212 protein-coding genes, 1 tRNA gene and 1 pseudogene (2 of these 214 cut by a window edge) are annotated in these 228,054 nt (G+C 69.7%); 133 read left to right on the top strand and 81 right to left on the bottom strand.

All coding sequences use genetic code 11. The features are described from left to right. The 5 genes from clpX to G361_RS0119575 form a co-directional block, all read left to right on the top strand. Positions 1-865: the 3' portion of an ATP-dependent Clp protease ATP-binding subunit ClpX gene (clpX, locus tag G361_RS0119595; protein ID WP_019928808.1), read on the top strand. Its footprint begins 416 nt before the window's first position; 865 of the gene's 1,281 nt are visible here — the last part of the coding sequence; the start codon falls outside the window, past its left edge; the stop codon is at positions 863-865. Positions 866-1,034: 169 nt separating this feature from the next. Next, on the top strand, positions 1,035-3,347 hold the full coding sequence (locus G361_RS0119590) for an FdhF/YdeP family oxidoreductase (RefSeq protein ID WP_019928807.1): 2,313 nt from the start codon (positions 1,035-1,037) through the stop codon (positions 3,345-3,347). Next, positions 3,344-4,177: a formate dehydrogenase accessory sulfurtransferase FdhD gene (fdhD, locus tag G361_RS0119585; protein WP_019928806.1), complete on the top strand. Its 834-nt coding sequence runs from the start codon at positions 3,344-3,346 to the stop codon at positions 4,175-4,177. Before G361_RS0119590 ends, fdhD begins: the two co-directional genes overlap by 4 nt. Before the next feature lie 28 nt (positions 4,178-4,205). Beyond that, complete coding sequence (locus G361_RS0119580) at positions 4,206-4,580, top strand: nuclear transport factor 2 family protein (RefSeq protein WP_019928805.1); 375 nt, start codon at positions 4,206-4,208, stop codon at positions 4,578-4,580. A gap of 67 nt (positions 4,581-4,647) precedes the next feature. Next, positions 4,648-5,175, top strand: coding sequence for a hypothetical protein (locus G361_RS0119575; RefSeq protein ID WP_019928804.1), 528 nt, complete (start codon positions 4,648-4,650; stop codon positions 5,173-5,175). Positions 5,176-5,357: 182 nt separating this feature from the next. Here the strand turns inward: G361_RS0119575 and G361_RS0119570 are convergent, their stop codons facing one another. Then, positions 5,358-5,816, bottom strand: a complete 459-nt coding sequence (locus G361_RS0119570; protein ID WP_019928803.1) for a MarR family winged helix-turn-helix transcriptional regulator — start codon at positions 5,814-5,816, stop codon at positions 5,358-5,360. 46 nt (positions 5,817-5,862) lie between these two features. Continuing rightward, positions 5,863-6,453, bottom strand: coding sequence for a TIGR03086 family metal-binding protein (locus G361_RS0119565; protein WP_019928802.1), 591 nt, complete (start codon positions 6,451-6,453; stop codon positions 5,863-5,865). A gap of 208 nt (positions 6,454-6,661) precedes the next feature. On the opposite strand from G361_RS0119565, the gene G361_RS0119560 reads away from it, so the two are divergent. Next, positions 6,662-6,937, top strand: coding sequence for a YggT family protein (locus tag G361_RS0119560; RefSeq protein ID WP_019928801.1), 276 nt, complete (start codon positions 6,662-6,664; stop codon positions 6,935-6,937). A 59-nt stretch (positions 6,938-6,996) separates the two neighbouring features. On the opposite strand, the gene G361_RS44160 is transcribed toward G361_RS0119560, so the two are convergent. Further along, positions 6,997-8,436, bottom strand: coding sequence for an MFS transporter (locus G361_RS44160; RefSeq protein WP_036494170.1), 1,440 nt, complete (start codon positions 8,434-8,436; stop codon positions 6,997-6,999). A gap of 100 nt (positions 8,437-8,536) precedes the next feature. Between G361_RS44160 and G361_RS0119550 the strand changes: the two genes are divergently transcribed. After that, complete coding sequence (locus G361_RS0119550; protein ID WP_019928799.1) at positions 8,537-8,977, top strand: MarR family winged helix-turn-helix transcriptional regulator; 441 nt, start codon at positions 8,537-8,539, stop codon at positions 8,975-8,977. Here G361_RS0119550 and G361_RS0119545 read toward each other — a convergent pair. Together G361_RS0119545 and G361_RS0119540 are read right to left on the bottom strand one after the other, a co-directional pair. Then, the gene (locus G361_RS0119545; RefSeq protein ID WP_019928798.1) at positions 8,974-10,011 is read right to left on the bottom strand and encodes an S-adenosylmethionine:tRNA ribosyltransferase-isomerase; all 1,038 of its coding nucleotides are present in this window, start codon (positions 10,009-10,011) and stop codon (positions 8,974-8,976) included. The genes G361_RS0119550 and G361_RS0119545 overlap by 4 nt on opposite strands. Before the next feature lie 83 nt (positions 10,012-10,094). After that, complete coding sequence (locus G361_RS0119540) at positions 10,095-10,784, bottom strand: SDR family oxidoreductase (protein ID WP_019928797.1); 690 nt, start codon at positions 10,782-10,784, stop codon at positions 10,095-10,097. A 116-nt stretch (positions 10,785-10,900) separates the two neighbouring features. Here G361_RS0119540 and G361_RS0119535 point away from each other — a divergent pair, with 116 nt between their 5' ends. Beyond that, positions 10,901-11,695 carry a VOC family protein gene (locus G361_RS0119535; protein ID WP_019928796.1) on the top strand — a complete coding sequence of 265 codons (795 nt, stop codon included), beginning with the start codon at positions 10,901-10,903 and terminating at the stop codon, positions 11,693-11,695. A 30-nt stretch (positions 11,696-11,725) separates the two neighbouring features. Here G361_RS0119535 and G361_RS0119530 read toward each other — a convergent pair whose 3' ends face one another. Both G361_RS0119530 and G361_RS0119525 read right to left on the bottom strand, forming a co-directional pair. After that, positions 11,726-13,255: a glycerol-3-phosphate dehydrogenase/oxidase gene (locus tag G361_RS0119530; RefSeq protein WP_019928795.1), complete on the bottom strand. Its 1,530-nt coding sequence runs from the start codon at positions 13,253-13,255 to the stop codon at positions 11,726-11,728. Between the two features lie 24 nt (positions 13,256-13,279). Then, positions 13,280-13,999, bottom strand: a complete 720-nt coding sequence (locus tag G361_RS0119525; protein WP_019928794.1) for a TetR/AcrR family transcriptional regulator — start codon at positions 13,997-13,999, stop codon at positions 13,280-13,282. Between the two features lie 191 nt (positions 14,000-14,190). On the opposite strand from G361_RS0119525, the gene G361_RS0119520 reads away from it, so the two are divergent. From G361_RS0119520 to proB, 11 genes are all read left to right on the top strand, one after another. Further along, positions 14,191-15,768, top strand: a complete 1,578-nt coding sequence (locus G361_RS0119520; protein ID WP_026343249.1) for an FAD-binding oxidoreductase — start codon at positions 14,191-14,193, stop codon at positions 15,766-15,768. Between the two features lie 33 nt (positions 15,769-15,801). Further along, a complete protein-coding gene (locus G361_RS0119515) occupies positions 15,802-16,824 on the top strand; it encodes a diacylglycerol kinase family protein (RefSeq protein WP_231386925.1) in 1,023 nt (340 codons plus the stop codon). A gap of 521 nt (positions 16,825-17,345) precedes the next feature. Next, positions 17,346-20,060, top strand: coding sequence for a valine--tRNA ligase (locus G361_RS0119505; RefSeq protein ID WP_019928790.1), 2,715 nt, complete (start codon positions 17,346-17,348; stop codon positions 20,058-20,060). Between the two features lie 101 nt (positions 20,061-20,161). Then, on the top strand, positions 20,162-21,535 hold the full coding sequence (locus G361_RS0119500; RefSeq protein WP_052172835.1) for a folylpolyglutamate synthase/dihydrofolate synthase family protein: 1,374 nt from the start codon (positions 20,162-20,164) through the stop codon (positions 21,533-21,535). Further along, entirely contained in the window at positions 21,532-21,951 is a 420-nt protein-coding gene (locus G361_RS0119495; protein WP_019928788.1) for a DUF4233 domain-containing protein, read from the top strand. The genes G361_RS0119500 and G361_RS0119495 overlap by 4 nt, the downstream gene beginning before the upstream one ends. 61 nt (positions 21,952-22,012) lie before the next feature. Continuing rightward, complete coding sequence (ndk, locus tag G361_RS0119490; protein ID WP_019928787.1) at positions 22,013-22,429, top strand: nucleoside-diphosphate kinase; 417 nt, start codon at positions 22,013-22,015, stop codon at positions 22,427-22,429. 450 nt (positions 22,430-22,879) lie between these two features. Continuing rightward, the gene (locus G361_RS0119485) at positions 22,880-26,155 is read left to right on the top strand and encodes a translation initiation factor IF-2 N-terminal domain-containing protein (protein ID WP_026343247.1); all 3,276 of its coding nucleotides are present in this window, start codon (positions 22,880-22,882) and stop codon (positions 26,153-26,155) included. 253 nt (positions 26,156-26,408) lie between these two features. After that, a complete protein-coding gene (gene rplU, locus G361_RS0119480) occupies positions 26,409-26,720 on the top strand; it encodes a 50S ribosomal protein L21 (RefSeq protein ID WP_026343246.1) in 312 nt (103 codons plus the stop codon). 74 nt (positions 26,721-26,794) lie between these two features. Beyond that, complete coding sequence (rpmA, locus tag G361_RS0119475) at positions 26,795-27,061, top strand: 50S ribosomal protein L27 (RefSeq protein WP_019928784.1); 267 nt, start codon at positions 26,795-26,797, stop codon at positions 27,059-27,061. Positions 27,062-27,192: 131 nt separating this feature from the next. Further along, entirely contained in the window at positions 27,193-28,650 is a 1,458-nt protein-coding gene (gene obgE, locus G361_RS0119470) for a GTPase ObgE (protein ID WP_019928783.1), read from the top strand. Positions 28,651-28,793: 143 nt separating this feature from the next. Further along, on the top strand, positions 28,794-29,855 hold the full coding sequence (gene proB / locus G361_RS0119465) for a glutamate 5-kinase (RefSeq protein WP_019928782.1): 1,062 nt from the start codon (positions 28,794-28,796) through the stop codon (positions 29,853-29,855). A 135-nt stretch (positions 29,856-29,990) separates the two neighbouring features. Here the strand turns inward: proB and G361_RS0119460 are convergent, their stop codons facing one another. The 3 genes from G361_RS0119460 to G361_RS0119450 form a co-directional block, all read right to left on the bottom strand. Then, complete coding sequence (locus G361_RS0119460; RefSeq protein WP_052172681.1) at positions 29,991-31,568, bottom strand: WXG100 family type VII secretion target; 1,578 nt, start codon at positions 31,566-31,568, stop codon at positions 29,991-29,993. Further along, the gene (locus G361_RS0119455) at positions 31,565-31,939 is read right to left on the bottom strand and encodes a hypothetical protein (protein ID WP_019928781.1); all 375 of its coding nucleotides are present in this window, start codon (positions 31,937-31,939) and stop codon (positions 31,565-31,567) included. The genes G361_RS0119460 and G361_RS0119455 overlap by 4 nt, the downstream gene beginning before the upstream one ends. Before the next feature lie 74 nt (positions 31,940-32,013). Continuing rightward, positions 32,014-32,718 (bottom strand): ESX secretion-associated protein EspG, encoded by a 705-nt coding sequence (locus G361_RS0119450; protein WP_026343243.1) that lies wholly within the window; start codon positions 32,716-32,718, stop codon positions 32,014-32,016. A gap of 346 nt (positions 32,719-33,064) precedes the next feature. Here G361_RS0119450 and G361_RS44155 point away from each other — a divergent pair, with 346 nt between their 5' ends. Further along, positions 33,065-33,310, top strand: coding sequence for an acyl carrier protein (locus tag G361_RS44155; RefSeq protein WP_019928778.1), 246 nt, complete (start codon positions 33,065-33,067; stop codon positions 33,308-33,310). Between the two features lie 324 nt (positions 33,311-33,634). Next, a complete protein-coding gene (locus G361_RS44150) occupies positions 33,635-34,120 on the top strand; it encodes a hypothetical protein (protein ID WP_019928777.1) in 486 nt (161 codons plus the stop codon). Here the strand turns inward: G361_RS44150 and G361_RS0119430 are convergent, their stop codons facing one another. The 3 genes from G361_RS0119430 to G361_RS0119420 all read right to left on the bottom strand — a co-directional run bounded on the left by G361_RS0119430 (position 34,121) and on the right by G361_RS0119420 (position 38,287). Then, positions 34,121-35,056: a D-isomer specific 2-hydroxyacid dehydrogenase family protein gene (locus G361_RS0119430; protein ID WP_019928776.1), complete on the bottom strand. Its 936-nt coding sequence runs from the start codon at positions 35,054-35,056 to the stop codon at positions 34,121-34,123. It lies immediately after the preceding gene. Positions 35,057-35,158: 102 nt separating this feature from the next. Further along, positions 35,159-36,118 carry a non-homologous end-joining DNA ligase gene (ligD, locus tag G361_RS0119425; protein ID WP_026343242.1) on the bottom strand — a complete coding sequence of 320 codons (960 nt, stop codon included), beginning with the start codon at positions 36,116-36,118 and terminating at the stop codon, positions 35,159-35,161. A gap of 96 nt (positions 36,119-36,214) precedes the next feature. Continuing rightward, positions 36,215-38,287: an ATP-dependent DNA helicase RecQ gene (locus G361_RS0119420; protein ID WP_026343241.1), complete on the bottom strand. Its 2,073-nt coding sequence runs from the start codon at positions 38,285-38,287 to the stop codon at positions 36,215-36,217. Positions 38,288-38,538: 251 nt separating this feature from the next. Between G361_RS0119420 and G361_RS0119415 the strand changes: the two genes are divergently transcribed. Then, a complete protein-coding gene (locus G361_RS0119415; protein WP_019928773.1) occupies positions 38,539-39,021 on the top strand; it encodes a hypothetical protein in 483 nt (160 codons plus the stop codon). Positions 39,022-39,166: 145 nt separating this feature from the next. Continuing rightward, positions 39,167-40,003: a hypothetical protein gene (locus G361_RS0119410; RefSeq protein WP_019928772.1), complete on the top strand. Its 837-nt coding sequence runs from the start codon at positions 39,167-39,169 to the stop codon at positions 40,001-40,003. Here the strand turns inward: G361_RS0119410 and G361_RS0119405 are convergent, their stop codons facing one another. Next, positions 40,004-40,762 carry a maleylpyruvate isomerase family mycothiol-dependent enzyme gene (locus G361_RS0119405; RefSeq protein ID WP_019928771.1) on the bottom strand — a complete coding sequence of 253 codons (759 nt, stop codon included), beginning with the start codon at positions 40,760-40,762 and terminating at the stop codon, positions 40,004-40,006. Positions 40,763-40,864: 102 nt separating this feature from the next. On the opposite strand from G361_RS0119405, the gene G361_RS0119400 reads away from it, so the two are divergent. From G361_RS0119400 to G361_RS0119380, 5 genes are all read left to right on the top strand, one after another. Continuing rightward, positions 40,865-41,902: a glycoside hydrolase family 172 protein gene (locus G361_RS0119400; protein ID WP_019928770.1), complete on the top strand. Its 1,038-nt coding sequence runs from the start codon at positions 40,865-40,867 to the stop codon at positions 41,900-41,902. A gap of 74 nt (positions 41,903-41,976) precedes the next feature. After that, the gene (locus G361_RS0119395; protein ID WP_026343239.1) at positions 41,977-42,987 is read left to right on the top strand and encodes a zinc-dependent alcohol dehydrogenase family protein; all 1,011 of its coding nucleotides are present in this window, start codon (positions 41,977-41,979) and stop codon (positions 42,985-42,987) included. A gap of 83 nt (positions 42,988-43,070) precedes the next feature. After that, entirely contained in the window at positions 43,071-43,979 is a 909-nt protein-coding gene (locus tag G361_RS0119390) for an LLM class F420-dependent oxidoreductase (RefSeq protein WP_019928768.1), read from the top strand. A 1-nt stretch (position 43,980) separates the two neighbouring features. Further along, positions 43,981-44,394: an MmcQ/YjbR family DNA-binding protein gene (locus tag G361_RS0119385; protein WP_019928767.1), complete on the top strand. Its 414-nt coding sequence runs from the start codon at positions 43,981-43,983 to the stop codon at positions 44,392-44,394. Between the two features lie 54 nt (positions 44,395-44,448). Further along, the gene (locus tag G361_RS0119380) at positions 44,449-45,108 is read left to right on the top strand and encodes a bifunctional 2-polyprenyl-6-hydroxyphenol methylase/3-demethylubiquinol 3-O-methyltransferase UbiG (protein WP_019928766.1); all 660 of its coding nucleotides are present in this window, start codon (positions 44,449-44,451) and stop codon (positions 45,106-45,108) included. 3 nt (positions 45,109-45,111) lie between these two features. Here G361_RS0119380 and G361_RS0119375 read toward each other — a convergent pair whose 3' ends face one another. Further along, complete coding sequence (locus tag G361_RS0119375) at positions 45,112-45,783, bottom strand: class I SAM-dependent methyltransferase (protein ID WP_026343238.1); 672 nt, start codon at positions 45,781-45,783, stop codon at positions 45,112-45,114. A 73-nt stretch (positions 45,784-45,856) separates the two neighbouring features. On the opposite strand from G361_RS0119375, the gene G361_RS0119370 reads away from it, so the two are divergent. Both G361_RS0119370 and G361_RS49555 read left to right on the top strand, forming a co-directional pair. Continuing rightward, a complete protein-coding gene (locus G361_RS0119370; protein WP_019928764.1) occupies positions 45,857-46,738 on the top strand; it encodes an AraC family transcriptional regulator in 882 nt (293 codons plus the stop codon). A gap of 10 nt (positions 46,739-46,748) precedes the next feature. After that, the gene (locus G361_RS49555) at positions 46,749-47,021 is read left to right on the top strand and encodes a hypothetical protein (protein WP_155981510.1); all 273 of its coding nucleotides are present in this window, start codon (positions 46,749-46,751) and stop codon (positions 47,019-47,021) included. On the opposite strand, the gene G361_RS0119360 is transcribed toward G361_RS49555, so the two are convergent. Next, positions 47,013-47,864 (bottom strand): ribokinase, encoded by an 852-nt coding sequence (locus G361_RS0119360; RefSeq protein ID WP_026343237.1) that lies wholly within the window; start codon positions 47,862-47,864, stop codon positions 47,013-47,015. The genes G361_RS49555 and G361_RS0119360 overlap by 9 nt on opposite strands. Before the next feature lie 175 nt (positions 47,865-48,039). On the opposite strand from G361_RS0119360, the gene G361_RS0119355 reads away from it, so the two are divergent. The 10 genes from G361_RS0119355 (at position 48,040) to G361_RS0119310 (ending at position 58,901) form a co-directional block, all read left to right on the top strand. Beyond that, positions 48,040-49,323, top strand: a complete 1,284-nt coding sequence (locus G361_RS0119355) for a glutamate-5-semialdehyde dehydrogenase (RefSeq protein ID WP_019928761.1) — start codon at positions 48,040-48,042, stop codon at positions 49,321-49,323. Positions 49,324-49,496: 173 nt separating this feature from the next. Then, the gene (locus G361_RS0119350) at positions 49,497-50,378 is read left to right on the top strand and encodes a MoxR family ATPase (RefSeq protein WP_019928760.1); all 882 of its coding nucleotides are present in this window, start codon (positions 49,497-49,499) and stop codon (positions 50,376-50,378) included. Then, positions 50,378-51,832, top strand: coding sequence for a VWA domain-containing protein (locus tag G361_RS0119345; protein WP_019928759.1), 1,455 nt, complete (start codon positions 50,378-50,380; stop codon positions 51,830-51,832). Before G361_RS0119350 ends, G361_RS0119345 begins: the two co-directional genes overlap by 1 nt. Before the next feature lie 54 nt (positions 51,833-51,886). After that, positions 51,887-52,558, top strand: a complete 672-nt coding sequence (nadD, locus tag G361_RS0119340; RefSeq protein WP_081635426.1) for a nicotinate-nucleotide adenylyltransferase — start codon at positions 51,887-51,889, stop codon at positions 52,556-52,558. A 28-nt stretch (positions 52,559-52,586) separates the two neighbouring features. Further along, positions 52,587-52,985 carry a ribosome silencing factor gene (gene rsfS / locus G361_RS0119335; protein ID WP_019928757.1) on the top strand — a complete coding sequence of 133 codons (399 nt, stop codon included), beginning with the start codon at positions 52,587-52,589 and terminating at the stop codon, positions 52,983-52,985. A 56-nt stretch (positions 52,986-53,041) separates the two neighbouring features. Then, complete coding sequence (locus G361_RS0119330) at positions 53,042-53,719, top strand: histidine phosphatase family protein (RefSeq protein WP_052172832.1); 678 nt, start codon at positions 53,042-53,044, stop codon at positions 53,717-53,719. 859 nt (positions 53,720-54,578) lie between these two features. Continuing rightward, on the top strand, positions 54,579-55,346 hold the full coding sequence (gene octT / locus G361_RS49550; RefSeq protein WP_026343233.1) for a diglucosylglycerate octanoyltransferase: 768 nt from the start codon (positions 54,579-54,581) through the stop codon (positions 55,344-55,346). A gap of 58 nt (positions 55,347-55,404) precedes the next feature. After that, positions 55,405-56,238 carry a DegV family protein gene (locus G361_RS0119320; protein WP_026343232.1) on the top strand — a complete coding sequence of 278 codons (834 nt, stop codon included), beginning with the start codon at positions 55,405-55,407 and terminating at the stop codon, positions 56,236-56,238. Between the two features lie 127 nt (positions 56,239-56,365). Beyond that, positions 56,366-57,313, top strand: coding sequence for a ComEA family DNA-binding protein (locus tag G361_RS51620; protein WP_026343231.1), 948 nt, complete (start codon positions 56,366-56,368; stop codon positions 57,311-57,313). Between the two features lie 31 nt (positions 57,314-57,344). Further along, a complete protein-coding gene (locus G361_RS0119310; RefSeq protein ID WP_019928752.1) occupies positions 57,345-58,901 on the top strand; it encodes a ComEC/Rec2 family competence protein in 1,557 nt (518 codons plus the stop codon). Between the two features lie 12 nt (positions 58,902-58,913). Here the strand turns inward: G361_RS0119310 and G361_RS0119305 are convergent, their stop codons facing one another. Further along, complete coding sequence (locus G361_RS0119305; protein WP_231386923.1) at positions 58,914-59,600, bottom strand: TetR/AcrR family transcriptional regulator; 687 nt, start codon at positions 59,598-59,600, stop codon at positions 58,914-58,916. A gap of 122 nt (positions 59,601-59,722) precedes the next feature. Here G361_RS0119305 and G361_RS0119300 point away from each other — a divergent pair, with 122 nt between their 5' ends. From G361_RS0119300 to G361_RS0119290, 4 genes and pseudogenes are all read left to right on the top strand, one after another. Next, positions 59,723-60,553: a mycofactocin-coupled SDR family oxidoreductase gene (locus G361_RS0119300; protein WP_019928750.1), complete on the top strand. Its 831-nt coding sequence runs from the start codon at positions 59,723-59,725 to the stop codon at positions 60,551-60,553. Next, a complete protein-coding gene (locus tag G361_RS0119295) occupies positions 60,550-62,028 on the top strand; it encodes an aldehyde dehydrogenase family protein (protein WP_019928749.1) in 1,479 nt (492 codons plus the stop codon). The genes G361_RS0119300 and G361_RS0119295 overlap by 4 nt, the downstream gene beginning before the upstream one ends. Positions 62,029-62,087: 59 nt before the next feature. Further along, a pseudogene (locus tag G361_RS51850) lies at positions 62,088-62,432 on the top strand (phosphotransferase); the annotation flags it as partial. A gap of 50 nt (positions 62,433-62,482) precedes the next feature. After that, positions 62,483-62,734: a hypothetical protein gene (locus tag G361_RS0119290; RefSeq protein WP_019928748.1), complete on the top strand. Its 252-nt coding sequence runs from the start codon at positions 62,483-62,485 to the stop codon at positions 62,732-62,734. Between the two features lie 64 nt (positions 62,735-62,798). On the opposite strand, the gene G361_RS0119285 is transcribed toward G361_RS0119290, so the two are convergent. After that, on the bottom strand, positions 62,799-63,749 hold the full coding sequence (locus G361_RS0119285) for an alpha/beta fold hydrolase (RefSeq protein WP_019928747.1): 951 nt from the start codon (positions 63,747-63,749) through the stop codon (positions 62,799-62,801). Between the two features lie 118 nt (positions 63,750-63,867). Then, positions 63,868-64,353 carry a MarR family winged helix-turn-helix transcriptional regulator gene (locus G361_RS0119280; RefSeq protein ID WP_019928746.1) on the bottom strand — a complete coding sequence of 162 codons (486 nt, stop codon included), beginning with the start codon at positions 64,351-64,353 and terminating at the stop codon, positions 63,868-63,870. A gap of 292 nt (positions 64,354-64,645) precedes the next feature. On the opposite strand from G361_RS0119280, the gene G361_RS0119275 reads away from it, so the two are divergent. Further along, entirely contained in the window at positions 64,646-67,930 is a 3,285-nt protein-coding gene (locus G361_RS0119275; RefSeq protein WP_019928745.1) for a carboxyl transferase domain-containing protein, read from the top strand. Between the two features lie 6 nt (positions 67,931-67,936). On the opposite strand, the gene G361_RS0119270 is transcribed toward G361_RS0119275, so the two are convergent. The 3 genes from G361_RS0119270 to G361_RS0119260 form a co-directional block, all read right to left on the bottom strand. Further along, entirely contained in the window at positions 67,937-68,776 is an 840-nt protein-coding gene (locus G361_RS0119270; protein WP_196814510.1) for a transglutaminase family protein, read from the bottom strand. 2 nt (positions 68,777-68,778) lie between these two features. Further along, positions 68,779-69,744, bottom strand: a complete 966-nt coding sequence (locus G361_RS44145; protein ID WP_019928743.1) for an alpha-E domain-containing protein — start codon at positions 69,742-69,744, stop codon at positions 68,779-68,781. 62 nt (positions 69,745-69,806) lie between these two features. Then, entirely contained in the window at positions 69,807-71,468 is a 1,662-nt protein-coding gene (locus tag G361_RS0119260; RefSeq protein ID WP_019928742.1) for a circularly permuted type 2 ATP-grasp protein, read from the bottom strand. A 255-nt stretch (positions 71,469-71,723) separates the two neighbouring features. Here G361_RS0119260 and rpsT point away from each other — a divergent pair, with 255 nt between their 5' ends. After that, entirely contained in the window at positions 71,724-71,987 is a 264-nt protein-coding gene (gene rpsT, locus G361_RS0119255) for a 30S ribosomal protein S20 (RefSeq protein WP_019928741.1), read from the top strand. Between the two features lie 233 nt (positions 71,988-72,220). Beyond that, the gene (locus G361_RS0119250; protein ID WP_196814509.1) at positions 72,221-73,171 is read left to right on the top strand and encodes a phosphatidylinositol-specific phospholipase C; all 951 of its coding nucleotides are present in this window, start codon (positions 72,221-72,223) and stop codon (positions 73,169-73,171) included. 24 nt (positions 73,172-73,195) lie between these two features. Here the strand turns inward: G361_RS0119250 and holA are convergent, their stop codons facing one another. Continuing rightward, positions 73,196-74,167 (bottom strand): DNA polymerase III subunit delta, encoded by a 972-nt coding sequence (holA, locus tag G361_RS0119245; RefSeq protein ID WP_019928739.1) that lies wholly within the window; start codon positions 74,165-74,167, stop codon positions 73,196-73,198. Between the two features lie 153 nt (positions 74,168-74,320). On the opposite strand from holA, the gene G361_RS0119240 reads away from it, so the two are divergent. Then, positions 74,321-75,115: an aquaporin gene (locus G361_RS0119240; RefSeq protein WP_019928738.1), complete on the top strand. Its 795-nt coding sequence runs from the start codon at positions 74,321-74,323 to the stop codon at positions 75,113-75,115. A gap of 58 nt (positions 75,116-75,173) precedes the next feature. Here G361_RS0119240 and G361_RS0119235 read toward each other — a convergent pair whose 3' ends face one another. After that, on the bottom strand, positions 75,174-75,848 hold the full coding sequence (locus tag G361_RS0119235; RefSeq protein WP_026343230.1) for a hypothetical protein: 675 nt from the start codon (positions 75,846-75,848) through the stop codon (positions 75,174-75,176). Between the two features lie 97 nt (positions 75,849-75,945). Then, positions 75,946-76,656 (bottom strand): FadR/GntR family transcriptional regulator, encoded by a 711-nt coding sequence (locus tag G361_RS0119230; RefSeq protein WP_019928736.1) that lies wholly within the window; start codon positions 76,654-76,656, stop codon positions 75,946-75,948. A gap of 171 nt (positions 76,657-76,827) precedes the next feature. Here G361_RS0119230 and G361_RS0119225 point away from each other — a divergent pair, with 171 nt between their 5' ends. The 5 genes from G361_RS0119225 (at position 76,828) to G361_RS0119205 (ending at position 82,134) form a co-directional block, all read left to right on the top strand. Continuing rightward, a complete protein-coding gene (locus G361_RS0119225; RefSeq protein ID WP_019928735.1) occupies positions 76,828-77,406 on the top strand; it encodes a gluconokinase in 579 nt (192 codons plus the stop codon). 39 nt (positions 77,407-77,445) lie between these two features. Then, positions 77,446-78,834, top strand: coding sequence for a GntP family permease (locus G361_RS0119220; protein WP_019928734.1), 1,389 nt, complete (start codon positions 77,446-77,448; stop codon positions 78,832-78,834). A 137-nt stretch (positions 78,835-78,971) separates the two neighbouring features. After that, complete coding sequence (locus G361_RS0119215; RefSeq protein ID WP_019928733.1) at positions 78,972-79,763, top strand: SAM-dependent methyltransferase; 792 nt, start codon at positions 78,972-78,974, stop codon at positions 79,761-79,763. 209 nt (positions 79,764-79,972) lie between these two features. Further along, entirely contained in the window at positions 79,973-80,998 is a 1,026-nt protein-coding gene (locus G361_RS0119210) for an alpha/beta hydrolase (protein WP_019928732.1), read from the top strand. A gap of 245 nt (positions 80,999-81,243) precedes the next feature. Beyond that, positions 81,244-82,134, top strand: coding sequence for a helix-turn-helix transcriptional regulator (locus tag G361_RS0119205; protein WP_019928731.1), 891 nt, complete (start codon positions 81,244-81,246; stop codon positions 82,132-82,134). A 79-nt stretch (positions 82,135-82,213) separates the two neighbouring features. Here the strand turns inward: G361_RS0119205 and G361_RS0119200 are convergent, their stop codons facing one another. Continuing rightward, positions 82,214-83,050, bottom strand: coding sequence for an SAM-dependent methyltransferase (locus tag G361_RS0119200; RefSeq protein WP_019928730.1), 837 nt, complete (start codon positions 83,048-83,050; stop codon positions 82,214-82,216). A gap of 383 nt (positions 83,051-83,433) precedes the next feature. Here G361_RS0119200 and lepA point away from each other — a divergent pair, with 383 nt between their 5' ends. The 3 genes from lepA (at position 83,434) to G361_RS0119185 (ending at position 90,978) form a co-directional block, all read left to right on the top strand. Beyond that, positions 83,434-85,317 (top strand): translation elongation factor 4, encoded by a 1,884-nt coding sequence (lepA, locus tag G361_RS0119195; RefSeq protein WP_369797902.1) that lies wholly within the window; start codon positions 83,434-83,436, stop codon positions 85,315-85,317. A gap of 154 nt (positions 85,318-85,471) precedes the next feature. Beyond that, positions 85,472-89,188, top strand: coding sequence for a hypothetical protein (locus tag G361_RS0119190; protein WP_026343228.1), 3,717 nt, complete (start codon positions 85,472-85,474; stop codon positions 89,186-89,188). After that, positions 89,185-90,978 carry a hypothetical protein gene (locus tag G361_RS0119185; protein WP_019928728.1) on the top strand — a complete coding sequence of 598 codons (1,794 nt, stop codon included), beginning with the start codon at positions 89,185-89,187 and terminating at the stop codon, positions 90,976-90,978. Before G361_RS0119190 ends, G361_RS0119185 begins: the two co-directional genes overlap by 4 nt. A 9-nt stretch (positions 90,979-90,987) precedes the next feature. Here the strand turns inward: G361_RS0119185 and G361_RS0119180 are convergent, their stop codons facing one another. Both G361_RS0119180 and G361_RS44140 read right to left on the bottom strand, forming a co-directional pair. Beyond that, entirely contained in the window at positions 90,988-93,021 is a 2,034-nt protein-coding gene (locus G361_RS0119180) for a glycoside hydrolase family 15 protein (RefSeq protein WP_019928727.1), read from the bottom strand. A gap of 179 nt (positions 93,022-93,200) precedes the next feature. Beyond that, positions 93,201-93,557, bottom strand: coding sequence for a hypothetical protein (locus G361_RS44140; RefSeq protein WP_019928726.1), 357 nt, complete (start codon positions 93,555-93,557; stop codon positions 93,201-93,203). A gap of 97 nt (positions 93,558-93,654) precedes the next feature. On the opposite strand from G361_RS44140, the gene G361_RS0119170 reads away from it, so the two are divergent. The 10 genes from G361_RS0119170 to G361_RS47055 all read left to right on the top strand — a co-directional run bounded on the left by G361_RS0119170 (position 93,655) and on the right by G361_RS47055 (position 105,016). After that, positions 93,655-93,918, top strand: a complete 264-nt coding sequence (locus G361_RS0119170; protein ID WP_019928725.1) for a hypothetical protein — start codon at positions 93,655-93,657, stop codon at positions 93,916-93,918. Between the two features lie 230 nt (positions 93,919-94,148). Next, complete coding sequence (locus tag G361_RS51845; protein ID WP_369797901.1) at positions 94,149-94,241, top strand: Ms4533A family Cys-rich leader peptide; 93 nt, start codon at positions 94,149-94,151, stop codon at positions 94,239-94,241. 190 nt (positions 94,242-94,431) lie between these two features. Beyond that, positions 94,432-95,490, top strand: coding sequence for a sulfate ABC transporter substrate-binding protein (locus G361_RS0119165; RefSeq protein WP_019928724.1), 1,059 nt, complete (start codon positions 94,432-94,434; stop codon positions 95,488-95,490). A gap of 12 nt (positions 95,491-95,502) precedes the next feature. After that, positions 95,503-96,402 (top strand): sulfate ABC transporter permease subunit CysT, encoded by a 900-nt coding sequence (gene cysT, locus G361_RS0119160; RefSeq protein ID WP_019928723.1) that lies wholly within the window; start codon positions 95,503-95,505, stop codon positions 96,400-96,402. Further along, positions 96,399-97,208 (top strand): sulfate ABC transporter permease subunit CysW, encoded by an 810-nt coding sequence (gene cysW, locus G361_RS0119155; RefSeq protein ID WP_019928722.1) that lies wholly within the window; start codon positions 96,399-96,401, stop codon positions 97,206-97,208. The genes cysT and cysW overlap by 4 nt, the downstream gene beginning before the upstream one ends. A 28-nt stretch (positions 97,209-97,236) precedes the next feature. Next, positions 97,237-98,232, top strand: coding sequence for a sulfate/molybdate ABC transporter ATP-binding protein (locus tag G361_RS0119150; protein WP_019928721.1), 996 nt, complete (start codon positions 97,237-97,239; stop codon positions 98,230-98,232). A gap of 144 nt (positions 98,233-98,376) precedes the next feature. Then, complete coding sequence (locus G361_RS44135) at positions 98,377-99,516, top strand: Hsp70 family protein (protein WP_155981507.1); 1,140 nt, start codon at positions 98,377-98,379, stop codon at positions 99,514-99,516. Positions 99,517-99,660: 144 nt separating this feature from the next. Then, complete coding sequence (locus G361_RS0119140) at positions 99,661-100,680, top strand: diiron oxygenase (protein ID WP_019928719.1); 1,020 nt, start codon at positions 99,661-99,663, stop codon at positions 100,678-100,680. Between the two features lie 13 nt (positions 100,681-100,693). Continuing rightward, on the top strand, positions 100,694-102,277 hold the full coding sequence (locus G361_RS0119135) for an FAD-dependent oxidoreductase (RefSeq protein WP_026343225.1): 1,584 nt from the start codon (positions 100,694-100,696) through the stop codon (positions 102,275-102,277). A gap of 567 nt (positions 102,278-102,844) precedes the next feature. Next, positions 102,845-105,016, top strand: coding sequence for a hypothetical protein (locus G361_RS47055; protein WP_155981506.1), 2,172 nt, complete (start codon positions 102,845-102,847; stop codon positions 105,014-105,016). A gap of 770 nt (positions 105,017-105,786) precedes the next feature. On the opposite strand, the gene G361_RS0119110 is transcribed toward G361_RS47055, so the two are convergent. Continuing rightward, positions 105,787-106,494: a trans-aconitate 2-methyltransferase gene (locus G361_RS0119110; protein ID WP_231386921.1), complete on the bottom strand. Its 708-nt coding sequence runs from the start codon at positions 106,492-106,494 to the stop codon at positions 105,787-105,789. 431 nt (positions 106,495-106,925) lie between these two features. On the opposite strand from G361_RS0119110, the gene G361_RS0119105 reads away from it, so the two are divergent. From G361_RS0119105 to G361_RS44115, 7 genes are all read left to right on the top strand, one after another. Further along, positions 106,926-107,549, top strand: a complete 624-nt coding sequence (locus G361_RS0119105) for a TetR/AcrR family transcriptional regulator (RefSeq protein WP_196814508.1) — start codon at positions 106,926-106,928, stop codon at positions 107,547-107,549. Continuing rightward, complete coding sequence (locus G361_RS0119100; RefSeq protein ID WP_019928711.1) at positions 107,546-108,301, top strand: SDR family NAD(P)-dependent oxidoreductase; 756 nt, start codon at positions 107,546-107,548, stop codon at positions 108,299-108,301. Before G361_RS0119105 ends, G361_RS0119100 begins: the two co-directional genes overlap by 4 nt. A gap of 15 nt (positions 108,302-108,316) precedes the next feature. Then, positions 108,317-109,186, top strand: coding sequence for an ABC transporter substrate-binding protein (locus tag G361_RS0119095; RefSeq protein WP_019928710.1), 870 nt, complete (start codon positions 108,317-108,319; stop codon positions 109,184-109,186). A gap of 567 nt (positions 109,187-109,753) precedes the next feature. Beyond that, complete coding sequence (locus G361_RS44120; RefSeq protein ID WP_155981505.1) at positions 109,754-110,116, top strand: hypothetical protein; 363 nt, start codon at positions 109,754-109,756, stop codon at positions 110,114-110,116. A 78-nt stretch (positions 110,117-110,194) separates the two neighbouring features. Further along, positions 110,195-110,884, top strand: coding sequence for a TIGR00266 family protein (locus tag G361_RS0119080; RefSeq protein WP_026343223.1), 690 nt, complete (start codon positions 110,195-110,197; stop codon positions 110,882-110,884). Positions 110,885-110,925: 41 nt separating this feature from the next. Then, complete coding sequence (locus tag G361_RS0119075) at positions 110,926-111,711, top strand: HAD family hydrolase (protein ID WP_231386919.1); 786 nt, start codon at positions 110,926-110,928, stop codon at positions 111,709-111,711. A gap of 47 nt (positions 111,712-111,758) precedes the next feature. After that, positions 111,759-112,406 carry a TMEM175 family protein gene (locus G361_RS44115; protein ID WP_196814507.1) on the top strand — a complete coding sequence of 216 codons (648 nt, stop codon included), beginning with the start codon at positions 111,759-111,761 and terminating at the stop codon, positions 112,404-112,406. Positions 112,407-112,461: 55 nt separating this feature from the next. Here G361_RS44115 and G361_RS0119065 read toward each other — a convergent pair whose 3' ends face one another. From G361_RS0119065 to G361_RS51840, 6 genes are all read right to left on the bottom strand, one after another. Next, positions 112,462-113,229: a sirohydrochlorin chelatase gene (locus tag G361_RS0119065; RefSeq protein WP_019928704.1), complete on the bottom strand. Its 768-nt coding sequence runs from the start codon at positions 113,227-113,229 to the stop codon at positions 112,462-112,464. After that, positions 113,226-114,527 (bottom strand): sulfate adenylyltransferase subunit 1, encoded by a 1,302-nt coding sequence (locus G361_RS0119060; protein ID WP_019928703.1) that lies wholly within the window; start codon positions 114,525-114,527, stop codon positions 113,226-113,228. The genes G361_RS0119065 and G361_RS0119060 overlap by 4 nt, the downstream gene beginning before the upstream one ends. After that, positions 114,527-115,468, bottom strand: a complete 942-nt coding sequence (gene cysD, locus G361_RS0119055; protein WP_019928702.1) for a sulfate adenylyltransferase subunit CysD — start codon at positions 115,466-115,468, stop codon at positions 114,527-114,529. The genes G361_RS0119060 and cysD overlap by 1 nt, the downstream gene beginning before the upstream one ends. After that, positions 115,465-116,181 (bottom strand): phosphoadenylyl-sulfate reductase, encoded by a 717-nt coding sequence (locus tag G361_RS0119050; RefSeq protein ID WP_019928701.1) that lies wholly within the window; start codon positions 116,179-116,181, stop codon positions 115,465-115,467. The genes cysD and G361_RS0119050 overlap by 4 nt, the downstream gene beginning before the upstream one ends. 14 nt (positions 116,182-116,195) lie before the next feature. After that, complete coding sequence (locus G361_RS0119045; RefSeq protein ID WP_019928700.1) at positions 116,196-117,998, bottom strand: nitrite/sulfite reductase; 1,803 nt, start codon at positions 117,996-117,998, stop codon at positions 116,196-116,198. A 120-nt stretch (positions 117,999-118,118) separates the two neighbouring features. Next, entirely contained in the window at positions 118,119-118,211 is a 93-nt protein-coding gene (locus G361_RS51840; RefSeq protein WP_369797900.1) for an Ms4527A family Cys-rich leader peptide, read from the bottom strand. A gap of 223 nt (positions 118,212-118,434) precedes the next feature. On the opposite strand from G361_RS51840, the gene hemW reads away from it, so the two are divergent. The 4 genes from hemW (at position 118,435) to G361_RS0119025 (ending at position 122,977) form a co-directional block, all read left to right on the top strand. Next, entirely contained in the window at positions 118,435-119,697 is a 1,263-nt protein-coding gene (gene hemW, locus G361_RS0119040; RefSeq protein ID WP_036495234.1) for a radical SAM family heme chaperone HemW, read from the top strand. 272 nt (positions 119,698-119,969) lie between these two features. After that, entirely contained in the window at positions 119,970-121,001 is a 1,032-nt protein-coding gene (gene hrcA / locus G361_RS0119035) for a heat-inducible transcriptional repressor HrcA (RefSeq protein WP_026343222.1), read from the top strand. 76 nt (positions 121,002-121,077) lie between these two features. Next, a complete protein-coding gene (gene dnaJ / locus G361_RS0119030; protein WP_019928697.1) occupies positions 121,078-122,229 on the top strand; it encodes a molecular chaperone DnaJ in 1,152 nt (383 codons plus the stop codon). A 7-nt stretch (positions 122,230-122,236) separates the two neighbouring features. Beyond that, positions 122,237-122,977: a 16S rRNA (uracil(1498)-N(3))-methyltransferase gene (locus G361_RS0119025; RefSeq protein WP_019928696.1), complete on the top strand. Its 741-nt coding sequence runs from the start codon at positions 122,237-122,239 to the stop codon at positions 122,975-122,977. Between the two features lie 22 nt (positions 122,978-122,999). Here the strand turns inward: G361_RS0119025 and G361_RS0119020 are convergent, their stop codons facing one another. After that, a complete protein-coding gene (locus G361_RS0119020; protein ID WP_019928695.1) occupies positions 123,000-123,440 on the bottom strand; it encodes a zinc-ribbon domain-containing protein in 441 nt (146 codons plus the stop codon). A 157-nt stretch (positions 123,441-123,597) separates the two neighbouring features. Here G361_RS0119020 and G361_RS44110 point away from each other — a divergent pair, with 157 nt between their 5' ends. Further along, on the top strand, positions 123,598-124,980 hold the full coding sequence (locus G361_RS44110; protein WP_019928694.1) for an LCP family protein: 1,383 nt from the start codon (positions 123,598-123,600) through the stop codon (positions 124,978-124,980). A gap of 77 nt (positions 124,981-125,057) precedes the next feature. Beyond that, positions 125,058-126,740, top strand: a complete 1,683-nt coding sequence (locus G361_RS0119010) for an LCP family protein (RefSeq protein WP_019928693.1) — start codon at positions 125,058-125,060, stop codon at positions 126,738-126,740. A 25-nt stretch (positions 126,741-126,765) separates the two neighbouring features. Here G361_RS0119010 and G361_RS0119005 read toward each other — a convergent pair whose 3' ends face one another. Continuing rightward, positions 126,766-127,971 (bottom strand): MFS transporter, encoded by a 1,206-nt coding sequence (locus G361_RS0119005; protein ID WP_019928692.1) that lies wholly within the window; start codon positions 127,969-127,971, stop codon positions 126,766-126,768. 101 nt (positions 127,972-128,072) lie between these two features. Between G361_RS0119005 and G361_RS0119000 the strand changes: the two genes are divergently transcribed. From G361_RS0119000 to era, 6 genes are all read left to right on the top strand, one after another. Beyond that, positions 128,073-128,999: a LysR family transcriptional regulator gene (locus G361_RS0119000; RefSeq protein ID WP_019928691.1), complete on the top strand. Its 927-nt coding sequence runs from the start codon at positions 128,073-128,075 to the stop codon at positions 128,997-128,999. A 218-nt stretch (positions 129,000-129,217) separates the two neighbouring features. Next, on the top strand, positions 129,218-130,240 hold the full coding sequence (locus G361_RS44105) for a PhoH family protein (protein WP_019928690.1): 1,023 nt from the start codon (positions 129,218-129,220) through the stop codon (positions 130,238-130,240). Positions 130,241-130,318: 78 nt separating this feature from the next. Beyond that, positions 130,319-130,873, top strand: a complete 555-nt coding sequence (ybeY, locus tag G361_RS0118990; RefSeq protein WP_019928689.1) for an rRNA maturation RNase YbeY — start codon at positions 130,319-130,321, stop codon at positions 130,871-130,873. After that, a complete protein-coding gene (locus tag G361_RS0118985; RefSeq protein ID WP_019928688.1) occupies positions 130,870-132,246 on the top strand; it encodes a hemolysin family protein in 1,377 nt (458 codons plus the stop codon). The genes ybeY and G361_RS0118985 overlap by 4 nt, the downstream gene beginning before the upstream one ends. Next, positions 132,239-132,655 carry a hypothetical protein gene (locus G361_RS44100; RefSeq protein WP_019928687.1) on the top strand — a complete coding sequence of 139 codons (417 nt, stop codon included), beginning with the start codon at positions 132,239-132,241 and terminating at the stop codon, positions 132,653-132,655. The genes G361_RS0118985 and G361_RS44100 overlap by 8 nt, the downstream gene beginning before the upstream one ends. Beyond that, positions 132,655-133,611 (top strand): GTPase Era, encoded by a 957-nt coding sequence (era, locus tag G361_RS0118975; protein ID WP_019928686.1) that lies wholly within the window; start codon positions 132,655-132,657, stop codon positions 133,609-133,611. Before G361_RS44100 ends, era begins: the two co-directional genes overlap by 1 nt. Before the next feature lie 3 nt (positions 133,612-133,614). Here the strand turns inward: era and G361_RS0118970 are convergent, their stop codons facing one another. Continuing rightward, on the bottom strand, positions 133,615-135,033 hold the full coding sequence (locus G361_RS0118970) for an amidase (protein WP_026343220.1): 1,419 nt from the start codon (positions 135,031-135,033) through the stop codon (positions 133,615-133,617). 155 nt (positions 135,034-135,188) lie between these two features. On the opposite strand from G361_RS0118970, the gene G361_RS0118965 reads away from it, so the two are divergent. Further along, complete coding sequence (locus G361_RS0118965; RefSeq protein WP_019928684.1) at positions 135,189-135,611, top strand: hypothetical protein; 423 nt, start codon at positions 135,189-135,191, stop codon at positions 135,609-135,611. 76 nt (positions 135,612-135,687) lie between these two features. Then, positions 135,688-136,461 (top strand): DNA repair protein RecO, encoded by a 774-nt coding sequence (recO, locus tag G361_RS0118960; RefSeq protein ID WP_019928683.1) that lies wholly within the window; start codon positions 135,688-135,690, stop codon positions 136,459-136,461. 91 nt (positions 136,462-136,552) lie between these two features. Here recO and G361_RS50420 read toward each other — a convergent pair whose 3' ends face one another. Beyond that, positions 136,553-137,623 (bottom strand): polyprenyl synthetase family protein, encoded by a 1,071-nt coding sequence (locus G361_RS50420; RefSeq protein WP_019928682.1) that lies wholly within the window; start codon positions 137,621-137,623, stop codon positions 136,553-136,555. After that, a complete protein-coding gene (locus tag G361_RS50415; protein ID WP_019928681.1) occupies positions 137,620-139,779 on the bottom strand; it encodes a terpene synthase family protein in 2,160 nt (719 codons plus the stop codon). The genes G361_RS50420 and G361_RS50415 overlap by 4 nt, the downstream gene beginning before the upstream one ends. A gap of 438 nt (positions 139,780-140,217) precedes the next feature. Between G361_RS50415 and G361_RS0118945 the strand changes: the two genes are divergently transcribed. Beyond that, on the top strand, positions 140,218-141,033 hold the full coding sequence (locus tag G361_RS0118945) for an isoprenyl transferase (RefSeq protein WP_019928680.1): 816 nt from the start codon (positions 140,218-140,220) through the stop codon (positions 141,031-141,033). Then, complete coding sequence (locus G361_RS0118940) at positions 141,030-141,446, top strand: hypothetical protein (protein WP_019928679.1); 417 nt, start codon at positions 141,030-141,032, stop codon at positions 141,444-141,446. The genes G361_RS0118945 and G361_RS0118940 overlap by 4 nt, the downstream gene beginning before the upstream one ends. Before the next feature lie 30 nt (positions 141,447-141,476). Here the strand turns inward: G361_RS0118940 and G361_RS0118935 are convergent, their stop codons facing one another. Next, positions 141,477-141,908, bottom strand: a complete 432-nt coding sequence (locus G361_RS0118935) for a Fur family transcriptional regulator (protein WP_026343219.1) — start codon at positions 141,906-141,908, stop codon at positions 141,477-141,479. A 2-nt stretch (positions 141,909-141,910) separates the two neighbouring features. Next, entirely contained in the window at positions 141,911-142,306 is a 396-nt protein-coding gene (locus G361_RS0118930) for a helix-turn-helix transcriptional regulator (RefSeq protein ID WP_019928677.1), read from the bottom strand. 169 nt (positions 142,307-142,475) lie between these two features. On the opposite strand from G361_RS0118930, the gene G361_RS0118925 reads away from it, so the two are divergent. Beyond that, complete coding sequence (locus G361_RS0118925; RefSeq protein WP_019928676.1) at positions 142,476-143,867, top strand: glycine--tRNA ligase; 1,392 nt, start codon at positions 142,476-142,478, stop codon at positions 143,865-143,867. A gap of 17 nt (positions 143,868-143,884) precedes the next feature. Then, positions 143,885-144,766 (top strand): serine hydrolase, encoded by an 882-nt coding sequence (locus G361_RS0118920; protein ID WP_026343217.1) that lies wholly within the window; start codon positions 143,885-143,887, stop codon positions 144,764-144,766. 103 nt (positions 144,767-144,869) lie between these two features. Here G361_RS0118920 and G361_RS0118915 read toward each other — a convergent pair whose 3' ends face one another. Beyond that, positions 144,870-145,823, bottom strand: a complete 954-nt coding sequence (locus tag G361_RS0118915) for a LysR family transcriptional regulator (RefSeq protein WP_019928674.1) — start codon at positions 145,821-145,823, stop codon at positions 144,870-144,872. 84 nt (positions 145,824-145,907) lie between these two features. Here G361_RS0118915 and G361_RS0118910 point away from each other — a divergent pair, with 84 nt between their 5' ends. Then, positions 145,908-146,891, top strand: coding sequence for an MBL fold metallo-hydrolase (locus G361_RS0118910; protein WP_019928673.1), 984 nt, complete (start codon positions 145,908-145,910; stop codon positions 146,889-146,891). Positions 146,892-146,900: 9 nt separating this feature from the next. Here G361_RS0118910 and G361_RS0118905 read toward each other — a convergent pair whose 3' ends face one another. Further along, a complete protein-coding gene (locus tag G361_RS0118905; protein ID WP_019928672.1) occupies positions 146,901-147,527 on the bottom strand; it encodes a YbhB/YbcL family Raf kinase inhibitor-like protein in 627 nt (208 codons plus the stop codon). Between the two features lie 138 nt (positions 147,528-147,665). Here G361_RS0118905 and G361_RS0118900 point away from each other — a divergent pair, with 138 nt between their 5' ends. The 8 genes from G361_RS0118900 to G361_RS0118865 all read left to right on the top strand — a co-directional run bounded on the left by G361_RS0118900 (position 147,666) and on the right by G361_RS0118865 (position 154,425). Beyond that, entirely contained in the window at positions 147,666-148,520 is an 855-nt protein-coding gene (locus G361_RS0118900) for a helix-turn-helix transcriptional regulator (protein WP_019928671.1), read from the top strand. Between the two features lie 266 nt (positions 148,521-148,786). Further along, positions 148,787-149,137 carry a hypothetical protein gene (locus G361_RS0118895; protein ID WP_019928670.1) on the top strand — a complete coding sequence of 117 codons (351 nt, stop codon included), beginning with the start codon at positions 148,787-148,789 and terminating at the stop codon, positions 149,135-149,137. Positions 149,138-149,255: 118 nt separating this feature from the next. Continuing rightward, complete coding sequence (locus tag G361_RS0118890) at positions 149,256-150,161, top strand: NADP-dependent oxidoreductase (RefSeq protein ID WP_019928669.1); 906 nt, start codon at positions 149,256-149,258, stop codon at positions 150,159-150,161. 86 nt (positions 150,162-150,247) lie between these two features. After that, a complete protein-coding gene (locus G361_RS0118885; RefSeq protein WP_019928668.1) occupies positions 150,248-151,183 on the top strand; it encodes an ABC transporter ATP-binding protein in 936 nt (311 codons plus the stop codon). Position 151,184: 1 nt separating this feature from the next. Then, the gene (locus G361_RS0118880) at positions 151,185-151,961 is read left to right on the top strand and encodes an ABC transporter permease (protein WP_019928667.1); all 777 of its coding nucleotides are present in this window, start codon (positions 151,185-151,187) and stop codon (positions 151,959-151,961) included. A gap of 147 nt (positions 151,962-152,108) precedes the next feature. After that, positions 152,109-153,389, top strand: coding sequence for a sensor histidine kinase (locus G361_RS0118875; RefSeq protein WP_231386917.1), 1,281 nt, complete (start codon positions 152,109-152,111; stop codon positions 153,387-153,389). Next, the gene (locus G361_RS0118870) at positions 153,386-153,991 is read left to right on the top strand and encodes a response regulator transcription factor (RefSeq protein ID WP_019928665.1); all 606 of its coding nucleotides are present in this window, start codon (positions 153,386-153,388) and stop codon (positions 153,989-153,991) included. The genes G361_RS0118875 and G361_RS0118870 overlap by 4 nt, the downstream gene beginning before the upstream one ends. A 17-nt stretch (positions 153,992-154,008) precedes the next feature. Next, positions 154,009-154,425, top strand: coding sequence for a VOC family protein (locus G361_RS0118865; RefSeq protein ID WP_019928664.1), 417 nt, complete (start codon positions 154,009-154,011; stop codon positions 154,423-154,425). A gap of 201 nt (positions 154,426-154,626) precedes the next feature. On the opposite strand, the gene G361_RS0118860 is transcribed toward G361_RS0118865, so the two are convergent. After that, positions 154,627-156,618 (bottom strand): TPM domain-containing protein, encoded by a 1,992-nt coding sequence (locus G361_RS0118860; protein WP_019928663.1) that lies wholly within the window; start codon positions 156,616-156,618, stop codon positions 154,627-154,629. A gap of 125 nt (positions 156,619-156,743) precedes the next feature. On the opposite strand from G361_RS0118860, the gene G361_RS0118855 reads away from it, so the two are divergent. The 4 genes from G361_RS0118855 (at position 156,744) to dnaG (ending at position 161,445) form a co-directional block, all read left to right on the top strand. Then, entirely contained in the window at positions 156,744-157,409 is a 666-nt protein-coding gene (locus G361_RS0118855; protein ID WP_019928662.1) for an MBL fold metallo-hydrolase, read from the top strand. A 65-nt stretch (positions 157,410-157,474) separates the two neighbouring features. Continuing rightward, positions 157,475-158,173: an ElyC/SanA/YdcF family protein gene (locus G361_RS0118850; RefSeq protein ID WP_019928661.1), complete on the top strand. Its 699-nt coding sequence runs from the start codon at positions 157,475-157,477 to the stop codon at positions 158,171-158,173. A gap of 50 nt (positions 158,174-158,223) precedes the next feature. Next, complete coding sequence (locus tag G361_RS0118845; protein WP_019928660.1) at positions 158,224-159,480, top strand: deoxyguanosinetriphosphate triphosphohydrolase; 1,257 nt, start codon at positions 158,224-158,226, stop codon at positions 159,478-159,480. Positions 159,481-159,534: 54 nt separating this feature from the next. Beyond that, on the top strand, positions 159,535-161,445 hold the full coding sequence (gene dnaG / locus G361_RS0118840) for a DNA primase (RefSeq protein WP_026343215.1): 1,911 nt from the start codon (positions 159,535-159,537) through the stop codon (positions 161,443-161,445). A gap of 25 nt (positions 161,446-161,470) precedes the next feature. Here the strand turns inward: dnaG and G361_RS0118835 are convergent, their stop codons facing one another. The 3 genes from G361_RS0118835 to G361_RS0118825 form a co-directional block, all read right to left on the bottom strand. After that, the gene (locus tag G361_RS0118835; protein ID WP_026343214.1) at positions 161,471-161,716 is read right to left on the bottom strand and encodes a hypothetical protein; all 246 of its coding nucleotides are present in this window, start codon (positions 161,714-161,716) and stop codon (positions 161,471-161,473) included. A gap of 120 nt (positions 161,717-161,836) precedes the next feature. Next, positions 161,837-162,754 (bottom strand): dihydrodipicolinate synthase family protein, encoded by a 918-nt coding sequence (locus tag G361_RS0118830; RefSeq protein ID WP_019928657.1) that lies wholly within the window; start codon positions 162,752-162,754, stop codon positions 161,837-161,839. After that, on the bottom strand, positions 162,751-164,172 hold the full coding sequence (locus G361_RS0118825; RefSeq protein WP_019928656.1) for an MFS transporter: 1,422 nt from the start codon (positions 164,170-164,172) through the stop codon (positions 162,751-162,753). Before G361_RS0118825 ends, G361_RS0118830 begins: the two co-directional genes overlap by 4 nt. Positions 164,173-164,274: 102 nt before the next feature. On the opposite strand from G361_RS0118825, the gene G361_RS0118820 reads away from it, so the two are divergent. Then, a complete protein-coding gene (locus G361_RS0118820; RefSeq protein WP_019928655.1) occupies positions 164,275-164,997 on the top strand; it encodes a FadR/GntR family transcriptional regulator in 723 nt (240 codons plus the stop codon). Between the two features lie 8 nt (positions 164,998-165,005). Here the strand turns inward: G361_RS0118820 and G361_RS0118815 are convergent, their stop codons facing one another. Then, positions 165,006-165,893, bottom strand: a complete 888-nt coding sequence (locus tag G361_RS0118815; RefSeq protein ID WP_019928654.1) for a sigma-70 family RNA polymerase sigma factor — start codon at positions 165,891-165,893, stop codon at positions 165,006-165,008. Between the two features lie 29 nt (positions 165,894-165,922). Here G361_RS0118815 and G361_RS0118810 point away from each other — a divergent pair, with 29 nt between their 5' ends. Next, positions 165,923-166,348: a DoxX family protein gene (locus G361_RS0118810; protein ID WP_019928653.1), complete on the top strand. Its 426-nt coding sequence runs from the start codon at positions 165,923-165,925 to the stop codon at positions 166,346-166,348. On the opposite strand, the gene G361_RS0118805 is transcribed toward G361_RS0118810, so the two are convergent. Further along, the gene (locus G361_RS0118805) at positions 166,326-167,330 is read right to left on the bottom strand and encodes a zinc-binding dehydrogenase (RefSeq protein ID WP_019928652.1); all 1,005 of its coding nucleotides are present in this window, start codon (positions 167,328-167,330) and stop codon (positions 166,326-166,328) included. The genes G361_RS0118810 and G361_RS0118805 overlap by 23 nt on opposite strands. Before the next feature lie 357 nt (positions 167,331-167,687). Here G361_RS0118805 and G361_RS0118800 point away from each other — a divergent pair, with 357 nt between their 5' ends. Beyond that, complete coding sequence (locus G361_RS0118800; RefSeq protein ID WP_019928651.1) at positions 167,688-169,787, top strand: acyltransferase family protein; 2,100 nt, start codon at positions 167,688-167,690, stop codon at positions 169,785-169,787. 45 nt (positions 169,788-169,832) lie between these two features. Further along, a complete protein-coding gene (locus tag G361_RS49535) occupies positions 169,833-170,591 on the top strand; it encodes a nucleotidyltransferase domain-containing protein (RefSeq protein ID WP_019928650.1) in 759 nt (252 codons plus the stop codon). Here the strand turns inward: G361_RS49535 and G361_RS47785 are convergent. Next, positions 170,488-171,264, bottom strand: a complete 777-nt coding sequence (locus G361_RS47785; protein WP_026343209.1) for a GNAT family N-acetyltransferase — start codon at positions 171,262-171,264, stop codon at positions 170,488-170,490. The genes G361_RS49535 and G361_RS47785 overlap by 104 nt on opposite strands. Before the next feature lie 128 nt (positions 171,265-171,392). Between G361_RS47785 and G361_RS47045 the strand changes: the two genes are divergently transcribed. Next, positions 171,393-172,439 (top strand): TfoX/Sxy family DNA transformation protein, encoded by a 1,047-nt coding sequence (locus G361_RS47045; RefSeq protein ID WP_081635422.1) that lies wholly within the window; start codon positions 171,393-171,395, stop codon positions 172,437-172,439. On the opposite strand, the gene G361_RS0118780 is transcribed toward G361_RS47045, so the two are convergent. Then, positions 172,426-173,016, bottom strand: coding sequence for a class I SAM-dependent methyltransferase (locus G361_RS0118780; protein WP_019928647.1), 591 nt, complete (start codon positions 173,014-173,016; stop codon positions 172,426-172,428). The two genes, G361_RS47045 and G361_RS0118780, sit on opposite strands and share 14 nt — an antisense overlap. A gap of 167 nt (positions 173,017-173,183) precedes the next feature. Between G361_RS0118780 and G361_RS0118775 the strand changes: the two genes are divergently transcribed. Together G361_RS0118775 and G361_RS44085 are read left to right on the top strand one after the other, a co-directional pair. Further along, positions 173,184-174,443 (top strand): amidohydrolase, encoded by a 1,260-nt coding sequence (locus G361_RS0118775; RefSeq protein WP_019928646.1) that lies wholly within the window; start codon positions 173,184-173,186, stop codon positions 174,441-174,443. After that, positions 174,436-174,987, top strand: coding sequence for a TetR/AcrR family transcriptional regulator (locus G361_RS44085; RefSeq protein ID WP_019928645.1), 552 nt, complete (start codon positions 174,436-174,438; stop codon positions 174,985-174,987). The genes G361_RS0118775 and G361_RS44085 overlap by 8 nt, the downstream gene beginning before the upstream one ends. Here the strand turns inward: G361_RS44085 and G361_RS0118765 are convergent, their stop codons facing one another. Further along, the gene (locus G361_RS0118765) at positions 174,988-175,626 is read right to left on the bottom strand and encodes an HD domain-containing protein (RefSeq protein ID WP_019928644.1); all 639 of its coding nucleotides are present in this window, start codon (positions 175,624-175,626) and stop codon (positions 174,988-174,990) included. It lies immediately after the preceding gene. 61 nt (positions 175,627-175,687) lie between these two features. Then, positions 175,688-177,274, bottom strand: a complete 1,587-nt coding sequence (locus G361_RS51615; protein WP_231386915.1) for a DUF4185 domain-containing protein — start codon at positions 177,272-177,274, stop codon at positions 175,688-175,690. 252 nt (positions 177,275-177,526) lie between these two features. On the opposite strand from G361_RS51615, the gene G361_RS0118755 reads away from it, so the two are divergent. Next, complete coding sequence (locus G361_RS0118755) at positions 177,527-177,937, top strand: hypothetical protein (protein ID WP_019928642.1); 411 nt, start codon at positions 177,527-177,529, stop codon at positions 177,935-177,937. Between the two features lie 25 nt (positions 177,938-177,962). Here the strand turns inward: G361_RS0118755 and G361_RS49530 are convergent, their stop codons facing one another. Both G361_RS49530 and G361_RS49525 read right to left on the bottom strand, forming a co-directional pair. Further along, positions 177,963-178,139, bottom strand: a complete 177-nt coding sequence (locus G361_RS49530) for a hypothetical protein (protein ID WP_019928641.1) — start codon at positions 178,137-178,139, stop codon at positions 177,963-177,965. A gap of 129 nt (positions 178,140-178,268) precedes the next feature. After that, entirely contained in the window at positions 178,269-178,424 is a 156-nt protein-coding gene (locus tag G361_RS49525) for a hypothetical protein (protein WP_019928640.1), read from the bottom strand. Positions 178,425-178,655: 231 nt separating this feature from the next. On the opposite strand from G361_RS49525, the gene G361_RS0118740 reads away from it, so the two are divergent. From G361_RS0118740 to G361_RS0118720, 5 genes are all read left to right on the top strand, one after another. After that, positions 178,656-179,483: a hypothetical protein gene (locus G361_RS0118740; RefSeq protein ID WP_019928639.1), complete on the top strand. Its 828-nt coding sequence runs from the start codon at positions 178,656-178,658 to the stop codon at positions 179,481-179,483. A gap of 67 nt (positions 179,484-179,550) precedes the next feature. Then, positions 179,551-180,129 carry a TetR/AcrR family transcriptional regulator gene (locus G361_RS0118735; RefSeq protein ID WP_019928638.1) on the top strand — a complete coding sequence of 193 codons (579 nt, stop codon included), beginning with the start codon at positions 179,551-179,553 and terminating at the stop codon, positions 180,127-180,129. A 21-nt stretch (positions 180,130-180,150) separates the two neighbouring features. After that, positions 180,151-180,681, top strand: coding sequence for a dihydrofolate reductase family protein (locus G361_RS0118730; RefSeq protein ID WP_019928637.1), 531 nt, complete (start codon positions 180,151-180,153; stop codon positions 180,679-180,681). A gap of 86 nt (positions 180,682-180,767) precedes the next feature. Next, the gene (locus G361_RS0118725) at positions 180,768-181,175 is read left to right on the top strand and encodes a hypothetical protein (protein WP_019928636.1); all 408 of its coding nucleotides are present in this window, start codon (positions 180,768-180,770) and stop codon (positions 181,173-181,175) included. A gap of 136 nt (positions 181,176-181,311) precedes the next feature. Further along, positions 181,312-181,755 carry a pyridoxamine 5'-phosphate oxidase family protein gene (locus tag G361_RS0118720; RefSeq protein WP_196814506.1) on the top strand — a complete coding sequence of 148 codons (444 nt, stop codon included), beginning with the start codon at positions 181,312-181,314 and terminating at the stop codon, positions 181,753-181,755. 375 nt (positions 181,756-182,130) lie between these two features. On the opposite strand, the gene G361_RS0118715 is transcribed toward G361_RS0118720, so the two are convergent. Beyond that, positions 182,131-182,203: transfer RNA gene (locus G361_RS0118715), tRNA-Asn, on the bottom strand. A gap of 152 nt (positions 182,204-182,355) precedes the next feature. Here G361_RS0118715 and G361_RS0118710 point away from each other — a divergent pair. Next, positions 182,356-183,081 (top strand): aminoglycoside 3'-phosphotransferase, encoded by a 726-nt coding sequence (locus tag G361_RS0118710; RefSeq protein ID WP_019928634.1) that lies wholly within the window; start codon positions 182,356-182,358, stop codon positions 183,079-183,081. A 12-nt stretch (positions 183,082-183,093) separates the two neighbouring features. On the opposite strand, the gene G361_RS0118705 is transcribed toward G361_RS0118710, so the two are convergent. Continuing rightward, entirely contained in the window at positions 183,094-183,936 is an 843-nt protein-coding gene (locus G361_RS0118705; protein ID WP_019928633.1) for an NAD(P)H-binding protein, read from the bottom strand. Between the two features lie 87 nt (positions 183,937-184,023). On the opposite strand from G361_RS0118705, the gene G361_RS0118700 reads away from it, so the two are divergent. Next, positions 184,024-184,719, top strand: coding sequence for a TetR/AcrR family transcriptional regulator (locus G361_RS0118700; protein WP_019928632.1), 696 nt, complete (start codon positions 184,024-184,026; stop codon positions 184,717-184,719). 121 nt (positions 184,720-184,840) lie between these two features. Further along, positions 184,841-185,761, top strand: a complete 921-nt coding sequence (locus G361_RS0118695; RefSeq protein ID WP_019928631.1) for an NADP-dependent oxidoreductase — start codon at positions 184,841-184,843, stop codon at positions 185,759-185,761. A gap of 55 nt (positions 185,762-185,816) precedes the next feature. Here the strand turns inward: G361_RS0118695 and G361_RS0118690 are convergent, their stop codons facing one another. From G361_RS0118690 to G361_RS0118670, 5 genes are all read right to left on the bottom strand, one after another. After that, complete coding sequence (locus tag G361_RS0118690) at positions 185,817-187,166, bottom strand: MFS transporter (protein ID WP_019928630.1); 1,350 nt, start codon at positions 187,164-187,166, stop codon at positions 185,817-185,819. Between the two features lie 33 nt (positions 187,167-187,199). Further along, positions 187,200-188,114, bottom strand: coding sequence for an amidohydrolase family protein (locus tag G361_RS0118685; RefSeq protein WP_019928629.1), 915 nt, complete (start codon positions 188,112-188,114; stop codon positions 187,200-187,202). Beyond that, complete coding sequence (locus G361_RS0118680; RefSeq protein WP_026343205.1) at positions 188,111-189,136, bottom strand: amidohydrolase family protein; 1,026 nt, start codon at positions 189,134-189,136, stop codon at positions 188,111-188,113. The genes G361_RS0118685 and G361_RS0118680 overlap by 4 nt, the downstream gene beginning before the upstream one ends. A gap of 153 nt (positions 189,137-189,289) precedes the next feature. After that, the gene (locus tag G361_RS0118675; RefSeq protein WP_036495222.1) at positions 189,290-189,916 is read right to left on the bottom strand and encodes an MBL fold metallo-hydrolase; all 627 of its coding nucleotides are present in this window, start codon (positions 189,914-189,916) and stop codon (positions 189,290-189,292) included. Further along, positions 189,913-190,998 (bottom strand): S-(hydroxymethyl)mycothiol dehydrogenase, encoded by a 1,086-nt coding sequence (locus G361_RS0118670; RefSeq protein ID WP_019928626.1) that lies wholly within the window; start codon positions 190,996-190,998, stop codon positions 189,913-189,915. The genes G361_RS0118675 and G361_RS0118670 overlap by 4 nt, the downstream gene beginning before the upstream one ends. A 187-nt stretch (positions 190,999-191,185) precedes the next feature. Here G361_RS0118670 and G361_RS0118665 point away from each other — a divergent pair, with 187 nt between their 5' ends. After that, positions 191,186-192,451, top strand: a complete 1,266-nt coding sequence (locus G361_RS0118665; protein WP_019928625.1) for a LuxR family transcriptional regulator — start codon at positions 191,186-191,188, stop codon at positions 192,449-192,451. Positions 192,452-192,468: 17 nt separating this feature from the next. Here G361_RS0118665 and G361_RS50410 read toward each other — a convergent pair whose 3' ends face one another. The 5 genes from G361_RS50410 to G361_RS0118635 all read right to left on the bottom strand — a co-directional run bounded on the left by G361_RS50410 (position 192,469) and on the right by G361_RS0118635 (position 199,071). Next, on the bottom strand, positions 192,469-192,642 hold the full coding sequence (locus G361_RS50410) for a hypothetical protein (protein ID WP_019928624.1): 174 nt from the start codon (positions 192,640-192,642) through the stop codon (positions 192,469-192,471). Between the two features lie 340 nt (positions 192,643-192,982). Next, complete coding sequence (locus G361_RS0118655) at positions 192,983-194,035, bottom strand: nitric oxide synthase oxygenase (RefSeq protein ID WP_052172827.1); 1,053 nt, start codon at positions 194,033-194,035, stop codon at positions 192,983-192,985. A gap of 217 nt (positions 194,036-194,252) precedes the next feature. Further along, positions 194,253-195,521: an MFS transporter gene (locus G361_RS0118650; protein ID WP_019928622.1), complete on the bottom strand. Its 1,269-nt coding sequence runs from the start codon at positions 195,519-195,521 to the stop codon at positions 194,253-194,255. Between the two features lie 249 nt (positions 195,522-195,770). Then, the gene (locus tag G361_RS0118640) at positions 195,771-197,174 is read right to left on the bottom strand and encodes a metallophosphoesterase (protein ID WP_019928620.1); all 1,404 of its coding nucleotides are present in this window, start codon (positions 197,172-197,174) and stop codon (positions 195,771-195,773) included. Positions 197,175-197,328: 154 nt separating this feature from the next. Continuing rightward, complete coding sequence (locus tag G361_RS0118635; protein WP_019928619.1) at positions 197,329-199,071, bottom strand: GMC oxidoreductase; 1,743 nt, start codon at positions 199,069-199,071, stop codon at positions 197,329-197,331. A 271-nt stretch (positions 199,072-199,342) separates the two neighbouring features. Between G361_RS0118635 and car the strand changes: the two genes are divergently transcribed. Beyond that, a complete protein-coding gene (gene car / locus G361_RS0118630) occupies positions 199,343-202,846 on the top strand; it encodes a carboxylic acid reductase (protein WP_019928618.1) in 3,504 nt (1,167 codons plus the stop codon). A 79-nt stretch (positions 202,847-202,925) separates the two neighbouring features. Next, positions 202,926-203,381 carry an SRPBCC family protein gene (locus G361_RS0118625; protein ID WP_019928617.1) on the top strand — a complete coding sequence of 152 codons (456 nt, stop codon included), beginning with the start codon at positions 202,926-202,928 and terminating at the stop codon, positions 203,379-203,381. A gap of 141 nt (positions 203,382-203,522) precedes the next feature. Here G361_RS0118625 and G361_RS0118620 read toward each other — a convergent pair whose 3' ends face one another. The 3 genes from G361_RS0118620 to G361_RS0118610 form a co-directional block, all read right to left on the bottom strand. Continuing rightward, entirely contained in the window at positions 203,523-204,440 is a 918-nt protein-coding gene (locus G361_RS0118620) for a family 43 glycosylhydrolase (protein WP_019928616.1), read from the bottom strand. A gap of 260 nt (positions 204,441-204,700) precedes the next feature. After that, on the bottom strand, positions 204,701-205,483 hold the full coding sequence (locus G361_RS0118615) for a nucleotidyl transferase AbiEii/AbiGii toxin family protein (RefSeq protein WP_019928615.1): 783 nt from the start codon (positions 205,481-205,483) through the stop codon (positions 204,701-204,703). Then, positions 205,462-206,109 (bottom strand): type IV toxin-antitoxin system AbiEi family antitoxin, encoded by a 648-nt coding sequence (locus G361_RS0118610; RefSeq protein WP_019928614.1) that lies wholly within the window; start codon positions 206,107-206,109, stop codon positions 205,462-205,464. The genes G361_RS0118615 and G361_RS0118610 overlap by 22 nt, the downstream gene beginning before the upstream one ends. 162 nt (positions 206,110-206,271) lie before the next feature. Here G361_RS0118610 and G361_RS0118605 point away from each other — a divergent pair, with 162 nt between their 5' ends. Then, on the top strand, positions 206,272-207,318 hold the full coding sequence (locus G361_RS0118605) for a hypothetical protein (RefSeq protein ID WP_019928613.1): 1,047 nt from the start codon (positions 206,272-206,274) through the stop codon (positions 207,316-207,318). Between the two features lie 282 nt (positions 207,319-207,600). On the opposite strand, the gene G361_RS0118600 is transcribed toward G361_RS0118605, so the two are convergent. Genes G361_RS0118600 through lpdA form a run of 4 tightly spaced genes read right to left on the bottom strand, consistent with a single transcriptional unit; the run spans position 207,601 to position 212,430 of the window. Next, on the bottom strand, positions 207,601-208,884 hold the full coding sequence (locus tag G361_RS0118600) for a dihydrolipoamide acetyltransferase family protein (protein WP_019928612.1): 1,284 nt from the start codon (positions 208,882-208,884) through the stop codon (positions 207,601-207,603). A gap of 21 nt (positions 208,885-208,905) precedes the next feature. Further along, positions 208,906-209,889 carry an alpha-ketoacid dehydrogenase subunit beta gene (locus G361_RS0118595; RefSeq protein WP_019928611.1) on the bottom strand — a complete coding sequence of 328 codons (984 nt, stop codon included), beginning with the start codon at positions 209,887-209,889 and terminating at the stop codon, positions 208,906-208,908. A 20-nt stretch (positions 209,890-209,909) separates the two neighbouring features. Beyond that, positions 209,910-210,968: a pyruvate dehydrogenase (acetyl-transferring) E1 component subunit alpha gene (gene pdhA / locus G361_RS0118590; protein WP_019928610.1), complete on the bottom strand. Its 1,059-nt coding sequence runs from the start codon at positions 210,966-210,968 to the stop codon at positions 209,910-209,912. 10 nt (positions 210,969-210,978) lie between these two features. Beyond that, positions 210,979-212,430, bottom strand: a complete 1,452-nt coding sequence (gene lpdA, locus G361_RS0118585) for a dihydrolipoyl dehydrogenase (RefSeq protein WP_019928609.1) — start codon at positions 212,428-212,430, stop codon at positions 210,979-210,981. A 374-nt stretch (positions 212,431-212,804) separates the two neighbouring features. On the opposite strand from lpdA, the gene G361_RS0118580 reads away from it, so the two are divergent. After that, entirely contained in the window at positions 212,805-213,437 is a 633-nt protein-coding gene (locus tag G361_RS0118580) for a flavodoxin family protein (protein WP_019928608.1), read from the top strand. Between the two features lie 9 nt (positions 213,438-213,446). Here G361_RS0118580 and G361_RS44075 read toward each other — a convergent pair whose 3' ends face one another. The 4 genes from G361_RS44075 to G361_RS0118560 form a co-directional block, all read right to left on the bottom strand. Beyond that, positions 213,447-214,535, bottom strand: a complete 1,089-nt coding sequence (locus tag G361_RS44075) for an integrase (RefSeq protein ID WP_155981501.1) — start codon at positions 214,533-214,535, stop codon at positions 213,447-213,449. A gap of 282 nt (positions 214,536-214,817) precedes the next feature. Next, a complete protein-coding gene (locus tag G361_RS44070) occupies positions 214,818-215,051 on the bottom strand; it encodes a hypothetical protein (protein ID WP_019928606.1) in 234 nt (77 codons plus the stop codon). 4 nt (positions 215,052-215,055) lie between these two features. Further along, positions 215,056-216,681: a ubiquinol-cytochrome c reductase cytochrome b subunit gene (locus G361_RS0118565; RefSeq protein ID WP_019928605.1), complete on the bottom strand. Its 1,626-nt coding sequence runs from the start codon at positions 216,679-216,681 to the stop codon at positions 215,056-215,058. Next, a complete protein-coding gene (locus tag G361_RS0118560; RefSeq protein WP_019928604.1) occupies positions 216,681-216,986 on the bottom strand; it encodes an antibiotic biosynthesis monooxygenase in 306 nt (101 codons plus the stop codon). The genes G361_RS0118565 and G361_RS0118560 overlap by 1 nt, the downstream gene beginning before the upstream one ends. Before the next feature lie 155 nt (positions 216,987-217,141). On the opposite strand from G361_RS0118560, the gene sigJ reads away from it, so the two are divergent. Then, a complete protein-coding gene (sigJ, locus tag G361_RS0118555) occupies positions 217,142-218,101 on the top strand; it encodes an RNA polymerase sigma factor SigJ (protein ID WP_081635420.1) in 960 nt (319 codons plus the stop codon). Between the two features lie 84 nt (positions 218,102-218,185). Here the strand turns inward: sigJ and G361_RS44065 are convergent, their stop codons facing one another. Beyond that, a complete protein-coding gene (locus tag G361_RS44065) occupies positions 218,186-219,406 on the bottom strand; it encodes an FAD-dependent monooxygenase (protein ID WP_036494161.1) in 1,221 nt (406 codons plus the stop codon). A gap of 220 nt (positions 219,407-219,626) precedes the next feature. Here G361_RS44065 and G361_RS0118545 point away from each other — a divergent pair, with 220 nt between their 5' ends. The 7 genes from G361_RS0118545 to G361_RS0118515 all read left to right on the top strand — a co-directional run bounded on the left by G361_RS0118545 (position 219,627) and on the right by G361_RS0118515 (position 227,390). Next, a complete protein-coding gene (locus G361_RS0118545) occupies positions 219,627-220,106 on the top strand; it encodes a PhzA/PhzB family protein (RefSeq protein WP_019928601.1) in 480 nt (159 codons plus the stop codon). Positions 220,107-220,139: 33 nt separating this feature from the next. Next, the gene (locus G361_RS0118540; RefSeq protein ID WP_019928600.1) at positions 220,140-221,345 is read left to right on the top strand and encodes a 3-deoxy-7-phosphoheptulonate synthase; all 1,206 of its coding nucleotides are present in this window, start codon (positions 220,140-220,142) and stop codon (positions 221,343-221,345) included. Between the two features lie 2 nt (positions 221,346-221,347). Further along, complete coding sequence (locus G361_RS0118535; protein ID WP_019928599.1) at positions 221,348-221,983, top strand: isochorismatase family protein; 636 nt, start codon at positions 221,348-221,350, stop codon at positions 221,981-221,983. A gap of 71 nt (positions 221,984-222,054) precedes the next feature. After that, positions 222,055-223,902, top strand: a complete 1,848-nt coding sequence (locus G361_RS0118530) for an anthranilate synthase family protein (RefSeq protein WP_026343200.1) — start codon at positions 222,055-222,057, stop codon at positions 223,900-223,902. Continuing rightward, positions 223,899-225,095 (top strand): PhzF family phenazine biosynthesis isomerase, encoded by a 1,197-nt coding sequence (locus G361_RS0118525; protein ID WP_081635419.1) that lies wholly within the window; start codon positions 223,899-223,901, stop codon positions 225,093-225,095. Before G361_RS0118530 ends, G361_RS0118525 begins: the two co-directional genes overlap by 4 nt. Positions 225,096-225,106: 11 nt before the next feature. Further along, positions 225,107-225,739: a phenazine biosynthesis FMN-dependent oxidase PhzG gene (gene phzG, locus G361_RS0118520; protein ID WP_019928596.1), complete on the top strand. Its 633-nt coding sequence runs from the start codon at positions 225,107-225,109 to the stop codon at positions 225,737-225,739. A gap of 25 nt (positions 225,740-225,764) precedes the next feature. After that, on the top strand, positions 225,765-227,390 hold the full coding sequence (locus G361_RS0118515) for an NAD(P)/FAD-dependent oxidoreductase (protein ID WP_019928595.1): 1,626 nt from the start codon (positions 225,765-225,767) through the stop codon (positions 227,388-227,390). 94 nt (positions 227,391-227,484) lie between these two features. On the opposite strand, the gene G361_RS0118510 is transcribed toward G361_RS0118515, so the two are convergent. Continuing rightward, a protein-coding gene (locus G361_RS0118510) for a CdaR family transcriptional regulator (RefSeq protein WP_019928594.1) crosses the window boundary here: on the bottom strand, positions 227,485-228,054 show its final stretch. 651 nt of this gene lie beyond the right edge of the window; the window shows 570 of its 1,221 coding nt (coding positions 652-1,221); the start codon falls outside the window, past its right edge; it ends in the stop codon at positions 227,485-227,487.

The following is a 228,054-nucleotide window of genomic DNA, read 5'->3' as shown; positions in this document are numbered from 1 at the left end:
CGTCCCGTTCGCCATCGCCGACGCCACCGCGCTGACCGAGGCCGGCTATGTCGGCGAGGATGTCGAGAACATCCTGCTGAAGCTGATCCAGGCCGCCGATTACGACGTCAAGCGCGCCGAGACCGGCATCATCTACATCGACGAGGTCGACAAGATCGCCCGCAAGTCGGAGAATCCGTCGATCACCCGCGACGTGTCCGGCGAGGGCGTGCAGCAGGCGCTGCTCAAGATCCTGGAGGGCACCCAGGCGAGCGTGCCGCCGCAGGGCGGCCGCAAGCATCCGCATCAGGAGTTCATCCAGATCGACACCACCAACGTGCTGTTCATCGTGGCGGGTGCGTTCGCCGGGCTCGAGCGGATCGTGCAGGATCGAGTCGGCAAGCGCGGCATCGGTTTCGGCTCCGAGGTGCGCTCGAAGGCCGATATCGACACCAGCGACCGGTTCGCCGACGTCATGCCCGAGGATCTGATCAAGTTCGGCCTGATCCCCGAGTTCATCGGCCGCCTGCCGGTCGTCGCGTCGGTCACCAATCTGGACAAGGACTCGCTGGTGCGCATCCTGTCCGAGCCGAAGAACGCGCTCGTGAAGCAGTACGTGCGGCTGTTCGAAATGGACGGCGTGGACCTGGAATTCACCACCGACGCCCTGGAAGCCGTTGCGGATCAAGCGATCCTGCGCGGCACCGGCGCCCGCGGCCTGCGCGCCATCATGGAGGAAGTGCTGCTGCCGGTGATGTACGACATCCCCAGCCGCGACGATGTCGCGAAGGTGGTCGTCGACGCCGACACGGTCAACGACAACGTGCTGCCGACCATCGTGCCGCGCAAGCGGCAGCCGCCGGAGCGGCGCGAGAAGTCCGCATAGTCGATACCGCCCCCGGCACACCCGGGGGCGGAGTCGTGTATGGGGGGCAATCTCAGTGTGCCGAGTCCGCGCCCCTGGTCATGGGACGAATCGGACCCCTGGGCGTAGGCTTCGGATATCGGCGGACGCCGACTGTTCGGGCCTGCTCCGGTAGGAGGACGATAGAGCCATGCACCGTAACGCCCCCACTCGCGATATCGACGAGGCCAGGCTCACGGTCACCCCGCCCAAACAGCAGGCCGCCGGTGTCACGGCGGTGACGGTCGCGCTCGAGCGCGCCGTCGAGGAGATGGGTGTGGTGCGGACCGCGCGCACGCTGGCGCGGGTCAATCAGCAGCACGGCTTCGACTGCCCGGGTTGCGCCTGGCCGGAACCCACCGGACATCGGCGACCGGCGGAATTCTGCGAGAACGGCGCGAAGGCGGTCGCCGAGGAGGCGACGCTGCGCACCGTCACCCCCGAATTCTTCGCGGCGCACTCGATCGCGGACCTGTCCGGGAAGTCCGGATACTGGCTGGGCCAGCAAGGCCGCTTGACGCATCCGATGGTGCTGCGGCCCGGCGATACCCACTACGCGCCGATCTCCTGGGACGACGCCTATCGACTCATCGCCGAAACCCTGCGTGGGCTGGACTCACCGGACGAGGCCCTGTTCTACACCTCCGGACGCACCGCCAACGAGACCGCCTTCCTGTATCAGCTGCTGGTCCGCAGCTTCGGCACCAACAACCTGCCGGACTGTTCCAACATGTGTCACGAGTCGTCCGGCACGGCGCTGACCGGCTCGATCGGAATCGGCAAGGGTTCGGTCTCCATCGACGATTTCGAGCGGGCCGATCTGATCGTGGTGGCGGGACAGAATCCGGGCACCAACCATCCCCGGATGCTGTCGGCGCTGCAGAAGGCCAAGGCGGCCGGCGCGCGGGTGATCGCGGTGAATCCGCTGCCCGAGACCGGGCTGCTCGGATTCCGCGATCCGCAGACCGTCAAGGGTTTCACCACCGGCGTCGCCATCGCCGACGATTTCCTGCAGATCCGGCTCGGCGGCGATATGGCCCTGTTCCAGGGGCTGGCGAAACTGCTGTTCGAGGCGGAGGACCGCGCGCCGGGTACGGTGGTCGACCACGCCTTCGTCGACGCTCACACCGCCGGATTCGCCGAATACGAGAAGCAGTGCCGCGCCGTCGATCTCGCGATCGTCGAGGAGGCGACGGGACTGTCGCGGGAGCAGTTGGCGCGGACCGCCGGAATGCTGGCGGAGTCGAGGTCGACCATCGTCTGCTGGGCGATGGGGCTGACCCAGCAGCGGCACGGCGTCGCGACCATCGAGGAGATCACCAACCTGCTGTTGCTGCGCGGCATGATCGGCAAGCCGGGTGCGGGCGTATGCCCGGTGCGCGGACATTCCAACGTCCAGGGCGACCGGACGATGGGTATCTGGGAGCAGATGCCCGAGCCGTTCCTGGCCGCGCTCGACTCCGAATTCGGCATCACCAGCCCGCGCAGGCACGGATACGACACCGTGGACGCGATCCGCGCGATGCGCGACGGCCGGGCGAAGGTGTTCGTCGGGATGGGCGGCAACTTCGTCTCCGCCACGCCCGATACCGAGGTCACCGAGGCCGGGCTGCGCAGTTGCGCACTGACGGTGCAGGTTTCGACCAAACTCAACCGCAGCCACGTGGTGCACGGGCACACCGCGCTGATCCTGCCCACCCTCGGCCGTACCGACGCCGACCTGGGCCCCGACGGCCGCAAACAGCAGGTGTCGGTGGAGGATTCGATGTCCATGGTGCATCTGTCCACCGGCCGGCTGACCCCGGTGAGCGACGATCTGCGCAGCGAGGTGGCGATCGTCTGCGAGCTCGCGGCGGAACTGTTCGGTCCGGAACATCCGGTGCCGTGGGCGCGACTGCGGGCCGACTACGACCTGATCCGCGACGCGATCGGCCGGGTGGTGCCCGGATGCGCCGACTACAACACGAAGGTGCGGCGGCACAACGGTTTCCAGCTACCCCATCCGCCCCGCGACGCCCGCGAGTTCCGGACCGCCACCGGGAAGGCGAATTTCGCGGTGAACGAGCTGCACTGGCTACCGGTGCCCGAGGGCCGGCTGATCCTGCAGTCGCTGCGCAGCCACGACCAGTACAACACCACGATCTACGGCCTGGACGATCGCTACCGTGGAATTCACAACGGGCGCAAGGTGATTCTGGTCAATGCGGCGGACATCACCGCACTCGGATTCGCCGACGGCGATCTCGTCGACGTGATCTCCGAATGGGCCGACGGCGATCGCCGGGTCACCGGGTTCCGGATCGTCGGCTACTCCACGCCGCGCGGCAACGCTGCGGCCTACTATCCGGAGACCAATCCGCTGGTCCCGCTGGATCATGTGGCCGAGCGGTCCAATACGCCGGTCTCGAAGGCGGTCACCGTCCGGCTCGAACCGCACGTCCACATGCCGGCCGCGGCGTCATGAGCCGGGTCACCGCCCGCCGTCGGATGGTGCGGATCACCCCGGCGGGGGAGATCCGGCGGCCGGATTCGCTGGCCGTGGAGGAACCCCTGGAACTGCGGATCGACGGGCAGTCGCTGACGGTGACGATGCGCACGCCGGGCAACGACGTCGATCTGGCACACGGATTCCTGTTGAGCGAGAACATCATCGGCGTCGCCGACGATATCGTCTCGGCCCGCTACTGCGCCGGTACCGACCAGGACGGCCGCAACACCTACAACGTCCTCGACATCGGATTGCGCACGGCCACACCGATTCTCGCTCGCGGCTTCCCGACCACGAGCGCCTGCGGCCTGTGCGGCAAGACCGCGCTGGACGAGGTGCACGCCCGCAGCCGGTATCCGCTGCCCGCCGAAGGGCCGGTGGTGGACGCCGCGGTGCTGTCCGCCCTGCCCGGTGAATTGCGTTCCCGTCAAGCCGTTTTCGACGCGACCGGGGGCCTGCACGCGGCGGGCCTGTTCACCGCCGACGGCGTCGCGCTGGCGGTCCGCGAGGATGTCGGGCGGCACAACGCCGTCGACAAGGTGATCGGCTGGGCGATGCGCGAGAACCGGATTCCCGCCGGCGATCTGGTGCTGGTGGTCTCCGGCCGCGCCTCCTTCGAGCTGGTGCAGAAGGCCGTCATGGCCGGGATTCCGATGCTGGCGGCGGTCTCGGCGCCCAGTTCGCTGGCCGTCGACCTGGCTGCGGACAGCGGGCTCACCCTCGCCGGATTCGTCCGCGGCGAGACCATGAACATCTACACCGGAGCCCATCGCGTCGCCCGCCGGAGTGCTACCCTCGCTATCTAGAACACGTTCCAATTCTGTGGGAGTCGAGATGGCGCAGGCGATTCGCGAGACGATCGAGCGGTACGTGCAGTTGATGACGACCGGCCCGGCGCCGGAACTCGCCGCGCTGTACGCGCCGGACGCGGTGGTCGTGGATCCGATCGGCAGCGAACCGCGCCGCGGCGCCGCGATCGAGCAGTTGTACGCCGCCCTGGACGTGATGGAACAGCGCAAGGCGGAACTGCACACCGCGCGCATCAACGGTTCGCATGCGGCGTTCTGGTTCACGCTGATCACCGAGGCGAACGGCCACCGCATGACCCTGTCGGCGATCGACGTCATGGAATTCGACGACGAGGGCCGGATCACGAGCATGCGGGCCTACTGGGATCCCGCCGAATTGCAGTTCGAACCGATCGGCTGAGCGACCGGTTCGTGTCGGACCCCCGCGCTACGGTAGCTGTACAACCGGCGATCGGCGGGAGGGCCCGATGCGTATTTCGGTGGAGCGGTGGGGTGACGGGCTGCGGGTACGCATGCGTTTGGATGTGGACCGGCGGCGGTGGCTGATCACGCGGATCGCCACGGCACTGTTGGCGGTGATCGGTGTGGTGACCGGGGTGTGGGCGCTGCTCGCGCCCGCGGCCTGGTTTAGGAGTTTCCCGTTCGGGCTGAACTGGGTGCCGATGGGCGGCCCGTACAACCAGCATCTCGCGGTGGACGCGGGCGCGTTCTTCCTCGCGCTGGGGGTGCTCGCCGCGGCCGCGTTCGCGCTGGCCGACAGTCTGCTGTCCCGGGTGACGGGGGTGGTGTGGCTGGTGTTCGGGGTGCCGCATCTGATCTATCACGCCGCGCATCGCGCGGATATGTCCGCGGCCGGATTCACGCTGATGCTGATCGCGGCGGCGCTCATGGTCGCGATCGCGGCGGTGGCGGTGATCGCCGCACCGCGCGGCCGGGTGCCGCTGCGTGATCCGGCGCCGATGAACATTCGGCTGCCGGGGCGTCGTAACGGGTGATCCCGGCGACTCGATCTGATTGGTATCGGACAAGGTTCAACGACGAACCACGGGAGATCGACGAGGATCTCCGCCACGGGCGCGGCCGGGCCGACCGGTCGTCACCGGTCCGACGTACGGGCATACCGCGAATGCCGGGAGGCGATCCGGGGGGTGCGGATGGAAAGGGCTCGCTGACAGCGTCACTCGCCGGTGGCGCTGTCACCGATGATCTCCGCGCGAGGGAGAGTGGTCAATGCGGCCAGTGTGTTGAGGAAACCCCGGCGGTCCGCGGGATCGAGGCGGCCGAGCAGCAGTTCCTCCTTGGCCTGGATCGCGGCCTGCGTGGCGTCGCGCAGCCGCCGGCCGGCCGGGGTCAGGGCGAGCAGCCGCGCGCGGCGGTCGGCCGGATCGGGGCGGCGTTCGATCAGTCCGCGTTCCTGCAGGTCGTCGAGGACGGCGATGATCCTGGTCTTGTCGGCGCCGATCTCCTCGGCGAGCAACCCCTGACCGCGAGTCGGGGAACGGCCGAGGGCGAGCAGGACCGAATAGGCCCACATGGTGAGCCCGTGCGAATCCAGGACCGGCTGTTCCGCCGCCACCAGGGCGCGGGCCAGCGGCACGATCATCGCCGCCAGATCCGGGCGTTCCTTCTTCGCCATGCGGACATACTTTACGTTCCCGATCGGCGGCGAAGCCGTGGTGGCGTCAGTGCGGCCAGGCGGGTGAGCGCCCGAGCAGGGTGAGGATGCGGTCGAGTGGTGTGGCGTCGTTATCGGGCAGCGCGGGAGCGAATGCCGCACCGGGACGCAGCCGTTCGTCGCCGTTGGGGACCGCCTCGGCGATCCGCAGCGCGGGTTCGGCGAGGGCATCGTCGAGCCGGTATTCCAGGCCCAGCGTGCGGGCGACGTCCCAGCCGTGCACCACATAGTCGATGAGGTGGAAGCCGACGGCGATACTTCCCGGAATCCGGACGCCGGGACCGATCTCCGGCAGATCGAAATCCCGTTCCAGCACACCGGGTTCGGTATAGGCGGCGGTCACGCCGGCCGCGGCCGCGGCGTAGTCGGTCACCGGGTCGGCGGCGAGCGGCCGGGGCACCCACAGCTCCGGATCGGCGCCGGCTCCCCGGGCCGCCGCGGCGAAGCCGCGATGCTGAACGGTCATGTGGGACAACAGATCCGCCAGATTCCAGGCGGCGCACGGGGTGCTCCGCCCGAGATCGCCGGCGGTGATCCGGGAGACGAGGACGACGCTGTAGTCGACGGCGCGGCGATTCAGTGCTCGGATATCAGCCATAGCCAAATAGTAAGCTCATGCACATCATATGTCCAGGCTTATCGTCCGTACGTGCAGATCGAATAGGCGGAGGTGGCGACCGGACCGCCGCACCCGTCTGACAACTTGCTGAGAACCGGCGCTCGGCGACACTCCGGGGCGTCGTCGCACGTTGACCAGGTATCGAGCCGAGTCTCGGGATCCGGCTCATCACGAAGGAGAGTGCGTCATGAGCCTCATCGGCACGCTGCTCGGAATTGTCCTGACGGTGTTCATCGTGCTGCTGATCGCCCGGATGGTGCTGGACTGGGTCGAGGTGCTCGGCGGCCGTTCGGAGTGGGCGCGCCGCGGCCGGCGGATCACCCATGCCTCCACCGAACCGGTGATCGCGCCGGTGCGGCGGGTACTGCCCCCGCTGCGCGCCGGTGGAATGTCGATCGACCTGGCCTTCACCGTGGTTTTCCTGCTGGCGCTGGTCCTCCGCTCGGTCGCCTTCGCGCTCTGAGTACGACCGCGGCCCGGATCGTCGCGGATCCGGGCCGGGGCCGATCGGTGGACGACGGCTCAGCCGACGACGGCCGGTTCCGTCTCGGCCGACGACGCGACCTCGGCGGTCGCACCGGGCCGCGCCGGGCGCAGGCCCAGTACCGCGGCCGCGATCGTCGCCGCGCAGGCGCCCGCGCCGACCCAGAAGGCCAGCGTGAACTGACCCTCCTGCGGGAGCGCGAGATGCGGGAGCAGTTTGCCGGTCAGCAGGGTGGTGATGATCGCGCTGCCCAGGGAACTGCCGACCGTGCGGGAGATGGAGTTGATGCCGTTGGCGACACCGCTCTGATGATGCGGGACACCGGCGGCGATCAGTGCGGGCATGGCGGCGTAGGCGAGGCTGATCGCCACACCGACCACCACGCCGGAGAGGATCACCGGGGCGGTGGAGTCGTGTGCCAGTGCCAGCCAGCCGAATCCGATCATTCCGACCAGGCCCGACAGTGCCAGAACCCAGCGGCCGCCGAGCCTGCCGACCAGCAGTCCGCCGATCGGGGCGGCCACCATCATCGCCAGCGTGCCGGGCAGCAGGTACTCCACCGAGGCGCGCAGGATCGAGGCGCCGAAACCGTAACCGGCGGCGCGGGCCGGGATCTGCGACAGATACGACACCCCGGTGAACTGCAGGAACATTGCGAACCCGATCAGCAGGCCGGACAGGTTGGTGAACAGCACCGGACGGTGGACGAACATGTCCAGATCGACCAGCGGCACCGGCACCGTGCGCTCGATGACCACCCACAGCACCGCGAACACGAGCGCGGCGGCGAAACAGCCCAGCGTGCCGGGTGCGGTCCAGCCCCAGGTGTGGCCCTGCGAGATCGGTAGCAACAGCAGCACCAGGAAACCGCCGAGGGTCAGCGCGCCGGGTACGTCGACGCTGCCCGGATGCCGCCGGGAGGCGGCCGGTACCGCGATCGCCGTCGCGATCAGCGCCAGGATCGCGAGGACGGCGGTGAACCAGAACACGACGTGGTAGTCGGCGTCGTGCCCCTTGGTCAACAGGCCCGTGGACACCAGGCCGATACCGCCGCCGAAGCCCAGGGTGCCGCTGACGATCGCCATCGCGGCGTGCAGCCGTCGCGCCGGAACATGTTCGCGCAGCACCGCCAGCGCCAGCGGGAAGATCGCGGTCGCGACGCCCTGCAACGCGCGGCCCACGAGCAGGACGGGCAGCGAGCCGGCCAGCGCGGAGACCACCGAACCGGCCACGGCCACGGCCAGCACCGCCAGCAGGGTCGGTTTCTTGCCGTACAGATCGCCCATGCGGCCCAGTAGCGGCGTGAACACGGCCGCGGCCAGCAGCGTCGAGGTGGTCACCCAGCTCACCGATGTGGTCGATTCGTGCAGATCGGTCGCGATCAGGCCCAGGATCGGCACGGCCTGGGTCTGCATCAGCGTCACGATCATCGCCGCGAACGCCAGCGCGGCGGTCAGTGACAACCCTTTTCGTTCCACCCGGTCACCTCCGGAAAGCTCGCATCGAATTACTTGAAGACCTCAATCATCTAAGGGTTCCATGATCAGGGTTGTCAAACGTGGCGGTACCATCGGGCCTATGAGCCCCGACACATCGCCGAGCCCGCTGGCGTTGCTGGTCGCGCGCTTCGTGTCGGCCTATCTGGAGGAATTCCTGGCGTCCGCCGAGGGGCACGGCCTGACCCTGACCCAGGCGAAGATGCTGCTCGCGCTGAACGAACCCCCGTCCGAACTGCCGATGCGGGTGCTGGCCAGCCGGCTGACCTGCGACCCCTCGAATCTCACCGGGGTGGCGGACCGGATGGAGGCGCGCGGGCTGGTGCGACGCACGGTGAATCCGGCGGACCGGCGGGTGAAGTACCTGGTCGCCACCACCGCCGGTCGCGCGCTGGCCGACCGTATCCGCGCCGGTCAGGCGCGTTCGCTGCGGGCGCTGGCCGAGCTGACGTCCGCCGAGGAGCGGCACCTCGAGAGCATCCTGGAGCGTCTGGTCGGCAAGCTGGAGGCCCGCGAGGACTAGGCCGCGCTCCCCGGCGCGAACAGCAGCGCCGAATCGCCGAACTCGTGCCAGAGATATCCGGCGGTGAGGGCGGCCCGGTAGGCGTCGCGAACCTGCTCCGGGCCCGCCACGGCGTCCAGCAGGTGCAGATGGGAGGCGCCGGCCTCGTGCCAGCCGGTGATCAGGCCGTCCACCGCGCACGCGGGACGATCCTCGCCGAGGACCAGTTCGGTCCAGCCGGACGCCGGATGCACCTGCCCGGCCGGATCGGCCGCGGATTCGAGCGCGCGGGTGACCGTCGTGCCGACGGCGACCACCCGGCCGCCGGCCGCATGCGTCGCGTTCACCCAGCGCGCGGTGGCGGCCGGCACCTCGAAACGCTCGGGGCTCGGCGGTTCGCCGGTTTCGGGGGAGGAAACCCCGGTGTGCAGGGTGATCGGCGCCATCGAGATTCCGGCGGCCACCAGATCGGTCACCAGCCTGTCGGTGAACGGCCTTGCGGCGCTGGGCATTTCGGCGCTGCCGGGAATGCGGCCGAATACCGTGTGATAGAAGTGCGGCGACCAGCGCTCGGTGACGTAGGCGTAGCTGATGGGCCGGCCGTGCCGGGCCAACAGGGCGGGCACGTCGGCGCCGGTCTCGGCCACCCACAGTCGCCGCGCCGGGGGCAGCCAGGGTCGGCGCAGGGTCACCACCGCACCCGGGAGTTCCACGCGCGCACCGGGTTCCGGGGTGGCCGCGGTCAGCGGCACGCCCGCCGGATCGCGCAGTTCCAGGACCCAGGCGCCGTCGTCCAGCGCGGTGGCGAAGTGCGCGACCACCGGTAGTCCGCGATACCGGGCGTCCACCGCCGCGTTCGTGGTCGCGGAGTTGTTCACCACCAGCAGATCGCCGGGCCGCAGGAACCGGGGCAACTCGCGGAATCGGGCATGGGTCAGTGAGCCCTTGTCCGACACCAGCATTCGCACCTCGTCGCGGGCCAGGCCGCGGGCCTCCGGCGGTGCGGTCGCCGCGCGATCGGCGGGTACGGTGAATTCGTGCAGTGCCACGGTCATCGGGGCACATCCTTTCCTCCGGCCGGCTGCCGGCCGTTGCTCGATGGCCCGGTGGGAGCGAATTCCGCACTCGGGCAGCGGATTCAGCGCGCCGGGGTGAGATCGGCGGCGAGATAGCGCCCGCTCGGCGGACGGCTGTCGATCAGATGCCGGAATGCCGGGACGACCGTCTCGGGTTCCGGCCGATCCGAGATGTCCTCGCCGGGGAAGGCCGCCTGATGCATCGCGGTCCGCATATCGCCGGGATCGAAGCTGTAGACGCGCAGGTCCGGATTCTCGACGCCGAAGATCGCGGTCAGCTGGTCCAGCGCCGCCTTGGAACAGCCGTAGCCGCCCCAGCCCGGATACGCGCCGAGCGCCGCGTCGGAACTGATGTTCACCGCGATACCGTGCGCGGCCAGCAGCGCCGATCGGGTCAGTTGCAGGATCGCCAGTGCCGCCACCACATTGGTGGTCAGCAGGTCGCCGAGTTCGGCCGGTGCCAGGTCGGCGAGGGCCGGCATCGGGCTCGGGCCCAGGGCACTGGCGTTGTTGACCACCAGATCCAGCCGGTCGAGTTCCCCGACCACCCGGGCCAGACGGTCGCGGTGTTGCGGATCGGCCACGTCGCCGGCCACCGCGATGGCGCCGGTCGCGTCCCGCACGCGGATCAGGGGTTCGAGGTGGCGCGCGGTGAGGATCAGATCCCAGCCGCGCTCGGCCAGGGCGAGGGCCAGCGCCCGGCCGAATCCGGCCGACGCGCCGGTGATGAGTGCTGTTGTCGTTTCGGGCATGTCCCCATGGTGGAACCTGAACTATCCTTCAGGTCAAGGCTCGCGGCCCGCGGGCCGATGAATTCTCCCCGCCGCCGCCGTCAAACCTGCGAACGACCCACTGCCGAGGAGACACCATGACCTACACCTTCCGACCCGGCGACCCCTGCTGGGTGGACCTGTTCACCTCCGACTCCGATCGCGCCATCGCCTTCTACGGTGAACTGCTCGGCTGGACCGCCGAGCGGGCCGAGGAGTTCGGCGGATACATCAACTTCAGCAAGGACGGCGAGCTGGTCGCCGGCGGTATGCACAACGACGGCACCTCCGGTGGCCCCGATCAGTGGACCGTGTACCTGACCGCCACCGACGCGCAGGCCACCACCGATGCCGCGGTCGCGCACGGCGCGCAGGTCGTGGTGCCGCCGATGCCGGTCGGCGACCTCGGGCAGATGGCGGTGCTCGGCGATCCGGTGGGCTCCGGCGTCGGTATCTGGCAGCCGGGCACGCATCGCGGTTTCGGTGCGTTCGGTGTCGTCGGCGACGGTGTCTGGCGCGACCATGTCGGCCGCCCGTCCTGGTTCGAACTGCACACTCGCGACTACGCCACCGCCCTGGACTTCTACCGCACGGCCTTCGGCTGGCAGGATCCGTTCACGGTCGCCGACACCCCCGAATTCCGGTACACCACCATCCATTCCACCACCCCGATGCTGGGCGGCGTGATGGATTCGGCGGCCTTCCTGCCCGCGGGCGTGCCCGGCGGCTGGCGGGTCTACTTCGGCGTCGAGGATGTCGACGCGGCCGCGAAAACCGTGGTGGCGCTGGGTGGTTCGGTGGAGCGTGAGCCCGAGAACACGCCGTACGGCCGGCTCGCCTCCGTGGTCGATCCCGGCGGCGTCCCGTTCAGCCTGGGCGGCAACAACATCTGATCGCAGCGGCGGCGCCGCCGATCCGCGTGGTCAGGCCACGGCGGATTCGGCGGCGGCGCGGGCGGCCTCGCGGTCGGCCGCGACCAGGCCGAGGCGGGTGCGGCGGTCGAGCAGGTCGGCGGCGTCGAGGGCCCCCTCGTGGCCGACCGCGTACGCGAATTCGGCTCGCAGTACATCGGTTCCGGGGGCGACCGGCTCGGCCAGGTCCGGGTGCCGGCGGGCGAGTTCGACCACCGCGCGCGCCTCGCTGCCGTACCGCTCCACCAGGGCCGGCGGTGCGGCGATGCGGTCGCGGGCGGTGCCGGTGATGGCTCCCACCAACGGAATTCGCATGGTGCGGCAGGGTCCGGCGGTCAGCTGTGCGCCGGCGACCGCGGCATCGACGGCGTCCTCGGCCATCCGCCGATAGGTGGTGAGTTTGCCGCCCACGACGGTGATCGGGCCACCCGGCGACCGGAGCACCGCGTGTTCGCGGGAGATGTCGGCGGTGCTGTCGGCCGCCGTGCGCAGCAGCGGCCGCAGGCCGGCGAAGCTGCCGCGGATATCGCTGCGGCACAACGGTTCCCGGAGCACCGTATTGACCGTGTCGAGCAGGAAGTCGATCTCCGCGTCGGACGGCCGCGGCTCGTCGGGGACCGGGCCCGGGGCGTCCTCGTCGGTGAGGCCCAGATAGACGCGACCGTGCGCGGCCGGCAGCGCGAAGACGAATCGGCTGGTACTGCCCGGGATCGGCACCGTCAGCGCGGCGGACAGGCCGCCGAAGGCCGCGGCGTCGAACACCAGATGGGTGCCGCGGCTGGGCCGCAGTTCGATGGCCGGATCCAGCCGGTCGGCCCAGACCCCGGTGGCATTGATCACGGAACGTGCTCGGACGGTGAGGGTTTCGCCGGACAGTGTGTCGCGCAGCACCGCCGAATCGCCGGTGATCTCCCGCGCCTCGACCCGGGTGAGAATATCGGCGCCGTGCGCCGCCGCGGTGCGCGCGATGGTCACGACCAGGCGGGCGTCGTCGACCAGTTGACCGTCCCAGGCCAGCAGGCCGCCGCGCAGGCCGCCGCGGCGCAGCGTCGGCGCCAGGCGCAGCGCCTCGGCGGCCGGTACCCGGCGGGAGCGCGGCAGGACCGCGGTGGAGGTTCCGGCGCTGCGCCGCAACACATCTCCGGCCAGGAATCCGGTGCGCACGACCGTCCGGCGGGTCGCGCCGAACCGGGGGAGCAGCGGGACCAGCTGGGGCAGGGCGCGGGTCAGATGCGGTGCGGTGGTGGTCATCAGCACATGCCGTTCCAGTGCGCTCTCGTGCGCGATCGCCACCCCGCCGCTCGCCAGGTAGCGCAGCCCGCCGTGCACCAGTTTCGAACTCCACCTGCTGGTTCCGAACGCCAGATCGTGCCGTTCCACCAGGACGGTCCGCAGGCCCCGGCTGGCCGCGTCCAGCGCGACCCCGGTGCCGGTCACGCCGCCGCCGACGACCAGGACGTCGACGATGCCCGCATCGCCGAGCGCGTGCAGTTCCCGGTGCCGCCGGTCGGCGTTCAGGGCCGAACTCGTGGGTATCCGCATATCCAGCTCCTGTCGTTCGAGGGATCAGGCCAGGCGTTCGGCGCCGTCGGGGATGAGGTATCCGTCGATCGCGCGGGCCAGTTCGGCGTCGAGATGCTGTTCGTCGAGGATGTCGCGGACCATATCGGCGGACTGGACCGCCGACTGCGCGATGAGCAGCAGCATGGTGGCCAGCTGTTCCGGATCGCCGTCCCGGATCGAACCGTCCCGCTGACCCTCCCGGATCACGGCGCCGAACAGCAGGATCAACTCGCGCTGATTGCGGCCGAGCCGGCCGAACACGTAGGTCAGCATGAGATCGGAGTCGGTGCGGAAGATCTTCATGAACAGCGGGTTGGTGCGGATCCGGTCGGCGCCGATGACGATTCCGTCCAGCAGCCGGCCCCGCGCGCAGCCGACCGTGGGTATGGCGTGCCCGACGATATCGCGCAACTCCCGGACCAGGAGATCGGCGATCAGGGCGCCGGTATCGGGCCAGCGGCGGTACACCGTGGGCCGGCTGACCCCGGCCCGGCGGGCCACCTCGGTCAGGGTCGTGCGGCGCACCCCGAATTCGGCGACGCAGGCGCGGGCCGCGTCGAGGATGGCGACGTCGACCGCGGACGGATCGGTGGCGGCGGCCTCCGCGTTCGACCAGGTGTCCGCGGGTATCTCGAGGTCGGCGAGGAGGGCCGCGGCGGCGTCCTCGTGGGCGGCCGCGGGGTGGGTGCTGCCGTTGTGCTGGGTGGGTTCGGTCGGGGACATCTGGACTCCGCGATGTGGTGGTTCGCGATCTGGCTGCGACGTGTCGGGTGGAACGCGGCCCGCCGAGCGGACTCCCGCCGCTCCGATGGCCTCGTTACCAGTTTACGTTCTATGTCATACTGTAACGCATGGGTGAGACCATGCATACCGGGACGGCGAGTTCCGAGGACGACATCGAGGCACGCCCGGAGATGATCTGGGACGCGTGGGGCGTGCCGGCGGGGCACACTCCGCTGCCGGAACGACTCCGGCGCCTGCTGGCCCAGGTGTTCGGCGTCTCGGGGGAGCCGGTGGCGCGCCGCGCCGAAGACGAGGTGCCGGTACGGGTTTCGGCACTGGGTGCGGAGGATCGGGCCGGGCTGGCGGCGGTGGTCGGCGCGGCCGGGGTCGACTCCGGCGACCGGGCCCGGTTGCGGCACGCCGGGGGTAAGAGCACCCCGGATCTGTTGCGGCGCCGCGCCGACGGGCCGCAGGACGCGCCCGATGCCGTGGTCACCCCGGCCGATCACGACGAGGTGCTGCAAGTATTGGCGTACTGCGCGGACCGGGGGATCGCGGTGGTGCCGTTCGGCGGCGGGACCAGTGTGGTCGGCGGCCTCGATCCGATCCGGGGCCGCTTCGGATCCGTTGTGGCCGTGGATCTCCGGCGGCTGGACGCGCTCACCGAGGTGGATCCGGTCAGCGGCACCGCCACCTTCGGCGCCGGCCTCACCGGCCCGCGCGCGGAACGGTTGCTGGCCCGGCACGGGTTGTCGCTCGGGCACTTTCCGCAGAGTTTCGAATTCGCCAGTATCGGCGGTTTCGCCGCGACCCGGTCCTCGGGACAGGCGTCGGCGGGATACGGCCGGTTCGACGACATGATCCAGCGGCTGATCGTCGCGACGCCCACGGGCACACTGGATCTCGGGCGCGCGCCGGCCTCGGCCGCCGGGCCCGATCTGCGCGAGTTGTTCGCGGGTTCCGAGGGCACGCTCGGCATCGTCACGGCGGTGACGCTGCGGGTCCATCCCGCGCCGGAAACCGTTACCTATCAAGGCTGGTCGTTCCCGGACTTCGCGGCCGGCGCCGCCGCGCTGCGACGGGTGGTGCAGACCGGTGCGGCGCCGACGGTGCTGCGGCTGTCCGACGAGGCGGAGACGGGCCTCAATCTGGCCCGCGCCGGTGACATCGGCGGCAATCCGGTCGGCGGCTGCCTGGCCGTGACCACCTTCGAGGGCACCGCGGACCATGTCGCCGCACGCAGCGCCGAGGCGTACGCCCTGCTCGCGGCCGCCGGTGGTACCGCGCTCGGCGAGCAGCCCGCGCGCGACTGGGAGCACGGCCGGTTCGCCGCCCCCTATCTGCGCGACGCCCTGCTGGATGTCGGAATCCTCTGCGAGACACTGGAAACCGCGACCGGCTGGTCCGATCTGGCGCGGCTGAAGGCGGCGGTGACCTCGGCGCTGACCGAGGAGCTGACCGCGCAGGGCACACCCCCGTTGATCATGTGCCACATCTCGCACACCTATCCCACCGGTGCGTCGCTGTACTTCACCGTCGTCGCGAAACAGGCCGACGACCCCATCGCCGGCTGGCAGCGCGCCAAACGGGCCGCCGGGGACGCGATCGTCGCGGACGGGGGCACCATCACCCATCACCACGCCGTCGGCGCCGACCACCGGCCGTGGCTCACCGCCGAGATCGGCGAACTGGGGGTGCGGGTGCTGCGCGCGGTCAAGGACGCGGTCGACCCGGCGGGAATCCTCAATCCCGGGAAGCTGATTCCGTGAGTGCGCTACGGTTCGGCCCGGTGAGGTGATGTGGTGCGTGAGATCCTGCTGGTGACCAACCCGCTGTCCGGCCACGGCAAGGGGCTGGCGGCGGCCGCGGCCGCGCGGGCCCGGTTCGACGCCCGCGGCGTGCGGGTGCGGGAGGTGTGCGGAGCGACGGCGGACGAGACCCGGCGGCTGGTCGCCGCGGCCGTCGCCGCGCCGGCGGTGCCCGCCGCCGTCGTCTGCGCGGGTGGCGACGGCCTGATCTGCGTGGTGCTGCAGGCCCTGACCGGCAGCGACGTGCCGCTGGGACTGCTGCCCGGTGGTACCGGCAACGATCTGGCGCGGGAGCTGGGTATTCCGGAGGGTGATCCGGAGCGGGCGGCCGACATCGTCTGTGACGGGACGGTCCGGGCCATCGATCTGGGTGTGGTCGAGACCGGCGAACACGACCTGCCCGCGCCCGAAACCGGTTCGGTGGAGCGGGATTTCGGCGATCCGGTACCCGGCGCCCTGCGCTTCGCGACCGTGGCGGCGACCGGCTTCGATGCGCGAGTCACGCTGCGCGCCAACCGGATGCGCCGTCCGAAGGGTTCGCTGCGCTACAGCCTGGCGGCGCTGTTCGAACTCACCGGGCGGCTCGCGGTGCCGTATCGCATCGAATTTCCCTCGAGCGCAACGACAGTCGATACCGACAGCGGTGCGACCGGGCCGATCGCGACCGGGCCGGTCACGGAGGCGGTCATGGTCGCCGTCGGCAACACCCGCAGTTACGGCGGGGGCATGCTGATCTGCCCGGACGCCGCGGTCGACGACGGACTGCTCGACGTGACCGTGGTCGGCCGGATGACCCGGCCCGAGATGGCACGCCTGCTGCCGGCGCTCGCGGCCGGCCGGCGCATCGAGCATCCGGCGGTGACGCAGTACCGGACGCCGTCGGTGCGGGTGTCGGCGGCGGCGCCGGTGACCGCCGACGGGGAACCGATCGGGATGTTGCCCGCGGTCTTCCGCGCACTGCCCGCGGCGCGTCCGATGCTCGTGCCCGGCGTGAATTCGCCGCGCGTGTTTCCGTGACACGCCGTGCCGAAGGGGCGAAATGTCCCCATTGACGGGTGTGATCGAATTCACCGCGGTAGCCGTATGCCGAAATCCGCGTTCGCCGGAAACGTGCTGCGGCCCGATTCGAGTACCGAAATCCGCCGGTGTCCCGCTCCGTTCGGAGCGATCGGATTGCGCGCGCGCCGTCGCGCTCGCGTGCGGCGGAGGCCGCGAGCGCCGATCCGGCGCGATGCGGAAATTCGCCGACCTGCGGATCCGGCCCCCGGCGTGGTGACCGCCGACCGCGCGGGCGCGCCGTCCGCAGGGGCCGATCCCGGGCCGGTCGCGGGCATGATGATCGGGAAACTCGCGGCAACGCAAACGATTCGGGCAGAACCTGAGAAAAGGCTTTGGATTCGGTTTCCGGGCCGGAAACGGCGGTAATCTAGTTGGCGTGGGCGGGGTTTTCGGTGTCCCTCATCCGCCGAAAGCCCCGCCCTTCGGGTTTCTGCCGACCCTTTTAGGTTGTGAGCCCCTCCACTCCTTAGAATCGCACGGTGACCAGCGCAGCCCCTGAGAACTCACGCAATCGTGCCGACGACCTCCCCAAGAGCTGGAACCCCGGCGACGTAGAGGCCGACCTGTACGAGGGCTGGGTAGCGGCCGGTTACTTCCACGCCGACGCCGATAGCGACCGGCCCGCCTACTCGATCGTGCTGCCGCCGCCGAACGTCACCGGCAATCTGCACATGGGCCACGCCTTCGACCACACCCTCATGGACCTGCTGACCCGTCGCAAGCGGATGCAGGGGTACGAGGTGCTGTGGCTGCCGGGTATGGACCACGCCGGTATCGCCACCCAGTCCGTGGTGGAGAAGCAGCTCGCCGTCGACGGCAAGACCAAAGAGGACTTCGGCCGCGAGCTGTTCATCGACAAGGTCTGGGACTGGAAGCGCGAATCCGGTGGCGCCATCCAGGGCCAGATGCGCCGCCTCGGCGACGGCGTCGACTGGGCCCGCGACCGCTTCACCATGGACGACGGCCTGTCGCGCGCCGTGCAGACCATCTTCGAGCGCCTCTACAACGCGGGCCTGATCTACCGCGCCGAGCGCCTGGTGAACTGGTCGCCGGTGTTGCAGACCGCCATCTCCGACGTCGAGGTGAAGTACGAGGACGTGGAGGGCGAGCTCGTCTCGCTGCGCTACGGCTCGCTGAACGACGACGAGCCGCACGTGATCGTCGCCACCACCCGGGTGGAGACCATGCTCGGCGACACCGCGGTGGCGGTGCACCCCGACGACGAGCGGTACCGCGACTTGATCGGCTCGACGGTGTACCACCCGATCACCGGGCGGCAGATCCCGATCGTCGCCGACGACTACGTCGATCCCGAATTCGGTTCCGGCGCAGTGAAGATCACGCCCGCGCACGATCCGAACGACTTCGAGCTCGGCCTGCGGCACAACCTGCCGATGCCCACCATCATGGACAAATCCGGCAAGATCGCCGACAGCGGAACCGAATTCGACGGTATGGACCGGTTCGAGGCGCGTGCCGAGATCCGCAAGCGGCTCGCCGCGGAGGGCCGCGTGGTCGCCGAGAAGCGGCCGTACGTCCACAGTGTCGGGCATTCCGAGCGGTCCGGTGAGCCCATCGAACCCCGGCTGTCGATGCAGTGGTGGGTGAAGGTGGAGTCGATCGCGAAGGCCGCGGGCGACGCGGTCCGCAACGGCCAGGTGACCATCTATCCGGCGAGCCAGGAGCCGCGCTGGTTCGAGTGGGTCGACAACATGCACGACTGGTGCATCTCCCGGCAGCTGTGGTGGGGCCACCGGATCCCGATCTGGTACGGCCCGGAGGGCGACGTCGTGTGCGTCGGCCCCGGTGAGCAGGCCCCCGAGGGCTATGTGCAGGACCCGGACGTGCTCGACACCTGGTTCTCCTCCGGTCTGTGGCCGTTCTCGACCATGGGCTGGCCGGAGTCCTCACCGGAACTGGCGAAGTTCTATCCGACCAGCGTGCTCGTCACCGGCTACGACATCCTGTTCTTCTGGGTGGCGCGGATGATGATGTTCGGCATGTTCGTGTCCGAGGACGCGGCGATCACCACCGGCAAGGATCCGCAGCGCATCCAGGTGCCGTTCGACGACGTGTTCCTGCACGGCCTGATCCGCGACGAATTCGGCCGCAAGTACTCGAAGTCCAAGGGCATCGGCGTCGACCCGCTGGTGTGGATCGACGAATACGGCGCCGACGCAACGCGTTTCACCCTCGCGCGGGGTGCGCAGCCGGGCAGCGACCTGTCCGTCGGCGAACCGCACGTGCAGGCGTCGCGCAACTTCGTCACCAAGCTGTACAACGCCGCCAAGTTCGCGCTGATGAACGGCGCCGTGCCGGGCGAACTGCCCGCGCGCGCCGCGCTCACCGACGCCGACCGCTGGATCCTCGATCGGCTGAACGAGGTTCGCGCCGAAGTGGATTCGTCGTTCGAGCGGTACGAGTTCGGTAAGGCCTGCGAGGCGCTCTACCACTTCACCTGGGACGAATTCTGTTCCTGGTACCTGGAACTGGCCAAGGTGCAGTTCGCCGAATCGGCCGAGCGGGCCGCCGGCACCCGCGTGGTGCTCGGCACGGTGCTCGACGCCGTGCTGCGGCTGCTGCATCCGGCCATGCCGTTCGTCACCGAATCGCTGTGGCTGGCCCTGACCACCGACGAGCGTGGAGTGCGTACCGCCGGCGCCTCGATCGTGATCGCCTCCTGGCCACAGGATTCCGGCATTGCCGCCGACGAGGTTGCGGCGCAGCGCATTTCGGACACCCAGCGGTTGATCACGGAGATCCGCCGGTTCCGCAGCGATCAGGGGCTCACCGACAGTCAGAAGGTGGCCGCGCGGATCGTCGGCATCGATACCGCGGATCTGGACGGGCAACTGGCCGAGATCACCACCCTGGCCCGGCTCACCGCGGCCGGTGACGGATTCGCCGCCACCGCCGCGCTCGAGGTGCGGCTGTCCGCGGCGACGGTGACCGTCGAGATCGACACCTCCGGGACGATCGACCTCGACGCCGAACGCCGCCGCCTGGAGAAGGATCTGGCCGCCGCGCAGAAGGAATTGACCGGCACCACAGCGAAATTGGGTAACGAGGCGTTCCTCGCCAAGGCGCCCGACGAGGTGGTCGCCAAGATCCGCACCCGGCAGGAGATCGCCGAGGCGGAGGTGGCCCGGATCGGGGCGCGGCTGGACGAGATCGCGAAGCTGGCCGGTAAGTGACGACAGGCGGGAGTTGGGCAGGCGTGAACGCGGAACCGGAGTATCAGCACGGGGGCGCCGGGCGCCTGCACTCGGGCCCGTCCCCGGTCGACCTGGCCGAGATGGCCCTGGTCGAGGCGGAACTCGATCGGCGGTGGGGTGAGCAGCGCATCGAGCCGTCGCTCACCCGCATCGCCACCCTGATGGATCTGCTGGGCTCGCCGCAACAGGCGTATCCGGCCATCCACGTCGCCGGTACCAACGGCAAGACGTCGGTGACCCGGATCATCGACTCGCTGCTGACCGCGCTGCACCGACGCACCGGCCGGTTCACCAGTCCGCATCTGCAATTGGCGACCGAGCGCATCGCGATCGACAACGCGCCGATCACCCCGGCGCGCTACGTCGAGACCTATCGCGAACTGTTGCCGTACGTCGAGATGATCGACGAGCGGTCGGAGAAGGCCGGCGGCCCGCGGATGAGCAAGTTCGAGGTGCTCACCGCCATGGCCTACGCCGCCTTCGCGGAGGCGCCGGTCGACGTCGCCGTGATCGAGACCGGGATGGGCGGCACCTGGGACGCGACCAACGTCGTCGACGGCCAGGTCGCGGTGATCACCCCGATCGGGCTCGACCACACCGACTACCTCGGTCCGGACCTGACCTCGATCGCCGGAGAGAAGGCCGGGATCATCAAGGCCGCCCCGAAGGATCTGCTGGTACCGCGCGACACCGTTGCGATCATCGCCGAGCAGCAGCCCGAGGCGATGGAGGTGCTGCTGCGCCGCGCGGTGGCCGCCGACGCCGCCGTCGCGCGGGCCGGATCGGAATTCCGGGTGCTGTCGCGGCGGATCGCCGTCGGCGGGCAGGTGCTGGAACTCCAGGGCCTGGGTGGGGTGTACGACGACATCTTCCTGCCGCTGCACGGTGAGCATCAGGCCGCCAACGCGGTGCTGGCGCTGGCGGCGGTGGAGGCGTTCTTCGGCGCGGGGGCCGAGCGGCAACTCGACATCGAGGCGGTGCGGGCCGGTTTCGCGAACGCGATCAGTCCGGGCCGGATGGAACGGATGCGCAGCGCGCCCACCATCTTCCTCGACGCCGCGCACAATCCGGACGGTGCGCGCGCGCTGGCCGCCACGCTGAGCGGCGAATTCGATTTCCGTAGGCTGATCGGCGTGGTCGCGGTGCCGGCCGACAAGGACGTCGACGGCATCCTGACGGCGTTGGAGCCGGTGTTCGACGAGATCGTGGTCACCACCAACGGCTCACCGCGCGCGCTGCCGGTCGACGATCTGGCCGACCGGGCGGTACAACGATTCGGTGACGAACGGGTGGTCCCGGCCGCCACGCTGACCGACGCCGTCGAGACCGCCATCGCTCTCGCCGAGGAGGCCGGTGACACCGGCGAGCCGATCTCGGGAGCGGGCATCGTCATCACCGGATCGGTGGTCACCGCCGGTACGGCTCGGTCGCTGTTCGGAAAGGATCCGCAATGAGTGGTGAGGAAGGACAGCCGGCCGTGCCGCCGCCGGCCACCGATCCGTGGAAGGGCCTGCGCGGTGTGATGGCCGGCACCTTGGTGCTGGAGGCCATCACCGTACTGCTGGCGCTGCCGGTGGTCGGCGCGGTCGGCGGCGGGCTGAGCTGGTGGTCGGTGCTCTGCCTGGTCGGCCTGGCCGTGCTGATGTTCGCCGGCGCCGGACTGCAGCGCCGGTCCTGGGCGCTGGGGTTCAACCTGGGACTGCAGGCGCTGGTGCTGGCCGCCACCGCGATCCATGTGTCCATCGGTGTCATCGGCGTGATCTTCGCCGCGGTGTGGGCTTTCATTCTGGTGCTGCGCCACGACGTCAAGCGCCGGATGGAACAGGGGTTGCTGCCGAGTCAGCGGACCGCGGCGCAGTCCGGATCGTGATCCGGCGGGCCGCCGAGTCCCGACGTCGCTGCGGGGGTCCGGCGCCTTATAGGCTGTGCCCGTGACTGAGCAGACGTTGGTACTCATCAAGCCCGACGGCGTGGCCCGGGGACTGATCGGCGAGATCATCACCCGGATCGAGCGCAAGGGCCTGAGGATCGCCGCCCTGGAGCTGAAGCAGGTCGGTGGCGACCTGGCCGGCTCCCACTACGCCGAGCATGCCGACAAGCCGTTCTACGACTCCCTGATCGAATTCATCACCTCCGGCCCGGTCCTCGCGGCCGTCCTCGAGGGCCCCCGCGCCGTCGCCGCGTTCCGGCAGATCGCCGGCGGCACCGACCCGGTCGAGAAGGCCGTGCCGGGCAGCATCCGCGGCGACTACGCGTTGGAGACCCAGTACAACCTCGTCCACGGTTCCGATTCCCCCGAATCCGCCAAGCGCGAGATCGCGCTCTGGTTCCCCGAGTTCGCCCAGTAACCGACGGCCCGCGGCCCCCGGGAGCGACCTGCCCGGGGGCCCGCTCAGCGGCCCGGACCAGCGAACACAGCGTCGATGGCGAGGGTGTCCCATCGGATATGGGATACTGGGAACGGAAGTGTTGGATACCCGCCGCCATAGCGGGTGGCAAACACTACCGAATGGCACCGCGGTTCGACGCCGATCATCGCTGCCCCGGACGGTTACCAAGACTCGGCTGTCCGGCGCGCGCTGGATGATTGCTCGGACCCTGGTGTCGGAAGCCAACAGCCAGGCGCCGCGTGACCAGTTAGCCCGCCGAAAGACGTATGAATGGTGATAACCGGGCACGCGGGGCGAAGACCACAGGACCTTGCGCCCGCACGGGCGTGAGGCAGACGGACAGCGCCCCCGCGTCGGCCGCGTCACTCTCCTGACGGAGGGACGCGCCCGGGGGCCCGAGGAGATTTCGTGGCCGATCAAGAGCCGCAGGGAACATCGCAGAGCAACGGTGAACGCGCTTCGCAGGAGGCGAACGGCGCGGGGGAGGCAGTGCAGTTGCCCGATCGAATCCGGGTGCACGCGCTGGCCAAATTGCTGGGAACCACCAGCAAGCGCATTCTGGCCCATCTGACCGAATTGGGCGCCGAAGCCCGCAGCCCGCAGTCCAGCCTCGACCGGACGGTCGCCGAGTCGGTGCGTGAAGCACTGAACCCGGCGGAGTCCGCCGAGACGGCGACTGCGGCCGAGGGTGCGACCGCCACGGCGGCCCAGCCCGAATCGGCCGGTACGGACGCTACGAATGCTGAGGCCGGCCCGGCCCAGACGTCAGCGGCGGCGGAGGCCGCCATCGTATCCGAGGTCGCCACGGCGGCCCTCGTCCCGGAGGAACCGCTACCCGCCGGGACCGACCCCTTCGGCGAGCCGCCCGCGGCCGCCGACCCGACCCCACCGCGGCAGTCGCTGTTCACCAGCCCGTTCCGGGCGCCGGAACCCGTCGCAGCCGCCGAACCGGTGGTCTTCGAGCCGGCCGCGGTGTTCACCGCGCCGCTGTTCCTGTCGCCGGACGCCGCCGCGGCCGAGCAGGAACGCCGCAAGCGCCGGTCCGAGCGCGAGGTCCGCGAGTCCGAGCGGGAGGTGCGCGACCGTGAGGTGCGGGACGTGCGCGAGCGCGAGGTGCGGGACGAGCGCGAGGCGCGGGATGTGCGCGAGCGTGAGGTCCCCGAGGAGGAGCCGGTCGCCGAGGAGACCGACGCCGAATCCGCCGACTGGGACGACGAGTCGCAGGACGACGGCGAGGACGGCGGCCGCTCCCGCCGGCGCCGCCGGGGCCGTCGCGGCCGCGGCCGGGGCCGGGGCGAACAGCACGCCGACCAGGACCAGGACGAGAACGAGACCTCCGCCGAGGCCGGGGAGTCCGCCGAGGACGGCGATACCGAACCCGGTGCCGAGGAGGCCGACGAGTCGGCCGAGGACAACGCCGACGAGGGCGATTCCGGCGAGGGCTCGAGCCGCCGGCGCCGGCGTCGCCGCCGCCGCAAGGGTGGCGAGGATGGCGAGACCGAATCCTCCGAGGACGATCCGCCGAATACGGTCGTGCACGAGCGGGAACCGCGCAACAAGCGGCGCGCCGTCGACGAGGTGCAGGGCATCACGGGTTCGACCCGCCTGGAGGCCAAGCGGCAGCGCCGGCGCGACGGCCGGGAGGCCGGTCGCCGTCGTCCGCCGATCCTGACCGAGTCGGAGTTCCTGGCCCGCCGCGAGTCGGTCGACCGGGTCATGGTGGTCCGCGAGAAGCGCATCGCCGCCGACACCGGCGAACACGCCCACGGTCCCGCCGATATCACCCAGGTCGCGGTGCTCGAGGACAACATCCTCGTCGAGCACTTCGTGACCAGCACCGGCAGCGCGTCCATGGTCGGCAACGTCTATCTGGGCAAGGTGCAGAACGTGCTGCCCAGCATGGAGGCGGCGTTCGTCGACATCGGCCGCGGCCGCAACGGCGTGCTGTACGCGGGCGAGGTGAACTGGGAGGCCGCCGGGCTCGGCGGTAAGGAACGCAAGATCGAGCAGGCGTTGCGTCCCGGCGACACCGTGCTCGTGCAGGTCTCCAAGGATCCGGTCGGGCACAAGGGCGCCCGGCTGACCACGCAGATCAGCCTGGCCGGTCGCTTCCTGGTGTACGTGCCCGGCGGCACCTCCACCGGCATCAGCCGCAAACTGCCCGACACCGAGCGCAAGCGGCTCAAGGAGATCCTGCGCGATATCGTCCCGCAGGACGCCGGCGTGATCATCCGCACCGCGTCCGAGGGTGTCAGCGAGGCCGAACTGGCCCGCGACGTCGAGCGGCTGCAGGCCACCTGGCGGACCATCGAGGACCACTCCCGGCACAGCGGGGCCGCGCCGAAGACCCTCTACGAGGAGCCGGACCTGCTGGTCAAGGTCATCCGTGACCTGTTCAACGAGGACTTCTCCAAGCTGGTCATCGAGGGCGACCGGGCCTGGACGACCGTGGAGAACTACATCCGCACGGTCGCGCCGGATCTGCTGGTCCGCGTCGAGCGATACGACCACGACCATGTGGACGTGTTCGGCAGCTACCGCATCGACGAGCAGCTGGCCAAGGCGCTCGACCGCAAGGTGTGGTTGCCCTCGGGCGGCACCCTGGTCATCGATCGCACCGAGGCCATGACGGTCATCGACGTCAACACCGGCAAGTTCACCGGCGCCGGCGGCAGCAACCTGGAAGAGACCGTCACCCGCAACAACCTCGAGGCCGCCGAGGAGATCGTGCGGCAGATGCGGTTGCGTGACATCGGCGGCATGATCGTCGTCGACTTCATCGATATGGTGCTGGAGTCGAACCGCGATCTGGTGCTGCGGCGGCTGACCGAGGCGCTGGGCCGCGACCGCACCCGGCACCAGGTGTCCGAGGTCACCTCGCTGGGCCTGGTCCAGATGACCCGCAAGAAGCTGGGCACCGGGCTGGTGGAGGCGTTCTCCACCACCTGTGAGCACTGCCACGGCCGCGGCATCATCGTGCACAACTACCCGGTCGAGTCCGCACCCGCGGAAGAGGGTGTGGGCGGCCGCCGGGAGGGCCGTCGCCGCCGCAAGGACAAGGAGAAGGCCCCGGCCCCGCCGATCGTCGCGGCCCCGGCCACCAACGGCGTCGCGCCGGTCGCCGAACCGCATCACGTCGAGGAGGAGGCGGCCGTCAGGCGGGCGCATCCGGTGGCGCTGGCGATGGCCGCGCACACGACCGACGACGACGAGGCCGTCGAACCGCTCGAGGACGACATCGTCGAGGTCGACCTCGACGACGAGACGGAGGAGAGCGCGCCGGAGCCCATCGCGGAACCGGTCGCCGAGCGTTCGCCGCGCCGGTCGCGGGAGCGGCTGCGGCGACGGGCCGAGCGGTCCGTGGACACCGACGGTGTGCCGGCGCGGCCGGCCGAGCCGGTGGCGGCGCCCGAGCCGGTGGCGGCGACGCCGATCCCGGAACCGGTCGCCGAGCCGGCGGCCGCCACGGAGCCCGGTGTGCGGCGGGAGCGGCGACGTGTCGCCCGGACCGCCGCGGCGCCCAAGACCGACAGCGCGGGCGCGGTGTTCGTGCTGTCCAGTGCGGACGAGGAAGCGGCTCCCGCGGTGGACTTCACCACGATCGAGCCCGTCAGCGTCCCGCGCAGCCGGCCGCGACGCCGCGGCGCAGGCCGGGCCGCGGGAGCTCCCGAGTCCAACGACTGAAGCGGGTACGCCCGCCCCGGACCCGGTTTGGTCGCGCGGGCGGGCGTCCTGTAACCTCGGTTAGTCGCTGCCCGGTGACAGCAATGTGCTGTGCGACCTGAGTGCCGCAAGGCGGGCCTTGTTTCCGTGCCTACCAGGGCACTGAGGCGGCGGTGATTACCAGACCAGAGATGCGGCGGTCCTCCGGTGCGAACCGGACCGGGCCGCACGGCACAGTGCCGAGCACATGTACAGAAAGAAGGGCAGCCGACCGATGGCAACGTACGCGATCGTCAAGACCGGCGGAAAGCAGTACAAGGTCGCGGTCGGTGACCTGGTGAAGGTCGAGAAGATCGAGGGTGAGCCGGGCACTGCGGTGTCGCTGGTGCCGGTGCTGGTCGTCGACGGCGCCACGCTGACCTCCGACAAGGACGCGCTGGCGAAGGTTTCGGTGTCCGCCGAGGTGGTCGATCAGACCAAGGGCCCGAAGATCCGCATCCACAAGTTCAAGAACAAGACCGGCTACCACAAGCGTCAGGGACACCGTCAGAAGCTGACGGTCCTGAAGGTCACCGGCATCCAGTAACCCGGACTCTCCACGGAGACGTCCCCCCACAGACTTCCGGGGTCTGACCGCCCCAGGCACGAGGAGTACTAGTCATGGCACACAAGAAGGGTGCATCCAGCTCCCGCAACGGTCGCGATTCGAACGCCCAGCGGCTCGGCGTCAAGCGCTTCGGCGGTCAGTCCGTCCAGGCCGGCGAGATCCTGGTCCGGCAGCGCGGCACCCACTTCCACCCGGGCGTGAACGTCGGCCGTGGCGGCGACGACACGCTGTTCGCCCTCGCGGCGGGTGCGGTCGAGTTCGGCAGCAAGCGTGGCCGCAAGACCGTGAACATCGTGGTTCCGGAGCCGGCGCAGGCCTGAGCCGCGCCGGAGCCTCCACACACTTCGAAGCGGGTCAGGGTGACACAACACCCTGACCCGCTTTTCGTTTGCCGACCGTCCCCGCACCGACCGGGCGTCGCCGACATGTCCTGAAGGAGGATCATCACATCATGTCCAAATTCATCGACCGCGTCGTGCTGCACGTCCGGGCCGGTAAAGGTGGTCACGGCTGCGCCTCGGTGCATCGCGAGAAGTACAAGCCGCTCGGCGGGCCCGACGGCGGCAACGGCGGCAACGGCGGGGATGTGATCCTCGAGGTCGACCCGAACGTGCACACCCTGCTCGACTTCCACTTCCATCCGCATGCCCGCGCCGGCAGCGGCAAGTCCGGCGAGGGCAGCAACCGCAACGGCAAACAGGGCGAGGACCTGCTGCTGAAGGTGCCGGACGGTACCGTGGTGACCGACGGCGACGGCGGGGTGCTGGCCGATCTGGTCGGCGCCGGAACCCGATACGTGGCCGCGCTCGGCGGTCGCGGCGGCCTCGGCAATGCCGCGCTGGTGTCGAAGGCCCGCAAGGCGCCCGGTTTCGCCCTGCTCGGCGAGGACGGCGAGGAGCGCGATCTCGTCCTGGAGCTGAAATCGGTCGCCGATGTCGGCCTGGTCGGATTCCCGTCCGCCGGTAAGTCGTCGCTGGTGTCGGTGCTGTCGGCGGCCAAGCCGAAGATCGCGGACTATCCGTTCACGACGCTGGTGCCGAATCTCGGTGTCGTGCAGTCCGGTGACACCACCTTCACCATCGCCGACGTGCCGGGGCTGATCCCGGGCGCGAGCGAGGGCCGCGGGCTGGGCCTGGACTTCCTGCGGCATCTCGAGCGCTGCGCGGTCCTCGCCCATGTGGTGGACTGCGCCACCGGCGAACCCGGCCGCGACCCGATCTCCGATGTGGACGCGCTGGAGGCGGAACTGGCCGCCTATCAGCCCGCGCTGCAGGGCGACGCGAGCCTCGGCGATCTGGCGGATCGGCCGCGGGTAGTGGTGCTCAACAAGATCGATATCCCGGACGCCGCCGAACTGGCCGATATGGTGGCCGCCGAATTCGCGTCGCGCGGCTGGCCGGTGTTCGAGATCTCCACGGTGAGCCGGGAAGGCTTGCGCCCGTTGACCTTCGCGCTCGGCCGGCTGGTCGACGAATATCGCGAGGCGCATCCCAAGGCAGAGCCCCGGCGGCCGGTCATCCGCCCGATCGTCAAGGGCGAGAGCGGATTCAGCGTCATCCCCGATCCGGAGGTGCCCGGCGGGTTCATCGTCGCCGGCGAGCGCCCGGAGCGCTGGGTGCACCAGACCCAGTTCGACAACGACGAGGCCGTGGGTTACCTGGCCGACCGGCTGGCCCGGCTCGGAGTCGAGGACGAACTCGTCCGCCAGGGTGCGGAACCGGGCGCCCCGGTCACCATCGGGGATGTCTGTTTCGACTGGGAGCCGACGATTTCCGCCGGTGTCGAGGTCATGATGACGCGCCGCGGCGTGGATCCGCGCCTGGAGCGCAACGAGCGGATCGGTGCCGCCGAGCGCAAGCACGCCTCGCGGGTACGGCGAGGTCTGGTGCCGGAGGACGAGGAGCTGTGAGTACGGCCCCACGGTGTGGGGCCCGCGGCGAGTGAGGGATGGTTCGAGTGAGTTCCGATACGGTGCAAGAGGATTCGGGTCCGCTTCGAAGCTCGGCGGATGAACCGAGCCCGGCCCGGCGGGCCATTGCGACCGCGCGCAGCGTGGTGGTGAAGATCGGTTCGTCGGCATTGACCAGCCTGGCGGGCGGGCTGGACACCGATCGGCTGGACCGGCTTGCCGATGCGGTGGAGGCGCGGATGCGCGCCGGGTCCGATGTGGTGGTGGTGTCCTCCGGCGCCATCGCGGCCGGCGTCGCTCCGCTCGGATTGTCTTCGCGCCCCAAGGATCTGGCGACCAAACAGGCCGCGGCCAGTGTCGGGCAACTGGCGCTGGCGCACGCGTGGGGTACCTCGTTCGGCCGCTACGGCCGCGTGGTCGGGCAGGTGCTGCTGAGCGCCGGTGATTTCGCGCGCCGGGAGCATCACCGCAATGCGCAGCGCACCCTGGACCGGCTGCGGTCGCTGCACGCGGTCGCTGTGGTGAACGAGAACGACACGATCGCCACCGAGGAGATCCGCTTCGGCGACAACGACCGGCTCGCGGCTCTGGTCGCGCATCTGGTCGGGGCCGACGCGCTGATACTGCTGTCGGATGTCGACGGGCTGTACGACGGGGATCCGCGCAAGGGTTCCGCGAATTTCATTCCGGAGGTGCGCGACAGCGGGGATCTCGACGGTGTCATCGCCGGAAGCGGTGGTGCGCTGGGGACCGGCGGTATGGCGTCGAAGTTGTCGGCGGCGTTGCTGGCCGCCGATGCGGGGGTGCCGGTTCTGCTGGCCGCCGCCTCCGATTCCGCTGCCGCCCTGTCCGGCGCGACGGTCGGTACCGCCTTCGCCGCGCGATCCGCCCGGGTGTCCGCCCGGAAGTTCTGGGTGCGGCACGCCGCCGACAGCCGTGGCGCGGTGCTGCTGGACGATGGTGCGGTACAGGCGGTTACGCACAGTCGTCGCTCGCTGCTGGCGGCCGGGATCGTCGGTGTGCGGGGACGCTTCTCCGGTGGAGACGTGATCGATCTGATCGCGCCGGACGGGCGGGTGGTCGCGCGGGGTGTCGTCGAATACGACAGTTCCGAGTTGGAGACCATGGTGGGGCGGTCCACGTCCCAGCTCCCGGATGGCTTGCGGCGACCGGTGATTCACGCGGACGATCTGGTGAAGGTCTGATTTCCGGCCGTTGGTCGGTCGTAGTGGTCGAACAGGGCTTCGCCGAGGGTTTGCGGTCTGCCGAGGGTTTGCGGTGTCCGGTACCGGTTCGCGTGTGGCGGTGACTCTCGTCCATGGTGTGGACGAGAGTCACTATCAGCTGCCGGACGGGATGACGCCCGGCTGATCCGGGGTCGGCGCGGTGGTGCCGTCCGGGACGGGGCCGGTAATGCCCGGTTGACCGCCCTGATCGCTGAGTGGTGGACCCGCCGGAATCGATTGGCCCGGTGAGGGATCCGGTGGTGGCGGCACCGGCACGGGCGCTGGGGGAAGTGGTTGCGTCGACGGGTCCGGCGCGTGCGTCGGTGGTGGAAGTTGTTGTGAGGGGGCCGGTTCGGGGGTCGGCGACGGCTGGGTATCGGGTGTTTGCGGAGGCTGCGCCGGGGGAGGGTTGTCCGGCGTGGTCTGCTGGGGCGGAGGCGGGTTGTCCGGTGTCGACGGCTGATCCGGGGGTGGGGTATCCGCGGTCGGCGGTTGAGCTGGTGGCGGTGAGTCCGGCGTCGGCGAGTGGGGCGGTGACGGCGCGTCCGAGGTCGGCGGCTGCGCTGGGGGTGGTGTGTCCGCCATGGGCGAGTGATCCGGCGGCGGTGTGTCCGAGGTCGGAGGCTGTGCCGGTGGCGGTGTGTCCGCGGTCGGCGGGTGTGCCGGTGGCGGAGCGTCCGGCGTCGGCGGTTGGGCCGGTGGCGGTGTATCCGACGTGGGCGGGTGCGCCGGTGGCGGAGCGTCGGAGGTCGATGGCTGTGCCGGTGGCGGTGCGCCCGAGGTGGACGGATGGTCCGGTGGTGGCGGCGTGTCCGAGGTCGGCGGTTGGGGCGGTGGTGGCGCGTCCGAGGTCGGTGGCGGCGTATCCGACGTGGGTGGATGATCCGGTGGTGGTGCGTCCGAGGTCGGTGGGTGCGTCGGTGGTGGCGCGTCCGAGGTCGGGGGCTGCGCCGGGGGCGGTGTGTCCGGGGTCGGGGATTGCCGGGGGTCGGCCGGGGGTACCGGGGTCTGCGTGGAATCCGGTGGGGTGACCGGGGTTTCGGGTGCGCTGGGGCCCGAAGGGGCGGCGGGGGCCGGGGTGTGTGGCCGGTTGTTCTGACCGGAACCCGGTGCCGCGGAACCGGATTGGGGAGGATCGGGGAGGGCGGGGACGCGTGAGCCGGCGGCGGAGTAGGCCGGTTTGTAGATCATGTTCATGGCCAGGACGGCCTCTTGGCGGAGGGTCTCCTGCGCCATCTGGGCATTGATGACGCCGCCGGCCGCCAGTGCGCGGGCGATCGCGCCGATCGGGCCGGTGTTGCCGGGCGGGGCGACGGCGAGTTTCACCGCCTCCGCGGCGGCGGCCACCGCACCGAGTCGAGCGCCCACTTCGCCCAGGACCGAGGCCAATTCGTCGACCGAGGCGGCGAAACTGCGGGTACCGGCATAGGCCGCCTCGGCGGTGGCGCCCTCCCAACCGGCCGCGTTGATCATCTCGTCGGCGGTGCTGCGGGTCAGCGGCATCGAGGTGGTGACGGTGCCCGCCGCCTCCACCCAGACCTGTGCCGCCTGCACGATCCGGGCCGCGTCGATCTGCTGGGTGCCGGCGTAGATCTGCTCGTGCGGGATGCCCTCGAAATGCTCCATCGCACTGATGTATTCGGGATCGCTGGCACGAGAACCCGGCGGGCCGTGGCGGGATGGCGTGGTCATTGTGGCGTCCCCGGTGAAAGTGCGCGCAGGGCAGCGGCATTCGCGGCATCGGCCTCGTCGTAGAGCCCGGCGGAGAGCAGGAAGGCCTGCTTCATCAGGTAGGCGGCCGCGATGTACCGGTCGAGCAGTGCGGCGGCGTCGCCGGCCTTGGCGCCGAAGCCGGCCTGGAGCTGCTGGGCGGAATCGAATCCGCCGAAACCGTCGAGCGTCGAGACCGAGTCGAGGCGTTGTTGCAGGTGATGCAGGCGACCGGCCTGCTGGTCGTACAGATCCGCACACCGGCGGGCGGCGGCCGGGTCGAAGCGGACCGTGCCGGTTCGTGCTGCCTGGAGGAACCGGGTGATGTCGGCCTGGCTGGCCTCGAGTGTCATGGGACCCCCCTTCCTCGATCAGGTCGAACAGTCGCCGAACCAGCGTAACGAATCCGGGCCGGTCGCGGGAATTCTCAGCGCAGAATGCGTTTCTGCAGGTGGGCCGCGATCTGCTGAGGAGAGGCCGGCGTGATGTGCACCTGGCCGTCGGCGCGGATCAGATAGCGGCCGTCGTCGGCGACGTCGATCCAGGTGTAGTGGACGGGGGCGGCCGGCGGGTCCTGGTCCAGCTCGGTTTCGATGCGGAGGTGACCCTCGGCGGTGTGCGGCTGTAGGAGCAGTTTTCGGATGCGGCGCACGGGCGGCTCGGCGGTGTGCACGGCCTCGTCGTCCCCGACGGTGTCCGCGCCCGCCGAGCGCGCGGGTTCGTGGCCGGGCGGGGTGTCGGGCAGCAGACCCGCGATGCGAGCGCCCAGCTTCGAGGTGTGCCCGATCGAAAGGTGCACGCGCCCACCGTAGTCCGGGGAGAAACCGGGCTGCTGGACGGCGAGTACGGCATGGTCGTAGACCACGGCCCCGAGCACGCGGATCTCGGTGCCCGGCTCGTGCCGGCCGCCGATGGCGACCACCCGGGTCTGCGGCTGCGCGAGAATTCGCAGGCAGGCGGACAGATCCGGATCCGCGCGCAGCGGCAGCCGGGTTTCGATCTCGCGACGCAGTGCGGCCGCCTGGAACTCGGTGCGCGCACTCTCCAGGATTCGCAGCGGGAACGGATGCCGGTCGAGGTCGGTCTCCCGCCACACGTGCGCGAACTCGTCCGGTGTGAAAGACCAACTCACGCCAGGTAACACCCTTCAGTGATCGCCCGGGTCCGGCCGGGGCGGACGGTCCTCGCAGCCTAACGACCGCTCCGAGTGGCGGACAAGCGACGGTCACGCGATATCGCTCACCCCGGGTTCGGGGTATTCCGGGCAGCCGGTCATATCGGGTATACCGTTACGGACCCCGTGGCGCGACCGCATCGCCGGTGACCCGCGCGCGGGAACGGGAGGACACGGTGTATCCACCGGAACATTGCGCCGGGGTCGCGGGGACGGTCGGGCGGCCTCGGCCCGCCGGGCGATTCGATCACGAACTCGCGCGCACGGCAACGGAATTCGACATCGCTCCGGAGGGCCGATCCTGATGGCGGCCGACGACGCGGCGGCCCGGATCCGGTCGCTGATCACGGCGCTCGCGCCCGACGCCCGCCGACCGGTCACCGACGAGAGCCGCTTGGTGGCGGATCTCGGATTCGATTGCCTGCGCCTGACGGAGCTGGCCTCGGTACTGGAGGACGCGTTCGGGCTGCGGCCGTTCGGTCCGGCGGAGGCGCCCGGATCGCTTCGCGTCGCCGATGTGATCGCCGCGATCACCGGGGAGCGGCCGTGACGGGGCCGGTTCGCCGTGATCTCGAACACCCTGTGCTGCCTGCTCATTCGTGCGCTTTACTGTGTACATGACTCGTCGTGCAGGGCGGTCGGGCACTGCCCCGGCAGCCCCCGATGGTCACCGTAAGGCCATGGAAAGGGCAGTGGTAGGGCCGCGTAGACCGTGCATGCTTGAGACTGCACCCGGCGCCGCTGGAGATATGCCCCTTCGCAGATAGCGGCGCGCTGGATCCGGCGCGGTCCGCCCTTACCGCGCCGGGCTCGCGGTCCGGCGACCGTACGCGACGCCGGGTGCGTCCCGATCGCCCGCCTTGGAGGTACACCGATGTACGTACCGCATACGGACGCCGGTGACCTGTGGCCCGGCGACAGTACCCTCACGTTGCCGGACTGGCACGAGTTACTGGCCGCCTTCTGCGGGCACATCGGCGATCAACCGAACGATCATCCGGTGACCCGCTGGGCGCACGCGCTGGCCCTGGTCCATCTCACCGCCCGCGAGCAGCCGCTGCGCGACGACGAATTCGACTGGGACCGTGAGGAACTGGTCACCCGCATCGACGACTGGGTGGCCGGCCGCACCGACCGGGCCGCGCCCACGTCCCTGGGCACGGCCATCGACGGTATGGCGGCCGCGCAGGTGCGCGCCACCTGGCTGTTGCGCAATGCCGACGATGTCGCCGACGACGAGGTGCACACCGCCTGGTTCCTGCTGGCCTCCCTGGCCGACGGGTGGACCGATCTGGTGGCCGTGACCCTCGGGCACGCCGGGGCGTGGCGCGGGCGCAGCCTGCTCGACGACGCGCTGTGATCAGTATCCGGCGGTGACGTCGATGCGCGCCTCGAGTGCCTGCCCGGCCACGAAACGGGCGATATTGTTCGTGACGTGGGCGGCATAGGCGGCGGCGCGCAGCTGCGGGGGATTGGAATCGTGCGGGGTGACAACGGCATTCGGCAGTTCCCACAGTGGATGCCCCTCGGGCAGCGGCTCCGGATCGGTGACGTCCAGGCCCGCGCCGCCGATGGTGCCGTCGCGCAGGGCGGCGACCAGGGCATCGGTGTCGATCAGGCTGCCGCGGGCGATGTTGATCACCCAGGAGGTCGGCTTCAGTTGCGCCAGTTCCTCTTTGCCGATCAGATGGCGGGTCTGCGCGGTGGCCGGTGCGCCGACGACGACGTGGTCCGCACGTGACCACACCTCCGGCAGACGTTCCGCGGGAAGGGTTTCCACCACACCCGGCGCGACGATCGGTGTGCCGGAACGGGTTACCGCGATGATGCGGGCGCCGAACGGTTCGAGCAGCGCGATGAGCTCGCGGCCGATCCCACCGGCGCCGACGATCGCGATGGTCGCGCCGCGCAGCGTGCCGATGTGCGGGAAGAATTCGGACTGCCGCCAGCTGCGCGCCTGCAACTGCTGCGGCAGATGGCGCACCCCGGCCAGCAGCATCGCGAGCGCGTGTTCGGCGACGCTGTGCGAGTAGGCGCCCGCCGCCGAGGTGAACACGACACCGGGAAAGCGCTGGAACACGTTGCGGGAGAACCAGTCCTCGACACCGGCGGAGAACAACTGCACCCATTCGATGCCCGGGGGCAACTCCTGCGGGAAGTCGGCCGGACCGCTGTTCCAGATCAGCGCGCGGGCCTGCCCGAGATCCGCCACCGTCGCGCCCCCGTCGGTGACCGCCTGCGCCAGCAGCGGGGTCGCGGCGGGACCGATCGCGATCGGGATGGCGGTGGTGGACATGGTGATACTCCTTCGCTTCCGGCCGTCCCGGCGCGCGACCGGGTACGTCGGGTCAGCGTAGTGGCGGGCCGGGACAGGCGCTCGACGGTGGTTGCCCGGCGGTCACTCGTCGGCGTCGAGATCGACCTCGACGTTGTCCCGCTCGGCCCACTCCAGCAGCGGATCGAGTTCGAAGACGGTGTCATCGATGCCGGCGTGCAGATCGCCGAGCCGGGCATACCGGTCGGGCACGGTGGCGATGGTGAAATCGTCGGGCTCCACGTCCGGAATCTCGTCCCAGCGCACCGGGGTCGACACGGTCGCGCGCGGGATACCGCGCACCGAATAGGCGGCGGCGATGGTGTGATCGCGAGCGTTCTGGTTGTAGTCGACGAACAGCAGTTTCGGATCGCGGTCGCGGCGCCACCAGGTGGTGGTGACATCGTCGGGAGCGCGGCGTTCGACCTCGCGCGCGAATGCCAGTGCCGCGCGGCGCACATCCTTGAACCCCCACTGCGGCGCGATGCGCACATAGACGTGCAGGCCCCGGCCGCCGGAGGTCTTGGGCCACCCGACCGCCCCGATCTCGTCGAGTACCTCGTGGACGACCTCGGCCACCCGCTGCACCCGTGACCACGGGCAATCCGGCATCGGATCCAGGTCGATGCGCCACTCGTCGGGTTTCTCGGTGTCGGCCCGCCGGGAGTTCCAGGGGTGGAATTCCACCGTGCTCATCTGCACGGCCCAGATCACGTCGGCCAGTTCGGCGACGCAGAGTTCGTCGGCGTGCCGGCCGTAGCGCGGGAAGTACACCCGTACCGTCGGCACCCAGTCCGGCGCCCCGGCGGGCAACCGCTTCTGATGCACCTTCGCACCGGCCAGCCCCTTGGGGAACCGGTGCAACATGCACGGCCGATCCCGCAGCGCGTTGACGATGCCGTCGCCGACGCTGAGGTAGTACCGCACGAGATCGAGCTTGGTCGTCCCGCTCTCGGGGAAGTACACCCGATCGGGACTAGAGATCCGTACCGTGCGGTCTCCGACGGGTAACTCGACCGCCGGCCCGGCAGACTTTCCGGCCACCCGCCTCACCCTACCGGTGCCTGCCGACCGGTATCCGCTCCGTGACGCTGCCGATGCGCGACGAGACGTGGCGGGTGCGCGGTCCGGCGGTTCGCCTCAGGACGGGGTGGCCAGGGCGAAGGGCAGCACCGCGGGGGCGCCGGCGAGACGGAGGGTGTGGGCGGCGAGGGTGAGGGTCCAGCCGGTGTCGGTGAGGGCGTCGACCAGCAGGACCGGACCGTCGAGCCCGGTGAGGTCGGGTGGGGTCCAGGAGTCGAACAGGGCTGCGACGCGATGGGCCGAATTGGCCGCCGCGACCGGGCGGCGATCGGGCCGCAGCGGCAGCAGGCCGAGGTCCCGGAGGCGGCCGACGCGGGCGAGGCGTGCGGCCAGGTCGGCGGCGAGGCGGGGATGGGTGGGGGAGTCCATCGCCAGGACCGCGGTCGGGCGGCGGGTCCACTTCCAGTCGCGCAGCACCGCGACGCAGGCGTCGAAGACGACGTCGGGGACCGGTGCGTCGGGGCCGTCGAGCAGGGCGCGCAGGCGCTGACCCCAGCCCAGATCGCTGAGCCGGCCCAGGACGCGACCGGTCTCGGCGCCGTCGGAGATCTTGCCGGACAACGGGATTCCGAGTTTGGCCATGCCGGTCGGCCATTGTTTGCGGGGCGCCAGATCGATACCGGGACGATCGAGCCGGGTGCGGATGGCGGCCAGGTCGGTGGCGTCGACCGTGGTGTCGGTGCGGGTGCCCGTGCAGTTGTCGCAGCGCCCGCAGTCGCGGCCGTCGAGGCTGGGATCGTCGAGTTGGCGGCGCAGGAAGGTCAGCCGGCATTCGGCGGTGGCCTGATAGTCGATCATGGCCTGCTGTTCGGCCTCGCGGGCCGCGGACAGCCGCTCGTAGCGCTCGGTGTCGTAGACCCAGGGTTCGCCGGTGACCAGCCAGCCGCCGCGGACCCGCCGCACCGCACCGTCGACGTCGAGCACCTTCAGCACCATCTCCAGGCGGGAGCGGTTCAGTTCGACCAGCGGTTCCAGCGCGGTGGTGGACAGCGGTCGGTTCGGATCCAGCGCCGCCAGCACCTCCCGGACCACATGTTCGCGCGGGAAGGCCACCGACGCGAAATAACTCCAGATCCGGCGGTCCTCCGGTCCGGGCAGCAGTACGACCTGGGCGTTGTCGGTGCCGCGGCCGGCGCGGCCGACCTGCTGGTAATAGGCGATGGGTGAGGAGGGCGCGCCGACGTGCACGACGAAGCCGAGATCGGGTTTGTCGAAGCCCATGCCGAGGGCGCTGGTGGCGATCAGCGCCTTCACCTCGTTGCCGAGCAGGGCCTGCTCCAGCACCTCGCGCTCGGCCGGATCGGTCTGCCCGGTGTAGGCCGCGACGCGATGCCCGTGTGATCCGAGCACATCGGCGAGGTCGTGGGCGGCCGCGACGGTGAGCGCGTAGATGATCCCGGATCCGGGCAGATCGTGCAGGCGGCGGCTGAGCCACGCGGTGCGCGCGACCGCGTCCTCGATCCGGACCACCGACATGTGCAGCGATTCGCGGTCGAGGCTGCCGCGCAGCACCAGGGTGTCGGTACCGATCTGACCGGCGACATCGATGACCACGCGATCGTTGGCGGTGGCCGTGGTCGCCAGTACCGGGACCTCGCTGCCCAGATCGGCGATGAGGGTGCGGATCCGGCGGTAGTCCGGCCGGAAATCGTGCCCCCAGTCCGAGACGCAATGTGCCTCGTCGATCACGACGAGTCCGGCGTCGGCGGCCAGTTTCGGCAGTACCGAATCACGGAAGTCCGGATTGTTGAGGCGCTCGGGACTGACCAGCAGCACATCGACCGTGCCCGCGGCGACCTGCGCGTGGATCTCGTCCCATTCGGTCACGTTGCCCGAGTTGATGGTGGCCGCGACCACCCCGGCCCGCTGCGCGGCCGCCACCTGATTGCGCATGAGCGCCAGCAGCGGCGACACGATGACGGTCGGCCCGCGACCGGCGGCCCGCAGCAGTTTGGCGGAGATGAAGTACACCGCCGATTTACCCCAGCCGGTGCGCTGTACGACCAGCGCTCGGCGCCGCTGGACCACCAGCGCCTCGATCGCCGTCCATTGATCCTCGCGCAGCCGAGCGCCGGGCCCGGCCAGCTCACGCAGCAGTGATTCGGCGGATTCACGCAGGTCGATGGTCATCACGGATCCATCGTGCCGGACGGTACCGACATCGGCGACCATCTCCGCACAGCCGCACCCCCCGGTCGTTGTCGCACCCCGTACGTGTATCGCAACGGGTGCGGGAGGCGGCCGGGATCGTGGGTGCGCCGAACATCCTGCGGCCGTGAGAATTTCGTGCGCAACCGCGCATTTTCCGGATCTGCGCCGGACAATGGTGCTCGCGGGCACGATGTTGACGATTCCGGCGGCACTGTGAGGGAGGACGGGCGATGCCGAACAAGTTCGAGTCACCGACAGGTTGGTCTCCGCCCGGCGCCGAGTTCCAGAATCAGCGCAGCACCGGCCGGACCCTCGGCGGTGTGCTGTTCGGACTGCTGGTCACCCCGGTCGGCATCGCCCTGGCGGCCAAGGGCGGCGCCGACATCCGCTACTGGGTGATCGTCGGCGCGGTCGTCGACCGCTGGACCGCCGCACTCGAGATCATCGTCGGCAGCCTGCTGTTGCTGCTGGTCGCGACGCTGGCGGTGTTCTCACCGGCCGGAACGGTGGTGGCGAGCCTGGTGTGGGGCATCTTCCCGGGCATCCTGCACATCCTGTTCCCCGACGACACCTTCCGGCTGATCGCGTCGCTGCCGTTCACCGACAGCGCGATGGTGGTGGCGCTGCATTCCTGGGTCACCTACGGTTTCGCGCTGATATCCGGATTCATGCTGCTCGGAGCCGGTTTCGTCGGGGTGCTACGCCGCCGGTGACGGCCCGGTCAGGAATCGTCGTGGAAGGTCGTCACGAATCCGATCGATACCGTCGGGCTCGGCCTATCCCATCGCGGTGATCCGGCACGGAATCGTGGCGGCGTGTCACCGGGCGCGGCGGCGATCCGCGCGGCACCGTGGAGGGATGAACGTGTCCGCCGGTCCGTTCCGCCGGATCTACGATCCGAGCGCCGGCCGCGGCGTGCGCCGGTACATCAACGATCACACCCTGATCCGCGACGCCGCCGGGATCTGGCATCTGTTCGGCATCACCCATCCCGAGCCCGCCGATCCCTGGCACGAGATCGAATTCGCGCACGCCACCGCCGAACGCCTGGCCGGACCGTGGACCACGCGGCCGCCCGCGCTGATCGCCGATCCCGGCGCCGGGGAGACCCACCTCTGGGCCCCGTACGTGATCGACTGCGCCGGAAGATATTTCATGTTCTACGACGGCGGTGGGCCGGATCGGACCGCGACGGCCATGAAACTGGCCACCTCCACCGACCTGTACCACTGGACCCGGTACCCGGGCGGCCCGCTGTTCCGGGACGGCTACGACGCCCGCGATCCGATGGTCTGCCGCATCGGCGACCGGTGGGTGATGTTCTACTGCGCCACCGACGACCCGACCGGCGGCCACCACGTCGTCGCCTACCGGACCAGCACCGATCTGGTGCACTGGGGCAATCGCGCGATCGCCTACACCGATCCGGCGACCGGTACCGGCGCGGGCCCGACCGAATCGCCGTTCGTGTTGCGGCACAACGACTTCTGGTATCTGTTCGTCGGCCCGCGGCCGCACTACGTGGGCACCGAGGTGTTCCGCAGCACCGACCCGCTGCACTTCGAGCACCGCGCGCACGTCGGCCACATCGCCGCGCACGCCGCGGAGATCGTGACCGACGGGGACGGGTATCGGATCACCAGCGCGGGCTGGGGCCAGGGCGGTGTCGCGCTGGCCCCGTTGCGATTCGGCTGATCAGAATTCGGTGCGCTCCAGCCAGGTCGGCAGCACCGCGGCGTCGCCGGACAACGTGAGCGCCGGGCTGTCGGCCGGAATGCGGCCCAGCACAAGCAGATACAGATCCACTGCGGTGGCCTGCACGGTGGCCGTGACGGATTCGGTGTCCCCGTCCCAGCCGATCGAGTCCCCGGTCCGCCGCACCGCCCACGCGTCGCCGGTGTCGGTGGCGCGCAACAGGATGCTCGCACCCTCGTCGAGCGGGTTGCGGAACCGCGCCGACCCCATCTGCAGCAGGCTCAGGAATTCCTCGACACCGTCGGCGGCCAGCACCGGGTCGATCGTGACCGGGCGGCCCAGCGCGAGCAGCGCGTCGGCCCGATGCCCGGTGTTCTCGTGCAGGCGCCGGCGGATCCACCATTCGGAGGGGCGCAGCGCCCCGAACGGCGTCCACACCGGCACCTCGCCGCCGGTCGCGTCGACGGCGTCGATCACGGCGTCGGCGGTCTGCCGGAACCAGTGGTCGACCTCGGCCGGGTCGCGCGGTCGGCGCACGTCCGGCACGGCGGCGAAGGCGATGTTCTCGGTGGATCGCCGGACGATGATCGTGGCCGCCCACCGATGCCCGCCGCCGACGTGGGCGAGCAGATTCTTCAACCGCCAATCGCCACAGGTCGGAATCGGCGTCTCGGGGTCGGCCCCGCCGTACAGGTCGGCCAGTAGATCGTTCTCGCTGCGCAGGGCGGCGCGGATCACCGCGGTGTCCAGTGGCTCCATACCCTCGACCGTAGTTCAGCGGCCGGACCTCGCCAAGGCATCTCCCGGACACTGCCGCCGAATGCCGCCGCCGGGGCAGGTCGCCGTGTCAGAATCGGCTGGGTGCACGAGATATGGCGGTTGGACCAGGCACGCACCCGCTCGATCTCTCCGGAGAACCCCACCGGGGCGCCGGGTGCGGGTGGCCGTGCGGTGACCGGAACCGGTGCGGCCGCGGCCGCGGATCTGGGTGTCGGCTGGAAGGTGTCACCGTCGATCGACCTGCCGCCCGGCGGTACCGCCACGCTCGCGGACGTGGCCGGTCCCGGCATCGTCCGGCACTTCTGGCTGACCACCGATCGCACTGCGCTGCAACAGTTGACGTTGCGGATGTATTGGGACGCCGAACGCGAACCCGCGGTGCAGGCGCCGCTGGGTGCGTTCTTCTGCAACGCGTGGGACGAACTGGCGCACGTGAATTCGGAGATGGTCGTCGTCGCGCCGGCGGGCGGGCTGAACAGCTTCTGGCCCATGCCGTTTCGAGCCCACGCGCGGATCACGTTGCACAACGGGTCCGATCGCGCGGTGCCGGTGTACTACCAGCTGACCTATCTCGAGCAGGACGTGCCGCGCACGGCGGGATATCTGCACGCCCGCTGGCGGCGGCGGGCGCCGCTCGGAAGGCCCGCGGTGCACGCGATTCTCGATGATGTACCCGGGCCGGGCCGGTATGTCGGCACCTATCTGGCGATCACCCCGAACGCCCCGGGCTGGTGGGGTGAGGGTGAGCTGAAGTTCCATCTCGACGGCGACACCGAATTCCCGACCATCTGCGGTACCGGCACCGAGGACTATTTCGGTGGCGCCTGGAATTTCGATCTCGACGGCCGGTACCGGACCTATTCGACGCCGTACCTCGGGTTCGTGCAGGCCCTGCCGTCGGACCGGATCTATTGTCCCGAACAGTGTTTCGGGATGTATCGCTGGCATGTGCGCGATCCGATCTGTTTCGATCGCGGACTGCGGGTGACACTGCAGGCCCTGGGCTGGCGCGAGGACGGACGGTATCTCCCGCTGGAGGACGCCGATGTCGCGACCCTCGCGCTCTGGTACCAGCACCGCTCGGTGACCGGGCGGCGGCTCGCGGCCGTACCGATCTGATCGCTTCCGGATCGTTGTGAATACATCGATGTGAAACGGGCCACGGGACGCGACGGCGGGTGCACTGTGGACACATGCACGCCCTGGTGATCGATGAGCCCGGCCGGTATTCGATGCAGACCCGTCCCGATCCCACGCCCCGACCGGGCGAAGTGGTGGTCCGGGTCGAGGCCGTCGGCATCTGCGGCACCGATCTGCACATCGTGGCCGGGGAGTTCCCGCCCACGCCGTATCCGATCGTGCCGGGGCACGAATTCGCCGGGGAGGTGGTCGCTCTCGGCGCCGGGGCCGAGGCGGCCGGGGTGCGCGCGGGTGACCGGGTCGCGGTGGATCCGTCGCTGTTCTGCGGCCGTTGCCACTACTGCGCGATCGGCCGCGGCAACCTCTGTGAGAACTGGGGTGCGATCGGCGACACGGTCGACGGCGCGATGGCCGACTATGTCGCGGTGCCCGCGGTGAACTGCCACCGGCTGCCCGGTCACGTCAGCGCCGCACACGGCGCGCTGGTCGAGCCGCTGTCCTGTGCGGTACACGGATTCGATCTGTTACCGAGGCAATTGGGTTCGCACTACCTGATCTACGGTGCGGGCACGATGGGCCTGCTGATGCTGCAACTGGCGATGGCGGCCGGCGCGGCCTCGGTGTCGGTGGTGGATCTGAACGCCGAGCGGCTGGCGGTGGCGCGGGTCCTCGGCGCCGACGCGGCCGTCACCACCGCCGACGAGCTGGATCGGCCGGAGGGCTGGGAGATCGTCGTCGACTGCACCGGGGCGATCGCGGCGATCGAGGACGGCCTGAGCCGGGTGCGCCGGGGCGGGACCTATCAGCAGTTCGGGGTCGCCCCGGGCGAGGCGCGGGCGGCGGTGTCGCCGTTCCGGATCTACAACGACGAGATCCGCATCGTCGGGTCGATGGCCGTGCTGCACAGTTTCGGGCGGGCGGTCGACCTGCTGGGGCAGGGCGTCATCGATGCGGAAACCATGATCACGCACGTCTTCCCGCTCACCGAATTCGACGAGGCGCTGACCACGTTCCGGTCCGGTACCGGGCGCAAGATCCAGCTGCGGCCCGCGGCGGTCCGGTGACCGGAATGCCGGTATCCGGGGCGGACCGGGAATAGGCTGATCGCGACCATCGGTACCCGCCAGCCCGCGACACGGAGGCCCACATGCGCATCGGCATCATGCTCGATCAACCGACCGGACCGGACGCGCTGCGTTCCCTCACCGGCGAACTGCAGCGCGCCGCCGACGAGGGGTTCCGATCGGCGTGGCTGTCGCACATCTTCGGACTGGACGCGCTGACGGCGCTGGCGGTGGCGGGCAGCCGGGTGCCCGGTATCGAGATCGGCACCGCGGTGGTGCCCACCTATCCGCGGCATCCGGGTGCGCTGGCCCAGCAGGCCCGCACCACCGCGCTGGCCGTCGGCCCGGGACGGCTCAGCCTGGGGATCGGGCTGTCGCACAAGATCGTGATCGAGAACATGTTCGGTTACGACTTCGAGCGCCCGGCGCGGCACATGAAGGAATATCTGGCGATCCTCGGGCCGCTGCTGGCCGACAAACCGGTGTCGTTCACCGGCGAGACGCTGCGCGCCAACCTCGCCCTGTCGATCCCGAACGAGGACCGGATCCCGGTGCTGCTGGCCGCGCTCGGCCCGCAGATGCTGAAATTGGCCGGCCGGGAGACCGACGGCACCGTGCTGTGGATGACCGGTCCGATCACCGTGCGCGAGCACATCGCACCGGTGGTCAACGCCGCCGCCGAGGCGGCCGGTCGGCCCGCACCGCGCATCGTCTGCGCGCTGCCGGTCTGTGTCACCGACGATCCGGAGCCGGCCCGGGAACAGGCCGGCGCGACCTTCGCCGCCTACAACCAGCTGCCGTCCTACCGGGCGATGATGGACCACGAGGGCGCGGCGGGCCCGGCCGATCTGGCGATCATCGGCACCGAGGATCAGGTGGCCGAGCGGATCCGGGCGGTCGTGGCGGCCGGCGCCACCGAATTCGTCGCCGCGCTGTTCTCCCCGGGCAACGGGGTTCGCACGCGCAAACTGCTTGCCACACTGTCGGATTGACATGACCGCGCGCGCCACCATCGAGGATGTGCACGCGACGTGCCGGGCCATGCCGCACGTCACCGTCGAGCACGGTCCGAACGACAATCCGGTCTACCAGGTCGGGCGCAAATCGTTCGTGTTCTTCCGCACCCCGCGGCCGGATGCCGTCGATCCGGCCACGGGGGAGCGGTATCCGGACGTCATCGTGATCTGGGTGCCCTCGGAAGCGGACAAGCTTGCGCTGGTACAGGATCCGGATCTGCCGTTCTTCACGACCGCGCACTTCGACGGCCATTCCTCGGTACTGGTGCGGGCCGCCCGGATCGGTGAACTGAGCCGGACGGAGCTGGTCGAGGTGCTGCAGGACGCGTGGCTGTCGCGCGCGTCGGCGACCCGGGGCAGGAAATGGCTCGCCGAGCACCGGACCGAGTGATCCACCGCACGGAAATCTTGACCTCGAGTCCGCTTCAGGATGCAGGCTGGTCGCATGACACAGCTACCGGAGTTCTGGAATGTCGCCTACGACAACGACACCGCGCCCTGGCTGATCGGTGAGCCGCAGCCGGCGATCGTCGGCCTGGAGGCCGCGGGCCTGATCCGCGGCCGGGTGCTCGATCCCGGCTGCGGCGGTGGGGAGCACACGATTCTGCTGACCCGCCTCGGCTACGACGTCCTCGGCGTCGATCTGTCGCCGAGCGCCGTCGCCTACGCGAGCCGCAACGCGGCCGAGAAGGGGGTCCCGCAGGCCCGGTTCCGGGCGGTGGACATGCTGCGGATCGGCACCGACCCCGAAATCGCCACCGCGCTGGGACATTTCGACACCATCGTGGACAGCGCGCTGTTCCATGTGTTCCGCGAGGATCCGACCGCGCGCGCCGCGTACGTGGACGCCCTGCACACCCTCGCCGCACCCGGTGGCGTGGTCCACATACTGGCCCTGTCGGATGCCGGGCCCGGATTCGGTCCGCGGATCAGCGATACGCTGATCCGCGAATCCTTCACCGCGGGCTGGGATATCGAGGAACTGCGGGCCGCGAGCTATCGGGGTCGTGCCGATGTGGCGCCCGCCGGGACGGCCGGTCTCCCGGTCGGCGCCGACGGTACGGTCGAGGGCGCCGCCTGGCTCGCGCGCATCCGCCGGCTCTGACCGTCAGCGTTCGGGACGCGTGGCCTGGTAGTAGGTCAGGCGGCCGATCACCCGGTGTGGCTGCGAGGCGACCTCGCGGCATTCGAAACCCGCGGCGCGCAGCAGGTCCGGGATGCCGTCGCCGAGGTTCCGGACGGCATGGGGATTGTTCAGCATCATGCGGCCCAACCGCCCGTCGGACTCCTTCAGGTGACCACCGACGTCGACGACGTGCAGCCGCCCGCCGGGGCGCAGCACACGCAGGGCCTCGGCCGCGGTGGCCGTGCGGATGTCGGTGTCGAGATGGTGCAGCATCAGCGACGACAACATGCGGTCGAAGCTCTCGTCCGGATACGGAAGGTCCTGGGCGTAGGCCTGTTCGAAACGGATGCCGCTGAGCCCCTTGGCCTTTCGCTGGGCTCGGACCAGGGCCCGGGGGTCGGGATCGGAACCGATCACCTCGGCGCCGGGTTGTTCGCGTTTCGCGCGGATCGTGAGATTGCCGGTGCCGCAGCCGATTTCGAGCACCCGCTGACCGGGCGCCAGGTCGGCCTGGTCGACCAGGCGCGCATGGAGGGCGGGGGCGCCCAGCGCCCGGCTGAGCAGATCGTAGGCGGGCAGCAGGGAGTGCAGGCCGGCGGCGGGCAGATAGTCCTGCCGCTCGTGGGTCACGGAATTCGGATGATGTTCGGTCATGAATCCCATGGTCGGACGGTCCGGACGGCGGTAGTGCTCGGATTCTCGGCAGAAATGGGACTATCTTCGGTTCATGGCCGAGGTGACGCGGGTGGTCCGCCATCAGCGCGGGGTGCCGGTGCACGACTACCGCGCCGGCCCGGTCACGCCGCCGGTGACGGTGCTGCGTGCCCTGCCCGGGCACTTCCCCCTGAGCCGTCCGCACATCCACGATTTCCCGGTGCTCTGGTATCGGCGCAGCCCCGGCGTCGTCTACGTGATCGCCGCCGGTGCGGTGGTCGACGCCGGTGCCGTGGATACCGTCGATCAGGGTGTCGGCGTGTTCTTCGACCCGGCGATCCTCGGCGGCGAGGCGCGGATGCCGTGGCCCGCGTGGCGAGCGCATCCGCTGTTGTTCCCCTTCCTGCACGGCCGGCCCGGTGGACTGCTGCTCCTCGAGATCCCGCCGGACCGGCTCGGTTTCTGGGATGTCACCACCACCGCCATCGAGACCGAGGTCCGGCGGCACGACGAGGGCTACCGGCAGGCGGCGACGGCGTATCTGACCCTGTTGCTGGTCGATCTGGCCCGGCTGGCGGCCGATGTGGTCGGCGATCTGCGCCGCAGCGGCGAGCCGCTGCTCGCCGCGGTGTTCGAGGTGATCGATCAGCAGTTCGCACAACCACTTTCGCTGCGGGACGTGGGCCGCGCGGTCGGGCTGACGCCGGGTCATCTGGCCACCGTGGTCCGGCGCCGCACCGGCCGCACGGTGGTGGAGTGGATCGCCGAGCGGCGGATGACCGAGGCGCGGCGGCTGCTGGCCGACTCGGATCTGCCGGTCGCCGAGGTGGCCCGCCGGGTCGGGATCGCCGATCCGGGATATTTCACGAGGTTGTTCCGGCGTGGCCACGGGATGACACCGCGGCAGTTCCGGGGTGGTCAGGGTTCGCGGGCGTGGTCGGGACCGGATATATAGACTTCGGCAGGTGACCCAGAGCCGTAGAGTCCAAGGCCCGCCGCGGCGTGAAGGCAGGCCCGCCGCCCACGACAGTGGACCGGGTAATCGCGCCGCCGCGCCCACCGGCGCCCGCCGCACCTTCGGCACTCCGGATCTGTTCGTGTGGTTCCCGGTGATCGGGATCCTGCTGGCCGCCGGCCTCGTCGCGACCATCGGGGCCTCCATTCTGCTCGGCGTGGTGCTGGTGCTGGTGGCGATCGTGCTGGTGGTCTTCGAATCGTGGGCCAACCGCTCACGGTAGGGCGCGCTCGATCTCGGCGCGGGACGGAATGGCCACGCTCGCACCGAGTTTCGTCGTGGCGAGGGCGCCCGCGGTACACGCCCAGGCCAATGCCCGCTCCGGGCCCTCGTGCCAGTGCGCCGCCAGCACGCCGGTGAAGGTGTCGCCGGCGCCGGTGGTGTCGACGACGCGCACCGCGATACCGGGATGGCTGAACTCCCCGCCGGGACCGCGATACCGTGCGCCCTCGGCGCCCCGGGTGACGACCAGATGCGGCACCGTGTCCAGGGCCGTGCCCAGGCGGTACGCCTCGCCCTCGTTGACGATCGCGATATCGACCGCCGCCCACATCTCGGTCGGAAGATCCTGTGCCGGTGAGGGATTGAGGAGCACGGTGGTGTCGTGCGCCCGCGCGTGCCGGGCGGCGGTGAGCACCGTGGGCACCGGGATCTCCAGCTGGCACAGTAGTACGTCGGCCTCCTCGATGGTGCGCAGATCCGGCGCCGCCAGATCGCTGAGCCCGGAGTTGGCGCCGCCGACGACGATGATGCTGTTCTCGCCGGCGGCGTCGACCACGATCGAGGCGACCCCGCTGGGCCCGGTCAGCGACCGCAACCGCTCGATGCCGACCCCGGCCTCGGCCAGCACCTGACGCAGCTCACCGGCGAAGACGTCGTCCCCGACCGCGCCCACGAACTCGACCTCGGCGCCCGCCCGCCGGGCCGCGATCGCCTGATTGGACCCCTTGCCGCCGGGTACGGACTCGAACCCGGAACCGAGCACCGTCTCACCCGGATCCGGCCGCCGTTCGGTCGTCGTGACCAGGTCCATATTGATGCTGCCCACCACAGCGATCCTCGCCATGCAGGCACCCTAGCCCGCCGCCGGGCCGCCGCCGAGCACTCTTCGACTCCCGCACCCGGTTGCGGAATCCGCACACTTTTTCGGTGGGTATCGAGTGCGAAAACACTTGGGATTTCAGGGAAAGAGTGCGGCTGCGCCGTCGCGCTTCGCGGCGGCGGGACCGGTCAGTAGGCTGATGGGCATGACTGCTCCCACTGCCACCGAATCGGACCGCGTCGGCGATGTCCGCGCGGTGGTGCACGACGCGGCGCGGCGCGCACGGGTGGCGTCGCGCACGCTCGCCCAGCTGACCACCCAGGCCAAGAACACCGCACTGCACGCCGCCGCCGATGCCCTGCTCGCCGCGAAGGACCGGGTCCTCGCGGCCAATGCGGAGGACATCGAGCTCGCGAAGGCCGGCGGCACGGCCGATTCGCTGCTCGACCGGCTGCGGCTGACCGAGGCCCGGATCGACGGCATCGCCTCCGGGCTGCGGCAGGTCGCGGGGCTGCCCGATCCGGTCGGTGTGGTCGTGCGGGGGTCGTCGCTGCCCAACGGCCTGGAGATCAAGCAGGTCCGGGTGCCGCTCGGTGTGGTCGGCATGGTGTACGAGGCCCGGCCCAATGTCACGGTCGACGCGTTCGGGCTGGCGCTGAAGTCCGGTAACGCGGCGCTGCTGCGCGGCTCGTCGTCGGCCGCGCGCTCCAATGCCGCGCTGGTCGCGGTGCTGCGCGGCGCACTGGCCGGTCAAGGCCTGCCCGAGGACGCGGTGCAGCTGCTGCCCAGCGCGGACCGCTCCAGCGTCACCCATCTCATCCAGGCCCGTGGCCTGGTCGACGTGGTGATCCCGCGCGGCGGCGCCGGGCTGATCAACGCGGTCGTCCGCGATGCGCAGGTGCCGACCATCGAGACCGGTACCGGCAACTGTCACGTCTACGTGCACGCCGCCGCCGACCTCGACATGGCGGAATCCATCCTGCTCAATTCGAAGACCCGCCGCCCGAGCGTGTGCAACACCGCGGAGACGGTGCTCATCGATCGGGCCGTCGCCGAGGTCGCGGTGCCGCGGCTGATCGGCGCGCTGGAAGGGGCGGGCGTCACCGTCCACGGCGATCTGCCGGGCCTGGTTCCGGCCACCGACGAGGACTGGGCCGACGAGTACCTCTCGCTCGATATCGCGTTGAAGGTCGTCGACGATCTGGATGCCGCCGTCGAGCACATCGATCACTGGGGTACCGGGCATACCGAGGCCATCGTCACCGGCGATCTGCGGGCGGCGCGTGAGTTCACCGCCCGGGTCGACGCGGCGGCCGTGATGGTCAACGCTTCGACCGCCTTCACCGACGGTGAGGAGTTCGGCTTCGGCGCCGAGATCGGCATCTCGACGCAGAAGTTGCACGCTCGCGGCCCGATGGCGCTGCCGGAACTGACCTCCACCAAGTGGATCGTCTGGGGCGACGGTCAAACCCGTCCGGCCTGATCCCGCGCCGCCGCGGCGGCGCAGGAGTGCTCGCCGTCACACCGGGTATCTCAGTGACCGGGTGTGTGTGTAACTTCGAGAGTGGAGTTCTTACGGTGCATACCCGCGTGTGCCCGGCGGCCCGCGGGCCGGTAGCGTAGGGAGTGAGTGATCGCTCACTCTGGAGGAGGACCGTGACGGTGCAGAGCGCAGTGCACGAGCCGATCTTCACCTCGGTCGACGATGTGATCGACCGTTTGGCGACGACCGGATATCTGGCCGACAAGGCGACAGCCACCTCGGTGTTCCTGGCCGACCGGCTGGGCAAACCGTTGCTGATCGAGGGACCCGCCGGCGTCGGCAAGACCGAATTGTCCCGGGCGGTGTCCCAGGTCGCCGGCGCCGAGCTGGTACGCCTGCAGTGCTACGAGGGGATCGATGAGGCGCGGGCGCTCTACGAGTGGAACCACGCCAAGCAGATCCTGCGCATCCAGGCGTCCAGTGAGAACGGCTGGGAGGAGACGAAGTCCGACGTCTTCAGCGAGGAGTTCCTGCTGTCGCGGCCGCTGCTGACCGCGATCCGGCGGGCCGACCCCACGGTGCTGCTCATCGACGAGGCCGACAAGGCCGACGTCGAGATCGAGGGCCTGATGCTGGAGGTGCTCAGCGACTTCGCGGTCACCGTCCCCGAGCTGGGCACGATCACCGCCACCCGGCGACCGTTCGTCGTGCTCACCTCCAACGCCACCCGCGAATTGTCCGAGGCGCTGAAGCGGCGCTGCCTCTATCTCTACATCGACTTCCCGGACGAGGAGCTCGAGCGACGGATCCTGGCCAGCCGGGTGCCCGACCTGCAACCGGCGGTGGCGGCGCAACTGGTGCGGATCGTGCACGTGTTGCGCGGAATGCAACTGAAGAAGCTGCCGTCGGTCGCCGAATCCATCGACTGGGGTCACACCCTGCTCGCCCTCGGGCTGAAGGACCTCGACGACAAGACCGTGCGCGCCACCCTCGGCGTCGTGCTGAAACACCAGAGCGACCATCAGCGCGCGCTGTCCGAGCTGAAGCTGGCCTGATGCTCGGCGGCAAGCCCCGGCCCCCGGTGCCGCCGAACGCCACCGACACCGTGCTGAACCCACCCGAGCACGGGCTGCCCGGTCATCTGATCGGGTTCGTGGAGGCGATGCGCGCCAAGGGAATTCCGGTCGGTCCCTCGGAAACGGTCGACGCCGGCCAGGTGCTCACCGTGCTCGATCTGATGGATCGCGAGATGTTGCGCGAGGGGCTGGCCTGCTCGCTGCTGCGCCGGCCGTCGCAGCGGGCCACCTTCGACGGCCTGTTCGATCTGTGGTTCCCCGCGGCCCTCGGTGAGCGCACCGACGCCCTCGATGTGGAACTGCCGCGCGCCGCCGACGGTTCGATCGACATCCTCGCGCTGCGCCGGATGCTCGCCGAGATGCTCGCCGCCGATCCGACCCCGGAGCAGCAGCGGCAGTTGCAGGCGCTGGCGGCACAGATGGTCGAGCAGATGGGCCGGTACGACTCGCTGAAGGGCCCGTCGTTCTCCGCGTACCAGACGCTGAAGGACGTCCAGCCCGAGGTGCTGATCAGCAAGATCCTCGCAGGCCTCGCCGCGGGTATGGACGATTCCGATTTCGACACCGAGGTCGCCCGCCGCGCCGCGCGCGAGCGGGTGCAGAGTTTCCGCAGCACCGTCGAGGCGGAGACCCGCCGCCGCGTCGCGGAACGCCTTGGGCGGGAACGGGTTTCGTCCTACGGGGTGCAGCGGCAGGCCGAGGATGCCGACTTCCTCCGGATTTCGGAGGCCGAGCTGGCCGAGCTGCGCCGCAGCGGTCAGCGGCTGGCCCGGATACTGGCCTCGCGGCTGGCCGCGCGCCGCCGCCGGTCCCGTCGCGGCGAGATCGACCTGCGCAAGACGCTGCGCAAGTCGATGTCCACCGGCGGCGTCCCGATCACCCTGGCCACCCGCAAACCGCGGCCGGGCCGGCCCGATCTGGTGCTGCTGTGCGATATCTCCGGGTCGGTGGCCGGATTCTCGAGTTTCACCATGCTGCTGGTCGACTCGCTGCGGGAGCAGTTCTCCCGGGTGCGGATCTTCGCCTTCGTCGACCGCGTCGACGAGGTGACCCACCTGTTCGACCAGACCACCCCGCTGGACCAGGTGACCAGGCGCATCTTCACCGAGACGAACGTGGTCGGGATCGAGGGGCACTCCGACTACGGCACCGCGCTGAAGGGCTTCGCGGCGGATTTCCCGGAGGCCGTGACCAGCCGGAGTTCGCTGCTGATCCTCGGCGACGCCCGCACCAACTATCGCGATCCCGCGCTGGGCACGCTGGAGCAGCTCGTCGACACCGCCAAACACGCCTACTGGCTCAACCCGGAGGCCGAGAAGATGTGGGGCACCGGCGATTCCGCGGCGAAGCGGTATGCCCGGGTGATCGAGATGCACGAGTGCCGGTCGGCCCGGCAGCTCACCGCCGTGGTGAGCCGGCTGCTCCCGGTCTGACGGAGGCACGAGGGTGACTCGGCGTGTTGTGCGCTCGGGCGGGCCGGGGCGCGGATGGCCCGGCCAGTAAGCTCGGCGGTTGTGCAAGAGACAGGCCGCCGCAAACTGGGCGTGATGGGCGGAACCTTCGACCCGATCCACCACGGCCACCTGGTCGCGGCCAGCGAGGTCGCCAATCGGTTCGATCTGGACGAGGTGATCTTCGTCCCCACCGGCCAGCCGTGGCAGAAGACCGCGAAACAGGTCAGCGCCGCGGAGGACCGTTACCTGATGACGGTGATCGCCACCGCCTCCAATCCGCGGTTCTCGGTGAGCCGTGTCGACATCGACCGGGGTACCCTCACCTACACCGTCGATACCCTGCGTGACCTGCAACGGCAGTATCCAGACGCCGACTTGTACTTCATCACGGGTGCGGACGCGCTGGCCAACATCCTGACATGGCAGGATTGGGCGGAATTGTTCGAGCTGGCGAAATTCGTCGGCGTGAGCCGTCCGGGATACGAACTGAATACCGATCAATTGGAGCAACACCTGCGGGATGCCCCACCGGATGCGCTCACCGTCATCGAGATCCCGGCTCTGGCGATCTCGTCGAGCGAGTGCCGGCGTCGCGCCGCCGAGGGGCGGCCGGTGTGGTATCTCGTTCCGGACGGCGTCGTGCAGTACATATCGAAGCGGCACCTGTACGTGCCGGGAGGGAACGGGAAGGTGGCACAGGCATGAGAGGTCGGGCGCGAACTCGGGGTACCGCATGACGGCGACTGCCGATGCGGTCGAGATGGCACGGGTCGCCGCACGGGCGGCCGACGAGAAGCTGGCGGTCGACGTGGTGGTGCTCGACGTGTCCGAGCAGCTGGTGATCACGGATTGCTTCGTGATCGCCTCGGCCCCCAACGAGCGGCAGGTCAACGCGATCGTCGACAACGTCGAGGAGAAGCTACGCCTGGCCGGGCACAAGCCGGTCCGGCGGGAGGGCACCCGCGAGGGCCGCTGGGTACTGCTGGACTACGTCGAGGTCGTCGTGCACGTCCAGCACAGCGACGAGCGCAATTTCTATGCGCTGGAACGGCTCTGGAAGGACTGCCCGGTGGTCGAGGTGGAGGGTGTCGGCGCCCCGCAGCCGGCGGACGGTGCCGGAGAGACCGCGTGAATCTGGTTCCCGACGAGGGGACCTCCCCTCCACAGTACGACGACGAGTCGCCCGAGATCGGCCTCGCTCGGCGGGCGAGCCGTCATGCCCACGTGCGTCGGCTGATCCTGCTCCGGCACGGGCAGACCGAGTGGAACGCCTCCGACCGCATGCAGGGGCAGATCGACACCGACCTCAGCGAGGTGGGCCGCGGGCAGGCGAAGGATGCCGCCCGCGAGCTGCTGTCCCACGACGCGATCGCCATCGTCGCCTCGGATCTGCGCCGGGCCTACGACACCGCGGTGGCCCTGGCCGACCACACCTCGCTGGATGTGGTGCGTGATCCGCGACTACGCGAGACCAGTCTCGGCGAGTGGGAGGGCCTCACCCATCACGAGGTCGACGCGCGGTATCCGGGCGCGCGGCTGACCTGGCGGATGGACGCCGGCTTCACCCCGCCGGGCGGGGAGAGCAAGCTCGAGGTCGGCGCCCGCGCGCTGCCGGTCGTGAGCGAGCTGTTTGCCGCGCGCGGTGACTGGCCCGGCCGTACCATCATCCTCGTCGCGCACGGCGGGCTGATCGCAGCGCTGACCGCTGCGCTGCTCGACCTGCCCCGAGAACACTGGCCGATCTTCGGTGGACTGGCCAATACCAGTTGGGTGCAACTGAGCAGCCACGGTCCCAGCATGGAGCAGCCCGGGTGGCGGCTCGATGTATGGAACGCGGCGGCGAAGGTAGCTCCTGATGTCCTCTGAGAACCTGTCTTCCGACGACCGGGACGAACCGGTCCGGCAGGTGACCGATGAACTGATCCGCAAGGCGTCCGAGGGGCCGGTACGGCGCCTCCCGGACGCGTTGTTCGGCGGACCCGCACCGGAAACGGTTGCGCGCCGGGCCGATCGGCCCGACGGCGACCCCGGTGTGGTCTCCGACGAACTCTTGCGCAAGGCCTCCAGCGGGCGGATCCGGCAGCTGCCGGACCTGCTGTTCGGTGGCCCCTCGACGGAGGCCGTTGCGCGGCAACGGGATTCCGGCGCGGTGGTGACCGGATCCGGCGAGGTCGGCGGCGATACGGCCGGGGCCGGTCCGCCGGACGCGGACGACGACTTATCCGCGTTACCCACGGCCCCCGTTGCGGGGGCCGACGAAATTCTCGACCCGGCAGCGGATTCCGCTGCCGACATCGCGTCGACCGCGGTCGGCGCTTCCGGTGGTACGGCCGCCGCGCACGGTACCGGTTCGTCCGGCGAGCCGGACCTGCCGGATGACGCCGTCGATCCCGCTCACCCCGCGCCGCACGGCGCGGGGTCGGCCGGTCCGGCCGGCGTGACGGAAGCCGCTGCCGGACCACACGATTCGATCACGGCCGCAGCCGGGCACGCCGATACCGACGCCGACCCGGCCGGAGACGAAGGGGTACCCGTGCCCGATGCCGAACTCGGCAGTGCGACCGGGAAGGACGATGCGCCCGCAACGGATGAGCGCCACGCCGGGTCGCGGGACGCTCTCGCGGTCGCCGGCGAAACCGCAGCGCCGACAGGCGAATCGGACCGCGCGCCCGGTACCGATGTGGCGGTGACCGGCGGCGACTGTGCCGTATTCGGTGACGAGGTCGTGCCGGCCGCCGCGGGCGAAAGCGACGCCGGCGCAGCGGATTCCGGGCGGCCGGTGCTGGTGGTGATCGCCGATTCGCTGTCGTATTACGGCCCGAAGGGCGGCCTGCCCGCCGACCACAGCCGGATCTGGCCGAATCTGGTTGCCGCCGAGCTCGATTGGGATGTCGAGCTGGTGGGCCGGGTGGGCTGGACCTGCCGCGACGCCTACTGGGCACTGATCGGCGACCCCCGGGTGTGGGCGGTCGTGCCGCGCGCGGGTGCGGTGGTGTTCGCCACCGGCGGTATGGATTCGCTGCCCTCGCCGCTGCCGACGGCGCTGCGGGAACTGATCCGGTACGTGCGGCCGCCGGGGCTGCGCCGGGTGGTCCGGGGCGGTTACCAGTGGTTGCAGCCGCGGCTGTCGAAACTGGGTCGTCCGGTGGCGTTGCCGGCGCGGGTCAGCGTCGAATATCTGGAACAGTCGCGACAGGCGCTGGTGCAGTTGCGGCCCGAACTGCCCGTGGTGGGTGTGCTGCCCTCGGTGCACATCTGCGACGCCTACGGCCGGGTGCACGCCGGGCGCGAGCCGTCGGTGCGCGCGTTGACCGAATGGTCCGCGAAAACCGCTGTGCCGCTGGTCGATCTGGGTGAGGCCGTGCGTGATCACGTGTTCGCCGGTGAGGGCAATCCGGACGGGATCCATTGGGGCTGGGAGGGTCACGCCGCCGTCGCCCGCGCCATGGTGAAGGTGCTGTCGGAGGTGTGCGCCACCGAGGACCCGGCATGAGCCGGCCGGGGGCGACAGCGGGGCGTTCCCTGCGCAGCGCGCGGAGGAGCGGATAGGCGTGGCAGTCGTGGTGGTGACGGATTCGTCCGCGAGCCTGCCGGCCGAATCGGTCGACGAACTGGGGATCGTCGTCGTGCCGTTGCATGTGCTGGTGGACGGCCGGGAGGTGACCGATGGGGACGAGATCGACTACTCGTCCACGACGGTGACGACCTCGGCCCCCTCGCCGGGTGAACTGTGCGCCGCCTACCGCCGCGCGCTGGCCCTCAGTGCGGGCGACGGCGTTGTGGCCGTGCATCTTTCGCGGCAGCTGTCCGCGACCTGGGAGGCCGGCCGGCAGGCCGTCCAGGAACTGGACGCCGGAGATCGAGTGCGCCTGGTGGATTCGCTGAGCGCCGGACTGGGCACCGGGCTCGCGGTCCTGGCGGCGGCCCGGCAGGCCCACGCCGGTGCTTCGCTGGAGCAGGTTTTCGCGGCCGCGCAGTCGGCGGCGGCCCGCGGTCGTGCCTTCATCATGGTGAACCGCACCGAGCAACTACGCCGCGGCGGCCGATTGAGCACGGCCGCCGCGTTCTTCGGCACCGAACTGGTGACCAAACCTCTGCTGCAACTGGTCGACGGCCGGCTGGAACTGCGGGAGAAGGCCCGGACCCGATCCAAGGCGTACGCGAAACTCGTTGCGGCGGCGGTGGATGCGGCCGGCGGGGACGGCGCGGCCGTGGCCGTTCAGCATCTCGGCGCGCCCGAGGCCGCGGAGACCATCGTCACCCGGCTCATCGAACTTCTGCCCGGCATCCGGGAATTGATCACGGCCGAATTCGGGCCGAGTCTCGCTGTCCACCTCGGCGCCGGCGCGGTCGGCGTGCTGGTCGTGCCCGGCGGCTGCGACTGAGCCCGGACCTGCCCGACCGACGGTGGGCCGGGCGTGTTGTCCACAGCGGGAGCGCTGTCCACAGGTGACCTGAATCGCCTGGTCGAGCCCGGAGTCCGACAGGTTCCGGCTGCCTATGGTGACCGGCATGGGGCGAGAAGACGAACGCAGGCGGGTACGGGAACGGCTGGGGGCGCTGGACGCCGCCAAGTTCGGTTCGGGGCCGCGGGCCGTGCCGGACGGTCGCTGGGATCATGCGGAGTTCGACGCCACGGAATCCGACGACCCGGACCGCGAGGACGAGCGGTGGGACGAGATCGCGGCGCCGGCGAATCCGCCGTGGCTGAGCGAGCCGGTCGGCAGTATGTCGATGTGGCATCGGCGGCTGGTGCCCGAACGGTTCCGGGGGATCCGGCTGGATCCGGGCCGCCGCGGCGTCCTGGTACTGGGCGCGTTCGCGGTGGCCGCGCTGGTGGTCGCCGTCGCGTCCACCCAGTCGGAAGTGCCGGTGGTGCAACCGGTTCCGCCGTTACCGGCGGCTCGCGCGGTGGCGGTCACCCCGGCGCAGCCGGCGCCGGTCGCCGAGACCACATCCGCTCCGCCGTCGCGCACCCGGGCGGTGGAACTGGTGATCAGCGTGGTCGGGCAGGTGGAACATCCGGGCCTGCTGCACATGCCGTCGGGCTCGCGGGTCGCCGATGCGGTGTCGGTGGCCGTCGCGAAGGAGGGCGCCGATCTGGCGACCCTGAATCTCGCCCAGCGCCTGGCCGACGGTGATCAGGTGGTGGTGGGTGTGCCCGGTTCGCCCGCCGGGCAACCGCGGCTCGGCAGTGTGGTGCTGTCCGGCCATCCACCACCCGGACCCGGCCGCGGGACCGGATCCTCCGGCACACCTGTCGCACCCGTGCGGATCGACCTCAACACCGCCACCGAGTCCGATCTCGACGATCTGCCGGGGGTGGGGCCCAGCACCGCCCGCGCCATCCTCACCTGGCGTACCGAGCACGGCCGCTTCGGCACCGTCGATCAACTCGCGGAGGTGCCCGGCATCGGCCCGTCGAAACTGGAGCGTTTGCGCGCGCTCGTCACGGTGTGAACACCCGCGAACCGACAGGGAGGAGAATCCGATGACCCCCGATCGTTCCGGCGGCAACGACCGTGAACCGGTCACGCCGCCGCTGGACGCGCGCCTGGTCCTGCCCGCGATCGCCGGCTGGGCCGCGACGCTGATCGCGATCGTGGCGGGTGCGCACACGGGTCTGCTGCTGGCGGCCGGCCTCGCGATCACCGCCGTCGCCACGGCCGGATGGCTGTTCCGCCGCGGTCGCCGGCGGGCGATCGCCTCGGTGCTGCTGGCCGCGGTGCTGACCGCCGCGGGTTTCGCGCTGGCGGGCGCCCGGCACGAGGCGCGGGCCGCGGCGCACCCGCTGCGTCACCTCGACGAGGGCACCCGGCTCACCGCGGTCGCGGTCCCGGCCGACGATCCGAAACCGTTGCCCGCCAGGCCGTTCGGCGCCCGGCAGTGGATGATCCGGGCCGAATTGCGCGAGTACCGGCTCGGCCCGGATCCGGTGCGGGTGGGTGGCACGGTACTCGTGCTGGCGCCGGCCGGGGGCTGGTCGGCGCTGCTGCCGGGTCAGGAGGTGAAATTCCGTGCCCGACTGGAACATCCGTGGCGGCACGACCTGACCGTCGCGGTGCTGCGCGCGCAGGGACCGCCCACCGCGGTCGCCCCGGCGCCCTGGTGGCAACGGGTGGCAGGCGCCATCCGCGGCCGGCTGGCGGCATCGGCGGCGCGGGCGCTGCCCGCCGACGCCGCGGGCCTGCTACCCGGGCTGGTGGACGGCGACATCTCGCGATTGCCCGATCGGGTGCGGGAGAACTTCCGGGAGACCGACCTGACGCATCTGGTCGCGGTATCCGGTACCAACGTCACGATCATCCTGATGGCGGTGTCGAGGTCGGTGGAGCGGTTCACCGTCGACCGGCGGCTGGGCATCGTGATCTCGGCTGTCGCGTTGCTGGCGTTCGTGATCCTGGCCCGGCCGTCGCCCTCGGTGCTGCGGGCGGCGCTGATGGGGGCGATCGCGGTCCTCGCCACCGCGATGGGGCGACGCAAGCAGGCGCTGCCGGCGCTGTGCGCCGCGGTCGTCGGACTGCTCGCCTGTTGCCCGGAGTTGGCCCTGGACATCGGATTCGCGCTGTCCGTGCTGGCGACCGCGGCCTTGATCGTGCTGTCGCCCGGCTGGTCCCGGTGGCTGGAACGGCACGGCTGGCCGCATCGCCTCGCCGAGGCCTTCGCGATCGCCGCCGCGGCGTTCCTCGTCACCACCCCGTTGCTGGCGGCGCTCACCGGTCACGTCGGGTTGCTCGCCGTCCTGGTGAACGTCCTGGTCGAACCGGCCATCGCCCCGATCACCATCCTGGGCACGCTGGCCGCCGTCGTCGCCTGTGTCTGCCCGCCGCTGGCCGATATCCTGCTCCGGCTCACGATCCTGCCGCTGCGATGGTTGTTGTCGGTCTCCGAACACGGTGCGTCGCTGGGCATTTCACTGCCCGTCCCGGACGGGGTCACCGGCGGCGCAGTCACCGCGGCCGTCGCGGCCTCGCTGGTGGCGGTGCTGGTCCGGCTGAGTCACCGTGCGCCGGCAGCGCGCGGGCCCGACCGGGATCCGGGCGGCTGACCGGACGCGGGTTCACGGCAGGGCGCGCAGGGTGGGCCGGTCGGCGGGTGCGGAGCGCAGCGTGGCGAGTGTTTCCGCCGACGGGGGAGCGGACAGCTGGGCGACCAGGGTGTCGAGCAACTGACTCACGTGCAACGCGAACGGGGTGATGCGCATACCGAGCGTCCGCATCCGGTGGCGGTCCGCGCACACGTGCAGACAGGTCCCCGAGGCCTGGTGAATCCTGATGTCGCGCAACGGTTGTGGCACGTCGGTGATGAGGGCGCCGACCCGGGCGTAGTAGGCGCGCTCGGATTCGCGGTGGGTCTCCGGCAGCGTGTCGAGCGGGTGCATCTCGCGCACGAGTTGTTCGAGGAAGGGCAGGTAGTAGCAGTCCTCGTCCTCGCCGAGCTCCATCAGCGGCAGTTGGTGCGCCTCGACGACGCGACGCAGATCCTCCGGGGGCAGCCGGGCTTCGAGCAGGGAGCGGCGGCGGGTCAGGTCCTCGACGCGGTTGACCAGGATGGCGTCGATGAGGCCCTGTTTGGAGCCGAAGTGGTACTGCACGGCCGATTTGTTGGCCATCCCGGCCTCGCTGCCGATCTGCCGCAACGGCACGCCGTCGAGGCCGTGCCGGGCGTAGAGCCGTTCCGCGGTGAGGATCAGCTGCTGCTTCGCGGAACGGCCGACGAAGGGCATCGACTCGGTCATGTGGTTCATCAAACCACTCTGGACAGCACTAAGGCACATGACTTACAGTTCGGTCGATCACATTAGAAATCAGTAGCGGGTCTGATCGCGGCAGGCGGTCGCCGCTCGCGGATCCGGGAAGAGAGCACCACATGGCAGGACTCGAGGGGCGCGTCGCGTTCATCACCGGCGCCGGACGCGGTCAGGGCCGCGCACACGCGGTACGGCTGGCCCGGGAGGGCGTCGACATCATCGGGATCGATATCTGCGCGGACATCGCCTCGATGACCTACCCGAACGCCACCGAGGCCGACCTGGCCGAGACCGCGAAACTCGTTGCGGAACAAGGCCGGACGATGGTCGCGCGCAAGGCCGACGTGCGCGACTTCCACGGTCTGCGGGCCGCGTTCGAGGAGGGCCACGGGGAGTTCGGCCGGGTCGACATCATCATCGCCAACGCCGGCATCATCCGGATGGGGACGGAATCGGAGGATTTCCTCGCCGACTGGAAGGACGTCATCGACACCAATCTCACCGGCGTGTATCACACCGTGCGGGCCGCGCTGCCGGAACTGCGGGCCGGTGGCCGCGGCGGTTCCATCGTGATCACCAGTTCCACCGCCGGGCTGAAGGCCTCGCCGTCGTTGTTCGCCAGCGGCAACGCCTACGCCTCGGCGAAACGCGGGGTGGTCGGCCTGATGCAGGGTCTCGCGGGATATCTTGCGCCCGAATGGATTCGGGTGAACACCATCCATCCGACCGGGGTCGCCAGCGGCATGACCCAGAACGACGCCATGCGCGCGCTGATGGCACAGGCCGCCGCCGGGGGCCAGAACTCGATCTCGGGAATGCAGAACGCGCTGCCGCTGCCGATGCTCGAGGCCGAGGATGTCGCCAACGCGGTCGCCTACCTGGTCTCCGACGAGGCGAAATTCATCACCGGCATCGAATGGCCGCTCGACGCCGGATTCATGGTGCGATGAGCATGACCGGCACACCGACGGCCGCCACCGACACCCTGCCCACCGGCCTGCTCATCGGCGGCGAGTGGGTCACCGGCTCGTCGGGCGGCACCTACGACCACATCTATCCGGCCGACGGCCGGCCCAACGCGACCGTCGAACTGGCCGGCGACGCCGAGATCGACGCCGCGGTGCGATCGGCGTGGCAGGCCCACCGCGAGTGGATCTCCTACACCCCGGAACGCCGCCGCGACCTGATGATCGCGCTCGCCGACGCCATGCGCGACGATATCGAGCGGCTCGGGCGCCTCAACGTCCACGACTTCGCGGTGCCGATCGTCATGAGCCCCGGCCACGCCGCGCTGGCCGAGGGCTTCATCCGCTACTACGCCGGCTATGTCGACAAGGCGACCGGCACCAGCACGCCGGTGTCGAACAAGTTCGACGTCAACCTGATCGAGCACGAACCCTACGGCGTGGTCGGCATCATCGCCCCGTGGAACGGTCCGCTGGTCGTCATCGGGCTCAATGTCGCGGCCGCGCTCGCGGCGGGAAATGCGGTGGTACTCAAGCCATCCGAGATCTCGCCGTTCACGCCGTTGCGGTTCGGCGAACTCTGTCTACAGGTCGGCATGCCGCCCGGCCTGGTCAATGTGGTGCCGTCGGGCCCCGACGGTGGCGCCGCGCTCGTCCGCCATCCCGGGGTGCGCAAGATCCACTTCACCGGTGGCGGCCACACCGCGCGGGCGATCATCACCACCGCCGCGGCGAATCTCACCCCGGTGGCCACGGAACTCGGTGGTAAATCGGCGAATATCGTGTTCGCCGACGCCGACCTCGACGCCGCTGCCCGCTTGGCCGCGTTCCAGGGACCGCTCGGCCAGGCCGGGCAGAGCTGTGCCTGCGGCAGCCGCATCCTGGTCGAGGCCGCCGTCTACGACGAGTTCATGGCGAAATTCCTCGCTGTGGTCGCCGCCGCGCCGGTCGGCGACCCGTTCGATCCGGGCAATCTGGTGGGACCTGTGGTCAGTCAGGCCGCCACCGACCGGATCCTGCAGGTCATCGACCGCGCCGTGGCGGATCGGATGGGCGAGCTCGTGACCGGCGGCCATCGCCTCGGCGGCGATCTCGCGGCCGGTTACTACCTCGAACCCACCGTATTCGCCGATGTCGACAACCGCTCGCCGCTCGCGCAGAACGAAACCTTCGGCCCGGTGGTGTCGGTCATGCGATTCACCGACGAGGCCCAGGCTGTGGCGATCGCCAACGACACCACCTTCGGCCTCAACGCCTTCGTCCAGACCACCGATCTGACCCGGGCCCACCGCATCGCCCGGCAACTCGAATCCGGCTCGGTCTGGATCAACCGCAACAGCGACATCTCCCCGCAGAGCCCCTACGGCGGATACAAGCAGAGCGGCACCGGCCGCGCCGGTGGCCTGGAAGGGCTGCGCGAATTCCAGCAGGTCAAGAACATTCGCATCGGAATGCCGTGACGTCCTGCCGGTAACGCGGACGATCGTGGCGGCGAGCCCATATCCTGGCGATATGGGGGGTGCCGGCGCGGTTCGCGGAGGTCGCGGCCGCCGTGCTGCCCGGCCGGGATCCGGTGACCGGATCGCTGGTGCGTGGCGGTTCGCACGCCGTGGTGCTGTTTCCCGGGTACGCGGTGGTGCGGATCGCCGAACGGCCGAATGCGGCCGAACTGCTCGAGCGGCGCGTGGCATTGCTGAATCGGCTTGCCGCACTGTCTCTTCCGTTCGCAGTACCGCGGCCGTTGTCGGATGTCGCCACCGTCGCGGGCCACACCGCCGTCGCGTCGACCTGGATACCCGGCCGTCCGCGTGAGCGTGGCGAACCGGTCTGCACCGCCGATCTCGGCGGCCTGCTGCGCGCATTGACCGAAATCGACTGTGCGGCAATGGCGGACGTGCTCGGGGAGGCGCACGAGTGCTGCGGTGGGAACTCGCTCAGGCCTTCGATCCCGCTGTGGATGTCGCATGTCTGTCGTGGTTCGGCTGGGACGCGGCGGCCCGGTGTGCGGACGCGACCACTCTCGTCCGGGTCCGCACGTGGTATCGGACGTTCGGCCTCGAGCAGGTCGGCGTCGCGATACTCGCGGCGGCGCCGGATGTGCTGTCCCGCACCATCGTTCGTACCTGCGAATGGCTGGACCGCACGTCGGAGCGGCCGAGTCGGTGAATCCGAGGCCGTCGCCGAATCGCGGGTGCAATGTATCGCGGGTGCAATCAGCGCATCAGGATCCTCATCGGCCGGTGGGTGCGATCGGTGTCGTGCCCAGCACGCCGGAGTACCAGTGCGCCAGCCGATCCCACAGGATCCGCCGGGTGGCCGCCATATTGTGGCAGTGTGCGCTACCGGTCAGCGCGTAGACGGTGATGTCCGGACTGTTCGGGTAGAAACTCGCTTCGCGCTGCGGGTCCGGTGACACGTCGACGGCTCCGTAGCCCAGGAATACGGGGACATCGACGGCGGCCGCGGCGTCGCGGCCGATACCCGGCACCGACGCTTCGGCGCCGGATCTGCGGGGCACCACGGTGAGGGTGGTGGCGTCGTCCACGGTCACCACCTGCTCCGGCACGTCCGCCAGGTGGAACCAGGACCGCATCGGCGCCCGGTCCGCGGGCTGTGCGTATCGGTGCGGGAACACCGCCACCATCCGCTCGACGAGTTCCGCACGACCCCTGGGGGATTCGGCGGCCGCGGCGTCCTCCGGGCCGAGCGGTCGTTGCGCCACATACTGATTGGTGGTGCCGAGAATGGCCAAGCCCACATAGCTGCCGTGCGCTGCCTGCTGGTACATCGCGACGTAGCCACCCAGTGAATGGGCGATGCACAGGGCCGGCGCGTACTGCCCGGTCATCGCCGGGACGGCCGCCACCGCGGCGGCGGCCGCCGCGGCCTGGTCGGCGAGCCCGATCTCGCGGTCCGGCCGGCTGCTCGCGCCGGTGCCCAGGTGATCCAGCGCGATCACGGCGTAGCCGCGTGCCGCGGCATCCGTGGCGAAGCTGTAGTCGTCGAATTCCGGGACCCGGAGATCGAAGTAGCCGCGATCGTAGGTGCCGCCGGGCAGGCAGACGAGCACCGCCGGCGCCTGCCCGCCACCGGCCGGTGGGAAGTAGGAGGCGGCCAGCCGCGCCGGCTCCCCGACCGCCGCACTGACGTCGAACTCGATCCGTTGCGGCTGATCCGTCATGATCTTCCTCCCGCTGCGTGCCGCGTCTGCGCCACAGGGCGAGAATATCGTTCTCGTAAATCGGAAGTCTTGATATCCGCCGGATCTGGGGTACCGCAGGCCGGGAAGATCCCCGAGGTCACTGGTCGGCAGGACCGCCGTCGATGGTGTTCAGATGGGTGGAGAGGTCGTCGACGAGGCGGCCCAGGAGATGAACCAGCTCGCGCTGATCGGCCTGCGACCAGCCGGTCAGCGCCTGGTCGAACCAGCCGTCGATGACGTGCAGATAGCGGCCGACCAGCTTCTCCCCCTCGGGGGTGAGGGTGATCAGGCGAGCGCGCTGATCGTCCGGGTCGGCGATGCGCCGCACCAGACGGCGCTTCTCGAGTGCGTTCAACTGCCGGGTGACGTGCGGCCCGGCGACCTGCATCCTCGTGGCGATCTCACCGACGCGCATGGCCCCCTCGGCGGATTCGAGGATCACCAGGATCGTGATCGCCGGCCGCTCCAGGGTGATTCCGGCCGTGGCCGTGGCGGTTTCGAACAGTTGCCCGCGACTCAGCGTGCTGCTGAGTTGTGCCATGCGGGGCAGCAGCCCTTTCAGTGCCTCGTTTCCGCTGGTCATCCGTCCACCTCTATTGGATACCTAAGTTAGGTATATTGTAGCTGCATCCCGATCGGCCACCCCCACGGGCTCATGGTCGAAAATAGATACCTAAGGTAGGTAATAGAATGGAATAATACGACCGCCGATGCCTCTGCTGCCCTGAACCTCTGGTCCCTGATTGCTGACCTGAGATCGGTGGCGACCGTGGGCCGAAAGCCGGATGGTCTCCTCGCGCCTGGTTCATGCGTGAAGGGCGCGGATCGGTGGTGCCTCGGTGTCGGTTGTCCGGTTCGGATGCGAAGCTGTGGGCATGCGCGTCGTGGTGGCCAATCGGGGTGAGATAGCGGTCCGGGTGTTGCGGACCGCTCGGGAGCGGGGCTGGTCGACGCTGGCGCTGTATACCGCTGACGAGGCCGGGAGCCTGCCGGTGCGGCTGGCCGATGAGGCGGTGCAGTTGCCGGGTCGGGGTGCTGCCGCCTATCTGGATGTTGCCGCGGTGGTGGCGGCCGCCGCGACGGCGGGGGCGGGTGCTTTCGTGCATCCGGGCTATGGATTCCTCAGTGAGAGTGCGGCATTGGCCGAGGCTTGTGCGGCGGCGGGGCTCGTGTTCGTCGGGCCCGGTCCGGAGGCGCTGCGAGTCTTCGGGGACAAGGTGGCGGCCCGGGGTGCGGCCGAGCGGGCCGGGGTTCCGGTGGTCCCGGCGACGGCCGCCGGGGCCGGGCCGGAGGAGATTGCGGCGTTGCTGGGGGCCCATCCCACCGGTGTGATGGTCAAGGCCGTCGCCGGTGGTGGTGGGCGCGGGATGCGGCCGGTGCGGGATCCGGGGCAGGTGGCCGAGGTGTACGAGCGGTGCCGGGCGGAGGCGCGGGCCGGATTCGGTGACGACACCGTGTATGCCGAGGCGCTGGTGACCGGTGCGCGGCACATCGAGGTGCAGATCGTCGCCGACGGTGTGGACGCGGTGGCGCTCGGTGATCGCGATTGCAGTGTGCAGCGGCGTCATCAGAAACTGATCGAGGTGGCGCCGGCGCCGGACCTCGATCCGGAGGTGCGGTCCGGGCTGCATCGTGCGGCGGTCTCGCTCGCCCGATCGGTGGGCTGCCGAGGCGTGATCACCGTCGAATTCCTGGTCACCGCTTCGGGTTTCCATTTTCTGGAGGTCAATCCCCGGTTGCAGGTGGAGCACACCGTCACCGAGGAGGTGACCGGGGTGGATCTGGTTGCCGTGCAACTGGATCTGGCCGAGGGGCGGGTGCTCGGGGAGCTCGATCCGGCGGTGAGTGCGGGGGCCGTGCCGCGCGGTTGTGCGGTGCAGGCCCGGGTCAATGCCGAGACCAGTGCCGTGGACGGCACGCTCCTACCGAGTACCGGTGTGCTGGAACGGTTCTCGGCCCCCACCGGCGTCGGTGTGCGGGTCGACACCGCGGCGCGGACCGGGATGCGGCAGACGGCGCAGTTCGATCCGTTGCTGGCCAAGGTGATCGCGCGCGGGCCGTCGTACGGATCGGCGCTGCAACGATGTGCCGATGCGCTGTCCGAACTCGAAGTGGTCGGTGTGCACACCAATGCCGCGCTGGTGCGGGCCGTGCTGGCCGAACTCGCCGGTACCCGGCCGGTCGACACTACCTGGTTCGAACGCCACCTCGGCGAATTGTCCGCTCGGGCGGACGAATACGTTCGGACATCGGACCGCGAAGGGCATTCGTCGGAGCACGGTGGCGTAGCGGCCGACCGCGGTGGCGCGGGGAACGGTGTCGGTGCTGCCGCGAGCAACGGTGGCGTGGGGAACCATCCCGTCGCCGGGGAGGACGGACTGCACGACGGGGAGGCCGTGCTGCGGTCGCCGATGGGTGCCACCGTGGTGACGCTGGTCGAGCCGGGGGCCGTGGTGGCGGCGGGGGCCGAGGTTGTCGTGCTGGAGGCGATGAAGATGCAGCATGTGCTGCGTGCCGAGCAGGCGATGCGGGTGGTGCGGCATGCGGTCGGGCCGGGGGATGTCGTCGATCCGCGGTCGGCTCTGCTGGTCTGGGTCACCGCCGAGCACGACGGGGTTTCGGCGGAGGTTGCCGATGTCGATCTGGATTCCGTGCGCGACGATCTGGCCGAGGTGCTGGCGCGGAACGACGCCACGCACGATGCGGCGCGGCCCGCGGCGGTGGCCAAGCGGCATCGGCTGGGGCGGCGGAGCGCGCGCGAGAACATCGATGATCTGGTCGATTCGGACAGTTTCGTAGAGTACGGCGGGTTGGCCATCGCGGCGCAGCGGGCCCGGCGCAGTATCGAGGATCTGATCGCCAATACGCCCGCGGACGGTCTGGTCGCGGGGGTCGCCACGATCAACGCCGATCGGTTCGGCGCCGAGGGGTCCCGGGCCGTGGTGATGTCGTACGACTACACCGTGCTGGCCGGGACGCAGGGTATGCGCAATCACGGCAAGACCGATCGGATGCTGGAGCTCGCGCGCGAGCAGGGGCTACCGGTGGTGTTCTTCACCGAGGGTGGCGGCGGGCGGCCGGGGGATACCGATCACGGTGGGATTTCCATGTTGGATGTCACCACCTTCCGCACCATGGCGGCGTTGTCGGGCCGGGTGCCGTTGATCGGCATCGTGTCCGGGCGGTGCTTCGCCGGAAACGCTGCGCTGCTGGGTATGTGCGATGTCGTGATCGCCACCCCGGACGCGAATATCGGTATGGGCGGGCCGGCGATGATCGAAGGTGGTGGGCTCGGGGTGTTCACGCCCGAGCAGATCGGACCCGTGGACGTGCAGCGGCGCAACGGGGTTGTGCACGTCGTCGCCGGAGACGAGGCCGAGGCCGTGGCGGTCGCGCGGCGGTATCTCGCCTACTTCCAGGGGACCACCGCGGAGTGGACCGCGCCGGATCCCCGGCTGGCCCGGCACGCGGTGCCGGAGAACAGGTTGCGCGCCTACGACATTCGCGCCGCGATCGAATCCGTCGTGGATGTGGATTCGATGCTCGAGCTGCGGCGGGACTGGGGGATCGGGGTGGTCACCGCCCTGGTTCGGGTGGAGGGCCGCGCGTTCGGGCTGATCGCCAACGATTGCGGGCATCTCGGCGGCGCCATCGACGCACCGGCGGCCGACAAGCTCGGGGCGTTCCTCCGGTTGTGCGGGGCGCACGGACTGCCGATCGTCTCGCTGTGTGACACACCGGGATTCATGGTCGGACCGGATGCCGAGGAACAGGCCACGGTCACCCGGTTCAGCCGGTTGTTCATCGATGCCGCGGCGCTGTCCGTGCCGTTCGGCACGATCGTGGTGCGCAAGGGGTACGGGCTGGGGGCACAGGCCATGGCGGCCGGATCGTTCCGCGCGCCGGATTTCGTGATCGCCTGGCCCACCGGCGAAATCGGCGGGATGGGGCTGGAGGGCGCGGTGCGGCTGGGGTTCGCCAAGGAGCTCGCCGGGATCGCCGATCCGGCGCAGCGGCAGGCGGCCTTCGACGAACTGGTCCGGCTCGCCTCCGCCAACGGCAAGGCGCTCACCGCCGCAACGGTTCTCGAACTCGACGCGGTGATCGATCCCGCCGACACCCGCCGGTGGATCCGCACGCTGCACCGGCCCCCGGCGTGATACGCCTCAGGCGAGGCGGGTGACCTCCACGACCACCTCCAGGTCGGTGGAGCCGTCGCCGGAGAAGATGCCCTTCAGCGGCGGCACGTCGGCGTAGTCACGGCCGACGCCGACGGAGACGTGCTGTTCGTTGATCGCGACGTTGTTGGTGGGGTCGTAGCCCCACCAGCCGCCGGTCCACGCCTCCACCCACGCGTGCGACTGGCCGGCCACGGATTCGCCGATCGCCGCCGACGGCTGCGGATGCAGATAGCCGGAGACGTAGCGGCTGGGAATTCCCATGGCGCGCAACAGGACCAGGGTCAGGTGCGCGTAGTCCTGGCAGACGCCCTTGCGTTCGGCGAAGGCCTGCACCGCGGAGGTGTGCACGGAGGTGGTGCCGGCGAGATAGTCCATCTCGCTGTGCACCCATTCGGCCGCGCGCACCACGGCCTTCGCCGGCGGCACCGCGCGCGACAGCTGGCGGGCGACGGTGGCCAGGCGCCGGTCGCGGGGCACGTATTCGGTGGGTTCCAGCAGCTCGTCGAAGCGGTCGATGATCTCCTCGGTCTGTAGATTCTCCCAGGACAGCTCCTCGGTGGGACCGCCGTCGGGTTCGGTCTCCACCACCGACGCGCCGGTGACCTCCAGCTCGGTGTGCGGTGCGTGCAGGTCGAAGGCCGTGACCTGGGTGCCCCAGTAGTCGGCGTACCGATAGGACCGGGTCGACGGCACCGTCTCGACCCGGTTGAGGATCACCGTCTGCCGGCTGTCGGCGCGCGGTGTCAGGCGCGCCTCGTTGAACGACCGGGTCACCGGAGCGTCGTACACGTATCCGGTGGTATGGACCACCCGCATCCGCCACATGTCTAGACCTCCTCCACTTGCCGGTCCTGACTGGAATGCAGGTCGGTCCAGGCCACCCAGGGCGCCGCGTAGAAGTACTGCCGCGAGACCGCCTCGCTGACCTGGCGGCAGGTCTGTTGCAGCAGAACGAGTCTCGTCTGCAGATCCTCCAGAAGGACACCGGGTGGCAGGAATTCCAGTTCGCTGCGGCCGCGGCCGAGCAGCCGGCCCGCCTCGTGCTGCGCGCCGAATCGGCCGTTGGGCCGCTGATCCAGTTCCTGCAGACAGGATTCGGCGACCCGCAGCGAATGGAACACCGAGCGTGGGAAGGACCGGTCCAGCAGCATGAACTCGACCACCAGATTGGCGTCGAGGGCACCGCGATGCGAGCGCAGATAGGTGTCGTGCCCGCCGGCCGAGCGCAGCACGGTCACCCAGGCCGGCGAGGAGGCGCGGTCGCCGGCGCGTGACAGCAGCAGCCGGACGGTCATGTCGACCCGCTCGATCACGCGGCCCAGCAACAGGAATCGGTAACCGTCGTCACGGCTGAGGGTGGAGTCGGACAGTCCGGCGAACATCGCGGCCCGGCCGGTGATGTAGTGGAAGAATTCGTGCGGGCCCAGCGCCCGGGCGTTCTTCTCCGCCGCCGCCAGCCCGTTGTAGGTGGCGTTCAGGCATTCCCACATCTCGCTGGTGGTGACTTCCCGTGCACCGCGGGCGTTCTCGCGTGCCTTCGCGATCGAGTCGACGATCGAGCCGCCGTGCCCGTGACTGAACGCGACCAGATTCGTCACCGACCACACGTCGAGTTCGCCCTCGGGGGGTTCGATTCCCAGCACCCGCAACATCACTCGCGAGGCGCGGTCCGGGTCCACCGTCGAATCCTCGAGCAGCTGGTGTACAGCCACATCCAGGATCCGCGCGGTATCGTCGGCCCGCTCCACGTATCTGCCGATCCAGTACAGGGATTCGGCATTGCGCGCCAACATCTTCGCCCACCGCCTTCAATTGTCCCCGCGCCCGGATGCCGTCCGGCGGCATCCCGGCCGGGTCAACGCTCGATCTTGCCCGTCTGCTGTTGTTGCTGTTGTTGCTGATTCGCCTGCGCGGCGTTCAATTCCCTTCCCAATTCCTGAGTGTTCGTTTCCGGCAGTTCCGAAACCACCTCGGCGCCGGCCAATTCGCGTTTCTCGTCGGAGGTGCGCGGCGCCAGCACCCAGGTGTCCTTGCTGCCGCCGCCCTGGCTGGAGTTGACCACCAGGGAATTCGCCGGTAGTGCCACCCGGGTGAGGCCGCCGGGCAGCACCCAGATGGATTCGCCGTCGTTGACCGCGAACGGACGCAGATCCACGTGCCGGGGCCGCAGGTCGTCGCCGATGCGGGTCGGCACGGTCGACAGCTGCACCACCGGCTGGCCGATCCAGCCGCGCGGATTCGCGCGGATCTTGCGGCGGATCGTGTCGTGCTCCTTCGCACTGGCGTCCGGCCCGATCACGATGCCGTAGCCGCCGGAGCCCTCCACCGGTTTGATCACCAGTTCCGGGGCCCGGTCCAGCACCTCGTCGCGTTCCTCCGGCAGCCAGCAGCGCAGCGTGTCCACGTTCGGCAGGATCGGTTTCTCGCCGAGGTAGTAGTCGATGATCGTGGGCACATAGGTGTAGGTGAGCTTGTCGTCGCCGACCCCGTTGCCGAAGGCGTTGGCCAGCACCACATTTCCGGCGCGCGCGGCATTGAGGATGCCGGCGACGCCGAGCACCGAATCGTGCCGGAACTGCATCGGATCCAGATAGGTGTCGTCGATGCGGCGGTAGACCACGTCCACCTGCACCTCACCGGCGGTGGTGCGCATGTAGACGACGTTGTCGCGGCAGAACAGGTCGCGGCCCTCGACCAGCTCGACGCCCATCTGCCGGGCCAGCAGCGAATGTTCGAAATAGGCCGAGTTGTGCACGCCGGGGGTCAGGACGACCACGGTCGGGTCCGCCGCGTTCGGTGCGGCGGCGCACCGCAGTGCCCGCAGCAGCTGACTGGCGTAGTCGCCGACCGCGCGCACCCGGTGCGAGAAGAACAGATCCGGGAAGACCCGCGCCATCGTGCTGCGATTCTCCATGACATAGGAGACGCCCGACGGGGACCGCAGATTGTCCTCCAGCACCCGGAATTCGCCGCGCTCGTCGCGGATCAGGTCGATACCGGCGACGTGGATGCGCACCCCGTTCGGCGGCACCACCCCGGTGGCCTCCCGGTGGAAGTGTTGACACGAGGTGACCAGCCGTTTGGGAATCACGCGGTCCCGCAGGATGGTCTGCTCGCCGTAGATGTCGGCGAGGAACAGCTCCAGCGCGGTGACCCGCTGCCGGATACCGCGCTCGAGTTTGGCCCATTCGGCGGCCGTGATCACGCGCGGCACCAGATCCAGCGGGAAGGGGCGCTCCTGCCCGGACAGCGAGAAGGTGACGCCCTGATCGATGAAGGCCCGGTTCAGCGCCTCGTTGCGACGCTGCAGGTCACCCTCCTCGATCGGCGCCAGCGCGTCGAACAGGCCACGGTAGGCGGTGCGTACCCGGCCCTGGGCATCGAACATCTCGTCGTAGGCATTTTCGTAGCGCCCGGGCGTGTAACCGGCGAAAATGCCCTCGTCGGTATGCCGCCGCGGCGCCGATGCCGCGGGTGGGGCGGGCGCTGTGGCGCGGGCTGCGGCGGTGGGGGACATGTATCAATCGTCCAACATGTCTGGTTCTCGTGCGGTTGGACGTAGGTAAAATTTGCTTGATCAACATGTATCCGGCGATGACATCATCCGGTCCCATCGGGGCGATTTCATTCCGCGAGCCGGTGGCTGGTACTGTCGATCGTCGGTGCAGCGCTTTCCGTATGTCGATGTTGCGGTTCGGTGCGCGCCCACAGACTTCGTGGTTGTACCAGAGACAGCTAGACCATCCGACGACAGGAATCAGAGGAAACAGGCGTGGCCAACATCAAGTCCCAGCTGAAGCGGATCCGCACCAACGAGGCGGCGCGGCAGCGCAACCAGTCGGTGAAGTCCGCCCTGCGCACGTCCATCCGCAAGTTCCGCGAGGCCGCGGCCGCCGGTGAGAAGGACAAGGCCCAGGACCTGCTGGTGTCGGCCAGCCGCAGCCTCGACAAGGCCGCGTCCAAGGGCGTCATCCACGCCAACCAGGCCGCCAACAAGAAGTCGGCCATGTCGCTGGCCTACAACAAGCTGGGCTGATCGCCGCGCGACCTGCGGGTCGCATTCGTTCCATATGGCCGCCGTGGCAGAGGGCTCGTGACGTCGAGCGACCGCGGCGGCTTTTGCCGTCCGCGCCGGGTTACGGTGGTCGGATGAATGGGGTTATCGGTATCCGGAGCGCTGTCGCGGTGCTCGCGGCGGGGATGGTATCGGCCGGCTGCGGCGGGGTGGCGCAGCACCCGACGACGGCCGTCTCACAGGTGCAAGGGGCGGTGACAGCCGCCCAGGGCGCGGGAACGCCGACCGGGCGGCCGGATGCGAACGATGCCTACCGCAGCCTCGGCGCCGCACACCATCCGGATTGGCTGGGCGGGCTGCCGGACGGACTCACCCTCGGTCGCCTCTCCGTACCCGGCACCCACGACACCATGGCCTTCCACGGGGACAAGGCCGGGCCCGCGGTGGTCACGCAGCAGAGCGTCACGACCGGCTGCGGATCCGGCGACTCGGCCTGCGTATCGCGCCGCAGCCTGCGCGCGCAGTTCGACGCGGGGATCCGCGCGCTCGACATCCGGGTCCGCCGCGACGAGAACGACGGTCTTGCGCTGCAGCACGGCTCCTTCTATCAGCAGGCGCATCTCGACGATGTGCTCACCGTCGCCGACCAGTTCCTCGCCGACCATCCCCGCGAGACCGTGCTGATGCGGGTGAAGGCCGAATGTGACAACACCGGTAAGCCTTTCACCTGCGACGATGCCGGGCGGGTGCCGCCGGACCTGGCCCTGATCGATCGGTATCTGACCGCGCATCCGCGGGTCTGGCAACCTTCGGTGACCGGGCGGGCCGCCCTGCCGGCGCTGGGTGAGGTGCGCGGCCGGATCGTGCTCACCCAGTTCGACAACATCGCGGGCGGTGACGGTCGCGGCCTGCCGCTCGATATCCAGGACGATTGGCACGATCCGTCGGTGGACGCCAAATGGGCCGCGATCACCGCGCAGCTGGACAAGGCGGCGGCCGGGGATCCGCACACCCTCTACCTGAACTTCCTCTCCGCCAGCGGCGTGCCCGATCCGGCCCGGGTGCCCGAGCGCTACGCGCACGACGAGAATCCGCGCACGCTGGACCGCCTGCGTGCCGAGCCGGGGAAGACCGCCGGACTGCTGATGGCGGATTTCCCGGGCAGCGCGCTGATCGACGAGATCATCCGGCACAACCAGGGCTGAATCGCCGGTGCCGCGCGTGGCGGTTCAGCCGGCGCCGTGCAGGTCCAGGATGCGGGTGAGCGCATGTTCGAGGGCGTAGTCCGAATCGGCGGCGCCGCCCTTGACATCGCCGTTGAGCGTCGCGACGACCTGGAGGGCGGAACCGATGGTGGCCGCGGTCCAGCCGCGGGCCTGGCCCTGGGCCTTCTTCACCTTCCAGGGCGGCATACCGAGCTGCGAGGCGAGCTGGAACGGGTCGCCGCGGCCGGCCGAACCGACCCGGGCGATGGTGTGTACCGAATCGGCCAGCGCGTCGGCGAGCAGCACCGCGGGCACACCGCGGTCGATGGCCCAGCGCAGCGCCTCCATGGCGGCGGGACGGTCGCCCGCGACGGCGTATTCGGCGACATCGAATCCGGAGACCTCGGCCTTGCCGGAGTAGTAGCGGCGCACGGCGGCGGCGTCGACCTTGCCACCGGTATCGGCGGCGAGCTGGGAACAGGCGGCGGCCAGCTCCCGCAGATCGGAACCCACCGCCTCCAGGACGGCCTGCACCACCTCGCCCGAGGCGCGCACCCCGGCGGCGCGGAACTCGTTGCGCACGAACTCGACTCGCTCGCCGGCCTTGGTCAGCTTGGCGCAGGGGTGGACCTCCGCGCCGCGCTTCTGCAGATCGCCCGCGAGGGCCTTGGCCCGGCCGCCGCCGGAATGCAGCACCACCAGGACCACGCCCTCCGGCGGATCGGTGACGGCCACGGTGACGACGGCGACCGCGTCCTTGCCCGCCTCCGCGGCAGCCTCCAGCACGATCACCCGGTCTTCCGCGAACAGCGACGGACTCAGCAGCTCGGCCAGCTCGGCGGTGCTCGCATCGCCGGCGCGCAGCCGGTCGACGGGTAACGCCCCCGGGTCGGGGGAGACCGCTCGCGCCTGCGCGACGATCGCCGCGATCGCGCGTTCGATCAGCAGCTCTTCCTCACCGAGGACGAGATGGACGGGAGCCGGGCGTTCGGTCACGGCGACGATCCTACGGCCGGGCTCCGACAGCCCGGACCGTGCATGCTGTTGTGGTAGGCATCACACTCGCGTAGCGTCGGGGTCCGGACTCGAGCGATCATGAACGTATTCCTGAACTCCTGACAGCATGTCTGACCGAGGAGGGTGGCTCATATGTCTCCGACCGCGCAGGAAGTGGTGGAGGAGGACGTCGAGCGGCATGCCGTGCCGCTGCGGCGCAAATTGCTGGCCGAGGGAATCGGCACGTTCGTGCTGGTGTTCGGCGGCGTCGGGGCGTGGGTGCTGGAGGGGTCGCACCGGATCGGCTCGCTCGGCGTGGCGGTCGCCTTCGGGTTCACCCTGCTGTTCCTGATGTACACGATCGGGCCCATCTCCGGCTGCCATGTGAATCCGGCGGTCACTCTCGGACATCTGCTGCTCGGCCGGATCAACCGCGCCGACGCGGGCTTCTATGTCCTGGCCCAGTTGATCGGCGGTTTCCTCTCCGGTGCGGTGATCTACGCCGTGGCGAAGAATCTGCCCAGCTACGACCGGTCGCGCGACGGGCTCGGCGCCAACGGCTGGGGCGGGCACAGTCCGGCCAAATCGGTGGTCGACGGGCCGCTGGGCAACGTCACCACCAACGGCTACGGCCTGGCCGCCACCATCACGGTCGAGATCATCCTGACCGCCGTTCTGGTGTTCGTCGTCCTGGCCTCCACCGACCAGCTCTCGGACGTGCCGCTGGCGGGATTGTCCATCGGCACCGCCTACGCGGTGGTCACGCTGGTCGCGCTCCCGATCGACGGCACCTCGGTGAATCCGGTTCGCAGCCTGGCGGTCGCGCCCTATCAGGACGGCGCCATGGGCCAGGTCTGGGCCTTCATCCTGTTCCCCCTGCTCGGCGGCCTGCTGGGCGCCCTGATCTACAGCCTCCTGTTCGGCCGCGCCCGCAACATGGCGACCTGATCGGACGACCTCGGATACGGCCGCAGTGCCGGATCGGGCCGACTGAGCGGACGGTGGTTCAGAACCACTGGTATTCGGCGCAGAGGCGGTAGGCGACCAGGTCGAAGGCGGGGCGGGGGAGGATTGCGCCCTCGCGGCGGATGCCTGCTTCCGGGATGTCGGCGACCAGGTCCAGGCGGACCCAGGTGAAGCGGCCGTGGCTCCACGGGCCGGCACCGAGCGCGATCCAGGCCGGATCCAGTTCGTAGACCGGGTCGTCGGACAGGGACAGGCCGAGCAGGGTGGTGCCGGAGCGGCCGATGAGCAGGACCGGGCGGTCGCGGCCACCTGCAGGGTCGGTGGGGTCGGGGATCCAGGCCCAGACGATCTCGCCGGTGTCGGCGGGGCCGTCCAGGTGCGGGCAGTAGACGAGTCGGCGAGCCCGTTCGCGGCTCGGGATCGGGGCCGAGGCCGGCGGGCGGATATCGACGGTGCCGTGGGTGCGGGAGCGGCCGGGGGCCACGGGAGTGGTGCGGTGACGGGCGACCGGCGCGGTGGCGTGGCCCGGTGTGGGCCGGGTTCGGGGCAGTGCGGGGCGGTCACGGGTTGCCGGTGCCGGGCGGGCCCATGTCCAGATCGGGGTGCGGGCCATGCGCCGTACCAGGCGCGGCGCCTGCCGGACGACCATGCGGGAACCCTGGTCGATGGCAAGGGTTCCCAGTTGTTTTCCGAGAGCGCTCCATGTCCCGGGCATGGATCGGACTATAACGGCGTCCGGTACACGGGCCGTCACAACCCCGAATCGGCGCGCGGGGAACATGGTTCGCCGCTGCCGGATCGGCGTGCGGGACTCAGGGGGTCGTGCCGAGGCGGCGGTGGATGTCGTCCAGTGATTCCCGGACCACCAGGCGCATCGCGGCCTCCGCGGCGTCGGGATCGCCGGTCGCAATCGCGACGGCGACCGCGTCGTGCCGTGTGGCGTCGGCCGGATCGGGTACCGCGGGCAGTAGTTGCAGGGCCGCGCGGCCGCGCAGCAGTTCACCGGTCACCGGGCCGAGTTGGGCGAACAGTGGATTGCCGGACATCTCCAGGAGCAGGCCGTGGAATCGGACGTCGGAGTCGACGAAGGCCGCGTGATCGCCGGTCATCGCGGCGGCCCGCATCCGCGCCGATTCGGCGAGCAGGGCGGCGCGGGCGTCGGGGTCGATGCGACGAGCCGCGGCGGCGGCCGCGGCCGGTTCCACCGCGCCGCGCAGTTCGGTCAGTTCGTCGAGCAGGGCCGTGCGCGCCGGACCGGCCAGCCGCCAGCGGATCACGTCGGGATCGAACAGATGCCATTCCACGACCGGCCGGACGGTCAGGCCGATCCGCGGGCTGCTGCGCAACAGCCGCTTGGCCTGGAGGACCTGGACCGCCTCGCGAATCACCGTGCGGGACACCGCGAATCGTTCGGCGAGCTGATCGGTGAGCAGGACCTGGCCCGGACGGAACACCTCCGCGGCGATCTCGCCGCCGAGGGTGTCGGCGACCCCGCCCGCCCGGCCCCTGCCCAACTCCGCCATGCCCACCCTCCGTCTCGTCGTTCTGTCGAGCCATCATCGCCGTCGGCCCCCCGGACGAGCCATTCGGCAATGGTATTACTAATTGTCCGATTTCTATTCATTAATCATACTTATTCGGTTACAGTGAGTCGCGCTCCGAAGTCCGAGGGCGTTCGAGGTCGAAGGAGACCCATGCCAGGCCATCCGCCGTCACCGCCGATCCTCCTGGTCATGGGCGTTTCGGGCAGTGGTAAGACCACCATCGGCTCGCTGCTGGCGGGCCGGCTCGGCTGGGAATACGCCGAGGCCGACGGCTTCCATCCGCCCGCCAATGTCGAGAAGATGGCCGCCGGGCATCCGCTCACCGACGAGGATCGCTGGCCCTGGCTGGCCGCCATCGGCGCGTGGATCGACCGGACCAGCGCCGCGGGCCGCGCCGGTGTGGTCACCTGCTCGGCGCTCAAGCGGTCCTATCGGGATCTGTTGCGCGACGGGCGTCCGCAGGTCCGGTTGATCTATCTGGACGCCGATCCCGAGACTGTCGCGCGCCGGCTCACCGCGCGGCACGGACATTTCTTCCCGCCGGATCTGCTCGCGAGTCAGTTCACCGATCTGGAGACGCCGACGGACGACGAGAATCCGGTGCGGATCCCGATCGACGAGGAGCCCACGGTCATCGTCGACGCACTGATCGCCGCCGAACACCTCGAACGTGTCGCCGCGGCCCACGAGCGCGACGAGCGCCCGGCCCCGAACTCCCTGCAGGCCTGACCGCCCCACCCGGACGGCACCATCGAAGAAGGAAATCCCGTGCTCACCACTGTCGCCGAGGCGGCGGCCAAGTCCTCGTCCTGGACCGGACACGACACCCGCCTGATCGTCGTCGCCCTCGCGGGCATCGCGCTCGTCGTCCTGCTCTCCGCCGCGGCCAAGATCCACCCGTTCCTGGCGCTGCTCATCGGCGCCCTGTTCGTGGGCGTGGCCGGCGGCATCTCCGCCGACAAACTGCTCAAGAGTCTCACCACCGGCGTGGGCGGGGTGCTCGGCAACGTCGGCGTGATCGTCGCGCTGGGCGCCATGCTCGGCAAGTTGCTGGTCGATTCCGGCGGCGCGGACCGGCTCGTCGGCGCGATCGTCGACCGGGTCGGCGAGCGGCGGGCGCCGTGGGCCATGGTGCTGGCCGCGATGGTCATCGGCATCCCGATGTTCTTCGAGGTCGGCCTGGTGCTGATGATTCCGATCGTCTACCTGGTGTGGCGGCGGGTCGGCGGTTCGATCCTGCGGGTCGGCATCCCGGCGCTGGCGGGGCTGTCGATCCTGCACGGCCTCATCCCGCCGCATCCGGGTCCGCTGGTCGCGATCAGCGCGCTGAAGGCGGATCTCGGCACCACCCTGCTGCTCGGCGTCATCGTCGCGATTCCGACCGCGATCATCGCCGGGCCGGTGTACGGATCCTTCATCTCTCGGCGGGTGCAGCCGACGCCGCCGGAACAGCTCGCGACCCAGTACAGCGCCGCCGAGCGCGAGGACGGCCGGCCGGCGCCGAGTGTGCTCACCACGCTGTCGGTGATCCTGTTGCCGGTCGCCATCATGCTGGTGAAGACGGTGATCGACCTGGTGGTGACCGACCCCAAGGCCGAGGTGCACCGGGTGATGGACTTCATCGGCGACCCGATCACGGCGATGATCATCGGCGTGATCTGGGCGATGATCGCATTCCGGTTCGGCCGCAGCCGTTCCGGCGAGATCATGGGCGCCGCGCTCGCCCCGATCGCGGGCATCCTGCTCATCATCGGCGCCGGCGGCGGATTCAAGCAGATGCTGGTGGACACCGGCATCGCGGATTCGATCGGCAAGGCCGCGAACCACTCCCATCTGTCGCTGCTGCTGCTCGCGTGGCTGATCGCGGTCGCCATCCGCCTGGCGACCGGGTCGGCGACCGTGGCCACGGTGACGGCCTCCGGCATCATCGCGCCGATCCTGCTGACCTCGAATCACACCAGCGCGGCGCTGGTCGCGCTCGCGGTCGGGTCCGGCTCGCTGTTCCTCTCGCACGTCAACGACGCGGGCTTCTGGCTGGTGAAGGAATTCTTCGGCATGGACGTCAAGGAGACCTTCGCATCGTGGTCCGCGATGGAGACGATCCTGTCCTGCGTATCCATTGTGGTGATCCTGATCCTCGGCACCTTCGTGCACTGAGCGGTTGCTTCCGCGACGCCGAAATGTGAAGTGCCACAAGTCGACACCCGGCCGGGCCCCTCGCCGATATCCTTCGGTATCGCGACCGGGGACCCGGCCGGCTTGTTACGCTGACCGGGACGTCGAGGGAGGTGCGGATGTCGAGTGACCGGCCGCCGCCCCAGGGGGTCGATCCCACCCGGCCGAACGCGGCCCGGGTCTACGACTACCTGCTGGGCGGCAAGGACAATTACGCCGTGGATCGGGCCGTGGCCGAGCGGATGCTCGCGGTCGCGCCGGAGAATCGGACGGTGGCGTGGTTCAGCCGCAAATTCCTCACCGGGGCAACCGGTTTGGCCGCCGAGGCCGGCGTCCGGCAGTTCGTCGACATGGGCGCCGGTATCCCGACCTCGCCGAGCGTGCACGAGACGGCGATGAAATTCGATTCCGACGTACGGGTGGCATCGGTCGACTACGACCCGGTGGTGTACACCCATGCCAATGCGATGCTGTACGGATTGCCCACTGTCACACCGATGTTGGGGGATTTCCGCAATCCCGCCGAGCTGATCCCGCGGCTGCGGGAGGAGGCCCGGTTCGACTTCGATCGGCCGATGGCGTTGCTGGTCGTCGGCGTCCTGCACTTCGTGATGGCGGACGAGCGGCCGGCGGAGATCATCGCCCGGTTCCGCGAGGTGATGGCGCCGGGCAGTTATCTCGCCCTCACCCACGGCGGCACCGAGAGCGATGCGACGTTCATCGAGCAGACCCGCGCCGACACCACCGGCAGCACCGCGCAATTCGTGTTCCGGTCGCGATCCGAGGTGGCCGCGCTGTTCGACGGATTCGAGATGATCGAGCCGGGCGTGGTCCCGATCCAGGACTGGATCGGCGACGATCTGCCGCCCACCCGGCTGGTCCTGCTGGGCGGTATCGGCCGCAAGCCCTGATCCGAGCCGGTCGAATCGGGCGAAACAGACTGTCGCACACTGCTTTATGGCGCATTCCGGCCGTGCCGGCGCAATTCCCCACGGGTCCGCCGGCGGCCGCAATAGCCTGCGGGCACTGAAACCTGCGTCACCACAACGATCGACCGGGGCTGCCGTCCGGCGGCCGCGCAGTTCGAGATCTTTCGTTCTCACGACAGGGGGCGTGTCGCGTGCGAGCACTGATACGCACACTGACCGCATCGGCCGCGGCCGTACTGGGCTGTTTCGCGCTGACCGCCACGGGGGTGGCCCAGCCCGGCGATTCACCGGGCTGCCGATCCTTCCCGTTCCCGGTGCCGCAGGGGCAGCTGGCGTCGACCCTGTGCCTGCCCCCGGGGCCCGCCGACACCGTCATGGTCCTCATGTCCGGTTCCAATTTCAACGGCAGCTATTGGGATTTCGCCTATCGGCCCGAGATCTACAACTTCCGGCGCGCCATGAACGCGGCCGGTTACGCGACGCTGGTGGTGGACCGGCTCGGCGACGGCGCCAGTACCCGGCCGCCCAGCCTCACCCTCACCGCGAGCGCCACCGCCGAGGCCCTGCACGGCATCGTGCAGGCCGCCCGCCGCGGCGTGGACGGCGCCGTACCCTTCGAGAAGGTGGTCACGGTCGGCCACTCGCTGACCGCGGGCACCTCCGTGATGGAATCCACCGCCTACCACGACGTGGACGGTGTGGTGCTGACGGGTTATTCGCACGCGATCAACGTGCCGGAGACCCTCGGCGTCGTCTCCAGTTACCACCCGGCCGTCGAGGAACCCGAATTAGCCGGGCGCGGTTACGATTCCGGCTATCTCACCACCCGGCCCGGTACCCGATTGCACAACTTCTTCGATCCGGGCGATGTCGACCCGGCGGTACTCGACCTCGACGAGCAGACCAAAGAGGTGTTCTCGCTCACCGAATATCCCGACGGCATGCTCTCCACCCTGCCGGGCATGTCCGATTTCATCACCGTTCCCACTCTCGTCGTCGCCGGCGGCCGAGACCGAATGGTCTGTGGCGCGGACTATTCCGCGTGCGCGGACTCCGCCACCCTGCAAGCCGAGGAGACTCCGTTCTTCGCGCCGGCCGCCCGGATGCGCGCCTTCGTGCTGCCGGGTAGCGGCCACGCGGTCGATCTCGCCCGCAACACCGCCGATTATCAGGCGGCAGTGGTCGACTGGGCCGACACGATGGTCGGGCACCGATGACCGGCCGCGGCCGCGCGACCGCCCCGATCTGCGACGATGAACCTCCGCACGACCCCTGCTCCTGACGTTCGCGCAGGACGAGAAACGAATGTTCGGGCCGGATCGCGAAACTCGGTCCGATCGGCTGGTTCGGATCGGCGTCCCCGGGGCTACCATGAGCAGATGCGACGGAGGGCAGCGGCTTCCACCGGGGTGTGTATCGGTGTGTGGTCCGCTAGTGGTCGCCGGGAAACGGAGTGGGGCATATGACGCCAGATTCGATCCGGACCGACATCATCGGAACGCCGGCAGCGGAGCGCGGACCGACCGCGTTACGCATCATGGTCGGTACCCAACTGCGGAGATTGCGTGAGGCACGCAAGATTTCACCGCAACAGGCGGGCGAGCACATTCGCGGTTCGCACGCCAAGATCAGCCGGCTCGAACTGGGCCGCACCGGGTACAAGGAACGCGACATCGTCGATCTGCTCGACCTGTACGGGGTCGAGGACGCCGAACAGCGCGACGCGTTCCTGAAGCTGGTCGCCAAGGCGAACGAACAGGGCTGGTGGCACGGTTACGCGGACCTGCTGCCCGCCTGGTTCGAGAACTACCTCGGCCTGGAGGGCGCCGCGAAGTCCATCCGGACGTTCGAGGCGCAGCTGATCCCGGGCCTGTTGCAGACCGAGGACTACGCCCGCGCGGTCGTCTCGCTCGCGCACGGCGGACTCGAGACCGCACGGCGGGTCGAACTGCGCCGCAAGCGCCAGGAGATCCTGGAGCAGCCCGGCGGTCCGACGCTGTGGGCCGTGCTGGACGAATCGGCGCTGCGGCGTCCCGTCGGCGGCCGCGACGTGATGCGCGCCCAGATCGAGCATCTGCAGCGAATGTCGCAGCGGCAGAACGTGACCATCCAGGTGCTGCCGTACGCCGCGGGCGGGCACACCGCGGTCGGCTGCTCGTTCACCATCCTGCGCTTCGCCGAACCGGAACTGCCCGACATCGTCTACATCGAGCAGTTGCAGAGCGCGCAATATCTGGATCGGCCCAGCGATCTGGATCTGTATCGCCAGGTGATGGATCAGCTGAGCCTGCAGGCGGAATCGCCGGTGCAGACCCAGAAGCGGCTGCAGAGCGTGGCCGACGAACTGGTGTAGGCCCGCGGTTGCGGTCCGAGGTGGCGATGCCGCCGAATTCGACCGGCACCGTGCCCGGAGATCGCCACGATCCCCGGGGTCACCGTGGATGCGGCCGGTCGGATTTCCGGCCGACTCCGGCCCAGGTTCCGAAGGCCTTGTCCGCCCAGGCGAGTCGTTCCTCCGGGATGTAGAAGTCCGCGCTCGGCCGCCAGCGGTGCAGCGGGACCAGGCCGGGCTCGACGAGGTCGAGACCCTCGAAGAAGCGGGCGACGCCGGCCCGGTCCCGCAGGCTCACCGTGAGCCCGGAGCGGGCGTAGACGTCGGCGATCTTCCGGAAGATCTCCGGGTTCAGATCGCTGGAGGCGTGCGTGATCGACAGGTACGACCCGGGTGCGAACGCGTCCAGATAGGTCCGGACGATGTCGTGGGCGCCCTCCGCGTCGGTGACGAAATGCAGGATGGCGCCGAGGTTCAGGGTCACCGGCCGGGACAGATCCAGCACCTCGCGCAGGGTATCCGAGCCGAGCACCACCTCGGGGTCGCGGACATCCGCCGGGATGTAGGCGGTACGGCCCTCCTCGGAGCCGATCATCAGGGCGCGGGCCTGCGCCAGCACCAGCGGATCGTGATCGACGTACACCACCCGGCAGCTCGGATCGACCGCCTGTACCGCGTTGTGCAGATTCGGTTCGGTCGGAATTCCGGTGCCGATGTCGAGGAACTGCCGCACTCCCGCGTGTGCGGTGAAACGGGTTGCGCGATGGGAGAATTCGCGGTTGGCGCGGGCGGCCTGGGCGGTCTCGGGGAACGCCTCCATGACCTGCGACGCGGCCTCCCGGTCGGCCGGATAGTTGTCCTTGCCGCCGAGGTAGTAGTCGTACATCCGCGCGGAATGTGCCTTCTTGGTGTCGAATTCGACAAGCTCGTGGGGCATCCTGCCATCCTGCCTCAGCGCGCTCCGTTCGTCTCGTCCGCGACCGGGCCGACGGCTTCGCGCGGGCGATGTCCGGATCGGCGAAAACCTCTGCGGTGAAACGGAATACGCCGATGGCCCGCGGACGGCCGGCGTGGCGCGCCACGTGGAGGATCGCCGCCACGATCTCGGGGTGGCCCGGTGCCACGATGTCGCGCGGGCCGAGCTCGCGGGTCGTTCGCTCCGCGGGTGGACAAAGGTGCCCGACATTCGGCCGAGCCCGACTCCGGCCTCGGTTTGTGGCCGATATCACAGACCCGCGACGGCCGATGTGCCGGTCGCCCGGCAGGCTCGCGCACGCGCCGCGCGACCTGGGGGCGGACCTGCCGCGACCCCGTGGGATCATGGACACCGCCAAACGACCCATGACCAGGAGCACCGTGCCCAGCTTTGCCGACACGACGTTCACCGATCCCGCGCGGATCCGGAATTTCTGCATCATCGCCCATATCGACCACGGGAAGTCCACTCTGGCCGATCGCATGCTGCAGTTGACCGGGGTGGTCGAGGAGCGGCAGATGCGTGCGCAGTACCTGGACCGGATGGATATCGAGCGCGAGCGCGGGATCACCATCAAGGCGCAGAACGTGCGGTTGCCGTGGTCGGTGGCGGGCGAGGACTATGTCCTGCACCTGATCGACACGCCCGGACACGTGGACTTCACCTACGAGGTGTCGCGCGCGCTGGAGGCGTGTGAGGGCGCGATTCTGCTGGTCGACGCGGCACAGGGGATCGAGGCGCAGACGCTGGCGAATCTGTATCTGGCGCTGGACAAGGACCTGACGGTCATCCCGGTGCTGAACAAGATCGATCTGCCGGCCGCGGATCCGGATCGGTACGCCGCCGAACTCGCGCACATCGTCGGCTGCGAGCCGGAGGAGGTGCTGCGGGTGTCGGGTAAGACCGGCGTCGGCGTGCCGGAGTTGCTGAACAAGGTGATCGAGACCGTGCCGGCACCGGTCGGTGCGGGCGGGTCGCCGGCCCGCGCGCTGATCTTCGACTCCGTCTACGACACCTATCGCGGCGTCGTCACCTATGTGCGCGTGGTCGACGGCAGACTCACCCCGCGGCAGAAGATCAAGATGATGTCCACCGGCGCCACCCACGAACTGCTGGAGATCGGCATCGTCTCGCCGGAGCCGAAACCCACCGGGGGACTGGGGGTCGGCGAGGTCGGATACCTCATCACCGGTGTGAAGGATGTGCGGCAGTCGAAGGTCGGCGATACCGTCACCACGGCCCGCGAGGGCGCGACCGAGGCGCTCACCGGATATCGCGAGCCGCGGCCGATGGTCTACTCGGGTCTGTATCCCGTCGACGGCTCCGACTATCCGGACCTGCGCGACGCGCTGGACAAATTGCAGCTCAACGATGCCGCGCTGACCTACGTGCCGGAGACCTCGGTGGCGCTGGGCTTCGGATTCCGCTGCGGCTTCCTGGGCCTGCTGCACATGGAGATCACCCGGGAGCGGTTGCAGCGCGAATTCGATCTCGACCTCATCTCCACCGCGCCGAACGTGATCTATCGGGTGGTGATGGAGGACGGCACCGAGCACGTGGTCACCAACCCGTCGTTCTGGCCGGAGGGCAAGGTGCGGCAGATCTTCGAGCCGATCACCAAATGCACCGTCATCGCGCCGAGCGAATTCATCGGCACGATCATGGAACTGTGCCAGGGCCGCCGCGGCGAACTGCTCGGCATGGACTACCTGTCCGAGACCCGGGTGGAGATGCGGTACACGCTGCCGATGGCGGAGATCATCTTCGACTTCTTCGACTCGCTGAAGTCGCGCACCCGCGGCTACGCGTCGCTGGACTACGAGGAGTCCGGTGAGCAGCAGGCCGATCTGGTCAAGGTCGACATCCTGTTGCAGGGTGAGGCCGTCGACGCGTTCTCCGCGATCGTGCACAAGGACGCCGCGCAGGCCTACGGCCACAAGATGACCACCAAGCTGCGCGAACTCATTCCGCGGCAGCAGTTCGAGGTGCCGATCCAGGCGGCGATCGGATCGAAGGTCATCGCGCGCGAGAACATCCGCGCGATCCGCAAGGATGTGCTCGCGAAATGCTACGGCGGCGACATTTCCCGGAAGCGGAAACTGCTGGAGAAGCAGAAGGAGGGCAAGAAGCGGATGAAGACCATCGGCCGGGTCGAGGTTCCGCAGGAAGCCTTCGTCGCGGCACTGTCCACCGACTCCGCCTCGGACAAGCCGAAGGACAAGAAGTAATCGAATAGGTCTCGATACCGGTGAGTAGGTAGCTACCGGCCGTCGCCACCTCGATAATGTGACAGGTTCGTTATGCTGCGCATAAGGTGTTGACGATCTAGTAGGTAGGACCCGTTCGGTTCAGTGCCGGGCATTGAGAGCGGAGCTTCGGATTATGCGTGACCTGCCCCTCGACGAGGATGATCCGGCCGTGGGTGAGGACACGCCGGACGTCCCGTACCGGATCGCGACCGGCGTGGCCCGGGTCGCGCGGGCCGGCGCGTACGTCACCGGCGGTGCGCTCGTCGCCTCCAACGGTAGCCCGGCGCCGTCGCCCGAATCGCACGACAGCCGGTTCGCCACCTGGTCCACCAACGATCCGCAACCGAACGCGCCCAGCCCGGTCGTGACCTACCCCGACCCTTCGCCCGATTCGGTCCCGCCGGTACTGCGCGGACCCGGCGCGCACCCGCCGGTGACCGTCGGCGACCATCCGACCACGGTGCTGCCGCGGCTGAACGGTACGGCGCCCGGCAGTTTCGGCCCGCCGAGCGATACCGGCCACGGCGAGGGCGATGCGCAGCTACCGACGCTCGACGGCGGAATGGGCGGCGCGCAACATGTTCCGGGCCACGGCGACGGCTTCGGCCTGCCGAATCTGGACGGCACCATGGGCGGGGGCGACGGCCACTCCGCACCCCCGATGGGTGTCCCCGGCTTCTCCCAGTTCCGCCCGCCGACCCACGGCGCCTCGCGCTGGGTGCCCGGCGATTCGGACGAGGACGACGACGGCGGTCACGACTCGGATTCCACCGGCGGATCCCCGTTCGGCTGGACCACCACGGGCCGAAACTTCGGCCTACCCGGGGGCCACCTGCCCGGTGCGGCCGGCTTCGGCCTACCCGGGGCCGGTGAATGGCCCACCCAGGAGAACCGAGCGGTCAGCACCGATCCGGATGCCGACCAGGACCAGGACGGAACGGATTTCGGTCCCACGGACCAGGATGCCTACGGATTGCCCGGCGGCACAACACAATTCGGTGATCTATCCGGCGGCGGCTTCGGTTTGCCCGGCAGCTCCAGATATCTCACGGACGCCGGCGGTAACGGTTTCGGTTTGCCGGGGGGCCCGGCACATCTCGCCGATGCGGCCAGTGGGGGATTCGGCCTACCCAGCGGGGGGTTCGGGTTGCCCGGTGGCCCAACACATCTCGCTGATGTCTCCGGTGGGGGATTCGGATTGCCCGGCGGTGCGGGACATTTCGCCGACGGATCCGGCGGGGGATTCGGCCTGCCGGGCGGCGCGCCGCATCTCACGGACGCATCCGGCGGCTTCGGACTACCCGGCACCGGTAGCGCCTTCGACGGCATCGGCAGCGGTACGGGACTTTTCGTGGGCAGCGAGATGCAGGTCGACGTCCATGTCGGCCTCGACGGCGTCTGGGTGACCACGGAGACCCAGCTGAGCTTCTCGGTCGGCAACGTGGGCGAGCAGCTCGACCACTACACCGACTGGCTGGGCACCAGCGCGGGTCACGTACCCGACGGCAACAGCCAGGACAACGGCATCGGCCTGATCTCCCACCTCAACCACGACAACGCCGCCCGCGTCGCCGACGCCTCCGGCACGACCGCGGGATCCGGTTTCACGGCCGACGGTGGGGCACCGACTGGGGCCGCAACGCCTTTCGCCGCCGCAGGTGCGAGTGACGCCGCGGCCGGTGGACCTTTCGGCCACGACCCCGCGGGAGGTGGCCCATTCGGGTCTTCTCCGTCCGGTGGGGCTTTCGACGCGGGGCATCCGGGCGCCGGACCCGGAATTAGCCCGGCGGACGGTTCGTTCGGCGCGGGACCTCTGGGTGCGGGTATCGCGGGCGGCCCGGCCGCAGGTGCGGCCGGTGGCCCGATGGGCGTGAACCCGGCGGGCGGTCCCCCGGGTGTGGTTCCGGGAGGCGGCCCGTTCGGCGCGGGTCCGACGGGTGGTCCGTTGGGTGCGGATCCGGCAGGTGGTCCGCTGGGCGCGGCCCAGGCGGCCGGTCCGTTGGGTACCCACGGAGTCGGCCCGTTGGGTGCAGGTCAGGGAGTCGCTCCGCTCGGTGGGGGCCAAGGGATCGGTCCGTTGGGCGCAGGCCAGGCAGGCGGTCCTCTGGGCGCAGGTCAGGGAGTCGGTCCGTTGGGTGCGGGCCAAGGCGGCCCGTTGGGCGGCGGCCAGGCAGGCGGCCCGTTGGGTACCGCCTCGGCGGGACCTCTGGGTGCCTCCGCTGGTGGTCCGATGGGTGTAGGTCCCACGGGCGGTCCGATGGGTGTCGGCTCTGCCGGTGGTCCGGTAGGTGTCGGTCCTGCGGGCGGTCCGGTCGGCATGGGTGCTGCGGGTGGTCCGCTCGGTGCGAACGCGGCCGGTCCGCTGGGTGCGGGAGCGAATCCCGGCGCTTTCGGTGGTGGGCCTGCGGGATTCAACGCGGGTGGTTCGTTCTCGCCCGGCCAGGGTTTCGGATCCGCCGGAGTGGCGTCGAATCCGATTGTGGCGCAGCCGAGTCCGTTCACGGTGCCCGCACCGGCGGCACCCGCACCGGTGGCGCCGATGGTCGTGCAGCCGGTCGCCGCGACCCCGTTGCAGACCACGATCCAGCCCGATGCGGCCAGCCATCCGATCGCGAACGTGTGGTCCGCGCCGACGGGTCCGTCGCCGCTCACCGCCGCGTCCGGCGCCGCACCGGCGCTGTTCAGTGGGGCCAACCAGCCGCCGGACAGCGGCCACGGCCCGTCCGGTGGACATTCCGGGGCCCCGGTCACGCCCACCGAGCACAGTGCCGATCCGACCGGCGGCCACACCCCGATCCCGCACGTGAGCGTCGCTCCGGGCACGGTGACCGAGAAACCCACCGCGCCGGTCGATCCGACCCGGCCGAGCCCGACACCGTCGGCGGTCGACAAGCCCTCCGACGTGGTGACCCCCTCGCACACCCCGGGCCGGGACGGTCTGCCGTCCACCGGCCACGACACCGGCCCGACCGGCACCCACGAGGCGTCGCCCACGACCGGTCGCGATGGCACCGACGGCCGGGACGGTTCGCCGTCGACCGGTCACGACAGCACCTCGGACGGCCGGGACGGTACGTCGAACAGCGGTCGCGACACGTCGACCGGCCGCGGCGGCACCGGAACCCACGACACCACCCCCAACGGCGGACGTGACGACAGCACCGGTCCGACCACGGGCAGGGACGACACCGGCCCGACCACGGGCCGCGACGGCGGTACGACCGGCGGGCACGATCGCGGTACGACCGGCGGCCACGACAGTGGCGACGGCGGCACCGCGGCCCCGCCGCGCGATGGCGGCGATTCGCACGGTTCCGGTGGCGGCGACACCCATTCACCCGGCGGTTCGGCACCGACCGGCACAGTTCCGACCCATCAGCCTCAGCCCGGTGACGGCGGATCGCCGACGGGACACGAACCGTCCGCGCCGTCGGTGAACGCGCCGCTCCCGCCGAATCCGGGCCCCGGCGACAACGGCGGTGCCGGAGGCCATTCGGCGTCCGTCCAGCCACCGGTCACGGTCGACCCCGGTCACGCCGTACCGCCGTTGAAGCCGATCGCCTACGCCACCGACGCGAGCATTGCCCACGCCACCGATACCAGCATCGGCCACGCCGCCGACGGGAGCGCCGCCTACGCCACCGACAGGGGCGTCGCCTACACCACCACCGCTGCCCACGACGCGGACGCGAGCGTCGCCCACATTTCCGCCGCGAGCGATTTCGGTTGGCAGCCGGACCATTCCGGGCTCCTCACCGGGCTCGGGTTGTCGTCGGATCTGTTGCCCGGCGCCTACGACACCGACTTCCATCCGGTGCTGCACCCCGTCGACACCCCACTGCACCTGTGAGCGGGCCGGTCGTCGCCGATTCCGCCACCGCCAAGCATCCGGATGCGATGGCGCCGCTGGTGGGGCTGCTCGACGAGCTGCTCGAATGGACCGTGACCGCCGCGCGGGGTGATCTGTCGGTCCGGCTGGCGCTGTCGCGGGCCCGGGTGGCCGATCCGCGGGTGCGGCTGGTGGTCGTCGGCGAATCCGGTACCGGGATGAGCACTTTGGTGAACGGTCTGGTCGGTGCCGCGGTCAGTGCGACCGACAGCCCGGTCAGCGTTCCGGTGATCGCCGAGTACGGGCCGCATCCGACGGCCACGCTGATCCGCGGGATCGGTAACGGCCGGACCGAGCGGCAGCGGGTCGATCCGCTGGATCCCGGGCCGGCGCTGGCCGCGGAGAACGTGATCCGCGCCGAGTTCACCGAACCGAGTCCGCTGCTGGCCGAGGGTTTCGTGCTGATGGATGCGCCCGGCGCGCCCGCCGACACCCCCGCGGCCTGGTCGCTGATCGCCGCCGGCGATGCGGTGCTGTACGTGGCGGACGCCGGTACGGCACTGACCGCGGATCAGATCGCCTGGTTGCAGCGGATCCAGCAGGTGTGCCCCACGGTGGTGTGCGTGCTGAACAAGATCGACCGCTATCCGCACTGGATGCAGGTGCAGCAGCGCAATCGGGAGCTGCTCGACGAGGCCGGTCTCGGATTCGCGGTCGCCCCGATCTCCGCGCTGCGCCATCTGCAGACCGCGAGCGATCCGCGCCGGGATCTGGAATCCGGTGTGCCGCAACTGATCGAGCATCTGCGCAGTTATGTGCTGGGCCGCGCCGACAGCGTCGCCCGGGATGCCGCGGTGCGCGACATCCGCACCATCGTCGATCAATTGGCGCTCACCCTGCGCTCGGAGGCGGAGACGCTGCGCGACCCGCGCCGCTACCGCGAGATCGCGGATCAGTTGCGGCAGTTGCGGATCGAGGCCGACGAGTTGCGGCAGCGCACGGCGGGCTGGCAGGTCACCCTCGCCGAGGGCTGTGCCGAACTGGTCGGCGATATCGAGCACGATCTGCGGCACCGGTTGCGCACCCTGGTCCGCGAGGCGGAAACCGAGATCGCCGAACGTGATCCGGGCCGCCGCTGGTCCGCGTTCGGCGCCGATCTGGATGCCCGGATCTGCGAGGCGGTCGAGGAGAATTTCGTCACCGCCCACTACCGGTCGGTGGAGCTGGCCGAGGAGGTGTCCGGCAAGTTCCCGGGCACGGAACACGATGTGCCGCTGCCGGATCTGCGGCTCGGCGATCCGAGCGAGGTGCTGGAGCCGGTCGCCTCGCTGGAACCGCTCGACACCGCGAAACACGGTGCGACCCAACAGGCTCTGACCGCGTTGCGCGGATCCTACGGCGGCATCCTGATGGTCGGCCTGGCCACCAGCCTGCTCGGGATGTCGCTGGTGAACTGGTATTCCGCGGGCGCGGGTGTGCTGCTCGGCGTGAACGCGCTGTGGGACGACCGCCGGATCCGCAAGCAGCGCCGGCAGGTGGAGGCGAAGGTCGCGGTCGCCCGGCTGATGGACGACGTGATCTTCCAGGTGGGCAAGGAATCCCGCAATCGGCTGCGCACGGTGCAGCGGACCCTGCGCGGCCACTTCACCGATATCGCCAACCAGACGCTGCGTTCGGTCGACGATTCGCTGCGCGCGGCGGAAGATGCCGCCGCCAACCATGCCCCGGAGACGCGCAGTCGGCGGCTCACCGAGATCGAGTCGACGCTGGTGCGCCTCCGCGAGATCCGGGAGACCGCCGACGCGCTGTGAGCCGCCGCCTCAGACGGTGCGGTGCGCGGCGCGGAACGCGCCGACCTCGGTGTGCTGCTCGGCGCGGATCACGTGGGTCAGCGCGTTGATCAGGGCCAGGTGGGTGAAGGCCTGCGGGAAATTGCCCAGATGCCGGCCGGTGCGCGGATCCAGTTCCTCGGCGTACAGCTCCAGTGGGCTGGCGTAGCCGAGCAACCGCTCGCACAGCCGCCGGGCCCGCTCCACCTCGCCGATCTCGACCAGCGCCGACACCAGCCAGAACGAGCAGATCGTGAAGGTACCCTCGGCGCCGAGCATGCCGTCGTCGGTGGTGTCGGTGCGGTAGCGCAGGACCAGACCCTGTTCGGTGAGGTCGTCCGCGATGGCCAGCACCGTCGCCCGCACGCGCGGATCCTCCGGCGGCAGGAAGCGCACCAGCGGCACCAGCAGCAGGGAGGCGTCCAGGCTGTCGCCCCCGTAGACCTGGGTGAACACGCCGTCGGCGTTCACCCCGTGCTCCAGGACGTCGGCGTGGATCTCGTCGGCGATCTCCGACCACTTCTTCGCGTAGTCGAGTTCGCCGTGCATCTGCGCCAATTGGGCGCCGCGGTCCAGGGCGACCCAGCAGAACACCTTCGAGGAGGTGAAATGCCGTGGCTCACCGCGGACCTCCCACATGCTGCGGTCGGGTTCGCGCCAGTGCGCGATCGCGGCCTCCACCTGGCGAAGCAGCATGGGCCACAACGACTCCGGGACCTGCTGGCGCGACTTCACGTGCAGATACACCGAATCCAGCAGCATTCCCCAGATGTCGTGCTGTTCCTGGTTGTAGGCACCGTTGCCGATGCGGACCGGCCACGCGCCGTCGTAGCCGTGCAGATGGTCCAGCTGCGATTCGGTGATCTCGCGCTCGCCGCCGACGCCGTAGAGCACCTGCAGCGGAATGTCGGCGCCGTCGTCGGAGGTGCAGGCGTCGGAGAGGAAGGAGAAGAAGTCGTCGGCCTCGCGATTCAGGCCGAGGGTGTACAGACCCCACAGGGCGAAGGACGAATCCCGCACCCAGCTGTAGCGGTAGTCCCAATTGCGTTCGCCGCCAGGGGTTTCCGGCAGCGAGGTGGTGGCCGCGGCGAGCAGTGCGCCGGTCGGCGCGTAGGTGAGGCCCTTCAGGGTGAGCGCGCTGCGCTGCAGATAACCGCGCCACGGATGATCGGGGAACTTGCCCAGCGTGATCCACTGCCGCCAGTACTCGGTGGTGGCCCACATCTTCTCCGCCGCTTCGGCATACGTGCGCGGCGGCGGCAGCAGCGACCAGGACAGCGCCACGAACACCTCGTCGCCCTCGCGCATCCGGGTGCGGGCCCGCGCCTCCCGGCCCTCGAGGCCGAGCCGCAGATCGGTGGTGAGCGTCAGCGTCGGGCAGTCCGGGCTGCCGCCGGCGGTGGCCTGCTCGTACACGTCGCCGGAGTACTCCCAGACCACCGGGGTGCGGTGATAGTCGAAGGCCGGTTCGCAGTTGACCTCCAGCTCGATCACGCCGTTCACGCATTTCACGGTGCGCAGCAGGATGTGCTCGGCATCCCAGTCCATCGGCGTGCGGCGATAGGTGCGGCTGCGCTTGTCGTTGTTGTGCCACGCGCCGAGCACCAGCGCGTCGCGCACGATCAGCCAGCCGGTATCGGTTTGCCAGGTGGTTTCCACGATCAGGCCGCCGGGCAGGTAGCGGCGAGCGGCCGGCACGTTCACGCCGTACGGGCCGACCCGGAAGTGCCCGGCGCTGCGATCGAGCATCGAGCCGAAGACGCTGGGGGAGTCCGGCCGGGGCAGGCACATCCACTCCACGGCCCCGTTGCGCGCGATCAGGCAGCTGGTCTCGCAATCGGACAGGAACGCGTAATCGTCGATCGGGGGATACGAGGATTTGTGCGTGCTGCCGATGGCCTTGGCGATGTAACCGCCGCCCACCTCGACATCCGGCGGGTCGCCGAGTGAATCCCGTCGCACCGGCACGTCGGTGTCGTCGGCTTCGATGGGGTCGTCGGCCAGCGGTTCGTCGTAGGACGCCATGTGACCATCATCGGCGCGCTGTCCAGTGGCGTCTACACCGCATCGGTGGTCGCCCGGTGAACGACGTGCGAGATCGTCAGAACCGGACGAATCGGGCGGAAATCAGCGGGTGAACAACCAGGCGACGATCACGAGGACCAGCAGCGCGACCAGGGCCAGCTGCACGCGGGACCGCGGCATCAGACCGCCTCCTCCGCTGTGCGGCGGCGCCGGCGCCGCGGTGCGCCCGGATGACGCGGACTCCCCGCACCCGGGCCGTCCCCGCCGCGCACGGCCTGCCGGCGCCGGCGGACGCCGACCGTACGGGCGACGGCGGACCGGGCGGACGGCTGCGCGGGTCGCGGCACGAGTGGCTGGGCCGCCGGGCGGTCCCGGCCGAGCAGGCGCAACGCGATCCGCAGGCCGCGATCGAGCAGGTAGGCGATCGCGAAACTGACCGGGATCATGCCCACGAGGACCACGATGAACTGCGGAATGAAGGGCAGGCCGGCCACCCAGAGCTCGAAGCCGTCCCACCACCCTGCGAAGCGATGCACCCGCCCAGCCTAGTTCCTTCCGGCGGCCACGGGACCATCGGATGAATGCGGGGGAAGAGTTCGGCGAAGCTGCCGAGTTGCCGGTACGCTGCACGGCATGTCGACCGATGAGGACTTCGCGGAGCTGACGGCCATGCTGGACGCCGACGATATCGAAGACGAGCCCCGCCTGATCGCCACCCACTACGCGACGCCCGAGGAGGCGATCGAGATGGTGCGCGCGGCGCAGACTCTCGGCCTCGGTATTCGCCTGCACAACCGCCTCCGGGTCGAGGAGCCCGGCGACGACGGCGAGGAGACGGCGGTGGAGGAGTGGATCCTCGACCTGCTGGACAGCCCGCCGGAAGTCGAAGAGGACTGATCCCCGAAGGCCGTCACCAGCGGCTTTCCGAGCAGTACATTCCGTTCGCGGTGCCGCCGCACCTACTCGTGGCGGCGCCGCCCCCGGTAGGTCGCCCGTCGTTTCCCGGCGACCGGTACCGACCCTCCGGTCCGCTGCGTACGCGGCGGATTGTTCTGTTGGCGCAGAATTAACCGCATAGTTATCCGGGTAGTTCGCGGCACCCTGTCCGATTCTGTTACAGTCTGCCGGTGTCTTCGAGCGCTGTACCGCAGGTCCGCCATGAATTGGCGTTGATCGCAGTCGGCTGCCTCGTCGTCGCGGACGTCTACTGTCGCGCTTAGCCGCGGCACCGCTGCGCGTTCTTCCCCTTGGGTAGACTGGCGCGCATTCTTTCTTGCAGTTGTGCCCGTACCTCCGAGCGGCCCCGCGCCGCAGCCGCGCCACTGCCGTGACCATTCCCGTCCGGCAGATCTACCCGGCAACCGTCCGCGCCGACCCGATAACGCGCGGAAGCAGGAAAGGTTCAACCCGATGTCTCGCAGTTCCGGTTTTCTCTCGCGCCGACGGGCACTCGCCGTCGCGCTCACCGCGGTGGCGGCGGTCGGACTCACCGCGTGTGGCGGCGGATCCAGCGACTCGACCAGTGGAAAGAGCGACAACGCCGGTGGCGCGACCACCAGCAGCCTCACCCTGGTCGCCTACTCCGCGCCGAAGCCGGGATTCGACAAGGTGATCCCCGCGTTCAACAAGACCGACGCCGGCAAGGGCGTGGCGGTCCAGGCGTCCTACGGCGCCTCCGGTGACCAGTCCCGCAAGGTCAAGGACGGCACCCCGGCCGATGTCGTCAACTTCTCCGTCGAGCCCGACATCACCCGGCTGGTCGACGCCGGTCTGGTCGACTCGACCTGGAACGCCGACGCCAACAAGGGCGTGCCGCTGACCTCGGTGGTCGTGATCGCGGTCCGCAAGGGCAACCCGAAGGGCATCCACGACTGGGACGACCTGCTGAAGCCGGGCGTCGAGGTGGTGACCCCGAACCCGTTCAGCTCCGGTTCGGCCAAGTGGAACCTGCTCGCGCCGTACGCGGCCAAGAGCGAGGGCGGCAAGAATCCGCAGGCCGGCCTCGACTACCTGAGCAAGCTGGTCACCAAGGAGCACGTCAAGGTGCAGCCGACCTCCGGTCGCGAGGCCACCGAGACCTTCCTGCAGGGCACCGGCGACGTGCTGCTCAGCTATGAGAACGAGGCCCTGTTCGCCGAGCGCAACGGCGACCAGCTCGAGCACTTCATCCCGCCGATCACCCTGAAGATCGAGAATCCGGTCGCGGTGCTGAAGAACGCCAAGAACCCGGACAAGGCCGTCGCCTTCCGCGACTTCCTGTTCAGCTCGGACGGTCAGACCGCGCTGGCCACCGGCGGATTCCGCCCGGTGGATCCGAAGGTCGCCGCGAACTTCACCAAGGATTTCCCGGCGCCGTCGCAGAAGTTGTGGACCATCGCGGATCTGGGTGGCTGGAAGCAGCTGGACAAGGACCTGTTCACGCAGGGCACCGGCAGCGTCGCCCAGATCTACGACAAGGCCACCAAGTAGCGACCACACGGAATGATCGACGACGTGAGTGACAGTGCGATCGACCTCGGGACTGCCGCCGGTCCCGAGGTCGGGCGGGAGACGTCCGGCGGCAGGCCGAGTCCGTCCTGGCTCCGGATAACCGGAGCGGTCGGGCCGTTGGGGATCGCGACCGCGATGCTGTGGCTCAGCGTCATCGTGCTGCTGCCGCTGGCGGCGCTGACCGTCCATTCCTTCGACCACGGCTGGTCCGGGTTCTGGGATGCGGTCACCGCGCCGTCGGCGCTGCAGGCGCTGCGCATCACCGTGCTGGTGTCGATCGTGGTGGCGGTGGTCAACGTGATCATGGGCACCCTGGTCGCCTGGGTGCTGGTCCGCGACGAGTTCCCGGGCAAGAACTTCGTGAACGCGCTGATCGATCTGCCGTTCGCGTTGCCGACGATCGTGGCGAGCATCGTGCTGCTGGCCCTGTACGGGCCGCAGAGCCCGGTCGGCATCCATCTGAACGCCACCCAGCCGGGCCTGATCGTGGCACTGGCGTTCGTCACGCTGCCGTTCGTGGTGCGGGCGGTGCAACCGGTGCTGCTCGAGGCCGATCGAGAGGTGGAGCAGGCGGCCGCGTCCCTGGGCGCCGACAACCTGACCACGTTCCGCCGCATCGTGCTGCCCACCCTCGCGCCGGCGATCATCTCCGGTGGCGGGCTGGCCTTCGCGAGGGCCATCGGCGAATTCGGTTCGGTGGTGCTGATCGGCGGCAACATCCCGCGGCACACCCAGGTGGCCTCGCAGTACATCCAGCAGCAGATCGAGGTGGACCGGCCGGTCAACGCGGCCGCGGTGTCGGTGGCGCTGCTGGTGATCTCGTTCGTGGTGCTGCTGGTGCTGCGGGTGTTCTCGGAGCGGACCGCCCGGAAGGAGAAGCAGACCCGATGAAACTGGCCGCACCCACCCGGATCTCGCTGCGCGTCATCGCGCTGGCCTATCTGTTCGTCCTGCTGGTCGCGCCGCTGATCATCATCCTGTGGCGCAGTTTCGAGCACGGGATCGCCGCGTTCTTCACCTCGATCACCACCCCGGCCGCGGTCTCCGCCATCGACCTCTCGCTGCTGATCATCGCGATCGTGGTGCCGCTCAACGTGGTGTTCGGCGTGATCACCGCGATCGCGCTGGTACGCGGCAACTTCCCCGGCCGCAGCCTGCTCCAGGGTGTGGTGGATCTGCCGTTCGCGGTGTCGCCGGTGGTGGTCGGCGTCTCGCTGATCATGCTGTGGGGTATCAACGGCTGGTTCGGCGGTATCGAGCATCTCGGCATCAAGGTGATCTTCGGCCTGACCGGCATGGTGCTGGCCACCATCTTCGTGACGCTGCCGTTCGTGGTCAGCGAGGTGGTGCCCGTACTGCACGAGATCGGCGACGACCAGGAACAGGCCGCCGCCACGCTGGGGGCGTCCTGGTGGCAGACGTTCTGGCGGATCACCCTCCCGGCGATCCGCTGGGGGCTCACCTACGGCATCGTGCTCACCGTCGCGCGGTCGCTGGGCGAATTCGGCGCGGTCACGATGGTGTCGTCGGCGCTGCCGGGCATCTCGCAGACGCTGACGCTGCTCGTGCACGGGCGATACATCAACGACCACAACACCTTCGGCGCGTACTGCGCGGCGACGCTGCTGATGGGGCTGGCGCTCGTCACCCTGATTCTGATGACTCTGCTCGAACGCAAGCGGGGGAATGCCAAGTGATTCGAGTAACCGTGCCGGAGGCGGCCAGATGATTACCGTGACCAACGCGAACAAGCGGTACGGCTCGTTCGCGGCCCTCGACGATGTGAGCCTGGAGATCCCCTCGGGGGAGCTCACCGCCCTGCTCGGCCCGTCCGGTTCGGGCAAGTCGACGCTGCTGCGCTCGATCGCGGGCCTGGAGAGCCTGGATTCGGGCGTCGTCACGATCGCCGGCCGCGATGTCACCCGGCTGGCGCCGCAGAAGCGCGATATCGGCTTCGTATTCCAGCACTACGCGGCCTTCAAGCACATGACCGTGCGCGACAACGTCGCCTTCGGCCTGAAGATCCGGCGGCGGCCGAAGCAGGAGATCAGCAAGCGGGTGGACGAGCTGCTGGGCATCGTCGGCCTCGACGGTTTCCAGCACCGCTATCCGGCACAGCTGTCCGGCGGTCAGCGGCAGCGGATGGCGCTGGCCCGCGCGCTGGCGGTGGATCCGCAGGTGCTGCTGCTGGACGAGCCCTTCGGCGCGCTGGACGCCAAGGTCCGTGAGGATCTGCGCACCTGGCTGCGCCGCCTGCACGAGGAGGTGCACGTCACCACCGTCCTGGTCACCCACGATCAGGAGGAGGCGCTCGACGTCGCCGACCGGATCGCCGTGATGAACGCGGGCCGGATCGAACAGGTCGGCACCCCGGAGGACGTCTACGACCGTCCCGCGAACGAGTTCGTGATGTCGTTCCTGGGCTCGGTGGCGAAGCTGAACGGGCATCTGGTCCGGCCGCACGACATTCGCATCGGCCGCGATCCGGGCCTGGCGCGGGCCGAGCACGAGGGCACCGCGGAATCCGCGGGCGTCACCCGGGCGACGGTCGAGCGGGTGGTGCGGCTCGGATTCGAGGTGCGGCTGGAACTGCGCAACGCCGCCACCGGTGACCATTTCACTGCTCAGGTCACCCGCGGTGACGCGGCGGCGCTGAAGCTCGCCGAGGGCGAGACGGTGTACGCGCGGGCCACCCGCGTCCCGGAGTTGCCGGCGAGCTGAGGCCGCCCCCGCGGCGCTTCGCGGACAACCGCGTGTCCGGTGCTTGGCAAGCACCGGCCCCCGATGATTGCCTGAACCCGGTTCGGATCACGGTTCGGTCAACGGCTCGGCGATCGGGGTGAACTGGTGGCGGTCGGTCTCGGCATGAGTATCGGAACGGTCAGCACGGTGTGCGCGATCGCGTCGGCCGGTAACGAGCCGGTACCCCAGCCCGTCACCCGGCGCACCACGCTCACCTTCGACAGTTCCGGCGCGGTCCGGGTGGGCCGGATCCCGCCGCACGGCCGGGCCGTCACCGAATTCGCGGACCTGACCCGGCCCGGTCCGCCCAGTGCCCGGATCGGCCGCCGAACGCTCACGGCCGCCGATCTGATCGCGACCGTCGCCGCCGCGGTGAGCGCCGAGGCGCTGGACACGCGGCGATCCGCCGGCCGGCCACGACCGTCCGGCGGCACGCCGCGATATTCCGGCGCGATGATCGCGGTGGCTCATCCGGTCGGCTATCCGCCTGCGCTCATCGCCGATCTGCGCACGGCACTGGCCGGCGCGGATCTGCCCGAAGCGCTGCTGGTGGCGGAGCCGGTCGCCGCCGCGGCCTGGCTGGCCGCGAGTCACGGCCCACTGCCGCCGGGACTGACCCTCGTATACGACCTCGGCGGTTCCGGCCTGACGGTCAGCCTGGTCCGGATCGGCGCGGGCAGCCCGCCCGGCCCGGTCGTGGGCGTACCGGTCCGATCGGACGAGTACGGCGGCCGGGCCTTCGGCGCGGAGGTGGCCCGCCGGGCCGCGCGCGCGGTACGCGCCGGATCGGCTCCGCTGACCGATGCCGCGACCGGGGAACTGCGCGACGCCCGGGTGCGTCGATCGCTGACCGAGGTCTATCGCTGCCTGCGCCTGGCCGACGTCACCATGGCCGATGTCGATCGGGTGCTCGTGATCGGCGGTGCGGCCCGCCCGCCCGAGGTGGCCGCGGTCCTCGCCGAGACGCTGGCCCGGCCGGTGTTCGTGGCGCCGGATCCGGCGCGGACCGTCGCCGAGGGCGCGGCGCTCCTGGCCCGGCGCGCCGCCGAACTCGCATCCGGGGAGGCCCTGCGGCGCCGGCGAGCGCGCCGGGCCGACGCCGTGCGCCGGGTGCGGCGCCGGGTCGTGCGGGCCGCGGTGCTGGTGGGCGCGGCGGTGGCGGCCGTGGCGATGCTCGCGGTCGTGCCCGGTGATTGCCCACATCCGCCGACCGGGTCGTTCCGCGCTGTATTACAGTCCGATACTCAACCGCATAGAACGTGATGTAGCGCACGTACTCGCTCGGCCGACCGCTGAACCGGTGTGACCGCCGGTTCGGCCCGACCGGAGCGACCGGCTCGTGCTGTTGACGTGACTGGGCGTACATGTAACCATTGGATACAGTTACCCAGTGAAAGTGAGGGGGCGATGACGATGGCGTCCGTTGCCGCGAAGCCCGACCTCGACCAGATCGTCGAGCAGGCCATGCAGTATGCCGAGAAGCTGATGTTGCTGTCGCAGGGCTCGGTCGACAAGCATTTCGACCCGTTCGCCGATATCGACTGGGACAACCCGGATTTCGACCCGGATGCCCGGCCGGAGCGGTGGATCCTGCCCGCCTCGGCCGACCCGCTCGGCCGGCACCCCTGGTACCGCGCGCTGTCGGCCGAGCAGCAGATCGCGATCGGCAAGTACCGGCAGGCCAACATCGCCAAGGTGGGCCTGCAGTTCGAATCGCTGCTGATCAGCGGCATGGTTCAGTACACGGCCTTCCAGGTGGGGAACAGGTCGCAGGAGTTCCGCTACTGCACCCACGAGATGACCGAGGAACTCAACCACACCCAGATGTTCCAGGAGATGGTGAACCGCATCGGTGAGAACGTGCCGGGTATGGGCCCGGTCGTCCGCCGGCTGCGCCACCTGGTGGTGCCGATCGCCAACGCGTTCCCGAACCTGTTCTTCATGGCGGTGCTCGGCGGCGAGGAGCCGATCGACCACATCCAGAAGCAGATCCTGCGCTCCGGCGAGGACGTGCATCCGATCATGCGGGGCGTCATGGCGATTCACATCGCCGAGGAGGCGCGCCACATCTCCTTCGCGCACGAGTACCTGAAACATCATGTGCCCGAGGCAGGTCCGGTCGATCGGCTGGTGCTGTCGGTGATGATGCCGGTGATCATGTGGATCGTCGGCCGCGCGATCGTGACCCCGCCGCGCGCGTTCTTCGAGAAGTACGACATTCCCGACGAGGTCCGCGACGAGCTGTTCTTCGGTTCCGCCGAGGCGCGGCGGGTCTTCAGCGACTACTTCGTGGATGTGCGGGCCCTCGCGGCGGATATCGGCCTGATGAATCCGGTGGCCCGCCGGGTCTGGAAGTTGCTGCGCATCGATGGCGGAACCAGCCGCTATCGGTCGGAGCCGATCCGCCGTGGCGTGACGGCGGCCTGACCGGAGTATTCGAGTGCCCTACGTCGTCACCCAATCCTGTTGCAGCGACGCGTCCTGCGTGTACGCGTGCCCGGTCAACTGCATCCATCCCACGCCGGACGAGCCGGACTTCGCGACCGCGGAGATGTTGTACGTGGATCCGCAGGCGTGCGTCGACTGCGGCGCCTGCGCCACGGCCTGTCCGGTGGATGCGGTCACCTCGTCGAAGAAGCTGACCACGCAGCAGCTGCCCTTCATCGAGATCAACGCCGACTTCTACCGGCAGGATCGGCCGAGACCGCTTCTGGCCCAGCCGATCCCGCCGGCGAAGGTGGCGCCGGGCCGGCAACCGTTGCGGGTGGCGATCGTGGGTTCGGGCCCGTCGGCCATGTACGCCGCCGACGAACTGCTGACCCAGCCCGGCGTGGCGGTGACCGTGCTGGAGCGGCTGCCGGTGCCCTACGGGCTGGCCCGCCACGGCGTGGCTCCCGACCATGCCCGCACCCGGCAGGTGAGCCGGTTGTTCGACGTGATCGCCGCGCAGCCCGGCTTCGGGTCGTATCTGAATCTGACCGTGGGCGAGGATATTTCGCAGGCGGACCTGCTGCGCCACTTCCACGCGGTGATCTACGCGGCCGGCGCCGCGACCGATCGGAAGCTGGGTATCCCAGGTGAGGGTCTGCCGGGCAGCACCTCGGCCACCGAATTCGTGGCCTGGTACAACGGGCATCCCGACCACGCGCGGCAGCGCTTCGATCTGTCGCAGCGGCGGGTGGTGATCGTCGGCAACGGCAACGTCGCGCTCGATGTGGCGCGGATCCTGACCGTCGACCCGGAATCCCTGGCGGCAACGGACATCTCGCCCGTCGCACTGGACGCCCTGCGGCACAGCGCGGTCGAGGAGGTGGTCGTCGTCGGCCGCCGTGGACCGGCCGAATCCGCCTTCACCGTCCCCGAATTCGTGGGATTGCTCGGCGCCGACGTCGATATCGTCGTGGAAGGCGAAGTGCCGGAACCGGTTCCGGGCCAACCACAGCGGGTGGAGCAGAAATTGCGTTTGCTGCGCGGCCTGGCCGATCGGCCGGTGTCCGGGCGGCGGCGGATCGTGTTCCGCTATCTGTCCGCGCCGGTGGCGCTGCACGGTGCGCAGCAGGTGACCGGAATCGAGCTCGCCCGTACCGAACTCGTGCCCGATGCCGACGGCACCGTGCGCGCGGTCGCGACTGCGGCGACCGAGATCGTCGAGACCGGACTGGTACTCGCCTCCGTCGGATATCGCGGGGTGCCGCTGCCGGATCTGCCGTTCGACGATCGCGCCGGCGTGCTGCCCAACCGCGACGGCCGGGTGCTGGACGCCGTGGGTGGCAACGTGCTGCCCGGTACCTATGTGACGGGCTGGCTGAAGCGCGGCCCGACCGGCTTCATCGGCACCAACAAGTCCTGCGCGCAGCAGACCGTGCGACAGCTGGTGGACGATTTCAACACCGGCCGATTGCCCGAACCCGCCTGTGATGCCGAAGATTTCGATCGGCTGGTGACGGCCCGGCGTCCACTGGCGATCCGTGGTGGCGCCGTGGTCCGCCCGCGTCGCAGGCGTCCACTGCTGTCCGGGGCGTAACCGCCCCGCCGGCAAGCCTTTTCGCAAGCCCCGCCGATCGGCTCGATGCCGCGGCGGGGCTTGCGTCGTTCGTGTGGACTGCTTCGTGGCGACCGGCGACCGGCGAGTGCGCGAGGGTGTCGGCTCCGGCCGGGCGGAGATGCGGTGCGGCGATGCCGGATTCATGCGATTCGAGAGGATGGCTACTTTTCCGTGACCCTGATGTGCGGGCCATACTGTCGCGTCGTTCGACGTTCGTCCGATATTTTCGGCGTACCGGTCGGTATCGCATCGGAAATTACTGTGCGGTAGCTGGTTTCGGTCGATTTTGGATATCTGCACCGTATCCGATGGCGATATTTCGTCCCGGTAGATGGTCTATCTGCGAATATACCTGACAGACCGATGGGTTTGAAACCTTTTTCGCTGTTTGGCTGTTCGAGATCGGCATCCACCAGCTAACCTGTCATCGCTGTTTGGTAAACGACCGCGACCACACGGTTCGACCGCGTGGGGCCGTGGTCTCGGTGCGTTGACGGGATGGCAATGACGACTGGTTTCGGCATGAGCATCGGCACAGTGAATTCCGTGACAGCGGCCACGGCCGGGGAACGGGAGCGACCTTCCGTGCGGGTCCGCCGCACCTCGGTCACGTTCGACAGCGCGGGCGGTCCACGGATGAGCGGACTACCCCGATTCGCGCCCGTACTAACGGATTTCGCCGACCTCACCCGAGATTCGGAGCCGGTCGTACTGGGCGGCCGCATCTGGCGCCCGGCCGACCTGGTGGCCGCGGTCGCCACCTGCCTGATCGAGGCCAACCAGCCCACCGCGGAGCCGGTCGCCACCTATCCGGCCTGCTACACCGACCGGCAGGTGTTCGCGCTCCGGCACGCCCTCAACTGGTCCGGATCCGGCGACGTGCTGCTGATGCCCGAGCCGGTCGCCGCCGTGGAGTGGCTCGACGCGGAACACGGTGTCTCCGAACGTGGTCTGACACTCGTCTACGACCTGGGCGGCGGCAGCTTAGACGTCGCGATCGTCCGCACCGAGGCCGACCGCCAGGAGCGCGGCATACTCGGCCGCGCGATGCGCTCGCACACCTACGGCGGTCGCCCCCTCGGCGTGGTCCTGGCCCGGTACGCCCGCGCGCTCGCGCCGGGCGCGCCGGCGCCGGTGTCGAAGGTGGTCCCGGCCGTCGACACCGCCCGCCTGCGATGCTGGCACGTCCGCAATTCCCTTCGCCTGGTACGTCAGTGCGTGCAGGCCGGCGGCGTGACGATGGACGATATCGACCGGGTACTGGTGATCGGCGCCGCCGCCCGGCCCGCCGAGGTCGCCGAGGTCCTGGCCGACCTGGGCCGCCCGGTGGTGGTCGCGCCGGATCCCGGCCACACCGTCGCGATCGGCGCGGCCGTCGCCTCCGCCCGCGCGGCCGACACGGGCACCGAACTCGGCCGCTACGCTCGCGGCGCGGCCGTGATCTCCGGCGCGGCGGTGGCATCCGCCCTCGCCATGTCCGCGGCCAGCATGATCGGCAACGGCCCCATCGGAACCGACGGTCCCGCACTGGAATTCGCCCCGGCCCTGGCCGGCCCCGCCGAAACCGCCCGCGCCTACGTCCACGACGCGACCGTCCTGGACGGCCTGGGCTCGGTATCGAGCGCGGCCCGGAAGATGCTGGCCTCGGTCACCACCGCCCGCGACTACGCGGTAGCCACCCGAGCCGTCGTCACCGCGGCCACGGAAGAGGTACAGCGCGAGGTGCACTCGCACGGCGTCGGCACCCAGTGCGACCCGGTCCGCACCTCACCCACCTGGCTCTACGCCGACCCCGCCCGCTTCACCAACCCCCTCCCCTTCACCGCCGACCCCGAAACCACCCCCCCGACGATCGGCCCCGTAGCACAACCCCCGGTAGCGCAACCGATTTCGGCACCCGCATCCGGAGCCACCGCACAGCCGGTGAGCAACTCCACGGGTTCGCCCGCCCCGGCGAGCCCCTCCGCCTCCACGAGCTCGAGCGGCACAGTGGCCAGCCCACCTGGCGCCTCCGCAGGCGGTTCTTCCACAGGGACACAAACGAATTCGGGAACAGGTAACTCGCCCGGCGGATCGGGCACCGGCGACACCTCGGGTGGTGGAACCGGAACCACTTCGGGCACGACCGGAGGCACCTCCGGCGGAACGAGCTCGGGCACAAGCGGTTCGGGAGCGGCAGGCGGTAACACCGGCGGGGCCGGTTCCGGCACCACCGGTTCGGGTCCGGCGGGTGGTGACGCCGGCGGAGCGGGTTCGGGTGCCGCGGGTTCGGGTCCGGCAGGGGGCAACGCCGCCGGAGCGGGTTCAGGTGCCGCGGGTTCGGGCGCGGCAGGAGGCAATGCCGGCGGAGCAGGTTCGGGTGCCGCAGGTGGTAGCACCGGTGGAGCCGGTTCCGGCACAGCCGGTTCGGCCGCGGCCGGCGGTGATGCCGGTGGGGCAGGTTCCGGCGCTGCGGGTTCGGGGGCGGCGGGTAGTGATGGCGGCGGTTCGACCGCTTCCGGTGCGGGCACCGCCGGCGCGGGATCTGCTGCACCGGGGAGCAATTCGGCCGGAGCACGCCCCGGCGCCCCGAGCTCCGGTGGCTCGGCAGGCGCCGGTCCCGGTACACCGGGCGGATCAGCGGCCGGCAGCGGCCGCGCCGCAGGTGGCTCCGGGATCGGCGGCGGCATGGGCGGCGGTGGTGGCCACGCCGGAGGCGGCGCTGGTGGCCATCGCTGATGCACATCGAAAATGCTCAGCGCTCATCCGATCCGCGGTCCCTTCACCGGCGACGTTGCTGGGTGTGGTCCGTTGGCCGGATGCTGCTGATTCGGTCCTTCGGCCCGGGACGCGGCCGGTTCGGTCCGCCGGCCGGGACCCTGCCGGTTCGATTCGTTGGCCGGGAACGCTGCCGGTTCGATTCGTTGGCCGGGGCGCCGCGGGCTCGGTCCCTTCACCAGGAACGCTGGGTTGGCCATCGGTCGGGGCCGCCGCCGGTGAGGCACGCCGACGAGCTGTCACCGATTTACCTCGCCGGGCGGTGTTGCCGGTACCGAGCACGTCGGGGCGCTCTCGTCTGGACGCCTGGTCACCGGGCCGCAGCAGCATCACAGTCGATGCGCCCCAGAAGGTTTCGGGTTGGTGTAGTTACTCGTCGGAATGTCCGCGCCGTCCGGCTGGAAGCGTTTCGGGTAGCGATGTTCGGACACCCAGCGGCGGATCGGACTCGCTGTGCCCACTGGTCGTATCTTCCCGGCGAGTGCGCTGAACCGGCCCGCCGGGTCGCTGAAAAGTATTCGGCGACAACACACTTCATCGACGGTTCCTGCCGTCGATGGTCAGCGGGAGTCGAGCTCACGGAAGTGCGGTATCGGGCCGCGCGGCCGTCGGGCCAGCACTGCGGACGACCGGACAGGATCGTTCGGGTGGACGACTTCTCGCCAACGGAAGCCGCGGTCCCGGCGCACGTGAATTGAGGGGTGGGCCGGGGTCGCGGTTCCGTGTTTCGATCACCAGTCGTAGTAGGAGGCGACGGCGGGCTGTCCGGTATATCCCGGGCCCGCATGGTCGTCGGCTCCGAGGTACCCGGGGGAGAATTCGAGTGTCACCGCACCCGGCGCCGAAATACGGTGATGGCGACCGTCATACGTCACTCCCGCCGCCCGGAGCCGGGCGAGGATCGCACGCGCCGCGGACGACCCGTCGCGATGGCGGACCGTATGCGGATCGAAGTGGGCAACGAATCTGCCGCCGGGTGCTGTCCATCGGAGCATCGCCGCGATGAGCGCGAGTTTGTCACCGATGTAATGCAGGCCGTGCACACAGGTGACCAGGTCGGCCGGGTGTTCCGGAGACCAGGTGCGGGCCGTGGTGGTGATCAGCCGTAGTCGCGGCGTCGCGGGTGCGCCCGCGAAATGTCCGACGAGGTCGATGCCTCGCAACGTCACGTCGCTGTCCGGGAATTCCGCGCCGAACCTGCGCTCGGCCTCCAGAATCGCCCGGCCCGCGCCACAGCAGACGTCGATCCAGCCGACAGGCATCGCGGGCTCGGCTCGAAGGCGATCCGCCAGCCACTCGTACGGATCGAATCCCAGCTCGCGGGCGTAGCTGTTCACACCCGACAACAGGCGATCGCGGTTCATCGCATTGTTGGCGACCACCGGGCTACGTTCCAGCGCACTGTCTTCGAGCAGTCTCGGGCCGGATTCCGTTGTCACCGTTCGACTCTAGTCGCGCCACTCGCCGATCCGTCCGATTCGCCGTCACCGGGAGCGGAGCGGATCATCTCCTGGCCGTCTGGCCGTCTGGCCGTCTGGCCGTCTGGCCGTCTGGCCGTCTGGCCGTCTGGCCGTCTGGCCGTCTGGCCGTCTGGCCGTCTGGCCGTCTGGCCGTCTGGCCGTCTGGCCGTCTGGCCGTCTGGCCGTCTGGCCGTCTGGCCGTCTGGCCGTCTGGCCGTCTGGCCGTCTGGCCGTCTGGCCGTCTGGCCGTCTGGCCGTCTGGCCGTCTGGCCGTCTGGCCGTCTGGCCGTCTGGCCGGTCGCTCGCGCCGCGCGGCCTGTGTGCCGACCCGCCCGCGGCAGACACGGCGACCACTCCACGACGGCACAGCCGGTAACCATTCCTTGACGGATGGCTACCCGCGAGCAACCATGGAAACCATGGAAACGAATTCAGTTTCCGGAGTTTCCACCGACCAGCGGGCCGAAGCCATTCTGGACGCGGCCGCGCGCTTGTTCTTCGCACCTGGTCCCGGGCGCGTCAGCATGGACGATCTGGCCCGTGACCTGGGGATGAGCAAGAAAACGATCTACCGGTGGTTTCCGGACAAACAAAGTCTCATGATGGCCGTGCTCGATCGGCAGTTCGAGATCATCGAGCACACCCTGAGTACGGCCGTCACCGCCGCCGACCTGCCGTTCGACGTCCGTGTGCAGCGCTTTCTCGCCGCGGCATCGACCGAACTCCAGCGGATCGGCGCGGCGCAACTGGCGACCGGGCGCGGCGATGCGGGCCTGCGCCGCCATGTCGAACGACGCATCGATGAGGTGATCTACCGCCGGTTGGCGGCACTGTTCCGGGACGGCCATCGGCGTGGGCTTCTGGCTGCGCCCCCGCAACTGCTCGCCGAGATCACCCGCGGTGCGGTGGAGCGTCTCCTGAACTCCGATCTGCCGAGCGAACTCGATTGCACCGCAGGCGATCTGATTCGAACAACCGTGGACACACTGCTCTACGGGGCGCTGCGCCCCGCGGACGAGGAGGTGGCTTCATGAACGCGACAACCGGCCGGGTGGCCCTGGTGACCGGCGCCGCCGGTGGCATCGGCGCGGCGACCGCGCGCGAACTGGCCGAACGCGGGATACGGGTGGTGATCGACTATTTCCACAGCGCCGAGGCGGCCGAGCGGCTCGTCACCGAGATCGAGCAGGCGGGCGGGCAGGCGGTCGCGGTGCAGGCCGACGTACGCGATCCCGTCGCGGTTGCGGCCCTGGTCGAGCGTGTCGAGGCGCTGTGGGGTGGCATCGACGTGCTGGTGCACAACGCGCTCACCCCGTATGCGATCAAATCCTTCCGGGAGATGACCTGGGACGAACTCGGTGGGAAGGTCGACGACGAGATCCACGCCGCGTTCGTGATCACGAAGGCGGTCCTGCCCGGGATGACCGCACAGCGCTGGGGCCGGTTGATCTACCTGGGTACCGCGCTGAGCCATCAGCCGCGCGAGAGCATGATCGCGCTCGGTACGGCCAAGGCGGCGCTCACCCAGTTCGCGCGATATCTGGCGCAGGAACTGGGCCCGGACGGGATCACGGTCAACGTCGTCGAACCCGGCCCGGTGACGGATACCGGCATCTCGCATGTCCTCGACGATGATCAGCGGCGCCGTCAGGTGGCCGCGACCCCGTTGGGCCGGCTCGCGCGTCCCGTCGATGTCGCCAGGGTCGTCGCCTTCTACGCCGGTGAGGACAACGCCTTCATGACCGGCACCACCGCCCCGGTGAACGGCGGCATGTCGATGTACTGATCGAAGGGAGTCGTGATGGACAGCATCGATCTCGCCTACGTCGGGCGGGGACTGCACGAGGAACTGGTCGCGTACATCGCCGACCAGCAGGACTATTACGCCGCCGAGGGTGTGCGCGTGGCACTGCACGACGGATGCGACTGGGACGAGCAACGATTGCGCCGCGGCGCCACGATCGGACTCGGCCGGGCACTGGTGTCCCGCCTGACCGGCGGCGGCGTCCCGTGGGTCGCGCTCACCGTGAGCACGCACCGACCCCTGTTCTGGTTCCTGGCCCGCCCGGAGCTGACCACCCTGGCCGACCTGGCCGGACATCGGCTCGCGGTACACGCGCCGCGCACACCACCCGGCTGCTTCGCCCGCATCGTGATGCGCCGGGCCGGCCTGGACCCCGACCGCGACGTCGACTGCATATTCCGCCCACCCGGCGACTACGCCATGGACCTGCGCCGCCTGCACGACGGCGACATCGACGCCGCCTATATCGGCAGCACCCTGGCGCCGGAGGTGGTCGCCGCCCGGCACGGCTGGCGGGTGCCGGCCTGGGTCGGCGACCATCTGCGCATCCCGACCGTCGGCGTGGCCGTCGATCCGACCCACCTGCCGCCGGACACGCCCGCGGTCTCGGCCCTGGTCCGCGCGCACCGCCGTGCCCTGCGGGTGATCCACGACGACCCGGACACCACCATCCGATACCTGCGGACATTCCTCGGCGGCTGCACCGAACCCGAGGCCCGCACCTACTATGAGACCTATCTCGCCCCGCATTTCACCACCGACGGACAAGTCGACCCGGAGATCGCGAAATCCGCGATCGCCGCCGTAGCCGCCGAACTGGGCGTACCCGCCACCCTCGACCCGGCCGAATTCTTCTGCACCGCTTGACCTTTCACCCATCGCCGCCCGGCTCCCGGCGCGATCACCGGCAGTCGCCCGGCTCCCGGCGCGATCACCCATCGCCGCCCGCTCCCGGCGCGATCAGGGCCGCCGCCCGGCAGTCGGCGCAATCACCGCCGCCGCCCGGCTTCCGGCGCGATCACCCACCGCCGCCCGCCGCCCGGCGCGATCACGGCCGCCGCCCGGCCGCCGGCGCGATCACCGGCTGTCGCACCGAACCGTGTGCCGCGCAATCAGGTACACGTCCCGGGCTCGAGCCGATTCGCGAAACCCGAGTCCATGCCGTGCAATCGAAGTTCGTCCGAATGCCGACTCTCCGGCTGCCTGCCGCGGTCGATGCTTGTGCAGCCCGCGTGGCTCGGTTCGCCGCGCAGTCGATGCTTGCGGCCCCGCGTTGCTTCGGTTGCCGCGGCCGGTGCCCGCTCGCGCCTCGCCACCGAATCGTCCGCCGCGCACCCACGCCCCGCTCACCGGTGCCCGATCCCGGACGCGCTGCCGGGATGCCGCGGAGTCGCTATCGTATTGCCTGGTCGGGTAGGAACGAGAGGACATCCTGTGAGTTATCGAGTCGTTCGGGCCGTGCTGATCGGGGCCCTGCCGCTGGCCGTAGCGATGGAAGCCGGTGGGGTGGCGGCCGCCGAGGCGCCGGCCGCGCCGGAACCGGTGGTGCGGACCGTCTCCCAGGGCGTCCCGCTGGAGGTGGCGACCAATCCCGATGCGTTCGATCATGATCCGATCCAGAACGGCATCGTCGCCGGCGCTTTCGTCGGCGCTGCCGGGTCCGGGGTGCTCGGTGCCGCACTGGGTTCCGGGGTCGGGGCGATTCCCGGCGTCGTGATCGGGGCGCTGTTCGGCGGCGTGACCGGTGGGCTCCAGGGCTACTACAACCCGCGTTCGGTGCCGCAGGCGCTGCCCTGATCCCTTGTGGCACAGTGGTTTCCGGTAACATCGGAACTCACCGTGTGACCGTGGCCGCCGGGCGTGCACACTGAATCGGTGGAATCCAGAATCATCGGAACCGTCATGCCCGTGCTCGAGGTCGCGCTGAACCCGGGCGATCGTCTGGTCGCGGAGGCCGGGCAGCTGTCGTGGATGACCGAATCGATCCAGTTGCACACCTCGACGCGTTCGGCCGCCGGCGGGATGATGGGCGCGATGCGCCGGGCCTTCGCCGGAGCGGGCCTGTTCATGACCGAGTACACGGCCGCGCATCAGCCGGGCCGGGTCGCGTTCGCGGCGCGACTGCCCGGGCAGATCATGCCGATTCCGGTGCAGCCGGGTGCCGAATATCTGGTGCACCGGCACGGATTCCTCTGTGCCACCCAGGATGTGCAGATCGGGCTGAGCTTCCAGCGCCGGCTCGGCGCGGGCATCTTCGGCGGCGCGGGTTTCACGCTGCAACGCCTCGGCGGACGTGGGCACGCCTGGGTGGAGTTGTCGGGCGAGGTGGTGCAGTACAACCTCGCACCCGGTGAGACGCTGCGCGTACATCCCGGGCACGTCGGCATGTTCGACGCCTCGGTGTCCTTCGACATCACCGTGCTGCGCGGTATCCGCAACATCCTGTTCGGTGGCGACGGGCTGTTCCTGGCCCAGCTGACCGGTCCGGGCCGAGTGTGGTTGCAGTCGTTGACGATCGCCAACCTCGCGCACGCGGTCGGGCCGTATCTCGCCACCAGTGGGTAGTCCGCTGTAAGTGCATCTGTGCGGTCGGGGACAATGAGGTGGTGGACGCCAGACCCGAGTTGATCGCCCTCGACGTGGACGGAACCCTGCTGGAGACCGGCTCGCGGGCCACGCCGCGCGTGCGCGCGGTGGTGCGCGCCGCGGTCGAGGCGGGTGCGCACGTGGTCGTCACCACCGGCCGCACCCTGCTGTCCACGAAACTGGTGCTCGAGGAACTCGGCCTGGCCGAGGGTAATGCGCTGTGCTCCAACGGCGCTGTGCACGTGGACATTTCGACCTGGCAGCCGCGCGCCGTGCACACCTTCGACCCGGTGCCCTCGGTGGGCGTGCTGCGCGCGCTGTTCCCGGACATGGTGCTGTCGGTGGAGAAGGTCGGCGTCGGCACCTGGGCCACCGGTTACTACCCGGGCAGCTTCCGGCTGGGCGAGTTCCGCTTCGTCGAGGACAGCGATCTCGGCGCGGAACCGACGACCCGGCTCAACGGCTGGTGGCCCGGCGGTAGCCTCGCCGAGATGGTGGAGCTGATGGCGGCGGTGCAGCTGCCCGGCGCCGGGTGGGTGCACGGTGAGCACGAACCGTGGCTGGTCGCCTCGAAACACGGTGTCTCGAAAGGCTGGGCGCTGGAACGCCTGCGCGCGGAACTCGGTGTCCCGCACGCGGCCACCCTGGCCGTCGGCGACGGCTACAACGACGTCGAAATGCTTTCCTGGGCAGCCCATTCCGTCGCGATGGGCAATGCCGTCGACCCGGCCAAGGCGGTCGCCGACGAGGTCGTCGCCGATGTCACCGCGGACGGTGTCGCCGAGGTCCTGGAACGCTGGTTCTGAACGCTCGTGCGGATGCGCCCGAGCCACGAATCGGTAAGGTCGTGTCCGTGATCGGTCAGTCCGAACGGCGAGATGCCGAACCACCCCGTACCTCGCGCGGCCTGGACCGCCTGATCTTCTTCACCGACGCCGTAGTGGCCATCGCCATCACGCTGATCGCGTTGCCGCTGGTGGACAGCGCCCGGGAGGTCGATGCGTCCTCGGCGGCGGAGTTCTTCTCGAAGAACACCGTCGCGCTGCTGGCCGCCGGTATCAGTTTCGCGGTGATCAGCGCCTTCTGGCGCGAGCATCACGCGCTGTTCGAGCGCGCGACCAGCTACACGCCGCTGCTGCTGCGCGTCAACTCGTTGTGGCTGACGGGAATCGTCGCCATCCCGGTGGCGACCGTGTTGCTCGTCTACAGCCATCGCAACGACCGGCTCGCCATCGGCGTCTACCTCGGCCTCATGGTCTACAGCGTGGTGCTGACCCGCCTGATCGAGGTGTTGCTGTACCGCGCCGGTCTGTTGTCCGACGAACCGTCGGGCATCGATATCGCGGTCCGCTGGGTCTACGTCGCGATCACCGTCCTCGTCCTGGCGCTCGGCATCGCCTTCCCCCGCATCGGCATGTGGTGGCTGTTCCTCCTCTTCGCCTCCTCCCCGATCCAGCACCTGGTCCGCCGCCGACTCCAGCCCGGCACGCCGGCCGAATAACCACCGCGCACGGCCGACGAAGGACTGCCGGTCGTTTGCCCGGAATGCCGCGCGCTCAGGCGGACAACGGCAGGGGCAGGGCCGTGGTGTAGCGGTCGAGGACGACCTCGACCAAACCCGGGTGAGCGCCGAGCGTGGCGGCGAAGCGGTGATCGCCGGCGGCGGCGTGCAGCCGGTCGGTGAGGCGTCCGGGCGCCAGGAACCAGGGGGCGACCACGATCCGGTCGCAGCCCTGCTCGCGTAGCCGGGCGGTCGCCTCGGGCAGCGCGGGTTCGGTGGTGGCGAAACAGATTTCGGCTCGCCAGGCCGTGCCCGCGATGAGCGAGCGAACCAGTCGGCGCGTGCGATCGTTGGCCGCGGGAGAGGAGGCGCCGACGGCCGCCACGGCAACTCCGAGTCCCGGATCGCGCGGATCGGCGCCGGTATCCAGGACCCGATCGCGCAACGCGGTGATCAGCCGGGGATCCGGGCCGAGCACGCCGGCCTGGGTGAGATCCAGGTATGGATGCCGGGAGCGGCCCGCCGCCAGCAGGCCGGGCAGGTCCACTCGCGCATGGAAGGCGCTGCCGAGCAACAACGGAACCACGACCCCGGCCCGATGCCCCGCGGCGGCAACGGCATCCACCGCGCGGTCCACCGACGGTGCGTTCAGGTCCAGGAAGGCCGGATATACGGCGAGCTCCGGCCGGGCCGCCGCGACCGCCGCCACCACCTCGGAAACCGTTGCGGCGGAACGAGGATCGCGGCTGCCGTGCGCCACCAGCACGAGCGCCGGTCGCCCGGTGTTCGTGAGCCCGGGACGGTACAGGAGCAGCGGGATCATCGCGGCGCCGGTGCGCCGACCTCGACGGCGGTCAGGGCGTCGCCGACCAGGCCCGCGGCCAGTGTGTTACCGCCGGCCGGATCGATCAACAGGAAGCTGCCGGTGTGCCGGTTCAACCGGTAGTCGTCGGCCACGATCGGATCGGCGACCCGCACCGAGATGCGCCCGATATCGTTGAGCGACAACGACTCCGGACCCGGATCGGCGGACAGGTTCTGTTCGTCGAAGCGCTCGATCAGCGCGCCGACGATGGCCTGGGTGGTGCGGGTGCCGTGCTTGAGCAGCAAGCGGGCGCCCGCGCGCAGCGGCTTGTCGCCGAGCCAGCAGACGGTGGCGTCGAAGGCGTCGACCGGCTCCGGAGCGTCGGCCACCGCGGCGATCACGTCACCGCGTGAGACGTCCACGTCGTCGGCCAGGACCAGGGTGACGCTGCGGCCCGGCTGCGCGGAAGTCAGCTCCCCGTCCGGAGTGTCGATGCGCTCCACCGTGGTGCGGGTGCCCGAGGGCAGCACCACGACCTCGTCGCCCTTCGCGACGACGCCCGCGGCGACCTGACCGGCGTATCCGCGATAGTCCGGATATTCGGCGGTGCGCGGGCGGATCACGTACTGCACCGGGAACCGCAGGCCGACCCGGTGCCGACCGAAGCTGTCGGCGTCGACCGGCACCGATTCCAGATGTTCGATCAGCGAGGGTCCGTCGTAGAAGGGGGTCTTCGTCGAGCGCGAGGCGACATTGTCGCCGTGCAGCGCGGACACCGGGATCTCCTGCACATCCTCGGCCGCCCAGCCGAGAGTGGCGGTCAACTCCCGGAATTCGGCCCGGATGGTGTCGAAGACCGCGGACGGGTCGTCGACCAGATCGATCTTGTTCACCGCGAGCACCAGCCGCGGCACACCCAGCAGCGCCATCACCGCCGCGTGCCGGCGGGTCTGCTCGATGACGCCCTTGCGCGCGTCGACGAGCAGGATCACCAGCTGTGCGGTGGACGCGCCGGACACCGTGTTGCGGGTGTACTGCACGTGCCCCGGGGTGTCGGCGAGCACGAAAGTCCGTGCGGGCGTGGCGAAGTAGCGGTATGCCACGTCGATGGTGATGCCCTGCTCGCGTTCCGCGCGCAGACCGTCGACCAGCAGCGAGAGGTCCGGGGTGGCCAGGCCCTTGTCGACCGAGGCGCGGGTGACCGCGTCGATCTGGTCGGCCAGCACGGATTTCGTGTCGTACAGCAGGCGTCCGACCAGTGTGGACTTGCCGTCGTCGACACTGCCGGCGGTGGCCAGTCGTAACAGGTCGGACATCAGAAATAACCCTCTCGCTTGCGATCTTCCATGGCGGCCTCCGACACCCGGTCGTCGCCACGGGTGGCGCCGCGTTCGGTGAGCCGGGAGGCGGCCACCTCGGCGAGGATCGCCTCGTTGTCGGCGGCGTCGGAAATGATTGCGCCGGTGGTGGATCCGTCGCCGACGGTGCGATACCGCACCGACTTCACCAGCAGTTCCTCGTCGTCGCGCGGACCGCCCCAGCTGCCCGGGGTCATCCACATGCCGTCGCGCTGGTACACCGGCCGCTCGTGCGCGTAGTAGATCGTGGCCAATTCCACGTTCTCCCGTGCGATGTAGCGCCAGATGTCCAGTTCGGTCCAGTTCGACAGCGGGAACACCCGCACGTGCTCACCCGGCGCGTGCCGGCCGTTGTACAGATTCCACAGCTCCGGCCGCTGCCGCTTCGGATCCCAGCGCCCGAACGCGTCGCGCAGCGAGAAGATCCGCTCCTTGGCGCGCGAACGCTCCTCGTCGCGCCGCCCGCCGCCGAACACCGCGTCGAACCGGTGCTCGGTGATGGCGTCCAGCAGCGGCACCGTCTGCAGCGGGTTGCGGATGCCGTCCGGCCGCTCCTGCAGCCGGCCGTCGGCCAGATACTCCTCGACCGACGCGACATGCAGTCGCAGCCCGTACTTCTCGACCACGCGATCGCGGAAGTCCAGCACCTCCGGCAGGTTGTGCCCGGTATCCACGTGCAGCAGCGCGAACGGCAGCGGCGCGGGCCAGAAGGCCTTGAGCGCCAGGTGCAGCAGCACGGTGGAGTCCTTGCCGCCGGAGAACAGGATCACCGGCCGCTCGAACTCGCCCGCGACCTCGCGGAAGATGTGCACGGATTCGCTCTCCAGCGCGGAGAGCGTGTCGAATTCGTCGAGCGCGGCCAGCACGTCGGAATCACTGGTGAGGTCTGCTGTGGTCATGACTGGTGCAACCCGCATTCGGTCTTGGCGAGGCCGGCCCAGCGGCCGCTTCGCGGATCGGCTCCCGGTTCCGGCTTCCGCGTGCACGGAGCGCAACCGATGGACGGATACCCCTCCTCCACCAAGGGATTGACCAGAATGCCGTGTTCGGCGATGTAGCCGGCCATCTCGTCGTCGGACCAGGCGGCGATCGGGTTGATCTTCACCAGGCCGAAGCCCTCGTCGAAGGAGATCAGGGGAGCGTTGGCGCGGGTCGGCGCCTCCACCCGGCGGATGCCGGTGACCCAGGCGTTGTAGCGGGTCAGCGAATTGCCCAGCGGCACCACCTTGCGCAGCCGGCAGCACTCGTTCGGCTCGCGCTCGAAGAGGTTCCGGCCCAGCAGCGAATCCTGTTCGGCCACGGTGTGTTCCGGCGTCACGTTGACGATGTTCACGCCGTACACCAGTTCGGCCGCGTCGCGGGTGCCGATGGTCTCGGCGAAGTGGTAGCCGGTGTCCAGGAAGAGTACGTCCACGCCCGCGCGGACCTGCGCGGCCAGATGTACCAGCGCCGCGTCCTGCATGTTCGAGGCGACGATGTAGCCGGGGCCGAAGGTTTCGTCGGTCCAGCGCAGCAGGTCGGACGCGGTGGCGTCCGGACCCAGTTGCGCCGCACCGTCTTCGGCGATCCGCCGCAGCTCGGACTCGGACAGCTTCTCCAAAGTGGTTGCCATGTCAGAAACTCCCGTTACCGTAGGTCGGCTTCGTCGGTGCGGACGGCCCACTGGGCGAACCGTTCACCCTCGGCGCGGCCCTTGACGAAATTGCGCACGACGCGCTCGATGTAGTCGCCGACCTCGTCGCCGGTCACCTTGTGCTGACGCAACTTTCGGCCGAAACCGCTGTCGAGGCCGAGGCTGCCACCGAGGTGAACCTGGAAACCCTCGATCTGATTCCCGTCGCCGTCGTCGACCAGCTGGCCCTTGAAGCCGATGTCGGCGATCTGGGACCGGCCGCAGGAATTGGGGCAGCCGTTGATGTTGATGGTGATCGGCACGTCCAGCTGCGTGTTGATATCGGCCAGCCGCTGCTCCAGATCGGGCGCGAGCACCTGGGACCGCTTGCGGGTCTCGGTGTAGGAGAGCTTGCAGAACTCGATACCGCTGCACGCCAGCAGATTTCGCCGCCACATCGACGGACGGGCGTGCAGGCCCAGCGGTTCCAGCTCGGCGATCAGCTGCTCGACCTTGTCGTCGGCGACGTCGAGCACGATCAGCTTCTGATACGGGGTGAACCGGACCCGGTCGGCGCCGGCCCGCGTCATCGCGTCGGCCACCGCGGTGAGCACGGTGCCCGAGACGCGGCCCGCGATCGGGGTGAAGCCGACGGCGTTGAGCCCGTTGCGCAGCCGCTGCACGCCGACATGGTCGATCGGCCGCTCGGGGCGCGCCGGCGCGGGACCGTCGACGAGCTTCCGCTTCAGGTACTCGTCCTCCAGCACCTGCCGGAACTTCTCGATGCCCCAGTCCTTGACCAGGAACTTCAGCCGCGCCTTGCTGCGCAGCCGGCGGTAGCCGTAGTCGCGGAACAGCGCGACGACCGCCTCCCACACCTCGGGCACCTCGTCCAGCGGCACCCAGGCGCCGACGCGCTGCGCCAGCATCGGGTTGGTGGACAGGCCGCCGCCGACCCACAGGTCCAGGCCGGGGCCGTGCTCCGGATGTTCGACGCCGACGAAGGCGACGTCGTTGATCTCGTGCACCACGTCCTGCTGGCCGGAGATCGCGGTCTTGAACTTGCGCGGCAGGTTGGAGTACTCCTTCTTGCCGATGTAGCGGCGCACGATCTCCTCGATCGCCGGGGTGGCGTCGATGATCTCGTCGAAGGATTCCCCTGCCAGCGGCGAGCCCAGCACGACGCGGGGGCAGTCGCCGCACGCCTCGGTGGTCTGCAGGCCGACGGCCTCGATGCGCTTCCAGATCTCCGGGACGTTCTCGATCTCGATCCAGTGGTACTGGACGTTCTCCCGGTCCGACAGGTCGGCGGTGTCGCGGGCGAATTCGGTCGAGATCGTCCCCAGCGTCCGCAGCTGCTCGGTGTTCAGCGCGCCGCCGTCGCAGCGGATGCGCATCATGAAGTAGCGGGCCTCGAGGATGTCGAGGTTGTCGTCGCCGGTCCAGGTGCCGTCGTAACCCTGCTCACGCTGGGTGTAGAGACCCCACCAGCGGAACCGGCCGCGCAGATCGGCCTTGTCGATCGAGTCGAAGCCGCCGGGTGCGTAGATGTTCTCGATACGCGCGCGGACGTTGAGCGGGTTGTCGTCCTTCTTGCTCTGCTCGTTCGGATTCAGCGGCTCCCGGTAACCCAGGGCCCACTGTCCCTCCGACTTGCGGCGGACGGGTTTGCCCGCGGTGCGCTGGCGCGGTCCGGCGACCTCCTCACGCGGACGGGCCCGGCGTTCCCGGGCGGCGGCGGCGCGCTCGCGCGCGGCATGCTCGCGCGCGGAGTCGAGAGATTCTGGTGTGGGACCGGCGTCGGTGCTCGACGTCATAGGGTCGCTCCTGCAGGTGTGGATCAGGCCTGACGACAGGGGGAGGGGCTGGCTCACGCCTGGCGGTGACACGGCCGGGAGGGGCGGCGCCGGAAGGAGGGCGCCGGAAGAAAGGCCGGACTACCGGAGGCGATCCGGCAGACAGCAGGCGCTGCAGACACGCTTGTAGTCGACGTGGCGACGTGCCACCAGTCGGACTCCAAGTTCGGTCATAGTGCCTATTGTGCCATGTGAACAGGGTCTTTCCGACCTCGGGTCCATATTTTCCTTCATTTCGGGGGAAATCCCCTGGACGGACGTCCCAAATTGTGAGATCCGTCATATAACGACCGTCCGGTTGCCGTCTTACGGTGTCGAACGGACCGCCGGCGCCGCCGCGCCGAGCGCTTCCGGACTCCGCCGCCGGGCGCGCCGCTGCGCGTGCGGGAATCCGCCCCTGCGCGGAACCGGACGACCGACCGTTCACACTGGTGGGGTGAGTTCGCTGACCTCGTCCCCGCCGCCGGCCGCCGCGCCGGCCACCGAGGCGCTCGAACCGGTGCTGCGCGATTTCGGGACCGGGCCGTTCGGCGTCTACGTGCACGTACCCTTCTGCGCGACCCGGTGCGGCTATTGCGACTTCAACACCTATACCGCCGGTGAGCTGGGCAGTTCGGCCTCGCCGCAATCCTGGCTGGCGGCTCTGCGTGGCGAGTTGTCCACCGCTGCAGGGCTTTTCGCGGAGCTGCCGAGTCCACAGCCGGAGGTGTCGACCATCTTCGTCGGCGGCGGCACCCCGTCGCTGCTCGGCGGCGACGGGCTGGCCGAGGTCCTCGCCGCGATCCGCGCGCACTTCCCGCTCGCCGCCGATGCCGAGATCTCCACGGAATCGAATCCGGAATCCACCTCACCGGCGTTCTTCGAGCGGCTGCGCGCGGCCGGTTACACCCGGGTGTCGCTGGGGATGCAGTCCGCCGCCGAGCACGTACTGCGGGTGCTGGACCGCACCCACACCCCGGGCCGGGCCGTCGCGGCGGCCCGCGAGGCGCGCGCGGCCGGATTCGAGCACGTCAACCTCGATCTCATCTACGGCACCCCCGGCGAGTCCGATGCCGACCTCGACGCCTCGCTGGACGCGGTGCTGGCCGCGGGCGTCGATCACGTGTCGGCCTACTCCCTGATCGTCGAGGACGGCACCGCGCTGGCCCGCCGGGTCCGCCGCGGTGAACTGCCCGCCCCGGACGACGACGTCCTCGCCGCGCGCTACGAACGCATCGATCGCCGGCTCTCGGCGGCCGGACTGGACTGGTACGAGGTCTCCAACTGGGCCGCGGGCCCGGACGCGCGCTGCCGGCACAACCTCGGTTATTGGGACGCCGGCGACTGGCTCGGCGCCGGACCGGGCGCGCACAGCCACCTCGGCGGGGTGCGCTGGTGGAATGTGAAGCATCCGGCCCGATACGCCGATCGGGTCGCCGCCGGGGGCTTGCCCGCGGCCGGCTGGGAGACCCTCGGCGCCGACGAGCGCTATCTGGAACGGGTCATGCTGACGGTCCGGCTGCGTAGCGGGCTGGCGCTGGCGGATCTCGATACGGCCGGGCGCACCGCCGCCGAGCAGGTCGTCGCCGACGGCCTGGCCGTCCGGACCGGCGAGCACCTGGTCCTGACCGACCGCGGCCGGCTGCTCGCCGACGCCGTCGTCCGTACGTTGCTGACATGACGCCGAGGAGGGGAACGACGAGTGAACCCGATATCGGGTGCCGCCGCGCGCGCACGATCGTCCGTGCGGCCGGATCGGGGTGAGCGAGCTATCGGCGCGTCGCCATTTAAACTGGATTTCGGATGAACCCGGGAATCCGTTTCGATGACTCGCACGGCGAGCATGTCGACAGCTCGCGCCGCGAGTGGGCCGACGACTCGCACGCCGAGGTTGTCGGCGGCTCGTGCATGGACGCGGGCCCGGCGAATGAGGCGAACGAGGAGGTGGGGCCCATGTCGAGTACCGAGCAACGGCGACTCGAGGTCCTGCGCGCGATCGTCGCGGACTATATCGCGACCAAGGAGCCGATCGGTTCGAAGAGCCTGGTGGATCGGCACAATCTGGGCGTCTCCAGCGCTACGGTCCGCAACGATATGGCGGTACTCGAGGCCGAGGGTTACATCACCCAGCCGCACACCAGCTCCGGCCGGATCCCCACCGACAAGGGCTACCGCCAGTTCGTCGACAACATCTCCGAGGTCAAGCCGCTGTCGGGGGCCGAGCGGCGGGCCATCCTGGACTTCCTCGAGAGCGGCGTCGACCTGGACGACGTGCTGCGCCGCGCGGTCCGGCTGCTGGCCCAGCTGACCCGGCAGGTCGCCATGGTGCAGTACCCCACGGTCTCGGCGTCCACCGTGCGCCACCTCGAGGTGGTCGCGCTGAATCCGGCCCGGTTGCTGCTGGTGGTCATCACCGACACCGGCCGCGTCGACCAGCGGCTGGTCGATCTGGGCGCGATCATCGACGACGAGGATCTCGCGGTGCTGCGCGCCATGCTCGGCACGGCGATGGACGGCAAGCGGCTCGCGGTCGCCTCCAAATCGGTGGCCGAGCTGCCCGAACGGTCGCCGAGCCGACTGCGCGACGTGCTCATCCGGGTCGCCACCGTGCTGGTGGAGACGCTGGTCGAGCATCCCGAGGAGCGGCTGGTCCTGGGTGGCACCGCCAATCTGACCCGCAACGGCGGCGATTTCGGCTTCCCCGGATCGCTGCGCGCGGTCCTGGAGGCGCTGGAGGAGCAGGTGGTGGTGTTGAAACTGCTGGCCGCCGCGCAGCATCCCGGCATGGTGACCGTCCAGATCGGCGAGGAGACCAAGGTCGAGCAGATGCGCGGCACCTCGGTGGTGTCGACCGGGTACGGTGTGCCGGGTACCGTGCTCGGAGCCATGGGGGTGCTCGGCCCGACCCGCATGGACTACCCCGGAACGATCGCGTCGGTCGCCGCGGTGGCGAGGTACATCGGCGAGGTGCTCGCCGAACGATGAACGTACTGCGGCACGACAGGGCAGCTGGGGTGCGAATCAGCTGCGGCACATATTCGGAACAGGACTAGAGACTCACGTGGCACGGGACTACTACGGAATTCTCGGCGTCGGCCGCACCGCGACCGACCAGGAGATCAAGCGCGCCTACCGGCGGCTGGCGCGGGAACTGCACCCGGATGTCAACCCCGATCCGGACGCGCAGGAGAAGTTCCGCGACGTATCCGCCGCCTACGAGGTGCTGAGCGACCCGGAGAAGCGGCGCATCGTCGACATGGGCGGCGATCCGCTCGGCGCCGCCACGGCCGGTGGATTCAGCGGCGCCGGATTCGGCGGCCTCGGCGACGTGTTCGAGGCGTTCTTCGGCGGCATGAACACCGGGGGAACCCCGCGGGGCAAGCCGCGCGGCCGGGTGCAGCCGGGCGCGGATTCGCTGCTGCGCACCCGGCTCTCGCTGGCCGAATGCGCCGTCGGCGTCACCAAGCACCTGACCGTCGACACCGCCGTACTGTGCGATGTGTGCCAGGGGGCGGGCACCAACGGCAACTCCAAGCCGGTGCGCTGCGAGACCTGTGGCGGCGCCGGCGAGGTGCAGACGGTGCAGCGTTCCTTCCTCGGCCAGGTGATGACCTCCCGGCCGTGTCCCACCTGTCGCGGTGCGGGCGAGACGATTCCGGATCCCTGCCGCAAGTGCGGCGGCGACGGCCGGGTGCGGGCCCGCCGCGAGATCGCCGCGCCGATCCCGGCCGGTGTCGCCAACGGCATGCGGGTGCGGCTGGCCGCACAGGGTGAGGTCGGCCCCGGCGGCGGTCCCGCCGGCGATCTGTACGTCGAGATCGTCGAGCAGCCGCACGACACCTTCGTCCGCGACGGCGACGACCTGCACTGCACCGTCCGGGTTCCGATGGTCGACGCCGCGCTCGGCACCACCGTCGTGGTCGACACCATCCTCGACGGCCCCACCGAGCTGACCATCCCGCCGGGCACCCAGCCGGGCGAGGTGTCGGTACTGCGCGGCCACGGCATGCCGAAACTGCGCTCCACCTCGCGCGGCGACCTGCTGGCCCACCTCGACATCGTGGTCCCGGCCAAGCTCGACGCCAAACAGGTCGACCTGCTGCGCAAGTACAAGGCGCTGCGCAACGGTGAGCGCTCCGAGGTGCTGACGGCCGGTTCGGAGCACAACAGCGGCCTGTTCGCGCGCCTGCGGGCATCCTTCAGCGGCCGCTGAAACATCCGTGGCCGCAACGGTTTTCTATCTCGACGAGATTCCGGCGCCGGGCGGGGTCGCGGTGCTGGCCGGTCCGGAGGGCCGGCACGCGGCCACCGTGCGGCGCATCCGGATCGGCGAGCCGATCACGCTGTCCGACGGCGCGGGTCTGCTCGCCGACTCCGAGGTGATCGCCACCGGTAAGGACCGGCTGGACCTGCTGGTGCTGAATCGCGTTGTCGCCGAACCGGTCACACCACCGGTGACGATCGTGCAGGCCCTGCCGAAGTCGGACCGCTCGGAACTGGCCGTGGAACTCATGACCGAGGCCGGCGCCGACGTGATCGTGCCGTGGCAGGCCGCGCGCTGCGTCGCCAGCTGGGAACGCAAGGCGGACAAGGGTGTCGAGAAATGGCGGGCCGCCGCGCGTGCGGCCGCCCGGCAATCCCGCCGCGCCTACATCCCGGAGGTGGCCGAACTGCACCGCACCGCGGATGTCGTGGAACTGATCCGGACGACGGTGGCGGGCGGCGGTACGGCCGCCGCCCTGCACGAATCCGGTGCGGGCCGCTTCACCGAACTACCGCTGGCCGCGGCGTCCGGCATCGTGCTGATCGTGGGCCCCGAAGGCGGCCTCGACGATGCCGAGATCGCCGCCTTCACCGACGCGGGCGCGCAGGCGGTCCTGCTGGGCCCGACCGTCCTGCGCACCTCCACGGCGGCCGCGGTCGCCCTCGGCGCGCTCGGCGCGCTGACGGCCCGCTGGTAGGTGTCGCCCGCTCGGACGGTGCTCAGCGCTGCGGGTACGGATACGGCGGTTGCTGCTGCCGGTAGGTCTGCTGCTGCTGCGGGTAGCCCGGCTGCTGGTACGGCTGCTGGGGCTGCTGCTGGTGGGGCATCGACTGCTGGAGTTGCTGATTCGGCTGCGCCATCGCCGGAGCCGGTGCGCCCCACGGCTGCTGGTACGGCTGCGGCGGCTGCTGCTGCGGCGGCACGCCCTGCGCCAGCGCGAGCATCTCCGGCACCCGATCCTTCGGGACATCCGACGGCGCGCCGCAGAAGGTGCACTGCAGGGTGTGCTTGGTGCTGAGCGGGATCAGCGGAATGAAGAACAGGGTGAACCAGGTGACGACCTTGCGAAGCGTGTGCGCCGCCGGATTGTGGCAGTTGCCGCACACCAGAGTGATCATGGCCAGTTGCGTGACGCTACGGCGCCAGCCCCAGATGAGCATTGTGAACCCCCGATAGGTTGCGAGTCGATCGGCGAGACTGTACTCGCGCGGTAGAGGTAGTTCCAGTGGCGGGAACGGTCCATACGGCCCGGGGTCCGGTGGTGACGGGGCACACAGCGTTCGGCGCGATGTCCGATTCGTCCCTACCATGAATCGTATGAGGATCGGTCGGCGGCGTTCGGCCACAGCAGAGCCCGGTGTCGCACAGCCGGACTCGGAGGGTGACGGCGTACCGTCGCCCCGGTCGGCCCGGCACCGATACGTCGTCGCCGGTCGGATCGGGGTGCGGCTGCTCGCCGCGCTGGTCGCGCTCGCGATCCTCGCCGGAACCGGCTGGGCGTGGCGAAGTTATCACACCGCCGTGGCCGATGTCATCGTTTCCGAGGCGCTGCACGACACCCCGCGATCGCCCGGCGCGGACCGCAACATCCTCGTGATGGGCCTGGACAGCCGGCTGGACGAGCACGGAAAACCGTTGCCGCAGGACATGTACGACGCGCTGCACGCCGGTGACGATTCCGTCGGCGGCCACAATGCGAATGTGCTCATCCTGCTGCACATTCCGGGTGACGGCTCGCGGGCCACCGCGATCTCGATCCCGCGCGACGACTACGTCGCACTGGACCCCGCCGCCTGTGCCGCGGCCGCCTGCAAGGGAAAGATCAAGCAGGCCTACGGTTTCGCCTACGCGCGCGCCAAATCGGCATTCGCGAGCACGGTGACCGACCCCGTCGATCTGGAGCAGCGCTCCCGCGACGCCGGCCGCAAGGCCGAGATCGCCACGGTCCGGGCCTTTCTCGGCGGCGTGCCGATCGACCACTTCGTCGAGGTGACCCTCGTCGCGTTCTTCCAGATCGCCGGCATGGTGCAGCCGATCACGGTGTGCCTCAACGAGAACACCGCCGATCCCTACTATTCCGGGGCCGATTTCCGCCGCGGTGTCCAGCAGATCGACGCCGCGCAGGCGATGGCCTTCGTGCGGCAGCGCCGCGACCCGCATCCGAACCTGGACTTCACCGATCTGGACCGGACCCGGCGGCAGCAGGCCTTCATCGTCTCCGTGGCCCGCAAACTCCAGGACGACGGCACGCTCACCGATCTGGGCACGGTATCGGGCCTGCTGTCGGTCGCCGAGCGGAACCTCGCGGTCGACGTCGGCCTCGATCTGCCGCAATTCGCCTCGCAGGCTTCGGATCTCATGTCCGGCGGGCTGACGCTGTACACCCTGCCGATCAAGGAGTTCGCCACCACCACCGCGGGTGAGGACGTCAACATGGTCGATCCGGCCGGGATCCGCACCATCGTGCACAATTTGATCGATCCCACCGGCGACCCGTCCTGGTCGTCGGCCCTCGCCGCCGGACCGCCCGGAACCGCCGGGCCGGGGCCCGCGGCCACCGCACCCGGCAGCACCGCATCCGCGCCGGTCACCACCCCTGCCGCGCCGCCGCTGGTGTCCGCCACCGCGCCCGGTGTCGCGGCGCCCGCGGTGACCGATCTGTCCAGCATGGATGCCGGTGGCATACCCTGCGTCAAGTAGTTCCCGGGCGGGTGGCGCATGTGAGACAGCACCACCGGCTCGGCACCGGCGGGCATCGATCCCTATATTCGGTCTGTATGGCGCGCGTAGGTGAGTATCCGCGAAGACAGACGGACCCGGTCGATCCGGCGACCGTCCCGATCCGGCCGTACACCGCACCCCGCCGCCCGCGCCGGCCACCCCGCCGTCGCACCTCACCCGCACTGGTGGCGGGCAGGTCCGTGGTCGCCCTGGCCGCCGTGCTGGTCCTGGTCGGTACCGGGGCGGTGTGGCACACCTATCATTCGGCGCTGTCCGGGGTGACGACCTCGCAGGCGCTCGACGACGGCCCGAAATCCGCCGGCGCGGACCAGAACATCCTCGTCATGGGCCTGGACAGCCGCCTCGACGAGCACGGAAATCCGTTGCCGCAGGACATGTACGACGCACTGCACGCCGGCGACGACAGCGAGGGCGGTTACAACTCGAATGTGCTGATCCTCATGCACATTCCGGGCGACGGCTCCAAATCGACCGCGATCTCGATCCCGCGCGACGACTACGTCCCGCTGGATCCGGCCGCCTGCGGCGGATCCACCTGCAAGGGCAAGGTCAAACAGGCCTACGGCCTGGCCTATCAGGCGACGAAGGACAAACTGACCTCGACGGTCAAGGATCCCGTCGAACTCGAGCAGCGCTCCCGCGACGCCGGCCGCAAGGCCGAGATCGCCACGGTACGAACCTTTCTCGGCGGCGTGCCGATCGACCACTTCGTCGAGGTGACCCTCGTCGCGTTCTTCCAGATCGCGCAGGCGGTGCAGCCGATCACGGTGTGCCTCAACGAGAACACCTCGGACAAATTCTTCTCCGGCGCCGATTTCCACAAGGGCGAGCAGCAGATCAACGCCGAGCAGGCCATGGCCTTCGTCCGGCAGCGCCGCGACCCGGATCCGGATCTGAACTTCACCGATATGGACCGCACCCGGCGGCAGCAGGCGTTCATCGTCTCGCTGGCCCGGCAGTTGCAGGACAGCGGCACCCTCACCAACCTCGGCAAACTGCGCAGCCTGCTCGATATCGCGAAACAGAACATCGCCATCGACAGCGGGCTGGATCCGATGCAGTTCGCTCAGCGCGCCTCGACCATGATGTCCGGCGGTATGTCGCTGTTCACGCTGCCGGTGGTCGATTTCGGTCAGGACGATCTCGGCGAGGACGTCAACATCGTCGACATCCCGACGATCCGGGCCACGGTCCGCGAACTGCTCTCGCCGTCCGGCTCCGCGCCGAGCAGCAGTACGGCGTCCGGGACCGCCACCGTCACCGTGCCGATCCCGGCGGCGACGGGGGTCACGGTGAACGTGGTCAACGGTTCCGACCAGAACGGCCTGGCCCGCAAAGTCGAACTGGCACTGGTGAATCGGGGATTCACCGCCGGCGACGCGATCAGCGGCAGTTCCCGCAACACCACCACGATCACCTACGGCACCGGGGCGGATTCCGCGGCCTCGGCGCTCGCGGATCAGCTGGGGCTCAGCGCGACCAAATCGTCCGCGGTGGATTCGCACACCGTCGTCGTCACCATCGGCGCCGATGCCGTCAACAACGCCACGATCTCCGCCCTGGCCGCGAGCGTGCCCGACGACGTCACCTCCGGCGCCACCCCGACCACCACGACCCCGCCGCCCGCGCCGGTCTCGGCCACCGCGACCGGCACCAACTCACCGGCCCCGACCGATCTGTCCTCGATGGAATCCAGCAAGGTGCCCTGCGTGAAGTGAGGATCCGGCGACGCGCACGGACGGATCACCGGCCGGCGCGCTGTGTGGCCGCCGCGATCGCGATCAGGGCCGCCGCGACGCCGGTGAGCGCCACGACATATCCGGTCAGGCCGGCCCAGCCGTAGCGGCCGAACACCCACCCCGCGAGGAGGCCGACCACGGAACTGCCCGCGTAGTAGCAGAACAGGTACAGCGAACTGGCGGCGGCGCGATTACCGATCGCGGCCGTCCCGACCCAGGCGCCGGCGACCGTGTGCGCACCGAAAAACCCTGCGGTACACAGCAGGACGCCGAGGATCACGACCGGCAGGCAGTCCGGCAGGGTGATCAGCACGCCGGCGCACATGGTGGACACGGAGATCGCCAGCACCCGGATGCGGCCGAGTCGATTCACCCAGCGTCCGGCCAGCGTCGCGGTGACCGTGCCCGCGAGATACAGCAGGAAGACGAATCCGGCCACGGCAGGGGACAATTCGAACGGCGACCGGGTCAGCCGATAGCCGAGGAAGTTGTAGACCGAGACGAATCCACCCATCAGCACGAACGCCAGCCCGAACAGCGCGAGCAGGGTGGGGGAGCGCAACTGCGCACCGAGATCCCTTGCCAGGGAACGGATTCGCAACGGCTGCGGCTGCGCGGCCCGCGGCGCCGGCAGCGCTCGCAGGAACCACACCGCACATCCGGCGGCCGCCAGCGCCGCGGTCTCCGCCGCCCACCGCCACGGCAGCGCCTCCAGGGCCAGCGCCGGCAGCAACCGGCAGCCCAGCCCGCCGAGCGTGGTGCCCGCGACGTACACACCCATCGCGGCGCCGAGCCGGTCGCCGCGGATCTCCTCGGCCAGATAGGCCATCGCCACCGCCGGGACACCGGCCACGACCAGGCCCTGCACCGCCCGCCCGGCCAGCAGTACGTCCAGATTCGGACTCCAGGGCAGCAGCAGCCCGATCACCGCCGAACCGACCGTCGACGCGATCATCACCCGCGCGTGCCCGAACCGGCCGGCCAGCGCGCTCACCGGCACGATGGCCAGCGCCAGCACCCCGGTGGTCAGCGAGACCGCCAGCGCCGCCCGCGCCGGGGTCGCGCCGAACGCCGCCGACAGGCTCGGCAGCAGCGCCTGCGCGCTGTACATCGCCGCGAAGGTGGTCACCCCGGCCGCGAAGGCGGCCCGGGTGACGCGGCGTTCGCGGTCGGCGGTGGTCGCGGCGGGAGCGAGGGCGGTGCTGGTCACCCCCTCAGCCTCCGGCTGCGGCGTTCGGAACGGAAATGCATAATGATGTGCTGGTTGATGCGGTGTGTGCATTAGCGGAGACGATCGGGCGGAGTGACGGCATGGCGAGTGACGAGTTGCACTGGTTCACGACGCTGGCCGAACTCGAACACGTCGGGGCGGCCGCCGATCGGTTGCACGTCTCGCAGCCCACGCTGTCGCGGATGCTGGCCCGACTGGAGCGCCGGCTCGATGTCCTGCTGTTCGATCGGCACGGAAAACGGCTGGCGCTCAACGAATTCGGCCGCGTCTACTATGAGCATGCCCGGCGGGCCCGCGCCGAACTGGAGGCCGCCGACCGGACCCTGGCCGATCTGGCGAATCCGGCCCGCGGCGTGGTGCGGCTGTCGTTCCTGCATTCGGTGGGCGCCCGGCTGGTCCCGCAGCTGATCGCCGATTTCCGGCGCGGCTCCGGCCGGGTCACTTTCACCCTGGACCAGGACGGCGCGGAGGCGGTGACCGGCCGGATCCTCGCCGGCGACGCCGACCTGGGCATCGTGTCGCCGCGGCCGGCGGAATCCGGGCTGGCCTGGCGCGCGCTGCTGCGGCAGCGGCTGGCCCTGGCCGTACCGCCGGACCATCGGCTCGCCGGGCTGCGCCGCATCCGGCTCGCCGAGGCCGCCGACGCCGAATTCATCACCACCCACCCGGGTTTCGGTATGCGCCGCATCCTCGACGACCTCAGCGCCGCCGCCGATCTCCGGCCGCGGATCGCGTTCGAATGCAGCGACCTGATCACCGTCACGGGCCTGGTCGCGGCCGGGCTCGGCGTCGCGATCGTGCCGCTCGAGGATCCGGCCCGCCCCGCCACCGGCGGCCCGGTGCTGATCCCGCTGGCCGATCCGGGGGCGACCCGCACGGTGGGCCTGATCTGGTCGGCGGCGGCCGTCCCCTCGGACGTGGTCCGTTCCTTCCGCGATTTCGCCGGTGAATGGGCCGCGGGACGCGCCGCGGACGCGCGCCTCACCTCCGCCGTCGCACGCCCGTGACCTGCGGGTTGCGCTTTATTCATTGGGAGGTGTCGGTACCGCGCGTTAGACTTTTGTCACCGATGAACGACGTTCGAGGCCGCCGGTAACCGCCGGTCTCGAGACCGGAAAGCAGGCCAGAGCAACTTTTGCGAACAACAGGTGACAATGGCGACCCGACCACACCGCTCACCGGTGTCGGGGCCGACGGCAACGGCGGAAGCCCCGCCGCGCGGACAGTGCGCTCCAGTATCGAACTAGCTCCGGAATCCGTCTTCGGCTTCCTCGGGTCCGCCGACGAGAACCTGCGTGAACTCGAAGGGCTGCTCGACGCCGACATCCACGTGCGTGGCAATTCGGTCACCCTGACCGGTAAGGCCCCCGACGTGGCGCTCGCCGAGCGGGTGATCGAACAGCTGGTGGCTCTGACCACCCGCAATCGCATGGTCACCCCGGAGGCGGTCCGGCACACCTTCTCGATGCTGACCGAGGGTTCCTCCGACTCCCCGGCGGAGGTTCTCAGCCTGGACATCCTGTCCCGCCGCGGCAAGATCATCCGCCCCAAGACCCTCAACCAGAAGCGCTACGTCGACGCGATCGACCACCACACCATCGTCTTCGGCATCGGGCCGGCGGGTACGGGCAAGACGTATCTGGCCGTCGCCAAGGCGGTGCAGGCGTTGCAGAACAAGCAGGTCACGCGGATCATCCTGACTCGTCCCGCCGTGGAGGCGGGGGAACGGCTGGGCTTCCTGCCCGGCACGCTGAACGAGAAGATCGACCCGTATCTGCGGCCGCTGTACGACGCGCTGCACGACATGATGGATCCGGAATCCATCCCGAAGCTCATGACCGCGGGTGTCATCGAGGTCGCACCGCTGGCCTACATGCGCGGCCGGAGCCTCAACGATTCCTTCATCATCCTGGACGAGGCGCAGAACACGACCCCGGAACAGATGAAGATGTTCCTGACCCGGCTCGGCTTCGGCTCGAAGGTCGTGGTCACCGGCGATGTCACGCAGATCGACCTGCCCGGCGGCACGGTGTCGGGGCTGCGGCGGGTCAGCGAGATCCTCACCGATATCGACGACATCCACTTCGCCGAGCTGACGTCCAAGGACGTGGTGCGGCACCGGCTGGTCGCCGAGATCGTCGACGCCTACGACCGGTACGAGTCGGAGATGGCGCCGCAGGTGGGCACCGCGCACTACCCGGGCAACCGGGCCCAGCGGCGGGCGGCCGAGCGGGGCGGGCGGCGCTGACCGCGCCGGTCACCCCGGCGGTCGCCGGTGCGCCGGACGTTGCTCGGCGCGTCGTGAGCGGTGGCCTAAGCTGACCCCGTGAGTATCGAGATCGCCAACGAGTCGGGTATCGACGTATCCGAGGAAGAGCTGGTCGGCGTCGCGCGGTTCGTGATCGGGCGGATGGACGTGCACCCGGCCGCGGAGCTGTCGATGGTGCTGGTCGATCTCGACACCATGGCGGATCTGCACGTGCGGTGGATGGATCTGCCGGGCCCCACGGACGTCATGTCGTTCCCGATGGACGAACTGGAGCCCGGGGGCCGGCCGGACAGCGCCGAGCCGGGGCCCTCGATGCTCGGCGATATCGTGCTGTGCCCGGAGTTCGCGGCCGAACAGGCCACGCGCGCAGGACATTCGCTGGATCAGGAGCTGGCGCTGCTCACCGTGCACGGCGTGCTCCACCTGCTCGGCTACGACCATGCCGAGCCGGAGGAGGAGAAGGTCATGTTCGGGCTGCAGAACCGGCTGCTGGCCGAATGGTACGAGAGCCTGCGCGAGGCGCAGCGTCGTGCCGAACTGGCGGAACGGGATCGGCGACTGCTCGGGAAGACCGGATTCACCACCGACGGTGATCCACTGGATCCCGCGTGAATCCGTTCGTCCTGCTCCTGCTGGCGATTCTGCTCGTGCCGGTGGGCGGGGTGTTCGCGGCCATCGATGCGGCACTGGCCACGACTTCGCCTGCGCGGGTGGAGGATCTGGTGCGCGGGGATCGCACCGGTGCGCGCCGGCTGGCCCGCATCGTGGTGGATCGGCCGCGCTATGTGAATCTCATGGTGCTGCTGCGGCTGGTGTGCGAGATCAGCGCCACGGTGCTGCTCGCGGCGGCGCTGGATCATGTGCTCCCGTCCGGATGGGCGCTGTTGCTGACCGCCGCGGTGATGGTGGTGGTCGACTATGTGGTCATCGGTGTCGGGCCGCGCACCCTGGGCCGGCAGCACGCGTATTCGATCGCGCTGGCGGCCACGTTGCCGTTGCAGGTGATCGGCTCGCTGCTGGGCCCGGTGAGCCGATTGCTGATCCTGATCGGTAATGCCATCACCCCCGGTAAGGGTTTCCGCAACGGGCCGTTCGCCTCCGAGGTGGAGCTGCGCGAGGTGGTCGACCTGGCGCAGGCCAGCGGGGTGGTGGATTCCGAGGAACGCCGGATGATCCAGTCGGTGTTCGAACTCGGCGAGACCCCGGCCCGCGCGGTGATGGTGCCGCGCACCGAGATGGTCTGGATCGAGGCGGACAAGACCACGGCACAGGCGATGTCGCTGGCGGTGCGATCCGGACATTCGCGAATTCCGGTGATCGGCGAGAACATCGATGACATCCTCGGCGTGGTCTACCTGAAAGACCTTGTGCAGCACATGGATCGGGGCAAAAAGGTACGGGTGCGCGAGGTCATGCGGGCGCCGGTGTTCGTACCCGATTCCAAACCGCTGGACGAACTGCTCGACGAGATGCAGCGCCGCCGCAACCATATGGCGCTGCTGGTCGACGAATACGGTGGTATCGCCGGATTGGTCACCATCGAGGATGTGCTGGAGGAGATCGTCGGCGAGATCGCCGACGAATACGACACCCACGAGATCCCGGACGTGGAAGATCTGGGTGGCGGGAAATATCGGGTGTCGGCGCGGTTGTCGGTCGAGGACCTGGGCGAGTTGTTCGGCATGGAGATCGACGAGGAAGATGTCGACACCGTCGGCGGTCTGCTCGCCCACGCACTCGGGCGGGTGCCGCTGCCGGGGTCGAAGGCGGTGGTCCACGGATTGCAGCTGCGCGGTGAGGGCGGCGCGGATGCCCGGGGCCGCGTCCGGGTGCACACCGTGGTGGTGCGGCGGCCCCCGGAACGGACCGAGAAAACGGAGAAGACGGCACGGGCCGATCGGGAGACCGGCCCGGTGGACACCACGGATGATCGGCAGGGGAACGGATCCGGCGCACAGCCGGGAGAGGGAGTTGGCGATGACTGAACCGAAGTCCACCGGACTCGATGCCGAGGACAGCAAGCTGCTGGTACTGGCGCGCGGCGCGATGGCCCGCGCGGGGCACGGCAGCGGGGCCGCCGTGCGCGACGGCGACGGCCGCACCTACGCCGCGGGCCCGGTGCGCCTGCAGACTTTGTCGCTGACCGCACTGCAGGCCGCGGTCGCGGCCGCATTGTCCAGCGGCGCCGAGGGTTTCGAGGCGGCGCTGGTGGTCGGCGGCCAGCTGCGCGACGAGGGGATGGCCGCGGTGCGGGAGGTGTCGCCGTCGGCGCGCATCGTCCTCGCCGACCGCACCGGGGCGGTGTACGACATCGTCGAGGCGGTCGCGCCGAATCTCACCGGCGCGCACGTCCCGGAGGGTTTCGACCTCGACACCGAATCCGAGGTCCTCTAGTGCCGGACGAATTCCGTTCCGGCTTCGTGTGTTTCGTCGGGCGGCCGAACACCGGCAAATCGACGCTGACCAATGCCATGGTGGGACAGAAGATCGCGATCACCTCCTCGCGCCCGCAGACCACCCGGCACACCATCCGCGGGATCGTGCACCGCGACCATGCCCAGCTGATCCTGGTCGACACCCCCGGCCTGCACCGCCCGCGCACGCTGCTCGGTCAGCGACTCAACGATCTGGTGCGCGACACCTATTCCGAGGTCGACGTGATCGCGCTCTGCATCCCGGCGGACGAGAAGATCGGCCCCGGCGACCGCTGGATCGTGCAGCAGATCAACCAGATGGCCCCGAAGACCGCCCTGATCGGGGTGGTCACCAAGATCGACAAGGTGAGCCGGGACGCGATCGCGCACCAGCTGATGGCGGTGTCGCAACTGCTCGGCCCCGAGGCCGAGGTGGTGCCGGTGTCGGCGGTGCGCGGTGAGCAGGTCGAGGTGCTCGTCGATGTCATCGCGTCGAAACTGCCGGAGGGACCGGCGTTCTACCCCGACGGCGAACTCACCGACGAGCCCGAGGAGACGCTCATGGCCGAGCTGATCCGCGAGGCCGCGCTGGAGGGTGTCCGCGACGAGTTGCCGCATTCGCTGGCCGTGGTGATCGAGGAGATCATCCCGCGCGAATCCGAGGAGGACGAGGGCGGCACAGCCACCTCCGCCGCGGGCACGGAGGCGCCGAAATCCGGTGGGCTGCTGGATGTCCACGCGATCCTCTACGTGGAGCGGCCCAGCCAGAAGGCGATCGTCATCGGCCGCGGCGGGTCGCGGCTGAAGGAGGTCGGTACCGCCGCCCGCAAGCAGATCGAGCATCTGCTCGGTACCCGCATCTATCTGCACCTGCACGTGAAGGTGGCCAAGGACTGGCAGCGCGACCCGAAACAGCTGGGCAAGCTGGGATTCTGAGCGTCAGGCGCGCTCCTCCCACCACGGCCGCGGCCACAGCCGATCCCAGTGCAGTTCCGATTCCAGCTGGGCCGCAACGGAGATGAGCAGTGCGTCGGAATTCGCCGGGCCCATCAGCTGCGCGCCGAGCGGCAGTCCGGCGCCGGTGAATCCGGCGGGCACGTTGATACTGGGCCAGCCCAGTACATTCCACGGCCAGGTGAACGGGCAGGCGGCGGTGATCAGCGCTTCGGTCGCGCGGCTGCCGAGCCCGTCCATGGCCCGTACCGGCGGTGGCGGGGTGGCCGTGGTGGGCGCGAGCACCAGATCGTGATCGTCGAAGAAGCGGCCGATTCGCTTGTGCAGCAACGGTTCCAGCGCTCGCGACAGCGCGAGCGCCGGTCCGGCGAGGATCCGGCCGGTGGCGGCGTTGGCCCGGGTGCGCGGATCGACCTCGGCGCCGGGCAGTTTCGCCAGTTCGCGGCGCACACCCACCATCGAGCGGGGCAGGAAGGCGGCGCCGACCAGCAGGCCGTAGTGCAGGTCGGTGATCGTCACCTGATGCCCGAGGCGGCGCAGCACGGCCGCGGTTTCGCGGACCACGAGCACCACCTCCGGATCGAGCGCGGTCCGGGTGGCGGTGAACGGAATGCGCAGGGACAGTGCGATTCTCAACCGGCCCGGATCCCGGCCGACGGCCTCGGTCGCGGTGATCGCGGGCGGGGTGTGCCGGTCGCCGGGGTGCGGTCCGGAGACGGCGTCGAGCAGTAGTGCCGCGTCCGCGACGGTGCGGGCCAGCGGCCCGTTGACCGTCAGCCCGTAGAAGGATTCGGCCCGTGGCCAGGTCGAGATGCGTCCGCGCTGCGGTTTGAGGCCGACCAGGTGGGTCCAGGCGGCGGGGATGCGGACCGAGCCGGCGCCGTCGGAACCCAGTGCGGCGGGCAGCAATCCGGCCGCCACGGCGGCCGCGGCGCCGCCGGAGGAGCCGCCGGGGGTGCGCTCGGCATCCCACGGATTGCGGGTGTAGCCGAAGGCGGCGGCATCGGTGAACGGCCACTGGCCGATCTCACAGGTATTGGTCTTGCCGACGACCACCGCACCCGCCGCACGTAGCCGGCGCACCGCCTCGGCATCCTCGGTCGCGGCCGGGAACTCGCCACCGCAGCCGAAAGCCGTAGGGGCACCGGCGATATCGGTATCGTCCTTGATCGCGATCGGCACCCCGAGCAGAGGCGCGCGATCACCGGCCGCGCGGCGCCGGTCGGCGTCGGCCGCCTCGGCCAGCGCCTCGGTGCGGCGGATCACGCGGAAGGCGTTCAGGGTCGGCTGGGCGGCCTCGATACGGTCCAGCGCGGCCGTCGTCGCGGCCACCGAGGTCACGGTGCCGGCGGCGATCGTCGCCGCCAGATCGGCCAGCCCCTGTGGATGTTTCGCGGTTGTCATCGTGAACTCCTCCCTGCCGTAGGAACGGTATCGGGTGTCCGATCGAATATCCATGATCGGGAAATGCCTTCGGGCAGGCTCCGATCCGGAGCGTGTCGATACTGTGTCCTAATTGTGGCTCGCAGCGATGGCCGGGTCACCTTACTATCCACGGCGTGAAGTGGATGTCGCGGATATTCGGTGCGAAAGAGCTGCCACCCCAACTGCGTTCGGATCTGGACGCGGAGGGGATGGTGGTGTTCGCGCCGATCAGCGGCTCGCTGGCCCGCCGCAATTACCGGACGGCGCTGCACTATTCGTCGGCCAGTTGGACGAATATCGACGGCGGCACCATCGCGCTGAGCCGCCGCCGACTGGTGATCTGGGGCAACGGCGAGTCCCTGGTGGAGGTGCCGCTGGGACATCCGGCGCTCACCGTCGACCTGCGCGGCCCGGAACAGATGCTCGTGGAGGTCGACCTCGGCGCGGCCACCCCGACCGGCACCGGCTGGATGACCCTCCTCCTGCGCACCCTGCACGGCCCCCGCATCGCCCAGGTCTACGGCGACGCCGGCAACCACTGGACCGCATTCCGCTGACCCACCCCCCGGTTCCACCGGCCCGCGCACCGCGATCGCGGCACCGGCTCGCGGAACGGCGTGCGAGGATGGCGGGGTGCGTGTTTATCGGGACCAGGCGATCGTGCTGCGCCAGCACAAGCTGGGTGAGGCCGATCGCATCGTCACGCTGTTGACCAGGCAGCACGGTCTGGTGCGCGCGGTGGCGAAGGGGGTGCGGCGTACTCGCTCGAAATTCGGGGCGCGCCTGGAGCCGTTCGCGTACGTCGATGTGCAGCTGTATCCCGGCCGCAGCCTGGACACCGTCACCCAGGTTCACACCGTCGAGGCGTTCGCCTCCGATATCGTCGCCGACTACGGCCGCTACACCACCGCCTGCGCCGTCCTGGAGACCGCCGAACGCCTGGCCGGCGAGGAGCGCGCCCCCGCGCCCCGCCTGCACACCCTGACCGCGGGCGCGCTGCGCGCGATCGCCGCGGCCCAGCGACCGCACGAACTGATCCTCGACGCATTCCTGTTGCGCGCCATGGGTTTTGCCGGTTGGGCACCGGCGCTGGACGAATGTGCCCGCTGCGCCACCCCGGGGCCGCACCGCGCCTTCCACGTCGCGGCCGGCGGTGCGGTGTGCGTGCACTGCCGCCCGCCCGGCTCGGCCACCCCCGCACCGGGTGTCCTGGACCTGATGAGCGCCCTGCACCGCGGCGACTGGGCCGGTGTGGATGCCGTCCCCGCCGCGGTGCACCGCCAGGCCAGCGGCCTCACCGCCGCTCACCTGCAATGGCATCTGGAACGCCAGCTCCGCACGCTTCCCCTGATCGAGCGCACCCGTCCGCACGGGTCCGTCGAATCCGCCGACACCCGCGTCGGCTGAGGACCTCCCAGGACCGGGCTTCGGGCGAGCCGCCGTTCGTCCGGATCACCTTTCCGGACGGCCGGGTGTGCCCGAGGCGCTCCAGTGCGGTTCAGCGGTCGCGGTGTACCACCGCGTCCGCGAGGTGGAGCAGGTCGGCGGCTTCCGGGCGGTCCATCAGCGGGCCGATCGCCGAATACAGATAGCGCTGGGATTCCGTTGTCGCCCACTGCTTTCCACCGGCCTGAACGATCAGTTCGGTGGCGCGGACGACCTCGGCGGGGGAGAGGGGGTGGTTCGCGCGGTAGAGGTTCTCGAGGTCGCGCCCGGCGGCGGTGTCCGAGGTCAGGGCCGCAACCACGGGCAGGGAGCGTTTGCGCCGGATCAGGTCGTTGCCCACCGGTTTTCCGGTGCGGGCCGGATCGCCCCAGATGCCGAGCAGATCGTCGACCAGCTGGAAGGCGACGCCCAGCTCGCGGCCGAAGCGGTTCAGCGTCTCGACGGTCGGCGGCGGGGCGCCGGCGGCGAGGGCGCCCAGGACACAGGCGCAGCCCAGGAGCGAGCTGGTCTTCTGCTGCACGGTGGCGAGGCAGTCGTCGAGGGTGATGTGCTGGCGGGTCTCGAAGGCGCAGTCCCGCTGCTGGCCAAGGCACAGTTCGATGACGCTGTCGGTCAGCCGGGCCACCGATTCCGGTGAGGGGACGGGCGCCTCCACGAGGGTGCGGACGGCGAGCCCGTGCATCGCGTCACCGACCAGGATCGCGTCGTCGACACCCCAGACCCGCCACACCGTGGGTCGGCCCCGGCGCAGTGCGTCGCGGTCCATCACATCGTCGTGGATGAGGGTGAAGTTGTGCACCAGCTCGATCGCGGTGGCGGCGTGCACGGCGGCCTCGGGGGAGCCGCCGGTGGCGGCGGTGGCGGCCAGCACCAGCGCCGGCCGCATACCCTTACCGGATCCGGTGGCGGTCTCGGCGCCGTGCTCGTCCCACAGGCCGAGGTGATAGCCCGACATGAGCCGCAATTCGCCGGGCAACGAGTCGATCGCGCTGCGCAGCAACGGTTTCGTGAGGAACTGGGCCCGGTTGAGGATGAGCCGGGCCTGCGCCGAGGAGCCGCGCCGGGACCCCGGATCGGGTGGGACGGATGCGCCGAATTCGGCATCGGCGGTCGCTGCGCTCATGCTGGCCTCCCGGTACTGGTGCGGCGACCGCCGAGCGCGCTGACGAACGGCCCGGTCGGTCCGGCGATGGGCGGCCGCGGCCGCTGCGGAGCTGAGGCGGTGTACCGGCCGGTGCCGGCGTGCCAGGCGAGGTTGCCCGCCATGTACTGCTGCCACCGGCGCACCTGCGCGAGGACGGCCTCGCGGGCCGGATCGGCGACCCGGTGGTCGGTGAAGAACACCGGTAACCGGTCCCGTGCCGTCTGTTCGAACTGGCACAGCCGCTCCTCGGCGAGATCGACCACGATGTCGCGGGCGGCCTCGCGCGAACAGTTCAGGAAGGACTGGGTGATGTAGACGAGGTTCTGATGTTCGCCGCCGTCGTGGATCTCCCGCCGGTACGAGTACAGATCGTTCACCAGCCCGGCATGGTCGAGGGCCGAATTCTCCAGCTGCCGAAGCACACTCGTATCGGCGAGGGCGTCCGCGGCGCGCGGGTGGCCCGCCGGCCGGCCGAGCGCGGTGACCAGCCGGCCACCGAACGCGGCCCGCCGGTTCTCCAGATGGTCGACGGGATCGGGGATGCGCCGCCGGACCTCGTTGTCCAGCCACAGTTGCCACGCCTCGATCGACTCGAGCACCGCGGCCCGCACCTGCTGCCGGCCGGCCGGATCGGTGGCGGACGTATCGCGCCACAGCTGTGCCAGCGCGCGTTCGACCGGTGTGCCGGGCGCCTGCGCGGGCGGGTCGGCCAGGAATTGCGGTAGCCGGCGCAGCTGTTCCCGCCCGGCCACCGGCAGGGCCCGATAGGCGTGTGACAGCAGATCGCCGAGATGGAAACCCCAGGCGCACCAACGGGATCGCAGGATCAGGCCCGGCTCGTCCACCTCGGGATGGACGAGCGCGGCGAGCAGCGCGAAATCGGCCTCGGCCACCGAATGCGGTGTCCAGCCGGGGGCGGCGGGCTCCAGCAGGCCCGTCGCCGCTACCCACTGCGGCAGATCGGCGCGGGCCGCGGCCAGATGCGGATTGGGGGTCGCGAGATCGGGGGTGGACAGGCCCGCGACCGTCAGGTCGCCGGGGGACCGCCGCGGCGGGGTGTGTTGATTCAGCTGGATGCGCAGCCCGGGAACGAGACGGGCGGTGGCGGTACCCAATCCGGTCGGCCCGGTGTCCAGCCCGCTGTTCATGTAGCGGCTGGAGCGCATATGCCATTCGTGCCCGCCGGACTGCCAGTCCTGCAGGCCGAGGATGTAGCGGCCGACCGCGGCCTGTTCCGCGGGTGCGGCGGCGCGGGCCAGGAACAGTTGCGGCACTTCGACTTCCGCGGTGTCCTCGAACTGTTTCAACCGGGTGGTCAGCAGGTCGTTGACCAGATTCGCGGCCGTCTGGGTGGGCAGCCCGAGGAAGGTCTCGAACACCAGCACGGCGTTGGCGTTCTCGCCCTCGATCCGCACCTCCCGCTCGTAGGAGAACAGGTCGTTGCGCAGGTGCACGGCGTCGGAGAAGGTGTCGCACAGCACGCGCAGGGGTCGCTCGGCGGCGAACCGGTCCGGTATCTCGGCCCCGGCGGCGTATTCGACGAGATTCGCCGACCACGGCGCGCCGCCGACCCGCCGGCGCATCTCGATGTATTCGAGGGGGTTGGCCACCCGGTCGCGGGCGATATTGTCCAGCTCCCACATCGACTCGACCATCAGGTTGTGCGTGCTGAGCACCATGCGCCGCCGCCAGCCCGCGGACATCGACGGTATGGTGCGCGACCAGCAGTCGGCGAGTCCGGCCTCGGCCGGATTCCGCGGCTCGGGTACAGGCGCGCCCGGCTCGGCCATGAACAACTCGAGCCGCTCGAGGTATTGCGTGGCGGCCGCGCGCTGCCGGCCGTTCTTGAATTTGGCGAGGAAATCGTCGTCGAAGAAGAAGACCCAGACGTACCACTCGGTGACCAGCGCCAGCGCCTCGGCGTCGCAGTCGGGGTGGGTATAGGCGCACAGCAGGGCGAAGTCCATCCGCTCCAGCCGTTGGACATCCCATACCAGGCCACCGGCCGGGTCGGGTTCATCGAGGATGCCCAACCGTTTCGCCCAGTCCAGGGAATGGCTCCGCGCGAATTCCAGATGCGGATTGAGGCGGGGTGGATGAGGCAGATAGAAATCGGGCAATGTGAAGGGCTTCACGCCGGGCCCTTTCTCGCTCTGAAATGTGCTGTGATTTACGTGCGCTCTGCGATCCGGGTGAATATTCGACGAGCCGGAAACCGGGAAATGGGGAACTCGGAACTCTCACTGCGACAACGCGTTCAGCTTCGAAAAACCATGGTAGCGGTCGCATTGCGGGCTGCCAAGAGCGACAACGATATCGGACTGTCCGGTCTGATAGTAACGGGTGCGACTCGTGACCGACCGCACCGGAAACGTCGGTGTTCATCATTTCGAATACCGTCGAAAGCCACAATCCGGCCGAAAAACAAATATGTGCACCGTCTGCCCGTACCGGCATTTCGTGCGGGACACGCCGAGCCGGCGGAGAACCGGGCTGTGCGGGCGGACCGGCCGCACCGCGCGGCGCGGTCCATCCGCCCATCCGGCGGGATCGCCGCGGGCGCGTGGTGCAGGATGGTGGTCGTGATCGGTAATCGCACCCCGTACGCCCCCGCCGAACCCACGCGCACCATCCGCCCGCCGTCGCCGCACCCGTCCGGCGCGCGCCCGCCGGCCATCCCGCAGGAGTTCGTACCCCGGCACGTGGCGCTGGTGATGGACGGAAACGGCCGCTGGGCCCAGGACCGCGGGCTGCCGCGCACCGCCGGGCACGAGCGTGGCGAGGCGGTGCTGATGGACACCGTCGAGGGCTGCATCGAGATCGGCGTCAAATGGTTGTCGGCGTACGCGTTCTCGACCGAGAACTGGCGGCGCAGCCCCGAGGAGGTCCGCTTCCTCATGGGCTTCAACCGGGACGTGATCCGCCGCCGCCGCGACGAGATGCACGAGATGGGGGTGCGGGTGCGCTGGGCCGGTCGCCGGCCGCGGCTGTGGCGCAGCGTGATCAAGGAGCTCGAGGTCGCGCAGGAGCTCACCAAGGACAACACGGTGATGACCCTCACCATGTGCGTGAACTACGGCGGCCGCGCCGAGATCGCCGACGCCGCCCGGGAGATCGCGCGCCGGGTCGCCGCGGGCGAACTGGATCCGGAGAAGATCACCGAGAACACCTTCGCCGAGTACCTCGACGAGCCGGATATGCCGGATGTGGACCTGTTCCTGCGGCCCTCCGGCGAGCTGCGCAGCTCCAACTTCCTGATCTGGCAGTCGGCCTACGCCGAATTCGTCTACCAGCACACCCTGTTCCCGGACTTCGATCGTCGCAATCTGTGGGCGGCCTGCCTGGAGTACGCCGAGCGCGACCGCCGCTTCGGCGGTGTGAAGAAGTGACCGGCACCGATTCCGCCGATCCGGCGGTCGAGGAGCTCCAGGTTCGCGCGGGGGCGTGCCTGATGAGCTACGAGATCCAGGTGCGCGTCGAGGCGGGCGGCCTCGGATTCGAATACGACGGCGCCCTGTGCTCGCTGCGCGCGGTGAGCCTGGCGCCGGGCCTCGAGGTCCTGACCCTCACCTGCGTGCTGGCCTGGGACCGCCCGCTGAAGCCGCAGCTGCACAAGCGGGTCGCCGAGCGCAACGCCGCCCTGCAGTTCGGCTCGATCACCGTCGTCGGCCACGAGAAACTCGCCGACGTGATCCTGCGCTACACCTTCCCCGCCGCCGGACTCACCGACGAGGCCCTGGCGACCATGCTGCTGCTGGTGCTCTCCGGCGCGGGCCGGGCCCGCCACGGCCTGGTGCCCTGAGCCGCCGGTCCGCGATCCGGCAGCCCGGCGTCAGACGGATCTGTGCTCGGTCGCGCAGTCGCGGCAGGTACCGAAGACCTCCATGGTGTGGCTGATATCGATGAAGCCGTGCTGACCGGCCACCGACTCCGCCCACGCCTCCACGGTCGGCCCCTCGACCTCGACCGTGCAGCCGCAGTGCCGGCAGACCAGATGGTGATGGTGGCCCTTGGAACACTGCCGATAGACCGATTCGCCCGAATCGGTGCGCAGCACGTCCACCATGCCCGCCTCGGCCAGCGACTGCAGGGTGCGGTAGACCGTGGTCAGGCCGATACCCTCGCCGCGGCGGCGCAGCTCGTCGTGCAATTCCTGCGCGGACCGGAATCCGTCGATATCGCCGAGGAGGGCCGTGATGGCGGTGCGCTGGCGGGTGCTGCGGATGCCGACGGTCTTCTCCGAGGTGCCCGTGTTGTCCGGCACGATCACCCTTCCTCGGCGTGGGCGACCGCGTCGACCACGATGCGCGCCAGATGATCGTCGACCAGTTCGTAGATGACCTCGCGACCGGTCCGCTCGCCCCGCACGACACCCGCCGATTTGAGGATGCGCAGATGCTGGCTGACCAGCGGCTGGGTCACACCGAGGGTGTCGACCAGTTCGTGCACGCAGCGCGGCGATTCGCGCAGTTGCAGCACGATGGCGATGCGTACCGGTGCGGCGAGCGCGCGGAGCAGCTCACCGGCATTGTCGAGCACACCGCGCGGCGGTACCGCCGGCGCCGACGGCGCCCGATAGGGATACGGATCGTGGGGAATGGGCGTGGGCGCCTCCACGGCGACACGGCTGCGCCGCCCGGGAGCACCACTGTCGGCGGTCATCGAACCAACTCCTTATTGGAAATCGATGCCAATTATTGTTATGCGCAGGTTCGCATGTCAACAGCGGGCCGGGGCGTGTCCCCCGATACTGCGTCGACCACGCGAGGGGCAGGCCATTACGCTGGTCTGGATCGCCGTTTCCACACCGTCCAGAGGGAGAGCTCGAGTCGTGGCACCCAAGTCGAAGGTCGACACCGTCGCCAATCTCGCCAAGCGCCGGGGTCTGGTCTACCCCAGCGGCGAGATCTACGGAGGCACCCGGTCGGCGTGGGACTACGGCCCGCTCGGTGTCGAACTGAAGGAGAACATCAAGCGGCAGTGGTGGCGGTCCATGGTGACCGGCCGTGACGACGTGGTCGGCCTCGACTCGTCGATCATCCTGCCGCGGCCGGTGTGGGTCGCCTCGGGCCACGTCGCGGTGTTCAACGACCCGCTGGTCGAATGCCTGAACTGTCACAAGCGGCACCGGCAGGACCACCTGCAGGAGGCCTACGCCGAGAAGAACAAGGTCGACGACCCGGACACCGTGTCGATGGAGCAGATCGGCTGCCCCGACTGCGGCACCGTCGGCAAATGGACCGAGCCGCGCGACTTCAACATGATGCTGAAGACCTATCTCGGCCCGATCGAGTCCGAGGAGGGCCTGCACTACCTCCGCCCGGAGACCGCGCAGGGCATCTTCGTGAACTTCGCCAACGTGATGACCACCGCGCGCAAGAAGCCGCCGTTCGGCATCGCGCAGATCGGCAAGAGTTTCCGCAACGAGATCACCCCCGGCAACTTCATCTTCCGCACCCGCGAGTTCGAGCAGATGGAGATGGAGTTCTTCGTCAAGCCGGGTGAGGACGAGCAGTGGCACCAGTACTGGATCGACACCCGGTTCGCCTGGTACACCGACCTCGGCATCGATCCGGAGAATCTGCGCCTGTTCGAGCATCCGAAGGAGAAGCTCTCGCACTACTCGACCCGCACGGTCGACATCGAGTACCGCTTCCACTTCCAGGGCAGCGAATGGGGTGAGCTGGAGGGCGTCGCCAACCGCACCGACTTCGACCTGTCCACGCACTCGCAGCACTCCGGCAGCGATCTGAGCTTCTTCGATCAGAACACCAACGAGCGCTACACCCCGTACGTGATCGAGCCCGCGGCCGGCCTCACCCGCTCGCTGATGGCCTTCCTCATCGACGCCTACAACGAGGACGAGGCGCCGAACGCCAAGGGCGCGCTGGAGAAGCGCACGGTGCTGCGCCTGGACCGCCGCCTGGCGCCGGTGAAGGCCGCGGTGCTGCCGCTGTCGCGCAACGCCGACCTCTCGCCGAAGGCGAAAGACCTTGCGGCACAGCTGCGCAGGAACTGGAACGTCGACTTCGACGACGCCGGCGCGATCGGCCGCCGCTATCGTCGCCAGGACGAGATCGGCACCCCGTTCTGTATCACGGTCGATTTCGACACCCTCGAGGATCAGGCCGTCACCGTCCGCGAGCGCGACTCGATGGCGCAGGAACGGATCGCGCTCGATCAGGTCGAGGGCTATCTGGCCCAGCGGCTGATCGGGGCCTAGCCGCCGGATCCGGTGGCATGACAACGGTTTTCGAGCAAGCGGGGGTGCACGGCCGGCTGCACGCCCGCTGTCTCGGCACCGGCGCCGAGATCGACTGGGGCGCGGACGATCCCGTGGTCCTCGCCTCGATCGTCAAGGTGCCGTTGGTACTGGAGTTCGGGCGGCAGGCGGCGGCAGGGCAACTCGACCCGGCCGACCGGGTCCGCGCGGTCGCGGCCACCCGCCTCGGCGGCACCGGGCTGGCCGGCTGCGCCGACGACGTGGAGCTGAGCCTGCGTGATGCCGCCTACCTCGCGTTGTCGGTCAGCGACAACACCGCCGCGGATCTGCTGTTCGACCGGGTCGGCGTGGACAATGTCCGCTCGCTGTTACGGGAGCTGGGCCTGCACCGGACCCGGATCGTCGGCGCCCCACGAGATCTCGTGCACACCATGGCGGAGGATCTCGGCGCCGCCGATGCCGCCGAGTTCGCCCGGCGCTTTCCGCAACTGTCCGCCGCGGAAGTCTTCCGGCTGCGCGCGCTGGATCCGTTGCGTACCAGTGCGAGTACGCCGCGGGAGATGACCCGGCTACTCGCGGCGATCGCGCACGACGAGGCCGGGCCACCGGAGGTCTGCCGTTGGCTGCGCGGTCTGATGAGCTTGCAGGTCAACTGGTATCGGCTCGCGGCGGCCTTCCCGCCCGCGGTCGCGGTGTGGGGCAAGACCGGCACCCTGCCCGGACTGCGGCACGAGATCGGCGTGGTCGAATATCCCGACGGCGGCCGGTATGCGGTGGCGGTGTTCACTCGGGCCGAAACCCTGGAACAGCGTCTGCCGCATGTGGATCGGGCGATCGGCGCGGCGGCGTACGAGGCGGTGGAGCAGTTGCGCCACGGCCTCGCCGCGGCGAACCGATGACGAGGTGCGGTGCGGCCGGGACAGCCGATGTCGTGCGGTCGCGGGGGGTGGTGCGGCTGTGCGACGAGGCCGGGAGCGGTCACGTCCAGCTGTGGAACGCCGTTCACGACCGCCCGAAGACCGCGTTCCACGGACGGGGCTCGTCCGGAGCCGACATCAGCTCCGAAACCCCGTCCGCCCCCAGCACTTCCGCGATCAGTTCGGCCAGCCGCCGCACCGCCGGATGCGGTACCGTCGCGGGCCAGGCCGCCGACATCCGCCGGATCAGCGGGGCGCCGTGCAGCGGCCGCCACACCGCCCGCGCCTCCTTGCGGGCCACCGTGCCCTGTTCGAAGGCCACACCCTGGCCCGAGAGCACTTGCCCCAGAACGAATTCCGGGTTGCGGGCATGGACCACCCGGGCCGGCCGGAAGCCGTGCTCCCAGCAGGTGCGCAGGGTGGTGTCGTACAGTCCGGGCGCCGCCGCGCGCGGGAACAGCACCAGGCCCTCCCCGGCGAGGTCGGCGAGGGTGAGCTCCGGCCGGGCGGCCAGCGGCGAGTCGCGCGGCAGCACCACGCCGAGCGGGGTCTCGATCACCGGACCCAGTTCCAGCCCGATCACATCGATCGGATGCTGGAGCAGGCCGGCGTCGAGTTCGCCGTCGCCGAGCAGCCGGACCTGTTCGGCGGTACTGAGTTCCAGCAGATCCAGCCGCACCTCCGGATACCGCTGCCGGAAACCGGTGAGCAGCGCCGCCAGGACCCGGCCGGGCACCTCGGGTGGCACACCCACCCGCAACGCGTCCATCTCACCCCGATGTGCCTTGCCGACCAGGGTTCTCGCCCGATCCCAGCGGGCCAGCAGATCACGGGACTCGGCGAGCAGGATCTGACCGGCCTCGGTGAGTTCGACACCGCGGCGTCCCCGGTCGAACAGCCGCGCGCCGAGATCCCGCTCCAGTTCCCGGATCCGCTGGCTCAACGGCGGCTGCGCGATCCCCAGCCGCTCGGCGGCCCGGCCGAAATGGCGTTCCTCGGCGACCACGACGAAGTAGCGAAGCTTGCGCAGGGGGTCCACCCTGCGACGATATCGTTTTCGATATCGCCGCGCCGCCGGATCGGTCTTGGACGGCCCGGACGTCGCCGTGTTTCGGTAGCTGCCATGACAGAGCAGATATTCCCCGGATCGGGCCCGAGCCGGCGCGCGCTGCTGGGCGCCGGGCTCGCGGCGGCGGCCACTCTGGCCGCCGCGTGCGCGTCCGGCGGCCCGGCCGCCGGACCAGCGACCACCACCGCCGCACCCTCCGGCGCCACGGTGCGCTGGTGGGGGAACAACGGCTGGGAGATCCGGGCAGGCGCACGGACCGTGCTGATCGATCCGTGGCTGACCCGGTTCCGGACCGGGACCTACACCCCCCAGGGCGCCGACCCCCGGTCACCGCTGTCGGTGGACACCGCCTTGATCGACTCGTACCTGGATTCCGGGCAGCTGCGCGCGGACCACATCCTGGTGACCCACGGGCACTACGACCACCTCACCGACGTCCCGTATCTGGCCCAGCGCACCGGTGCGACGGTGCTGGGCACCGAAACCCATCTGAACCTGATGGCCGCGCTCGGCGCCCCCGAGAATCAGCTCGCCCTGGTCACCGGCGGGGAGGAACTGGACTTCGACGGATATTCGATCCGGGTGCTGCGCTCGCTGCACTCCGAGGTCGGATCGCGCACCCAGATCCCGTACCCCGGCACCAGACCCGGCTATCCGGCGGCGAAACCACCACGGCCACAGGTGATCTCAGACCTCGTGGAGGGTGGCACCCTGGCCTATCAGGTGACCGCGAGCGGGTCGGCCGTGCTGAACCTCGGTGGTTCCAACTACATCGAATCGGAACTGGCCGGACTGCGCCCCGATGTGCTGCTGCTCCCCGCCGGCGGCGCGCGGGTGCACGACTACGTGGCCCGGCTGCTGCGCGTGCTGAACCACCCGCGGCTCGTATTGCCCACGCACTGGGACGATTTCGACTACCCGCTGGGTGAACCCGCCCGGGACGCCGGGGGACTGGAGCCGCTGCGCAAGGCCGTCGCCGCGGCCGACCCGAACGCGCGGTTCCGGGTCCCGGCGCACCTCGAGGTTGTCACCCTCTGATCCGGTTCGCTACCGCTGGGCGGTGACGGTCAGATGTGCGGCGCCGACGATGTGGCCGTACATCGAGAAGGCGGCGAGCGCCGGCGGGGTGGTCGCGGGCAGGCCCAGGGTGGGGACATCCAGTGCCAGCACGGTGATCCGGTACTTATGGGCCGGATCGCCGGCCGGCGGGCACGGACCCTGATATCCGGTCGCACCGGCATCGTTCGTCCCCGAAACCGCCGCCGTGGCAACGGAATCCGGCGACGAACCGGCCGTGCCCGGAATATCCCAGGCCAGCCAGTGCCGGAATCCGCCCCCGGTCGGCGCGTCCGGGTCGAACATGGTCACCGCGAAGCTGCGGGTGCTCGCGGGTGCGCCGCTCCATTGCAGCCGGGGTGCGTGCCCGGCGCCGGTGCAACCGAACGAGCCGGCGTACTCGTCCGCCGGAAAGCTCTGTCCGTCACGCACATCCGGACTGTCGATCCGGAAAGTGGCCGCGCCGGAGGGTATCGCGGATCTGACATACTCGCCGGTGGGCGCCGCGGCGGTGCCGGTGGACGTTGCGGCGGGGGTGCCGCCGGTCCCGCACGCGGCGGCGGTGAAGGCCATCGCCGCGGAGGCGATGACGACGGTGACGGGGGCCGGATGACGCACGGCTGCTCCTCGGGCTTCGTTTCGGATGATGGAACGATCGTCTCGGCAACTGGGACCGCTCGGAAGGGTGCGTGCATCCTGGTATTCCGCCTGCCACCCGGCCGACCGGCGCGGATCGGGATGGGAGATGATGGTCCGGTGAGCGCGGCCGGGCACGAGACGGAACTGGGCTCGTTCCTGCGTGCCATGCGGAACCGGGTGCGGCCCGAGGAGATCGGGCTGCCGGTCGCCGGTCGCCGCCGCACCCCCGGACTGCGCCGGCAGGAAGTGGCCGAACTCGCGGCGGTCAGTATCGACTGGTACATCCGGCTGGAACAGGGCCGGGTCGGCGCACCCGGCTCGGCGGTCCTCGACGGTATCGCCGACGCGCTGCGACTGTCGCCGGTCGAGCGCACCCACCTGCATCTGATCGCCCGCGGCGAGGCGCCACCGCCCGTGCGCACCCCGGCCGCCGTGCGCCCGTCGCTGCGCGTGATCCTGGAAGGATTGGTCGCACTTCCCGGTTACGTGGTCGACCATCGGTTCGACGTCCTGGCCCACAACGAGGCCGCCGCAGCGCTTTTCGGCGCCGGCTTCGGCACCGGGCTCGCCGCCAACACCGCCCGCACCCTGTTCCTGGATCCGGCCGTCCGCTGCTCCCATCTGAATTGGGACCGGATCGCGCGCGAGACGGTCGGCAACCTCCGCGTGAATCTGGCGCGCTACCCCGCCGATGCGGGTCTGCGGGCATTGATCGGCGAATTGAACGCTGCCAGTGCCGAATTCGCCACCTGGTGGGGCGACCACACCGTCCGCGAGCGCGCGCACGGCACCAAGACGATCCGGCACCCCGAGGCCGGCGAGCTGACCGTCGCCTACGACAACTTCGCGGCCCAGGACGATTCCGGCCAGAGCCTCGTCGTCGTCACACCCGTCGACGAGATCGCCACCGCCGCGCTGCACACGCTGATCGCCGCCCGCCGCGCCGCCGTGCACCTGTCCGCGGCGGGCTGAGCTCGCGAAGACCGAAGTTACGGTACGGCAACAAGTTTCGTGCACATGCGCATCCGCTCCGGCAACCGCCGCTCCGGGCCCCGATCCCGGGTGGCCGAAACCTCCACCGCGAGAACGCGACATCCGTAGCGAATCGGATCGGCTCGACCGACCGGTCTTCCCGTAACGCACTGCGGATCCCCGGGGCACCCAGTATGGTGTGCGCGAAGACGGTGCTGTGCGAGGTTCGGGGTGGGCGCGGCCGAGACGACATCGAGGTGGGATAAGTGGATTCGGGGCAGGTCGCGGGACTCACGCGGACCCGGATGGTGCGTCTGCTGGATTTTCCGGTGGCGATCGCGGCGATGGTCGGACTGGTGGTGTTCAGCGCGGTCGGACTGACCGCGATCCACGATCGCGCCTGGATTCCGGCGGTGCTGGCCGGGCTGCTGGCACTGCCGTGCGCGCTGATCGTGCTGCTGAACATCCTCGTCGAGACCGCCGCGATTCTGCTGCCGTGGCTGGCGGCGGCGGCCGTGGTGCTGTCGGTGCCGCTGCTGCCGATTCCCGGCGTCCGGCGCTGGGCGGCTCGGATCATGGAGCAGCACAACGTGTTCGGAATGGGCTCCGGTCGCTGACGGCGTCCCGCCGGTGAGTACCGGCTCGGCGGCGAGCGTGCGTCGGCCCGGGAATGTCCGACCGGCCGGGTAGGTTCGATTCGGGTGAACGAGGTCCTCCGAGCCGAGAGGTGCAACCATGGCGCGCGCAGTGAGGTTCGATCGATACGGCGATGTCGACGTGCTGAACGTCGTCGAGGTACCGGATCCGGTACCCGGGCCCGGGCAGGTGGTCGTCGAGGTGGTGGCGGCCGCGATCAATCCGGGTGAGGCCAAGATCCGGGCGGGGCTGCTGCACGACTACTTCCCCGCGACGTTCCCGTCCGGGCAGGGCAGCGATTTCGCGGGCCGGGTGGCCGCGGTCGGCCCGGGGGTCGGCGGGCTCGACCCCGGCGCCGAGGTGATCGGCTTCACCGACGAACGGGCAAGTCAGGCAACGCATGTCGTGGTGCCGTTCGAACAGCTCACACCGAAGCCGGCCGCGCTGTCCTGGGAGGAAGCGGGTTCGCTGTACGTCGCGGGCACCACCGCGTTCGCGACCGTACGGGCGGTATCCGCCGGACCCGGCGACGTGGTCGCGGTATCCGGCGCGGCCGGTGGCGTGGGCTCGATCGCGGTACAACTGCTGCGTGAGCGCGGTGCGACGGTGATCGCCATCGCCGGGCCCGCCAACCACGACCGGCTGCGCGGGTACGGCGCGACCCCGGTCGCCTACGGTGACGGCCTCGCCGAACGGCTCCCGCATCTCGACGCGTTCATCGACACCCACGGCGACGGCTACGTCGAACTCGCGGTACGGCTCGGCGTCGCACCGGAACGCATCGACACCATCGCCGATTTCGCCGCCGTGGAGAAGTACCACGTCCGCAGCGACGGCAACGGCGCCGCCGGCACCATCGACGTGGTCGCGGCCCTGGCCGATCTGGTCGCCGCCGGCACCCTGCAGATCCCCATCGTCGCCGTCTATCCGCTCGACCTGGTCCGGGACGCCTACCGCGATCTGGAACACGGCCACACCCCGGGCAAGATCGTGCTCCGCCCCTGACCCGCGGCCCCGCCGTGACACTCGTCATGGCAGGTTCGTGACGCTCGAACCAGGTACCGCCGCGCCGGGCGGGCGACAGTGGAGGTATGACCTCATCGATCACGGCCCGCCCGGCGGACCGGTCCGGCACGGGACCGGCCATCGAGATCCGCGGCCTCACCAAATCGTTCCGCACCCGCACCGGTCTCGTCCGCGCCGTCGACGGCCTCGATCTGGTCGTCGCACCGGGTGAGATCGTGGCCTTCCTCGGGCCCAACGGCGCCGGCAAGTCCACCGCCATCGATATGCTGCTGGGCCTGCTGCGGCCCGACGCCGGGCAGGTCCTGGTGTTCGGCGGCACCCCGGCGGAAGCGATTGCGGCGGGCCGGATCTCGGCGGTCCTGCAATCCGGCGGCCTGCTGCCGGACGTGACCGTCGCCGAGACCGTGCGGATGGTGGCCGCCCTGCACGCGGCGCCGCGGCCGGTCGCAGAAGTGCTGACGCGCGCGGGCATCTCGGATATCGCCGATCGGCTGGTCGGCAAATGCTCCGGCGGTCAGCGGCAGCGGCTGCGGTTCGCCCTGGCCCTGCTGCCCGATCCGGATCTGCTGGTACTCGACGAACCCACCACCGGTATGGATGTCGAAGGGCGGCGCGACTTCTGGAACGCCATCCGCCGCGACGCGAGCGACGGCCGCACCGTCGTGTTCGCCACCCACTACCTCGACGAGGCCGACGCCTACGCAGACCGGATCGTGCTGGTGCGCAACGGTTCCGTGGTCGCCGACGGCAGTGCGGCCGCGGTCAAGAATCTGGCCGCCGGGCGCACGGTCAGCGCCACCCTGCCCGGCGCCGATCAGGCCCGCCTGCTGGCGATTGCGGGCGTCGACCGGGTGGAACAGCGCGGCGACCGAATCCTGGTGCACGCCAAGGACTCCGACACCGTCGCCCGCTATCTGCTGACCGGCACCGACGCCGTCGACCTGGAGATCACCGCCCACAACCTCGAGGACGCGTTCCTCGCTCTCACCGGAGACAACTGAGATGACCACACTCGACACCCGCCGCCCCGCCCGCCTGCGTCCCGGTGGCGTCAGCGCCGCCTTCGTGGGCCTGGAACTGCGCCGCATGCTGCGCAACCGCCGCACCCTGGTGTTCACCCTGGTGATGCCCACCCTGTTCTTCACCATCTTCGGGCTGCAATCCGATTTCCGGACACAGGCTTTCGGCTCGGGCAACGTCACCGCGTACGTCATGGTCTCGATGGCCGTGTACGGCGCGATGCTCGCCACCACCAGCGGCGGCGCCATGGTCGCGGTGGAACGCGCACACGGCTGGAGCCGTCAGCTGCGGCTGACCCCGCTGCGACCGGCCGCCTACATCGCCACCAAGATGATCGTCGCGATGACCCTCGGGCTGGTCTCGGTGACGGCGGTGTTCGTCACCGGCGGCCTGGTCGGCTCGCGGTTGCCCGTGGCGGCCTGGGTGGCGTGTTTCGTCCTGGCCTGGCTGGGTTCGCTGGTGTTCGCCGCCTTCGGCCTGTTCGTCGGATATCTGCTGCCGTCGGAGAACGTGATGCAGATCGTCGGCCCGCTGCTGGCGGCCCTGGCCTTCGGCGGCGGGCTGTTCACCCCGCTGCACGGCTGGTTCGCGACGGTGTCGAAGGTGTTCCCCACCTACGGCATCGCGACGCTCGCGCGGCTGCCGTTCGCCGACGCGAGTGGGGTGTCGATCGCGCTGGCGCTGCTCAACATCCTGGTCTGGACCGGCGTATTCGCAGGTGGGGCGGCGATGCTGTTCCGCCGCGACACCGCGCGATGAGCCATCACCGACCCGCACCGGTCCGCATCCCGCGGGCCGGTGCGGTAGCGTGCGCGATCGTGGGCAGCGCAGGCGAACCGGTGCGAGGATGAGGAACCGGTTCGCCGCGCTGCCCCATCGGCGCGGCCGAGCGGCGTGGAGGTAGCCGTGCGGACGCCGACGTCCGGCCTGCCGCGCCGGCTGTCCCGGGCGCTGGACCGGGCTGCGGCACGCTCGGCCAACGCAGGCGGTCCGGCCGCGCGCCGGCCCGGATTCGGCGGCATGCTCGCCGGCGGGATGGCCATCGTCTGGCTGCTCTATCTGATCGGGCCGATCCAGCAGGCCTGGGTGCACGGCCACGTCCTGCGCGCGATCCTGGCATGCGCCTGCGTGATCGGCTACGGCACGCTGATCGCCACCACGCTGTCCGCCTATCGCGGCCCGGACTGGGAGGACGGATTCGACCCGCCGGCGCCGGGCCGCGGCGCCTGGATCCGGCTGGCGGCGATGGCGGTGCTGTTCGCCGCCGAATCGGTGCTGCTGGGTGCGGCGGCGGTGCCGAGTGTGCTGTACCTGGCCGTGGTCGCGATCTTCGTGCTGCCGCTGCGGCAGTCCGGGATCGTCGCGGGCCTGGTGGCCGTGCTGGTGATCGTGTTCGCGCTGATACCGGGCTGGCGGTTCGGTGGCGCCTCCGTGGTCCTGGCGCTGATCCCGCCGGTCATCTGGCTGGGCCGGGAGATCGGCACCCGGGGCCGGCGGCTGCGGGAACTGACCCGCCGCCAGCAGGCCGAACTCGCGATCGTGGCCGAACGCAACCGGGTGGCCCGCGACGTGCACGACATCCTCGGCCACTCGCTCACCGTGATCACCGTGAAATCCGAACTGGCCCAACGATTACTGGATATCGATCCGGAACGCGCCCGGACCGAGCTGGCCGATGTCGAACGGCTGGCCCGGGAGGCCCTGGCCGGGGTCCGCGAGACCGTCGGCGGCCTGCGCGAGGTGAGCCTCGCCGGCGAACTCGCCAACGCGCGCACCGCGCTGCATGCCGCGGGCATCACCGCCGATCTGCCCGATATCGATGTTCCCGGCGATCGCGGCATCGTGCTCGGCTGGGTCCTGCGGGAGGCCGTCACGAATGTGGTGCGGCACAGCCGGGCCCGGCACTGCCGCGTGCGAGCGACGCCGTCGTACATCGAAATCGTCGATGACGGAAAGGGTTTGGACCCGGACGCGAGTTTCGGCTCGGGCCTGCGTGGCCTGCGCGAACGGGTGCGCGCCGCCGGCGGCACCTTCGCCCTGACCACACCACCGGATGGCGGCCTGCACCTGGCGGTCGGCTTCGACGAGCGGGACACCGGCGGTGATTCGCGGCCGTCCGGCACCGGTGAGTGGGGCAGCCGTGCCCGGGGGGTGCGTTCAGCCGACGAGAGGACCGATGCCGGATGATCCGGTTGCTGCTGGCCGACGATCAGGCGCTGGTGCGCGGCGCGCTGGCGGCGCTGCTCGGACTGGAACCGGATCTCGAGGTGGTCGCGGAGGTCGGCCGCGGTGACGAGGTGCTCGCCGCCGTCGAGCGCACCACCCCCGACGTGGTCCTGCTCGACGTGGAAATGCCCGGCCTGGACGGGATCTCGGCCGCCGAGCGGGTGCACGCGGGATTCCCGGGGGTGCGGATCCTGATGGTCACCACCTTCGGCCGCCCCGGTTATCTGCGCCGCGCGATCGACGCCGGCGCCGACGGTTTCATCGTGAAAGACACGCCCGCAAGGGAATTGGCCGACGCGGTCCGCCGCGTACACCTCGGCCTGCGCGTGGTCGATCCGGCGCTGGCCGCCGAAACCCTCACCGCCGGAACCTCTCCGCTGACCGCGCGGGAGCGCGAGGTGCTGGCCGCCGCGGCCGGTGGCGCCACCGCCGCCGCGATCGCCGCGCGACTGCACCTGTCCGAGGGCACCGTCCGCAACCACCTGTCGGCGGCGATCGGCAAGACCGGCACCCGCACCCGCGCCGAGGCCGTCCGTGCCGCCGAACGCCTGGGCTGGCTGTAGGCGTAGGTTCGCACGATGTGCATCTGACCCAGATTCGGCTGATCGTGTCCGACTTCACCGGCACCGCCGCGTTCTACCGTGACGTGATCGGCCTGCGACCCCAATTCGACACTGTCGCACCCCCGTACGTGGCGTTCAAACCCGAACACGGCAGCGCGCTTTCCCTGCACGACCGCGCCGACCTGGACGCCACCCTGGGCGGCGTACTGCGCGGCGGGCCCGGCGCCGACGGCGCGCTGATCGCCCTCCGCGTCGACGACCTCGACCGCTACCTGACCGAGGTCACCGGCCGGGGCGCCGAAATCCTCACGGGCCCGGTCGCTTTCGGAGACCGGATCCGCAGTGCCTACCTACGCGACCCGGAGGGCAACCTGCTCGAGATCCAGCAGTGGCTGGCCACCCGCACCGGCGACCCCGTTCCCCCGGCGAACTGACCCACCGCGCTGCCGTGCCCAGCGCGCCCCCCCGCCGCGAATCGCCGGCCCTCGGCGGATCCGTCACGCCGCGCCGAAGCCCGCGATTGCCGCGTACGGCGGGTTCGGAAGCGTCCGCCCCGGTCGATCCGGTGGGAGCTGTCGACCCCGGTGGGAGTCCGGCCACACGACCCGGGTCTGCGGTTGCCGTGTACGGCGGGTTCAGAATCGTCCGCCCCGGCTGATCCGGCGTGAGCCGTCCGAACCGCCGTAGGAGCCCGGTCCCCACGACCCCGGATTCATCGGACCGCCGCCGCGGGTGCCGCCGAATCCGCCGCGCAGCATGCTGTCGATGAGGATGCCGCCCAGTACCGCGCCGGTCTGCGACGAGGTCGAAACCGGTTGCCGCGCCTGCCATTCCCGCACGCTCGCTTGGGCGGTGCGCAGCGCGCGGGCCGCCAGTTCGGTGGCCTGCTGCGCGCCGGCCAGGGCCCGCTGCGGATCATCGGCGGCCAGGCCGCGTGCCCGGTCGAGGGCCCGTTCGGCCTCGGCGAGCCGGGTGCGCGGGGTGGCATCGATACCGCCGCGCCGGGTGCCGATGTAGTCGGCGGCCGTGCGCACCTGGGTGACGGCCGTCGTCATCGCCTGATCGAGGCGGCGGTGCAACTGCTCGGCGGCCAGTTTGCGGTCCGAGGCCGTGGCGATCGCGTGCTCCAGGGCGGTGTCGGCGGCCACGGCCTCGTGGAAGACGCCGAGCGGATTGCTGTCGCCGTCGGAGGCCGCCGCCGCGACCGCCGCGCGGGCCGAGGTGACCGCCGCGGCCAGATCCGGTCCGCCGTGCGGGGTCAGCGCGGCGGCGGCGTCGAGATCGTGCCGCAGTTCCGCCAGCAGTGCGGGCAGACCGGCACGGGCCTGCTCGATATCGGTGGCCGCGGTGTCGACGGCGTCCAGCAGGGTGCGCGCCGCCGTGACCGCCGATTCCGCGCTGCGGATCGCGGCCACCGCGGCGCCCTGCTGCCCGACCGGCCGCGCGACCGCCGTGCGGCCCGCGCCGATATTGGTCTCGGCGAAGTCGATCCGCTCCCGGGCCATCGCCACGTTGTCCCGGATCGGGGCCAGCGCCGCCGCCGGTTGGTCCCGATTCAGTTGGGCGAGAGTGCGTTCGGACTGCGGCACCCGCGCGGTCAGGTCCACCAGCGCGCGGGTCAGGGCGTCGAGCCGGTCGGGGGCGTCGATCAGCAGGTTGCGCATGGTGTCGAATTCGCTGACCTTGGCGTCGAGTTCGCGGTCGGCGCGGGCGCAGGTGGAGATCAGCTCCACCAGCAGGTCGCGCTGCTGGTCCGGGGTCTCCGGAATATCGTCGTCCAGGCGCTGCCGGATCGAGAATGCCTGCGCCAGAGCCCGTTTGGCCGATTCGAGGGCGGCGGCGAAGGGTGCGGTGGCGGTACTGCCGAATTCGTCGGTGGCCAGCCGTAACTCGTCGCTGCTGGTGCGCAGCGCGTCGTCGGTGTCGACCAGGATCTCCCGCGAACGTTCGTCGAGCAGATCGGGGCGCAGCGCGGCCAGCGCGGCGGTGTCGGTCGGATCGACCGCGCGGGCGGCGGCCCGGACGCCGCGCTCGCGCACGGTCCGCCGGCGTCGCGACATCAGCAGCACCCCGCCGACCGCCAGCACCGCCACGGCCCCGACGATCAGCACCGGGCCCGCGCCGATCCGATGGGCGGCCGGCGCGGCCATCGCCGTGGACAGTCCGTCGGCGGTCTCGACGGCCGCCTCGGCCCACTGCCCGTTCCGCAGCCGCGGTTCCACCCGATCCTGTAGCAGCGCATCCAGTTCCGACTCCTTCACCGACTGCGGCAACCGGCCGGTGAAGGAGTACGCGCGGTCGCCGGTGGCCACCGACAACAGGACGTCGCGGTCGCCGAATCCGGAGGCGGCCGCGGTGCGGGTACCCCACTCCTGCGGGTCGAGGCCGCCGAAGTCGTGGACGTAACTCACCCACAGTCGTTCCCGGTGCGCGCCGTAGAGCGCGTCGATCGCCGACCGCACCTCGTCGCGCTGCGGACCGTCGAGCGCCTGCGCGGTGTCGGTGACGTAGTCCGGCAGCCGGGACGGATCCTCCGCACCCGCCGCGCCCGGCGGGCACAGCACGATCACGAGGATTCCCAGCACGGTCAGCAGGGAACGCAGATGTCGAACCGGCGGCTGCGGCATGGCACGAATGTATCCGTCCGGACCAGGTGGCCGCGTGGATCGTGCCCGTGTCGATGCCGGATGGCTAGGATCGATCCGGCTCGTCACGTTTCACCGCACGTCCCGATTCCGCGAGGAGTACCGCCATGTCCGAGTACACCGGCACCGTGACCGTCGGCGGTCCGGCCGACGTCCGTGAACTACCCGCGCTCACCCTCACCAAGGTGGCCGTCGGCCCGTTCGACAACAACGCATACCTGTTGCGGTGCAAGCACACCGGACAACAGCTTCTCGTCGACGCCGCCAACGAGCCCGAGACCCTGCTGAACCTGACCGGCGGGCAGCTCGACGCGGTCCTCACCACCCATCAGCACGCCGACCACTGGCAGGCGCTGGCGCCGGTCGTCGAGGCCACCGGCGCGACCACCTACGCGGGCGCCCTCGACGCCGACGACATCCCGGTACCCACCGCGGTGCGGGTCGACGACGGCGAGGTGATCCGCATCGGCGACATCGAACTCACCGCCATCCACCTGGTCGGGCACACGCCCGGCTCGATCGCGCTGCTGTACCGCGACGCCGATGATCCGGCCGGACATCCGCACCTGATCACCGGCGACTGCCTGTTCCCGGGCGGCGTCGGCAACACCTGGAAGGATCCCGAACGGTTCGCCACCCTGTACGAGGGCGTGGTGACGAAGCTGTTCGACCGCCTGCCCGACGACACCTGGGTGTATCCGGGTCACGGCAAGGACACCACACTCGGCGCGGAACGGCCACACCTTTCCGAATGGCAGCAACGGGGTTGGTGAGATCCGGCCCGGCGCAGCCATCGCGCCGCAATCTCCGCGTGACCGAGGGCTGGCAGACTCGGGGAATGTCGTCGGCCTCCGCGCGTATCCGCACTCGCCGGGCACCCGGCGAGCCGATCGAGCGGCGTTCGCGCGGAGCGGTTTTCGCGCGCTGGACCGGGCGGCTGGTGTCCGGTGCGGTCCTGATGGTGGTCGTGCTGGTCGGCGGCACCGCGGGGCGGGTGTGGCAGGTGGCGCGGCTCATCGACGAGGACCACGCCGACGCGATCGTCATCCTCGGCGCCGCACAGTACAACGGCACTCCCACACCGGTATTCGAGGCCCGGCTCGACCAGGCGTCCAAGCTGTTCTCGAAAGGTGTTGCGCCCCTGATCATCACCGTCGGCGGGAAACAGGTGGGCGACAACTACACCGAGGCCGCCGCCGGGAAGGCCTATCTCGCGGATGCCGGGGTGCCGACCGACCGGATCGTGGCCGTGCAGACCGGTTCCAACACCCTGCAGAGCATCGAGGCGGTCGCCGCGGAGATGAAGTCCCGCGACCTGTCGACCGTGGTGCTGGTCAGCGATCCGTGGCATTCGCTGCGCACCCGGACGATGGCCCGGGACGCCGGATTGCACGCCTGGACCGCGCCGACCCGCACCGGACCGGCCGTCTACACCCGGGAATCACAGCTGCACGGCATCATCCGCGAGACCGGAGCCCTGCTGTGGTACCAGCTGACCCACGTCTCCGCCGATTTCAAGTACACCGCCGAGCAGTGAAATCAACTGTGCGACAACGACTGTGAGAAGACGAACCTGATGAGCAGACGATGACCGGTTACCGCGCCGACGATCGGGACCGCATGGTCGCCGAATCGGCGAAGACGGCCGGGCTGAGCTGGTCCTGCACCCCGGCCGAGCGCAGCGCCTTCGCCCGCGACCGGGCCCGCGTGCTGCACTCGGCCGCGCTGCGGCGACTGGCCGACAAGACCCAGGTGATGGGCCCGCGCGAGGGTGACACCCCGCGCACCCGGCTCACCCATTCGCTGGAGGTCGCGCAGATCGGCCGCAGCATCGCCGACGGGCTGGGCTGCGATCCGGATCTGGTCGATCTGGCCGGGCTGGCGCACGACATCGGCCATCCGCCCTACGGCCACAACGGCGAACGGGCGCTGGACCTGTTCGCCGACGAGCACGGCGGATTCGAGGGCAACGCGCAGAACCTGCGCATCCTCACCCGGCTGGAGCCCAAGGTGTTCGGGCCGGACCCGGACGATCCGGAGAGCTTCGGGCTCAACCTGACCCGGGCCGCGCTCGACGCGACCGTCAAATACCCCTGGGCCCGCGCCGGCAGCGGCACCAAATTCGGCGCCTACGACGTGGACCTGCCCCGGCTGGACTGGGTGCGCCGGGACGCCCCGGAACGCCGGCAGTGCCTGGAATCGCAGGTGATGGACTGGTCCGACGATGTCGCGTACTCGGTGCACGATGTGGAGGACGGGGTCATCGCCGGCCGGATCGACCTGCGCGCACTGGCCGATCCGGTCGAACAGGCCGCGCTGGCCGCGCTCGGGCACCGCCGGCAACCGGAGTTGTCGGCGGACGAGCTGATCGCCGCGATGCACCGGCTGTCCGGGCTGCCGGTGATCGCCGCGGCCACCGGTTACGACGGCACCCTGCGCGCCTCGGTGGCCCTGAAGCGGCTGACCAGCGAACTGGTCGGCCGGTTCGCCACGGCCGCGGTGGAGGCCACCCGGGAGGCGTTCGGCGGCCGCGCGCTGACCCGCTACGCCGCCGATCTGGAGGTACCGCGGCTGGTCGCCGCCGAGGTGGCGATGCTGAAGACGGTCGCGCTGCGCTACGTGTTGTCCGATCCGCATCACCGGCGGCGGCAGGCCGGCCAGCGCGAGCGCATCCTGCTGGTCGCCGACCGCCTGCTCGCCGGCGCCCCCGCCACCCTGGACCGGGTGTTGCTGCCGTGGTGGGAGGCCGCGGGCGACGATTCCGCGCGGGTGCGGGTGATCGTCGACCAGATCGCCTCCTATACCGAGAGCCGCCTGGAACGGGTTGCCGCGAACGCCGGCTGAGCCCGGGGCGCGGCCCGGGGACCGGTGACCGGGCGCGCGGTAGACTCGCACACCGTGGCCGGACGACTCCCTGATCGCGATATCGCGGCAATTCGTGAACGCGTACGCATCGAGGATGTCGTGGGCGAATATGTGGCACTCAAGCGCGCGGGCGCCGACTCGATCAAGGGGCTGTGCCCCTTCCACGACGAGAAGTCCCCGTCGTTCCATGTGCGGCCGAATCACGGGGTGTTCCACTGCTTCGGCTGCGGTGAGGGCGGCGACGTGTTCGCCTTTCTGCAGAAGCTGGAACACATCGGATTCGTCGAGGCCGTCGAGCAGATGGCCGACCGCATCGGCTATCGGATCAACTACGAGGGCGGCGGCACCTCGGTCCAGCGCGACCGCGGCACCCGCTCCCGGCTGGTCGCGGCCAACGCCGCCGCGCACGAGTTCTATCTGTCGCAGCTGAACGAGCCGGAGGCCGCGGCGGCGCGAAAGTACCTGACGGAACGCAACTTCGACGGCGATGCCGCCCGCGCGTTCGGCTGCGGCTTCGCCCCCGGCGGCTGGGATACGCTCACGAAACACTTGCTGCGCAAGGGTTTCGAGATCAAGGAGCTGGAGGCCGCGGGCCTGTCGAAGCCGGGCCGGCACGGCCCGATCGACCGGTTCCACCGCCGATTGCTGTGGCCCATCCGCAATCTCGGCGGCGAGGTGATCGGCTTCGGTGCGCGCCGGCTGTTCGACGACGACCAGATCACCGCGAAGTACATCAACACCTCGGAAACGGTGCTGTACAAGAAGTCTCAGGTGCTGTTCGGCCTGGACCTGGCCAAACGCGATATCGCCAAGGGACATCAGGCGGTGGTCGTCGAGGGCTACACCGACGTGATGGCCATGCATCTGGCCGGCGTGAAGACGGCGGTCGCGTCCTGTGGCACCGCCTTCGGCGACGAACACCTCGCGGTACTGCGAAGGTTGTTGCTGGACGACAACTTCTGGCGCGGCGAGATCATCTACACCTTCGACGGCGACCAGGCCGGACAGGCCGCGGCCCTGAAGGCGTTCTCCGGCGACCAGAAACTGGCCGGGCAGACCTACATCGCGGTCGCCCCCGACGGCCAGGATCCGTGCGAGCTGCGCCAGCGCTCCGGCGACGGCGCGGTACGCGATCTGGTGGCCCGCCGAGTCCCGTTGTACGAGTTCGTGATTCGCGGCCAGCTCGCCGAACACGACCTGGATTCCCCCGAGGGTCAGGTCGAGGCCCTGCGCCGCGCGGTGCCGGTGGTCTCCCAGATCAAGGATTTCGCGCTGCGCAAGGCCTACGCCACCAAACTGGCCGGCTGGGTCGGCTGGGACGACATCCAGCAGGTGGTGCGCCGTGTCGGCGACGAGGCCCGCCGCCACCGCGGCGGTGACGACCGCTCCGCCTCGGGCCGCACCTCCGCCCCCGCGCGCGGCACCGCCACCGTCTCCGAACATCCCGCCGCTCGCCCGGCCCCCGCCGACCCGGTTCTGCTGCCGCAGCGGCAGTCCCTGGCCGCGGCCCTGCAATATCCGGCCCTGTCCGGCCCCATGTTCGACTCGGTCGACGTCGAGGCCTACACCCATCCCGCCTACGTGGCGGTTCGCACCGCGATCGCCGCCGCCGGTGGCACGGCCGTCGGACTCGGTGGCTCGGAATGGGTGTCGCGGGTGGCCGACAACACCGAGGACCTCACCCTCCAGGCCCTGGTCCACGAACTGTCCGCCGAACCGCTACCGGTCAAGTCGATCGACGACATCCAGCGCTTCGTGACCGGCGTGATCGCCCGCACCCAGGAAGCCTGGGTCGGCCGCCAGGTCGCGGAACTGAAGTCGAAGCTGCAACGCATCTCCTCCACCGAGGAGTCCGAGGCCTACATGGCCCTGTTCGGCGATGTGGTCGCACTGGAGCAATACCGCAAGAGCCTGCGCGACCAGGCCATGGGCAACGCCAGCTGACCCGCGGCCCGCGTGGCCGCGGCCCTCAGCGCCGCAACTGATCCTGCGGCACCAGAATGGTGGTGCGCTCATCGATCGGCACCATCGGCTCCAACTGCGGCCGAGTACTGAGCTTGTCCGACAACTTCTGCCGCCCGACCCGGACCAGCGCACGGGTGGCAGGACTACCGGCGATCGCCCGAGCGGTCTTGCCGAGTTGCTCGTACCGCGCCCGCCCGGCCTTGGCGCCGAGCACATAGCCGGCCGCGATGCCGATGATCAACCGCAGCATGTCCTCGGTCTCCTCCCAGTAACTGTCCGCGGCGTCCATCCTGCCCGACGCCCGGTCCACCTGTCGATTCGAGGTCCACTGTGCCAGAAGGGTCCGACATTCGCGGCCGGGCAGCGCCGTTCAGGGGCGGTTGATCGGTTCCAGGCCGTGGGTCGCGAGAATCTCGGCGATGGAACGGATCTCGGCCTCGGACAGCGGTGCCAGGGGTGGGTTCACGGCGGCGCAGTCGAGGATGCCGAGGAGTGTCATGGCGGCCTTGAAGGCGCCCAGTGCGCCTGCGGTGAAGCCGATGCGGGAGCGGTCGGCGACCGTGACGATCCGGAACAGGCCTGCCAGCCGGTCCTGTTCGGCGCGGGCGGCGGCGGTGTCACCGGCGCGTGCGGCCCGGTACAGCCGGACGTAGCCGTCCGGGTCGACGTTGCCCAGGCCCGGCACGATGCCCGCGGCGCCGAGTTCGACGGCGGTGTCGGCGAACAGTTCCGATCCGCTGAACGCGGGAAGGTCGGTGCGCCGCAGCACTTCTCGGAACTTGGCCAGGTCGCCGCTCGAATCCTTCAGTGCCACAATCGTTTCGGACTCCGCGAGCGCGGTGACCAGGTCCGGGGACAGGGGGGTGCCGACCGCGGCAGGGATGTCGTAGGCGATCACCGGGATGTCCACCGCCGCGTGGATCCGGCGGAAGTGCGCCAGTACCTCGTCCGGATGCGGCTGGATGTAGAACGGGGCGGTGACCACGACCGCGTCGGCGCCGAGGTCGGCGGCCTGCCGGGCCTGTTCGACGACGCGCCGGGTGCCGGTGTCGACCGCGCCGGCCAGCACCGGTACCGCACCGGCTACCACCGCGACGGTGGTCGCGACCAGGTCCCGGCGCTGGGCGGTGTCCAGCAGCGCCACCTCGCCGCTGGATCCGCCGACGAATACGCCGTGCACCCCGGCGGCCAGTTGCCGGGTGATCAGTCGTTCCAGCGAGCGCCGATCCAGCTCACCGGCGGCGTCCAGGGGAGTGACCAGCGGTGGTATCACTGCCTCGAGCTTCATTCGTCGATCCTTTCCGGGACGGGTGACTCCCGATCGCCGAGCGCCCGGCCGATCCGGGCGGGTACGTCGAAGCCGATGATCAGCGCGACCACCACGGTCAGCGCCCCGGCGAGCACGCTGAGGGCGGTGCCCAGGCCCAGGCGGTTCGCGATCGCGGTGCCGGCCAGCGGTGCGACCGCGCCGCCGAGCGCGCCGACGTTGTAGGAGAATCCGAGCCCGGCCGCGCGCAACCGGGTGGGGAAGTGGTCGCCGATGTACTTGGGCAGCAGCCCGGAGATGCCCTGGCTGGTGGCCTGCATCGCGAACAGCAGCACCCACAGCAGCACCACGTTGCCGGACGGCAGCGCGAACACCGGGAAGACGAAGATCAGCGAGATCAGCAGGCCCAGGACGTAGGCGCGCCGGGTACCCAGCCGGTCGCCGAGCAGTCCGGCGAGGCAACTTCCGGCCGCGTAACCGAGTCCCGCCCAGGTCAGCGCGTCGGAGACCTGCCCGGCGTGATAGCCCAGCACGGTTTTCAGATAGGTCGGCAGCAGCGACTGGATCGGCCAGGAATACAGGAAGGCGCAGAAGACCGTGACCATGATCGCGACGGTCACCGGCCACTGCCGGCCGGACAACTGCACCGCGAACAGTACGAATCCCGCGATGACCAGCACGCTCAGATAGGGTGCCGCGGATCCGGACAGCTTCGCGAACAACACCACCAGCAGCGCCGACAGCACCGCGGCCAGCACGATGTTGAGCACCCGGCGACCGGGCGCGAACAGTACGGAGGTGGTCGTGTGCCGATCCCGCCCGGCGACCTCGCGCTCCCATTCGGCCGCCTCGGGCAGCGCGCGGCGCAGGTACAGCGTCAGCGCGACGGGCACGATCCCGACATAGAACAGCCAGCGCCAGCCCCCGGCGGGCACCACCAGCCGGTACGCCTGCGCGGCGAGTACCGTGCCGATCGGGTAGGCGGACAGCAGGAATCCGGTGGCCCGATTGCGCATGTGGCGTGGCCAGGACTCCATGACATAGGTGGCGCTGGACCCGTACTCGCCCGCCATCCCGAGGCCGACGATCGCGCGGAACACGAACAGCGACCAGTAGTTCCAGGAGAATCCGCACAGTCCGCTGCCCACCGCGAAGGCCACGATCGCCAGGATCATCGCCGGTTTCCGGCCGTACCGATCGGCGATCGCACCCAGGACCAGACCACCGAGCCAGCGCGAGACGAAAGCGGCCGAGACCAGCGTGGCGGCCTTGCCGAGGCTCAGGTGGAAGTCGCCCGCGATATCGGTGAGGACCAGGGTGATGAGGACGAAATCGAAGCCGTCGAGCAGATAACCCAGCCAGGCGGCGTAGAAGCCCTTGCGCTGCGCGCGGCTCAGGGTGCGGAACGAACGGGGTGCGGCAGGGGACGGCGCAGTCATGCCGGTGGAACCTTCCTGGAACAGGACATAGGATGTCCTATGTCAGGCATCACGGTAACGCGCGGATCGGCGCGGGGCAACCATCGGTCTACACTCGCGCCTGTGGAAAGGACAGTCGGCGAACGGGTTTCGGGTGCCCGCGCCAATCAGCGCGCGCTGCGCGAGTCGATCAAGCGGCTCATCGTCGAGCGCGGGCTCGGGCCGGGAGCGTCGCTGCCGACCGAATCCGAGCTCATGAAGGAGCTCGGGGTGTCGCGGCATCCGCTGCGCGAGGCGATGAAGGCGCTCGAGGCGGTGGGTATCGTCGACATCCGGCACGGCTACGGCACCTACGTCGGTTCCGGGCCGCTGTCCGGGCTGGAGGCGGGCCTGGCGTTCCGGGGCGCGCTGTCGGTGCGCGGCGACTACGCCGACATCCGCAATCTGCTCGAGGTGCGCGAGGTGCTGGAGGCTGGGCTGGTCTCCCGGGTGCTCGCCGCCCGCGACCGGCTCGACCTGTCCGAACTGTCCGCCGCGGTGACCGCGATGGAGGCGGCCGCCGGGCAAGGAGACTATGCGCCGGAACAGGATTGGCGTTTCCACGAAACCCTCTACCGGCCGCTGGACAACGAACTGGTGCTCGACCTCATCCAGGTGTTCTGGAAGGTGTTCAACGCGCTGGACACCGAATTGCCCGGCGCCGCGGCCGCTCCCGAGGCCATCGCGCGATGGCATCGCGCCATCCTGGACGCGGTCCGGACCGGCGACGAACCGGCCCTGCGTGTCGCGGTCGACGAGCATTTCCGGGGGATCCGCGAGCGTCTGATCGAGCAGCCGCCGGCCTGATCGCCGCGTCACGGTTCGGGTAGCGCCCCGGGGAACAGGGCCGCCTGGAGGGCCCGCAGCCGATTCGGGTCCGCGACCACCTCGATGCCGGTGATCAGCGGTCCGGTGATCGTGAACAGCATGACCGAATACGGTCCACCGGCCGCGGTGACCAGCGCGGCCGGGATGCCGTCGGCGAGGATCGGCTCCGCGCCGGCGGACAGCCGCGCGAATGCCACGGCCTGCCGCGCGGCGAGGCCCGCACCCCGCAGCCGGACCGGCGCGCCGGTGGGGGAGGCGGTCTCGTCGGCGGCGATCGCCACCTCGGGATCGAGCACCGCGAGCAGCGCGTCGAGGTCGCCGCCCCGGGCCGCGGCGAGAAAGGCCTCGACGATCGCGCGCTGTGCGGCGGTTTCCGGCCGCTCGCCCTCGGATCCGCCGACGACCCGCCGCCGGGCCCGGGTCGCCAGCAGTCGCGCCGCGTTCGGTGTCCGATCGAGGATCGCGGCGATATCGTCGAACGGCACCGCGAACAGGTCGTGCAGCACGAATGCGATCCGCTCGGCCGGAGCCAGCCGGTCCAGCACGATCAGCAGGGCCTGCCCGGTCGACTCGGTCAGCAGCGCATCCTCCTCGGGACCGGCCGCCGGATCGGAGAGCCGGTCCGGCAGATGCACACCGAGTGGATGTTCCCGCAGCGCCGACCGGTTGCGCAGCATGTCCAGGCAGATGTGGGACAGGACGGTGGTCAGCCAGCCGCCGAGGTTGCCGATGCCGGCCGGGCCGGTGCGATGCAGCCGCAGCCAGGTCTCCTGGACGGCGTCGTCGGCATCGGCCGCCGAGCCGAGCATGCGGTGCGCCACCGCGCGCAGCCGGGGACGATGGTGTTCGAACGCCTCGCTGTCGTCCATCGACATATCTTGCGCCGCCGATCCGTCATCCAGGTATGAACACCACGACTCGTTCGTCGCGGCCCGTTGTGGTCGCCTACTGGATCGCCACCGCGATCGTCACCGCCGAACTCGCCGTCGGCGGGGTGTGGGACATCGCCCGCCTCGCCTATGTGCGCGACATCGTCACCGGACTGGGCTATCCGACGTACCTGCTGGTCCTGCTCGGCGTCTGGAAGATCCTCGGCGCGGCCGCCCTGCTGGTCCCGCGCTTTCCGCTGGTCAAGGAGTGGGCCTACGCCGGCAGCTTCTTCGTCTACACCGGCGCGCTGGCCTCACACCTGACCACCGGCTACGGCCCGGCCGAGGTACCGGTTCTCACCGTCATGACCGTGCTGACCGCCGCCTCCTGGTACCTGCGTCCGGCGAGTCGCACACTGCGCCGACGGCCTGCCCGGCTCACGGTTGCAGCATCACCTTGACGGCCCGCCGCTGGTCCATGGCCCGATACGCCTCGGCGACCTCGCTCAGCGGCAGCGTCAGGTCGAAGACCTTGCCGGGTGTCATATGCCCGGACAGCACCCGATCGATCAGGTCGGGCAGGAACCGCCGGACCGGGGCCGGTCCACCCCGCAGCCCGACCATCGAATCGAACAGGTCGCCGCCGTCGATCTCCACCCCGTGCGGAAGCCCGACGAAACCCACCGTCCCACCGGGCCGGGTGGCGCGGCGCGCCTGGGCCGAGGATTCGGCGGTCCCGACGCATTCCAGGACGGAATCGGCCCCGACGCCGTCGGTGAGGTCCATGATCCGCGCGACGCCCTCGTCGCCGCGCTCGGTGACCAGGTCGGTCGCGCCGAAATCGAGGGCGAGTTTCTGCCGGTCCTGATGGCGGCTCATCGCGATGATCCGGTCGGCGCCGAGCTCCTTCGCGGCCAGCACGCCGCACAGGCCGACCGCGCCGTCGCCGACGACCGCGACCGTACCGCCCGGTTTCACCTGCGCGGCGACGGCGGCGAACCAGCCGGTGCCCATGACGTCCGACAAGGTCAGCAGGCTGGGGAGCAGCGCGGGATCCGGATCGCCGGGCACCGCGACCAGCGTGCCGCCGGCCTGCGGGATCCGGATGTACTCGGCCTGGCAGGTGGTCATGACCACCCGGTGCGTACAGGCCGTCTGGAATCCGTACCGGCAGTGCGGGCAGGTGTTGTCCGAGGCGACGAAGGATCCGATCACGAGCTGTCCGGGCCGGACCGTGCTGACGTCGCGGCCGACCTCCTCCACCACGCCGATGTATTCGTGGCCCATCGGATGCGGATCCTCGACCGGATTGATCCCGCGGTAGGACCACAGATCCGACCCGCACACGCAGGTGGCGACCGTCCGGATGATCGCGTCGGTCGGTTCGGTGATCCGCGGGTCGGGCCGCTGTTCGAACCGGATGTCGCCGGGGGCGTGGATCATGGTTGCGCGCACGGATCGTCCTCCTCGTTCGTTGGGCGTTTCATCGCCCGCCTACGGTGGAACCGCCGGGAAAGATGGCGGAGATGCGCGATTGACGACGGTCCGACCGGGTATCTCCCCAGTCCATGGTGACCGGTCCGGCCGGGAACCGACAGCGCCCGTGACCGGGCCGCGATCATGTCGTCCGCATCGTGACAACTGTTGCGGCGCATGATGTTCGGCGCTCCATGGGTGGTCGCGGGCAGCGACGGTGATTTGCCTCGCGACCGATCCGTGCGGCATTTTGGCTACAGGTGCCACCGACGACCCGGTCGTCGTGCCGGATCGGATGGGAACGGACAAATCAGGAGTACGCGGGTGAACAATCCCCTGGCGATCGCGCGGCGGAAGGCCACGTTCGCCGCACCGGGCCCGGCCACGCCGGACGCCCGCCGCGGTGATCTCGACGGGCTGCGGGGATTGGCGATCGCCCTGGTGGTGGTGTTCCACATCTACCTGCGCCGGGTGTCCGGCGGCGTCGACGTGTTCCTGGTGTTGTCCGGATACTTCTTCACCGGCCTGCTGCTGCGGCAGGCCGGGCGGTCCGGTGCGGTGCCGGTGCTGCCGATCGTGCGGCGGACGGTGCGGCGGCTGGTGCCGGCGCTGGTGGTGGTGCTGGCGGCCGTGGTGGTGGCGACGATCACGCTGCGCCCGTACACGCAATGGTCCGATATGGCCGGGCAGACGCTGGCCTCGCTGTTCTACTACCAGAACTGGCGGCTGGCCTGGACCTGGTCGGATTATCTGGCGGCCGATCCGTCGGTGAGCCCGTTGCAGCATCTGTGGTCGATGTCGGTGCAGGGGCAGTTCTATCTGGCCGCCCTGGTGGTGGTCGCGGCCGTGGTGTGGGCGTGCCGGGCGCCGCGGGTGCGGCCGGTGCTCACGGTGATCGTCGGCGTCGCGGCGGTCGCCTCGTTCGTCTACGCGACCCGCGGCACCTCGCATCAGGGCTGGAACTACTACGACAGTGTGGCCCGCGCCTGGGAGCTGCTGGCCGGCGCCGGGCTGGCGCTGGTACCGCAGGGTCTGGGGTCGCGGCGCTGGTCGTTCTCGCCGGGGCTGCTGCGCGGGCTGCGGACCGGGCTGGCGGCGCTGGGCCTGGCCGGGGTCGTCGGCTGCGGCTGGCTCGTGACCAACGGCGTCGAACGGTTCCCCGGGCCGGTCGCCCTGCTGCCGGTCGGCGCCACCGCCGCGCTGATCGTGGCCGGTTTCGGCCCCGGACCGCTGCCCTGGCCGAGCCGGCTGCTGGCGACGCGTCCGATGCAGACGCTCGGCGAGGTGGCCTATCCGCTGTATCTGTGGCACTGGCCGGTGCTGATCGTGGTGCTGGCCGAGCGGGACCACCCGGCGGCGGATCCCGTCGACGGCCTGCTGGTCCTGGCGGCCTCGGCCGTCCTGGCCTGGCTGACCCACCGCTGGATCGAGGAGCCGCTGCGCGCGCGTCCGGCCGGCGTCGCGCGACCGGGATATCCGCGAGCGACCGGCGGCCTGGTCGGCGCGCTGGCGATGGCGGTGGTCGGCGTGGTCGGCGCCTGGCAGATCACGGTCGGCTGGATCGCGCCGCCGCATCCGCCCGGCGGGCTGGATCCGGTGATGTATCCGGGCGCGGAGGCGCTGGCCGCCCGGGCGCCGGTGCCCGCGGCGCCGATGCGCCCGACGGTGCTGGAGGCGCCCGCCGAGGTGCCACCGCCGACCGTGGACGGCTGCATCGCCGACTGGAACACCCGCGACGTGATCACCTGCGTGTACGGCGACAAGGACGCCGACCGCACGCTGGCGCTGGTCGGCAGTTCGCATGCCGAGCACTGGCTGCCCGCCCTGCAACTGCTCGCCGCGCAGCACCGGTTCCGCATCGTCGTCTATCTGAAGATGGGCTGCCCGCTGACCCTGTCCGACGAGGTCAGCTACAAGGGCGAACCCAATCCGGACTGCCGGGACTGGTCCCGGGAGGTCATCGACCGGCTGGGCACCGACCGGCCGGACTGGGTGTTCACCACCGGCACCCGCCCGCGCGGCGATATCGGCGACGAGACCCCGCAGGACTATCTGGACGTGTGGTCGGCGCTGGCGGACCGCGGCCTGGACGTGGTCGCGGTGCGCGACACCCCGTGGTTGCGGCGCAACAGTGTGCGCTACAAAGCGATCGACTGCCTGGCCCGCGGCGGCGGCAGCGCCGAATGCGGCATCCGCCGCGACGATGCCCTGGACCGGGTGAATCCCGCGCTGGAACCGGCGTCCCGGTTCCCCACGGTCTTCCCGATCGACCTCACCGACGCGGTGTGCCAGGCCGACGTGTGTCCCGCGGTCGCGGGCAATGTCCTCGTCTACCACGACGAGCACCACCTGACCGCCACCTATGCGCGGACCCTCGCCCCGGAACTCGATCGGCAGCTGCGGCCGATCCTCGGCTGGTGGTGACGGCCGATTGTTCGCGGCCGGGGTCCGCATGGCACCATCACGGGCGTGGAACTCGATGTCCGGAAGATCGCTTATCGGCTTGTCTCACACCGGTTCCCCGAGGCCCGTGCGGCCTGGCTGGGTGGCAGCGCCGCGGACGGCACCGGCACGGTGACCTCCGACCTCGACATCACCGTGCTGCTGGCGGGAGCGCCCGCGCCGTACCGTGAGTCGGTGTTCTACGGCGGCTGGCCGGTGGAGTTGTTCGTGCAGACCGAGGAGTCGATCCACTGGTTCTGCGCCACCGAGCGCCGGTCGGGTAAGCCCACCACGCGCCGATTGATCGGCGCCGCAACGATTCTCGTCGATCGGGACGGCAGCGCGGCCCGGCTGCAGGACGCCTGCCTGACCGAACTCGAGGCCGGTCCCGATCCGCTGCCCGAGGAGCGGCTGGCCGATATGCGGTATCGGGTGGGCACGCTGCTCGACGATCTGTCCGGCGGCGGTCCCGAATCCGAACAACTGCTGGTGGCCACGGAGCTCTGGCGCGCCACCCTGGAACTGCTGCTCGCCGGGCACGGCCGCTGGCTCGGCGCGGGCAAATGGCTGCACCGCGAGGCCGTCACCTACGACCAGCAGGCGGGCACCGACTACGCCGAGACCCTCGCCCGCGCGGTGCGTACGGTCGCCGAGGGTGCGGTGGAACCGCTGATCGCCGTGGTCAGCGAGGTGCTGGAGCTGGTCGGGGGCCCGCTGTTCGACGGTTATCGGGTCGAGGGTCCGGGACCTGCACGAACGTCAGCTTCGAGCGCTTCCGCAGAGTGAAACCCAGGGTCTCGTAGAGGCTGATCGCGGTCGTGTTGTGCGCGACCGCGTGCAGGAAGGGCGTCTCGCCGCGCTCGCGGATCACCGCGCCGACCGCGCGGACCAGCCGGGAGGCCAGGCCGTGGCCCCGGAATCCGGCATCGGTGCAGACCGCGCTGATCTCGGTCCAGCCACGCGGATGCAGCCGCTCCCCGGCCATCGCCACCAGCCGGCCGTCCACCCGCAGGCCCAGATAGGTGCCCATCTCGATGGTGCGCGGCAGAAATGGGCCGGGTTCGGTGCGGGCGATGAGCTCGAGGATCTCGGGTATGTCGGCCGCGGTGAGCACCTCGGCCGCCGGATCCGGCGCGACCCGCAGCCCGCTGCCCTCCATCTGCACCGAGGCCATCTCGCGCACCACCGTCCAATCCGGCGGCGGCACATGGCCGTCACCGCGCAACCCGGTACCGCCACCCGGGCCGAGCAGTTCGGCCAGATCCGCCCAGTCCCGTTCGTCGAGGACCGGCGGATGACCGACGAACCGCGCGACCGCCGGATCGTAGCGGCCGACGCGGCCCACCCAGTGGGCGAACCGATGATGTACGCCGCGCAGCGATTCCCGGACGGGATCGTCCAAAGGATGTCCGGCGGTGCCGAGTTCGGCGGCGTCGAGGTCGAAGGTCTCGGCGGTCACGGGCACTCCTCTGCGACGATGTCCGACGAAACACGTTAGCGAGACGCACGATCGCGGGCACCGGTTGTGCTCAACGCAATCGAAATTCGATTGCACCACGGCCCGAGGTTGTGGCGTCATGGTGAGCGATGACTGGTGTACACGGAAAGACGCAGCGCCCCACGGCAACTCGCACGGCCGGCGACGGGATGAAGCTGCACCGGCGGACGATGCGGTTGGGCGGACGGCCCCACACCGTCGTCTCGTTGCGTCCCGGTACCCGGGTCCGGTTCAGCACCAACCGTTTCCACGAGACCTGGCATGTGCTCTCCGATCCGCACGGCGCCCGGCTGCTGGCCCATCTGCTCTGGGGCCTGTCGTATCAGGCGCGGCCCGGCACCGTCGTGGTCATCGACCGGCCGTTCCTGGTGCCGACCCCGTTCGACGCCGATCCGGCGGATCCGATCGTGCTGGCGCCCGGCTGGTGCACCACCCTCGACCGGTCCGCGGCCGCGGACCTGGTCCGGCGCCTGCCGCTGCACACCCGCCCCGACGGGACGGTGCGCTGGCACACCTTCGGCCTGGCGCACGGCGAATACGCACCCGGGTGGCAGCCGGAACGCGGTGGGGTGCAACGACTCGGCGGCGCGATCGTCCTCGCGCCCGCGACACCCGCCGAATGCCGCGACTGGGCCCTGGGCACGGCGCGACTGGATCCGCGGCGGTACGGCTCCGATCACGTCTATCTCGGGCCGTGGTCGGGCGGCCACTCCGGTGAGATCCAGATCTTCCGCCGCTTCCACGGCATGCTCGGCGAGGCCCGGACCGCGCGCGGGCAGGTGCTCGACACCGGTTGTGCCCCGGCCGATCCCGGCGATCTCCGGGCCGCGGTGTGGGATCGCGCCGATGTGGTGAGCGGCCGGGCGTATCTGCGCGTGCGGGTGTTCGCCGACGGGCGGTACCGGCTGGGCCGCCACGCCGCCGAATGGCTGGCCACCGCCGATGTGCATTCGCTCGACGATCTCGCGAGAATCGGTGCGGCCGAGGCCTATCGGCGCATGCGGGCGGCCGGTGTGTGCGGCCTGTCGCCGCGCATGCTGTCGGCGATGGAGGCGGCCGTACACGAATTTGCCGGTGCCGGCGGGGTATCGCCGATCCGGCGGGACGAACTGCGCACAGCGGTCAGGGCCGGTTGATCGTCGCGAACCAGGCCGAGGCGCCGTGTTCGTGGAAATTGGTGCGGATCCGATCCTGTTCCAGCGCAACGATTCGCCAGCCGGCCGCGGGGGAGAAGGCCGCCGTCAGCTCGGCGCGGGTCACCGGATGCGGTCCGAGCTCCGGCCCGATATCGCTGAGGCACAACAGATACAGGGTGCCGCCCGGCCGGATCACCGATGCCAGGCTCGCCAGATAGACCGGCCGCTCGGTGGCGTCGAAGGTGTGGAACAGCCCGCAGTCCAGGACGGTGTCGAAATCGCGGTGCAGCCGATCCAGATGCAGTGCGTCGGCGGTCGCGAATTCGGCCGCGAGGCCGCGGGCGGCGGCCTTCTCCCGGGCGAGCGCCAGCGCGGTCTCGGCCACATCGACACCCAGGACCGGTACGCCGGTCGCCGCGATGTGCAGGGTGTTGTCACCGCTGCCGCAGCCCGCGTCGAGCACCGATCCGGTGAATCCGCCCGCGGCCGCGGTCCGTACCACCGCCGGTTGCGGTGCGCCGACGTCCCAGGGCGCCGGGCCGTCGCGGTAGGAATCGTCCCAGGGGCGGCCGGACATACGTTCGTGGCTGGTCGGTGGCCGTTCGGGGATCGGCACGTGCGCACTCCTTCCGGGAGGCGGTCGGGTCGTCTCATCCTGGCATCGGTGTGGGTGCGCGCGCCTTGTTTCCGGCCCGCCGATATGTACCATTGGTACGCCAGCGCCGCCGAGAGTGAGGAACGTCCATGCCGGAGATCACCGTGGCGGGCATCGCCGAGCTCAGCGCCGGTCTCGCCGATTTCTATCGTGACCTGCATCGGCATCCGGAACTCTCACTGCACGAACAGCGCACCGCCGGCCTCGTCGCGGATCGGCTGCGCGGACTCGGCTACGAGGTGACCGAGCGGGTCGGCGGCACCGGCGTGGTCGGCCTGCTGCACAACGGCGACGGCCCGGTGGTGATGCTGCGCGCGGATATCGACGCGCTGCCCGTCGAGGAGAAGACCGGCCTGCCGTACGCGAGCACCGTGCGGGTCACCGACGAACAGGGCCACGAGGTCCCGGTCATGCACGCCTGCGGCCACGATATGCACACCACCTGCCTGCTCGGCGCCGCCGCCGTGCTCGCGGATCGGCGCTCGGCCTGGTCCGGCACCCTGCTGCTGGTCTTCCAGCCCGCCGAGGAACTCGCCCGCGGCGCCCGGGACATGGTCGGCGACGGCCTGTTCGAGCGCTTCCCGAGGCCCGATATCGTGCTCGGCCAGCACGTGGGCCCGCTGCCGGCCGGGATGATCGGCCACGCCAGCGGTTCGATCATGGCCGCGTCGGACACGGTGAACGTGGTGCTGCACGGCCGCGGCGGCCACGGCTCCCGCCCCGAGGCCGGGGTGGATCCGGTCCTGATGGCCGCCAACGTGGTGACCCGCCTGCAGGGCATCGTCGCCCGCGAGGTCGCGCCCGCCGAGACCGCGGTGGTCACCGTCGGCCGCCTGCAGGCCGGGACGAAGGACAATGTCATCCCCGACACCGCGGAACTCGGGATCAACATCCGCACCTATTCCCCGGCGGCCCGCACCCTGGTCCGATCCTCGGTGGAGCGCATCGTCCGCGCCGAATCCGACGCCAGTGCGGCCCCGCAGCCCCCGGACCTGGAATGGACCAACGCCGCCCCGATCCTGGTCAGTGATCCGGACGCGACCGCGCGGACCGTGGCCGCCTTCACCGAGCATTTCGGCGCGCACCGCCTGCTGTCGCTGCCGACGATCACCGCCAGCGAGGACGTCGGCGTCTTCGGCGAGGCCGCGAAGGTGCCGACGGTGTTCTGGTTCTGGGGCGGACTGGATACCGACACCGTCATGGCGGCCCTGCAGGACGGCCGATTCGACTCGCTCCCGGCCAACCACTCACCACATTTCGCGCCGGTCATCGAGCCGACCCTGAGCACCGGCATCGAAACCCTGGTCGTCGCCGCCGGTCTCTGGCTCGGCCGCGCCGGCGATGAGTGAGGACACCCCCCGCGCCCGCCTGCTGCGCCGCGGCGAACAACTGCTGGCCGAACGCGGCCGGCTCAGCGATCTGACCCTGCGCAAACTCGCGGAACACCTCGGCACCAGCCACCGGATGCTGATCCACCACTTCGGTTCCCGCGACGGCTTTCTCGCCGCCCTGCTCAGCGAACTACGCCGCCACGAACAACGCACCCTGCGCGCCCTGGCCACCCGGGACGACTACGACGACGCGCTGCGCATGCTGGAACGTCTCTACCTCGATCCCGCGCATCGCCCCCGCATCGCCGCCTTCTTCTACGTCCTCGGCCTGGCCGTGCAGGACCCGGCCGCCTACGGCGAATTCCTCGAATCGCTGGAGGACTGGACCACCCTGGTCACCACCCTCGGCGAGCGCTCGGGCCTGCCCGCCGAGGAGGCCCGCGCGCGTGCCGTGGCCCTGGTGTGGGCGGCCCGCGGCCTGTTCGTCACCGCGCTCACCGGCGACGACGGCGCGGCGGCCTTCGCCGAATTCCGGGCCGTGGTGCGCGTTCTCGCGCCGTGATCATTCCGGCCAGGAATTGTCCCGGATGAGATCGACGAAATTCTTCCGGTGGAAGGACGGGTCGAAATACGCCAGCACATCGTCGTTCATGGTCCCGAACGTGGTGTCCGGACGATCGGCCATACCGTCGTAGAACGCGTTCAGGATGCGATTCTTGAAATCCGGTCGCGGATGCGCCGTGAGCACCTCGGCGCGTTGTTCCCCGGTGATCTCGCCGAGATCGAATCCGAGGACGTCGGCCTCCACCCCCAGGGTCACCACCGCGACCTCCGGCGCCAGATACAACGGCACCTCCGGGGTGGTGTGCAACGCGATCGCCAGCCACACGTCGCGCGCCTGGGCCTCGGAACGACCGTGTTCCAGCAGGAATGTCCGGGCCGCCTCGGCCCCGTCCAGTTCGAACCGCCGATCCGTGGTCCGATAGGCCCGGCTCAACCCCAGATCGTGGAACAACGCACCCACACAGGCGAGTTCGGGATCGACCGCCAGGCCCCGCGCCGCCATTTTCACCGACCCCCACAGGAATACCCGCCAGGAATGGTCGAAGAGGGTGTCGTCGACCGCCTCGCGCACCAACGCGGTGGCCGCTCGTACCAATTCGGTATCGGGAATCGAGATTCCCGCGATTGTCTCGGGCATCGTTGCCTCCCATGATCGTCCGGGCCGATCCGAACAGCAGTATAGGAGACCCGTCCGGAATTCAGTCGACCCCGGCGTGCATCAGATACACGTTGTAATGTCCGTACTCCGAGACGGTGAAATACAGATCACGGTCGGTCGACCACGGATGAATGAACCCCCCGTACCCCGACGGATAGTCGGCGGTGTGCAACAGCACTGCCGGATCCGACCACAACCCCTGCGGCGTCGCCGACCGCCGCAACACGATGACGCTCTCGGACTCGTCGAGATAGGTCATCTCCCACACCTCCGCCGCGGTGTCGTACCGCACCGAGAGCTCACCCGCGATCCCGGAAAGCAAAGGGCTCGCGGACAATTCGATTCCGGACCCGTCCGGCCCCGGCGGCTGGAACGTGGGCCCCCAGAACCCGTCCGCCCAATACTGATACGCGGACTTGTTCAGCACATCGTCCTGCGGCACCCGCGCCAGCGCGATATTCCCGAACCGCCCGTTCGGCGTCCCGAACATGTAGACGTACCCGTCGTGCGGCACCATCGCCACCACCTGGAACTGCCCCTGCCCGAAGATGTTGTCCCACCGCGCATACGGGTCCTCGACCCAGGTCTGCCCACCGTCGTCGGACCAGGCGAGCCCCCCGTACGCAGTCCACCATTTCCCCGGAGTCTTCGACCATCGCGCCACCGACATGTAACTCAGATACTGCCGCCCGTCGAGCGCGAACCCCGAGGTCGGGATCACGGTCATCTCGAAGTTGTTCACCTTGTAGCTCTCGAGCACCTCCGCGGCGTGGCAGGGCCCGTCCGACACCATGCTGTCGAACGACATCCCGTGCGCGAGATCATGATCCGAGCTGAACGCGAGAACGTTGCTCCGCCAATCGGTTCCGCTGGGCCCGCCGTCCTCGAACCCCTGCCCGAAGGTGTCCCCGAACGCCACCGCCACCTGCCCCGGCGCGGATTCCCACATCAGCCCCAGATCGGTTCCGCCGACCTGCCACCGGCTGTCGGTCCGATTCTGCGATCCGGGCCCGGTCAACTGCGTCACCGGAAAGACATCGTGCACCCGAGGCGCCGCCACCGGCCGGCTCACCGGCGCCGGCTGCACCGGCGGATGTACCACCGGCGGCACCGGCCCCGGCCGCGGCCCGGTCACATCCGGCCCCAGCAGATTCAACGGCACCGGAATGGTTTCCGGATCCTCCACGATCCGCACCCGCGGAACCAGCCCCGGCGCAACGGGAATCGGAGCGGGCGGCGGCGGCACCACCGGCGCCGGCCGCGGGTCACCCGCCGGCGACGAATCCTGCGGCCACACCGGCGTCCCCGGCGGAATCGGAATCGAGGTCCGCTCCACCCCACCCGCCAGTTCCGGACACGGATTCACACACGGATCGGCGAGCGGCGCCTCCGGCGAAACCCGGGTCCGATCCGGCTGTTTCGGCACGAAGAACGGCACCACCTTCGGCACCGGCACATGCACGGTCGGCGTCGGCACCTCCGGCGCGGCGGGAACCGGCGGCGGCACATCGGGATTCGCGCGGCGCGCCACCGGATCCAATCCGGCCTCCCCGCAAGCGTTCACCGGCGCGGGCAGCCACCCCAGCGGATCCGCCGAGGCCCACTGCGTGGTTCCCACAGCGGTCACCACACTCGCCACAATCACCGCGGCCCGTCGCAACACCCGCCGACTCCTAGTTCGCACCTTCCGACCTGGGCCTACAACCTATCGCGTCCCCGGCCCACCCGGTGCCCGTACCCCGGTGAACCTGCCCCGCAACACGATTCACCCGGCTCCGCGACCCGGAAAATCCCGTTCCCGACCTTCACCTCCCACGACTTGACCCGAACAATAGTTGAGGTCCTAAGGTCGGGCAGACACCGACGAACAGGAGCCATCATGGAAATCAGGCCCACCCTGCACACCACCCATACCGACGACTCCGCCCGCGCCGCCGCCGAACAATTCGCGGCGGGCCTCCAGAAAGCCGTGGAACACGACAGCGCCGACACCTACGATGCCGCCTTCGCCGAGGACGTCCTCTGGGGCAGCCCCTACGGCGCCACCGTCGACGGCTACCCGACCCTCAACGCCATCCACCGCCGCCTCCACACCGAACACGCCGCCCCACCGTCGCGCTTCGAAGTGGTCACCGCCCGCCACCCCGCCCCCGGCATCCTGATCACCCATATCCGCAGACAGGCCCTGGACCCGGAAGGTTTCTCGGAAATGGCGATGTACGTCCTGGTGGAGCGGGACGGCCGGTGGTGGCTGGCGGCGGGCCAGAACACTCCCATCCGGAGGAATTGACGGTCGGATCGTGCGGTGGCCGGAGCTACTCCGCGGCGAGGTCACCGCGCTTCACGTTGTACGTCTGTAGGTATCGGCCGAGGAAGTGGGATCGCCAGTAGTCCCCGTAGGTCTGTGTCGTCCCGCTCCCGATTTCGCCCATATCGTGCATGCCGCCGATCTCCCGCCGGGCCTCGTCCCGGGAAATCTCCCCGCGCGTCATTCTCTCGTAGACGGCCTCGTATTCGGAATAACGTCTACCGCCGACTCGGATATAGGGGCCGCCGTTCCGCTCGATCTCCCAGAAGACCTGGACACCGAACAGCTTCGCCTCATCTTCGTCCGTGAGTTGCTACTCGGCGTCGAGCATTCGCCCGGTCGTGGCTTCCAGCCGCCGGGACATCGGCCCGTACAGGCGATCCGTCACAGTGTCGGCCGCCATCCGCAAGGCCCGCTCGGTACGTAGCAGCGACAGGCGAAACGCGTCGGTGACCGCATCACCGATCATCGTGCCCCCGAGTCTTCCCCGTCGGCGGCAACCGAACACCGACCCAACGGAACCTCCGGAACGAGATCAACTGATCGTCCGATTCTGCCAGACGGCCCGAACCGGCCCCCTCTCATGCCGGGGGAGATGCGTTCCGAACGGCGATCGAGCCCCTCGATTTGGCGGAACCCCCGACTCCGGATAGATTGCGCTCTCCCGGCCGACGGTGGCCCTCACCCGTGCGAGGATTTGGTGTTCGAGAACGCGAGCCGGATAGCGGCCGACGCCGCGCACGCGCTCTCCGAGACCCTGGCGAAGGCGGGCAGGACCGTCGCCGACAACTGCCGGCGGTTCGGCGGTTCGGCCTCCGACGACGCGAAGCTGTTCCGAGCACGTGACGCCGAACTCGCGGACAGTCACCGAAACATGTTGTCCCACAACGGCGATCCGACCCCGATACCCACATTGATCGCCGAAACGGGCTGGCACACCGACTCGATCACCCTGCGCGCGCACACCACGGACACGGGAACGGTGATCCCGCCGAGAACCTGGTCACAGGGCACGGCCAATGCCCCGCCACCGTTCCACGAAGGACTCTTCGCCAGCCGAGCCGGCCTGACCGAACTGTTCCGGATGAACATCGAAGCCGGTGTCCGGCTCGATCGCCTCGAATCACTCACCCCGATCAACCCCCACTTCAACTGTCACGGATACACGTTCAGCCGCAACGGCGAAGCAGGCTGGCTCGCGGGCCGCCGAGTCGAAGACATCCTGTCCGACAACGGATTCCGCGAGATATCTGCCACCGGCACAGCAGTTCCCGGCGACGTGGTGATCTACCGCGACGACGGCATCATCACCCATTCCGGTGTCGTCGCGGACACGACATCCGAGGGGATCCAGGTCATTTCGAAACAAGGCCCACTCTCGGTGGTGCGCCACCGCCTCGACGAGGTCACCGGTATGTACGGCCCGGACGTGTCGATCCACCACACCGCTCGCCCCGGCGGCAGATTCCTCACCCCCGTCGCGAACTCGGCGGAGACCGCCCCACCCTGGCCCGCCACTCGCCCCTGAACCGCCTTGACTTCCGATCCACCCACATTTATAAATGAACGGCCATTTATAAATGAACGGAGCACCCATGCCCCGCCCTCGCGCCACCAGCGACGCCGACATCCTCGCCGCGACGGGCCGCGCCATCGGCGCTCACGGCCCCGTCAAGCTCACCCTGGCGCAGGTAGGCGCGGAAGCAGGAGTCTCCCCGGCAACGCTGTCCCAGCGCTTCGGGTCCAAACGAAACCTGCTACTGGCCTTCGCCGCAGACGCCGCAGAAAACGCCGCCGACCTGTATCGAAAAGCCCGCACAGCACATGACTCCCCATTGGCGGCCCTGTACGCCGTCGCCGACGAATTCGCCCGTCTCATCACCACTCCCGAGGTGATGGCCAACCAGTTGGGCATGCTCCAACTGGACCTCTCCGACCCCGACTTCCGAAGGCACGCCGCCGCCCACACCCGGGCAATAGATGCGGCGCTACAAGAGCTGATAGCCGAAGCCGTTGCACAAGAAGAACTTCCACCCACCACAGACATCCCCAGACTCGCTCGCGCCGTCAAGATCACCACAGACGGTTCGCTCCTGCGCTGGGCCCTGACCGGAGCCGGCGACCCCGCGATCCTGCTCCGCGACGACCTCGACCACCTGTTCCGAAGGCTCTGATCACGCCGCAAGGAGAACCGAATGACCTTCTCTGCCACCGTTTTCATCGGCACCAGCCTCGACGGTTACATCGCCCGCCCCGACAACGACATCGATTGGCTGACCTCCCGCGGCGAAAAAGCCGGAGACCTGGGCTTTTTCGAGTTCCTGAATTCGGTCGACGCAGTCGTCATGGGCCGCAACACCTACAACCAGGCCCTCGGCTTCGGCGAAGAGAACTGGCCCTACGGCACCCGCCACGTCGGCGTACTGAGCACCACCCTGCCCGCGAACGCCGACCCCCGAATCACCGTGTACCGAGACATCGACACCCTCATCACCGACCTGGAAACACGCGGAACCGAACACCTCTACCCCGACGGCGGCCGCCTCATCCAAAGCCTCCTCCGCGCCGGCCGCATCGACCGATTCATCATCAGCGTCGCCCCGGTCCTGATCGGAACCGGCTTCCCCCTCTTCGGCGACCTACCCGAAGACATCTCACTACACCTGGACTCCGCCACCGCCCTCAGCGGCGGCTTCGCCCAACTGCACTACACAGTGCAGAAGTAACCCCATCCGTCCGACCGCGACCCCGGTTTCTGTCGCCACGCGCCGGACTGTCGACCCGGATATCATCCCCAGGAGAACGTACCGAAATGAAACGGATCGCCGTCGAGACGATGTCGATGCTCCTGGTGGCGCTCGGAGCATTTCTCCCGGTCGCCGCCTGCTCGACCGCACCCCCGTCCCCTCACTCGGCCGGCCCGACCACGACAACCCGATATGATCCATACGTGGACGACGCAGCCATTGTGGCCGACTACGCGAAAGTCGATCCGGGCATCTTCGAGAAGTTCAATAACTACCCCAACAAATCGACCGGCGCGACACGCAAGTTCTTCGATCCGAACGGCCGTCCCGACATGGATGTCATCGAACACAATATGGAGACCTTCGACGAAGCGGAACTATCCCTGATTCCCCACGATTTCTACAAGCGGGAATCGGATGAAAAGTACGCTGCCCACGAGTCATCCGTCGCGGCGACGCATCCGCCGAAATAGGGAGTTGTACGAGCCGAGAGCAACCGATTCGAGCGTATCGAGCGTCCTGCACGACGCTGCGACGAGAGTGGCACGCGCACTTTGGCGTCGGGCGAGATCATGGTGGGCGCTGATCGCACGAGGCGACAATCGAGGGGTGAGCGAACGAGATCTTCTCCAGGAGTACGTGGCGGCCGGCAAGCTGATGCAGGTGGCGACCATCGCCGCGGACAGTACTCCGCGGGTGTGCAGTGTCTGGTACGCGGTCGAGTCCGATTCGTCTCGGCTGTGGTTCTTGTCGCGTACCACCCGTGAGCATTCGGCGAACCTCCGCGAGCGGCCTGCCGTGGCGGGCGCGATCGTGGCGATCCCGCTGACCGGCATCGGTCAGACAGTCCGCGGTGTGCAGTTCACCGGCCGCGCTCGCGAGCTGGCGGCAGACGACGAGACGGCGCGCATGGTTGTAGGCAACTGGCCGGAGGTCCGTGCGGCGCTCGACCTCGCCGGGCCGTCGCGGCTGTACGAGATCGCTGTCACGGAGTGGGTTCTGTTCGACGAGGAGCATTACCCGGACGATCCACGTCGCACAATTTCGGGGTGAGTTCCGCGCGGGAGCTGTACGCGGTCATGGTTCGCGGCTTCGAACGCGTGGTGTCTCAGGACGTTGTTCCACAGTGGTGATCTTCGAAAGCCCGGCTGTTCGGCGACGCCGGCCGGTGAATGACGTGCGCTACCAGCCGATTCCGGGACAGTCGGTGAGAGCGGAGTGCGACAAAGGCCTCTGCGTATGAGGACTCTCTGGACCAGCGCCGGCGAGCCGCCGCACAACGCCAGACTGCGGACGACGTTGGATGTGCCGTCGATCGCATCCAGCACTCACATCCGCCGCGGATCCGAAAGTATCGGATACCGCGTGACCTACCCCGAACGCAATTCGACCCCCTACCTGTTTCTGCTGGTAGAGGGTCGTTTTATGCTCCCCCATCTGGACTCGAACCAGAAACCTGCCGATTAACAGTCGGCTGCTCTGCCAATTGAGCTATAGGGGATTGCTCAGGTTCGTCGTTACCGGCGACCGAGGAGAAACTTTAGCGTATCGCTTGTCTGCATCCAAAATCGGCCTCTGACCTGGGGGTATCGTTGGGAGGTCGAGGGGTGTGAGGTGGTTGCGGGGTGAGAGTCGGGCTGTGACGATAGCGGGATGAGTGCGGGGGTGCCGGCGGGCGATGTGGTGGTGCCGGAGGTCGTGGCCGCGTTGGCCGGGGGTGAGGTTACGCGGGTGGTGTGGCGGAACGAGCTCGGTGGGCTGACCTTCGTGTGCGGGGTCGGTCAGCGGCGGCGATACCTTAAGTGGACGCCTGCGGAGAGTGGGATCGATCTGGCGGTGGAGGCCACGAAGTTGCGTTGGGCCGCGGCGTGGGTCCGGGTGCCGCGGGTGTTGGAACAGGGGGCGGACGAGAGCGGGTCCTGGCTGGTCACGGCGGCATTGCCGGGGGAGAACGCGGTGGCGGCGCGGTGGCGGGCCGAGCCTGCGGTGGCGGTCGCGGCGTTGGGGGCGGGGTTGCGTGCGTTGCACGAGGCGTTGCCGGTGGCCGAGTGTCCCTTCTCCTGGTCGGTGACGGAGCGTTCGGCGCATCTGGACGAGGTGGCGGGGTTGGGGCAGGCGCCGCCCATCGACCGGTACGTGGTGTGTCACGGTGACACGTGCGCACCCAATACGCTCATCGACGACGACGGGCGGTTCGCCGGTCATGTCGACCTGGGGTCGCTCGGGGTGGCCGATCGGTGGGCGGACCTGGGGACTGCCGCGTGGAGTGCGGATTTCAACTACGGACCGGGCTGGGTCGGGCCGTTGCTCGACGCCTACGGCATCGCCGAGGACACGGAACGGCTGACGTACTACCGGCGGCTGTGGGAGTCGACCTGAGCGCGCGACTGCTCAGGGGAGGGCTGCGGTGAGGGGTGTGGTTTCGCGGCCCAGCATCTCGGCGAGATCGGTTGTGGCGGGGGCGAATTCGTGGTTGCGGATGGCTGTGAAGAGACCGGTGAACATGTCGGCGAGGGGTTCGGGGAGGCCCTGTGCCAGTAGGCTTTCGCGATAGTCCTTGTCCGGGACCGTGATTCGCTCCAGCTCGCGGCCGGTCCGGGCGGCGACGATCGCGGCCAGGTCGGCCAGGTCGGCGGTTTCCGCGCCGGTGAGCGGGGGTGTCACGCCGAGGGGTCGGCCCGTGGTCAGGGCGATCGCGGCGGCTTCGGCGAGGTCGGCGTGCGCGGTCCAGGCCACGGGTGCGTCCTCGGGGGCGATGACCCGGCCGGTCTCCAGGGCGTCGCCCAGTAGCCGGGCGCCGGAGGCCGCGTAGAAACCGTTGCGCAGCACCGTGAACGGGACGTCCGCCTGCCGGAGGATCGCCTCGGTGGCGGCATGGTCGGGCATGGGGGCGAAGGCGGAACGCGGACCGGCGCCCATATGGCTGGTGTAGAGGACGTGTTCCGCGCCTGCCCGCACGGCGGCCTCGATGGCGGTGCGATGACGGTCTACGGCCTCGTCGCCGGTGCTGTCGACCGACACCAGCAGAACCTGTGACGCGTCGGCGAAGGCGTGGGCCAGGCTCGCGGGGTCGGCGAAATCGCCGCGCCGGACCCGGACGCCGCGCTCGGCGGCCCATCCCGCCCCTGCCGGATCGCGCACGCTGACGCCGATATCGGTGGCCGGAACCCTGCGCAGCAGGTTCTCGACCACCAGGCGGCCGAGTAGTCCGTTGGCTCCGGTGACGATGATCATGGGTACTGCCTCCCGTTTCCAGTGTTACCTGTTCAACGATAACACTGGAAACATACCCGATAACAGAGACTTGTTACCATCGGAAACATGGAAACCGGTGAGGTCGCGGACCGGCATCGTGAGCGGATCGTCAAAGCTGCCACCCGGCTGCTGGCCGAGGGGGGTCCGGACGCGGTGTCGACGCGGGCGGTCAGTGCCGCGGCAGGGGTGCAGCCGCCGACCATCTATCGACTGTTCGGCGACAAACAGGGACTGCTGGACGCGGTGGCCGCGCACGGATTCGTCCGCTATCTCGCCGGTAAATCGAAGCGCAGATCGACCGGTGATCCGCTGGCGGACCTGCGCGCCGGCTGGGACGAACACGTCGCGATGGGACTGGCCGAACCGGCCCTGTACACGCTGATGTACAGCGGTTTCCGGCCGGAGACCGAGACGCCGGTGGCGCGCGCCGCGTTCGACATCCTCGGCAAGCACATCCGGGCCATCGCCGAGGTGGGCAGGCTGCGAGTGCCCGAGGAGCGCGCGGCCGCGCTCGTACACGCGGCCGGTTCGGGTGTGACCCTGACGCTGATCCGCACCCCGGCCGACCAGCGAGATCCGGAATTGTCGGTCACCGCGCGCGAGGCGGTGATCGCGGCCATCACCACCGACGCCCCGGCCGCCGCCGTACCGGCGACCGTCGCCGCCGCGGTCACACTCCGGGCCGCGCTCCCGGAACTGCCGAAGCTCAGCCCGGCCGAACGCGCCCTGTTCGGCGAGTGGCTCGATCGCCTCACACACTGAGCGCCGCCGAACCCGGCCGCATCCCGAAGCTCGGTGCGTCCGATTCCCGTTCCGTCCGGAATAGAGTGTCGTCCCGGTGGCCTTGAACCTCGGTGGACGACAACGAAGGAGGCCGGAATCTATGCGTGCGGTGACCTACGACGCGTACAGCAAGGACAACTCCCGACTGCGGGTGGGCGAGGTGCCCGAACCTCGGCTCGGTCCGGGGCAGGTGCTCGTGCGGGTGCGGGCGGCGGGGGTGAACCCGGTGGATTGGAAGGTCATGGCCGGGGGGCTGGATCCGATGATGGCGCCGGTGTTCCCGGTGATTCCGGGGTGGGATGTCGCGGGCGAGGTCACGGCGGTCGGGCCGGATACCCGGGAGTTCGCGGTCGGGCACGAGGTGATCGCGTACGCGCGCAAGGATGTGGTGAACGCGGGCACGTTCGCCGAATATGTCGCGGTGTCCGCGGACGCCGTGGCGCGGAAGCCGGCGAGTCTGAGCTGGGAGCAGGCGGGTGGTCTGCCGCTGGCGGGGTTGACCGCGCTGCGCAGTCTGGATCGGTTGCAGATCGGGGAGGGCGACACGGTGGTGGTGTACGCGGCCTCCGGTGGGGTCGGCGGGATCGCCGTGCAGATCGCGCGGTATCGCGGGGCCCGGGTGATCGGGACGGCGTCCGAGCGCAATCACGATTACGTGCGGTCGCTGGGCGCCGAGCCGGTCGCCTACGGGGACGGCCTGGCCGATCGGATTCTCGCGCTCGCCCCGGACGGGGTGCACGCGGTGGCCGATTTCGTCGGCGGTCAGCTGGACACCACGCTGGCGGTGCTCGGCAAGGGCGGGCGGCACGTCTCGGTGGCCGATCCGTCGGTGCGGGAACACGGTGGGCAGTGGCTCTGGGTGCGGCCCGACGGTGCGAAGCTCGCCGAGGTGGCGGGACTGGTCGAATCCGGGGCCGTGACCGTGGCACTCGCCGGCGCGTATCCGCTGGACGAGGTGGGTGCGGCGTTCGACGCCAGCCGCAGCGGGCGGACCCGCGGCAAGCTGATCATCGTTCCGTAGCAACGGAATCCGGGCCGTGGTGACGGGCGGCGACAGCCCGTCACCACGGCCCGGGTCAGGCCGCGACCGGTTCCGGTGTGGCGGCGGTGCGCCGGTCGCGCGTGCGTGGTCCGAACAGGGCCAGCACCACGGCCCCGACCATCCAGACCGCGGCGATGAAGTAGAACACCGATCGGTAGCCGCTCCACGTGTACAGATGGGCGATGATCAGCGGGCCGGCCGCGTTGGACAGGCGGCCCAGGCCGTACGAGACGCCGGTACCCAGCGATCGGGTGCGGGTGTCGAACAGTTCGGGGGAGTAGGCGTAGCCGAGGGCGGTGTAGCCGCGCTCGAACAGGTTCACGAGGAAGCCGAAGGCGACGATCATCACCGGCGTGAAGGTCAGGCCGTACAGCAGACCGCACGTCGCGATCACCGCGCCGAACGCCACCAGGCACCATTTGCGCTCGAAGCGGTCGGTGACCAGCGCCGCCAGATACGAGCCGAGGGGTGCGCCGACGGTCGACAGTGCCACGTACAGCGTCGAACTCTGCACGCTGAAGCCCTGTTTCGCCAACAGCGAAGGCGCCCAAGTGGAATAGCCGAAGAAGCCGATCGACTGGGTCACCCACAGCACCGTCAACAGCAGGGTCGGCAGCAGGTAACGACGTTGCAGCAGTAGGGTCCACGGCGCCTTGCCGGGACGGTCGGCGACCACCTCCGGTGCGGGTTCGGGCAGCGGGCCGTGCTCGGCCGACACCCGGGCCTCGATATCCCGCAGCACCGCCTCGGCGGCCGCGTAGTCGCCCCGATTCTCGTGCCACAGCGGCGATTCCGTCAGCCGGCGGGAGAAGATCAGCACCACCAGTCCCAGTGCGCCCCACAGATAGACCAGCCGCCAGGACCACGGCGAGATGCTCACCACCCCGCTGGCGATGAAATTGGTTGCGGGCGTGCCGCAGATGCCGATCACGATGGCGTACGCCTGATACTTACCGCGCACCGCCGAGGGGAACAGCTCGTTGACGTAGATCACCGCCACGACGGTCATCGCGGACAGGCCCGCCGAGGTGAGGATGCGGAATGCCGCCAGGGAGCCGATATCCCAGGAGAACACCGCCGCCAGCGAGAAGACCGAGAATTCCAGGGTGGTCCAGATCAGGGCGCGCTTGCGTCCGAACCGGTCCGCCAGCCAGCCGGCCAGCAGTGAGCCGATGAACATGCCGATGAACGACAACGAGGTCACCCAGGCGATCTCGTTGACACCCACCTTCCACAGCTTGATCAGCCGCGGTGCGGTGATCGAGAAGCTGTTGATGTCGGCGAATTCGAAGAAGTAGGCGATCGCGACGGCGGCCAGGATCACCTTGTGGAAGCGGGAGATGGGCAGCCGGTCGAGCCGGTTGGACGCGTTGCAGCGCTGCATGGGCTGTCCTGTCGAAACGAAAAGAGAAGGGAATCAGCTGGTTTCGTCCGGCCAGTACAACCGCATCGGGTTGCTGACCAGCAGCTGTTGCTGAAGTTCCGCCGTCGGGGCGATGTGCGGAATGTGGTCGACGAGCAGGCCGTCGTCGGGCATGTGATCGGTGAGGTTGGGATGTGGCCAGTCGGTGCCCCAGAGCACCCGGTCCGGGAACTCCTCGACCACCCGGCGCGCGAACGGCACCACATCGCGGTACGCGTCGCGCTCACCGTGCAGCGCGGGTGGCCCACTGACCGAAAGACGTTCCGGGCAGCTGACTTTCACCCATACATCGTTGTGTTCGGTGAAGCGCAGGAAGCCGGTGAACTCCGGGCCGTCCAGCGGCGCGGTGACATCGGGACGGCCCATGTGGTCGACCACCAGCGGGGTCGGCAGGGTCGCGAAGAAGTCCGCCAGTTCGGGCAGGTCGGCGGCCTCGAAGTAGATCACGATGTGCCAGCCCAGCGGGGCGATCCTGGCCGCGATCACCGCCAGGTCGTCCTTGGGGGAGGTGTCGACCAGGCGTTTCAGGAAGTTGAACCGCACCCCGCGCACCCCGGCCGCGTCCAGTTCGCGCAGCTGCGCGTCGGTGACGTCGGGCCGCACGGTCGCGATGCCGCGCGCTCGGGCGCTCGCGGCGCGGACCGCATCGACCATGGCCCGGTTGTCGGCGCCGTGGCAGGTGGCCTGCACGATCACATTGCGAGAGACGCCGAGATGGTCACGCAGCGCGAACAATTGGGTCCTGCTCGCGTCGCAGGGGGTGTACTTGCGTTCGGGCGCATAGGGAAACTCGTCACCCGGGCCGAACACGTGGCAGTGCGCGTCGACCGCGCCGGCGGGGAGCACGAATCGCGGTGTGCTGGGGTCGGCGTACCAGTCCAGCCAGCCTTCGGATTTCGTGAAGGTCATCGGCCCTGCTCCGACAGGCGAGCGTCCAGGCGCGGGTAGACCGTGCGGGTGTTGCCCGAAAGTACCGCCGCCAGATCGGTTTCGGGCAGTCCGGCCGCGGTCACGTAACGCCGGGTGTCGTCGAAGTGGTGGCCGGTGCGCGGATCGATGTCGCGGACCGCGCCGATCATCTCCGAGGCGAACAGCACGTTCTTCGTCGGAATCACGTTCAGCAGCAGGTCGATTCCCGGCTGGTGGTACACGCAGGTATCGAAGAACACGTTGTGCATGAGGTGCTCCTCCAGCTCCGGCTTCTTCGAAGCCATTGCCAGACCACGGAATCGGCCCCAGTGATAGGGCACCGCGCCGCCGCCGTGCGGGATCACGAACTTCAGCGTCGGGAAGTCGGCGAACAGATCACCCTGGAGCAGCTGCATGAACGCGGTGGTGTCGGCGTTCAGATAGTGCGCGCCGGTGGTGTGGAAGGCCGGGTTGCAGCTGGTCGACACGTGGATCATGGCCGGGATGTCGTATTCGGCCATCTTCTCGTAGATCGGGTACCAGGACCGGTCGGTCAGCGGCGGCGCGGTCCAGTGGCCGCCGGAGGGATCCGGGTTCAGATTGATCGCGACCGCGCCCAATTCCGCTACGCTGCGGACCAATTCGGGAACGCAGGTGGCCGGGTCGACCCCCGGGGACTGCGGCAGCATGGCCGCCGGCGCGAACCGGTCCGGGAACAGCGCGCTCACCCGGTGGCACAGGTCGTTGCACAGGGCCGCCCACTGCGCGGAGATCGCGAAGTCGCCGAGGTGATGGGCCATGAAGGAGGCGCGCGGGGAGAAGACGGTGAGGTCGATCCCGCGCTCGTCCATCAGCCGCAGCTGATTGGACTCGATGCTCTCCCGGAGTTCGTCGTCGCCGATCCGCAGTTCGTCCGGCGAGGGCGCCACGCTCGGATCGGTGATGCCCGCGATCTGCCGATCACGCCAGGCTTCCAACGCCGGTGGCGCGGTCGTGTAGTGGCCGTGGCAGTCGATGATCATCGGGTGCACTCCATGGTTGCTGAGGCTGTTACACAGCCAACATAACCGTCGCCAAGATTGTTGACAATATGGTCCCATGAATTTCCGGTGATGAATATCGGCTATGGCCGGGACGGCGCCGGGGGATGCGGTCCCCGGCGCCGTCCCACGCCGTCAGTGCCCGCGGGCGATCCATTCGGCCAGGTGCGGGGCCTCGGTGCCGACCGTGGTGCCGTCGCCGTGGCCGGTGTGCACCGTCGTCTCCTCGGGGAGAGTCAGGACACGTTCCCGGATCGAGTCGATGATCTCCGGGAAGCTCGAGAACGAGCGTCCGGTCGCCCCGGGACCGCCGGAGAACAGCGTATCGCCGGAGAACAGCACCCCGGCCTCGGGCGCGTACAGGCAGGTCGAGCCGGGGGAGTGACCCGGTGTGTGGATCACCCGCAACTCGGTGCCGGCCACCGGGATGCGCTGGTCGTGCTCGAGCGGCGCGTGTGTCACCCCGGCGTGGGTCTGCTCCCACAGCACGTCGTCGCCGGGATGCAGCAGGATCGGCGCGTCGAGGGCCGCCGACAGCTCCGGCGCGACGGTCACGTGGTCGTTGTGCCCGTGCGTGCACACCACGGCCACCACCCGGCGGCCGCCGACGGCGTCGACGATCGGCGCCGCGTCGTGTGCGGCGTCGATCACCACCACCTCGGCGTCGTCGCCGACCACCCAGATGTTGTTGTCCACCGCCCAGGCGCCGCCGTCGAGGGCGAAGGTGCCCGAGGTGACCACCCGATCGATGCGCAGGCTCACCACACCACCACCGAGCGCAGCACCTCGCCGCGGTGCATGGTCTCGAAGGCCTTCTCCACGTCGCCGAGGCCGATGCGCTCGGTGACGAACTTCTCCAGCGGCAGCCGTCCCTGCCGGTACAGGTCGATCAGCACCGGGAAGTCGCGCTCCGGCAGGCAGTCGCCGTACCAGGACGATTTCAGCGAACCGCCGCGGGAGAAGAAGTCGATCAGCGGCATGTCGAGCGTCATGTCCGGGGTGGGCACCCCGACCAGCACCACGGTCCCGGCCAGGTCGCGGGCGTAGAACGCCTGCTTCCAGGTCTCCGGGCGGCCGACCGCGTCGATCACCACGTCGGCGCCGAATCCGTCGGTGATCTCCTGGATCGCCTCGACGGCGTCGACCTCGGCGCTGTTGATCGTGTGGGTGGCGCCGAGTTCCGCGGCCCAGGCCAGCTTCCGCGCGTCGCGGTCGACGGCGATGATGGTGTGCGCGCCGACCAGCCGGGCGCCCGCGATCGCCGCGTCGCCCACGCCGCCGCAGCCGATCACCGCGACCGAATCGGTGCGATCCACCCCGCCGGTGTTGATCGCCGCGCCGAGTCCGGCCATCACACCGCAGCCCAGCAGCCCGGCGACCGCCGGATCGGTGTTCGGATCGACCTTGGTGCACTGTCCGGCGTGTACCAGCGTCTTGTCGGCGAACGCCCCGATACCCAGCGCCGGGGTGAGCTCGGTGCCGTCGGCCAGCGTCATCTTCTGCGGCGCGTTGAAGGTGTCGAAGCAGTACTGCGGCCGCCCGCGCTTACACGCCCGGCACTGCCCGCACACCGCTCGCCAGTTCAGGATGACGAAATCGCCGGGCGCCACCGATGCCACGCCGGGTCCGACACTCTCGACGGTGCCCGCGGCCTCGTGCCCGAGCAGGAACGGGAATTCGTCGTTGATCCCGCCCTCCCGATAGTGCAGGTCGGTGTGGCAGACGCCGCAGGCGGCGATCGCGACCACCACCTCGCCGGGCCCCGGATCCGGAATCACGATGTCGGTGACCTCGACGGGTGCGCCCTGCGCCCGGGCGACGACGCCCCGAACCGTTTGCGGCATATCTGCTCATCCTCCTGGGAGTGGGAACAACGCGCGATCGCATCGCGATACGTGCATGTCGCCGAGCGACATACCGCGCTGGGTCGACGCTACCGTCCGGTCGGCCAGTTCGGACCTGGCCGACCGGACGGCGGGAACTGTCCGAACGGCCAGGTGCCACCGTCCGGCAGAAATCTAGAGTGGGCAGATGGCCGGACTCGCGCGACGCACCGAAACACCCGCCGAACTGCTGTCCGGGATGCGCGAGGTGATCGCCGGGCCGCTGGCCGGGATCGCGAACCGGTTCTCCCAGCACCTGGCCGATCGCTGCCCGCACACCGCGCTGATCATCTTCACCCGCGAATGCACCGGCCGGCCGCGCAAGGTGGCCGGTCCCGCGGAGTTCATCGAACGGGTCACCGTCGACGAACTCGACGTGCTGCGGCAGTCGCTGGAACCCGGCGCGACCACGACCGGCCCGGTGCGCCTGGCCGGCGGCACCCACCGGGTCTGGGCGGTGCGCGACCGCGCCGACACCCTCCTGGTGCTCACCCTGCCCGATGGTGCGGAAGTGGCCGGGCCGGAAGAGATCTCGGCCCGCTTCGGTATCGTCGCGACCTCGATCCGGCAACAGGTGGCGCAGGCCAGCCCGGACTATCTGGCCGAATCCCGGGCCGCCTCGAGCGAACGTGCCCGGACCATCGCCGAACTCACCGCCGTGCAGGAGGCGACCCTGACCGGCCTGCTCGGGACCCTGCGCTCCGCGGATCTCGACGATCGCCGCGCTCGCGCCGCCGCCACCGAGATCGCTTCCGGCGCACTGATTTCGCTGCGCGCGGCCGGTGAATCCGACCGGGCCCGGTTCGCCGAACCGCTGCCGGAGGCGTTCGCCCGGCTGCACGCCGAGATCGATTCGCTGCTGTGCGGCCGCGGTATCGATCTGCACTGCTCGGGCCCCGCCGAGGATCGCAGCGTCTCCGGCGAGATCGCCTATGCCGCAAGGGCGATGGTGCGCGCGGTGGTCCTCGCCTTCGGCGCCGAACCCGGTCCCGAGCGGATCCGGCTCGCCTGGACGTGCGACGGCGACAACCTGCTGATCGACGCCCAGGAACAGGCCGCGGGCACCGTCGACACCGAGGCCCTGTCGCGGCAGCTGGCCGGCCGCGCGGACGCCGTCCGCGGCGCCTACACCCTGGAATCGGTGCCCGGCTGGGGCAGTCGCGTCACCGTCACCATCCCCCTGGAACACGCGCCAACCCGCCCCGGCGAACACCCCCTGTCGACCCTCAACCGCCGTGAGCTGGAGGTCCTCGGCCACCTGACCACCGGAAAACGCAACCGCGCCATCGCCGATGCCCTCGGCATCACCGAGAGCACGGTGAAGTTCCACGTAGCCCGCCTGCTGAAGAAACTCGACGTCACCACCCGTGGCGAAGCCGCCGTCCTCGGCGCCCGCCTCGGTGTCGGCGCCTGACCCGGTTCCCGCCGGGTTCATTCCGGGTCGAGCAGATACCGCAGATATCGGTCGGGTGCGGCCAGGAAATCGCGGGTCATCCGCACCGGTAGGGCGTCGTCGTAGCCGACCTGCTCGATCGAGCCGTCGTCGCCGATCTGGTAGATGGTCGCGCCGGGCAGCGCGAGCAGGATCGGCGAATGGGTCGCCACGATGAGCCGGCAGCGCTGGGCGGCCAGTTCGGCGAACCGGGGTCAGCACCGCCAGGCAACCACGCGGTGACAGCGCCGCCTCCGGCTCGTCGAGCAGATAGAGCCCGTCGGGCCCGAAACGTATTCGCATCACGTCCTCGATCCCCGATCATGGGTCCCCTCCCGCTCGGTGGCGTGCCCGCTGCCGAAAGTATCAGCCGGGCAGCTCTTTCCGAGACCGGATTCGGCCGCACCGCTGGACGGGCTCGCACCGCGGCACGGTGGCGAGCGCGCACCCACGGCCCGGGGCCGGAGGGGTCGTACCGCCGGCGTACCTCCGGGATCGGTGGCGGTCGCGTATTCAGTCCCGGCGCACGAAGTTCGGGCGGGCGGACGGGTCGGGTGGGTCGTAGTAGCGGTGGAAGGTGGGGGTGAGGCCGGCGGACATGGGTGGGTTGATCCAGGACCAGTCGGCGGGGCAGCCGCGGCCGGCGGCCTCCTCGCGCTGCACGTGGCCGAGGAACTGCCTGGCGACGGTGTGGTGGTCGACGATGTAGACGCCGGCCTTCCGATAGCTGTGCAGCACAGCGATGTTCAGTTCCACCAGGGCCCGGTCGCGCCACAGCGTCCGCTCGGTGGACCGGTCCAGGCCGAGTCGTTCGGCGATCCGCGGCAGCATGTCGTAGCGATCCCGGTCGCTGAGGTTGCGGGCGCCGATCTCGGTGGAGACGTACCAGCCGTTGAACGGGGCGACGGGATAGGTGATGCCGCCGATCTCCAGGTTCATGTTCGAGACCGCCGGTATCGCATGCCATTTCAGGCCCAGCTCGGCGAACCAGGGATGGTCGGGATGTTCCAGCGGGACCTCGCGGACCACGTCCGGCGGCAACGGGAACCAGCGCAGCGGTTCACCGGGTGCGCTGATCAGCAGGGGCAGGACGTCGAAGGCGGTGTGCGCGCCGCGCCAGCCGAGGCGCCGGGCCAGATCGGTGAGGGCGACGTTGTCCGGATCGCCGATCACCGTGCCGTCGGGAGTGGGGTATCCGGCGTAGCGGATCAACTGCGAGTTGATGATTCGGTACTGCTGCCCGTCGATACCCGCCTGCGGTCCGACGGTGATCAGCGAGCGGACCGCGCGGCCGTCCAGCGCGCGGCGTAGGTGTTCGAAGCACGCCGCGGCCAGATCGGCGGCGCAGCCGACGGATCGGGCATCGATGAGATCCAGTGAGCGCCAATGGCTGCGGCCCACGCAGCGGTCATGGTTGCGCCAGGCCAGCCGCGCGCCGATCAGGATCTCCTCGGCGGTCTGCCGATACGTACCGTGAGTGCGCAACTGCCACAACGCCGTCAGCCGCCGCCGGCGGGCCAGATGCGCGAGTTCGGGTTGCCGGAAGAATTCGTCGCATTCGCGCATCCGGCGGGCCGGATCCCCCTCGCGCGACGGCTTCGGCAGGGCGACGGACGGGACACGAGCGGCGGTGCGATCCACGACAACTCCGGTTCGATGCGACGTGCTACGCGATAACTGCGCTTGTCATCGTGCCAGCGCGAGCCGCCTCGTGTGAGCTGTTTCGCAACGATATTCGCTTCCGCCGCCCGTGAATCCGGCATTTGCGACAGTGTGACTCGACTCAGGCCGGGGTGGTCTCCGGGGTGGGTTCGGCGGTGCCGAACCGGATTCCGCGGGCCTCCTTGCCGAGGGTGGTGAAGATGATCACCGTCAGGAAGACCGGGATGATCGTCACCGCCAGCGCGAACGGATATCCGTGGTGTTCGGCCAGTCGTTCCTGGATCGGCAGATTCAGCGAGGCCAGCAGATTACCCAGCTGATAGGTGACACCCGGATAGAACCCGCGGATGGCGTCCGGCGACATCTCGGTGAGGTGCGCGGGGATCACACCCCAGGCGCCCTGTACCGCCAGCTGCATGAGAAACGAACCGAGACACAGCATTCCGGCGGTGGTCGAATAGGCGAACAGCGGCACGACGGGCAGGCCCAGCACCGCGCAGAACACGATCGTGTTGCGGCGCCCGTACTTCGACGACAGCGTGCCGAACACCAGGCCGCCGATGATCGCACCGACGTTGTAGAGCACCGCGATCCAGCGCGCGGTGGTGGTGGACAGCCCGGCACCCTCGTGCACGTGCGCGGACAGGAAGGTCGGGTACACGTCCTGGGTGCCGTGGCTCATCCAGTTGAACGCGGTCATCAGCAGCACCAGATAGACGAAGCGGCGCAACACGATCGGGTTGGTCAGCACGGTCCGCACCGAGGTCTTCGTACTGCGCAGCTTCTCCTGCGTGGACTCCCAGACCTCCGATTCCTTCACCCGCGACCGGATGATCAGGATCACCACCGCCGGCACGAGCGACAGCGCGAACAGCCATCGCCACGACAGCCCCCACCAGTTGATCACCAGCAGCGAGGCCAGCGAGGCCAGCAGATATCCGAACGAATACCCTTCCTGCAGTAGGCCGGAGAAGAAGCCACGGCGTTCGGCGGGGATCTTCTCCATCGCCAGCGCGGCGCCGAGCCCCCATTCGCCGCCCATGCCGATGCCGTAGAGCAGCCGCAGGATCACCAGCACCGTGAAGTTCGGCGCGAAGGCGCACAGGAATCCGACGGCCGAATAGAACGCGACGTCGACCATCAGCGGGATCCGGCGGCCGATCCGGTCGGCCCACAACCCGAACAGCAGCGCTCCCACCGGCCGCATGATCAGCGTCGCCGTCGTGATGAACGCGACCTCGGTCGTCTTCATGTGGAAGGTCTTCGCGATGTCGGCGTACACCAGCACCACGAGGAAGAAGTCGAAAGCGTCCATCGTCCAGCCCAATTGGGCCGCGAGGAAGGCATTGCGCTGATCGGTGGTGAGCCGGGCGCGGGGTGGTTGCGACATATCGGTCCTAACCGGGCGAGACGATTCCGGTGGCGCCGGAATCGCCACCGGGCACGCCGCCGGTCGCGGACCGGCGCCGCGGCGAAAGTGTGCGTTTCACCGCGGGATCCGCGGCCCGCTTCGGAATCGTTTCTAACAATCCCTTGGGAAATTTTACGGGCGCTTGGTGTTCCGAGATGCCCCCGCTTACCCGGCGGGACCGATGCGAGCGCGGATGTGCGGCAAAGCCATTCGCGGAGCGTGCCCGGCTCAGATCGGTGTGACCCCGGAGAGATCGCGCAACACCACGTGATTGCGATCGGTGAAACTGCCCAGCGAGTGGTCCGGATGCAGGCCGAGATACTGGCGGCGGGTGCGGGTGCTCCAGCGCCGCGCGGCCTCGGTGCGGGTCTTGTAGAAGTTGACCATGTAACCACCGGTGTACAGCCGGACCAGCAGGTAGCCGCCCGGATACTCCTTCACCGCGGCGCCCTCGGTGAACTCCACCTCGATCCCGATATCGGGCCGGCCGCGCCGGTTGCGGTGAGTGTGCCCGCTGTGGTGCAGGAACACCCCCGGCGAATGCCGGTACAGCTCGTGCAGCCCGGCGGCGGTGGCGCGGTCCAGGACGAAACCGGGCCCGCCCGGATTGCTCACCGCGGCCGACAGGGTCACCGGATGATGCCCGAACATCAGCGTGGGCCGGTCCGGATCGGCGGCGAGCACCTCCCGCAGCCGGTCCAGCTGGGGGGCGACGATCGTCCCGCCGGACCCGCGCAGCCGCGTGGTGTCGAGCCCGATCAGCCGCAGCCCGCCCGCCTCGTGCGTGATCAGCTGCTGGCGCGCGTGGAAGGACGCGCCCCACGGATCGTTGTCCGGTGCGATCGGCGCGTCGTGGTTGCCGCGGCAGACCAGCCAGTCGTCGCCGGCCCGGCCCCAGCGATCCAGCCGGTCCCGCACCGTGCGCGACTGCTCCGCGGTCCCGCTGTCGGTGAGGTCGCCGGCCAGGATCAGATGGTCGGCGCCGCGGTCGGGCCGGTGCACATCGTCGAGGACCGCCTCGAGCATCAGCTCGGGATGTTCGGCGAACTCGTCGCGGAAACCGCTCGGAAATCCGGCGACCAGCAAGCCGCTGGTCCGCTCGCCGTAGTGCACGTCGTTGGCCAGCACCACCGTGCGCAGCAACACACCCGGCGGCGGGGTGAGGGTGGTGAACACGCCGGTGGACTCGGGCGTGCCGGGCGCGCGGGTCACCAGCGTGCGGGCCGGGAACGCGCGGCGACCGTCCGAATACGCCTCGAACCGGTACGACCGGCCGGGCTCGAGCCCGTGGATCTCCGCGTAGTGGAACGGGGTGCGCGCGGTGTCGAGGAGATACGGGCGGGCCGGGAGCCGACCGTCGGCCGGCGCGATCCGCACCTCGGTGTCCGCCGGTACCGGCCGCGGCCGCCCGGAGCCGTCGCGGGCGCGGGTGGTCCAGGTCAGCACCGCCGACCGGTCCGTCACCGTCACCACCTCGAGATCCGAGGCGATCAGCGATTGCCGTTGTGCCCGAACAGGTTCCGCCGTATGCGCGTGGAACGCCGCCGGCGTCCGGAACGGGGTGCGCACGGTCACCGCCGCCGCACCCACCGCCACATTCGCCAACCACGCCGTCCGCAGACGAGTGCCCATGGAAGAGACCTCCGCCCAGTGTCTCTGGATTCGTCCTGGCAACGCTAGGGCCGGCGTCTGAACGTCCCGGGCTCTGGACGTGTCCGATCGGCTTCCGGCGCGGGATATTTGCGTCTCGCGCGGGCACCATCGGCAAGGTGGTGTTCGCCTGGGCCTACGCCGAGGAAAGTCCCGATGACGACTCCGGCACACCCGAGTGGCGGATCTCGGCGATGGGCAGGCGCAGCGCGGCCGGCGCCGAATCGGGCACCACCGGCTGCCGCGGCGCGACCGGCGAGATCCGCCGATACGGCGCACCGGCGGCCGGCCGCGGATCGGCCTCGCCCCGGTTCGGCCACAGCGCCGCCGCCCGCTCGGCCTGCGCGGCGATGGTCAGCGACGGATTCACGCCGAGGTTGGCCGAGATGGCCGAACCGTCCACCACGCTCAGCGTCGGATATCCGTGCACCCGGTGATAGGGGTCGATCACGCCCTGCGCGGGATCCGCGCCGATCGTGCAGCCGCCGATGAAGTGCGCGGTGAGCGGGATGCCGAACAGATCCGGCCAGGTGCTCCCGGCGATCGCGTCGATCCGGCCGGCGACCCGGCGGGTGACCTCGTGCCCGGCCGGAATCCAGGTCGGATTCGGTTCGCCGTAGCCCTGTTTGCTGGTAAATCGCCGACCGAGCACTCCGCGCTTGGTGAAGGTGGTGATCGAGTTGTCCAGGCTCTGCATGACCAGCAGGATCATCGTCCGTTCGGACCACTGCCGGGTCCGCAGGAGCTTACTGGTCCGGACCGGATGGCCGACGATCATCGGCAGGATGCGCACCCAGCGCGGCACCCGGTGGCCGCCGTCGACCAGATAGGTCTGCATCAGCCCCATCGCATTCGAACCCTTGCCGTACCGGACCGGCTCGATATGGGTGTCGGCGGTCGGATGGAACGACGAGGTGATCGCCACACCCCGGGTCAGATCCAGGCCGGGATCCACCGCCGGGCGGCCGGCGCCGAGGATCGCCTCGGAGTTCGTCCTGGTCAGCACGCCCAGCCGGGCCGACAGCGCGGGCAGCAGACCCTGGTCGCGCATCCGGAACAGCAGCCGCTGGGTACCCCAGGTGCCCGCCGCGAGCACCACGCGCTCGGCCGTGATCGTGCGGCGGCGGCGCACCGGCGAGCCGGTGCGGACGGTGTCCACCCGCCAGCTGCCGTCCGCCTGCGGCCGCAGGGTCCGCGCGGTGGTCATCGGGAACACCTGCGCTCCGGCCTGTTCGGCGAGACCCAGATAGTTCTTCACCAGCGTGTTCTTGGCGCCGTGCCGGCAGCCGGTCATGCACTCGCCGCACTCCAGGCAGCCGGTGCGCTCGGGGCCGACGCCGCCGAAGTACGGATCGGCCGCGGTCTTGCCGGGCTCGCCGAAGTACACGCCGACCGGGGTCGGCACGAACGTGTCGCCGCGGCCCATATCGTCGGCGACCTTGCGGATGATCTCGTCGGCGGGCGTGAGATGCGGATTGGGCACCACGCCGAGCATCCGCCGGGCCTGGTCGTAATAGGGCCCGAGTTCGTCGTCCCAATCGGTGATCCCGGCCCACTGCGGATCGCCGAAGAAGGCCGCACCGGGCTTGTACAGCGTGTTCGCGTAGTTCAGCGATCCGCCGCCGACCCCGGCGCCGGCCAGGATGAAGCAGTCCCGCAGCCGGTGGATGCGCTGGATCCCGAAGCAGCCCAGCGCCGGCGCCCACAGATAGCGGCGCAGATTCCAGCTGGTGTCGGCGAAATCGGCGTCCCGGTAGCGGCGGCCGGCCTCCAGTACGCCGACTCGGTAACCCTTCTCGACCAGTCGCAGCGCGGTCACGCTGCCGCCGAATCCGGACCCGATGACGAGGACGTCGAAGTCGTACTGCTGCGCGGTCATGATTCCGACGTTAACAGTTACTCCCGGTTACGCACGACTGTTTGTGCCGGGTACCAATCGCCCGCGGCCGCGCTGATGACCGGCCCCGCCGCGGTCTGCGCCGGGAGACCGGATCAACATTGTGTGCGCGACGCGCCGAGGCAGTAATCTAGTATTTGCTGTTGATTTGCTATGGGTGCGCCCGCGGTGGATGCACCCGGGCGGGACGCGTATACCGCCGTGAGTGCCGTCCACCGCGAATCCGCCGGATGAGTCCTCCAGGAGGCCGGGCATGGCGAACACATGGGACGCCGAGCGTCGCATCGATGACATTCTCACCGACCCGCAGGTCCGCGCAGCGCTGCCGTCGGACGAGGTCACCGACGCGGTCATGCGGCCGAGTATGCGGTTGTCGCAGATCCTCGACATCCTCGCCACCGGATATTCCGATCGGCCTGCCCTCGGCACGCGGTCGGCCGAACTCGGTACCGACGAGTCGGGGCGGCGGGTGCGCCGGCTGCTGCCGGTCTTCGACACCGTCACCTATCGCGAGATGTGGTCGGGCGCAGGCGCATTGGCCGCCGCCTGGCATCGCGACGAACGACATCCGGTGCGGGCCGGGGATTTCGTCGCCATCCTCGGATTCACCAGCGCCGAATACGTCGTCATCGATCTGGCGTGTGCGCGGCAGGGCATGGTGTCGGTGCCGTTGCAGTTCAGCTCGCCACCCGGGCAGTGGGCGGCGATCCTCGCCGAGACCACGCCGCGCGTACTCGCCTCCGGGGTGGAATTCCTCCGCGACGCGGTGGAGGCGATCCTGATCGGCTACGCCCCGGAACAGCTGCTGGTGTTCGACTACCACCCGGAGGACGACGGCCACCGGGCCACGATGGAGGCCGCGCGGCACCGGCTGGTCGCCGCCGGCAGCCCGGTCCGGGTGTGCGCCCTGACCGCACTGCTCGACCGCGGCCACAGCCTGCCCGCGGTGCCGCTGTACATCCCGCCGGCAAGCGAGAATCCGCTCACCATGCTCATCTACACCTCCGGCAGTACCGGAACCCCGAAGGGGGCGATGTACACCGAGCGCATGGTGTCCGCGCTGTGGCGGGCGCGATACGACACCGGCACGGTGTCGAAGCTGCCCACCCTCGGGCTGAGCTATATGCCGCTGAGCCATCTCGCCGGTCGCCTGCAACTGACCTCGGCGCTGATGACCGGCGGCACTTCGTATTTCGCCGCCGCCAGCAACATGTCCACACTCCTCGACGATTTCTCCCTCGTCCGGCCCACCTCGCTGTTCTTCGTGCCTCGCGTCTGCGATCTGGTGTTCCAGGAGTTCACCAGCGCGGTGGAGCATCGCGTCGCCGCGGGGGAGGACCGCGTGGCGGCCGAGCGCGCGGTGCGAACCGACCTGCGCGAGCGGCAGTTCGGCGGCCGGGTGCTGTCGGTCGGCAGCGGCACCGCGCCGCTGTCGGCGGAGATGCGGACCTTCATCGAGTCGGTGTTCGAACAGCCGCTGCACGACGGCTACGGTTCCACCGAGGCCGGTGGAGTGCTGCGGGACAACCGGATTCGACGTCCCGAGGTGCTGGACTACAAACTGGCCGACGTCCCCGAACTGGGCTACTACACCACCGATCAGCCGCATCCCCGCGGCGAACTGCTCGTCAAGACCATGACGATGTTCCCCGGGTACTACAAGCGGCCGGAACTGTCCGCGGAGATGTTCGACGAGAACGGTTTCTATCGCACCGGCGACATCATGGCCGAGCTCGGACCGGACGAACTGGTCTACGTGGATCGGCGCAACAACGTGCTGAAACTGTCACAGGGCGAGTTCGTGGCGGTATCGCAGCTGGAGGCGGTCTACGCGACCAGCTCACTGGTCCGGCAGATCTTCGTGTACGGATCCAGCGAACGGTCCTATGTGCTGGCGGTGGTGGTGCCCACCGACGAAGCGCGCGAAGCACATCCGGACGATCTGAAGGCTGTGCTCAGCGATTCGCTGCAACGGATCGCGCAGAACGCGGGCCTGGCCTCCTACGAGATCCCGCGCGACCTGATCATCGCGACCGAGCCGTTCACCCGGACCGAGGGACTGCTGTCCGGCGTCGGAAAGCTGTTGCGCCCCAGGATGAAGGAGCGGTACGGCGCGCAACTCGAGGAGCTGTACCGGCAACTGGAGCAGCAGCAGATCGACGAACTGTCCACGCTGCGCGCCGGCGCCGGCGATCGGCCCACCCTGGAGACCGTGATGCGGGCCGTGCGCGCCCTGCTCGGCACGGGTGACGCCGAGGTCGCGCCGGATTCGCACTTCGGTGATCTCGGCGGCGATTCGCTGTCGGCGCTGTCGCTGTCGAATCTGCTGCGCGAGATGTTCGACGTCGAGGTGCCGGTCGGCGTGATCGTCGGTCCCGCAGTGGATCTCGCGCAACTGGCGAAGTACATCGAGAACGAGCGCGCGACCCGCGGCGTGCGTCCCACCGCGCGCGGCGTGCACGGCGACGGCGACCGGATCCGCGCCGCGGACCTCACCCTGGCGAAATTCCTCGACGAGACCACGCTGGCGGCCGCCGCGACCGCGACCCCGGCCGCGGGTCCGCCGCGGACGGTCCTGCTCACCGGCGCCAACGGTTACCTCGGCCGATTCCTGTGCCTGCAGTGGCTGGAACGGCTGGACGCCCGCGACGGATCGCTGATCTGCCTGGTCCGCGGCAAGGACGCGGCGGCCGCGCGGGCCCGCCTGGACGCGGCCTTCGACACCGGCGACCTCGGCCTGCAACGGCACTACCGGGATCTGGCGCAACGCCGGCTGCAGGTCCTGGCCGGCGATATCGGTGAGCCGAATCTCGGCCTCTCCCAGCCGGATTGGCGAAGACTGGCCGAGATCGTCGATATGATCGTGCATCCCGCCGCCCTGGTGAACCACGTCCTGCCCTACGACCAGCTGTTCGGCCCCAATGTGGCCGGTACCGCGGAGATCCTGCGCCTGGCGCTGACCACCCGCCGCAAGCCCGTCACCTATCTGTCGTCGGTCGCGGTGGCCGCGCAGATCGCCCCGGGCGCGTTCACCGAGGACGGCGACATCCGGCAGATGAGTCCCGAACGGGTACTGGACGATTCGTACGCCAACGGCTACGGCAACAGCAAATGGGCCGGCGAGGTACTGCTGCGTGAGGCGAACGACCGCTTCGGCCTGCCGATCTCGGTGTTCCGCTCCGATATGATCCTGGCGCACAGCTACTACGCCGGACAGCTGAACGTGGCCGACATGTTCACCCGCCTGCTGCTGAGCATCCTCGCGACCGGCCTGGCCCCGAAGTCGTTCTACCGCACCGATTCCGCGGGCCACCGGCAGCGGGCCCACTACGACGGCCTGCCCGCCGACTTCACCGCCGAGTCGATCACCGCCCTCGGCGCCGGATCCACCGCCGGCTACCACACCTACGACGTTCTCAACCCGCACGACGACGGTATCTCCCTGGACCAGTTCGTCGACTGGCTCATCGACGAGGGCCACCCGATCCGCCGTTTCGAGCACTACGACGAGTGGTTCGCCCGCTTCGAGACCGCCCTGCTGGGCCTGCCCCAGCAGCAACGCCAGCAGTCGGTGCTACCCCTGCTCCAGGCCTACCGCACCCCCGCCCCGCCGACCCGCGGCGCGATCCTCCCCGCGGACCTGTTCCGCGACGCCGTCCGGCACGCCAACCTCGGCCCCGGCGGCGACATCCCCCACCTCACCCCCGCCCTGATCCACAAATACGTCACCGACCTGCACCTACTGAAACTGCTGTGACGCGACGACCCACTGTTTCCCCCGCATCGTGGCGGGTAGTCGCCGGAGTGGAACCCGACCGGAGCAAGGAGGTCACATCATGAGCACCATCACCGCCTCGACCGAGGTGAAGGTCCCGCTGCGTACCGCCTACAACCAGTGGACCCAGTTCGAATCCTTTCCCGCGTTCATGGAGGGTGTCGAGCGTATCGACCAACTGGACCCCACCCATACGCACTGGACGGTGAAGATCGGCCCGATCGAACGTGAGTTCGACGCCACCATCACCGAACAGCACCCCGATGAACGGGTCGCCTGGCATTCCGACAACGGCCCCAAGCACGCCGGCGTGGTGACCTTCCACCGCATCGACGACAACACCACGCGGGTGATCACCCAGATGGATATCGACCCCGAGGGCTTCACCGAGAACGTCGGCGACAAGCTCGGCATGCTCGGCCACCGGGTCAAGGGCGACCTGCGCCGCTTCAAGGAGTACATCGAGGACCAGCCCCACGAGACCGGAGCCTGGCGCGGAGACGTCCAGCACCCCTGAGCCATCGGGTGACCGGACCGCCGGCGAGACGAAATCCGTTCTCGCCCGGCCCCGCAACGCCGCGCGGCGCGAGCCGGCCGACGAGCCGGCTCGCGCCGCGCGTTCGCTGCATCGGACCGATTCGCCACAATGCCTGGCAGCTCAATCGAATTCGGCAAGCACCGTACAGTGCCGGATGACCCCGGAGAGCCCGGGAAGCTCGGCCGGCGCCGACCACGTCCGGAACCCGTCGTAACTGTCGCTGTAGAGATAACGCCCCTCGGTATAGGCATCGAGATAGATCCGCTGCCCCCCATCGGGCAGCACCACCACCGACTGCCCCTCCCGAGGCCCGCCCCACCCGGCCCAATCCCCTTTCGCCACAAAGCAATACGGCCCGATCGGATGGTCCGCCACGGCCAGCTCGACCAGCTTCGTGTCCTCGTTCTTCACGAACGCGTACACCTGCCCGCCGAACCGCACCAGCTCCGTATCGATATAGCCCAGCGATCCGGCCCCACACGGCCCCACCCCCAGCAGCGGCACCGGCGGCGACCACACATCGAGTCCCGCCCCCAACGCCACCAGCAGATGCGGCGTGAACCCGTGCCCCCAGGTCAGCGAGACGACGATCCCGACCCGCCCCGCCGCATCGACATACCACTCCGGCGCCCAGGCCCCCTCCAGCCGACCGGGCACCAGCATGGGCACCGGCGCCAACTCCGTCCACCGGATCCGATTCCGGCTGCGCGCCATACCGATCGAGGTGGCGTCGCCGGCCATCGTATAGGTGAGGTAGTACCACCCGTCCGTGTGCCGCAACACGCTCGGATCGCGAACCACCCCCGCCGACGGCGTATACGCATGTTCCGCCACCGGCGTGAACCAGGTCCCGTCCACCGACTCGTACACCGCGAGCATGGTGTCGTCGTCGGCCCGGAACGCCGTCATCGTGTACCGCGACGGAACCTGCTGCGCACCACCACCTTCCGGCGCCTGCGCCCCCGCCCGGCCCGCCACCCACACCGGCGCCCCGGCCAGCATCGCGAGCACGGACCTGCGTCCCACGGTGATCGTCACGAGCAGCGATTCTGCGGTCCGGGAGACACGACCCGCAGCAGGCGCGCCGGACCCCACCGCCCACGCCGCGCCGCCGATCCCCGGGATGTGTTCTTCACTATGCGTTTCGTAGGCTGTGAGCCTACGGAACGCATACTGATGCCTTGGTCAACCCGGCGCCTCCTTCCCGAAACGCACGGTAGATCACACCGGTGCGTCGCAGCGCACCTGCCCTGAGCAGGGACTTCGGGGCGCGGATGGGCACTTCGGAGCTCCAGGTGCTATTCGAGGACTGCGCGATCCGTTACGCGTGCCCAGGCACTCCCGACAACCGCGAGTGCCGTTGTCGCGGAGACTGTCAGACGGGTCTGGCCGGCCAACTGTGATACCCAGTCGTCCTGCTTCGGTGGCCGGTCGAACAAGTGCGCACCGGGCGGGCGGTTCGTGGGCCCGTATCGCTTGAACAGCGCGCAAGCCTCCGCGTCGATGGCGCCGATCCCGGCGAGTGCCCACAGGTCCCACAAGTCGCGCGACGCGCGCCGATCGTGCCATGTCGCGGTCTTCGAGGCGGCGAAGGCCGGCAACGTGGGGACCGGCAATCGTGCCGAGGGCACGTCGCTGTAGCGCTGTTCGAGCATGCGCAGTTCGGCGGGCCACACCGTCCGATCCCGGGCGGACAGCAACTGGATCTTGACGAATACCCCACTGCTGGTACGGAGATTGGCCGACTCGATGTCGCGAACAGCAGTGAGCTCGGGCTCCCACACCAGGCGGCCATGGCTTCGGGCAATCGCGCGCGGGAGCGCGGCATCGATCTCGGCGGCCAACTCGGTGCGGTTGCCCAGGGCGACGAGGTCGATGTCCTCGCTGAGACGACCGTTGGTGAGGTGAGTGCGCGCCAGCGCTGTGCCACCGATGAATTGGAGTCGATCCGCGAAACGATCGGAGAGCGCCGCGAGCAGATGAGAGATGAGGTGGTCGCGCTCCACCTGTTCCGGCGCTACACCGAATCGTGTTGCGACGGTGTCTCGTTCGTCGAGATTCACGGCCGCGCTCCTGCCCATGCCTCGGCTCGCCGCAGGGCCGCGCCGAGGCGCTGCGATCTCGCCAGTTCGGCGAGCCGCTGTGGATCACTGTCCCGGAACAGAGCGGTCACCGCGGCAGGCACATCGGTCTCCGCATTGCCGAGACCCGGTCGCCGGGCGAGGTCGAGCAGTGTCTGTTCCGGCGTGGTCACCAGCGCCGGGCCGAGCGTTGTCTCCACGCGTTCGGCGTCGAGCAGTTCGGTGTCGCGTCGCACGAACCGGACCGTGGCGAGCCGATCGGTCAGGGCGATCGGTTTGTGCTGGCGGGGAACAGCTATCACGGCGGTCGCCAGGGCCCGGGGGATCGCACCGAGTAGGCGAGCCGCGCTGACACCCATCACCACGGCCCGGTCGGCACCGTAGATCGCCGAGCCGATTCCCGCGGCGGCGGCTTCGAGGCCGGGCATCCACGGGCGGCCCACCTCGGCCTGCGGTACGACGATGTAGTAGCCGTTGGCTACCCGGTGCAGGAGGCCGCGGGCCGTGAGTCGTGCGAGTTCCGGGCGGGGGTGAGCGTACACACAGGCGGCATCCTGCGGGCGGACGGTCCGCAGCTGGAACCGCGCCAAATCGACCGGTAGAGGTGTCCCGTGGGCCTGCGCCATGGTCTCGATAGTACGTGTTTCGTAGGCTCAGAGCCTACGAAACACGTACTGGTGGTCGCCCGCAGTGGGAGTATGCCGCCACTGCGTCGCGAGTCTGCGGAAACCCCGGGTAGCGAGGGAAATTCGCTACCCGGACGGTGGTCGGGAGCATAGGGTGCCGGTATGAGCGACGGGGTGCGGCTGGACGGGAACCGGGTGGTATTGCCCGGTGGGGTGGGAGTGCGGTTCGTCCGCACCTTGCGATTGCCGGAGGAGGGTACGCATCCGCTGCCGCCGGGGCTGGGGGATTTCCCGGTGCGGCGGGTGGCGGATTATGCGGATGCGGTGCCCGAGGAGTGGCGTCTGCGCGGCGGGGTGATGCTGCCGATGTATGTGCGCGAGGCCATGTGGTTGTCGTTCGGTACCGAGGAGCCCGCCGCGTTGCAGGTGGGGGTCGGCAAGGTGTGTGCGGTGTCGGGGAAGCCGTGGAGTTCGCGGTTGTCGCGGGATCCGCAGAACTATGTGGTGCTGCCGCGGCAGCCGTGGCTGGACGGCATCAACTCCGGGAAGGGCACCATCCGGCAGTTCGTGGCGGTGCCGATGGGGCTCGGCGCGACCGTCGAGGGGCAGGTCACCGGCGAAGAGGTCTGGGGCGGAATCCAATTGCAGAATTTCGCGCTGACTCCCGCGGCGCGGGAACGCTGGCAGGCCGAGCAGCAGCGAGAGTTGAAGCGGCTGCGCGAGATTCCCGTCGGCAGCGCGCCGCCGTTCCCCAGCGCGATGCCCGCACCCGCGGGAGCGGCGTTCGGCGCACCGCCGCCGGCTCCGGGTGGGGCCCCGGTGCGGGCGAAGGCGATGGGCCTCGGGGTCGGTGGCACGATGCGGCAGGAGATCTTCACCGACACTCGTCCGGCGGGGGACTGGGCGGCCGAACCGTCCGGGCGGGTGTTCGTGCATCTGGTCACGCCGCGGGACTGGCGGGCCATCACCGGTGAGGTGCCGCCGCCGTCGCCGGTGGATCGCAAGGCGTACACCGATGCGGGCCTGCCCTGGTTCGACTATTACGACGCCGACGGTACCGATCTGGCGCCGGCCGATCCGCTCACCGGCGTCGCCCCGGTCGGCGAATGGTTCGGGGACGATCACGAACCCTGGCAGCCGCCGTCGTCGGGACAGGTGAAGCATCTCGGTGATCCGCCGGGTAAGCCGATCGCCGACGGGCAGTGGTGACGAGCCGATACCGAAACGCCGCGTCGATCACGAAAATGCCTGGCGCCGTGGAGATTCGAGCGTTGCCGGTAATCGCCGAGTGAGGTGGAGACGCCGGCGGCGGCGATCCGGCTGGTGACCGGATCGCCGCCTCGGTGTTCACCTCCGCCGCCCGGACGAGGGGTCCGGGCCCGGGAGCGCTCGTGGCGCTCCGGTGGATCGTGACGGCCGGGGTAACCGGTGCCGGGCCGGCGCGATGGCGGTGTCGGCGGCCGAGGATTCGGGGCCGCCGGGGTTCGGGGGTTACGCCACGATGCGTAACGGGTTCTCCAGCAGGGACTTCAGTTGCTGGAGGAAGCGGGCCGCGACCGCGCCGTCGATCGCGCGATGGTCCGCGGAGAGAGTGACGCGCAGGATCTTGCGGGCCACCACCGTGCCGCCGTCCAGGCGCAGTTCATCGGTGGCGCCGCCGACGGCGAGGATCGCCGACTCGGGTGGATTGATCACCGCGGTGAACTGCTCCACACCGAACATGCCCAGATTGGAGAGGGTGAAGGTGCCGCCGGACATCTCGTCGGCGCGCAGCTTGCGATCGCGGGCCCGCTCGGCCTTGTCGCGGGATTCCCGCGCGATCTCCGACACGGATTTGCGATCCGCGTCACGGACCACCGGAACCAGCAGGCCCGCCGGGGTCGCCACCGCGATGCCGAGATGAATACCCTTGTGCTGCAACAGCTTGTCGCCCGCGAAGGATACGTTCACGGCCGGGTCCAGCCGCAGTGTGGTCGCGACCGCCTTCACCAGCAGATCGTTGACACTGACCTTGCCCGCGCTCGCGGCCTCCAGGGTCCGGTTGATCTCCACCCGGAATTCCAGCAGATCGGTCACGTCGATCGCGCTGGTCAGGTAGATGTGCGGGGCCTGCTGCTTACTCTCGGTGAGCCGCCCCGCCGACACCCGCTGGATCGTGGTGAGCGGGATCTCGTCGTAGTCGCCGGCCGCAGGGACCGGGGCGGGGACGGCGGCTGCCCCCGCCCCGGGGTTCGAGTCGCCGTCCGCAACGGAAGTGGTTGCGGGCGTCACGTTTCCGGCAGAATTAGTGGCGTTCTCGACATCACGCCGGGTGATGCGCCCACCGGGACCGGTGCCGGAGACCGTGGTCAGGTCGATCCCGCGCTCGGCGGCGATCCTGCGGGCCAGCGGCGAGGACTTGGGACGGCGGCCGTCGGCGGAACCGGCAGCGCCGGATGCGCCGTCACCGGCCGTGGTGGAAGCAACGGAAGTGATTGCGCCACTGTCGGATTCGGGTGCATATCCGGAAGCAGCTGCACCGGATTCCCCGGCCGACCCCGTCCCGTCCCCGAGCAGGGCGATGGTGGTGCCGATCGGCACCCGAGCTCCTGCCTCGGCGATGATCCGCTCCAGCACGCCGTCGTCGTAGGCCTCCAATTCCATGAGGGCCTTGTCGGTTTCGATCTCGGCGAGCACCTCGCCGCGGCGGACCCGGTCGCCGGTCTGCTTCAGCCAGCTGACGACGACGCCCTCCTCCATGGTGTCGGAGAGCCGGGGCATGACGATGTCGGACATGAACAATCCTTTCGAGCCGGCTCAGCGACGACGGCCCACGGCCGCGAGGGTTTCCCGCGCGACGGTGTACAGGGAATCGGCCGACGGCAACGCGAGTTGCTCGAGCGGCTTGGCATAGGGCAGCGGGACCTCGGCCATCGCGACCCGCCGGACCGGGGCGTCGAGATGGTCGAAGGCGCCGTCGGAGATCGAGGCCGCCACCTCCGCACCGATGCCGTAGGTGAGCCAGTCGTCCTCGCCGACCACCGCGCATCCGGTCTTGCGGACCGAGGCCACCAGGGTGTCGCGATCCAGCGGGCGCAGGCTGCGCAGGTCGATCACCTCGGCGGAAATACCTTCGGCGGCAAGCCGTTCGGCGACCTGAGCGCAGACGGTGGCCATCCGGGAATAGCCGATCAAGGTGATGTCGGTGCCGGGCCGGGTGATCGCGGCCTTGCCGATCTCGGCGGCCGGCAGCTCCGCGGGTACCTCGCCCTTGATGTTGTAGAGCGACAGGTTCTCCAGGAACAGCACCGGATCGTCGTCGGCGATCGCGGCTTTCAGCAGTGCGCGGGCATCGGCGGGGGTGCTCGGCGCGACCACCTTCAGGCCGGGCACGAACGCGTAGTACAGCTCGATGTTCTGCGAATGTGTCGCGCCGAGTTGCTGTCCGCCGCCGCCGGGGGTGCGGATCACCATCGGCACGTTGGTCTGACCGCCGAACATGCCGTAGATCTTGGCGGCGTGGTTGACGATCTGGTCCAGCGCCAGCAGCGAGAAGTTGATCGTCATGATCTCCACGACCGGCCGCAGGCCGAGCATGGCCGCGCCGATGGCGGCGCCGACGAAACCCTCCTCGGCGATCGGAGTGTCGCGCACCCGCTTCTCGCCGAATTCGGCCAGCAGGCCGGCGGTGATCTTGTAGGACCCTTCGAAGACGCCGATCTCCTCCCCGATCAGGAAGACGTCCTCGTCGCGCCGCATCTCCTCGCGGAGGGTCTCGCGCAGCGCTTCGCGATAGGTCATGACTGGCATATTCGGTTACCTCAGAACAGCGGGTCGGCGGGCAGGCGGCGGGAGTCGCCCGCGACCGGGGTGGCATAGGTGTAGTCGAACAGGCTCGACGGTTCGGGATGCGGGCTGGCGTCGGCGAAATCGACTGCGGCGACTACCTTCTCGCGTACCTCGGCCTCGACCGCGGCGGCCGTGTCGTCGTCGAGCAGCCCGGCGGCGCGCAGCTCACCGGCGAAGCGTTCGATCGGATCGTGTGCCCGCGCCTCCGAAACGACCTCGGCGGAGCGATATTTCGCCGGATCGACCACCGAATGGCCCTTGAGCCGGTAGCTGACCGCTTCCAGCACAGCGGGTTTGCCCTCGCGGCGCGCGCCCTCGATCAGCTCGGCGGCGGCGTCCCGTACGGCGAGCACATCGGTACCGTCGACGCGCTCGCCGCGCATCCGGTAGGCCGCCGCGCGCTTGTACAGTTCCGGTTCCGCGGAGGACTTCTCGACGGTGGTGCCCATCCCGGTCTGGTTGTTGACCACCAGGAACACCACCGGCAGCCGCCACAGCGCCGCGATGTTCAGCGATTCGTGGAAGGCGCCGATATTCGTTGTGCCCTCACCCATCTGACACACCACCACGTCGTCGCCGCCGCGGTAGTCGATGGCCAGGGCCGCGCCGACGGCCAGCGGCACCTGGCCGCCGACGATGGCGTAGCCGCCGAGCAGCCGGGTCGTGGTGTCGTACATGTGCATCGAGCCGCCCCAGCCCTTGGAGGTGCCGGTGGCGCGCCCGTACAGTTCGGCCATCACCCGGCCGGGCTCGATACCCTTGGCCAGCGCGTAGCCGTGCTCGCGGTAGTTGGTGAACAGGTAGTCCGTCGGCCGCATGGCGGCGCCGAGGCCGACGACGGTGGCCTCCTCACCGAGGTTGAGGTGGCAGTAGCCGCCGACCTTGGCCTGCTGGTAGCTCTGCGCGGTGCGCTCCTCGAAGCGCCGCACGAACAGCATGTCGCGGTGGTACCCGCGCAGGATGTCCGGGTTCTCGCCGGCGAACGGGGTGGTGCGCGTGGCCTCGAGGGCCGGTTCGGTGGTGATGGTCATCGCGATCTCCTCAGCGCTTACGCGGCGCGATGTGCAGGGGCATACCGAGACCGGCGAGCGCCGTCTCCATGCCGATCTCGCCGAGGGTGGGGTGGGCGTGGATGGTGCCGGCGAGCTCGTCGAGCGTCGCCTCGAGCGAAATCGCCAGGGCGCCTTCGGTGATCAGGTCGCTGGCGGACGGGCCGAAGATGTGCACGCCGAGTACCTCGCCGTGCCGTTGCCCGGCCACGATCTTCACGAAACCCTCGGTCTCCCCGAAGGTTTTGGCGCGGCCCAGGGCCGCGAACGGGAATTTCGCGGTGACGATCTCGTGGCCGGCCGCGCGGGCCGCAGCCTCGGTGAGCCCGACGCTCGCGATCTCCGGATGGGTGAAGGTGGCCGCGGGAATCACCGCGTAGTCGATATGCGCTGGCGCGCCGGCGATCACGTCGGCGGCGACGATGCCCTGATGCGAGGCGACATGCGCGAGCAGTGCCTTGCCGGTGACATCGCCGATCGCGTACACGTGGTCGGCGCCGGTGCGCAGTTCCTCGTCGACCGGAATGAAACCCCGTGCGTCGGTGACGATTCCGGCCGCGTCCAGGCCGAGGTCGGCGGTGTTGGGACGACGGCCCACGCCGACCAGCACCACATCGGCGTCGAGTCCGGCCCCTTCCGGCCCACCCACGGTGACCCGCAGGCCGCCCTCGGCCGCCGCGATCGACCGCACGGTCGCGCCGGTCAGTACCGTGATGCCGCGCTCGGTGAACGAGCGGCCCAGCGCCGCACCGATTTCCGCGTCCTCGACCGGGACGAGCCGGTCCTGCATCTCGACGATCGTCACCTGCGCGCCGAAGGTGTGGAACAGGCTCGCCCACTCGGCGCCGACGGCGCTACCGCCGACGATCACGACCCGCCCCGGCACCTCGGTCAGCCCGAACGCGCCGTCGGAGGTGATCACGCCCGGCAGGTCGGCGCCCGGAATCGGCAGCCGGGCCGGCACGGAACCGGTGGCGACGACGATATCGCGCGCCTCGATCCGCCGGATCGACGTGGTGGGTGCGGCCGCGTAGCGGGGTCCGCCGGGATAGATCGGCGACGGCCCGGCCTCGTACACCTCGACGGCGCCGGGTCCGGTGAACCGGGCGTGTCCCTCGATCACCGTGACGCCGTTGGCCTTCAGCAGTCCGGCGACCCCGTCGGTGAGTTCCTTCACGATGCCGTCCTTGCGCTGCCGCACGGCCCCGAAGTCGTACCGGACGTTGTCCGCGTAGACGCCGAATTCGGCTGCGGCGGTGACGGTGTGGAAGACCTCCGCGGATCGCAGCATCGCCTTGGTCGGAATACAGCCCCAGTTCAGGCAGACTCCGCCGGGCCGTTCCTTCTCCACCAGGCCCACCGACAGCCCGCGTTGGGCCGCCCGGATGGCGGCGACATAGCCGCCGGGCCCGCCACCGATCACCAGTAGATCGAAATCCGGCACTCGTGGTGCTCCTCAGTCTCGAACGGAAACCGGCGCCGGGTACGGCACAGGTCGTCGCCACGAGTCTTACGGGTACTCGATGCACAATCAAGCGCCGGAAAGCCCAGCAATCCAGTCACGATATTGTGCTCGGAGCCCAATCTTCGCGGGCCTGCCGCAGCGCGATCCGGCCCGCGTACCCGATTGCGAGCAGATTGCTCGAACTGGTCGAATGACCGTGCCGGGAAATGCCCGGAACGAAATATGCGCGTCCGCCGCAATCGCGCGGGAATGCGGCGGGGGACGAGCGCTGTCGGCGGGGTGGGCTACACTACGGAAGATGTTCTCGCGGTAAAGAGTTGTGGCAGCAATCGTTATCGAGGGAGGGCGTTTAGATGGGACAAATATCGGCCAGGGTCGCGGTCGCCTACCACACCGGAAAGGGGCACACCGGCAGCCTGGCTGAGGCCGTCGCCGAGGGCGCGGGCGATATTCCGGGTACCGATGTGGACCTCGTTCCGGTCGGGCAGATGGACGATCGGCGGTGGGATGTGCTCGATGCCGCGCACGCGATCGTATTCGGGTCACCGACCTATATGGGTGGCAGCAGTGCCACCTTCCGTGAATTCGCCGAATCCACCAGCCCGATTTTCGCCGACAACATGCGCTGGCGGGACAAGATCGCGGCCGGATTCACCGTCGGCGGATCGATGAGCGGCGACAAATTGCAGACGCTCACGCAAATGGCGATCTTCGCGGCCCAGCACGGCATGATCTGGGTCGGCCTCGATGTCTACTGCGGCTGGAACAGTTCCGCGGGCGGTCCGGACCAGGTGAACCGGATCGGCAGCTGGCTCGGCGTGATGGCCCAGGCCAATGTGGATCAGGGCGCCGACGCGGCACCCCCGGCCAGTGATCTGCGCACGGGTTCCCTGCTGGGCAGGCGCGTCGCCGATCTGGCGCATCTGCACGCGCACGGGCGCGCCGGATACGTGGCCGGGCGGGTGCCGGTCAATTCGGGCCTGTGATCGGGCGATTCAGGCCCGCAGGGCGTGCAGGCGCGCGGTCGCGGTCTTCAGATGCCGATGGACCGCCGCCGGATTGATACCCCGATAGGTGTCGGCGAGGATGGCCTTGTCCTCGCCGGTCACCGCGGGGTGCCGTAATACCCGTTGATACGGCGTGGCGGTGTCGTACCGGCGGCCGTGTGCCGTGCCGACCAGCCGCTGCTGCGGGTGGAAATAATTGGTCAGCATCGAACGGTCGATCCAGATCTCGTCGCACAGCGCGAGTTCCCCCGGGAAGGCCCGGTGCGCGGGCGGCGCCGGCAATTCGCAACTGGTGGCCGTGCGGGAGCGCGCGAAGGTCAACCGGCGCTGCCGGCACCAGGCCAGCAGCACGGCATCGGCCTCGCGGCCGCAGTCGATCGAGCCGAGGCCGAGGATCGGGAACGGCAGGATCAGGGCGATGTCCTCCACCGCGGCCGCCGCCTGCGCGGGTGCGGCCAGTGCCCGGCTCTCGGTCCAGCCGGTGGCGATGTCGGTGATGGTGAGGGTGCGACCGCGGCCGTCGTGTGCCATGGTCACGCGGGCGAAGCCGGGCTGGGTGTGGTCCCAGCCGTTCCAGGTGAGCGCGGTCAGATCGTCGCGGACCGTGGGGGCCAGCCGGATCTTGCGGCCCGCGGCCGGTGGGTGCCGCCGGCGCTCGTCGGCGAGCCGGCGGTCGATCGTGGCCGGTGACATCTCCCCGAGCAGGTCGGCGGTGCGATCGTCGATGCTCAATTCGCCGTGCCGGCGCAGGACCGCGACCAGTTCCGGCAGGATCGGCGCGAGCCGTTTGCCGGCCGGCTGGTCCAGGATCGTCCAGCAGAATTGCAGGGCGTCGACCACTTTCGCGTCGTATTTGACGTGGTCGGCGCCGGCGCGGGCGGGCGCGGATTCCTGCTGGGTGGCATTGCTCAGGGCCTTGCGGGCGTGATTGCGGTGCCAGCCGGTGGCGGCGCAGACCTGATTGAGAATTCGGGTCTTCTCGAGCTTGTCGGCACGTGCATACGAACTTGCGAATGAGCGGGTGAGTGCCTTCCGCTCGGCAAGGGTCATCGCCGGTGATATGGTCAGAATATCCATGGAGTCGCGCATGGTTGCAGCCCTCGTGTTTTTATTCCGAAAGTCCTGCTCCGGCCGTGCGGCCACGCGCTCGCGCAACACTGCGGGAGCCCCCGGTGGAAAACCGGGATCCATGAGCCGTAGTGAGCCTAATTTTGTTGTAACCGCGTGTCAACAATTTTTCGACTGTGAGAAGACGCACGGAGTTGACGTGTCAAAGGAGCTGGAAAAGGACCGAATGTACAATTTTGTGGCCCCGAATCGAACCGCTGGTACAGCATTTCGGGGCAGCCACGGTGATCGTCACCGGGTATTCCGGCACAGCACCTCGTAGGCGCGTACCGCGTCTTCCGGGAATACCAGCACCTGGACCTGCCCGCCCCACGCCGACCGGTGCCGGGACCGCCCGGAGGTGGCCCGTATGCCGTTGCGGCGCAGCAGCTTCCGGACGGCATCGGCGGTCCGGTCGTCGGTCACGGTGGCGGCGGCGACGAGCAGCCCGTACTCGCCGCCGCGCGCCGAACTCGAGAACTTCATCGGCTCACGAATTCCGGTCCTGATACTCGTGCAGGACGGCCAATTGTGCCTGCTCGCCGTGCTTTTCGTGCTGCTCGAGCACCTCCGCCTCGGCCGATGGGTCGGCGCGGAGGAAGGTACCGCCGCCGGGACGGCCGGCGAAACCCAACTCGTTCATCTTCTTCGGGACCTTCGCCCCCTGGTATTCCAGCGGGATCGGGTGGCCGTGCCCGTCGACCGGTCCCAGCGACTGGTGCACCTCGATGTACTCGCCGTGCGGCAGCCGCTTGATCACGCCGGTCTCGATGCCGTGTTCCAGCACCGACCGGTCGCTGCGCTGCAGGCCCAGGCACATCCGGTAGGCGGCGTAGTACGCCACCGGCGGTGCGATGAGCAGTCCGATCCGCCCGATCCAGGTCATGGCATTGAGCGAGATATCGAATTTGAACGCGAGGATGTCGTTGACACAGGACAGCGTCAGGACCACGTAGAACGCGATGGCCATGGCGCCGATTCCGGTGCGCACCGGCACATCTCGCGGCCGTTGCAGCAGGTTGTGGATCGCGGTGTCGTGGGTCAGCCGCCGCTCGATCGACGGGTACATCACCAGCACCGTGAACACCAGCCCCATGACCACCGCGACCCAGAAGGCCGCGGGAATCGTGTAGGGGCCCAGGTAGATCTCCCACGCCGGCAGCAGCCGGGCCAGGCCGTCCGTCCACATCATGTAGAAGTCCGGCTGCGACCCCGCCGACACCTGGGCCGGGTTGTACGGCCCGAAGTCCCAGATCGGATTGATCTGCAGCACACCGCCCATCACCGCCACGGTGCCGAGGGTGAACATGAAGAACGCACCCTGGTCGGCGGCGAACACCGGCACGATGCGCGAACCCACCACGTTCTTCTCGGTCCGCCCGGGACCCGGATACTGGGTGTGCTTCTGATACCAGACGAGCGCCACGTGCGCGGCGATCAGCGCCAGCATGATCCCGGGAATCAGCAGTACATGGGCGATGTACAGCCGCGGGATGATGACGGTGCCGGGGAACTCCCCGCCGAAAAGCAGCCAGTGCAACCAGGTTCCGATCACCGGCACGGCCATGGTGATCCCGCCCAGCGGCGACCGCAGCCCGGTGCCGGACAGCAGATCGTCCGGCAGCGAGTAGCCGAAGAAGCCCTCGAACATGGCCAGGATCAACAGGATCGAGCCGATGGTCCAGTTCCCCTCCCGCGGCTTGCGGAACGCGCCGGTGAAGAAGATCCGGAACAGGTGCAGGATCATCGAGGCCGCGAAAAGCAGTGCGGTCCAATGGTGTACCTGCCGGATGAACAGTCCGCCGCGCACCTCGAACGTGATGTTCAGCGCGGTCTCGTACGCCCGCGACATCGTGACGCCGCGCAACGGCTGGTAGGAGCCGTTGTAGACGGTGTCGCTCATCGACGGATCGAAGTACAGGGACAGATAGATTCCGGACAGGATCAGGATGATGAACGAGTACAGCGCGATCTCGCCGAGCAGGAACGACCAATGGGTCGGGAAGACCTTGTTGATCGAGCGCTTGACGAACGGCGCCATACGGTACCGGGAGTCCGCATCCCGCGCGGCGTGCGCCGCGCGGGAAACGGATCCGGCCTGTGCCGGAGCACTCATTACGCCGACTCCGCCTTGACCTCGGCGACGATCGAGTAGACACCCGGGCTCGGCTTGGCGATCGCGGCGGTCTTCTTCGCGAACTCCTGCGCCGCCGGGTCGCCGAGGGTGGCCTTCGCATCCTCCGGGCTGGCCCACTGCGCCCAGTTGATCACCTTGCTGCCGTCGGCGCTGGCGAACAGCGTCACCGACACGAAGCCCGGACGATGCCGGATGACCGACTCGGTGCCCTCGTTGAGCAGCTCGATCAGTTCCTTCTGCTTGGCCGGGTCGACCTCGAGCACGTTGAAGAAGTTGGCGGTCATATGCGGTTTCCTCCTGATTCGACGGTGTCTCTGCGGTCCGGACCGGGCCCGCCGGGGGCCCGGGTGAATCCGGCTCCACTGCTGATGACGACGCAGCGCGGAAGAATGTCTGGTGCCGCGGCAGACGTTCCCGGGACCTGCGTCGTCTACTGGATATGAGTTCTTCACCCGAGCGACGACCGGACCGGGAGGACACCGTGGCCGAGGCAGACGACACCGTGCCCGACGACCTGCACGCCGTCGCGGCGGAGCGACGAGCGCTGATGAACCTCGGCTACCGGCTGCTGGGCTCGGTCGCCGATGCCGAGGACGCCGTCCAGGAGACCTATCTGCGCTGGTACAAGCTCAGCGAGGACGGCCGGCAGGAGATCGAGTCGCCGATGGGCTGGCTGATGACCACGGCCAGCCGGATCTGCCTGGACATGCTCGGTTCGGCGCGGGCCCGCCGCGAGCGCTACGTGGGGGAGTGGCTGCCCGAGCCGCTGCCCGATCCGGCGCGCTGGACCAGCCACAAACCCGCGGACGACACCACCGACCCGGCCGACCAGGTGACCCTGGACGAGTCGGTGGCGATGGCACTGCTGCTGGTGCTGGAGGGGATGACCCCGGCCGAGCGGGTCGCGTTCGTCCTGCACGACGTGTTCCAGTACCGGTTCAGCGAGATCGCCGACATCGTCGGCCGCTCGCCGGGGGCGTGCCGGCAGCTGGCCTCCTCGGCGCGCCGCCGGGTGGACACCGCGCGGGTGGTCGACGCGCCGCCGCAGCAGCGGGCCTCGCTGGCCGGGGCGTTCCGCGCGGCCTGGCAGACCGGGGATCTGGCGGAGCTGGTCCGCCTGCTCGATCCGCAGGCGACCGCGGTCACCGACGGCGGCGGCCTGGTCACGGCCTCGATCGAGCCGATCGCCGGCGCTCCGGCCGTGGCCCGGTTCTTCCTCGACGTGTTCCGGCGCCAGCCCGATCTGCTGATCGAGGAGGCGCTGGTCAACGGCGAACCGGGCCTGGTCGCCCACGCCGCGGGCGAGGTGCTCGCGGTGATCTCCCTGGGTGTCACGGACGGCCGGATCGACCGGATCTGGGTGGTCCGCAACCCGGAGAAGCTGGCCGCCTGGAACTGATCTCGCGGGCTGCGCGGCGGTGTGCCGCACCGAAACGCCGATGGCGGCCGGGGAATCCCCGGCCGCCATCGAATGTCCGCCGTCTCAGCGCGGGGAGCGGCCCTCCGGCCGCGCGCTCGGGTGGCCCGGCCGACGGCTGCCGACCAGCGATTCGTCGACCGTCGTCCGGTAGTCGCGGGTGATCGCGGCGAGCCGCGACGACACCTCCGCCTCCGGCCGGCCGGCGACGGCCCGCTCCTTGCGGTCCATGGACCGATTGGCCCGCACGATCGCGGTGGTCGCCGGGATCCGGGCGGACTCGTAGCGGCGCAGGCCCGTGACCAGGTCCTCGTCGCGGGTGATCTCGTCGGCGAGCACGACCGCGTCGACGATCGCCTGCGACGCGCCGTTGGCGCCGATCGGGTACATCGGGTGTGCCGCGTCGCCGAGCAGGGTGACCCGGCCGTATCCCCAGCTCTCCAGCGGCTCCCGGTCGGCCATCGGATACCGGAGGATCTCCCGGCTGGTGGTGAGCACCGCCGCCAGGTCCAGCCAGCCCAGATCCCAGTGCGCGAAGCGGGGCAGCACCTCGTCGAGCGGGTCGCCGTCGGTCCGGCCAGCGGGGCCCGCGGCCAGGCACACCCAATTGAGCAGTGCGCGACCACGTTCGGCGTGCGGGCGCGAGCACGGATAGGCGATCAGCCGGTTGCCCTGCTGGTCGGAGCCGATGATCATCGTCCGCCCGTCGAGGAAGCCCGGCAGTTCGGTGACGCCGCGCCACATTCCGACATCGGACCGCACCACCGGCGGCCCGTCCGGATGTAGTCGGTCCCGGACCGCGGAATGCAGGCCGTCCGCGCCGACCAGCACGTCGGCCTCGTGCACCGCGTCACCGGCCTGCACACGCACCGAACCCGGGCCGGGCTGGAAGGCACGCAACGGTTCTCCGGTGTGCACCGCGTCCGGCCCGAGCCGGTCCCGGACCGCGCGCAGCAGCAGCATCTGCAGCTCGCCGCGATGAATCGAATACTGCGGGAACGCATTTCCCGCGTCGATGCCCCGCGGTTCGGTCCACAGCGTGGCGCCGCGATGGTCCACGTACCGATGGACCCGGGTGGCAATGCCGTTGGCGGACAACGCCTCACCGAGTCCAAGCCCGGTGAGTTCGCCGACCGCGGCCGGTTGGATGTTGATGCCCACGCCCAGCGGCCGGATCTCGGGGGCGGCCTCCAGCACGGTGACGTGGTGGCCGCGAGCGTGCAGCGCGAGCGCGGCGGTCAATCCGCCGATCCCGGCGCCGGCGATCACGATGGTCGATGTCGTCATGGGAATTTCCGCCTTTTTACAGGAAAGGACGCGGAAAACATACTGTGCACATCCGGGAGCGGCAATATCTTCGGTGACTCACGAGGGGTGCGCGCATCGGCCGGGAATATCCGCTCATTTCGGGTGAGGCAACGATACATTGAGTACCCGATCGTCCTGTTGTTACCATTTCGTTTCGTCGGTATGTGAACGATGTGCAATGGTATGCCGAGGGGCGAACATGAACACACCAGTTGTCGACGGGCAATACGACCGCATTCGTGCCGAGAATCGAATCGTGGTCGAACGCTATATGAACACCCGGGGTCAGGATCGGCTGCGGCGTCACGAATTGTTCACGGCAAACGGCCGTGGCGGGCTCTGGACCACCGAATCCGGTGAGCCGATCGTGATCTCGGGCCGGGATCGATTGGCGGAGCACGCGATATGGTCGCTGCGCTGCTTCCCGGACTGGGCCTGGACCGATATCGAGATCTTCGATACGCAGGACCCGGAACGATTCTGGGTGGAGTGCGAGGGTGCCGGCCGGATCATTTTCGAGGGTTATCCGGAAGGTTACTACCACAATCACTTCATCCACTACTTCCAGTTCGAGGACGGAAAAATCGAGTTGCAGCGGGAATTCATGAATCCCTGCCAGCAGTTCCGTGCCCTCGGCATCGAGGTCCCGCATGTCGTGCGGGCCGGTATTCCGACCTGACCAAGCGCTCGTGATCGGGCGATATTCGAGGGGTTGATCGTGACGTACCCACTTTTCCCGGGGCGGACGCTGCCGGCCGCCCAGCAGCCGGAATGGGATGCGCCGGACCAGGTTGCCAACGTGCGCACCGTACTGGCCACCGCCGGTGCGCTGATCGAATTCGAGCAGCTCGTCGCGCTGCGACGGGCGCTGGCCGCGGTCTCCGCCGGCTCCGCGCTGGTGTTGCAGGCCGGTGACTGTGCCGAGGATCCGAACGAGTGCACCCGGCCGCACATCGCGGCCAAGGCCGGGCTCGTGCACCTGCTGGCCGATGTCCTGGCGGCGGAGGCCGGTCTGCCGGTCCTGCGGGTCGGCCGGATCGCCGGCCAGTTCACCAAGCCGCGCTCCCAGCCGATCGAACAGGTCGGCGACGTGGTGCTGCCGGCCTACCGCGGGCACATGGTCAACGCGCCCGAATTCGACGCGGACAGCCGCCGTCCGGATCCGCTGCGAATGTTGCAGTGCTTCATGGCCGCTCGCGAGGCCATCGGCCATCTCGGCCGGTTGTCCGGCCCCGGTCTCGAGGACCGGGTGTGGACCAGTCACGAAGCGCTGCTGCTGGATTACGAGCAGCCGCTGCTGCGCAGCAGCGGCGCCGGCGACCTGTTCCTCGGGTCCACGCACTGGCCCTGGATCGGCGAGCGCACCCGCCGCGCCGACGGCGCGCACGTCGATCTGCTGTCGCGCGTGACGAATCCGGTCGCCTGCAAGATCGGGCCCACCGTCACCCCGGCGGAACTGCTGGAGCTGTGCCACCGATTGGATCCGGAGCGCGAACCCGGCCGGCTGACGCTGATCGTCCGCATGGGCGCGGACGCCATCGAAGCACGGCTGCCCGCATTGGCGCGGGCGGTGCGCGACGACGGGCACCCGGTGCTGTGGCTGTCGGATCCCATGCACGGCAACACGATCAAGCTTCCGGGCAACCGCAAGACCCGCCTGGTGGCGACCGTGGTCGCGGAGCTGCGCCGGTTCCGGTCGATCCTCGCCGATGTCGGCGTGGCGGCGCACGGACTGCATCTGGAGGCCACGCCCTACCCGGTCGGCGAATGCCTCGCCGACGCCGACGCACCGGTGCCGTCGACGGCCGCCGCCACGCTGTGCGATCCGCGCCTGAATCCGGACCAGGCGGCCGAGGTGGTCGCGGCCTGGTCCGCCGAACGCCTGGATGTCCTAGAGGCACTGACGAATTCGGAGTAACCATGACGATCGTGCCCACGCCGGCCCTGCAGGTGCAGCCCTATCCACTGCCGGGCCGGTCCGAACTCCCCGAGAATCTGGTCGACTGGCGGGTGCGGCCCGAGCGGGCGGTCCTGCTGATCCACGACATGCAGCAGTACTTCCTGGCCGCCTTCCCGCACGCCCTGCGCGGCCGCCTGATCGCCAACGCGGCCCTGCTGCGCCGCAACTGTGCCGAACGCGGTGTCCGGATCGGTTACACCGCACAGCCCGGCCGCATGTCGGCCGCGGATCGCGGTCTGCTCCAGGACTTCTGGGGCGCCGGGATGACCACCGCCGAAGCGGACCGCGCGATCGTCGCCGAGCTGACCCCGGAGACCGCGGACTGGACCTTCACCAAATGGCGGTACAGCGCCTTCCATCGCTCGAACCTGCTGGGCCGCATGCGCGCCGAGGGCCGCGATCAGCTGCTGCTGTGCGGCGTGTACGGGCACGTCGGGATCCTCGCGACCGCGCTGGAGGCGTACGCCAACGATCTGCAGGTGTTCCTGGTGGCCGACGCGGTCGGCGACTTCTCGGCCGAGAAGCACCGTTTCACCCTCGAGTACACCGCGAGCTGCTGTGCCCGGATCACCACCGTGGCCGAGGCCCTGTCGTGAGCGGGCAAGGGCCGGAGGCGGCAGCGGAGCGTCACCACGCAGGCCCTCCGCTCACGGCCGATGAACACCGCGTGAGCGGGGATCTACTGGGGGCCGTGATCGACGGCAGCGCAGGCGATTTCGCGATCATCAGCCGGCCGGGCCGGGATGTGACGGTACTGGTCGGCGCGGCCGAGCGGCCGGAGTCGCTGGCCGGTATCCGGCTCGGCGGTCGCGGTGCGCCCGGTAGCGAGGCGCTGGTGCTGATTCCGTACCGGCAGTTGACCGAACGCGGATTCCCCGCACCCGACGACGGCGCCCCGCTGCTGGCCCTCGCCGTCACCGGCGAGGAACGGCATCCGCTCGGCGCGGTCCTGGCCCGGCTGCCGCATCGGCGAGTGCAGTTGGGCGAGGGCGGTTTCGACTCCGACGACGCCGCCTACGCGGCGACGGTCCGCGCGATCATCGACGACGAGATCGGGAGCGGGCAGGGCGCCAACTTCGTCATCAAACGCACCTACTCCGCGGGTATCGCGGACTACACCCCGGCGATGGCGCTGGCGGTGCTGCGCGAACTGCTCGCCGCCGAACGCGGCGCGTACTGGACCTTCCTGGTCCGCGTCGGTGACCTGACCCTCGTCGGCGCCTCCCCGGAGCGGCACGTCTCGTTGGAAACCGGTGTGCTGCAGATGAATCCGATCAGCGGCACCTACCGGTACCCGGCCGGCGGGCCCACTCTCGACGGCGTCACGGCCTTCCTCGCCGACCGCAAGGAGACCGAGGAGCTGTACATGGTCGTCGACGAGGAACTGAAGATGATGTGCCGGATCTGCGAACCGGGCAGCACCCGGATGATCGGGCCGTTCCTCAAGGAGATGGCCTGGGTGGCGCACACCGAGTACCACCTGGAGGGCCGCACCCGGCGCGATATCCGGGACGTGTTGCGCGAGACCATGTTCGCGCCGACGGTCACCGGTTCCCCGGTGGAGAGCGCGGCCCGGGTGATCCGGCGGTACGAGCCGGCGGGCCGGGGGTACTACAGCGGGATCATCGGGCTGGCCGGACGGGACGCGCAGGGCGAGCCGGTACTCGACTCGGCCATCCTGATCCGCACCGCGTCCATCGAACCCGCTGGGCGGCTGTCGATCTCGGTCGGCTCGACCCTGGTGCGGCACTCCGACCCGCTGGCCGAGGTCGCCGAGACCCAGGCCAAGGCGGCGGGGCTGCTGGCCGCCTTCGGCGCCGGCGCCGGCGGCGAGTTCGCCGACCATCCGGAGGTGGTGGCGGCGCTGCGCAGCCGCAACGACGACATCGCCGCGTTCTGGGCCGGGCTGACCTCCTCGGCGACCCGCTCCGAACGGCTGCACGAGCACAACGCCCTGGTGATCGACGCCGAGGACACCTTCACCGCGATGCTGGAACATCAGCTGCGGATGCTGGGCCTGTCGGTGACCATCCGTCGCTTCGACGAGGATTTCGATCTCGCCGGTCACGATCTGGTGGTGGTCGGGCCCGGACCGGGCGATCCGTGCGCCGCCGACGATCCGAAGATCGCGAAGCTCGCCGCGGTGGTCGACGAATTGCTCGGCAGCGGTAGGCCGTTCATGGCGACCTGCCTGAGCCATCAGGTGCTCAGCCGCCGGCTGGGCCTGCCGGTGCTGCGCCGCAGCCTGCCCAATCAGGGCACCCAGCGCTGGATCGACCTGTTCGGATCGCGGGAACGGGTGGGCTTCTACAACACCTTCTCCGCCCGCAGCGAACACGACCGGCTGGACACCTGGGCCGGTGCGGTGCAGGTCAGCCGCGATCCGGGCACTGCCGAGGTGCACGCGCTGCGGGGGCCGCGGTTCGCCTCCGTGCAGTTCCATCCGGAGTCGCTGCTCACCATCGACGGGCCCCGGATCCTCACCGGAATGGCCGAAGGAGTTCTGGCACAATGACTCTCCCCGCTTCGGCCGCCCCCGCTCCGGTGCCGCCCGCCGCCGCGCCGCCCGCCACGCTGGAGATCGCGTGGTGGGAACTGGACGGATCGGGCGTCACCGTCGACCGGCTGGCGGCCCAATTGACGGACGACGACGTCCCCGCGGGCTGGCGCGACGTCGAGGGCCTCGACGAGAAGTTCTGGATCGCCGACCCGACCGGCGCGCGCTGGGGTGCGGTGATGGTGTGGCGGGGTGAGAAACCCGCACGGCTGCCGCCGAATTCGGCGCTGGAGCTGATCGGCCGCCCGCCGGCGCACCGCGAATGCTTCGATGTGCACGCCCGGGTGCGCCGGCCGGCGCGGCCCGGCCACCGCTACGTCGTGGTGGACGCCTTCGCCCGGGAACCGTTGTCCGGCAACCCGGTCGCGGTCTTCTTCGACGCCGGCGACCTGGACGGCGACCGGATGCAGCGGATCGCCCGGGAGATGAATCTGTCCGAGGTGGTCTTCCTGCTGCCGCCGACCGGCGACGACGCCGACGCGCGGGTGCGGATCTTCACCCCGGTCAACGAACTGCCGTTCGCGGGACATCCGTTGCTGGGCACCGCGGTCGCGGTCGGCCTCGAGCGCGGTGTCCGGCGGCTGCGCTTCGAAACCGCCATGGGGACCGTACCTTTCGAGGTCGAGCCCAATGACGACGAGACCGTGGCGCACGTGTCGATGCGGCAGCCGATCCCGCGCTGGCGGCGGTTCGAGCGCGGCGAGGAACTGCTGGCGGCGCTCGGGATCGCGGATTCCACACTGCCGGTGGAGATCTACCGCAACGGGCCGCGGCACGTGTTCGTCGGCCTGCCCGATGTCGGCGCGCTGTCGGCGCTGCATCCGGATCACCGTGCGCTGTCGGTGTTCCCGGATCTGGCGGCGAACTGTTTCGCACCGGCCGAGGGGCATTGGCGGGCCCGGATGTTCTCGCCCGCCTACGGCGTGGTCGAGGACGCGGCCACCGGTTCGGCCGCCGGTCCGCTGGCGGTGCATCTGGCCCGGCACGGCCTCGCCGACTACGGGCGCACGGTCGAGATCCATCAGGGCGTCGAGATCGGCCGTCGCTCCGTCATGTTCGCCCGCGCCACCGCGGCCGGGTCCGGCGAGATCACCGAGGTGCGGGTGAGCGGGCACGGCGTCGTGGCCGCCGCCGGCACCCTCCACGTCTGAGGAGACGAGCGATGAGCAGCCGATTCGAAAGTGTCACCGGGGTCGTGGATCTGGAGTTCCCGGAATACGATGCCCCGCCCGAGGAACCGATGGCCCTGGCCCGGCAATGGATTTCCGAGGCCGTCTCCAGCGGTGTGCGGGAACCGCTGGCCCTGGCGCTGGCCACCGCCGACGCCGCCGGCCGGCCGTCCAACCGGATGGTCGCGGTGATCGACGTGTCCGCGCGCGGGCTGGTGTTCACCACCCACGCCACCAGCCGCAAGGCGCGCGAGATCGCCGCCACCGGTTGGGCTTCGGGCCTGTTGTACTGGCGGGAGAACACCCGCCAGCTCAGTGTCTCCGGCCCGGTGGCGGCGCTGAGCAACGGCGAGAACATCCTGCTGTGGGATCGCCGCCCCCCGGCGCTGCACGCGATGTCGGCGGCATCGCGGCAGAGCGAACCGCTCGACGACCCGGAAGCCCTGCTGGCCGAGGCGGATTCGCTGGCGCAGCAATCCCCGCTGCCCCGGCCCGAGCGATTCGTGGGCTTCCGGCTGGAACCGCACTCCGTCGAATTCTGGTCCGCCGCCGAAACCCGGCTGCATCGGCGGCTGCGCTACGAGCACACCGGAAACGGCTGGCGCGTAGCGAAATTGCAGCCGTGATCGAGAGAAAGAGAAAGACGAACCCATGAGCGCACCCGCCTCGGATCGCCTGGACGCGATCGTCATCGGAGCCGGTTTCGCCGGAATCTACATGCTGCACAAGCTGCGCAACGAGCTCGGCCTGCGGGTCCTCGCCTTCGAGAAGGCCGACGGCGTCGGCGGCACCTGGTACTGGAACAAATATCCCGGCGCCTGCTCGGACGTCGACGGCATCGTGTATCGCTACTCGTTCGACCGGGAACTGTTGCGGGAGTTGATGCCCGAGAGCCGCTACGTGCCGCAGGCGCAGACCCTGGCGCTGCTGAACGAGGTCGTCGACCGCAACAATCTGCGCGGCGACATCCGGTTCGGCACCGGCGTCGTGGGCCTGACCTTCGACGAGGACCGCAACGAGTGGACCGTCCGTACCGACGACGGCGCGGAATACGTCTCCTGCTACGTGGTCGGCGCGCTGGGCCCGTTGTCGGAGCGCAACTTCCCCGAGATCGAGGGCCGCGAGAGCTTCGCGGGCCGGCTGGTGCACACCGGCGCCTGGCCGGACGATCTCGACATCACCGGCAAGCGGGTCGGCGTGATCGGCACCGGATCGACCGGCACCCAGTTCATCTGCGCCGCCGCCCCGGTCGCCGGGCACCTCACCGTCTTCCAGCGGTCGCCGCAGTACGTGGTGCCGGCGGGTAACGGCCCGCTCGGCGCCGACTATCTCGCGCAGGTCCGCGACGGCTACGACGCGATCTGGGAGCAGGTGTACGAGTCCCGGGTCGGCTGCGGATTCCAGGAGAGCGACGTCCCCGCGATGAGCGTATCGGCCGCGGAGCGGACCCGGGTCTTCGAGCAGGCCTGGCAGGCCGGTAGCGGATTCCGGTTCATGTTCGGCACTTTCGGCGATATCGCCTTCGATCCGGATGCCAACGAGGCCGCCGCCGCGTTCATCCGCGCGAAGATCGCCGCGACCGTGCGGGATCCGGAGACCGCGCGGCTGCTGACCCCCACCGGGTACTACGCGAAACGGCCGATCTGCAACGACGGCTACTACGACGCCTACAACCGGGACAACGTGAAACTCGTTTCGGTGAAGGAGAATCCGATCCAGCGGATCACCCCGGCCGGCGTGGTCACCGCCGACGGCGTCGAACATCAGCTCGACGTCCTGGTGTTCGCAACCGGATTCGACGCGATCGAGGGCAGTTACGACCGGATCGACGTGCGCGGCAGCGGTGGCCGCACACTGCGCGAGCACTGGTCCGAGGCGCCGACGACGTATCTCGGCGTCGCCACCAACGGATTCCCCAACCTGTTCATGGTGTTCGGGCCGAACAGCGTGTTCTGCAACCTGCCGCCGGGTATCGAGAGCCAGGTCGAGTGGATCTCGGATCTGATCGCCGCGGCCGAACAGCGCGGCGCCGCACGGGTCGAGACGACCGTGGCCGCCGAGGACGGCTGGACGCAGACCTGCCGCGGCATCGCCGAGGCGAGCCTGTTCGCCAAGGTGGACTCGTGGATCTTCGGCGCGAACATCCCCGGGAAGAAACCGCGCACGCTGTTCTACTTCGGCGGCCTGGGCACCTACCGCCGCACACTGCGGGAATCCGCCGCCGCGGATTTCGACGGTTTCGTCTTCGGCGGGCGGGAAGTCCCGGCGGCGGTCTGATCGGCGTCCGCGCTGGCCGGATGAACAACGGCCGCAGCATGATCGGCGGCCGGATCGCCGGACGGGCAACTGCCGCAGCGTATTCGGTATGCCCTCAGCGGTCGGAGGTGACCGGTGCGAGGCCCAGTTCCAGGGCGGTGAGGGCCAGTGAGAGTTCGAGGATCGATCGCTGGTCCTCCAGCGGCCGATCCAGCAGCACGGTGATCCGCTGCAACCGGTTGATCACCGTGTTGCGGTGACAGTGCAGCCGCGGCGCGGCGTGCGCCGCGGAGCAGTTCTCGTCCAGCCACACCGACAGCGTCTGCAACAGCATGTCGCGTTCGCGGGCAGGCAGTTCCAGCACCGGCCCGAGGGTGTGCGCGGCCAGCAGTCCGGTGAGATCGGGGGAGCGGACCAGCAGTGCCTCCGGGTACCGCTGGTCCAGCGCCACCAGACCCGTCGCGTCGGCGGGCAGGGTGTCGAGCGCGATCAGGGCCAGGGTGTGCGCGGAATCCACCTGCGCCAGGCCCGGTACCGCGGACGAGGCCCCGGCTCGGCCGCGGACCAGCGGCCGCAGTTGGTCCACGACGGTCGCGGCGTCGCGCTGCTCCAGCGCGACCACCGCGATCGTACTGTCCACCCGGTCGTGCCACACCGAGCGAATTCCCAACGCCCCCAACGCCGT

The organism is Nocardia sp. BMG111209 (assembly GCF_000381925.1).
GTDB lineage: Bacteria > Actinomycetota > Actinomycetes > Mycobacteriales > Mycobacteriaceae > Nocardia.
The sequence above is the reverse complement of the archived record's forward strand: the minus strand, read 5'-3'. Positions and strand labels throughout refer to the sequence as shown.

What these genes read in the sequence shown, in the direction of transcription:
- obgE (WP_019928783.1), top strand. Translation starts at nt 27,193, where the DNA reads ATGTCCAAATTCATCGACCGCGTCGTGCTGCACGTCCGGGCCGGTAAA.
- G361_RS0119460 (WP_052172681.1), bottom strand. Translation starts at nt 31,568, where the DNA reads ATGACCACGCCATCCCGCCACGGCCCGCCGGGTTCTCGTGCCAGCGAT.
- G361_RS44150 (WP_019928777.1), top strand. Translation starts at nt 33,635, where the DNA reads ATGTACGTACCGCATACGGACGCCGGTGACCTGTGGCCCGGCGACAGT.
- G361_RS0118545 (WP_019928601.1), top strand. Translation starts at nt 219,627, where the DNA reads ATGAACACACCAGTTGTCGACGGGCAATACGACCGCATTCGTGCCGAG.
- cysW (WP_019928722.1), top strand. Translation starts at nt 96,399, where the DNA reads ATGAAACTGGCCGCACCCACCCGGATCTCGCTGCGCGTCATCGCGCTG.
- G361_RS0119540 (WP_019928797.1), bottom strand. Translation starts at nt 10,784, where the DNA reads ATGCCCGAAACGACAACAGCACTCATCACCGGCGCGTCGGCCGGATTC.
- G361_RS0118525 (WP_081635419.1), top strand. Translation starts at nt 223,899, where the DNA reads ATGACTCTCCCCGCTTCGGCCGCCCCCGCTCCGGTGCCGCCCGCCGCC.
- pdhA (WP_019928610.1), bottom strand. Translation starts at nt 210,968, where the DNA reads ATGACCATCACCACCGAACCGGCCCTCGAGGCCACGCGCACCACCCCG.
- G361_RS0119405 (WP_019928771.1), bottom strand. Translation starts at nt 40,762, where the DNA reads ATGGAGCCACTGGACACCGCGGTGATCCGCGCCGCCCTGCGCAGCGAG.
- G361_RS0118735 (WP_019928638.1), top strand. Translation starts at nt 179,551, where the DNA reads ATGCCCCGCCCTCGCGCCACCAGCGACGCCGACATCCTCGCCGCGACG.
- G361_RS0119295 (WP_019928749.1), top strand. Translation starts at nt 60,550, where the DNA reads ATGAGCATGACCGGCACACCGACGGCCGCCACCGACACCCTGCCCACC.
- G361_RS0118805 (WP_019928652.1), bottom strand. Translation starts at nt 167,330, where the DNA reads ATGATCCACGCCCCCGGCGACATCCGGTTCGAACAGCGGCCCGACCCG.
- G361_RS0118945 (WP_019928680.1), top strand. Translation starts at nt 140,218, where the DNA reads ATGGTGGTCGTGATCGGTAATCGCACCCCGTACGCCCCCGCCGAACCC.
- G361_RS0119165 (WP_019928724.1), top strand. Translation starts at nt 94,432, where the DNA reads ATGTCTCGCAGTTCCGGTTTTCTCTCGCGCCGACGGGCACTCGCCGTC.
- G361_RS0119380 (WP_019928766.1), top strand. Translation starts at nt 44,449, where the DNA reads ATGACACAGCTACCGGAGTTCTGGAATGTCGCCTACGACAACGACACC.
- G361_RS0119495 (WP_019928788.1), top strand. Translation starts at nt 21,532, where the DNA reads ATGAGTGGTGAGGAAGGACAGCCGGCCGTGCCGCCGCCGGCCACCGAT.
- G361_RS0119215 (WP_019928733.1), top strand. Translation starts at nt 78,972, where the DNA reads ATGTCGAGTGACCGGCCGCCGCCCCAGGGGGTCGATCCCACCCGGCCG.
- G361_RS0118860 (WP_019928663.1), bottom strand. Translation starts at nt 156,618, where the DNA reads ATGCCGCAGCCGCCGGTTCGACATCTGCGTTCCCTGCTGACCGTGCTG.
- G361_RS0119310 (WP_019928752.1), top strand. Translation starts at nt 57,345, where the DNA reads ATGACCCCCGATCGTTCCGGCGGCAACGACCGTGAACCGGTCACGCCG.
- G361_RS0119240 (WP_019928738.1), top strand. Translation starts at nt 74,321, where the DNA reads ATGTCTCCGACCGCGCAGGAAGTGGTGGAGGAGGACGTCGAGCGGCAT.
- G361_RS0118705 (WP_019928633.1), bottom strand. Translation starts at nt 183,936, where the DNA reads ATGATCATCGTCACCGGAGCCAACGGACTACTCGGCCGCCTGGTGGTC.
- G361_RS0119050 (WP_019928701.1), bottom strand. Translation starts at nt 116,181, where the DNA reads ATGGCAACCACTTTGGAGAAGCTGTCCGAGTCCGAGCTGCGGCGGATC.
- G361_RS0119235 (WP_026343230.1), bottom strand. Translation starts at nt 75,848, where the DNA reads ATGCCCGGGACATGGAGCGCTCTCGGAAAACAACTGGGAACCCTTGCC.
- G361_RS0119360 (WP_026343237.1), bottom strand. Translation starts at nt 47,864, where the DNA reads ATGGCGAGGATCGCTGTGGTGGGCAGCATCAATATGGACCTGGTCACG.
- G361_RS0118685 (WP_019928629.1), bottom strand. Translation starts at nt 188,114, where the DNA reads ATGACCTTCACGAAATCCGAAGGCTGGCTGGACTGGTACGCCGACCCC.
- G361_RS0118880 (WP_019928667.1), top strand. Translation starts at nt 151,185, where the DNA reads ATGACCACACTCGACACCCGCCGCCCCGCCCGCCTGCGTCCCGGTGGC.
- G361_RS0119385 (WP_019928767.1), top strand. Translation starts at nt 43,981, where the DNA reads ATGACCGCGCGCGCCACCATCGAGGATGTGCACGCGACGTGCCGGGCC.
- G361_RS0119570 (WP_019928803.1), bottom strand. Translation starts at nt 5,816, where the DNA reads ATGGCGAAGAAGGAACGCCCGGATCTGGCGGCGATGATCGTGCCGCTG.
- G361_RS0118710 (WP_019928634.1), top strand. Translation starts at nt 182,356, where the DNA reads ATGAGTGCGGGGGTGCCGGCGGGCGATGTGGTGGTGCCGGAGGTCGTG.
- G361_RS0119180 (WP_019928727.1), bottom strand. Translation starts at nt 93,021, where the DNA reads ATGGCGTCCTACGACGAACCGCTGGCCGACGACCCCATCGAAGCCGAC.
- G361_RS44065 (WP_036494161.1), bottom strand. Translation starts at nt 219,406, where the DNA reads ATGACGACATCGACCATCGTGATCGCCGGCGCCGGGATCGGCGGATTG.
- G361_RS0118690 (WP_019928630.1), bottom strand. Translation starts at nt 187,166, where the DNA reads ATGCAGCGCTGCAACGCGTCCAACCGGCTCGACCGGCTGCCCATCTCC.
- G361_RS0119270 (WP_196814510.1), bottom strand. Translation starts at nt 68,776, where the DNA reads ATGTGGCGGATGCGGGTGGTCCATACCACCGGATACGTGTACGACGCT.
- rsfS (WP_019928757.1), top strand. Translation starts at nt 52,587, where the DNA reads ATGACGGCGACTGCCGATGCGGTCGAGATGGCACGGGTCGCCGCACGG.
- G361_RS0118595 (WP_019928611.1), bottom strand. Translation starts at nt 209,889, where the DNA reads ATGACCTATCGCGAAGCGCTGCGCGAGACCCTCCGCGAGGAGATGCGG.
- G361_RS44070 (WP_019928606.1), bottom strand. Translation starts at nt 215,051, where the DNA reads ATGAAGTTCTCGAGTTCGGCGCGCGGCGGCGAGTACGGGCTGCTCGTC.
- G361_RS0119455 (WP_019928781.1), bottom strand. Translation starts at nt 31,939, where the DNA reads ATGACACTCGAGGCCAGCCAGGCCGACATCACCCGGTTCCTCCAGGCA.
- G361_RS44155 (WP_019928778.1), top strand. Translation starts at nt 33,065, where the DNA reads ATGGCGGCCGACGACGCGGCGGCCCGGATCCGGTCGCTGATCACGGCG.
- nadD (WP_081635426.1), top strand. Translation starts at nt 51,887, where the DNA reads ATGGCCCGGCCAGTAAGCTCGGCGGTTGTGCAAGAGACAGGCCGCCGC.
- G361_RS44100 (WP_019928687.1), top strand. Translation starts at nt 132,239, where the DNA reads ATGACTGAACCGAAGTCCACCGGACTCGATGCCGAGGACAGCAAGCTG.
- G361_RS0119550 (WP_019928799.1), top strand. Translation starts at nt 8,537, where the DNA reads ATGAGCCCCGACACATCGCCGAGCCCGCTGGCGTTGCTGGTCGCGCGC.
- G361_RS44145 (WP_019928743.1), bottom strand. Translation starts at nt 69,744, where the DNA reads ATGTTGGCGCGCAATGCCGAATCCCTGTACTGGATCGGCAGATACGTG.
- G361_RS50420 (WP_019928682.1), bottom strand. Translation starts at nt 137,623, where the DNA reads ATGAGCGCAGCGACCGCCGATGCCGAATTCGGCGCATCCGTCCCACCC.
- G361_RS49525 (WP_019928640.1), bottom strand. Translation starts at nt 178,424, where the DNA reads ATGATCGGTGATGCGGTCACCGACGCGTTTCGCCTGTCGCTGCTACGT.
- cysT (WP_019928723.1), top strand. Translation starts at nt 95,503, where the DNA reads ATGATCGACGACGTGAGTGACAGTGCGATCGACCTCGGGACTGCCGCC.
- G361_RS0119285 (WP_019928747.1), bottom strand. Translation starts at nt 63,749, where the DNA reads ATGACGGATCAGCCGCAACGGATCGAGTTCGACGTCAGTGCGGCGGTC.
- G361_RS0119170 (WP_019928725.1), top strand. Translation starts at nt 93,655, where the DNA reads ATGTCGACCGATGAGGACTTCGCGGAGCTGACGGCCATGCTGGACGCC.
- G361_RS49530 (WP_019928641.1), bottom strand. Translation starts at nt 178,139, where the DNA reads ATGACGCGCGGGGAGATTTCCCGGGACGAGGCCCGGCGGGAGATCGGC.
- G361_RS0119150 (WP_019928721.1), top strand. Translation starts at nt 97,237, where the DNA reads ATGATTACCGTGACCAACGCGAACAAGCGGTACGGCTCGTTCGCGGCC.
- G361_RS0119535 (WP_019928796.1), top strand. Translation starts at nt 10,901, where the DNA reads ATGACCTACACCTTCCGACCCGGCGACCCCTGCTGGGTGGACCTGTTC.
- G361_RS0118885 (WP_019928668.1), top strand. Translation starts at nt 150,248, where the DNA reads ATGACCTCATCGATCACGGCCCGCCCGGCGGACCGGTCCGGCACGGGA.
- G361_RS0119375 (WP_026343238.1), bottom strand. Translation starts at nt 45,783, where the DNA reads ATGACCGAACATCATCCGAATTCCGTGACCCACGAGCGGCAGGACTAT.
- G361_RS0118930 (WP_019928677.1), bottom strand. Translation starts at nt 142,306, where the DNA reads ATGACCGCCGACAGTGGTGCTCCCGGGCGGCGCAGCCGTGTCGCCGTG.
- G361_RS0119000 (WP_019928691.1), top strand. Translation starts at nt 128,073, where the DNA reads ATGGCGAGTGACGAGTTGCACTGGTTCACGACGCTGGCCGAACTCGAA.
- G361_RS0118655 (WP_052172827.1), bottom strand. Translation starts at nt 194,035, where the DNA reads ATGCGCGAATGCGACGAATTCTTCCGGCAACCCGAACTCGCGCATCTG.
- G361_RS0119225 (WP_019928735.1), top strand. Translation starts at nt 76,828, where the DNA reads ATGCCAGGCCATCCGCCGTCACCGCCGATCCTCCTGGTCATGGGCGTT.
- G361_RS0119410 (WP_019928772.1), top strand. Translation starts at nt 39,167, where the DNA reads ATGAACGTGTCCGCCGGTCCGTTCCGCCGGATCTACGATCCGAGCGCC.
- G361_RS0118830 (WP_019928657.1), bottom strand. Translation starts at nt 162,754, where the DNA reads ATGAAGCTCGAGGCAGTGATACCACCGCTGGTCACTCCCCTGGACGCC.
- G361_RS51620 (WP_026343231.1), top strand. Translation starts at nt 56,366, where the DNA reads ATGGGGCGAGAAGACGAACGCAGGCGGGTACGGGAACGGCTGGGGGCG.
- G361_RS0119560 (WP_019928801.1), top strand. Translation starts at nt 6,662, where the DNA reads ATGAGCCTCATCGGCACGCTGCTCGGAATTGTCCTGACGGTGTTCATC.
- car (WP_019928618.1), top strand. Translation starts at nt 199,343, where the DNA reads ATGGCGAACACATGGGACGCCGAGCGTCGCATCGATGACATTCTCACC.
- G361_RS0118700 (WP_019928632.1), top strand. Translation starts at nt 184,024, where the DNA reads ATGGAAACCGGTGAGGTCGCGGACCGGCATCGTGAGCGGATCGTCAAA.
- phzG (WP_019928596.1), top strand. Translation starts at nt 225,107, where the DNA reads ATGAGCAGCCGATTCGAAAGTGTCACCGGGGTCGTGGATCTGGAGTTC.
- G361_RS0118695 (WP_019928631.1), top strand. Translation starts at nt 184,841, where the DNA reads ATGCGTGCGGTGACCTACGACGCGTACAGCAAGGACAACTCCCGACTG.
- G361_RS0118970 (WP_026343220.1), bottom strand. Translation starts at nt 135,033, where the DNA reads ATGACAACCGCGAAACATCCACAGGGGCTGGCCGATCTGGCGGCGACG.
- G361_RS0118780 (WP_019928647.1), bottom strand. Translation starts at nt 173,016, where the DNA reads ATGTCCGGCCGCCCCTGGGACGATTCCTACCGCGACGGCCCGGCGCCC.
- G361_RS0119395 (WP_026343239.1), top strand. Translation starts at nt 41,977, where the DNA reads ATGCACGCCCTGGTGATCGATGAGCCCGGCCGGTATTCGATGCAGACC.
- G361_RS0119060 (WP_019928703.1), bottom strand. Translation starts at nt 114,527, where the DNA reads ATGTCCGACCTGTTACGACTGGCCACCGCCGGCAGTGTCGACGACGGC.
- G361_RS0118910 (WP_019928673.1), top strand. Translation starts at nt 145,908, where the DNA reads ATGACAGAGCAGATATTCCCCGGATCGGGCCCGAGCCGGCGCGCGCTG.
- lepA (WP_369797902.1), top strand. Translation starts at nt 83,434, where the DNA reads ATGGACACCGCCAAACGACCCATGACCAGGAGCACCGTGCCCAGCTTT.
- G361_RS0119190 (WP_026343228.1), top strand. Translation starts at nt 85,472, where the DNA reads ATGCGTGACCTGCCCCTCGACGAGGATGATCCGGCCGTGGGTGAGGAC.
- G361_RS0119275 (WP_019928745.1), top strand. Translation starts at nt 64,646, where the DNA reads ATGCGCGTCGTGGTGGCCAATCGGGGTGAGATAGCGGTCCGGGTGTTG.
- G361_RS51840 (WP_369797900.1), bottom strand. Translation starts at nt 118,211, where the DNA reads ATGACCGAACTTGGAGTCCGACTGGTGGCACGTCGCCACGTCGACTAC.
- G361_RS0118610 (WP_019928614.1), bottom strand. Translation starts at nt 206,109, where the DNA reads ATGGCGCAGGCCCACGGGACACCTCTACCGGTCGATTTGGCGCGGTTC.
- G361_RS0118535 (WP_019928599.1), top strand. Translation starts at nt 221,348, where the DNA reads ATGACGATCGTGCCCACGCCGGCCCTGCAGGTGCAGCCCTATCCACTG.
- G361_RS44075 (WP_155981501.1), bottom strand. Translation starts at nt 214,535, where the DNA reads ATGGATATTCTGACCATATCACCGGCGATGACCCTTGCCGAGCGGAAG.
- G361_RS0119575 (WP_019928804.1), top strand. Translation starts at nt 4,648, where the DNA reads ATGCGTATTTCGGTGGAGCGGTGGGGTGACGGGCTGCGGGTACGCATG.
- G361_RS0119520 (WP_026343249.1), top strand. Translation starts at nt 14,191, where the DNA reads ATGATCTGGGACGCGTGGGGCGTGCCGGCGGGGCACACTCCGCTGCCG.
- G361_RS0118615 (WP_019928615.1), bottom strand. Translation starts at nt 205,483, where the DNA reads ATGGGCAGGAGCGCGGCCGTGAATCTCGACGAACGAGACACCGTCGCA.
- hrcA (WP_026343222.1), top strand. Translation starts at nt 119,970, where the DNA reads ATGTCGAGTACCGAGCAACGGCGACTCGAGGTCCTGCGCGCGATCGTC.
- G361_RS0118515 (WP_019928595.1), top strand. Translation starts at nt 225,765, where the DNA reads ATGAGCGCACCCGCCTCGGATCGCCTGGACGCGATCGTCATCGGAGCC.
- G361_RS44085 (WP_019928645.1), top strand. Translation starts at nt 174,436, where the DNA reads ATGAGTGAGGACACCCCCCGCGCCCGCCTGCTGCGCCGCGGCGAACAA.
- G361_RS0118755 (WP_019928642.1), top strand. Translation starts at nt 177,527, where the DNA reads ATGGAAATCAGGCCCACCCTGCACACCACCCATACCGACGACTCCGCC.
- G361_RS0118565 (WP_019928605.1), bottom strand. Translation starts at nt 216,681, where the DNA reads ATGAGTGCTCCGGCACAGGCCGGATCCGTTTCCCGCGCGGCGCACGCC.
- G361_RS0118810 (WP_019928653.1), top strand. Translation starts at nt 165,923, where the DNA reads ATGAACACCACGACTCGTTCGTCGCGGCCCGTTGTGGTCGCCTACTGG.
- G361_RS0119010 (WP_019928693.1), top strand. Translation starts at nt 125,058, where the DNA reads ATGGCGCGCGTAGGTGAGTATCCGCGAAGACAGACGGACCCGGTCGAT.
- G361_RS0119300 (WP_019928750.1), top strand. Translation starts at nt 59,723, where the DNA reads ATGGCAGGACTCGAGGGGCGCGTCGCGTTCATCACCGGCGCCGGACGC.
- G361_RS0118765 (WP_019928644.1), bottom strand. Translation starts at nt 175,626, where the DNA reads ATGCCCGAGACAATCGCGGGAATCTCGATTCCCGATACCGAATTGGTA.
- G361_RS0118635 (WP_019928619.1), bottom strand. Translation starts at nt 199,071, where the DNA reads ATGACCGCGCAGCAGTACGACTTCGACGTCCTCGTCATCGGGTCCGGA.
- G361_RS0118890 (WP_019928669.1), top strand. Translation starts at nt 149,256, where the DNA reads ATGGCGCGCGCAGTGAGGTTCGATCGATACGGCGATGTCGACGTGCTG.
- G361_RS0119280 (WP_019928746.1), bottom strand. Translation starts at nt 64,353, where the DNA reads ATGACCAGCGGAAACGAGGCACTGAAAGGGCTGCTGCCCCGCATGGCA.
- G361_RS0118580 (WP_019928608.1), top strand. Translation starts at nt 212,805, where the DNA reads ATGGGACAAATATCGGCCAGGGTCGCGGTCGCCTACCACACCGGAAAG.
- G361_RS0119580 (WP_019928805.1), top strand. Translation starts at nt 4,206, where the DNA reads ATGGCGCAGGCGATTCGCGAGACGATCGAGCGGTACGTGCAGTTGATG.
- G361_RS0119095 (WP_019928710.1), top strand. Translation starts at nt 108,317, where the DNA reads ATGGACAGCATCGATCTCGCCTACGTCGGGCGGGGACTGCACGAGGAA.
- G361_RS0119530 (WP_019928795.1), bottom strand. Translation starts at nt 13,255, where the DNA reads ATGCGGATACCCACGAGTTCGGCCCTGAACGCCGACCGGCGGCACCGG.
- G361_RS0119140 (WP_019928719.1), top strand. Translation starts at nt 99,661, where the DNA reads ATGACGATGGCGTCCGTTGCCGCGAAGCCCGACCTCGACCAGATCGTC.
- G361_RS0118730 (WP_019928637.1), top strand. Translation starts at nt 180,151, where the DNA reads ATGACCTTCTCTGCCACCGTTTTCATCGGCACCAGCCTCGACGGTTAC.
- G361_RS0119415 (WP_019928773.1), top strand. Translation starts at nt 38,539, where the DNA reads ATGCCGAACAAGTTCGAGTCACCGACAGGTTGGTCTCCGCCCGGCGCC.
- G361_RS0119065 (WP_019928704.1), bottom strand. Translation starts at nt 113,229, where the DNA reads ATGATCCCGCTGCTCCTGTACCGTCCCGGGCTCACGAACACCGGGCGA.
- G361_RS0118625 (WP_019928617.1), top strand. Translation starts at nt 202,926, where the DNA reads ATGAGCACCATCACCGCCTCGACCGAGGTGAAGGTCCCGCTGCGTACC.
- G361_RS0119230 (WP_019928736.1), bottom strand. Translation starts at nt 76,656, where the DNA reads ATGGCGGAGTTGGGCAGGGGCCGGGCGGGCGGGGTCGCCGACACCCTC.
- rplU (WP_026343246.1), top strand. Translation starts at nt 26,409, where the DNA reads ATGGCAACGTACGCGATCGTCAAGACCGGCGGAAAGCAGTACAAGGTC.
- G361_RS44110 (WP_019928694.1), top strand. Translation starts at nt 123,598, where the DNA reads ATGAGGATCGGTCGGCGGCGTTCGGCCACAGCAGAGCCCGGTGTCGCA.
- G361_RS0118680 (WP_026343205.1), bottom strand. Translation starts at nt 189,136, where the DNA reads ATGATCATCGACTGCCACGGCCACTACACGACCGCGCCACCGGCGTTG.
- G361_RS0119100 (WP_019928711.1), top strand. Translation starts at nt 107,546, where the DNA reads ATGAACGCGACAACCGGCCGGGTGGCCCTGGTGACCGGCGCCGCCGGT.
- G361_RS0119345 (WP_019928759.1), top strand. Translation starts at nt 50,378, where the DNA reads ATGCTCGGCGGCAAGCCCCGGCCCCCGGTGCCGCCGAACGCCACCGAC.
- G361_RS0119260 (WP_019928742.1), bottom strand. Translation starts at nt 71,468, where the DNA reads ATGTCCCCCACCGCCGCAGCCCGCGCCACAGCGCCCGCCCCACCCGCG.
- G361_RS0119200 (WP_019928730.1), bottom strand. Translation starts at nt 83,050, where the DNA reads ATGCCCCACGAGCTTGTCGAATTCGACACCAAGAAGGCACATTCCGCG.
- fdhD (WP_019928806.1), top strand. Translation starts at nt 3,344, where the DNA reads ATGAGCCGGGTCACCGCCCGCCGTCGGATGGTGCGGATCACCCCGGCG.
- G361_RS44135 (WP_155981507.1), top strand. Translation starts at nt 98,377, where the DNA reads ATGAGTATCGGAACGGTCAGCACGGTGTGCGCGATCGCGTCGGCCGGT.
- sigJ (WP_081635420.1), top strand. Translation starts at nt 217,142, where the DNA reads ATGAGTTCTTCACCCGAGCGACGACCGGACCGGGAGGACACCGTGGCC.
- G361_RS0118835 (WP_026343214.1), bottom strand. Translation starts at nt 161,716, where the DNA reads ATGCTGCGGTTGATCATCGGCATCGCGGCCGGCTATGTGCTCGGCGCC.
- G361_RS0118725 (WP_019928636.1), top strand. Translation starts at nt 180,768, where the DNA reads ATGAAACGGATCGCCGTCGAGACGATGTCGATGCTCCTGGTGGCGCTC.
- G361_RS0119390 (WP_019928768.1), top strand. Translation starts at nt 43,071, where the DNA reads ATGCGCATCGGCATCATGCTCGATCAACCGACCGGACCGGACGCGCTG.
- G361_RS0119500 (WP_052172835.1), top strand. Translation starts at nt 20,162, where the DNA reads ATGGCCCTGGTCGAGGCGGAACTCGATCGGCGGTGGGGTGAGCAGCGC.
- G361_RS0118560 (WP_019928604.1), bottom strand. Translation starts at nt 216,986, where the DNA reads ATGACCGCCAACTTCTTCAACGTGCTCGAGGTCGACCCGGCCAAGCAG.
- G361_RS0118815 (WP_019928654.1), bottom strand. Translation starts at nt 165,893, where the DNA reads ATGTCGATGGACGACAGCGAGGCGTTCGAACACCATCGTCCCCGGCTG.
- G361_RS0118665 (WP_019928625.1), top strand. Translation starts at nt 191,186, where the DNA reads ATGGCCGGACTCGCGCGACGCACCGAAACACCCGCCGAACTGCTGTCC.
- G361_RS0118605 (WP_019928613.1), top strand. Translation starts at nt 206,272, where the DNA reads ATGAGCGACGGGGTGCGGCTGGACGGGAACCGGGTGGTATTGCCCGGT.
- G361_RS0119565 (WP_019928802.1), bottom strand. Translation starts at nt 6,453, where the DNA reads ATGGCTGATATCCGAGCACTGAATCGCCGCGCCGTCGACTACAGCGTC.
- G361_RS0118855 (WP_019928662.1), top strand. Translation starts at nt 156,744, where the DNA reads ATGTCCGAGTACACCGGCACCGTGACCGTCGGCGGTCCGGCCGACGTC.
- G361_RS0118920 (WP_026343217.1), top strand. Translation starts at nt 143,885, where the DNA reads ATGACAACGGTTTTCGAGCAAGCGGGGGTGCACGGCCGGCTGCACGCC.
- G361_RS0119105 (WP_196814508.1), top strand. Translation starts at nt 106,926, where the DNA reads ATGGAAACCATGGAAACGAATTCAGTTTCCGGAGTTTCCACCGACCAG.
- G361_RS0119590 (WP_019928807.1), top strand. Translation starts at nt 1,035, where the DNA reads ATGCACCGTAACGCCCCCACTCGCGATATCGACGAGGCCAGGCTCACG.
- G361_RS0119205 (WP_019928731.1), top strand. Translation starts at nt 81,244, where the DNA reads ATGACGCCAGATTCGATCCGGACCGACATCATCGGAACGCCGGCAGCG.
- G361_RS0119305 (WP_231386923.1), bottom strand. Translation starts at nt 59,600, where the DNA reads ATGAACCACATGACCGAGTCGATGCCCTTCGTCGGCCGTTCCGCGAAG.
- G361_RS0119525 (WP_019928794.1), bottom strand. Translation starts at nt 13,999, where the DNA reads ATGTCCCCGACCGAACCCACCCAGCACAACGGCAGCACCCACCCCGCG.
- G361_RS0119355 (WP_019928761.1), top strand. Translation starts at nt 48,040, where the DNA reads ATGGGCATGACTGCTCCCACTGCCACCGAATCGGACCGCGTCGGCGAT.
- G361_RS0118650 (WP_019928622.1), bottom strand. Translation starts at nt 195,521, where the DNA reads ATGTCGCAACCACCCCGCGCCCGGCTCACCACCGATCAGCGCAATGCC.
- G361_RS0118775 (WP_019928646.1), top strand. Translation starts at nt 173,184, where the DNA reads ATGCCGGAGATCACCGTGGCGGGCATCGCCGAGCTCAGCGCCGGTCTC.
- G361_RS0119545 (WP_019928798.1), bottom strand. Translation starts at nt 10,011, where the DNA reads ATGACCGTGGCACTGCACGAATTCACCGTACCCGCCGATCGCGCGGCG.
- cysD (WP_019928702.1), bottom strand. Translation starts at nt 115,468, where the DNA reads ATGACCACAGCAGACCTCACCAGTGATTCCGACGTGCTGGCCGCGCTC.
- G361_RS0118845 (WP_019928660.1), top strand. Translation starts at nt 158,224, where the DNA reads ATGACCGGTTACCGCGCCGACGATCGGGACCGCATGGTCGCCGAATCG.
- G361_RS0118825 (WP_019928656.1), bottom strand. Translation starts at nt 164,172, where the DNA reads ATGACTGCGCCGTCCCCTGCCGCACCCCGTTCGTTCCGCACCCTGAGC.
- G361_RS0118850 (WP_019928661.1), top strand. Translation starts at nt 157,475, where the DNA reads ATGTCGTCGGCCTCCGCGCGTATCCGCACTCGCCGGGCACCCGGCGAG.
- G361_RS0118670 (WP_019928626.1), bottom strand. Translation starts at nt 190,998, where the DNA reads ATGCCGCAAACGGTTCGGGGCGTCGTCGCCCGGGCGCAGGGCGCACCC.
- rpmA (WP_019928784.1), top strand. Translation starts at nt 26,795, where the DNA reads ATGGCACACAAGAAGGGTGCATCCAGCTCCCGCAACGGTCGCGATTCG.
- G361_RS0119430 (WP_019928776.1), bottom strand. Translation starts at nt 35,056, where the DNA reads ATGTCCACCACCGCCATCCCGATCGCGATCGGTCCCGCCGCGACCCCG.
- G361_RS0119370 (WP_019928764.1), top strand. Translation starts at nt 45,857, where the DNA reads ATGGCCGAGGTGACGCGGGTGGTCCGCCATCAGCGCGGGGTGCCGGTG.
- G361_RS0118640 (WP_019928620.1), bottom strand. Translation starts at nt 197,174, where the DNA reads ATGGGCACTCGTCTGCGGACGGCGTGGTTGGCGAATGTGGCGGTGGGT.
- G361_RS0119045 (WP_019928700.1), bottom strand. Translation starts at nt 117,998, where the DNA reads ATGACGTCGAGCACCGACGCCGGTCCCACACCAGAATCTCTCGACTCC.
- G361_RS0118870 (WP_019928665.1), top strand. Translation starts at nt 153,386, where the DNA reads ATGATCCGGTTGCTGCTGGCCGACGATCAGGCGCTGGTGCGCGGCGCG.
- G361_RS0118600 (WP_019928612.1), bottom strand. Translation starts at nt 208,884, where the DNA reads ATGTCCGACATCGTCATGCCCCGGCTCTCCGACACCATGGAGGAGGGC.
- G361_RS0119020 (WP_019928695.1), bottom strand. Translation starts at nt 123,440, where the DNA reads ATGCTCATCTGGGGCTGGCGCCGTAGCGTCACGCAACTGGCCATGATC.
- G361_RS47045 (WP_081635422.1), top strand. Translation starts at nt 171,393, where the DNA reads ATGACTGGTGTACACGGAAAGACGCAGCGCCCCACGGCAACTCGCACG.
- G361_RS0119420 (WP_026343241.1), bottom strand. Translation starts at nt 38,287, where the DNA reads ATGACCATCGACCTGCGTGAATCCGCCGAATCACTGCTGCGTGAGCTG.